The sequence below is a fragment of the Faecalibacter rhinopitheci genome (assembly GCF_015234135.1).
Classification (GTDB): domain Bacteria; phylum Bacteroidota; class Bacteroidia; order Flavobacteriales; family Weeksellaceae; genus Empedobacter; species Empedobacter rhinopitheci.
The window spans coordinates 346,028-576,713 of record NZ_JADGIK010000001.1 but is presented as its reverse complement, the minus strand read 5'-3'; the positions used below and the strand labels follow the sequence as shown (position 1 = coordinate 576,713).

Annotated in this window: 204 protein-coding genes and 4 tRNA genes (2 of these 208 cut by a window edge); 110 read left to right on the top strand and 98 right to left on the bottom strand. The window is 30.9% G+C overall.

Translation table 11 applies throughout. The annotated features are described in order from the left end of the window. The 5 genes from IM532_RS02665 to IM532_RS02645 form a co-directional block, all read left to right on the top strand. Positions 1-3,282: the 3' portion of a phosphoribosylformylglycinamidine synthase gene (locus tag IM532_RS02665; protein WP_194181896.1), read on the top strand. 429 nt of this gene lie to the left of the window's left edge; the window shows 3,282 of its 3,711 coding nt (coding positions 430-3,711); its start codon lies beyond the left edge, outside the window; it ends in the stop codon at positions 3,280-3,282. 502 nt (positions 3,283-3,784) lie between these two features. Continuing rightward, positions 3,785-4,507 carry a phosphoribosylaminoimidazolesuccinocarboxamide synthase gene (gene purC / locus IM532_RS02660; RefSeq protein ID WP_194181923.1) on the top strand — a complete coding sequence of 241 codons (723 nt, stop codon included), beginning with the start codon at positions 3,785-3,787 and terminating at the stop codon, positions 4,505-4,507. Positions 4,508-4,523: 16 nt separating this feature from the next. After that, on the top strand, positions 4,524-6,026 hold the full coding sequence (purF, locus tag IM532_RS02655) for an amidophosphoribosyltransferase (RefSeq protein WP_194181895.1): 1,503 nt from the start codon (positions 4,524-4,526) through the stop codon (positions 6,024-6,026). 86 nt (positions 6,027-6,112) lie between these two features. Beyond that, complete coding sequence (gene purM / locus IM532_RS02650) at positions 6,113-7,105, top strand: phosphoribosylformylglycinamidine cyclo-ligase (protein ID WP_194181894.1); 993 nt, start codon at positions 6,113-6,115, stop codon at positions 7,103-7,105. Between the two features lie 118 nt (positions 7,106-7,223). After that, entirely contained in the window at positions 7,224-7,748 is a 525-nt protein-coding gene (locus IM532_RS02645; RefSeq protein ID WP_194181893.1) for a hypothetical protein, read from the top strand. 4 nt (positions 7,749-7,752) lie between these two features. Here IM532_RS02645 and IM532_RS02640 read toward each other — a convergent pair whose 3' ends face one another. From IM532_RS02640 to IM532_RS02630, 3 genes are all read right to left on the bottom strand, one after another. After that, complete coding sequence (locus tag IM532_RS02640; RefSeq protein ID WP_194181892.1) at positions 7,753-9,186, bottom strand: hypothetical protein; 1,434 nt, start codon at positions 9,184-9,186, stop codon at positions 7,753-7,755. 89 nt (positions 9,187-9,275) lie between these two features. Beyond that, positions 9,276-9,494 (bottom strand): zinc-ribbon domain-containing protein, encoded by a 219-nt coding sequence (locus IM532_RS02635; protein ID WP_194181891.1) that lies wholly within the window; start codon positions 9,492-9,494, stop codon positions 9,276-9,278. A gap of 2 nt (positions 9,495-9,496) precedes the next feature. After that, positions 9,497-13,471, bottom strand: a complete 3,975-nt coding sequence (locus IM532_RS02630) for a DUF7948 domain-containing protein (RefSeq protein WP_194181890.1) — start codon at positions 13,469-13,471, stop codon at positions 9,497-9,499. 120 nt (positions 13,472-13,591) lie between these two features. On the opposite strand from IM532_RS02630, the gene IM532_RS02625 reads away from it, so the two are divergent. The 5 genes from IM532_RS02625 to purD all read left to right on the top strand — a co-directional run bounded on the left by IM532_RS02625 (position 13,592) and on the right by purD (position 19,557). Further along, positions 13,592-15,271 (top strand): helix-turn-helix domain-containing protein, encoded by a 1,680-nt coding sequence (locus IM532_RS02625; protein WP_194181889.1) that lies wholly within the window; start codon positions 13,592-13,594, stop codon positions 15,269-15,271. A 143-nt stretch (positions 15,272-15,414) separates the two neighbouring features. After that, complete coding sequence (locus tag IM532_RS02620) at positions 15,415-15,915, top strand: FKBP-type peptidyl-prolyl cis-trans isomerase (RefSeq protein WP_194181888.1); 501 nt, start codon at positions 15,415-15,417, stop codon at positions 15,913-15,915. Between the two features lie 152 nt (positions 15,916-16,067). Beyond that, a complete protein-coding gene (gene purN / locus IM532_RS02615) occupies positions 16,068-16,628 on the top strand; it encodes a phosphoribosylglycinamide formyltransferase (protein WP_194181887.1) in 561 nt (186 codons plus the stop codon). Between the two features lie 87 nt (positions 16,629-16,715). Further along, positions 16,716-18,227, top strand: a complete 1,512-nt coding sequence (gene purH / locus IM532_RS02610; protein ID WP_194181886.1) for a bifunctional phosphoribosylaminoimidazolecarboxamide formyltransferase/IMP cyclohydrolase — start codon at positions 16,716-16,718, stop codon at positions 18,225-18,227. A 79-nt stretch (positions 18,228-18,306) separates the two neighbouring features. After that, on the top strand, positions 18,307-19,557 hold the full coding sequence (purD, locus tag IM532_RS02605; RefSeq protein WP_194181885.1) for a phosphoribosylamine--glycine ligase: 1,251 nt from the start codon (positions 18,307-18,309) through the stop codon (positions 19,555-19,557). 70 nt (positions 19,558-19,627) lie between these two features. Here the strand turns inward: purD and IM532_RS02600 are convergent, their stop codons facing one another. From IM532_RS02600 to IM532_RS02590, 3 genes are read right to left on the bottom strand one after another with little or no spacing between them, the layout of a single operon-like run. Then, positions 19,628-20,137: a hypothetical protein gene (locus tag IM532_RS02600; RefSeq protein WP_194181884.1), complete on the bottom strand. Its 510-nt coding sequence runs from the start codon at positions 20,135-20,137 to the stop codon at positions 19,628-19,630. An 11-nt stretch (positions 20,138-20,148) separates the two neighbouring features. Further along, a complete protein-coding gene (locus tag IM532_RS02595) occupies positions 20,149-23,640 on the bottom strand; it encodes a hypothetical protein (protein WP_194181883.1) in 3,492 nt (1,163 codons plus the stop codon). A gap of 49 nt (positions 23,641-23,689) precedes the next feature. Continuing rightward, positions 23,690-24,325 (bottom strand): hypothetical protein, encoded by a 636-nt coding sequence (locus tag IM532_RS02590; protein WP_194181882.1) that lies wholly within the window; start codon positions 24,323-24,325, stop codon positions 23,690-23,692. Between the two features lie 210 nt (positions 24,326-24,535). On the opposite strand from IM532_RS02590, the gene mtgA reads away from it, so the two are divergent. The 10 genes from mtgA to IM532_RS02540 all read left to right on the top strand — a co-directional run bounded on the left by mtgA (position 24,536) and on the right by IM532_RS02540 (position 31,466). Beyond that, positions 24,536-25,210, top strand: a complete 675-nt coding sequence (mtgA, locus tag IM532_RS02585) for a monofunctional biosynthetic peptidoglycan transglycosylase (RefSeq protein ID WP_194181881.1) — start codon at positions 24,536-24,538, stop codon at positions 25,208-25,210. Between the two features lie 147 nt (positions 25,211-25,357). Further along, the gene (gene guaA, locus IM532_RS02580; protein WP_194181880.1) at positions 25,358-26,890 is read left to right on the top strand and encodes a glutamine-hydrolyzing GMP synthase; all 1,533 of its coding nucleotides are present in this window, start codon (positions 25,358-25,360) and stop codon (positions 26,888-26,890) included. Between the two features lie 71 nt (positions 26,891-26,961). Further along, entirely contained in the window at positions 26,962-27,531 is a 570-nt protein-coding gene (gene xpt / locus IM532_RS02575; RefSeq protein ID WP_194181879.1) for a xanthine phosphoribosyltransferase, read from the top strand. Between the two features lie 407 nt (positions 27,532-27,938). After that, positions 27,939-28,009, top strand: a tRNA-Gln gene (locus IM532_RS02570). A 32-nt stretch (positions 28,010-28,041) separates the two neighbouring features. Then, positions 28,042-28,112: transfer RNA gene (locus tag IM532_RS02565), tRNA-Gln, on the top strand. 38 nt (positions 28,113-28,150) lie between these two features. Next, a tRNA-Gln gene (locus IM532_RS02560) sits at positions 28,151-28,221 on the top strand. A 38-nt stretch (positions 28,222-28,259) separates the two neighbouring features. Beyond that, positions 28,260-28,330: transfer RNA gene (locus IM532_RS02555), tRNA-Gln, on the top strand. An 87-nt stretch (positions 28,331-28,417) separates the two neighbouring features. Beyond that, positions 28,418-28,960: an RNA polymerase sigma factor gene (locus tag IM532_RS02550; RefSeq protein WP_194181878.1), complete on the top strand. Its 543-nt coding sequence runs from the start codon at positions 28,418-28,420 to the stop codon at positions 28,958-28,960. A 55-nt stretch (positions 28,961-29,015) separates the two neighbouring features. Next, a complete protein-coding gene (locus IM532_RS02545; protein ID WP_194181877.1) occupies positions 29,016-29,612 on the top strand; it encodes a C40 family peptidase in 597 nt (198 codons plus the stop codon). Positions 29,613-29,723: 111 nt separating this feature from the next. After that, positions 29,724-31,466 carry a BamA/TamA family outer membrane protein gene (locus IM532_RS02540; RefSeq protein WP_194181876.1) on the top strand — a complete coding sequence of 581 codons (1,743 nt, stop codon included), beginning with the start codon at positions 29,724-29,726 and terminating at the stop codon, positions 31,464-31,466. 31 nt (positions 31,467-31,497) lie between these two features. Here the strand turns inward: IM532_RS02540 and IM532_RS02535 are convergent, their stop codons facing one another. Together IM532_RS02535 and rbfA are read right to left on the bottom strand one after the other, a co-directional pair. Further along, positions 31,498-32,682, bottom strand: a complete 1,185-nt coding sequence (locus IM532_RS02535) for an ABC transporter permease (RefSeq protein ID WP_194181875.1) — start codon at positions 32,680-32,682, stop codon at positions 31,498-31,500. A gap of 9 nt (positions 32,683-32,691) precedes the next feature. Next, positions 32,692-33,051: a 30S ribosome-binding factor RbfA gene (rbfA, locus tag IM532_RS02530; RefSeq protein ID WP_194181874.1), complete on the bottom strand. Its 360-nt coding sequence runs from the start codon at positions 33,049-33,051 to the stop codon at positions 32,692-32,694. A gap of 80 nt (positions 33,052-33,131) precedes the next feature. On the opposite strand from rbfA, the gene IM532_RS02525 reads away from it, so the two are divergent. Beyond that, positions 33,132-33,527: a group III truncated hemoglobin gene (locus tag IM532_RS02525; protein WP_194181873.1), complete on the top strand. Its 396-nt coding sequence runs from the start codon at positions 33,132-33,134 to the stop codon at positions 33,525-33,527. Between the two features lie 37 nt (positions 33,528-33,564). On the opposite strand, the gene IM532_RS02520 is transcribed toward IM532_RS02525, so the two are convergent. From IM532_RS02520 to IM532_RS02505, 4 genes are all read right to left on the bottom strand, one after another. Further along, positions 33,565-34,938, bottom strand: a complete 1,374-nt coding sequence (locus IM532_RS02520; RefSeq protein ID WP_194181872.1) for an NAD-dependent succinate-semialdehyde dehydrogenase — start codon at positions 34,936-34,938, stop codon at positions 33,565-33,567. Positions 34,939-35,124: 186 nt separating this feature from the next. Continuing rightward, a complete protein-coding gene (gene dnaB, locus IM532_RS02515; protein WP_194181871.1) occupies positions 35,125-36,735 on the bottom strand; it encodes a replicative DNA helicase in 1,611 nt (536 codons plus the stop codon). Positions 36,736-36,813: 78 nt separating this feature from the next. Continuing rightward, positions 36,814-37,767, bottom strand: coding sequence for an acetyl-CoA carboxylase carboxyltransferase subunit alpha (locus IM532_RS02510; RefSeq protein ID WP_194181870.1), 954 nt, complete (start codon positions 37,765-37,767; stop codon positions 36,814-36,816). 156 nt (positions 37,768-37,923) lie between these two features. Next, entirely contained in the window at positions 37,924-39,102 is a 1,179-nt protein-coding gene (locus IM532_RS02505; RefSeq protein ID WP_194181869.1) for a thiolase family protein, read from the bottom strand. A gap of 176 nt (positions 39,103-39,278) precedes the next feature. On the opposite strand from IM532_RS02505, the gene IM532_RS02500 reads away from it, so the two are divergent. The 3 genes from IM532_RS02500 (at position 39,279) to IM532_RS02490 (ending at position 42,153) form a co-directional block, all read left to right on the top strand. Then, positions 39,279-40,571: a M28 family metallopeptidase gene (locus IM532_RS02500; RefSeq protein WP_194181868.1), complete on the top strand. Its 1,293-nt coding sequence runs from the start codon at positions 39,279-39,281 to the stop codon at positions 40,569-40,571. Between the two features lie 447 nt (positions 40,572-41,018). Continuing rightward, positions 41,019-41,582, top strand: a complete 564-nt coding sequence (locus tag IM532_RS02495; RefSeq protein ID WP_194181867.1) for a hypothetical protein — start codon at positions 41,019-41,021, stop codon at positions 41,580-41,582. Between the two features lie 124 nt (positions 41,583-41,706). Beyond that, on the top strand, positions 41,707-42,153 hold the full coding sequence (locus tag IM532_RS02490) for a hypothetical protein (RefSeq protein ID WP_194181866.1): 447 nt from the start codon (positions 41,707-41,709) through the stop codon (positions 42,151-42,153). A gap of 70 nt (positions 42,154-42,223) precedes the next feature. Here IM532_RS02490 and IM532_RS02485 read toward each other — a convergent pair whose 3' ends face one another. Beyond that, on the bottom strand, positions 42,224-43,177 hold the full coding sequence (locus IM532_RS02485; RefSeq protein ID WP_194181865.1) for an isopenicillin N synthase family dioxygenase: 954 nt from the start codon (positions 43,175-43,177) through the stop codon (positions 42,224-42,226). A gap of 279 nt (positions 43,178-43,456) precedes the next feature. On the opposite strand from IM532_RS02485, the gene IM532_RS02480 reads away from it, so the two are divergent. Continuing rightward, complete coding sequence (locus tag IM532_RS02480) at positions 43,457-43,630, top strand: hypothetical protein (protein ID WP_194181864.1); 174 nt, start codon at positions 43,457-43,459, stop codon at positions 43,628-43,630. Positions 43,631-43,981: 351 nt separating this feature from the next. After that, the gene (gene hemF / locus IM532_RS02475) at positions 43,982-44,884 is read left to right on the top strand and encodes an oxygen-dependent coproporphyrinogen oxidase (RefSeq protein WP_194181863.1); all 903 of its coding nucleotides are present in this window, start codon (positions 43,982-43,984) and stop codon (positions 44,882-44,884) included. 54 nt (positions 44,885-44,938) lie between these two features. On the opposite strand, the gene IM532_RS02470 is transcribed toward hemF, so the two are convergent. Genes IM532_RS02470 through IM532_RS02455 form a run of 4 tightly spaced genes read right to left on the bottom strand, consistent with a single transcriptional unit; the run spans position 44,939 to position 49,268 of the window. Beyond that, entirely contained in the window at positions 44,939-46,378 is a 1,440-nt protein-coding gene (locus IM532_RS02470) for an RtcB family protein (protein ID WP_194181862.1), read from the bottom strand. Continuing rightward, complete coding sequence (locus IM532_RS02465; RefSeq protein WP_194181861.1) at positions 46,365-47,432, bottom strand: DNA polymerase beta superfamily protein; 1,068 nt, start codon at positions 47,430-47,432, stop codon at positions 46,365-46,367. Before IM532_RS02465 ends, IM532_RS02470 begins: the two co-directional genes overlap by 14 nt. After that, entirely contained in the window at positions 47,374-48,180 is an 807-nt protein-coding gene (locus IM532_RS02460) for a nucleotidyltransferase domain-containing protein (protein WP_194181860.1), read from the bottom strand. The genes IM532_RS02465 and IM532_RS02460 overlap by 59 nt, the downstream gene beginning before the upstream one ends. Next, entirely contained in the window at positions 48,177-49,268 is a 1,092-nt protein-coding gene (locus IM532_RS02455; protein WP_194181859.1) for a slipin family protein, read from the bottom strand. Before IM532_RS02455 ends, IM532_RS02460 begins: the two co-directional genes overlap by 4 nt. A gap of 656 nt (positions 49,269-49,924) precedes the next feature. On the opposite strand from IM532_RS02455, the gene IM532_RS02450 reads away from it, so the two are divergent. Beyond that, complete coding sequence (locus IM532_RS02450; RefSeq protein ID WP_194181858.1) at positions 49,925-50,950, top strand: helix-turn-helix transcriptional regulator; 1,026 nt, start codon at positions 49,925-49,927, stop codon at positions 50,948-50,950. 42 nt (positions 50,951-50,992) lie between these two features. On the opposite strand, the gene IM532_RS02445 is transcribed toward IM532_RS02450, so the two are convergent. From IM532_RS02445 to IM532_RS02435, 3 genes are all read right to left on the bottom strand, one after another. Next, on the bottom strand, positions 50,993-51,337 hold the full coding sequence (locus tag IM532_RS02445) for a phage holin family protein (RefSeq protein WP_194181857.1): 345 nt from the start codon (positions 51,335-51,337) through the stop codon (positions 50,993-50,995). 65 nt (positions 51,338-51,402) lie between these two features. After that, entirely contained in the window at positions 51,403-51,753 is a 351-nt protein-coding gene (locus IM532_RS02440; RefSeq protein WP_194181856.1) for a phage holin family protein, read from the bottom strand. A gap of 85 nt (positions 51,754-51,838) precedes the next feature. Then, the gene (locus IM532_RS02435; RefSeq protein ID WP_194181855.1) at positions 51,839-53,374 is read right to left on the bottom strand and encodes a glycine--tRNA ligase; all 1,536 of its coding nucleotides are present in this window, start codon (positions 53,372-53,374) and stop codon (positions 51,839-51,841) included. Positions 53,375-53,883: 509 nt separating this feature from the next. Here IM532_RS02435 and IM532_RS02430 point away from each other — a divergent pair. From IM532_RS02430 to IM532_RS02420, 3 genes are all read left to right on the top strand, one after another. Continuing rightward, a complete protein-coding gene (locus tag IM532_RS02430) occupies positions 53,884-54,333 on the top strand; it encodes an HYC_CC_PP family protein (protein WP_194181854.1) in 450 nt (149 codons plus the stop codon). A gap of 80 nt (positions 54,334-54,413) precedes the next feature. Beyond that, on the top strand, positions 54,414-56,654 hold the full coding sequence (locus IM532_RS02425) for a TonB-dependent receptor (protein ID WP_194181853.1): 2,241 nt from the start codon (positions 54,414-54,416) through the stop codon (positions 56,652-56,654). Between the two features lie 28 nt (positions 56,655-56,682). Next, complete coding sequence (locus IM532_RS02420) at positions 56,683-57,090, top strand: heavy-metal-associated domain-containing protein (RefSeq protein ID WP_194181852.1); 408 nt, start codon at positions 56,683-56,685, stop codon at positions 57,088-57,090. A 65-nt stretch (positions 57,091-57,155) separates the two neighbouring features. Here IM532_RS02420 and IM532_RS02415 read toward each other — a convergent pair whose 3' ends face one another. The 6 genes from IM532_RS02415 to IM532_RS02390 form a co-directional block, all read right to left on the bottom strand. Continuing rightward, positions 57,156-59,771: a T9SS-dependent M36 family metallopeptidase gene (locus tag IM532_RS02415; protein WP_194181851.1), complete on the bottom strand. Its 2,616-nt coding sequence runs from the start codon at positions 59,769-59,771 to the stop codon at positions 57,156-57,158. Between the two features lie 147 nt (positions 59,772-59,918). Beyond that, entirely contained in the window at positions 59,919-61,052 is a 1,134-nt protein-coding gene (gene dnaJ / locus IM532_RS02410) for a molecular chaperone DnaJ (RefSeq protein WP_194181850.1), read from the bottom strand. Between the two features lie 17 nt (positions 61,053-61,069). Continuing rightward, complete coding sequence (locus tag IM532_RS02405) at positions 61,070-61,636, bottom strand: nucleotide exchange factor GrpE (protein ID WP_194181849.1); 567 nt, start codon at positions 61,634-61,636, stop codon at positions 61,070-61,072. Positions 61,637-61,807: 171 nt separating this feature from the next. Beyond that, positions 61,808-62,299 (bottom strand): hypothetical protein, encoded by a 492-nt coding sequence (locus tag IM532_RS02400; RefSeq protein ID WP_194181848.1) that lies wholly within the window; start codon positions 62,297-62,299, stop codon positions 61,808-61,810. A 172-nt stretch (positions 62,300-62,471) separates the two neighbouring features. Further along, a complete protein-coding gene (locus IM532_RS02395) occupies positions 62,472-64,913 on the bottom strand; it encodes a TonB-dependent receptor (RefSeq protein WP_194181847.1) in 2,442 nt (813 codons plus the stop codon). Continuing rightward, positions 64,861-66,555 carry a M23 family metallopeptidase gene (locus IM532_RS02390; protein ID WP_194181846.1) on the bottom strand — a complete coding sequence of 565 codons (1,695 nt, stop codon included), beginning with the start codon at positions 66,553-66,555 and terminating at the stop codon, positions 64,861-64,863. Before IM532_RS02390 ends, IM532_RS02395 begins: the two co-directional genes overlap by 53 nt. 500 nt (positions 66,556-67,055) lie before the next feature. Here IM532_RS02390 and IM532_RS02385 point away from each other — a divergent pair, with 500 nt between their 5' ends. The 8 genes from IM532_RS02385 to IM532_RS02350 all read left to right on the top strand — a co-directional run bounded on the left by IM532_RS02385 (position 67,056) and on the right by IM532_RS02350 (position 74,905). Further along, positions 67,056-67,352: a hypothetical protein gene (locus IM532_RS02385; protein WP_194181845.1), complete on the top strand. Its 297-nt coding sequence runs from the start codon at positions 67,056-67,058 to the stop codon at positions 67,350-67,352. A gap of 4 nt (positions 67,353-67,356) precedes the next feature. Further along, positions 67,357-67,647, top strand: coding sequence for a cell division protein ZapA (locus IM532_RS02380; protein ID WP_194181844.1), 291 nt, complete (start codon positions 67,357-67,359; stop codon positions 67,645-67,647). A 261-nt stretch (positions 67,648-67,908) separates the two neighbouring features. Further along, a complete protein-coding gene (gene rny / locus IM532_RS02375) occupies positions 67,909-69,480 on the top strand; it encodes a ribonuclease Y (protein ID WP_194181843.1) in 1,572 nt (523 codons plus the stop codon). A gap of 390 nt (positions 69,481-69,870) precedes the next feature. Next, the gene (locus IM532_RS02370) at positions 69,871-70,830 is read left to right on the top strand and encodes a ribonucleotide-diphosphate reductase subunit beta (protein WP_194181842.1); all 960 of its coding nucleotides are present in this window, start codon (positions 69,871-69,873) and stop codon (positions 70,828-70,830) included. A 75-nt stretch (positions 70,831-70,905) separates the two neighbouring features. Further along, positions 70,906-72,600 (top strand): ribonucleoside-diphosphate reductase subunit alpha, encoded by a 1,695-nt coding sequence (locus tag IM532_RS02365; RefSeq protein WP_194181841.1) that lies wholly within the window; start codon positions 70,906-70,908, stop codon positions 72,598-72,600. Between the two features lie 365 nt (positions 72,601-72,965). Then, positions 72,966-73,871 carry a hypothetical protein gene (locus tag IM532_RS02360; protein WP_194181840.1) on the top strand — a complete coding sequence of 302 codons (906 nt, stop codon included), beginning with the start codon at positions 72,966-72,968 and terminating at the stop codon, positions 73,869-73,871. A 79-nt stretch (positions 73,872-73,950) separates the two neighbouring features. Further along, entirely contained in the window at positions 73,951-74,517 is a 567-nt protein-coding gene (locus tag IM532_RS02355; RefSeq protein ID WP_194181839.1) for a Crp/Fnr family transcriptional regulator, read from the top strand. A 58-nt stretch (positions 74,518-74,575) separates the two neighbouring features. Beyond that, positions 74,576-74,905, top strand: coding sequence for a DMT family transporter (locus tag IM532_RS02350; RefSeq protein WP_194181838.1), 330 nt, complete (start codon positions 74,576-74,578; stop codon positions 74,903-74,905). Positions 74,906-74,941: 36 nt separating this feature from the next. Here the strand turns inward: IM532_RS02350 and IM532_RS02345 are convergent, their stop codons facing one another. The 5 genes from IM532_RS02345 to IM532_RS02325 form a co-directional block, all read right to left on the bottom strand. Next, positions 74,942-75,625, bottom strand: a complete 684-nt coding sequence (locus tag IM532_RS02345; protein WP_194181837.1) for a DUF2490 domain-containing protein — start codon at positions 75,623-75,625, stop codon at positions 74,942-74,944. Positions 75,626-75,692: 67 nt separating this feature from the next. Beyond that, positions 75,693-76,724, bottom strand: a complete 1,032-nt coding sequence (locus IM532_RS02340) for an LLM class flavin-dependent oxidoreductase (RefSeq protein WP_194181836.1) — start codon at positions 76,722-76,724, stop codon at positions 75,693-75,695. Positions 76,725-77,031: 307 nt separating this feature from the next. Beyond that, positions 77,032-77,613 (bottom strand): tRNA-(ms[2]io[6]A)-hydroxylase, encoded by a 582-nt coding sequence (gene miaE / locus IM532_RS02335; protein WP_194181835.1) that lies wholly within the window; start codon positions 77,611-77,613, stop codon positions 77,032-77,034. A gap of 82 nt (positions 77,614-77,695) precedes the next feature. Further along, on the bottom strand, positions 77,696-78,547 hold the full coding sequence (locus IM532_RS02330) for a hypothetical protein (RefSeq protein ID WP_194181834.1): 852 nt from the start codon (positions 78,545-78,547) through the stop codon (positions 77,696-77,698). A gap of 89 nt (positions 78,548-78,636) precedes the next feature. Then, positions 78,637-79,038 carry a hypothetical protein gene (locus IM532_RS02325; protein ID WP_194181833.1) on the bottom strand — a complete coding sequence of 134 codons (402 nt, stop codon included), beginning with the start codon at positions 79,036-79,038 and terminating at the stop codon, positions 78,637-78,639. 106 nt (positions 79,039-79,144) lie between these two features. Here IM532_RS02325 and IM532_RS02320 point away from each other — a divergent pair, with 106 nt between their 5' ends. Continuing rightward, positions 79,145-80,389 carry a glycosyltransferase gene (locus IM532_RS02320; RefSeq protein ID WP_194181832.1) on the top strand — a complete coding sequence of 415 codons (1,245 nt, stop codon included), beginning with the start codon at positions 79,145-79,147 and terminating at the stop codon, positions 80,387-80,389. A gap of 18 nt (positions 80,390-80,407) precedes the next feature. On the opposite strand, the gene IM532_RS02315 is transcribed toward IM532_RS02320, so the two are convergent. The 4 genes from IM532_RS02315 to IM532_RS02300 all read right to left on the bottom strand — a co-directional run bounded on the left by IM532_RS02315 (position 80,408) and on the right by IM532_RS02300 (position 83,952). After that, on the bottom strand, positions 80,408-80,923 hold the full coding sequence (locus tag IM532_RS02315) for a hypothetical protein (protein WP_194181831.1): 516 nt from the start codon (positions 80,921-80,923) through the stop codon (positions 80,408-80,410). 82 nt (positions 80,924-81,005) lie between these two features. Continuing rightward, positions 81,006-82,442 carry an MBL fold metallo-hydrolase gene (locus IM532_RS02310; protein ID WP_194181830.1) on the bottom strand — a complete coding sequence of 479 codons (1,437 nt, stop codon included), beginning with the start codon at positions 82,440-82,442 and terminating at the stop codon, positions 81,006-81,008. 116 nt (positions 82,443-82,558) lie between these two features. Then, positions 82,559-83,143 carry a methyltransferase domain-containing protein gene (locus IM532_RS02305; RefSeq protein ID WP_194181829.1) on the bottom strand — a complete coding sequence of 195 codons (585 nt, stop codon included), beginning with the start codon at positions 83,141-83,143 and terminating at the stop codon, positions 82,559-82,561. A gap of 5 nt (positions 83,144-83,148) precedes the next feature. Further along, positions 83,149-83,952, bottom strand: a complete 804-nt coding sequence (locus IM532_RS02300) for a sulfite exporter TauE/SafE family protein (protein ID WP_194181828.1) — start codon at positions 83,950-83,952, stop codon at positions 83,149-83,151. Between the two features lie 215 nt (positions 83,953-84,167). Here IM532_RS02300 and IM532_RS02295 point away from each other — a divergent pair, with 215 nt between their 5' ends. The 4 genes from IM532_RS02295 (at position 84,168) to IM532_RS02280 (ending at position 89,297) form a co-directional block, all read left to right on the top strand. Beyond that, on the top strand, positions 84,168-85,490 hold the full coding sequence (locus tag IM532_RS02295) for a M16 family metallopeptidase (protein ID WP_194181827.1): 1,323 nt from the start codon (positions 84,168-84,170) through the stop codon (positions 85,488-85,490). A gap of 25 nt (positions 85,491-85,515) precedes the next feature. Then, the gene (locus IM532_RS02290) at positions 85,516-87,561 is read left to right on the top strand and encodes a M16 family metallopeptidase (RefSeq protein WP_194181826.1); all 2,046 of its coding nucleotides are present in this window, start codon (positions 85,516-85,518) and stop codon (positions 87,559-87,561) included. A gap of 119 nt (positions 87,562-87,680) precedes the next feature. Further along, positions 87,681-88,409: a GLPGLI family protein gene (locus IM532_RS02285; protein ID WP_194181825.1), complete on the top strand. Its 729-nt coding sequence runs from the start codon at positions 87,681-87,683 to the stop codon at positions 88,407-88,409. A gap of 54 nt (positions 88,410-88,463) precedes the next feature. Beyond that, on the top strand, positions 88,464-89,297 hold the full coding sequence (locus tag IM532_RS02280; protein ID WP_121935639.1) for a 1,4-dihydroxy-2-naphthoyl-CoA synthase: 834 nt from the start codon (positions 88,464-88,466) through the stop codon (positions 89,295-89,297). 361 nt (positions 89,298-89,658) lie between these two features. Here the strand turns inward: IM532_RS02280 and IM532_RS02275 are convergent, their stop codons facing one another. Further along, on the bottom strand, positions 89,659-90,162 hold the full coding sequence (locus IM532_RS02275) for a GNAT family N-acetyltransferase (protein ID WP_194181824.1): 504 nt from the start codon (positions 90,160-90,162) through the stop codon (positions 89,659-89,661). 142 nt (positions 90,163-90,304) lie between these two features. Here IM532_RS02275 and IM532_RS02270 point away from each other — a divergent pair, with 142 nt between their 5' ends. The 3 genes from IM532_RS02270 to IM532_RS02260 all read left to right on the top strand — a co-directional run bounded on the left by IM532_RS02270 (position 90,305) and on the right by IM532_RS02260 (position 93,268). Next, positions 90,305-91,555, top strand: coding sequence for an MFS transporter (locus IM532_RS02270; protein WP_194181823.1), 1,251 nt, complete (start codon positions 90,305-90,307; stop codon positions 91,553-91,555). Positions 91,556-91,596: 41 nt separating this feature from the next. Then, positions 91,597-92,262: a hypothetical protein gene (locus IM532_RS02265; protein WP_194181822.1), complete on the top strand. Its 666-nt coding sequence runs from the start codon at positions 91,597-91,599 to the stop codon at positions 92,260-92,262. 166 nt (positions 92,263-92,428) lie between these two features. After that, positions 92,429-93,268, top strand: coding sequence for a hypothetical protein (locus tag IM532_RS02260; protein ID WP_194181821.1), 840 nt, complete (start codon positions 92,429-92,431; stop codon positions 93,266-93,268). A 397-nt stretch (positions 93,269-93,665) separates the two neighbouring features. Here IM532_RS02260 and IM532_RS02255 read toward each other — a convergent pair whose 3' ends face one another. Next, entirely contained in the window at positions 93,666-94,499 is an 834-nt protein-coding gene (locus IM532_RS02255; RefSeq protein WP_194181820.1) for a GH25 family lysozyme, read from the bottom strand. Positions 94,500-94,580: 81 nt separating this feature from the next. Here IM532_RS02255 and menA point away from each other — a divergent pair, with 81 nt between their 5' ends. Beyond that, complete coding sequence (gene menA, locus IM532_RS02250; protein WP_194181819.1) at positions 94,581-95,507, top strand: 1,4-dihydroxy-2-naphthoate octaprenyltransferase; 927 nt, start codon at positions 94,581-94,583, stop codon at positions 95,505-95,507. 15 nt (positions 95,508-95,522) lie between these two features. Further along, a complete protein-coding gene (locus IM532_RS02245) occupies positions 95,523-96,203 on the top strand; it encodes a metal-dependent hydrolase (protein WP_194181818.1) in 681 nt (226 codons plus the stop codon). A gap of 56 nt (positions 96,204-96,259) precedes the next feature. On the opposite strand, the gene IM532_RS02240 is transcribed toward IM532_RS02245, so the two are convergent. Next, positions 96,260-97,630, bottom strand: coding sequence for a hypothetical protein (locus IM532_RS02240; RefSeq protein ID WP_194181817.1), 1,371 nt, complete (start codon positions 97,628-97,630; stop codon positions 96,260-96,262). 393 nt (positions 97,631-98,023) lie between these two features. Between IM532_RS02240 and IM532_RS02235 the strand changes: the two genes are divergently transcribed. Next, on the top strand, positions 98,024-98,275 hold the full coding sequence (locus IM532_RS02235) for a type B 50S ribosomal protein L31 (protein ID WP_194181816.1): 252 nt from the start codon (positions 98,024-98,026) through the stop codon (positions 98,273-98,275). 154 nt (positions 98,276-98,429) lie between these two features. Beyond that, the gene (locus tag IM532_RS02230) at positions 98,430-99,596 is read left to right on the top strand and encodes a proline dehydrogenase family protein (RefSeq protein ID WP_194181815.1); all 1,167 of its coding nucleotides are present in this window, start codon (positions 98,430-98,432) and stop codon (positions 99,594-99,596) included. 65 nt (positions 99,597-99,661) lie between these two features. Here the strand turns inward: IM532_RS02230 and IM532_RS02225 are convergent, their stop codons facing one another. Further along, a complete protein-coding gene (locus IM532_RS02225) occupies positions 99,662-99,958 on the bottom strand; it encodes a cupin domain-containing protein (protein ID WP_194181814.1) in 297 nt (98 codons plus the stop codon). A gap of 140 nt (positions 99,959-100,098) precedes the next feature. On the opposite strand from IM532_RS02225, the gene priA reads away from it, so the two are divergent. From priA to IM532_RS02190, 7 genes are all read left to right on the top strand, one after another. Next, complete coding sequence (priA, locus tag IM532_RS02220; protein WP_194181813.1) at positions 100,099-102,558, top strand: replication restart helicase PriA; 2,460 nt, start codon at positions 100,099-100,101, stop codon at positions 102,556-102,558. 105 nt (positions 102,559-102,663) lie between these two features. Continuing rightward, positions 102,664-103,353, top strand: coding sequence for an ABC transporter ATP-binding protein (locus tag IM532_RS02215; RefSeq protein WP_194181812.1), 690 nt, complete (start codon positions 102,664-102,666; stop codon positions 103,351-103,353). 4 nt (positions 103,354-103,357) lie between these two features. Further along, a complete protein-coding gene (locus tag IM532_RS02210) occupies positions 103,358-104,587 on the top strand; it encodes an ABC transporter permease (protein ID WP_194181811.1) in 1,230 nt (409 codons plus the stop codon). After that, positions 104,587-105,840, top strand: a complete 1,254-nt coding sequence (locus tag IM532_RS02205; RefSeq protein WP_194181810.1) for an ABC transporter permease — start codon at positions 104,587-104,589, stop codon at positions 105,838-105,840. The genes IM532_RS02210 and IM532_RS02205 overlap by 1 nt, the downstream gene beginning before the upstream one ends. 26 nt (positions 105,841-105,866) lie before the next feature. Next, on the top strand, positions 105,867-106,997 hold the full coding sequence (locus tag IM532_RS02200) for an efflux RND transporter periplasmic adaptor subunit (RefSeq protein WP_194181809.1): 1,131 nt from the start codon (positions 105,867-105,869) through the stop codon (positions 106,995-106,997). Between the two features lie 448 nt (positions 106,998-107,445). After that, the gene (locus IM532_RS02195) at positions 107,446-110,475 is read left to right on the top strand and encodes a SusC/RagA family TonB-linked outer membrane protein (protein ID WP_194181808.1); all 3,030 of its coding nucleotides are present in this window, start codon (positions 107,446-107,448) and stop codon (positions 110,473-110,475) included. Between the two features lie 13 nt (positions 110,476-110,488). Beyond that, a complete protein-coding gene (locus tag IM532_RS02190) occupies positions 110,489-111,922 on the top strand; it encodes a RagB/SusD family nutrient uptake outer membrane protein (protein ID WP_194181807.1) in 1,434 nt (477 codons plus the stop codon). A gap of 119 nt (positions 111,923-112,041) precedes the next feature. Here IM532_RS02190 and trxB read toward each other — a convergent pair whose 3' ends face one another. Both trxB and holA read right to left on the bottom strand, forming a co-directional pair. Beyond that, positions 112,042-112,986, bottom strand: coding sequence for a thioredoxin-disulfide reductase (gene trxB / locus IM532_RS02185; protein WP_194181806.1), 945 nt, complete (start codon positions 112,984-112,986; stop codon positions 112,042-112,044). Positions 112,987-113,079: 93 nt separating this feature from the next. Further along, positions 113,080-114,090 carry a DNA polymerase III subunit delta gene (holA, locus tag IM532_RS02180; protein WP_194181805.1) on the bottom strand — a complete coding sequence of 337 codons (1,011 nt, stop codon included), beginning with the start codon at positions 114,088-114,090 and terminating at the stop codon, positions 113,080-113,082. A 51-nt stretch (positions 114,091-114,141) separates the two neighbouring features. On the opposite strand from holA, the gene IM532_RS02175 reads away from it, so the two are divergent. Further along, positions 114,142-114,558, top strand: coding sequence for a type I restriction enzyme HsdR N-terminal domain-containing protein (locus tag IM532_RS02175; RefSeq protein WP_228063632.1), 417 nt, complete (start codon positions 114,142-114,144; stop codon positions 114,556-114,558). Between the two features lie 40 nt (positions 114,559-114,598). On the opposite strand, the gene can is transcribed toward IM532_RS02175, so the two are convergent. The 3 genes from can to IM532_RS02160 form a co-directional block, all read right to left on the bottom strand. Next, positions 114,599-115,237, bottom strand: a complete 639-nt coding sequence (gene can, locus IM532_RS02170) for a carbonate dehydratase (protein ID WP_194181803.1) — start codon at positions 115,235-115,237, stop codon at positions 114,599-114,601. A gap of 42 nt (positions 115,238-115,279) precedes the next feature. After that, positions 115,280-116,824, bottom strand: a complete 1,545-nt coding sequence (locus IM532_RS02165; protein WP_194181802.1) for a SulP family inorganic anion transporter — start codon at positions 116,822-116,824, stop codon at positions 115,280-115,282. Positions 116,825-116,907: 83 nt separating this feature from the next. After that, a complete protein-coding gene (locus IM532_RS02160) occupies positions 116,908-117,195 on the bottom strand; it encodes a hypothetical protein (RefSeq protein WP_194181801.1) in 288 nt (95 codons plus the stop codon). A gap of 295 nt (positions 117,196-117,490) precedes the next feature. Between IM532_RS02160 and IM532_RS02155 the strand changes: the two genes are divergently transcribed. The 3 genes from IM532_RS02155 to IM532_RS02145 all read left to right on the top strand — a co-directional run bounded on the left by IM532_RS02155 (position 117,491) and on the right by IM532_RS02145 (position 121,175). Continuing rightward, positions 117,491-118,297, top strand: coding sequence for a hypothetical protein (locus IM532_RS02155; RefSeq protein ID WP_194181922.1), 807 nt, complete (start codon positions 117,491-117,493; stop codon positions 118,295-118,297). Positions 118,298-118,423: 126 nt separating this feature from the next. Next, positions 118,424-120,310 (top strand): S9 family peptidase, encoded by a 1,887-nt coding sequence (locus IM532_RS02150; protein WP_194181800.1) that lies wholly within the window; start codon positions 118,424-118,426, stop codon positions 120,308-120,310. Between the two features lie 163 nt (positions 120,311-120,473). Continuing rightward, the gene (locus tag IM532_RS02145) at positions 120,474-121,175 is read left to right on the top strand and encodes a hypothetical protein (RefSeq protein WP_194181799.1); all 702 of its coding nucleotides are present in this window, start codon (positions 120,474-120,476) and stop codon (positions 121,173-121,175) included. A 38-nt stretch (positions 121,176-121,213) separates the two neighbouring features. On the opposite strand, the gene IM532_RS02140 is transcribed toward IM532_RS02145, so the two are convergent. From IM532_RS02140 to IM532_RS02130, 3 genes are all read right to left on the bottom strand, one after another. Next, the gene (locus IM532_RS02140; RefSeq protein ID WP_194181798.1) at positions 121,214-121,948 is read right to left on the bottom strand and encodes a DUF4197 domain-containing protein; all 735 of its coding nucleotides are present in this window, start codon (positions 121,946-121,948) and stop codon (positions 121,214-121,216) included. Positions 121,949-122,047: 99 nt separating this feature from the next. Further along, positions 122,048-122,848, bottom strand: a complete 801-nt coding sequence (locus tag IM532_RS02135) for a DUF4197 domain-containing protein (RefSeq protein ID WP_194181797.1) — start codon at positions 122,846-122,848, stop codon at positions 122,048-122,050. Between the two features lie 44 nt (positions 122,849-122,892). After that, positions 122,893-124,479, bottom strand: coding sequence for a peptide chain release factor 3 (locus IM532_RS02130; protein ID WP_194181796.1), 1,587 nt, complete (start codon positions 124,477-124,479; stop codon positions 122,893-122,895). Between the two features lie 115 nt (positions 124,480-124,594). On the opposite strand from IM532_RS02130, the gene IM532_RS02125 reads away from it, so the two are divergent. Both IM532_RS02125 and IM532_RS02120 read left to right on the top strand, forming a co-directional pair. Continuing rightward, complete coding sequence (locus IM532_RS02125) at positions 124,595-127,654, top strand: T9SS type B sorting domain-containing protein (protein ID WP_194181795.1); 3,060 nt, start codon at positions 124,595-124,597, stop codon at positions 127,652-127,654. Positions 127,655-127,701: 47 nt separating this feature from the next. Beyond that, the gene (locus IM532_RS02120) at positions 127,702-128,664 is read left to right on the top strand and encodes a PorP/SprF family type IX secretion system membrane protein (protein ID WP_194181794.1); all 963 of its coding nucleotides are present in this window, start codon (positions 127,702-127,704) and stop codon (positions 128,662-128,664) included. A 56-nt stretch (positions 128,665-128,720) separates the two neighbouring features. On the opposite strand, the gene IM532_RS02115 is transcribed toward IM532_RS02120, so the two are convergent. The 3 genes from IM532_RS02115 to IM532_RS02105 all read right to left on the bottom strand — a co-directional run bounded on the left by IM532_RS02115 (position 128,721) and on the right by IM532_RS02105 (position 130,938). Next, the gene (locus tag IM532_RS02115; RefSeq protein WP_194181793.1) at positions 128,721-129,683 is read right to left on the bottom strand and encodes a PstS family phosphate ABC transporter substrate-binding protein; all 963 of its coding nucleotides are present in this window, start codon (positions 129,681-129,683) and stop codon (positions 128,721-128,723) included. After that, positions 129,670-129,861 (bottom strand): C4-dicarboxylate ABC transporter, encoded by a 192-nt coding sequence (locus tag IM532_RS02110; protein WP_194181792.1) that lies wholly within the window; start codon positions 129,859-129,861, stop codon positions 129,670-129,672. The genes IM532_RS02115 and IM532_RS02110 overlap by 14 nt, the downstream gene beginning before the upstream one ends. A 129-nt stretch (positions 129,862-129,990) precedes the next feature. After that, positions 129,991-130,938 carry a hypothetical protein gene (locus IM532_RS02105; protein WP_194181791.1) on the bottom strand — a complete coding sequence of 316 codons (948 nt, stop codon included), beginning with the start codon at positions 130,936-130,938 and terminating at the stop codon, positions 129,991-129,993. Positions 130,939-131,093: 155 nt separating this feature from the next. Between IM532_RS02105 and IM532_RS02100 the strand changes: the two genes are divergently transcribed. From IM532_RS02100 to IM532_RS02065, 8 genes are all read left to right on the top strand, one after another. Continuing rightward, complete coding sequence (locus tag IM532_RS02100) at positions 131,094-131,585, top strand: hypothetical protein (protein ID WP_194181790.1); 492 nt, start codon at positions 131,094-131,096, stop codon at positions 131,583-131,585. A gap of 102 nt (positions 131,586-131,687) precedes the next feature. Next, complete coding sequence (gene trpS / locus IM532_RS02095) at positions 131,688-132,662, top strand: tryptophan--tRNA ligase (RefSeq protein ID WP_194181789.1); 975 nt, start codon at positions 131,688-131,690, stop codon at positions 132,660-132,662. A gap of 106 nt (positions 132,663-132,768) precedes the next feature. Then, complete coding sequence (locus IM532_RS02090; RefSeq protein ID WP_194181788.1) at positions 132,769-133,098, top strand: HesB/IscA family protein; 330 nt, start codon at positions 132,769-132,771, stop codon at positions 133,096-133,098. Between the two features lie 4 nt (positions 133,099-133,102). Continuing rightward, positions 133,103-133,963 carry a hypothetical protein gene (locus tag IM532_RS02085; protein WP_194181787.1) on the top strand — a complete coding sequence of 287 codons (861 nt, stop codon included), beginning with the start codon at positions 133,103-133,105 and terminating at the stop codon, positions 133,961-133,963. 3 nt (positions 133,964-133,966) lie between these two features. Further along, a complete protein-coding gene (gene sufB, locus IM532_RS02080) occupies positions 133,967-135,424 on the top strand; it encodes a Fe-S cluster assembly protein SufB (protein WP_194181786.1) in 1,458 nt (485 codons plus the stop codon). Positions 135,425-135,447: 23 nt separating this feature from the next. Then, the gene (gene sufC, locus IM532_RS02075; protein WP_194181785.1) at positions 135,448-136,203 is read left to right on the top strand and encodes a Fe-S cluster assembly ATPase SufC; all 756 of its coding nucleotides are present in this window, start codon (positions 135,448-135,450) and stop codon (positions 136,201-136,203) included. Between the two features lie 76 nt (positions 136,204-136,279). After that, positions 136,280-137,596, top strand: a complete 1,317-nt coding sequence (sufD, locus tag IM532_RS02070; RefSeq protein ID WP_194181784.1) for a Fe-S cluster assembly protein SufD — start codon at positions 136,280-136,282, stop codon at positions 137,594-137,596. Between the two features lie 125 nt (positions 137,597-137,721). Then, the gene (locus IM532_RS02065; RefSeq protein WP_194181783.1) at positions 137,722-138,945 is read left to right on the top strand and encodes an aminotransferase class V-fold PLP-dependent enzyme; all 1,224 of its coding nucleotides are present in this window, start codon (positions 137,722-137,724) and stop codon (positions 138,943-138,945) included. A gap of 55 nt (positions 138,946-139,000) precedes the next feature. Here IM532_RS02065 and IM532_RS02060 read toward each other — a convergent pair whose 3' ends face one another. The 3 genes from IM532_RS02060 to IM532_RS02050 form a co-directional block, all read right to left on the bottom strand. After that, positions 139,001-139,327, bottom strand: coding sequence for a single-stranded DNA-binding protein (locus IM532_RS02060; protein ID WP_194181782.1), 327 nt, complete (start codon positions 139,325-139,327; stop codon positions 139,001-139,003). 72 nt (positions 139,328-139,399) lie between these two features. Then, a complete protein-coding gene (locus tag IM532_RS02055) occupies positions 139,400-139,783 on the bottom strand; it encodes a DUF3037 domain-containing protein (protein WP_194181781.1) in 384 nt (127 codons plus the stop codon). Next, positions 139,761-140,552 carry a HipA family kinase gene (locus tag IM532_RS02050; protein WP_194181780.1) on the bottom strand — a complete coding sequence of 264 codons (792 nt, stop codon included), beginning with the start codon at positions 140,550-140,552 and terminating at the stop codon, positions 139,761-139,763. The genes IM532_RS02055 and IM532_RS02050 overlap by 23 nt, the downstream gene beginning before the upstream one ends. A 115-nt stretch (positions 140,553-140,667) precedes the next feature. Here IM532_RS02050 and IM532_RS02045 point away from each other — a divergent pair, with 115 nt between their 5' ends. After that, positions 140,668-141,312, top strand: a complete 645-nt coding sequence (locus tag IM532_RS02045; protein WP_194181779.1) for a SanA/YdcF family protein — start codon at positions 140,668-140,670, stop codon at positions 141,310-141,312. Here the strand turns inward: IM532_RS02045 and IM532_RS02040 are convergent. From IM532_RS02040 to dnaA, 3 genes are read right to left on the bottom strand one after another with little or no spacing between them, the layout of a single operon-like run. Beyond that, a complete protein-coding gene (locus IM532_RS02040) occupies positions 141,305-142,015 on the bottom strand; it encodes an SAM-dependent methyltransferase (RefSeq protein ID WP_194181778.1) in 711 nt (236 codons plus the stop codon). The two genes, IM532_RS02045 and IM532_RS02040, sit on opposite strands and share 8 nt — an antisense overlap. 2 nt (positions 142,016-142,017) lie before the next feature. After that, a complete protein-coding gene (locus IM532_RS02035; RefSeq protein ID WP_194181777.1) occupies positions 142,018-142,467 on the bottom strand; it encodes a low molecular weight protein-tyrosine-phosphatase in 450 nt (149 codons plus the stop codon). Positions 142,468-142,488: 21 nt separating this feature from the next. After that, complete coding sequence (dnaA, locus tag IM532_RS02030) at positions 142,489-143,916, bottom strand: chromosomal replication initiator protein DnaA (RefSeq protein ID WP_194181921.1); 1,428 nt, start codon at positions 143,914-143,916, stop codon at positions 142,489-142,491. A 255-nt stretch (positions 143,917-144,171) separates the two neighbouring features. Here dnaA and IM532_RS02025 point away from each other — a divergent pair, with 255 nt between their 5' ends. The 5 genes from IM532_RS02025 (at position 144,172) to IM532_RS02005 (ending at position 148,549) form a co-directional block, all read left to right on the top strand. After that, a complete protein-coding gene (locus IM532_RS02025) occupies positions 144,172-144,435 on the top strand; it encodes a hypothetical protein (RefSeq protein WP_194181776.1) in 264 nt (87 codons plus the stop codon). Positions 144,436-144,513: 78 nt separating this feature from the next. Further along, complete coding sequence (locus IM532_RS02020; RefSeq protein WP_194181775.1) at positions 144,514-144,924, top strand: acyl-CoA thioesterase; 411 nt, start codon at positions 144,514-144,516, stop codon at positions 144,922-144,924. Between the two features lie 51 nt (positions 144,925-144,975). Continuing rightward, on the top strand, positions 144,976-145,506 hold the full coding sequence (locus IM532_RS02015; protein ID WP_194181774.1) for an adenine phosphoribosyltransferase: 531 nt from the start codon (positions 144,976-144,978) through the stop codon (positions 145,504-145,506). A gap of 215 nt (positions 145,507-145,721) precedes the next feature. Then, positions 145,722-147,884, top strand: coding sequence for a S46 family peptidase (locus tag IM532_RS02010; RefSeq protein WP_194181773.1), 2,163 nt, complete (start codon positions 145,722-145,724; stop codon positions 147,882-147,884). A 104-nt stretch (positions 147,885-147,988) separates the two neighbouring features. Continuing rightward, positions 147,989-148,549, top strand: a complete 561-nt coding sequence (locus IM532_RS02005; RefSeq protein ID WP_194181772.1) for a biliverdin-producing heme oxygenase — start codon at positions 147,989-147,991, stop codon at positions 148,547-148,549. Between the two features lie 17 nt (positions 148,550-148,566). Here IM532_RS02005 and IM532_RS02000 read toward each other — a convergent pair whose 3' ends face one another. Continuing rightward, positions 148,567-148,911 (bottom strand): hypothetical protein, encoded by a 345-nt coding sequence (locus IM532_RS02000; RefSeq protein ID WP_194181771.1) that lies wholly within the window; start codon positions 148,909-148,911, stop codon positions 148,567-148,569. Between the two features lie 94 nt (positions 148,912-149,005). On the opposite strand from IM532_RS02000, the gene IM532_RS01995 reads away from it, so the two are divergent. After that, a complete protein-coding gene (locus IM532_RS01995; protein ID WP_194181770.1) occupies positions 149,006-149,467 on the top strand; it encodes a c-type cytochrome in 462 nt (153 codons plus the stop codon). Between the two features lie 270 nt (positions 149,468-149,737). After that, positions 149,738-150,265, top strand: a complete 528-nt coding sequence (locus IM532_RS01990) for a hypothetical protein (protein ID WP_194181769.1) — start codon at positions 149,738-149,740, stop codon at positions 150,263-150,265. Positions 150,266-150,350: 85 nt separating this feature from the next. Here IM532_RS01990 and aspS read toward each other — a convergent pair whose 3' ends face one another. Both aspS and IM532_RS01980 read right to left on the bottom strand, forming a co-directional pair. Continuing rightward, on the bottom strand, positions 150,351-152,111 hold the full coding sequence (gene aspS / locus IM532_RS01985; protein ID WP_194181768.1) for an aspartate--tRNA ligase: 1,761 nt from the start codon (positions 152,109-152,111) through the stop codon (positions 150,351-150,353). Between the two features lie 275 nt (positions 152,112-152,386). Then, positions 152,387-154,072, bottom strand: a complete 1,686-nt coding sequence (locus tag IM532_RS01980) for an amino acid permease (RefSeq protein ID WP_194181767.1) — start codon at positions 154,070-154,072, stop codon at positions 152,387-152,389. 136 nt (positions 154,073-154,208) lie between these two features. On the opposite strand from IM532_RS01980, the gene IM532_RS01975 reads away from it, so the two are divergent. Both IM532_RS01975 and IM532_RS01970 read left to right on the top strand, forming a co-directional pair. Beyond that, complete coding sequence (locus IM532_RS01975; protein WP_194181766.1) at positions 154,209-155,243, top strand: M28 family peptidase; 1,035 nt, start codon at positions 154,209-154,211, stop codon at positions 155,241-155,243. 198 nt (positions 155,244-155,441) lie between these two features. Then, complete coding sequence (locus tag IM532_RS01970; RefSeq protein ID WP_194181765.1) at positions 155,442-156,932, top strand: aminoacyl-histidine dipeptidase; 1,491 nt, start codon at positions 155,442-155,444, stop codon at positions 156,930-156,932. A 247-nt stretch (positions 156,933-157,179) separates the two neighbouring features. Here IM532_RS01970 and IM532_RS01965 read toward each other — a convergent pair whose 3' ends face one another. The 4 genes from IM532_RS01965 to IM532_RS01950 all read right to left on the bottom strand — a co-directional run bounded on the left by IM532_RS01965 (position 157,180) and on the right by IM532_RS01950 (position 160,717). After that, on the bottom strand, positions 157,180-157,773 hold the full coding sequence (locus IM532_RS01965; RefSeq protein ID WP_194181764.1) for an RNA polymerase sigma factor: 594 nt from the start codon (positions 157,771-157,773) through the stop codon (positions 157,180-157,182). Positions 157,774-157,968: 195 nt separating this feature from the next. Next, positions 157,969-158,973 (bottom strand): type I glyceraldehyde-3-phosphate dehydrogenase, encoded by a 1,005-nt coding sequence (gene gap / locus IM532_RS01960; RefSeq protein ID WP_194181763.1) that lies wholly within the window; start codon positions 158,971-158,973, stop codon positions 157,969-157,971. Positions 158,974-159,016: 43 nt separating this feature from the next. After that, entirely contained in the window at positions 159,017-160,003 is a 987-nt protein-coding gene (pfkA, locus tag IM532_RS01955; RefSeq protein WP_194181762.1) for a 6-phosphofructokinase, read from the bottom strand. 72 nt (positions 160,004-160,075) lie between these two features. After that, positions 160,076-160,717: a DUF4294 domain-containing protein gene (locus IM532_RS01950; RefSeq protein WP_194181761.1), complete on the bottom strand. Its 642-nt coding sequence runs from the start codon at positions 160,715-160,717 to the stop codon at positions 160,076-160,078. Positions 160,718-160,778: 61 nt separating this feature from the next. Between IM532_RS01950 and IM532_RS01945 the strand changes: the two genes are divergently transcribed. From IM532_RS01945 to IM532_RS01930, 4 genes are all read left to right on the top strand, one after another. Beyond that, positions 160,779-161,870 (top strand): M42 family metallopeptidase, encoded by a 1,092-nt coding sequence (locus IM532_RS01945; protein ID WP_194181760.1) that lies wholly within the window; start codon positions 160,779-160,781, stop codon positions 161,868-161,870. A 136-nt stretch (positions 161,871-162,006) separates the two neighbouring features. Then, positions 162,007-162,627 (top strand): L-threonylcarbamoyladenylate synthase, encoded by a 621-nt coding sequence (locus IM532_RS01940; RefSeq protein WP_194181759.1) that lies wholly within the window; start codon positions 162,007-162,009, stop codon positions 162,625-162,627. Between the two features lie 16 nt (positions 162,628-162,643). Further along, entirely contained in the window at positions 162,644-163,399 is a 756-nt protein-coding gene (gene yaaA, locus IM532_RS01935) for a peroxide stress protein YaaA (RefSeq protein ID WP_194181758.1), read from the top strand. A 66-nt stretch (positions 163,400-163,465) separates the two neighbouring features. Beyond that, the gene (locus tag IM532_RS01930) at positions 163,466-165,784 is read left to right on the top strand and encodes a hypothetical protein (protein WP_194181757.1); all 2,319 of its coding nucleotides are present in this window, start codon (positions 163,466-163,468) and stop codon (positions 165,782-165,784) included. A 44-nt stretch (positions 165,785-165,828) separates the two neighbouring features. On the opposite strand, the gene IM532_RS13800 is transcribed toward IM532_RS01930, so the two are convergent. Together IM532_RS13800 and IM532_RS01925 are read right to left on the bottom strand one after the other, a co-directional pair. Then, positions 165,829-166,173, bottom strand: a complete 345-nt coding sequence (locus tag IM532_RS13800) for a Pycsar system effector family protein (RefSeq protein ID WP_317172970.1) — start codon at positions 166,171-166,173, stop codon at positions 165,829-165,831. Then, entirely contained in the window at positions 166,149-167,015 is an 867-nt protein-coding gene (locus IM532_RS01925; protein WP_317172969.1) for an HD domain-containing protein, read from the bottom strand. Before IM532_RS01925 ends, IM532_RS13800 begins: the two co-directional genes overlap by 25 nt. Before the next feature lie 24 nt (positions 167,016-167,039). Here IM532_RS01925 and IM532_RS01920 point away from each other — a divergent pair, with 24 nt between their 5' ends. After that, entirely contained in the window at positions 167,040-170,756 is a 3,717-nt protein-coding gene (locus tag IM532_RS01920) for a metallophosphoesterase (protein ID WP_194181756.1), read from the top strand. 61 nt (positions 170,757-170,817) lie between these two features. On the opposite strand, the gene IM532_RS01915 is transcribed toward IM532_RS01920, so the two are convergent. The 8 genes from IM532_RS01915 to udk form a co-directional block, all read right to left on the bottom strand. Beyond that, positions 170,818-172,716, bottom strand: a complete 1,899-nt coding sequence (locus tag IM532_RS01915) for an ABC-F family ATP-binding cassette domain-containing protein (protein ID WP_194181755.1) — start codon at positions 172,714-172,716, stop codon at positions 170,818-170,820. A 252-nt stretch (positions 172,717-172,968) separates the two neighbouring features. Next, positions 172,969-173,628: a hypothetical protein gene (locus IM532_RS01910; protein WP_194181754.1), complete on the bottom strand. Its 660-nt coding sequence runs from the start codon at positions 173,626-173,628 to the stop codon at positions 172,969-172,971. A 56-nt stretch (positions 173,629-173,684) separates the two neighbouring features. Then, positions 173,685-175,484 carry an ABC transporter ATP-binding protein gene (locus IM532_RS01905; protein ID WP_194181753.1) on the bottom strand — a complete coding sequence of 600 codons (1,800 nt, stop codon included), beginning with the start codon at positions 175,482-175,484 and terminating at the stop codon, positions 173,685-173,687. 38 nt (positions 175,485-175,522) lie between these two features. Continuing rightward, positions 175,523-177,670, bottom strand: a complete 2,148-nt coding sequence (locus tag IM532_RS01900; RefSeq protein WP_194181752.1) for an FUSC family protein — start codon at positions 177,668-177,670, stop codon at positions 175,523-175,525. 60 nt (positions 177,671-177,730) lie between these two features. After that, positions 177,731-178,900, bottom strand: coding sequence for a class I SAM-dependent methyltransferase (locus IM532_RS01895; RefSeq protein ID WP_317172968.1), 1,170 nt, complete (start codon positions 178,898-178,900; stop codon positions 177,731-177,733). Between the two features lie 18 nt (positions 178,901-178,918). After that, positions 178,919-180,193, bottom strand: coding sequence for a methylmalonyl-CoA mutase family protein (locus tag IM532_RS01890; protein WP_194181751.1), 1,275 nt, complete (start codon positions 180,191-180,193; stop codon positions 178,919-178,921). Next, complete coding sequence (locus IM532_RS01885) at positions 180,186-180,563, bottom strand: FtsB family cell division protein (protein ID WP_194181750.1); 378 nt, start codon at positions 180,561-180,563, stop codon at positions 180,186-180,188. Before IM532_RS01885 ends, IM532_RS01890 begins: the two co-directional genes overlap by 8 nt. Continuing rightward, positions 180,563-181,183 (bottom strand): uridine kinase, encoded by a 621-nt coding sequence (gene udk / locus IM532_RS01880; protein ID WP_194181919.1) that lies wholly within the window; start codon positions 181,181-181,183, stop codon positions 180,563-180,565. Before udk ends, IM532_RS01885 begins: the two co-directional genes overlap by 1 nt. 345 nt (positions 181,184-181,528) lie before the next feature. On the opposite strand from udk, the gene IM532_RS01875 reads away from it, so the two are divergent. Further along, complete coding sequence (locus IM532_RS01875) at positions 181,529-182,143, top strand: DUF4126 domain-containing protein (RefSeq protein ID WP_194181749.1); 615 nt, start codon at positions 181,529-181,531, stop codon at positions 182,141-182,143. On the opposite strand, the gene IM532_RS01870 is transcribed toward IM532_RS01875, so the two are convergent. Both IM532_RS01870 and IM532_RS01865 read right to left on the bottom strand, forming a co-directional pair. Then, positions 182,130-182,993, bottom strand: a complete 864-nt coding sequence (locus tag IM532_RS01870; RefSeq protein ID WP_194181748.1) for an acyl-CoA thioesterase — start codon at positions 182,991-182,993, stop codon at positions 182,130-182,132. The genes IM532_RS01875 and IM532_RS01870 overlap by 14 nt on opposite strands. Before the next feature lie 4 nt (positions 182,994-182,997). Next, complete coding sequence (locus tag IM532_RS01865; RefSeq protein ID WP_194181747.1) at positions 182,998-183,960, bottom strand: NAD(P)H-dependent flavin oxidoreductase; 963 nt, start codon at positions 183,958-183,960, stop codon at positions 182,998-183,000. Positions 183,961-184,098: 138 nt separating this feature from the next. Between IM532_RS01865 and IM532_RS01860 the strand changes: the two genes are divergently transcribed. The 3 genes from IM532_RS01860 to IM532_RS01850 all read left to right on the top strand — a co-directional run bounded on the left by IM532_RS01860 (position 184,099) and on the right by IM532_RS01850 (position 187,664). Continuing rightward, the gene (locus IM532_RS01860; RefSeq protein ID WP_194181746.1) at positions 184,099-185,505 is read left to right on the top strand and encodes an MATE family efflux transporter; all 1,407 of its coding nucleotides are present in this window, start codon (positions 184,099-184,101) and stop codon (positions 185,503-185,505) included. A 15-nt stretch (positions 185,506-185,520) separates the two neighbouring features. Next, the gene (locus IM532_RS01855) at positions 185,521-185,763 is read left to right on the top strand and encodes a hypothetical protein (RefSeq protein ID WP_194181745.1); all 243 of its coding nucleotides are present in this window, start codon (positions 185,521-185,523) and stop codon (positions 185,761-185,763) included. A 122-nt stretch (positions 185,764-185,885) separates the two neighbouring features. Continuing rightward, a complete protein-coding gene (locus tag IM532_RS01850; RefSeq protein WP_194181744.1) occupies positions 185,886-187,664 on the top strand; it encodes an AMP-dependent synthetase/ligase in 1,779 nt (592 codons plus the stop codon). Between the two features lie 42 nt (positions 187,665-187,706). On the opposite strand, the gene IM532_RS01845 is transcribed toward IM532_RS01850, so the two are convergent. Both IM532_RS01845 and IM532_RS01840 read right to left on the bottom strand, forming a co-directional pair. Further along, positions 187,707-188,273, bottom strand: coding sequence for a hypothetical protein (locus IM532_RS01845; RefSeq protein ID WP_194181743.1), 567 nt, complete (start codon positions 188,271-188,273; stop codon positions 187,707-187,709). Between the two features lie 121 nt (positions 188,274-188,394). After that, complete coding sequence (locus IM532_RS01840) at positions 188,395-189,087, bottom strand: zinc metallopeptidase (protein WP_194181742.1); 693 nt, start codon at positions 189,085-189,087, stop codon at positions 188,395-188,397. A 193-nt stretch (positions 189,088-189,280) separates the two neighbouring features. Between IM532_RS01840 and IM532_RS01835 the strand changes: the two genes are divergently transcribed. The 8 genes from IM532_RS01835 (at position 189,281) to IM532_RS01800 (ending at position 196,367) form a co-directional block, all read left to right on the top strand. Beyond that, complete coding sequence (locus tag IM532_RS01835) at positions 189,281-190,402, top strand: GTP cyclohydrolase (protein WP_194181741.1); 1,122 nt, start codon at positions 189,281-189,283, stop codon at positions 190,400-190,402. A gap of 2 nt (positions 190,403-190,404) precedes the next feature. Continuing rightward, the gene (locus IM532_RS01830) at positions 190,405-191,562 is read left to right on the top strand and encodes a M14 family zinc carboxypeptidase (protein ID WP_194181740.1); all 1,158 of its coding nucleotides are present in this window, start codon (positions 190,405-190,407) and stop codon (positions 191,560-191,562) included. A gap of 19 nt (positions 191,563-191,581) precedes the next feature. Continuing rightward, positions 191,582-192,136 (top strand): YbbN family protein, encoded by a 555-nt coding sequence (locus IM532_RS01825; protein ID WP_194181739.1) that lies wholly within the window; start codon positions 191,582-191,584, stop codon positions 192,134-192,136. Then, a complete protein-coding gene (locus IM532_RS01820; RefSeq protein ID WP_194181738.1) occupies positions 192,133-192,744 on the top strand; it encodes a DUF4230 domain-containing protein in 612 nt (203 codons plus the stop codon). Before IM532_RS01825 ends, IM532_RS01820 begins: the two co-directional genes overlap by 4 nt. Before the next feature lie 104 nt (positions 192,745-192,848). After that, positions 192,849-193,877 (top strand): tetraacyldisaccharide 4'-kinase, encoded by a 1,029-nt coding sequence (lpxK, locus tag IM532_RS01815; RefSeq protein ID WP_194181737.1) that lies wholly within the window; start codon positions 192,849-192,851, stop codon positions 193,875-193,877. Then, a complete protein-coding gene (locus tag IM532_RS01810) occupies positions 193,861-194,673 on the top strand; it encodes a purine-nucleoside phosphorylase (protein WP_194181736.1) in 813 nt (270 codons plus the stop codon). Before lpxK ends, IM532_RS01810 begins: the two co-directional genes overlap by 17 nt. Positions 194,674-194,741: 68 nt before the next feature. Then, positions 194,742-195,194 (top strand): SRPBCC family protein, encoded by a 453-nt coding sequence (locus tag IM532_RS01805; protein WP_194181735.1) that lies wholly within the window; start codon positions 194,742-194,744, stop codon positions 195,192-195,194. 75 nt (positions 195,195-195,269) lie between these two features. After that, on the top strand, positions 195,270-196,367 hold the full coding sequence (locus IM532_RS01800) for an alkene reductase (RefSeq protein ID WP_194181734.1): 1,098 nt from the start codon (positions 195,270-195,272) through the stop codon (positions 196,365-196,367). 136 nt (positions 196,368-196,503) lie between these two features. Here IM532_RS01800 and IM532_RS01795 read toward each other — a convergent pair whose 3' ends face one another. Together IM532_RS01795 and IM532_RS01790 are read right to left on the bottom strand one after the other, a co-directional pair. Further along, positions 196,504-196,944 carry a hypothetical protein gene (locus tag IM532_RS01795; RefSeq protein ID WP_194181733.1) on the bottom strand — a complete coding sequence of 147 codons (441 nt, stop codon included), beginning with the start codon at positions 196,942-196,944 and terminating at the stop codon, positions 196,504-196,506. A gap of 146 nt (positions 196,945-197,090) precedes the next feature. After that, the gene (locus tag IM532_RS01790; protein WP_194181732.1) at positions 197,091-198,032 is read right to left on the bottom strand and encodes an MBL fold metallo-hydrolase; all 942 of its coding nucleotides are present in this window, start codon (positions 198,030-198,032) and stop codon (positions 197,091-197,093) included. A 110-nt stretch (positions 198,033-198,142) separates the two neighbouring features. On the opposite strand from IM532_RS01790, the gene IM532_RS01785 reads away from it, so the two are divergent. The 3 genes from IM532_RS01785 (at position 198,143) to IM532_RS01775 (ending at position 203,025) form a co-directional block, all read left to right on the top strand. Continuing rightward, positions 198,143-201,028, top strand: coding sequence for an alpha/beta hydrolase family protein (locus tag IM532_RS01785; RefSeq protein ID WP_194181731.1), 2,886 nt, complete (start codon positions 198,143-198,145; stop codon positions 201,026-201,028). 164 nt (positions 201,029-201,192) lie between these two features. After that, a complete protein-coding gene (locus IM532_RS01780) occupies positions 201,193-201,726 on the top strand; it encodes a YqiA/YcfP family alpha/beta fold hydrolase (RefSeq protein ID WP_194181730.1) in 534 nt (177 codons plus the stop codon). 81 nt (positions 201,727-201,807) lie between these two features. After that, positions 201,808-203,025 carry a porin gene (locus IM532_RS01775; protein ID WP_194181729.1) on the top strand — a complete coding sequence of 406 codons (1,218 nt, stop codon included), beginning with the start codon at positions 201,808-201,810 and terminating at the stop codon, positions 203,023-203,025. A 35-nt stretch (positions 203,026-203,060) separates the two neighbouring features. Here the strand turns inward: IM532_RS01775 and IM532_RS01770 are convergent, their stop codons facing one another. From IM532_RS01770 to IM532_RS01725, 10 genes are all read right to left on the bottom strand, one after another. Beyond that, on the bottom strand, positions 203,061-204,107 hold the full coding sequence (locus IM532_RS01770; RefSeq protein WP_194181728.1) for an acyltransferase family protein: 1,047 nt from the start codon (positions 204,105-204,107) through the stop codon (positions 203,061-203,063). Then, complete coding sequence (locus IM532_RS01765; RefSeq protein WP_194181727.1) at positions 204,107-204,712, bottom strand: IMPACT family protein; 606 nt, start codon at positions 204,710-204,712, stop codon at positions 204,107-204,109. The genes IM532_RS01770 and IM532_RS01765 overlap by 1 nt, the downstream gene beginning before the upstream one ends. A 1-nt stretch (position 204,713) precedes the next feature. Next, complete coding sequence (gene ribD / locus IM532_RS01760) at positions 204,714-205,748, bottom strand: bifunctional diaminohydroxyphosphoribosylaminopyrimidine deaminase/5-amino-6-(5-phosphoribosylamino)uracil reductase RibD (protein WP_194181726.1); 1,035 nt, start codon at positions 205,746-205,748, stop codon at positions 204,714-204,716. Positions 205,749-205,763: 15 nt separating this feature from the next. Continuing rightward, on the bottom strand, positions 205,764-207,617 hold the full coding sequence (locus IM532_RS01755; RefSeq protein WP_194181725.1) for a DUF349 domain-containing protein: 1,854 nt from the start codon (positions 207,615-207,617) through the stop codon (positions 205,764-205,766). Between the two features lie 61 nt (positions 207,618-207,678). Next, positions 207,679-208,410 (bottom strand): shikimate dehydrogenase family protein, encoded by a 732-nt coding sequence (locus tag IM532_RS01750; protein ID WP_194181724.1) that lies wholly within the window; start codon positions 208,408-208,410, stop codon positions 207,679-207,681. Positions 208,411-208,420: 10 nt separating this feature from the next. After that, a complete protein-coding gene (locus tag IM532_RS01745) occupies positions 208,421-209,086 on the bottom strand; it encodes a VTT domain-containing protein (RefSeq protein ID WP_194181723.1) in 666 nt (221 codons plus the stop codon). 11 nt (positions 209,087-209,097) lie between these two features. Then, on the bottom strand, positions 209,098-210,411 hold the full coding sequence (gene murA / locus IM532_RS01740; RefSeq protein WP_194181722.1) for a UDP-N-acetylglucosamine 1-carboxyvinyltransferase: 1,314 nt from the start codon (positions 210,409-210,411) through the stop codon (positions 209,098-209,100). Positions 210,412-210,430: 19 nt separating this feature from the next. Further along, positions 210,431-211,174 carry a DUF4290 domain-containing protein gene (locus tag IM532_RS01735; protein WP_194181721.1) on the bottom strand — a complete coding sequence of 248 codons (744 nt, stop codon included), beginning with the start codon at positions 211,172-211,174 and terminating at the stop codon, positions 210,431-210,433. A gap of 96 nt (positions 211,175-211,270) precedes the next feature. Continuing rightward, entirely contained in the window at positions 211,271-212,944 is a 1,674-nt protein-coding gene (locus IM532_RS01730; protein ID WP_194181720.1) for a PNGase F N-terminal domain-containing protein, read from the bottom strand. A gap of 78 nt (positions 212,945-213,022) precedes the next feature. Beyond that, the gene (locus tag IM532_RS01725) at positions 213,023-214,189 is read right to left on the bottom strand and encodes an acyl-CoA dehydrogenase family protein (RefSeq protein ID WP_194181719.1); all 1,167 of its coding nucleotides are present in this window, start codon (positions 214,187-214,189) and stop codon (positions 213,023-213,025) included. A gap of 139 nt (positions 214,190-214,328) precedes the next feature. Between IM532_RS01725 and amaB the strand changes: the two genes are divergently transcribed. From amaB to IM532_RS01695, 6 genes are all read left to right on the top strand, one after another. Continuing rightward, positions 214,329-215,858 (top strand): L-piperidine-6-carboxylate dehydrogenase, encoded by a 1,530-nt coding sequence (gene amaB / locus IM532_RS01720; protein ID WP_194181718.1) that lies wholly within the window; start codon positions 214,329-214,331, stop codon positions 215,856-215,858. A gap of 22 nt (positions 215,859-215,880) precedes the next feature. Continuing rightward, a complete protein-coding gene (gene lat, locus IM532_RS01715; protein ID WP_194181717.1) occupies positions 215,881-217,188 on the top strand; it encodes an L-lysine 6-transaminase in 1,308 nt (435 codons plus the stop codon). 76 nt (positions 217,189-217,264) lie between these two features. Further along, positions 217,265-218,047 (top strand): Cof-type HAD-IIB family hydrolase, encoded by a 783-nt coding sequence (locus tag IM532_RS01710; RefSeq protein ID WP_194181716.1) that lies wholly within the window; start codon positions 217,265-217,267, stop codon positions 218,045-218,047. Positions 218,048-218,104: 57 nt separating this feature from the next. After that, positions 218,105-218,854 (top strand): GLPGLI family protein, encoded by a 750-nt coding sequence (locus IM532_RS01705; RefSeq protein WP_194181715.1) that lies wholly within the window; start codon positions 218,105-218,107, stop codon positions 218,852-218,854. 123 nt (positions 218,855-218,977) lie between these two features. Beyond that, positions 218,978-219,703 (top strand): GLPGLI family protein, encoded by a 726-nt coding sequence (locus IM532_RS01700; protein WP_194181714.1) that lies wholly within the window; start codon positions 218,978-218,980, stop codon positions 219,701-219,703. Between the two features lie 39 nt (positions 219,704-219,742). Next, positions 219,743-220,474, top strand: coding sequence for a GLPGLI family protein (locus IM532_RS01695; RefSeq protein WP_194181713.1), 732 nt, complete (start codon positions 219,743-219,745; stop codon positions 220,472-220,474). Positions 220,475-220,510: 36 nt separating this feature from the next. On the opposite strand, the gene IM532_RS01690 is transcribed toward IM532_RS01695, so the two are convergent. The 9 genes from IM532_RS01690 to IM532_RS01650 all read right to left on the bottom strand — a co-directional run bounded on the left by IM532_RS01690 (position 220,511) and on the right by IM532_RS01650 (position 227,738). Then, positions 220,511-221,914, bottom strand: coding sequence for a hypothetical protein (locus IM532_RS01690; protein WP_194181712.1), 1,404 nt, complete (start codon positions 221,912-221,914; stop codon positions 220,511-220,513). A gap of 495 nt (positions 221,915-222,409) precedes the next feature. Beyond that, a complete protein-coding gene (locus IM532_RS01685; protein ID WP_194181711.1) occupies positions 222,410-222,661 on the bottom strand; it encodes a DUF6952 family protein in 252 nt (83 codons plus the stop codon). Next, positions 222,642-222,959 (bottom strand): thioredoxin family protein, encoded by a 318-nt coding sequence (locus IM532_RS01680; RefSeq protein ID WP_194181710.1) that lies wholly within the window; start codon positions 222,957-222,959, stop codon positions 222,642-222,644. Before IM532_RS01680 ends, IM532_RS01685 begins: the two co-directional genes overlap by 20 nt. A 164-nt stretch (positions 222,960-223,123) precedes the next feature. Continuing rightward, positions 223,124-223,750, bottom strand: coding sequence for a peroxiredoxin (locus tag IM532_RS01675; RefSeq protein ID WP_194181709.1), 627 nt, complete (start codon positions 223,748-223,750; stop codon positions 223,124-223,126). A gap of 379 nt (positions 223,751-224,129) precedes the next feature. Next, on the bottom strand, positions 224,130-224,672 hold the full coding sequence (locus IM532_RS01670; protein ID WP_194181708.1) for an NADPH-dependent FMN reductase: 543 nt from the start codon (positions 224,670-224,672) through the stop codon (positions 224,130-224,132). A gap of 100 nt (positions 224,673-224,772) precedes the next feature. After that, positions 224,773-225,294 carry an NADPH-dependent FMN reductase gene (locus IM532_RS01665; RefSeq protein ID WP_194181707.1) on the bottom strand — a complete coding sequence of 174 codons (522 nt, stop codon included), beginning with the start codon at positions 225,292-225,294 and terminating at the stop codon, positions 224,773-224,775. Between the two features lie 60 nt (positions 225,295-225,354). After that, positions 225,355-225,990 carry a hypothetical protein gene (locus IM532_RS01660; RefSeq protein ID WP_194181706.1) on the bottom strand — a complete coding sequence of 212 codons (636 nt, stop codon included), beginning with the start codon at positions 225,988-225,990 and terminating at the stop codon, positions 225,355-225,357. Continuing rightward, positions 225,974-226,903, bottom strand: a complete 930-nt coding sequence (locus tag IM532_RS01655) for a hypothetical protein (protein ID WP_194181705.1) — start codon at positions 226,901-226,903, stop codon at positions 225,974-225,976. The genes IM532_RS01660 and IM532_RS01655 overlap by 17 nt, the downstream gene beginning before the upstream one ends. Positions 226,904-226,934: 31 nt before the next feature. Continuing rightward, entirely contained in the window at positions 226,935-227,738 is an 804-nt protein-coding gene (locus IM532_RS01650; RefSeq protein ID WP_194181704.1) for an AraC family transcriptional regulator, read from the bottom strand. A 322-nt stretch (positions 227,739-228,060) separates the two neighbouring features. On the opposite strand from IM532_RS01650, the gene IM532_RS01645 reads away from it, so the two are divergent. The 3 genes in view from IM532_RS01645 to IM532_RS01635 are tightly spaced (at most 3 nt apart) and all read left to right on the top strand, a layout consistent with a single transcriptional unit that may run on beyond the window. Further along, positions 228,061-229,392, top strand: coding sequence for a TolC family protein (locus IM532_RS01645; protein ID WP_194181703.1), 1,332 nt, complete (start codon positions 228,061-228,063; stop codon positions 229,390-229,392). A 3-nt stretch (positions 229,393-229,395) separates the two neighbouring features. After that, complete coding sequence (locus IM532_RS01640) at positions 229,396-230,445, top strand: HlyD family secretion protein (protein ID WP_194181702.1); 1,050 nt, start codon at positions 229,396-229,398, stop codon at positions 230,443-230,445. Next, positions 230,446-230,686, top strand: partial view of an MFS transporter gene (locus IM532_RS01635; protein ID WP_194181701.1) — the 5' portion only. Its footprint extends 1,322 nt past the window's final position; the window shows 241 of its 1,563 coding nt (coding positions 1-241); its start codon is at positions 230,446-230,448; its stop codon lies off the right edge, out of view.

The following is a 230,686-nucleotide window of genomic DNA, read 5'->3' as shown; positions in this document are numbered from 1 at the left end:
TCTCGTGTAAAAGATTTAGATAAATTAGAAATTGGTACAAATCCAGAAGCAACTGAGGTGCCAATTATCGAAGGATTTACTACAGCTGGTGAAGAAGGTTTAAAAGAAATCTACAATCAATACGGTTTATCCATGGAGATGGATGATTTATTATTCATTCAAGAGCACTTCAAATCAATCAACCGTAATCCAACCGATACAGAATTAAAAGTATTAGATACTTACTGGTCTGATCACTGTCGTCACACGACTTTCGAAACTGAAATTACAGACGTACAGTTTAATTCTCAATTCAATGAAACTTTACAACGCACCTACGATTATTACCTAAAAATACGTGAAGAGTTAGGCATTACGAAACCTATTCGTATGATGGACTTAGCAACGATTATGGGGAAATATTTATCGCGTACAGGTGTGGTTAAAAATATTGACGTTTCTGAAGAAATCAATGCTTGTTCTATCTTTGTTCCAATTGCTGTGGATGGCGTTGAAGAAGATTGGTTATTACAATTCAAAAATGAAACACACAATCACCCAACAGAAGTAGAACCTTACGGTGGAGCTTCAACATGTGTGGGTGGAGCAATCCGTGATCCTTTAAGTGGTCGTTCTTACGTTTTCCAAGCGATGCGTATTACAGGAGCTGCCAATCCTTTAGAAAAAATTGAAGACACGTTACCAGGAAAATTACCACAACGTAAAATTTCGAAAGAAGCAGCAAATGGATACAGTTCTTACGGAAACCAAATCGGATTAGCGACGACTTTCGTCAAAGAAATTTACGACGAAGGGTACAAAGCAAAACGCATGGAAGTAGGTTTTGTGGCTGGAGCGGTAAAGAAAGAATATGTTCGTCGCGAAGAACCAGTTGCAGGAGACAAAATCATCTTATTAGGTGGTGCAACAGGTCGTGATGGTGTTGGAGGAGCTTCAGGTTCATCGAAAACGCACGACGGATTAAAATTAGACGATTTATCGGCTGAAGTACAAAAAGGAAATGCTATCGTTGAACGTAAAATTCAACGTTTATTCCGTAATCCAGAAGTGTTAGCATTAATCAAAAAATGTAACGATTTTGGAGCAGGAGGGGTTTCTGTAGCCATCGGAGAAATTGCACGTGGAATTAATGTTGATTTAGACAGAGTTCCATTAAAATATGCAGGTCTTAACGGAACTGAATTAGCAATCTCTGAATCACAAGAGCGTATGGCGGTTGCAGTGGAAGCAAAAGATGTGGAGAAATTCATTGCCTTAGCAAAAACTGAAAACTTAGAAGCAACTTGTGTAGCTGAAGTGACAGCTGACGATACAATGACTTTAGTTTGGAAAGGAACGAAAATTGTTGAATTAGACCGTAAATTTTTAGATACAAACGGTGTTCGTAAACAAGCGAAAGTGGAAGTTACGAACGGTGAAAATATAAATCCTTTCGAGAACAAGCCTTTTAATAAAGAAGCGTTTGTAGCGATGATGCAAGAATTGAATCACGCCTCTCAAAAAGGAATGGTAGAAATGTTCGACAATAATGTGGGACGTTCTACAATTTTAAATGCTTTTGGTGGTCAATTGATGGATACACCAGAAGATGTTTCAGTACAAAAATTCCCAACAGACGGATTCACAAATGCGGTTTCTGTCGCATCTTACGGATTTAATCCAATCGTTTCTCGTTGGTCAAACTACCACGGTGGTTACTTCGCGGTTGTAGATTCAATGACGAAGATCGTAGCGGCTGGAGCTAAATACGAAGATATTCGTTTAACGTTCCAAGAGTATTTTGAGAAGTTAAGAGACGAAGCGACACGTTGGGGAAAACCCTTTGCAGCGATTTTAGGAACAATCGAAGCGCAACGCCAATTCGGAATCCCTGCAATTGGAGGAAAAGATTCAATGTCGGGATCTTACCAAGATATCGATGTGCCACCAACATTAATTTCTTTTGCTGTAGCACCTTCTACAGACGATCAAATCGTTTCAGGAACATTTGCTCAACCAAATTCTAAAATTTCAGTTTTCGTACCAACACAAAACGAAGATTATTTATTAGATGCGGATAATGTTAAAGAAATTTTCTCATTCATTTCATCTTTAGATCGTACAAATGTACAAGCGATGATGACTGTGAAGTTTGGAGGAATTGCTGAAACATTAGCAAATATGGCTTTTGGTAATGAAATCGGATTTACAATCGAAACTGATTTAGATTTATCTAAATATTACCCAGGAGCAATTATCATCGAACATTCATCAGATTTAGAAATTCCTGTGTCAATCCAAGCAAACTATTCAGTTTTAGGAATAACTACCGCTGAAAAATCATTTGTGATCAACGGTGAAACCATCAATTTAGTAGAATTAAAACAACAATGGAAAGCAACATTCCATTCGTTATTCCCTTATAAAACAAAAGCAGAAGGTACAATCGAAGATCAAACGTTAGCTGTAAAAGAACCAATTGCAACAGCGAAAGTGAAGGTTGAAAATCCACGTGTTTTCATTCCGATCTTCCCAGGTACTAATTCTGAATACGATTCAGCAAAAGCATTCCGAAGAGAAGGAGCAATTGTTTCTTCAATTCCATTCAAAAACTTAACAAAACAAGATGTTGAGGATTCGGTTGAAGCTTTTGTAAATGAAATCAACCAAGCCAATATTTTATTCGTTCCAGGTGGTTTCTCTGCCGCAGACGAACCAGACGGATCAGGGAAATTTATAGCAACAGTTTTACGCAACGAGAAAATAAAAGAGGCAATTCATCAGTTATTAGATCGTGACGGATTAGTTTTAGGAGTTTGTAATGGTTTCCAAGGATTAATCAAATCTGGATTATTACCATACGGTAGAATTCAAACGTTAGAAGAGGATACACCAACATTAACGTTTAACGAAATCGGACGTCACATCACGCAATTAGCGAAAGTTCGTGTCAACAAATCACACTCGCCTTGGTTACAAGGAATGGAAGGACAAGAATACTGGATTCCATTCTCTCACGGAGAAGGTCGTTTCGTAGCTAACGAAGTCGAATTACAAAAGTTAATTGACAACGGACAAATCGCTACACAGTTTGTGACATTAGACGGTGAATTAGCAGCAGGAATGCCATACAATCCAAATGGATCAACTTTCGCAGTAGAAGGAATTGTTTCACCTTGTGGAAAGGTTTACGGAAGAATGGGACACCCAGAGCGTTACGAGGAAGGGTTGTACAAAAACATTCCAGGCGTAAGTTATATGAACATCTTCGAGAATGCGGTGAAGTATTTTAGAGGAGAATAATTAGTTTTTCGAAGCTAGAAATTAGAATTGAGACATTTGTCATTCTGCGATTGTCTAAGAATCTAAAAAGATTTTTTAATACTGAATGATCATTGAAATAATAAGGTTGAGTCATCCTGAACTCGTTTCAGGATTTCATCCTAAAAGTAAAAGAGATGATGCGAAGCTGAAATAAATTCAGCTAGATATTTTGGTCTAAATACTAAAATCTAACATCTCACTACTAAAAAAGAACAAACAACAAACAAATATACTGCTCAGATTTATCAGAGCGAACATAATGGGTTTCAATCCTGAACCAATTGAAATCAAAAACCATTAAAAACCTTGAACAAGTTTATAGTGGAAAACATAAAATGATTATATACCTTGAACAAGTATATCAATCGCACTAATAGAGCCTTGAACAAGTTCTATTGACAAACAAACAACAAACACTGAAGTGGACATTTTTTTTCATTTCAAACAAAACCAAAAACAACAAACAACAAGAACAACGACGATGAACTTAACAAAACAAGAATTCATTTACGAAGGAAAAGCTAAACAAGTTTATTCTACTGAAGAGGCTGATAAAGTAATCGTATACTACAAAGACGATGCAACAGCTTTCAATGCTCAGAAACGTGGGACAGTTGAAGACAAAGGAGAAATGAATAATAAAATTTCAACTTTAATCTTTAATTATTTAATTGAAAAAGGAATCCCAACACACTTCATCGAGCAATTAAACGACCGTGAGCAGTTAGTAAAAAAAGTAACAATTATTCCAATCGAAATGGTTGTTCGTAACTATGTTGCGGGAAGTATGGCTCAACGTTTAGGTTTAGAAGAAGGAGCAAAATCTCCAATTACAATTTTTGATCTTTGTTATAAAAAAGATGAATTAGGTGATCCGTTGATCAATGATCATCATGCCGTTTTATTAGGTGCTGCAACGTATGAAGAGTTAAAAGAATTATACGCAATTACTGATAAAATTAATGAAGCTTTAAAAGAGTTATTCTTAAAAGCCAATTTAACCTTAATTGATTTCAAGATTGAATTTGGAAAAGATATGGAAGGTAATATTATTTTAGCGGATGAAATTTCTCCAGATACATGTCGTTTATGGGATGTAGAAACTGGTAAGAAATTGGATAAAGATAGATTCCGTCGTGATTTAGGTGATGTTTCAGAAGCTTATCACGAAGTCTACAACCGTTTATTAGAAGTTTTAAAGTAACTTTTTAACCACCCAAATGATTAATAAAAAATCATACAAAAGTCAATTAAAAGCGCAGTATTTAACGGAGTTTTACGAACGTAATATTCTTAAAAAATATGCTGCTGATACAGTTGACGCTGTGAATGAAGAATGTGGCGTATTTGGAATTTATTCACCAACAAATATCAACACCTATTCTATTACACAATTCGGCTTATTTGCATTACAACATCGTGGGCAAGAGGCTTGTGGAGTAACTTTCTTAAAAGATGGAAACTTAAAAACTGTAAAAAAAGCAGGATTAGTTTTAGATGTTTTTAAGACAATGGAAGATGAAATTGAAGACTACCAAGGAAATGCAGCAATCGGACATACTCGATATACAACAGCAGGCGGTGGAAGTAGACGAAATATTCAGCCTCTATACACATACAATATGTATGGAAAACCACACTTTTCTATTGCTCATAACGGAAATTTAATCGAAGTTGAAAATTTAAGAAAAGAATTAGAAGCAGAAGGGTTACCATTTTTAGCAACTTCTGATACAGAAGTATTATTGCGCTCAATTCAAAAATTTTCACACTTAGATATTCAAGAAGCTATTCAAAAAGGTACAGAAAAAATTAAAGGAGCTTATTCTGTTTTAATTTTAGCAAATAATCAATTAGCGGCTTTTCGTGACCCTAATGGAATACGTCCTTTATGTATGGGGAAAATCGGTGATGCATACGTATTTAGTTCAGAAACTTGCGCATTAGATGCCGTTGGAGCTGAATTTATCCGAGATGTAGAGCCAGGAGAAATCGTGATTGTTAACCAAGATGGTTTACATTCATACTCATTAAATCAGCCTGCTCAGAAAAATATTTGTGCATTTGAGTACATTTATTTCGCTCGACCTGATTCAAATATCGAAGGAAAGGAAATTTATGATTTACGTGTAGAATCTGGACGTAAATTATATGAACAATCTCCTATAGAAGCAGATTTAGTGATTGGTGTGCCAGACTCTGGTATTCCATCTGCAATTGGTTATTCAGAAGCATCAGGTATTCCTTATGAACCAATTTTAGTAAAAAACAGATACATGTCGCGTTCGTTTATTGTTCCTTCTCAGGAAATGCGTGAACGTATTGTAAATCTAAAATTAAATCCAATTACCAATCGAATCAAAGGAAAACGATTAGTAGTATTAGATGATTCGATCGTACGTGGAACAACGTCCAAATTATTGGTAAAAATTTTGAAAGATGCTGGAGCAAAAGAGATTCATTTTCGTTCAGCTTCACCACCAATTATTGCACCATGTTACTTGGGAATAGACATGCCAACAAAATCAGATTTAATTTCTGGTCACAAATCAATTAAAGAAGTGGAAGATTATTTACAAGTAGATTCTTTAGATTTTTTATCTGTAGATAACTTAATTGATTTATTAGGAAGTACACAACATTGTTTTGGATGTTTTACAGAGAAATATCCTGTAAATTATAGCAATACAACCAACAAAGAAGAATCAACTTCTTGCTGTTAGATCGAATAATTGTAAAATGTAAAAAGTCTAATGTAAAATGTGTAAATCTTAATACATCATACATTTTACGCTAATACAACAAAAAAATGAGCAACACATATAAACAAGCTGGGGTAGACAAGGAGGAAGGTTACCAAACAGTATCGAAAATTAAAAAAGCAGTTTCCGAAACGCATAATTCAAACGTCTTAAACGGAATCGGAAGTTTTGGTGCATTCTACCAATTAGGTGGGTACAAAAATCCAGTTTTAGTTTCTGGAACTGATGGTGTAGGAACAAAATTAAGAGTAGCTTTAGATTCTAAAGTTTATGATACTGTTGGAATTGATTGTTTTGCAATGTGCGCAAACGATATTCTTTGTCATGGAGCAAAACCATTATTCTTCTTAGATTATTTAGCTTGTGGGAAATTAGATTCAGATATTGCAGCAGAAATTGTTGGAGGTATTGCTGCAGCTTGTAAAGAAACAGGAACAGCTTTAATTGGGGGTGAAACCGCTGAGATGCCAGGAATGTATAAAGTTGGAGATTATGATGTGGCAGGTTTTTGTGTTGGAGTTGTAGAACGCGATGAAATTATCGACGGTTCTAAAATAAAAGCAGGACAAGCAATTATCTCTTTACCATCAAGTGGATTTCATTCTAATGGATTTTCATTGGTGCGTAAAATCTTCCCAGATTTCAACGAAGAATTTGAAGGTAAACCATTATTTGAAACTTTATTAATTCCTACAAAATTATATCAAAATGATATTTTTAAAGTAAAAGATGCTGGGATTCAAATGACTGGAATTGCTCATATTACAGGTGGTGGATTAATCGAAAATGTTCCGCGTATCATTAACGATGGTTTATGCGCTGTAATTGAAAAAAATAAAATTAATGTTCCAACTGTAATGCAAGAATTAGCAAAACGTGGAAACATCGCAGAAGACGAGATGTTTGGAACATTCAACATGGGTGTTGGTATGGTTGTAATTGTCGACCAAGCTGATGCTGATAAAGTATTGAATATTATTGATGGAAGTGCTGTAATTGGAGAAATTCAAGAAGGTACAGACAAAATTATATTGAAATAGTAGATTAAATAGTTTAAGAAAGTCGGGTAGGAGAAATCTTATCCGGCTTTTTAAATTTCACTATTTTCCATGATGTTTTATTTTGTAAACAAATCTAATTTTAAACAAATCTATATTCATGAAACTATTGGCAGCACTTTTATCGTTTTTATTCATAAGTTGTGGAACTAAATCCCGTTATACCTCAACCCCAATTCTACGAAAATTGAATTATATTAACCAATTTGATTCTTTAGGTAACATAATTGGTAAAGAAAGAAAATGGATAACTGAAACGCAAAAATTACCTTATGGAATAGAACTGATTACTAAGAATAAAAGTAGTATTTATTATAAATTACAGGGTAATTATCATTCAAGTGGTTTGAATGCGACAACACTAAAAAATATTTCTACTGCATTATCAACTGAAAATGATACTTTAAAAATAAAGCATATTGTAACTACAAAAAATGGCTTTGGTAAAGAAGGGAATAATATTGTTGGGTATAATTTTACTAAAACAAATTCAGTTAAAATTCCGAAAAACATTAAAGCAATTCAGATAGAAATGGAGGAATATAACTCAGTAAATCGTATAGTAAACCGTAATCCATTCGATTCTGCAAATTCAAAATATGCTCATCTAACGATAGAATTATAGCTTATTATTCTCTATATTCTTTACCTGTAGATAAATCTATTTTATAATATATAGTTTTATTATTTTCCTTCTTAGAAACTGACCCATCGTTGTAAATTGTTTGATACGAATTGGACCCTATCTGTTTCTTAAATTCATTGCTATAAATAATTAATTCTCCATCGCGTTCTTTTTGGATAGAATATAATTGTTTATTTACGTTTAATAATTCCAATTGATGGAACTTAGGTTCAATTTCCCAAGTGGATTTTTCTTTATTCCAAACACCTGTTTTTTGAGTTCTAGATTCTTCACCTTGATCCAATATAATTTTGAAAAGATCTTTTGATTTATAAATTGTTTCAATTGTTTTTATTTGCCAATTCTCTGGAACATATTTTTCTGCAATAATTTGTGATGCATTAGGCCATAAAATATAACCTCTAACTTCTGTGATATAGGTATCTTTTACATCTATATGATTCAGAATATTTCCATTTTTATCTAAATACATCCAATAGTATTGCCAGTTAGAATAATCTATTTTTCCTAAAATAAAATAATCTGTATCTGGAACAGAATATACTAAAGTTACCAGATTTAGAAATTTTATTTGCTCTTGAGAAGCATTTTGTATATTATTTGGAAATTTTTTTTCAAAATTTGGAAATGCATAAAATGAGTTATTTTTTGAATCTTCCAACAACATTGTTTTATAAGTTGAACGGTAAGGATTATTGATAGAACCCATTATAAATGCTTTACCATTTACATTCGTTCTTATTATTTTCGAGTCTGTAACGTTAGTAAGATTTAGTTTTTTATTTTTAAGATCGATTAATGAAAAATTATTTTCATCCGTTGATTTTAAATAGCGTTTATCGTCTAACAAATGGACAATTTTCTCATCTATTTTTTTAAATTTCTTTTGATCAACTTTATAAAGATTGTTATTTATGAAGTAGTGATTTTTATCTATTTGACGAACATACAGTTCATTCTCATCTTCTTCAGTAGGAATTTTTTCCTGTGAGAGAATCTGTTGAGTTTCTAAGCAAAATAAATCTACACGCACATACTCTTCGGTCTTCTTAATTTTGCCACCCATTATATTCCAATCCCAATTCCATATCGGTAGATTTTTCTCATATTCTATTTTGATCATGGCTAGTGTTAGATCATCAATCGTTTTCAAAGTAATTTCTGCTTCCGAATACGGAATGATATATTGCCCTTTGGAATTGATGAGTGCAGAACGGAGATTGTTATCGTTTACAACCGCAAAACCTGTTGAGGTAAAACTACTTGCGTTATAAAAAGTTTCGTTTATTTTTGGGTGTAAATTTTTATCTACATATTGATAATAATTATCCTTTTTTAAAAAAGGAATCCAACTACTTGCATCTTTATCTTGTAGAATATAAGTAATTATAAAACTTAGAAAATATAATCTCTTCATTATATATATTTATCAAAGAATAAATTTACGTGTAGTTCTGCTAAAAATTATCCCTTTTAATGGCTATATTGAAACTTACTAACTAATAGTTATTTAGATAATACGCTTATAGGCATCGGTGTATTGCAATATTTACATGTTACATTTTCTCCTGTTCGGTTGATTGGAATTAAAGGAATAAAGAATAATGAAATATAATTACGGTATTCCCGATGAATGTATTGTCGTTGTTGTTTACAAATCGGACAATGAAACATTCCTTCCTCTATTGTTTTTGCTTTTTCTGTGACTCCGCCTATAAAAATCATTATTATTTGTTTTTCAGTAAAATATGTCCTTCAATTATATTGCCATTTTCAAATGTTATTGTATACCAATAGCTTCCTGAAGGTAAAGTTTTTCCATTCAATTTTCCGTTCCATTGAAGGGTTGAATCATCTTTTGTTTTATAAAAAACTAGCTTCCCGAAACGATCGTAAATATGTAGAGATTTTAAATCTTTTACATAAGAAAAATCCCATACATCGTTAATTCCATCGCCATTTGGAGAAATAAAAGTTGGTAAATCCTTATACAAATAGATTGTATGTTCTTCGATACAACCAGTGCTAGCTTTAAAATAGAATGTATATTGATTAGGCTCTAATTTAAATATGTGTTGAGACCAATTCGTTTGATCTAAACTTACTTTTGCATTTAAATCATTTAAGAATTTAAAGGTTACTGTAGAACCATCGTAGGTATAGTCAAATTGTAAATCTGAATAATCTTGTATTTCAAAGGACTTTGTGATACTACAATTACCATTTGTTACAATTACTTCATAATTTCCGGCTTTGGTAAACTCTGCGGATTGACCAATCATACCGTTACTCCACATTATCTCATCGTAACTTTCATTTAATTTAATCAGTATACTTTCGTTTTTACACTTAAAAAATTGATCTGATAAGTGGATAATAGGATTAATATTTTCAACGAGCGGAATTTTATAAAATGTCTTACAAGCATCAGAGCTTATAATAGTAGCATAAATCTCAGTTAATTGATTAGTGTTTGTATAATTTAAATCAATGTTATTTTGGTTTTGTAAAGCGTCGTTTAATGTTTCGTAAAATACAACTTGAGATGAATTAATTTGCTCTATTTGGGCTAACTCATTTGCTTTATTCACTAAATTATACTCGCCAATGGTATGGATATCTTTACATATTGAAATCGGTGTAGTTTCAATAAGAGTATAATTTGAAAGTGTGAAATTGATTAAACTATAAGATGTACAACCTTTTTGGTTTGTAGCTTTTGTATAAATAATTTGATTATTCGTGATGTTGATAGGATGAGTAATCTGTGTTTGATACTTAGCATCGAAGTAAAATTTAACCTCATTAGAAGAAATTTTATTTTGTAAATGTGTTAAGTCGTAGTTTACATATCCCATATTTTGTGCATCACACAGATTTATTTGTAATTCATTTATTTGTGGACGAGATTCTATATTTAGATCAATACGATTACTACTTTCACATCCATTTTCTAATGTACCTCTGATATAAAAATTAGGTTGTGATGCATTATAAATATACTGCTGAGGATTTTGAATCTCAATATTATTTTGAAGATCTAAAAGTGAAGCGTAGTATTTATAGGAAGCCTTCGGTAAATTATTTTCAATTAATTTTAAATTAAAAATAGGATCAGTGTCCTCGTCACAAAGTGATAAACTTAAATTATCAGGAATAAAATTATCAGCAGGAAGTAGTTCTACTTGTTGTTCCTGTGTAGTTGTATTTCCTATTTGGTCTGTATAAGTCCAAGTGATTCTGTAATTCCCCGGTGTATCAAAATATGTTTGAGGCGTTATCCCTATTATTTCTTCTCCACATCCTGATAAAGCTGTAGGAGGAGTTAATGTAACATGGCAATAGGCTTTTATGAGAGGTAAATCTTCGACTAAAGGTATCGGAGCTTGTGCTATATTTCCTTGAGTAACAATAATGCTGATGTAACCTATATTTTTTCCATCATCAAATTTACATATGTATTCTCCAATAGTAGAAGGAGTAAAAGTAGCATCATTAGCAACGATATTTCCTTCCAAATCATACCATGTATATTTATTTGCACCACTTGCTGTATATTCTAATGAATGAATATCACAATCATTACCTATTTTTGTAATCTTAAAATTGTTTTCTACATCAGAATAGAGAGTTAAAATACCGTTAATTCCCACCAAGTTATTTTGTTCATGGTCATAAATTGGTTTAGTCTGAAAAGCATTTGGAGTAGCAATCATATAGGGAGAAGAGGTTTCTCCAACCGCAATAATATCTTTTGTAGAAAAGTTGTAATCTACCCCATAATATCTGCTGCCATACGCTTTGTCACCATATAAAAATCCCCATATCGGATTTCCATTGGTATCAAATTTCATAAGTAATGCATTTCCATTACCTTCAATTTTAGTCACATTTTTAGCGTTAGATTGAAAATGATTCTCACCATCATAAATATGATTGCTTGTAGATGATCCAGAAATTATTATTTCGTTTTTATCTCCGATGACTAAATCATTTATAGATGATCTCCCTTCTTTTCCGATGAATGTTCCAAAAACTTCAGTTCCATCTGAGGTGTATTTTTTTAGGAATCCAGCATGACCATTTGAACCATCAAATTTAAAAGTTGGTGAATAAGAATTACCATAAGAAATACCTTTATCCACATTAGTTAATCCTGTAAGAAAAATATTATTATTTGAATCAATTCCAATTTTAAGAATATTGTTATAGTCATTTAAAATTTGTCGCGTCCAAATGTGTTTTAAATTATTGTCGTATTTAGAAAGGGATTTTCCTCCAGTTGTATGCAGGAATTGAGGTGAGTTTTGTTGCGAATCACCCTTTGTTTCTGAAATGATAAGCTGATGATTATGATCTATAGCAATACTGCTAATACTACCATAACTATAACTACTCCATTGGTATTCACCATCTAAATTAAACTTTGCAATTAGTCCAGCCGGTTTAAAAACATTATTTGTATTTGTAGTAAGTATTGCATTAGATGGATGTTTTAAATCAGTACTCATTGTAGATCCTGCAATATATATTACTTGCTCTTGTTTATCAATCACCAGTGAATTTAGATTATCAAAATCATTTCCTCCATAATATGTTGCCCATATACGTTTTCCATTCGAATCTAATTTTGCAAGATGCATATCTATATTACCACCCCTTTGTGGTTGATAAGCATTAGGAGTAGAGAAATTGTTTCCTGAGACTGTACTTCCTAAATAGATATTTCCTGCATTATCAATGTCTATCGCTTGTGCATATTCCTCACCACCTTTAGATCCAAAATATGTTAGCCATATTCGATTTCCATTTGAGTCAAATTTTGCTACAAATGGTTGTAAAAAATTCACAATTGTTGTCTGAAAAGCTCCTGTAGTAGCAAGATTTTTTTGATCTGTAGTTCCATAAATATAAATATCAGATTTAAAAAATTTTACTTTTTCGATAAGCAGTATATGATTTGTCGAATGTAGAGAGCTACGGGTATATTTGCTTAAATAGCTTCCCCATTTTCTTATTGGTAGAGGATCAATGATTACTTTTTGATTTGTTATATTTAAGTCAGATTGTAATCCTATGCTTCCATCATTATGATAACAATATTCAATTTTAACTTCCTTGGTATCTTTAGGATATTGAATCCAACTTTTAGGTAAAGACTCAATTAATTCACCAAATCTTAATTTAAATTTTAATTGATTTGCATTTAAAATTGTTTGAGCTCCTGTGGTTTCAAATTTTATGGTATTAATATCAGCACCTGGGTGCAAAATGAAATTATATTCAAAAGGTTTATCATTATTATCATTCACATAGAATTCTAAATCAATATTTGGATAAAAATTTTTATAGGTAATTTTCTGATAAAATAGAATCGTGTGCTCTTTATCATTTAATATTATATTCTCATAATAGTCAATTTTATTACCATATTCTATTTTATAATAAGGATTAAATCCTTTGAATTTAAAGTCTAAGCGATGAGTTTTAATTTCTTCATGGAACTTCTCATAAAAATCATACGAAAATCCATCTCTTTTCAAATTAATATTAAAATTTTCTAATTTTAGACTATAGATAACAGCCTGATTTACATTATTATTTTGGTCTTTGATTTGGCCAAAATTAGCTTCAAAACCTATTGTGTTACCAAATACGGTTGTAGTTATTATAAAAAATATAATGCAAAGAAATCTTATCATATAAAAGTGTTGTTGTGTAAAATAATGAATAAAAATTTATTAAATGGATAAATTCGCCTTCAAAATCAGAATTCCTTATCTTCGCATTTTAATTTCCATTCCAAAATTTCAACATCAATTATGCAACAATCAAAGGCTTTAGCTATCCTAAAATCGGGTCGAAACGTATTTTTAACTGGGTCAGCGGGTGCCGGAAAAACCTATGTACTGAATCAATACATTAAGTATCTGAAACAACATGGTGTTCCTGTAGCTATCACTGCATCGACCGGAATTGCTGCAACGCATATGAATGGACAAACGATCCATTCTTGGGCAGGAATTGGAATTAAAGATTATGTGTCAGATCGTTATTTAGCATCGTTACGAGATAAAAAATACTTCCGTGATAAAATGGATAAAGTCAAAGTTTTGATTATTGATGAAATTTCGATGTTGCATCGTGCACAATTGGATGCAGTAGATTATGTACTGAAGTTCTTTAAGCAAAACGACGAACCTTTCGGAGGTATTCAAGTTGTATTTTCAGGAGATTTTTTCCAGTTGCCTCCAATCGGAGAAGAGTGGGAAGAAGCACGCGATAAGTTTTGTTTCATGTCAGATGCATGGGTAGGTTCTAAAGCCCATATTTGCTATTTAACAGAGCAATATCGTCAAACCAATAATGCGCTAAATGATATTTTGAATGAAATTCGTTCAGGAATGATTTCAGATACAACAGTGAGTTTGTTAGAATCTAGAATTGAATATTTTCCTGATGAAATTGATGCTCAAACACGTTTGTACACGCATAATATGGATGTGGATCGCATCAACAAAGGTCAATTACATAATATTGATTCTTCAGCGAAAATTTTTGAAGCAAAAGTAGCGGGAAATCCAGCTTTAGTTGAGGTCTTAAAAAAATCTGTTTTAGCAGACGAAAGTTTAGAGTTGAAAATAGGAGCAAAAGTAATGTTTGTGCGTAATAATTTTGATGTTGGTTATGTCAACGGAACTTTAGGAAATGTTTCTGGTTACACTGAAAAAGATGAGCCAATTATCAAAACGTTGGACGGAGAATTTCATGTTGCAAAACCCGAAACGTGGGCTATTGAAGATGAAAGTGGTAAAGCCTTGGCCTCATTCACTCAAGTTCCTCTACGTTTGGCATGGGCGATTACAATTCATAAATCCCAAGGAATGACATTAGATTCAGCATTTATTGATTTATCAAAAGCTTTTGAAAAAGGGCAAGGTTATGTAGCATTATCACGTTTACGCGATTTAAATTCTTTGACTTTGCATGGGTTAAATCAGACAGCTTTAGAAATTGATTCGTTGGCCATGAAAGCAGATCGACGTTTTCAAGAATTATCTCATTTAATAGACGAAAAATTAGACGAAAAAGAATTACAAGATTCTTGGGCATCTTTTATACGTTATTCAGGAGGAACGTTGGATAAAAAACAAATCGCTAAAAACGTTGAAAAAAATAAAACGAAAGAAAAAGGGCAAAAGAAATCGACCTACGAAATAACATTAGAATATCTGCGTGAAGGACTTAATTTAGAAGAAATTGCTGAACGTAGAGGATTATCAACTTCTGCAATCGTGGATCATATTGGAAAAATTAAAGAAACCGAAACGGATATTGATTATGATAAATTTAAACCTTCAAACCTTATTTTAGATAAAGTGAGATTGGCTTACAGCGAAATTGAATTTGAAGAGAATAAGATTTTAAAACCAATTTTCGACTTTCTAGGGGGAGAAGTAAGCTATGAAGATATCAAGAAAGCTTTATTATTTATTGATTGACACTATTTTTGGCAGAATAAAACTAAAGTATGACAATTTTGGTCAATATATTCAAAAGGAATAATTGTTGTAATTGAGGTTTTCATTAAAAGTGAATTTTTTCACAGTACTAAAAGGATATTTTATCCATAATAAAAACAATTATGACAATAGAAAACAACCACGTAGTTACTGTAAACTACGTTTTAAATACCATTGAGGCAAATGGTGAAAAAGTATTTGTAGAACAATCAAATGCTGAAGAACCATTAGCTTTCTTATTTGGAGCTGGTATGATGATTCCAAAATTCGAAGCTGAATTACAAGGATTACAAGCTGGTGATAAAAAATCATTTGTAATTACACCTGAAGAAGGATATGGAGAACGTAATGATGAAGCGATTGCTCAATTACCACTAGAGATGTTTAAAGAATCTGGTTTACCACCAGTTGGAGCTGTTTTACCTTTAAATGATAACCAAGGAAATCAATTCCGTGCAACTGTTGTTGAAGTAACTGAAGAAGTTGTTATAGCAGATTTAAATCCTCCAATGGCAGGGAAAACTTTAAACTTTGATGTTGAAGTTATTAATGTACGTCCTGCAACTGAAGAAGAATTAGCACATGGGCATGCACATGGAGCTGATGGTACTGCAACGCACTAAGAAAATATTCTATATTTGTAAAGGCTATTTTATTTGAAATAGCCTTTTTTATTTTATATCTGTTGTTAATTTGATTAAATCTACATTAATTTATTAGTCAAACGTAAACTTAAATCTTATCTTTGCGTTACACAATTACACAACAACACAGAATGAAAATAGCCGTATTTGTTTCCGGTGGTGGAACAAATCTTCAAAATATTATCGATGCGGTTGAATCGGGATATTTGTCGAACGTAGAAATTTCTATGGTAATGACAGACCGTGACTGTTACGCTATCGAACGTTCATTAGATAAAGACATCAGAACCTATGTCTTAGATCGTAAAACTTTCTCTGAAGATGCTGAACATAATTTAATTGATGAAGATATCGATCTTATTGTTTTAGCAGGATTTCTAACAATTCTTTCACCAGAATTTACTGAAAAATGGGGTTCTAAAATGATTAATATTCATCCATCTTTATTACCGAAATATGGAGGTAAAGGGATGTATGGATCCAAAGTTCATCAAGCAATTTTAGAAGCACAGGAATCAATTTCAGGAGCAACTGTACATTTCGTTACAGCTGGAGTAGATGAAGGTGAAATTATTACCCAAGGTACTTTTGAAATTGAACCAGGTGATCAAATAGCTGACTTACAACGAAAGGTTGCGGAAGTAGAAAGTAAAATTTTAGTACAGGCAATCAAGCAATTAAGCGAAGCATAATTTAATGCCTCAGAGACACGCGTCTTTGAGGCATTTTTCATTTCCAGATTATAAAACAAACAAAATAAACTTTAAAAACTAAACAAAATGCAAAAACAAGCGCTAATTAGTGTTTCTGATAAATCAAACTTATTAGAATTTGCTCAATTTTTAGTAGAACAAGGATACAGCATCCTATCTACAGGAGGAACTTACAAACATTTACAAGACAATGGACTTGAAGTAACAGAAGTTAAAGATGTAACAGGTTTTCCTGAAATTTTAGATGGGCGTGTAAAATCTTTACATCCAGCAATTCATGGTGGTATTATGGCTCGTCGAGCAGACGAAAAGCACATGGCCACAATTGCTGTACATGGTATTAATCCAATTGATATTGTGATTGTAAATTTATATCCTTTCTTCGAGAAAATGAATACTGGTCTTTCTGAAGCAGAAATGATTGAATTTATTGATATAGGTGGTCCATCTATGTTACGTTCTTCAGCAAAAAATTTCTATGATGTAACAGTGGTAACTGATGTAAATGATTACCAAAAAGTAATGGATGAAATCCGTGAAAATGGAACTACATCTATCGAAACACGAAAATTATGTGCTGGTAAAGTATTCAATTTGACTTCAGCTTATGATGCGGCAATCTCAACATATATTTTAGGAGAGGATTTTCCTCAATTCTTAGAATCGTCTTATGAAAAAGTAATGGACTTACGTTACGGAGAAAATCCACACCAAAAAGCAGCTTATTATGTTGATAAAACAAAAAATGGAGCAATGAAAGATTTCGAATATTTACAAGGAAAAGAACTTTCTTTTAACAATATTCGTGACATGGATTTAGCCTATAAAGTAGTTGCTGAATTTGAAGAAACTACATGTTGTGCAGTGAAGCATTCTACACCTTGCGGAGTTGCAATTGGTGAAACTGTTGCAGAAGCTTATCAAAAAGCATATGAATGTGATCCAATGTCAATTTTCGGTGGTATCATTGCTTTCAATAAAGAAGTTGATGGAAAAACTGCAGTGGAATTAAATAAAATATTTTTAGAAATCGTGATTGCTCCTGCTTTTACAGAAGAAGCGTTAGAAATTTTTAAAGCGAAGAAAAACGTTCGTATAATTAAAGTAAACAATCCAGTATCTGATAAAGTAACTTATGTTAAAGTGGATGGAGGTTTAATTGTTCAATCAACGGATAACCAATTTTCAACAGATTTAAAAGTGGTGACTGAAGTTCAGCCAACTGAGAAACAAATGACAGATTTAGTTTTTGCTCAAAAAATTGTGAAATGGGTAAAATCTAATGCTATTGTTGTAGCAACTAATGGGCAAGCTTACGGAATTGGTGGTGGACAAACTAACCGTATTTGGGCTGCTCAACAAGCGATTGAAAGAGCAAAAGAAAAAGTACAAGATGATTTAGTTTTAGCATCTGATGCCTTTTTCCCATTCCGTGATGTGGTAGATTTTGCAGCAGCAAACGGAATAAAAGCAATCATCCAACCAGGAGGATCAATCAAAGATGAGGAGTCTGTCGCTGCATGTAACGAGCAAGGAATTCCAATGGTTGTTACGGGAATGAGACATTTTATGCACTAATTTGAAAATTTATTAATACGAGTGTTAAAAAACACAAATTGCGAATATAAATTTCAAATTAAACTTTAAACTAAAACAAATGACAAAAATATTAATCATAGGATCAGGAGGTCGCGAACATGCAATTGGATGGAAATTTGCCGAAGATTTTAAAAATAAGGAAGAAGAAGTTGAAATTTTCTTTGCGCCTGGAAATGCTGGAACAGCAAAAGTTGGAAAAAACGTTTCTTTAGGATCAATTGAAGAAATGAAAAATTTTGCGAAAGAAAACCAAATCGACTTAACATTTGTTGGGCCAGAAGCGGAATTAGCAGAAGGAATTGTTGATATTTTTCAAGCGGAAGGATTAGCAGTTTTTGGACCACATAAAGCTGCTGCTCAATTAGAAGCTTCAAAAGCCTTTGCAAAAGATTTTATGGCAAAATATGGTGTAAAAACTGCTGCATATAAAAACTTTAAAGGTTCACAATTAGCAAAGGAATATTTACAAACACAAGAATTTCCAATTGTTGTAAAAGCATCAGGCTTAGCAGCTGGAAAAGGGGTGATTATCTGCCAAAATTTAGAAGAAGCTGAAAAAGCAGTCGACGAAATTATGGAAGATAAAACATTTGGTGATGCTGGAAACGAAGTAGTAATCGAAGAATTTTTAGAAGGATTTGAAGCTTCAATCTTATCATTCTTCAACGGTAAGAAAATTGTTCCTTTTATCTCAGCAAAAGACCACAAAAAAATTGGTGAAGGAGAAACAGGATTAAATACAGGAGGAATGGGTGTTATTGCACCAAATCCATTATTTACAGATGAACACAATCGCCTATTCGTAGAAGAAATTATGGAACCTACGAAATGTGGTTTAATCAAAGAAGGATTAGAATTTGCAGGTGTAATTTTCTTTGGTTTAATGATTACAACAAAAGGAGTTTATTTATTAGAATATAACCTTCGTATGGGTGATCCTGAAACACAAACTACTTTAGCATTATTAGAGTCGGATTTATACGAAGCTGTTACGAAAGCAATCTCAGGTGATGATTTTGATTTAAAGTTTAAAAATCAATCAGCTTGTTGTGTTGTAATGGTTTCTGGAGGATATCCAGGTAATTATGATAAAGGATTTGAAATTCGTGGATTAGAAAAAGTAGATTGTCCAAACTTTATTGCAGGAGCAAAACTATCAAATAATCAAATTTTAACTAGTGGTGGACGTGTATTAAATGTAGTTGGATTAGGTGATTCTTTAAATGAAGCACGTGCAATTGCATATGAAGAAATCAAAAAAATTAATTTTGATTACGAATATTACCGTACTGACATCGGTGTAATTTAATAAAGAAAAAGTTTATATTATTTAAAAAGCCACCCGAAAGGGTGGCTTTTATAGTTAGTGTTATTGAAAACTATTTCCAATAATTCCAATTTGTACCATCAAATACTGCAAGGGATTTGCTTACTGTATCATAACACATCATACCTGGGTAAGGACCTTCAACAGTAAGATGTGGATTTGCTATTTTAGGTAAAACCATCGCTTTATCTGTCGCTTCTAATACTAAAACTCCTTGAGCTGAAGAAGTTTCAGCACCAATAATTACTCCTAAAGAAGCATTATTTTCGTTAGAAGGATCTATAATCACGTTTGTAGCATTACCAATACCCGATAAATCTCTCCAAGTGCCATTTTCATACATACGAACTTTTTGTGTATTTATATCGTAAATAAAAGTTCCGTTTTGAACCGGTACATCCGTAGCATTTGTTACACTTGGTAATATGATTCCGAGTGTATTAGTTGCATCATCATTAAAATCTAATAATGTATGTTCGTTTGCAACAAGCTCTTTTCCGATAGATACTTGGGCATTTACTAAACTACCCAAAAACATTATTATATAAATAAATTTATTCATAATTTTATTTTTTAATCATTACAAGATTGATTAATACAATTCCATGCATTACCATTATACATTTTCACACAATTTGCGGATGTATCATATACAAGCATCCCTTCTACAGGTTGTAAAATCCCTGTTGTATTCTCCACTCTAGAAATTACCATTCCTTTGTTTTTAGAATCCAATGCTATAAATCCATTCGGAATATCTTTAGGCCAAGTTGTACGAGGATTTTGAAGTGTAGAAATACCTGTTTGTGTTGGTAATCCAATTCCTTGTGTATTACCTGGTTTTACACAGATATCTAGGGGACATTCAAAATCTAAAGTTGGATCATTTGCACCTTGTGTACTAATCACCAATGAACTTAGATCTATTATATTAATTGCACTAGCTAAAGATCCTACAGAAATTTGTACCTCATCAAATTTGGAAGTGGTTCTAAATCCATAAACTTGATTTTGAGGGAAAATTTGGATAAACAAAGCGTTAATATTAATTAAGCTTAAACCTGTTGCAGATTCAACTTCTACACCATTTAAATAAGTCGTCACTCTAATTGTGTTTAATAAATCAGCATTTAAAATTGGATTTGCTTCTGATGTAGCAAAACCAACAGATGATCCCGCTGGATATATGTTTGCTAAATCTTTCACACTTACTGCATTTCTTACACCAACACCAAGAGGAACAGTTAATCGTGTAGAGTTTGTTAAATCACCATCAATTAGATTTTCAGGATTATTTATACTACATCCCACGCACGTTAATCCGGCTGTACCGGTATTAATTGCATTAATAATAACTGGGCGATCTACAGTTGTAATAGGATCAGAATCATTACAAACTAATTCGACAGGACAAGTTTCCATTACATTAAATCTGTAAATTCTTGTAGTACCTAGAGTAGCACTTAAAGGAATATTATAAACTAATTCAGCTTTATTGAATTCAGCTGTAGATTTAAAACCTATTTTTTGTGTCTCTTCGTTTCCAAATTGAAATAATCCTACTCCTAATAACAAAGAACTACTACTTATTGTTTCGACCACTACCCCTTCTTTGTTGATTAATCTTACGGAGAAATTATTTAATAATGAGGCATCTATTAGGTTGGCAGATTGCACTTCAAATTCTGCATATGTACCAGATTTAAAAGGTACTCCTGCTTTGTTTACTCCAATAGTAAGCTCTGTTAATGCTGAAACTGTTGGGTTTAAAGTAACATAGTTATTAGTATCATTATCTAATAGATTTCCAATATTTTGAATTATATCACCGATTAAACTTGCATTAGCTACTGAGCTAACTTTTGTATAAGCTGTAACTGGGAATTCTTGCTCTTTTAAAGTTCTAAGTTCATTACAAACTAAGGGAACGGTAGGTTCACAGAATTTTTTAAGGATAAGATTATAAATACGTGTCTCACCAAATAAATCTAGACTAGCAGTAATTGCCATGCTATACTCAACTTCGTTGAATGGTAAAGTAGTTTCAAATCCAATAATAGCTTTAGGTGTTGAGCCAATAGCTCCAACATCTAATAATAAGTTACCAGAATTAGAAGTTTCTTGTAACACACCGTTTAGATAAGTTTTGATTGTAATACTATTTAACAAACCAATATCTAATAAACTAGTTGATTGAACTTCGAATCCAGCAAATGTTCCTGCGTCAAATTCTTGATTTCCAGTTTGTATTGCAAAATTTGCAGTTCCAAGTGCACCAACAGTTATATTGATTCCAGCATAAGAATTTGGATTATCATTTAATGCATTATCCGCATTATTAATTTGACCTACAACTCCAGCTCCCCTAATTCCAGTACGTGGTGAAATTGAAACTGGATATGCTGGAGAAGAGACTCTTGTATCAACATTACACTCTAGTTCAGGTCCATCACAATTTTTGCGTACGATTGCATGATATATATTGGTTACTCCAAGAGATAAAGCTGCTGTAGAAAATGTTTCAAAAACTACTTCATCAAAATCTAGAGTAGTATTGAATCCAATAACACGTTTATTCGTTCCAGGGAAAAGTTGTAGGTTCAACCCTAAAGCATTACCTTCTGCTGTTTCTGCTAAAGTTCCATTACGATACGTTTTTATTCGGATATTACTTAATAAATCTAGATTAACCAAGCTCGAATTTTCGATTAAAAACCCTGCAAAATATCCACCAGGGAAAGTTTGTCCTAAAGATTTAACAGCAATACTACTTGTAGCAGCAGCTCCGGCAGCAGCAAAAATGGTTGCATAATTATCAGGATTATTATCTACAACATTATTAGGGTTTTCATAAATATTACCAGCTGTTAATATTGCTGAATTTCCAGATCTTTCAGCATTAATTATTGCCGCAAAATTATTTTGAATAACAGGAGTGTTTGTATTACAAATTAATTCATAATCATCGGCACAATTTTCTATAATAAAAGCCCTATAAATAGACACAGTAGCTGTCCCAACAACTGTTCCACTTATTCTGACTTGATTAAAGGGTAATGTAGTTGAAAATCCTAGTGATCGTTTTCCTGTTGCAGCTAAAGTAATACCTAAATTTGAAAACGATTTAGATTCAATGGTTTGTCCATTTATTAGTGTTTCAATGGTGTAAGTATAACCAAGATCTAATAAACTAGATTCTTGTAATTCAAACGCAACATATTGACCTCCACTAAAAACTTTGGAATTACTGATTGTTAAGTTTCCACTTATTAAAAATGTAGCTGCATCATTTAAATTATCATTTAATACATTATTAGCACCTGAAATAGTTCCAGATGTTGTAAGTTGATTATTAAAATTACTATTGATTAAATTAACTTCTTGGTTACATGTTGTTATTACTTGTTGTTCGCATAAAGGATTTACATATAAACCGTAAAATCTTATATCTAGTCTTGTCTGTCCGGTTATAGCGACAGAATTATAAGGCTTGGATGCAATAACTTGAATTTCTATTTTATCAATATCATTTGGTGCTGTAAAAGATAAACTTCCATTTCTATTATCTAATAAACTAGTTATAGTATTTGTGAATGAAATAGAAAAAGGTGTATCATTTTTAAAAGCCTTAATTGTGTATGATATATTAGTAGGAGAGGTTCCAGTTGTTCCACCAAAACGATTAAATTCACCAACATTTAAATGTACTTTTTCTCCATTTTTAATATCTAAATTAGAGATTGTAAAACTAGCATTTAATTCACCAGAAAAATAATCTGTTGAAGGTAAAGGAAATCCAGGTGTTGTTACCGAGTATGGTAGACTACTTTGTAAAGAATAATAAGTATTTAAATTATTGTCAATTAAATTACTAATTGTACCTGAAGTAGCCGCACTATTTCCAGTTCCAGTGGGAGTTAATGAGTTTAATGTAGTACTAACTCCAGGATATGTTCCTTGATGTACTATACGTTCTATATTTTCTTGTATACATATCTGCCCATATCCCCAACTAAATAGGAATACAGTTAAAAAGAGAAACATTTTTTGTAAAATATTTTTCATAAGTTTTTTATTTAATTAATAATTCTTTGGTTGGTAGTAGAAACATTAATTAAATACTAAATGAGGGCGAACGAATTTCTAAAGTTGAGATGCAAATAGAATAACTATTCCATATATAGGAATAATAAGATTTTTTATAAATAAGATTAGTTAATACTTTATCATCTATCTCATTAGATTTTAGTATAGATAACTTATAATGATAATTAGTGTTATTAGAAGTAACTATATTCTTCTGAAAAGAAGTGTATATTGATTTATTATGATAAGGTAATGAACTGAATTTTTTAACTTCAGTAGAGTCTTTTTTATTTATTATTATAATACGTTTCTCTACCTTTTCTTTATGGCTAACGAGATGTATTTTATTAGCCTTAGGAATTTCTTTCGATTCATGAATTATTGATTTTGGTTCTACAAAAACAATATTATTTTCCAAAGCTTTTTCATTAATCAGATTTTTAGTTACAGTTCCTTTTACAATAAAAATCTTTGTGCTATCTGAAAAACTTACAACAACTAGATTAATATTAATAGTATCAAAATTAGTTTCTAAAGAATCTACTTGAGAATTTTGAGCATAACAAATTTGGAGAAGAAATAGTATAATAAAGTTACTAAATCTAATTTTTGCAATAATAAAATCGACAATAACTCGAATAAAATATTGTAAAAATGTTCTCAAGAAAATAGGTTTTGGTTGGTTGATTAAATTTAGTGTGTAAATTCTTGATAATAAACTTGTTATTTTTTAATTTTTTTCTTATGTTAAACCTCCTCAATCAAAAATAAGCTCTTTAGAAGTCCAAAGTTGATTAGAAATCTAATTATTTAAGTTCAATATTTCATTTATTGAGTTTTTAATATAAATTTGATTTCAAATTAGAAATTACAAATGTTTAAATTTATCCGTAAGATTTTTATAATCTTTTTTGTAGGACATTTATTGTATATAGTTGCTTTAAAGTGGATTGATCCCATCGTTACGATTACCCAAGTTAATGAAATGATTACTCAGAAAAAATTCAAAAGAGATTACATTTCAGGAGATGAAATGGGCAGAAATATAAAATTAGCAGTTATAGGATCTGAAGATCAGAAATTTCCAACACATAATGGCTTTGATATAGATGGAATTCAAAAAGCATTTGAAAGTAATCAACAAGGAAATAAACTACGTGGTGGTTCTACAATTTCCCAACAAGTAGCAAAAAATGTATTTTTATGGCAAGGTAGATCTTGGGTAAGAAAAGGTTTTGAAGCATATTATACTTTTATGATTGAAAAAATTTGGGGTAAAAAAAGAATTTTAGAAATGTATCTTAACGTTTCTGAAATGGGAATAGGTGTATTTGGAATAGAAGCTGCGTCACAATATTATTTTAATAAACCAGCAAAAGATTTAACAAAAAATGAAGCAGCTCGTATTGCAGCGGCATTACCAAACCCAAGAAAATATAATGTAAATCCTCCGTCGTCTTATATAAGTTCTAGAGCTAGACATATTGAGCGTCAGATGAGAAATATCCAAGGTTCTACAGGTTTAGCTGAGGCAATAGGAGAAAAATAATATATTGAATAGAGTCTGCAATTTTGTAGACTCTATTCTTATTTATTCATTTCATTTTTAAGCTTTTTTAATTTCAATAAATTTTTAATTACAATTTGATTTTATTAAGAGCAGTAAAAGTCTTAATTTTGCGCAAAGACAAACACAATGACGCAAGGAATTATCATTTTAGATTTTGGCTCGCAGTATAATCAATTAATTGCTCGTCGAATTCGAGAATTTGGAGTTTATACGGAAATCATCCCTTACCACACTTCGGTAGAAGAAATTAAAAAACACAATCCAAAAGGAATTATTTTATCAGGTGGACCTTCTTCAGTATTTGGAGACGAGGCTGCTTTGGTAGAAAAGGAATTGTTTGAGTTAGGAATTCCTGTTTTAGGAATTTGTTACGGTATGCAACTTATCTCTCATATGTTAGGTGGAGAGGTTAAAAAAGGGGAAAAAGGAGAATATGGTAAATCAGAATTAACTGTATTATCACCGAACTCTTTATTTAACGAAGTTCCAGATTTATCTACAGTTTGGATGAGTCACTTTGACGAAGTTGTAAAAGCACCAGAAGGTTTTGTAGTAACAGGAAAATCAACTATTGATATTGCTGCATTAGCAAACGAAGAGCAAAAAATATTTGCTGTTCAATTTCATCCAGAAGTTACACATACAGAGTTTGGTTCTAAAATGTTAGAAAATTTTGTATTTAACATTTGTGAAGCAGAAAAGAATTGGGTTTTAACTGATTTTATTGAAACTGAGATAGCTCGTATTAAAAGAGTAGTAGGGGACAAGAAAGTTATTTTGGGTCTTTCTGGAGGGGTAGATTCATCAGTAGCTGCAGTTTTAATTCATCGTGCAATTGGAGATCAATTAACTTGTATTTTTGTTGATACTGGTTTATTAAGAAAAGATGAAGGGAAAAAAGTAATGGAAAATTACGGAAAACACTTCAAGATGAATATCAAAATGGTAGATGCATCAGAACGTTTCTTAACAAACTTAAAAGGTATCGATGAACCAGAAGCTAAACGTAAATCTATAGGAAAAGATTTCGTTGCTGTATTTGATGAAGAATCGAAGAAATTTGATGACGCAGCATTCTTAGCTCAAGGAACAATTTATCCTGATGTTATCGAATCTCAATCAGTAAAAGGACCTTCAGCAACAATTAAATCGCATCACAATGTAGGTGGTTTACCTGAACACATGAAACTTCAATTGTTAGAACCGTTACGCGAATTATTTAAAGATGAGGTGCGTAAAGTGGGTGTAGAATTAGGTATTCCAAGAGAATTAGTTTACCGTCATCCTTTTCCAGGTCCAGGGTTAGGAATTCGTATTCTAGGTGAAGTTGACGAAGAGAAAGTAAGAATTCTACAAGAGGCTGATCAAATTTTTATTGACGAATTATATGCTCATAACTTATATGATGAAGTTTCGCAAGCTTTTGTAGTATTATTGCCTGTAAAATCTGTTGGTGTTATGGGAGATGAGCGTACATATGAATATACAGCTGTTGTTCGTTCTGCAAATACGATAGATTTTATGACAGCAACATGGTCTAAACTTCCTTATGAATTTTTAGGATTAGTTTCTAACAGAATTATTAATGAGGTAAGAGGAATTAACCGTGTAGCATACGATATAAGTTCTAAACCACCAGCAACTATTGAGTGGGAATAAATATAGATATATAACTAAGTCAGCATTCGTGCTGACTTTTTTCATTGTAAACTTTAAAAACTAAATAATAAATGAAACTTTTAAAAGATCGAATCCTTAAAGATGGTAAAAGTTTCGATGGTGGAATTCTTAAGGTGGATAGTTTTATCAACCACCAAATGGATCCTGTATTAATGAAAGCCATCGCAGCAGAATTTGTAAAACGATTTTCTGATTTAAATATTAATAAAATAATTACAATAGAAGCAAGCGGTATTGCGCCTGCAATTATGGTAGGATTAGAATTAAATTTACCAGTTGTTTTCGTAAAAAAGGCTAAGCCTAAAACAATGGCAGATTTTTATGCCTCTCAAGTATATTCATATACTAAAGACAGAACGTATGACGTTTGTGTAAGTAGCCAATTCCTAAATGAGAATGATAATGTAATTTTCATAGATGATTTTTTAGCAAATGGAAATGCAGCTTTAGGTGTAAAAGATTTAATAAAACAATCGGGCGCAAACTTATTAGGAATGGGTTTCATTATCGAAAAATCTTTCCAAGAGGGTAGAGAACGTTTGTTAGATCAAAATATAAGAATAGAATCATTAGTCCGATTAAAATGGTTGGGTGATGATCTTATCGAATTTGTAGATTAGAAAAATAAATAGGAAAGAGTCAAAAAATTGGCTCTTTTTTTTATTAATACATAAAAAAGTAAAAAAGTTCTTTTCAATATCTCTAAACATTCTAACTATTATTTCGCAAAATTTTTAATGTTTAGCAGGGTTTGAGCGATAAATTGAATGTTTTTTTTAATTAAACACGTTTTATTTATCTTTCAAAATCGTGCAATTTTTGATTGAATATAATCATGATTATAAAAAAAATGAACTTTAATTATAATAATTATGTTCCATTTAAAAAAAATATCAATTTTTTTTAATTTTTTTAAAATTCATTATCAGTAGATTATCTATCAAAACGTCTGAGTTAGCTAAAAACTTATAAATTTAGTTTTGGTGAATTAAAAAACCTTTCTATATTTGCACAGCAATTAAGACATAGACCCATGGTGTAACGGTAGCACATCGGTTTTTGGTGCCGCTAGTTGGGGTTCGAATCCCTGTGGGTCTACAAGTTTTTTTTGCGAGTTTAAAATATATAATAGACCCATGGTGTAACGGTAGCACATCGGTTTTTGGTGCCGCTAGTTGGGGTTCGAATCCCTGTGGGTCTACAAAATTTTAAACAGTTGAAATATTAATATTATTATATAGACCCATGGTGTAACGGTAGCACATCGGTTTTTGGTGCCGCTAGTTGGGGTTCGAATCCCTGTGGGTCTACAAAATTTTATTAATTTTTCATAAATCTTTTTTTAGTTAGACCCATGGTGTAACGGTAGCACATCGGTTTTTGGTGCCGCTAGTTGGGGTTCGAATCCCTGTGGGTCTACAAAAATTATAAGTCTCAATATTTTATTGAGACTTTTTTTATGTCAATATTTTTCATTAGATTTAATAATATATCATGTTGTAATTTATGACTTTAGAGGAGATAATTGTAGATGCAAAAAAAGGAAAACGTAATGCTCAGAATTTACTGATTGAGTTATTATGGCAGCAGGTATACAATTATGTGAATTTTAAAATCAGAAACGAGGAGGAGGCGGAAGATATTACAATCGAAACTTTCACTAAAGTTCTTTCAAAGCTTAAATTATACAATGAAGACTTTGATTTTAAAACATGGGTAATTTCTATTGCACATAATACCATGTTAGATCATATTCGTAAATCTCAAAAATTGAATATATCCATAGACGATGGATTAAATTTTTTGTTGATAAATGATAGTGAAAAATCTCCTGAAGACTATCTGATTTTGCAACAAGATAATGATAAGGTGATGAAAGCTATTGATCTTTTACCTGCTAAGTTTAAAAGAATTATTGAGCTAAGATTTTTTGAAGATAAAACCTATAAAGAAATTGCCTACGAACTTTCGCTAAGTTTACCTAATGTAAAGGTACGCGTATTAAGAGCTCGTCAATTGTTAGCAGAAGTTTTAGAAAAAGAAGCATAGAAATTTAAAACTTTGATTAACTTATGTTAATTTTACAGTAATTGATAGATTTATTATGAAGGGAAATTACATTATATATATTGTTGCTTTATTTACAGTTAGTTTTATAAGTTCATGTGGTTCTTCAAATAAAATTACTTCTTATAACAAAAAGTCACACAATACTTATTCTAAGGTAAATACACATAGAAAGCCTACAAGTCATAATAAAACAAATACGAATTCAAATTCTAACGTAGTTCTACGGTCATCCAAAGGATCTTTTTCATCTAAAGATGCTTCGTCTGTGCTAAAAACTGCAAAGTCATTTCTTGGTGTTCCTTATAAATATGGAGGAATTAATGAATCAGGATTTGATTGTTCAGGATTAGTATTTGTTAGTTTTGATAAATTAGGGTTAAAATTGCCTCGTAATTCTTCTCAACAAGCTACACATGGACAAGAAATTAAAATATCTGAGGTGAGAAAAGGAGACTTAGTTTTCTTTAATACTTCAGGTTCATCAATTTCACATGTTGGGATAATTGAAAACATTGAAAATACAGGAGAAATACGATTTATACATTCTTCTACTTCAAAAGGTGTAATTATTTCTTCATTAGATGAAAATTATTGGAAAACTAGATTTGTAAAAGCCGTAAGACTTTTATAAATTGATGAAGTGAAATTACTCCAGCTTACAAACTATAGATTTTTATTTTTTATCATCATTTTCAATTTTTTTGAGACCTATACCTGTGCTCAGAAAATTGAAGAAGATAGTGTGATTAATAATAAATCTATTAGCAAAGATTCAACTCATGAATTTTCAAAAATCAGAAAGATTTATACTAAATATCTTTTTAAGAAAAGGAAAACTACTTCTGTCGTTAAGACAACTCCATTTGATAAAGTTATTCAGGGAAAACCTATCAGAAATATTTACATACAAACGAATGATCCTTTTGGATATTCCTTACAAGATACAACTGTACGACCGAAGAAGTGGATAGAGAAAGCTGGAAATTCAATTCATGGAAAAACAAAGAGATTTGTTATAAAAGAGTTAATTCTATTCAAGAAAAAAGAAAATCTAGACACAGTAAAATTAAAAGAATCTGAACGTTTACTTCGTAATCAAAGAATTTTACGTAGAGTTGAAATTATACCTAAATTATCAGATAACAATGATTCGGTTGATGTTTATATTAATACGATAGATTCTTGGAGTATGATAGCAACAGGATCTGTTTCTACCTCTAAAATAGGGATTAGGATTAGAGAGCGAAATTTTCTGGGGTTAGGTCATGTATTTGATAATCGTTTCCGTCATAATTATGAAACTGGAAAAAATCTTTATCGATTTAACTATACTGTTCCTAATATTGCTAAAACAAGAATTTTAGGTAATGTAAATTATTTTAAGAATGAAGATGAATATTTCAATAAAAGTGTATCATTAACGCGTCCTTTTTATTCTCCATTAGCTAAATGGGCAGGAGGGATTACATTAGGTCAGAATTATTTTCGCGATTCTTTGGATTATGAAATAAAAGATATGGATATCCATAGTTTTAAATATAATTTTACAGATTTATGGGTCGCTAAAGCTTTTAGAGTAAGTAAAGCGAGTAATATTAATATTACCAATCTTATTGTATCTGCACGTTACTATGAACGTAATTATAAAGAATCTCCAAACTTTTTAGCTGATCCGGTCAATTTTTTCTCTGATCAAAAAAACTATTTAGTAGGAGTAGGACTATCTTCAAGACATTATGTGAAAGAAAATTATATTTATAATAATGGTATAGATGAAGATGTTGCTATAGGACATACTGCTAGTTTAGTAGGTGGATTTCAAGATCGACCAAATTTGCAGCGTTTATATTTTGGTGGAAAAGTTTCTATGGGTGGATATATAAATACCGGATATTTTGGTGCAGAGATAGAATATGGTTCATATTTTAATAAAGGAAAATCTGACCAAGGTACTTTAGATATTAGTACTTTATATTTTTCTAAATTAATGAATTTGGGTAAATGGAAAATAAGACAATTTTCTAAATTAAATTATACAGTAGGGTTTGACCGTTGGAATATTATTGCAGATGAGTTATCACTTAATGAACATGATTTTGAAGGAATGGACGGAATTAGAGGTGCACGAAATTTAATAGGTAATCAGAAGTTGATGGTAGAACTTCAGACACAATCCTATTCTCCTTACGAATTTTTAGGATTTCGAATCTCGCCATTTTTTAATGCTGCATTAGGTGTAATAGGAAATACAAAAGGTTCTTTTTTTGAAAAAGACCAGGTAATAGCAAGATTAGGGTTAGGAATAATGTTTACCAATGATTACTTTATTTTTAACAACTTCCAATTCTCATTCTCCTTTTATCCAAAAATACCTGGAGAAGGTTCTAATATTATAAAATCTAACGTTATTGATAATAGGGATTTTATGTTAATGGATTTTGATTTTAGTAAACCAAACCATGTCAGATGGAATCGTTGGGATTAAATAAAAAAGGAAATCTATAAGATTTCCTTTTTTATTTAACTTGTTTTGATAAGAAATAGGAAACTAATCCTCCAATCCCCATTACTGTACAAATTACTATAATATAATTAAGTAAAGTAAATTCAAATGGAAATGGTATAGTTGCGGAAGCCATAACTAATCCAAAATTTATTTGTAATAAACCAAGTACAGAAGCAATTAATAAACCTGTAATCATTGCGATTAAAGTAATTATTATACCTGTATAGGCAAATATTCTGCGGATTTCGGTTCTACTTAGACCAAAGCTATACATCGTTTGTATTTCTTTTGTCTTATCTAGTATGATGATGATAATTGTCCCAGCTAAATTAAAGCAAGCAATTATGATAACTAATGTGAAAATTAAATAAATTATTAAATTTTCCATATTCATAACTTTTAGAAAAGCTGAATCTAAGTCTTGTCTTGTTTCAATTTTGTAATTACTTCCTAATTCATATTCTAGTTTAGATTTAATTGTATTAAAATCTTGGCCTTTTTTAGTTTTTACCTCTATAGAATAGGCAGAAATTGAATCTAATTGTAATAATTCTTGAGCCAATCCTAAAGTAGAAAAGATATGTTTATCATACTGCTCATTTAAGATAAAAACTCCAGTACTATATGCCTCAGCTTTAGTAAAAGCATCACTTTCGCTTTTTATAATTCCAGTACCAGCTTTAGGCATCATCAAAGTTGCCGGGTTGATAGGGTCTATATATAATTGTAATCGCTGAGCAATACCGTTGGACACAATAAAATTATCATTGAATTCAAAATCAATATAATCTCCACCATATACTACAGTATCTATTCTAGTTACTTTAGTGAAGTTTTTATCAACGCTTTTTAGGTATGCAATATCCTGCATGCCGTTGTAATCAATATAAATTTTCTCTTCAATAACCTTAGAATATGCCGCAATATCATTATTTGCTTTCAATTTATTCTCAAGCGAATTAATATCAGTTAAAACTTTCCCTTTAACAGGTGAAATTTTAATTTCAGGATTTACATTACTATAAAATTTTAAATTCATAGATTCTAAACCCGAAAAAACGGATAGAATAACAAATAAAGCTGCTGTAGCCACTAAAATAGCACCAACTGCAATAGAGGTAATAATGTTTACCGCATTCGTGTTAGAGCTAGAAAAAATGTATCTCTTAGCAATGTAAAAAGAAATATTACGCATTAACTTTTATTATAATATAGGATTTTCTCCTTGACCTCTTAATGCTTTGTCAATTTTGTCAATTTCATCTAAAGAATTATCAAGCTTAAAGATTAGTTCTGGAGTGATACGCATTGTTTTTCCAGCTCCTTTTGATAAAATTCCTCTAAATAAAGGAGTATTTTGTTTAATTACTTTAATGATTTCTTCTTTACGATTACTTGGGAAAATACTTACATAGATTTTTGCAACACTTAAATCAGGAGTAACTTTTACTTCAGTAACACTAATTAGGTTACCTGGAAACTCTTCTTTTGTCCATTTTCTAAATCCTTCCGCTAATTCTTCTTGAAATAATTTTCCTACTTTTTGTTGTCTATTGCTATCCAAAATTTATCGATTTTTATGATTAGCGAAATTACGCCATTTTTTTGTGATTAAAAATATTCAAATAGCTGTATTTTTACAACATGAAAAAAGATATATCAAATACAGAAGATATTACTTTATTAGTTCATAATTTTTATGATTTAGTAATTAAAGATGATTTAATAGGAACTTTTTTTACGGTTGTTGCAGACGTAAATTGGGTAGACCATTTACCTCATATGATTCAGTTTTGGGAAACGGTATTATTAGGTAAAGCTAGTTTTGAAGGGTGGCCTATGAGAACACATTTAATGCTTAATAAAAAAGCAAAAATGAAACCAGAACATTTTGATCGATGGATCTTATTATGGAATGGAATTATTGATGAAAATTTTGAAGGAGAAATTGCGACTGAAGCAAAAAGTAGAGCTAAAATAATGCGAGATTTAATTTTATTTAAAATTGAACAGCAAGCAAATAGAAATATAATTCAATAAAAAAAGCGACTTTCTTAAGTCGCTTTTTTTATTGAATTTATTTAGCAACTAGTATTAATTTTTTATTTAAAAATTCTAAAATACCAGCTTTTGATAATTCTCTACCATAGCCAGATCTTTTTGTTCCACCAAAAGGCAATTCTGGACTTGAGGAAACTTGTTTATTAATAGATACCATTCCACAATCAATATTTAAAGCTAATTTTTGTGCAAGCTCAATATTCTCTGTATAAATAGAAGCACCTAATCCATATTTAGTATCATTAGCGATTTGGATAGCTTCTTCGATGGTTTTAACTTTCATAATACATACAACAGGTCCAAAAACTTCTTCATCATAAGCCTTCATTCCAGGTTTTAAATCAGTTAAAATAGTAGGTGCCATAAAAGACCCTTCTGTTCCGATTTGATGACCACCCAAAATAAGTTTTGCACCATTTTCTACAGATTGATTAACTTGTTCCAATAAAGTATTTAAAGCTGATTCAGAACTTACAGGTCCCATATCTGTATCTTCTTCCATTGGGTTACCTACTTTCATGTTTTTAACATAATCAGTTAATGACGAAAGATATTGGTCATAAATATTTTCTTGTACTATGATACGTTTAGATGATGTACAAGCTTGTCCTGCATTTCTTAAACGACCATTAATAGTTCCAGCCATTACCTTATCTAAGTTAGCATCTTCTAGAACAATCATAGGATCAGTTCCGCCTAACTCTAATACAGATTTCTTTATATTTTCGCCTGCAATTTTCGCAATACTAGCACCTGCAGCTTCGGAACCAGTTAAAGAAACTCCATGTATTCTTGCGTCTTCAACTAATGCTGAAGTTTCTTTTCCACTAATCAATAAGTTTTTATATATACCAGCAATTGCATTACTTGTATTAAATAATTCTTCAAAAGCCTCTCCACACTGAGGTATATTAGATGCAGTTTTTAATAAAATAGTATTACCCGCCATTATATTTGGTGCTGCAAAGCGTGCAATTTGTGAAAAAGGAAAATTCCAAGGCATTACACCTAAAATAACACCCAAAGGTTCTGATATTACTACAGCTTCGCCTTTTTCAGTATTTAGAGTTTCTGGTTTTAAGAATTCTTCTGCGTTATCCGCATAATAGTCAAAAATATTAGCACTATAATCTACTTCAATACGGCTTTCGCGTAAAGGCTTACCCATTTCTGTAGTGATTAAGTTTGCTAAATGTTCTTTTTGCTGACGCATTTTTTGAGCAACGGATTTTAATAACTTTTTACGGTTTTCGAACGTTTCTTTTCTCCAAATTTTAAATGTATTCTCGGCTTGTTGAATATATTGATCTATTTGTTGAGATGTATGTGGTTGAAATTCTTTTTCAATTTTACCTGTAGCAGGATTAAGTGTTCTAATTGAACTTGCCATAATTCGATGAATTAATTTGTTCTACAAATGTGAGATTTATTCTACTTATCTAAAAGTGATGCGCATAAATATTAATGATGGAATCTATAAGAATATCGATTAATATAATATTGTATTAAACATTTTAGTTTAAAAAAGGGATGAAGCAAAAGCTTATCCCTTTAGAATATATTTTAATAATTTTTTTTAAAATGGAAGGGAGTCGTCATTATTCATTGCACTCGAAAAGTTACTCAAATCATTGAATGAATCCATCGGATCTCCAGTTGGTAAATTTAATGAACTATCAAAGACAAAATCACCAGCAGCTGAATTTGAAGAATTCATTCTTGAACTTAGTTGAGCTGCAGCTTCATTCGCGTTCATAGAGCTTTGAATCTCAAAATCGTTATTACCATACGATTGTTCAAGATTGGTGAATTTTGCTTGCTCGTTGATAAATCGTAAACGTACATTTTCTAATGCTCCATTACGGTGTTTTGCAATTATAAATTCAGCTTGTCCTGCACACGGTAAATTATCATCATCCCAAAATTCTAATTTATAATATTCAGGTCTATAAATAAAAGATACGATATCCGCATCTTGCTCGATTGCACCAGACTCACGTAAGTCAGATAACAATGGACGTTTACTTCCTCCTCGAGTTTCAACTGAACGAGATAACTGTGATAATGCAATAACAGGAATATTAAGTTCCTTTGCGATGGCCTTTAAAGATCGTGAAATCATAGAAATTTCTTGTTCACGATTTCCATTAGTTTTTCCACCAGCAGTCATTAATTGTAAATAATCAATTAAAATCATTTTAACTCCATGCTGTGAAACTAATCGACGAGCTTTTGCACGTAAATCAAAAATTGAAAGAGCAGGTGTATCATCAATATAAAGAGGAGCATCCTCTAGGCCTTTTACCTTAGAATATAATTGCTTCCATTCGTGATCAGCTAATTTAGCCTTACGCAATTTTTCACCCGAAATTCCAGTTTCACCCGAAATCATACGGGTAATTAACTGTACAGATGACATCTCTAATGAAAATACGGCTACAGGAATATTTTGGTCTACAGCCATATTTTTTGCCATAGATAATATAAATGCAGTTTTCCCCATACCAGGGCGGGCAGCTAAAATAATAAGATCTGATTCTTGCCAACCAGAAGTTATTTTATCAATTTCTGTAAAACCAGAAGATAATCCAGACATCCCTTCTTTTTTAGACATTTCTGTGATTTTCTGAATCGCATCTTGTACTAATGATTTGGCCTCAGAATAACTTCTTTTAATTCCACCTTCAGTAATCTCAAATAATTTACTTTCAGAATAATCTAAAAGATCAAAAACATCAGCAGTATCATCGTAAGATTTTTCAATTACTTGAGAAGAAATTTCAATTAATCGTCTTAAAATAAATTTTTCTTGAATAATACGTGCATAATATTCAATATGCGCAGCAGAAGAAACTCTTTGAGTTAACTGGATAAGATAATAATCTCCTCCAATCATATCTAGCTTTCCCTCCGACTTAAGTTCATTGGCAACGGTTAACAAATCAATCGGTTGAGATTCATTGAATAATCTTTGAATCACAGCATAAATTGCTTGATGCTCTGGACGATAGAAGAATTGGGGTGTAAGAATATCAATAACTTCATCTAACCCTTTCTTATCAATCATCATAGCACCAAGAATTGCCTGCTCTAAATCAATGGCTTGAGGAGGTAATTTACCACGCTCCAATCCAACCATTTTGTTAGGCGATGCATTTGTATTTTGATAACTATTTGCTTGTTCCATAAGAAGGCAAAATTACATAAAAAAAACGAGATATTTAAAGTATAAATATCTCGTTTTATTTGTTATTATAAATAATAATTATCCTGAAAATTCTCCAAAATTAATGAAACGTTCTTGACGTTGTTTCTTTAATTCTGTAGGAGTTAATTTTTTCAACTCTTCATAAGTAGATAATATTTTGCTTTTTAAGTTTGTGTAAGCTAACTCTGGCTTATAATGAGCACCACCAAGTGGTTCTTTGATCACATCCTCAATTAAACCTAATTCTAACATATCAGGAGCAGTAAGTTTCATTTGAGCGGCAGCTTGTTGCTTATATTCCCATGTTCTCCATAAAATTGTAGAACAGTTTTCAGGGGAAATTACCGAATACCAAGTATTCTCTAACATAAATACTTTGTTTCCTACACCAATTCCTAATGCACCTCCAGAAGCTCCTTCACCAATTACTACTGTAATGATTGGAACTTCAAGTTTTAACATTTCATAGATGTTTTTGGCAATCGCTTCACCTTGTCCACGTTCTTCTGCTTCTAAACCAGGATAAGCACCCGGAGTATCTACTAATGTGATTACAGGAATGTTGAATTTCTCTGCTAATTTCATTAAGCGTAAAGCTTTACGGTAACCTTCAGGATTAGACATTCCGAAACGACGATATTGACGCTCTTTTGTATTTTTTCCTTTTTGTTGACCAATGATCATAAAAGTTTGCCCATTGATTTTTCCCATTCCACCAACCATAGCTTTGTCATCACCAAACGTACGGTCACCGTGGATTTCCACGAATGTATTGTCTGTGATAGCATAAGCATAGTCTAATGTATATGGGCGTGAAGGATGGCGAGATAATTGCACACGTTGCCAAGGAGTTAAGTTTCCGTAAATTTCCTTCTTTTTATTTTCAATTGCAATTTCAATTTCAACACACGCTTGTTTGATATTTACAGCGCCTCCATCTTCTAGAATCTGACAGCTTTTTAATTGCTCTTCTAACTCTTGAATAGGTTGTTCAAAATCTAAATATTCCATAATGCGTTTTTGTTCTTACCAACAAATATATAAAAGGTTTTGAAACCATTTAGTGTATAAATGTTTGTTTTTATTATTTTATAATGATAAATTATGCCCATTAAAATTAAAAGACGCCTTTTTACAGGCGTCTTTTAATTTTAAAAAATATTGAGCTTAAAGTTTTTCAATAATCATTGCAGATGCACCACCTCCACCATTGCAGATCGCAGCACCACCGTATTTTGCCCCGTTTTGTTCTAGTACATTTAATAATGTTACTAAAATTCTAGATCCTGAATTTCCAAGCGGGTGACCTAATGAAACAGCTCCTCCGTTTACATTAACTTTCTCAGCATCCAATCCTAATAATTGTGTATTAACAATTCCTACAACAGAAAAAGCTTCATTAAATTCCCAGAAATCAACGTCTGATTTATTTAAATTAGCTTTAGTTAATACTTTTTCTACTGCTTTTGCAGGAGCTGTAGTAAACCATTCTGGTTCGTGAGCGGCATCTGCATAGGCTGTTACTTTTGCTAAAGGTTTCAAACCTAGTTCATTTGCTTTGTCTAATGACATAAGTACTAACGCAGATGCACCATCATTAATTGTTGAGGCGTTAGCTGCAGTTACAGTTCCATCTTTAGAGAATACTGCGCGTAATCCTGGAACTTTATCAAAATTAACATTTTTATATTCTTCATCTTCTTTAAAGATAACAGGTTCACCTTTACGTTGTGGAATTTCTACAGGAACAATTTCATTTTCAAATTTACCTGTTTCCCAAGCTGCTGCAGATTTATTATAAGAATTGATAGCAAATTCGTCTTGTTGCTCGCGCGTTACATTGTATTTTTTAGCAGTTGCGTCTCCACAAGTACCCATCATTTCTTTGCTATAAGCATCTTGTAAACCATCAGCAACAATTCCGTCTAATAAAACAGTATTTCCATACTTGTTTCCAGAACGAGCGCTTGGAGAATAAAAAGGTACCATAGACATATTTTCCATACCTCCGGCTACAACAACATCTGCATCTCCTAAGCGAATTGCTTGTGTTGCAAACATTACAGCTTTCATCCCTGAAGCACAAACTTTATTCACGGTTGTTGCAGGAACTGTGTTAGGAATTCCAGCTTTTATCATTGCTTGCTTTGCTGGTGCTTGACCTTCATTGGCTTGCAAAACATTTCCCATGTAAACCTCATCAACTAATTTAGGGTCAAGATTAATTTTATTTAAAGCACCTTTTATAGCTGTAGCACCTAAATCTGTAGCAGGAACATTTGATAAACTTCCTAAAAAAGATCCCATAGCTGTACGAACAGCCGAGACAATAACAACTTCTTTCATTTTATTTTTGTGTGATTTTGATTTTATTACTTATTGCAATATAGAAAAAATTAAAAAATTTATTCAGATTGAATCATTAAATTTAAATCTGATTTGATACATATTATTTAAATTAAAGTGGATATGTTTGAATAAATGATAATAATTATAAATGCAACGGTTGAGAAAAGAATAAGATGAGAATAAAATACATTTTTATAATTGGAATTTTCCTTTTAGGAAATATAAGTAAAGCGCAGCCTAAGTATTTTGATGAAGTACTTAAAGTATTAACTTCTAAAAAAATGTCGGGTAGAGGTTATACGCATGATGGAATGAAAAATGCTTCTTTCTATCTAAGTAACGAATTCAAAAAGATAGGATTAAAAAGTTTTGAGACAGATTATCTTCAACCTCATCAATTTCCTATAAATATTATTGAAGATGCATCATTAAAAATTAATGGTAAAAAATTAATTTACGGAAAAGATTATATTGTAAAGCCAAGTTCTAAATCAATTGATAACCAAAAGAAAAAATCATTTTATACTTTTTCTGTAGAAGAATACATTAAATCTTTTGATAATAGAGAGAGTACAAAAGATTTTGTACTTAATGATCATAAGCAACAATTAGATAAGAACATAATTTTACCACCTCTAGATACAGATGTAGATTCTATTCAGAAATATTATAAGCAATGGGCAAATATTTATGAAGTAGATAGTGATGAAAATCGAGCAATTTTTCGTTTCACTAAAGACTCATTATTAAGTAGTCTAAGTCAACGACAAGCCAATGTGACCGAATTTATTATTAAAGAAAAATATTACACTAATAATTTAAAAATTAATAACTTTTCGTTAAAATCAACTTTTAAAAAAGATTTTGAATTTAACAATGTAATAGGTTATATTGAAGGTGAAAACAATGATTCAGTTATAGTTATTTCAGCTCACTATGATCATTTAGGACAGGTGGGTAATTCAATATTTCCAGGAGCTAGTGATAATGCAAGTGGTACGGCAATGGTTCTTGAATTAGCAAAATATTATACTGAGAATAAACCTAAATATAAAACCGTATTTATGCTTTTTGGAGCTGAAGAAGCTGGTATTGTTGGATCTTTTAAATATGTTAATGAACCGATTTTTCCATTACAAAAAATTAAATTTCTTGTAAATTTAGACATTATGGGAGGTGGCGATGAAGGTATACAAGTAGTGAATGGAACTAAATTTAAGAAAGAATTTAGTAAACTTGAAAAACTAAATGCAGATAATAATTTACTTAAACATGTAAAGGTAAGGGGAGAGTCATGCAATTCAGATCATTGTCCATTTTATCAGAAAAATGTACCGTCTTTTTTCATCTATACACTAGGAGGGAAAGGTAATTATCATAACATATACGATACTTACCAAAACTTAGATTTATCACATGTAGCACCAATAAAAGAACTATTGATTAAATTTGTAAATCAGTTATAAAAAAATAATCCGTTCTAAAAGAACGGATTACTAACCAACCTAAACTACTATAAAAAACTCTAAAAAAGTAAAAGGGTTCGAGTTAATTCCTCTACATTAATCAGCTTCATTAAACTCTGAATGAACACCTTTAAATTACTATCTATGAATAAATTATTTGATAGGACAAATGTCTTATAAAAAGCGGCTCGAATCAATAAAATAGTATTAATTAATCTTATATAGACATAGATTTAATCTATAATATTTACGGTTTATTATTTTGAATTACTTATGTATAAAGATATTGTATTAATATACAATAAGGCTTGTGTTATTTTCTGAATAAATTTAAATATAAAAATTTAACTTTTATTTATCATTTAAAGCCTTTTAATTTTCATGATATTTCAAATTTAGAGGAGTTTAATCCTTATTTTTGTGTAATAAATAGAATAAAATTAATAAATGAAGTCAATATATATAATATCATTATTAATTTCCACAGTATTATTTGGACAAAATAAACATCCCAATGATATTAGAAAAATTATATATGATACAATTTTAAGTGATATACAATCAATAAATTCAACTTATATAAATAAACAAATTTATGTTGATGCTACAGTTCCTAAATTCGATGATGTAGAAATGTCACCATTTGGAGTAATTTTAAAAAGTCCGGAATATAAAGCAGATAACGAATTCTGTAAAATTTTGCAAAATACCTTTTGTGTAGATAAAATAGAAATAGATCACTTTAAACATGAAAAAGTTTTCCAAATTCATGATGATAAGGCTTATATTGATTTTTATGGAATTTATGCACCCCTGGATCATTGGTTTCAACTTATACAACATACATTTGAAACTATGTTGATGGAAAATAAACCAGAAAACACCAAAGTGCTAATACCTGTAAAACATGTTTATTTTGATAACAATTTTCAAATAGAAGAACATTTTTTGTATAAGATTAATTTGGATAAAGATTTTATAATCAATTCATTTCAACGAATAAAGTTTTAAAATATAAAAAACTTATGTAAATTTATATCAATTGTAATGCGATAATAAGAATGTTATGCTTGATATACGAAATTACATAGATGAGCTAAAACAGCTTTCTAAGAACAATCTTCGAACCTGCCGAATGAATTGGTGGTTGCTGAAATATGAAAATGAATTTAAAGAGGCAATTGATCAAACTACTTGTAAAAAATGGGCTAAATGGTTTTATAAAGGAGAGCATCCTTATCCTTGCGTGTGTCCACATCGTGATAATATTTGTGTTTTTATTGATCTTTATAGAGAATTAGATAGATTGACGCAAATACAACGTATGGAAAATTTTTTTGAGGAATGTTTTAATAAATTTCAAAGTATTAAAGATTCTAAAGAAATGATTATAAGTTGGATGAAAGAAATAAGACCTACAATTTCAAATATATATTTAACATTAGATAAAAATGAAAATTTAAAGGTTAGGTTTTTTAATTCGGATCCTATTGTAGAAGTCAATATTAATAAAAATGATTATAAGTATACGCTACTTTGTTTAGACATATTTAATTATAATATGTACGTCAGAGGTTTTTAAAAATTATAATTAAAATAAAAGGGAATCAAATTAATTTGATTCCCTTTTATATATTGATATATTAAATATCTTATTTAATAAGACCGATCTCTCTTAAACGTTGAGTTAAGAAATCACCCGCTGTAATATCCTCAAATTGTTTAGGATTTTCTTCAGTTATACAGTTTTCTAAAACAGATAAATCCATATCAGAGACTGGGTGCATAAAGAATGGAATTGAGTAACGAGAAGTTCCCCATAATTCTTTTTCTGGATTAACTACTTGGTGAATTGTAGATTTTAAACGATTATTTGTATGGCGAGATAACATATCACCTACATTAATTACTAATTCATCATCTTCAGCAATTGCATCAACCCAAGTTCCATCATGTTTTTGTACTTGTAAACCACGACCTTGCGCTCCCATTAATAAAGTGATTAAGTTAATATCACCATGAGCACCTGCACGTACAGCATCTTTAGGTTCTTCTGTAATTGGAGGATAATGAATAGCTCTTAAGATAGAGTTACCATTAATTACTTTATTATCAAAGTAGAATTCATCTAACTCTAAAAATAAAGCTAAAGCACGTAAAACATAAATACCTGTTTTTTCTAATTGTTTGTATGCTTCCTCACCATATTTGTTAAATCCTTCAACTTCTTTAACCTCTACGTTAGCTGGATAGTTATATTTTGCATTATCTTCTGCAGATATATATTGTCCGAAGTGCCAAAACTCTTTTAAATCACCAACTGTGCGACCTTTAGCATGCTCGTTTCCGAAAGCAGTATATCCACGTTGACCTCCAATACCTTCAATAATGTAATTGTTTTTTGTTTCTGTAGGTAAAGCGTAGAATTCGCGTACGTTAGAATATAAATTTTCTACTAATTCTTCTGATAAAAAATGTCCTTTTAAAGCAACAAATCCAATTTCTTCATATGCTTTTCCAATTTCGTTGACAAATTTTTGTTTTCTAGCTGGATCTTCTGATAAGAAGTCTGCAAGATTAACTGATGGTATTCCAGTTTGTGACATTATATTATGTTCTATTTGTATTATTTCTATTACAAAGGTAGGTAAAGATTTGAAATGTGAATAATATTGTTGATAACTTTTAATCCTATCTATTGATTACGTTATAAAAACGTATTATGAAATAAAATATAATAATTATATAGTTGAAATACAATATTTTAGTATTCTGTTATTCGGCCTTAAGTTAAAATCATATAAATAGATATAAACTATATTGTTGTTGTTTTTGATAGTATTTAGGTATTATATAGATGTGTTTGATTTTTATACATTAGTTGTATGAAAAAATCTTTACTACTTGCGTTATTGTTATTTTGTATTACAATTAATGCACAAGAATCTAAATTTTTAATATTCCCAGGTTGTAAGAAATTTGAAAGGAAAGGAAATAAAAAATTAATAGATTGTTATAGTTCTAATTTTAATAAATTATTATCGAATGAAGTGCAATAAGTTCTTAGAGATAATAATTTATCTTTTGATAATGTAAATGTCAACGCTAAAATAAAATATGAAATTAATAAAGAAGGTGAATATCAGAATTTAGAAATTGAAGGTACAGAGGCTGAAAAATCACTTTTGAATCTAGCATTTTATAATTATGTGATTAAATTAAAGCGTGAGAGAATGAAAATTATTCCTGCAACATCTAAGCTTGGTGAGCCTGCATTATTAAAATTTGATATTCCGTTTAAAATTATCAATCTATTTATATTGAATTAATATAGATGTAAGTAATTAAATCATCTATATTCAATTTAAACTGGTGTTGATTTCATCACTATATTTGCAAAAATATTCGAGATGAAAGATCAATTTTTTAACTATATACAGGACTTACAAAACAGAATAATTGCTAAACTTGAAGAAGTTGATGGTGAAGCAACATTTTTAAGAGATAACTGGACACGCGAAGAAGGTGGTGGAGGTTTATCTTGTGTTTTAACGGATGGTGCTGTATTTGAAAAAGCAGGTGTAAATATTTCTAAAGTTTACGGAGAATTACCGGTGGCGATGCAAAAAGCATTGAATGTGAATTCAGGTAACTTTTTTGCGTGTGGATTAAGTTTAGTGATTCACCCAAAAAGTCCACATATCCCTACGACGCACGCCAATTGGAGATACTTTGAAATGTACGATGCAGATGGAAATGTAGTAGATCAATGGTTTGGTGGAGGACAAGATTTAACACCTTATTATTTAGATGAAAACGATGGAATCCATTGGCATACGGTTTGTAAAAAATCGTGTGATGCACATAATCCAGCTTTTTATGAGAAGTACAAGAAAGAATGTGATAAATATTTTTGGAATACTCATCGTGAAGAAGCACGCGGAATTGGAGGATTATTCTTTGATTATTTAAAACCAACTGAAGTAATGTCTGTAGAGCAGTGGTTTGCTTTCGTAACAGAAGTTGGTAATTCGTTCTTAGAAGCTTATGTTCCGATTGTAGAAAAACACAAAGAAGAACGATTTACGCCAGCACAAAAAGAATGGCAAGAAATCCGTAGAGGACGTTATGTAGAGTTTAATTTGATTCACGATCGTGGTACATTATTCGGTTTAAGAACAAATGGTCGTATCGAATCAATTTTAATGAGTTTACCAAAACACGTACAGTGGCATTATAACCATCATCCAGTAGAAGGTTCAGAAGAATATAAAATTGTAGAAGTTTTAAGAAATCCAAAAGATTGGATTTAAGCGATAATATTAAAAGCCTGAAGATTTCTTCAGGCTTTTAATTTGATGATAATTTTAATCTTCTCGTGAACCATCATCGGCCATCCTCACCATCTTTGGGGTAAAGGTTGCGATAACATCTACCAAATCGTGTTGCGCATTCATCACTTCATAAATATCTTTATAGGCCATGGGTGCCTCATCTTTTCCTGCCCCAATTAAAGTAATGCCAAAATCATTCAGATACGAGTTAATATCCGATTGGTTCAACGACTTTATGGCTTGTGTTCGGCTCATTTGGCGGCCCGCACCATGCGAAGCAGATTGAATTGATTTTTCTTCTCCTTTTCCTCGAACCAAAAATCCGGGAGCAGTCATCGAACCTGGAATAATTCCTAAAACACCTTTTGCTGCTGGTGTTGCGCCTTTTCGGTGCACAATGACTTCCTCGTTTTGATACATTTCTTTCCATGCAAAATTATGGTGATTTTCCACTTGTGCTAATACTTCAGCTCCCAAAGCTTTTGTAATTTTTTGATGGATAATTTCGTGACAAGCCGAAGCGTATTCTCCCGCCAAATTCATTGCTAACCAATATTCGATGCCTTCTTCCGAATTCAAGTCCAAATAAGCCAGGTTTTGCGCTTTATAAGGCAAGGAACATACTTGCTTCGCCACTTTGGTATAATGCCCTGCAATGGTTGCGCCTAATCCTCGTGATCCTGAATGGGTCAATAAAGCCAAATAGGTTCCTTTTGGAATATTCAGTTCTTGATCATCTTGTTGAAAATCGATTAATCCAAATTCAACAAAATGATTTCCTCCACCCGATGTACCCAATTGTGACCAGGCTTTGTCTTTCAAGTTTTTGATCAAAGCATTTGTTTCAAATTTTGGATCTTCTAAAATAGCATGGTCAGCTTTGTATTGCCCATGGAAGCCTTGACCAGCCCCAAATTGGGTGTTTTTCACGATGATTTCTTTTAAAGTATCGTGATGTTGTTCATAATACGATGCCGGTAATTGATACACCGATAAAGCCATTCGACATCCAATATCGACACCTACTCCGTAAGGAATAATGGCATTTTTAGTCGCCAAAACGCCTCCAATTGGTAATCCATACCCTTGATGCGCATCCGGCATTAAGGCGCCGGCCACTGTAACAGGCAATTGCATCGCAAGATTCATTTGTTTCAATGCACCTTCTTCGATTTGTTCTTTTCCGTAGATCGGGTAAGCATTAGGATGTTCATTCAACGGAATTTCGTTGTGTTTTGGTAAATGCAACCCATCTCTAAATCCTTCCGCTAAGGTTTTAAAAACTTTATCATGGAGGAAGTTTTCGGGATGTGCCAATACTTCAGCATATTTTTTAAGCATTTCCGTTTTGGTATAGCCATTTCGTTTTCTATTGATTTTTAAAGCAATACCTAAAATTTCGTTTTCTGGATAACCTAAAGCGATTAAATCGTTTCCGTTAATTGGTGTATGTTGTGTTTCAGTTTTTTTCATAAAGTTTTGTTCTTAGTTCAATCAAAAATTGTTCAATTTGAGCATCATTTCTTTTGAATTGATAATGAATAGTCTCTTTTAAATGATGAATATCTTCGACCAAGTGCTCCGCTTGTTGTAAGACTTCTTCGTAAGAATACTTTCCATTTTTAATGGCTAATAATTCTTCACGATCATTTGAGCGGTATACATTGAATTGTCCTGTTTCCAATAATTCTTTGACGACTTTCAATAAGCGAATGGTATGCATCATATTTTTACTGTCATAATTTTTCCCGTGGTTCATATTCGTGGTGTACCGTTCTTCATTGCGAATTTTCATCCAATCCCAATAGGCTTTATATTTTTTGCAATACACAGAATATTCTTCTTTTTGAAAAAGCATATATGCTATGGGTTTTTCATGTTTTGGAATGGTACTTAATCGAATATCATTATTCGAATCATTTCTGATGATGCCTCGATAGCCATGCTTCGGATGGTAATAAAGCGCATATAATTCTTTGGAATGCGCCATTTTACTTAAACCACATAAAGCTTGGTCGTAATGATGATGAACCAACCAATCTAGCAATGAAATTGATTTTTCCGCTTCCACAATCCAACAAAAATCTAAAACTGTTTTTCGTTTGGAATCCATCGGTTGTAGGAATTTTTTATTCAACCCTTTGGCTTTTTTAATTTGACTCAAGGCATAACCGATAAATGTATCTTTCACTTCTTCGGTCATAAAATCTTGGTAAGAGAGTTTCTTTAAAAGATCGGAACGATACAGTACAAATTCTTCTGGAGTCGCCAACAATTCTAAACAAGCGGGATTATTTTTCAAGAGTAATTCAATAAATCGACCAATTTCATAGTAGACTACATCATTGGTTTCATTGCTAATCTGCGGTTGATCATTAAATCCATAAAAATGAGTTTTAGGGAGATAATAAACCCCACGAATATCCGTATCTGAATTCGCCGTATCTAAATTATAGGCTTTACTGCCGCTAATGCATTCCAGTAAGATGAGGTGCTTCTCCTTTAAATCTTTTATCGTTAATTTCATGGGTGATGGTTTGATAGAAAAAATCGTCCAAAGCATCCGTATCTACGGTTGAGATGTGAAGATTTTTATAGGTTAACTTTAATGTATCATAAGTCGTCTTTATCCAATGCATGATGACCTCATCATATTCAACGCAATATTTTTCACCGACCGTTGCTTTAAGCGTGATCAATTCCTCGATGCGTATATTTATTTCGTTTGGAATCAATACCGAAAGTGCTTGGAAAGCCATAGTTGGAACCGTTTGGTTGGTTTGAATCCAGAGCGCAGCTAAGACAGAACGCAAAGCATAGAATAAACTTTTTAAAGGCATCGTATCATTTCCTTCTAAAGCCATTAAACGCTTTTTGGTAATGCCCAGATAATGCGCCGTTAATTTTTGGGGTTGAAATTGTGCCCAAATCAAGGCTTTCAACTCATTTTCAAAATCAGGATGATGAATATAATGAATCGGAGATTGAAGATATTCATACAGACTCGCATTGGACTGACGTGTCAAGTATAATGCTTTCTCAATATCCCAACCTTTGATATCATAAATCGCATTGCATTCGACATCAATAAAATCGGAAACATGTGAAATGCGGAGATAATCTTTCAAGTTTCGTTTATAGATAAAACGCACATCATAATCGCTATCGGGAGAAGGAAAGCCCCAAGCGCGGCTCCCAGATTCTACCGCAAATAAGATTGAAATTTTATAGTTGAATTCAGCTTCTCTTAGCTTTTCAAGGATTTGCTTTTTCATTTGGTAAACATGGTTTTCAATTCATTTAAGACATTTGATCCTCCAGAAATACTAATTTCGCCCACTTTATCAGCTATTTTCTCGATGTATTCCATCTCTTTCAATTTCCAAAGTGTCGCATTTTCTTCCATCAATTTAGCGGTGTTCAGTAAACTTCTGGTTGAAGCAGTTTCTTCACGTCGCATAATCGAATTGGCTTGAGCGGTTTTTTCTGCGACTAAAACACGATTCATGATCTCACGAATTTCTCCTGGAAGAATAATATCTTTTATTCCAGCATCGACCAATTGTAAACCGATGGCTTCAAATTGGTTTTGATATTTGTGGAGGATATAATCTGTGACCGAATTTTTATCCGTCATCAATTCATCCAACGTTAAATTACCAATGAACTCACGTAATCCCAATTGAATCGATTGATAAATCATTTTTTCAAAATCTTTGTTCGATTGATAAGCTTTTAAGACATCAGTAATACGATAGTTCACCATAAAATTGATGCGGATTTGGGCTTTGTCTTTCGTTAAGATTTCTTGTCCTAAAATTTCAAGGGTCTGTGGACGTTGATCAAAACTGACCACAGCAATTTTAGTCGTATTATGAAAGTAGGGATATTCTCCAGCTGTTAATACGGTTTCGAATTGATTGTCCTTAAATAATAATGCTTCGTAAAACGGTTGTACCGAAATAACTTTAATGGCACCCACTTTTTTCAATTGTTCAATTTCTTGGAGCGATAATGCTTGGATTTGATTCGAATCACTCAAATCATAAAGTCGAGCTTTCAATTGTGTGGCCTCTTTCCAAAGCATGACATTGGTATTGTAAAAACATTTGTAATACTGATTGTTTTTATAGAGCATCAATACTTGTTGATGTCCTACTTCAATGCATTCCACCAATGGACGAATCTTTTCATCGGCGATAAATAAGGAATGATATTTAGGATCAATGATTTCATTCAACTGAAATTTTTCAATCGATGGTCCAAAGAAGTTCCAATATGCTCCTTTTGTATAAATGTTTTGTACTTCGTTTGCTTGAATGACTAGTCCAATTTCTTGGTTGTTAATCGTAATTTTTTTCATCGTTCTTTTTTTTTAAGGTTGTTATAATCAAAAGCTGAAAGGTGATCCTTCGACTCGACGGAACCTATTGTTGTAAAGGCTTCTCTTTAGAGGGATGTTTATCCATCGAAGAATAAATCATGTCCTCCAAATCATCCTTAACAAGAAATACATCCAGGTCGATTACCCGTTTTTGAATATCCTTTTTAAATCCTCATCGAAAAATCAAAAGACATAAAGAAAACTTGTTTCAGCTTTTTTCAAAATGGGCCCTTGCGGGCGAGAATGACAGATGGGAAATCTGCTTCCTTGATTGCTCTAACCCCACTGAGCTATTTCAGTTTCCTGAAAGTAGGATTCGAACCTACGACACATCAATAGGTGATTTTAATCGTCAGAATAGAAGAAATGAAACATGTTCTACTTCCGTGCTATACCGAAACACAAGACAAGGACGGCTTAAAATCAGTAGGTCGTTTAACCTGATACAAAGTTGGAGCAAGACGATGCGGTACATTTGCGCAATTGAAGAATTTTAGAAATTATTTTAAGATCCTTGTTAAATAGTGGGGTGTAGGGGAGGAATGTTTGAAAAATAAATGAAGTATTTTTTATGCTGCGCAGATAAGTTGCGCAGTTGGATTTAAATTTTGTAATATTAAACCAAGAAATCAACTATGGCAACCAATAAAATTGCATTAATCCGTTACCAAACCATTGATAAATGCCTCCAAAATCGGTATAGAAAATGGACATTAGAAGACTTAATCGAAAAAGTTTCGGAAGCCTTATACGAATACGAAGGAATTACGTCGGGGGTTTCGAAACGAACAATCCAAGGTGATATCCAAGTCATGCGCAGTGATAAATTGGGATATAATGCACCAATAGTTGTGGTGGATAAAAAATATTACACGTACGAAACCGAAGATTTTAGCATCAATCAATCGCCTATTTCAGCAGCTGATCTTGATAAAATGAAAGAAGTGATTTCGGTAATGAAGCAATTGAATGGTTTCAATTATTTTGAGGATATGAATGAAATGATCATTCGTTTAGAAAATAATTTATCCAAACAAAATCAACAACAGATTTCTTATATTCAATTTGAAGATAACCCATTATTAAAAGGATTAGAGCATCTGAATCGGTTGTACCAAGCCATCGTGAAAAAACAACCTTTATTGATTGCTTATCAATCGTTCAATAACTTAAGAAAAGCGCAAGCGCCCAAGCAAGCTGTATATTACCCGTATCTGTTGAAGGAATACCGCAACCGTTGGTTTTTGTTTTGCAAATCGCGAAAGAAGAAAGAATTTGTCACCATGGCGCTGGACCGAATAGTGGAATTTTATGAATTGGCCAATGAACCTTTTATAGAAGCCCACGAATTGGATTTAGAACATTATTACGATAATGTTTTAGGTGTAACAAAATCACCCAATCAACGCGAGCAACGTGTCGTTTTTAAAGTGGATAAGAAATTCGCAGATTATGTGATTACCAAGCCTATTCACGCTACACAAAAAGTAATCGCTGAAGATGAAACAGAAGTAATATTTGTGATGGAAGTGATTCATAATTTTGAATTAGAAAGAGAAATTCTGGGGTTTGGAGAACAAATTGAAATTATTGCGCCACGCTTATTGAAAAAAGTAATTAAAGCACGTCTGTGTAAAGCGCACGAAAAATATGAACAATAAAAAAGCCAGCATTAAGCTGGCTTTTTTAATTATTTTGTAGGATTAATCTCCTCCGAATAATCCACCAACGATCGAATTTACAATTCCGAGTACAACACCAAAAAGCATTGCATACCAAAATCCGTCAACATGGAAACTATCTCCCATAATCGCACTTGCTAATAGTATAATTATTGCAGTAATTACAAAAGAAAATAATCCTAACGTTAAAATATTAATTGGTAAAGTTAAAATTCCTAGAATTGGACGAACAAAAGCTGTTAAAAATCCAATAACTAGCGCAACGATAATAGCGCTTCCATAGCCAGATATAGCTACTCCAGGCATAACATTAGATAGTGCAAATACTACTAATGCTGAAATTAATAGGTTGATAATAAAATTCATAATAGTTTGGTTTTTATTTGAATAATCAAACAATCTGCCAAACGTGTATTGAATTATTAAAATTATTAATCTTTGTCGCTAATGAATAAATCAGCAAATGAGTTTAATACTGTTATAACAATGGCGAAACCAAGTGTGGGTAGAAAACCATCTGTTTCAAAATATGTACCCATTAATACATCCGCTAATTTTAAAATTAGAACCGTTATTACAAAGTTGAATAGTCCTAATGTAAGAATTGTAATTGGTAATGAAAATAGTTTGATAATAGGTTTTACAGTAGCATTTAAAAACCCAAGAAGTATTACTAAAATTAAGGCATAAAGAAATCCATCAATAGTAATACTTTCAAATAAATAATCTCCAATTAACAGGATTGAAGCGGAAACAATTAATTTAATAATTAAGCTTTTCATAAGTGTTTTTAATAAAGAATGTAAAAGTAAAAAATAAAAAAAGCCTTGAAAGTGATTTCAAGGCTTTAATATATATTTTAATCAATTAGTTTTGATTCAATAAATGTTTCATATTAACCACTCCATCAATAATAGACGCTAATTCATCAATAGAAACACGTTTTTGTTCCATCGTATCACGGTAACGTAGTGTAACTGAATTATCGTTTAATGAATCATGATCCACTGTAATACAGAATGGTGTTCCAATTGCATCCATACGACGGTAACGTTTACCGATAGAATCTTTTTCCTCGTAAGTTACATTGTAATCTAAACGTAATTGTTTTACAATTTTTTCTGCAAATTCTGGTAAACCATCTTTTTTAACTAATGGTAAAATAGCAGCTTTTATTGGTGCTAATGCAGGTGGTAATGCTAAAACAACACGCTCAGAACCATCTTCTAATTTTTCTTCTTTTAATGAGTTTGAGAAGATAGATAAAAACATACGGTCTAATCCTACAGAAGTTTCAACTACATAAGGAACATAAGATTCATTTGTTTCGTTATCAAAATATTGAATCTTTTTACCAGAAAATTGTTCGTGTGCTTTTAAATCGAAATCTGTACGAGAGTGAATTCCTTCTAATTCTTTAAATCCAAATGGGAATTTAAATTCAATATCTGCAGCAGCATTTGCATAATGTGCTAACTTTTCATGATCATGGAAACGGTAATTATCATCACCTAAACCTAAAGCTTTATGCCATTTAATACGAGTTTCTTTCCATTTTTCATACCATTCCAACTCAGTTCCTGGTTTTACGAAAAATTGCATTTCCATTTGTTCAAACTCACGTTGACGGAAAATGAATTGACGTGCAACAATCTCATTACGGAAAGCTTTACCAATTTGCGCAATCCCGAAAGGTAACTTCATACGTCCAGTTTTCTGTACGTTTAAGTAATTTAAGAAAATACCTTGTGCTGTTTCAGGACGTAAATATAAATCCATTGCTTGGTCTGCAGTGGCTCCTAATTTAGTACCAAACATTAAGTTGAATTGACGAACTTCTGTCCAGTTCTTAGACCCTGTTAATGGATCAGCAATTTCTAATTCTTCAATTAAAGCTTTTACATCTTCTAAATCATTATTTTCTAATGATTTCCCCATGCGAGCTAAAATTGTATTGATTTGATTTTGATATTCTACCACACGGCCGTTTGTAGAAACGAATTCGTTTTTATCAAAAGCATCACCAAAACGTTTTGCAGCTTTGGCAACTTCTTTATCAATCTTAGCCTCAATTTTCGCACAATAATCTTCAATTAAAACATCTGCACGGTAACGTTTTTTAGAGTCTTTGTTGTCAATCAACGGATCATTAAAAGCGTCCACGTGGCCTGAAGCTTTCCAAGTAGTAGGGTGCATAAAAATAGCAGAATCGATACCAACGATATTCTCGTTCATTTGTACCATTGCTTTCCACCAATATTGTTTGATGTTATTTTTTAACTCAGCTCCGTTTTGACCGTAATCGTAAACGGCTGATAATCCATCATAAATCTCACTCGACTGGAAAATGAATCCATATTCTTTCGCATGAGAAATTACCTTCTTGAAAATATCTTCTGACATAATTGTGTGTATACTTATTTAAAGTGCAATTTTAAGAATTTTTGATGACTAATGAAAAGGATTAACTCAATAATATTATGATTTAAAAGCGAGTATTTATGTATAAAAGCAAATACAATCCAATAATTGAATATTTGAAATGATAAGTAGGAGGACTAAATTAGATTTTATTCCAAAAAAAAACAAAACGATATGGAGTATATGATCCAAGAATCTGATTGAATAATATTTTTTAAATAAATAATAATACGTTGATAAACGATAATATTTCATGAGGTATATGATTCGCTTTTATTTTAAAAAACTAATTAAAATTTAATAAGTATTAAGCATAATAAGTAAAATAGAAGCTTCTCTGATAATGAATATTTATTATAAATAAGTTTAAAATTCCATTTAAAATCTGCTTGTTATTGGAAGCATATTTTATTGCTGAAATAAATATTGTTGAAATATGTTTAACAAAATAATAATATAAAATTGATATTAAATAGCTAATTTTGATTCCAATGAAAATGCAAAAATACATACGTATTCTACTTTCGCTTGTTTTGATTATTTCAAATTTAAGTGTAGCATTTTCTATGCATTTTTGTCAAGGTCAGGTCGAAAAGGTTCAATTAAATCATTTGGACAATAAGGTTTGTAAAATGCAACAACTTGCTTCTTGTTGCGAAACAAAGCAAACTGCTAATCATTGTAAGACTTCAAAAGAAAATAATTTAGATGAAGATTGCTGCAAAGATTTAGCTTATGCTGAAGATTTTCAGGATCAAATTGCAATAAAAGTATTTAAAATTTCACCGATTGATTTTTTTGTTGCTCCATCAATCGTAAAAGTTGTTTTTCCTTTAGACTTAAATAAAACAGGATGTATTACTCCGTTAGATTTCTATATAGAATCTAATGCGCCACCTATATATATACTACATAAACAGCTGGTTTTATACGAAGCGTAATAATTGTATTGAATATGTTTTTAGTGATTTAGATAACTAAAACAATTATGACTAACAATTAATTTTATGCTTTTTAAAAAATGAAAAAAATAATTACGCCAATATTACTTTTAGGCGCTGCGTTAACTTTTGCGCAAGAAATTACAAAAGGAAAAATAGTAGACCGATATAATGTACCGTTAATTGGAGCAGAAGTAATCTGGAAATCTACAACAATTTCTACTTTAACAGATGAAAATGGTGAATTTCAGCTTCCTAAAGAAGAAGGAAAAGATTTGGGAATTTATTACGAAAATCAATCCATCACCTTCAATCCATCGAATAACGAATTCCAGAATATCACATTTACTTTTCAACCAATAGAAGAAAATACTTTAGCTGAGGTTAAAATTACAGATACAAGAAATTCTCTTAGAAAAGCATCAGCAGCTACAAATACAACAATTATGTCACATAAAGAATTGTTGAAAGCAGCTTGTTGTAATTTAGCTGAATCTTTTGAAACTAATCCATCCATCGATGTTAATTTCACAGATGCCGTAACCGGAAATAAACAGATTAAAATGTTAGGGTTAAATTCACCTTATATTTTAATTGCAGAAGAAAATATTCCGTCGGTACGGGGAGCTTCTCAAGCCTTTGGATTAAGTTTTACGCCAGGAACTTGGGTAGAGAGTATTCAAGTAACAAAAGGTGCCGGAACTGTTGTTAATGGATACGAAAGCTTTTCAGGACAAATTAATACAGAATTAATTAAACCAGCGAATGATGTGCCTTTATTTGTTAATTTATTTGGATCAACAGATTCACGTTTTGAGGCCAATGTGCATTTAAATAAAAAAATTTCAGATAAATGGGCAACTTCATTATTCTTACATGGAAATGCACGTACCAAAGAAAATGATATGAACAAAGATGGTTTTTTGGATAATCCGATGGGAAACCAAGTAAATGTGATGAATCGTTGGCAATATCAAAATGCGGAAAAAGGAATTGTAGCTTTTATTTCAGGGCGTTATGCAACTGATTTAAAACAAGGTGGACAAGTTGGATATAATCAAAAAACAGATCGTTTCTCAAAATCGAAATGGGGTTCAAATATTGAAACTGACAAAGTAGATTTTTCCGCTAAACTAGGATATGTTTTTCCAGAAATGCCATTTCAAAGTATGGGATTACAAACTGCATTTAGTTATTATAACCAAGATTCTTATTTTGGAAATAATGTGTACGATGTTACTCATGAGAGTTTTTATTCTAATTATATTTTTAATTCGATTATTAATAATACAAAGAATAAATTTTCTACAGGAGCAAGTTTTACGTGGGACAAATTTCAAGAATTTACAGCATTACCAGAAATGCAAGAATTTAACCGTGTAGATAATTCAGTAGGTGCTTTTTTTGAATATACTTATGATAATTTAAAAAACTTTAACGCTATTGTTGGAGGGCGTGTAGACTATCATAATCGTATGGGTGTTTTCTTTACTCCTCGAATTCATACACGTTACACGCCTTGGGAGAATACAACGATAAAAGCATCAGTTGGACGTGGGAAACGTATCAATAATATTTTTGCAGAGAACCAGAATTTATTTGCTTCATCAAGACAATTTAATATTATTGGAAATGGTGGAAGTATTTATGGTTTAGATCCAGAAATTGCTTGGAATTATGGATTGAGTATTTCACAGAAATTTAAATTATTTGGTCGTAATGCAGATGTAACAGCCGATTTTTATCGAACAGATTTCAAGAATCAAATCGTTACAGATATTGATTATTCGGCACGAGAAGTGCGCTTTTATAATTTGGATGGAAAATCGTTTGCCAATTCATTCCAATTTGATTTTAATTATAATCCATTCACTCATTTTAATATTCGTGCAGCGTATAAGTATTATGATATACAAACTGCATATGAAAAAGGACAATTAGAAAAACCTTTACAAGCTAAACACCGATTTTTTACGAATATTGAATATCAAACGCATGAGAAAAATGGAAAATATTGGCGATTTGACGCAACATATAATTGGATGGGAAAACAACGTATACCAAATACATCAGACAATTTACCAGAAAATCAATTAGCTTCATATTCCAATCCTTTTGGAACAATAAATGCTCAAATTACAAGAGTTTTTTCAGATACTTTTGAAATTTATGTGGGAGGGGAGAATTTAAGCAATTATCAACAGCATCGTGTGATTGTAGGAGGAAATGATCCATTTGGTTCTAACTTTGACAGTACAATGGTTTATGCGCCAATATTTGGTCGTATGATATATGCAGGATTAAGATTTACATTAAAATAATTAGACACAATAAAACAAATATATACATATGAAAACTTTAGTTACAATAGCACTAGTAACCGTGATGGGAATAAGTGCAAATGCACAAAATAAGAATGCGAAACACGAATTGCATGTCAAAGGAAATTGTGGAATGTGTAAAGAACGTATAGAAAAAGCTGCTTATGGCGTTGCTGGTGTAAAAACAGCAGATTGGAATGCAGATTCTCATACCTTACGAGTTATTTTAAATGAAAAGAAAAATAATGTAGAAGCTGTGGAAAATGCAATTGTTGCAGTTGGGCACGATACAAATACCAAAAAAGCGGATGATAAAGTATATGAATCTTTGCATACATGTTGTTTATATGATCGTGATGAAGAAAATGGTGAACATATTACTGAAGAAAAACAACAAATGTTGAAACAAGAAGATCATTCAACTCATCAACATTAAAAAACTAGAAATACAAAAGGCGCTTTATACTTAAAGCGCCTTTTTATGTAGTTTATATTTTAAAATTAATTCTTGATTAATTTTTTAGTTACAGTTCCGTTATCTGTATGGAATTTTAATACGTAAACTCCTTTAGGTAAACTAGAAGTGTCTACAGAATTTCTGTTGTTTTGTAATTTAACAGTTTCTGAAGAAACAACACGTCCAACCATATCGATAATTTCAATTTTTACATCACCTTTTAAAGTTTCGTCATAGAAATGAACGATATCTTTTGCTGGGTTAGGGAATAATTTGAATGATTCGTTTGAAGTTAAATCTGACGTTGCAAGAGTACAATTTAAAACTTCTGTTGGAGGCATATCATAAGCTGCAGTTCCGTCAACTCTACTATTAGAACTTCCTTGATTTGCAGAATAACCTAATCCACGACGTGCAAAAGCTTCCCAAATATCACATTTGTTAACTCCTTCATTTAAAACTTCATCAGCTTTTAAAATCGCATCTCTACCGTCTACAAATCCTGGGCTACATGGTTGTAAACGAATCCCTTCCATTACTAGATCAATAGTTTTTGTATTACCCGCATTACCATTGATTAAATCTGGAGTAAATCCGTATTTATCAATCATTTTCCAGTTTAAATCCCATAACATAGTTGCCCAAACATATCCTGTTCTGTGTGGAGAATCAGAATTTCCATAATTCGCTAAGTTAGCATACGTAGCAGGGTTTTGAGTCATGTTTGTAGTATATACCGTTGGTCTAATTCCTGAGCCTGTAGGTAATTGATTCTGAGCATATGTTCCAATTCCTCTTCTTGTTGTAGAAGTATCAGATGGTAATTGAGTAATCATTAAACCGAAGAAATCTGACCATCCTTCACCCATTTGTTCAAGATTTCTTAGACAAGATGAATTATTAGTTGGTCCTGTTTGTCTAATAGATATACCGTGTCCATATTCGTGAGCAATAATTCCGTTATCTAAACTTCCATCTGTATAAGGTGTTTCAACATTTTTTAAAGTAGCATTTACGACAACGTTATTCTCTAAATTTGAGATAATAGGATTACCAACTGTAGAAGTTACAGAGAAAGAAGGAATAGTAATTGTATTAGATTCACCTCCCATAGAAGCTGTTCCTGAAACATTGTTCACAACCAAAACTCCAACAGCTCCAGCATTTTGTGCTTTTTGTACTTTATCTACGAAGCTACAATCACCACGTAAAACGACAGCAATTTTACCATTAATTTCTTGAGGATTAGATATTGTTCCACATCCATCATATGGTGTACCTGTAGTTTCAGTCTTTTTAACTAAAGCAAGATCTTTTGTAATAGGTGCATTATCTGGTACTTCAGGTCCAAAATTTCCAATTAAAGCTGCATATTCACCTGAAATACTTGATGGCGCATTGATGATTAATGGCTTTGCAGAAAAACTTGAAGGTGGATTCCATAAGTACATCGACATTAAAGGATGGCGACCATCAATCGGAGTAGAAAATGTGGCATTATTACTTTCTCCTGCAGATAAACCTGTCTGAGCAAGTGCAATAACAGGATCATTTCCTAATCCACCTTTTTCAAAATTATTTTGTTGGAAATTTCCATATTCTTCTGTGAATCCATAACGATAATAGATATCATGCATCATATTATTCATGTAGAATAAATTTGTTGCAGAAGCTTCTTTGTATTTATAAGGGTGTAATTCTCTATTTATAGGAAAATCAAAAATACGATTTTCACCACCATCTACATAACCTGTTGTAGTTGCATTAGCACCTGTGTAAGTTGTGTAACCTACAGACTCTGTATCATGTACAGTTCTTGTATTATTACCTCTAGTGATCGTAGATTCGGTTCCATCATAATTATGCCAACCATTAGGAGAAGCTTCAGGATTAAAAGCGCCTTGAGTATAGAAAGTTCTATCTCCAAATGTTGGAGCTTCTATTGGTAACTGAAATACATTATATGAACCGTTTGCAGCTGTACCTACAGCGCTATTTTCATATAACCAGTTCCATTCCTCTTTGTTGAAGGAAGCTAAATTTTCATTTGCGAAAGAATCATGATTAAATCCACAGCTAAGTGTTTGGCTATGTTTTTCTAATATCTTTCCAGTCTTAGAATCTATAACGATATCATAAATTTCATTATATGTACCATCATTAATCTTCGCAGTGAAAACATATGCTAAATATGTATCTTTTAATTCCTCTATATAATAATTTAATTGCGGTGCTTCATCCTTAAAGATATAAACTCCTTTTTTTGATGTATTTGTATCGTTAAGATTTACTTTGAAAAGATTTAAACCTTCTTTTTGTGCAAATTGTTCAGCTACTTGTTCAAAAGATAAAGTTGGAGTAGTCTCAATTTTACCAATATTAAAATCAAAAATTTCACTTTTAGCAGACCAAGTAACTTGGTTATCTTTTACCAAATAATTTGCATAGCTTGAGTAAACAGGAATACCTTGATAAACTCTTTGAACGTGTATTTGATTAGCATTTGATTTTCTGCTCACAACATTCTGAGTAATTTGAAAATCTGTAGTGTTTTGGTTAGTTTTTAATAAATGGGTACCTACGATAGAGTTTACATCTTGTGCATATGCAGAGCATGACAATATGAACGCAGATAGAATAAGCGTAAAATTTTTCTTCATATTAAATTTTTAGAATTGTTAATTCTTTTAATTAGTGTTAATTAAAGATAGAAGAAAAATTATAATTACGCATAAATATTTATAAATAAATAAAAAAAAGTTGCATTTCTAATGAAATGCAACTTTTAATACTATTATATATATAAATTATTGAAACATATCTTTCACACGTTCAAAAAATGATTTTTCATTTTTTGAAGGTTCTGGAGAAAAATGTGAATCATCTCTCATTTTCTCAAAGAAAGCTTCTTGCTCTTTCGATAAATTAGTAGGAGTCCATATATTAACATGGACAAATAAATCTCCTTTTCCATATCCATTTAAATCTACTAATCCTTGACCTTTTAAACGTAGAACTTTACCTGATTGTGTTCCTTTATCGATCTTAATTTTTACTTTACCATTTACAGTTGGAACCTCTTGCGAGCTTCCTAAAATTGCATCTGGCATAGAAATATATAAATCGTAATGTAAATTATTCCCATCACGCTTTAATGCATCGTGTTCTTCTTCTTCAATAACAACTAATAAATCACCAGGAATTCCATCAAATGGAGCATCATTTCCCTTTCCTCTTACTTGTAATTGAATTCCTTCTCTTGCACCAGCTGGAATTTGTAAATCAATAGTTTCTTCTTCTTTGATTAAACCTTGATTGTTAGCTCCTGATGGAATTTTATCCGCAACTTTACCAACACCTTGACATGTACCGCAAGTAGTAGCAGTTTGCATTTGTCCTAAGATGGTATTAGTTACGCGAACTTGTTGACCAGATCCGTTACAAGTAGGACAAGTCTTAGCAGTAACACCTGGAGCTTGTTTAAAACGTTTAACTTTTACTTTCTTTTCGCAACCGTTAACCATTTCTTCTAAGTTAAGCTTTACGCGAATACGTAAATCAGAACCTTTCATGCGGCGAGGTCCACGAGATTGACCACCAAATCCACCTCCGAAACCACCAAATCCGCCACCACCAAAGATGTCACCGAATTGTGAGAAGATGTCTTCCATGTTCATTCCGCCTCCGCCGAAACCTCCGCCTCCAGCAGCTCCTCCCATACCAGCATGACCATATTGGTCATAGCGAGCACGTTTGTTATCGTCGCTTAAAACTTCATAAGCTTCTGCAGCTTCTTTAAATTTTTCTTCTGCCTCTTTGTCACCTGGATTTTTGTCAGGATGGTATTTAACAGCTTGTTTACGGTAAGCTTTTTTTATTTCTGCAGCAGATGCAGACTTAGCTACACCTAATATTTCGTAATAATCTCTTTTATTTGACATGATTTAAGTTCAAGTGATTACATTCCAACAACAACCTTAGCGTAACGGATAACTACATCTTGTAGCATATAACCTGTTTCTACGCAATCAATAATCTTACCTTTTAGATCTTCTGTTGGAGCAGGAATTTGCGTAATAGCTTCGTGATTGTCAGTATTAAAGTCGTCACCAGCTTTTACATCCATGGCTACTAAACCTTTTCCTTTTAACGTCTCAACTAATTTATTTTGAATTAATTCTACACCCGTTACTAAAGCTTCGTCTTCTGATTTTTTGATTTGTGGCATTGCACGATCAAAATCATCAACAACTGGTAATAAAGCTGTAATTACTTCTTTGTTTGCAGTTTTAAAGATATCAATACGCTCACGAGATGTACGTTTTTTAAAATTGTCAAATTCAGCAAATAAACGTAGATATTGTTCTTTTTCTTTTGATAATTGTTCCTTAAGAACTTCAACTTCAGATCTTTCTTCAACTACTTCTTCAGTAGTGTTTTGTTCTGTAGAATTTATTTCTTCGTTTTGTACTTCAGGATTATTTTTTTGATCTTGAATTTCTTCGTTTATATTTTGTTCAGACATATTTCGCTTATTTTTGTTCATGAAAGAATCAAATAGTTTGCCAATGCGCATAGAGTGACTTTTTGACAGAATTAGTACTAAAATAGGCACTTCGTGTCGATGAAGTGCTCGTAAATGTATGATGATTTGTTGAGATTGGTATTAATATTAATTGAAATATTATACATATAATTATTCATATATAATTTCTACACCTATTGAATCATTAGAAAAAACGTATTCTGAGTCTAAATTAATCTTAAACTTATTTTTTAATAACAGATTTCTTAGTTTTCTTTTTTTAGCCCAAGGTTCAATTGTTTGGATTATTCCTTTTTTATCAAAATACACACCATAATATGTAGGGTCATAAATGAGATGTTCGCATGGAAAAATAGAAAGATTTAATTTTTTCTGATTTACTTTTTGTAAAAATGAATATTTATTGAAATCTATTTTTACAGAATCAATTACATTGATGGTATATCCTTTATATATGTATTGAAGAGAATTTTCATCAGCATGACATGAAGAAGAATAACTAATAAATCCTAAACCAATCCCAAAATCTGCGTTAAAATCTTTCTTCTGTTCTTCAGTAAGAGTAGCGAGAATTAAACTAAGGTAATATTCTTCTGGATTAATTTTTTTTTCAGATTCTCCTAATTCAATAAATGTATCCATTAACTTTTTTACTTTATTTTTTCCGAACATATTTTGTCTAGATTGGCACGAGACGAGAATTAGGATTGTAAAGAGAAGAATGAATATTTTTTTCATAGTAAGTGGTTTGATTGAATTTAAGAAATATTTTACAAAAAAAAAGACACCTTAAAAAGATGTCTTTTGAATATTATTAAAACTTAAAGTTGATTTTTGCGTTAAAGAATCGCCCCGTTAACCGATTCGGTACAGCGTAAACATTAGAAGTATTTACATCTGTAATCCACGTGTTACTAATCTCATTTCGGATATCGAAAATATTAAATACATCTAAGCCGACTGAAACTTCTTTAAATTTGCTAAATAAAGAACCTGCTGATGGTTTTAATTCTTTTTGATTTACAAATTCTTTCACAAAACCGATATCCACACGTTTGTAATCTTGAAGATAAGAAGTATAACTGTAAGGATCTGTATATTGTGGCGAACCATTTGGTAAACCTGATGCATAGATAAGATTCACATTTACTTTAAAAGATGGTAAAAAATCCATATAATCTTGGAAAAATGCTGAAACTTTAAATCTAGGATCAGTTGGTAAAGAAATATCACCTCGGTTATCAATATTTTGGTAAGCTCTTGCATAAGATGCAGAAAACCATGAATCTATTCCTGGCACAAACTGTCCAAATAATCGCATGTCTACACCGTAAGCATAACCTTTAGAGTTATTATCAGCTTGATAACGAATTCTTACATTATCTACGAAGTATGGATTTAAATCATTTAATATTTTATAATAAGCTTCAGTAGTTAATTTAAACGGACGATTCATCCATTGAAATTCATAATCATGACCTAATATAAAATGAATAGATTGCTGTGATATAATATTTTGATTGATTGTACCATCTAAGCGACGCATTTCACGATAAAAAGGAGGTTGATAATATACTCCCGCAGCAAATCGGAATAACATATCTTTTTCCCAGTCTGGCTTTATAGCTACTTGTCCTCTTGGAGAAAATGTAGTTTCTTCATTAAAATCCCAATAAGAAGAACGCACACCTACATTAAACATTACTTTTGCATCATTCCACATTACTTTTGAAGAATACTGTGCATATCCAGAAATACGATTAGATTTTACATTATTACGTGCATTTACATAATAATTAAGTTGCATTCCATCGCCTAATGAGGGATTGTTAACTGAGTACCCTAAAGAGTCAATTACTTGCCATTCGTTTAACAAATCACGAATATCTTCTTGTTGATACTTTAAACCCCATTCCAAATCATTGTTAGAATTTATTTTGTATTTCCCTTTGTGTTGAATACCTGCGACTAATGCATCAAAATTATTTCTTGCATGATCAATTTGAGCTCCAACATCATAACTTTGCATCGAATTTCCATCTTGGTCAACTTCCGAAATTAAATAGGCACCTTGTATATCAAAATATTCTCTTTCTTTAGAATGATAGGCAAAAACATCTAAGCCTAAATCAACTTTAGAACTTGGTTTAAAATTAAAAGATAAACTTCCAGTTTCAGTTCCGAAACGATCGTCTTCTTTTCCATTGTAATACACTGTTAACAATAGAGGATTAGTTAATGTTCCGAAATAAGTATTTCGATTATTTGGCACCATTTCAAATTTAGAGCGAGAAATAGTTCCTAAAAAGTTAATATTCCATTTTTCATTTAATTGGTAATTTAAATTTGCTTGAACATCGTAATATTCAGGATTAAAGTTTGTATCACCTTCTAACGTGTTTAAAATGAAATTTCTGTTTTGGTAACGCGCGCCAACAATTGCGCTAAATTTTTCATTTTTAGAACCAGTTCCTAATGTAAGGCTTCCGCCCATTAGACTTGCTTCAAACTGACCTTCGAATTTCTTTGGACGCTTGTAATAAATATCTAAAACAGAAGACATCTTATCACCATATTTTGCTTCCCAACCTCCGGCAGAAAAATTAACTAATTGCGTCATGTGCGGATTGACGAAGCCTAAACCTTCTTGTTCACCATTTCTGATTAATTGAGGTTTGTAAATTTCAATACCATTTACATAAATTAAGTTTTCATCGTAGTTTCCACCACGTACCATATATTGAGAACTTAATTCAGTATTTGAATTAACAAAAGGTAAGGTCTTTAATAAATCTGTAACACCACCCGTAAGACTAGGTCCAGCTTGCATTTGAGCAGCACTTAATGTGGTGCTCTGAAAAGGTTTATTTTTATTGGACTGAAATGTTATTTCAGCAGTTTTTAAATCAATAGAATTTCTTGAATCATCAGCTAATAAGACATATAATTCACGCTTATGATTATCTTTTAAATTAAAAGTTTCTACGTATTCTAATTTTCCATCATAATGAAAAGAAATTGTTACTGTTTCATTAGCCGGGATTTGTATTTTGAAATTACCATTATTATCTGTTAAAACAGATTGATTTTTCCAGATAATTTCTGTATTAGCGATAGGTTGTTTGTACTCATCGACAACTTTTCCCGTAATCTGCGCGGTTTGTGCAAATAAAACTCCTCCTAATAAAGTAAATGCTAAAGTACTAAGATACTTTTTTGAATGTGGTTGTGAAGGTAGAAGTATTGTTTTTTTCATCTTTTACGTTTAGTTCTAGTTGGTGTTCACCGATTTCGATGCTCTCAGCATTTAGATCTATCGATAATCGTTTAATTTTATGGTCATATTCTGCTAAAATCCATTTTCCATCAATATATGCATTATACTCTTTAATGCCTGATTGTGAATCACTAATGGTGAAGTTTATTTTGCCATTTGTTTTAGTAAATTGACTATTTTCCTTTATGTTTAACGGAGTTATTGTTGGTTTAGTATAGTCTATTTCAATAGAAAATATTCCAAATTCCCTCACTTTAGCAATGAGCTTTCCATTCTTTAACACAGTATTTTCAAAAGATTTTTTCCAAGCCCCCTTTTTCTGAAACTGACGTACTATAATTGCTTTTTCTAAATGGGCAGCTGGAATATCACTCGAAGGATCTAATGCTATCGTGAAATTCTGATGCACTGGGAAGTTCCAATCACCAACATGATGTTTAGTTCCTACTTTCTTATACGACAAATCAAAATCTTCATAGAAAATACCTTTCGGAAAAAATATTTCTACCCCTTCTGATTTAAAAGAATTTTCTTTGTTCCAATAAATTGGATTGCTAAATGGTGTTTCTATATGCTCGCTTGTACTAGTTATACCATTAATCTTAAAATTAACTGTTGATGAATTTTTAGCATAATCGGAAGAAACAATTTTTACGGAATAAGTTTGTCCAGCCTCTACATTTAGGATTCCATTATTCTGTAAATTTGAAAATACACGTAGAGGATTACCATCTTTTACAAAAGCTTGGTAAACCCAGCTATTATTTCGCATCAAGTCTGAGTAATCGCATACACTATTTATAGCTCTGGTCTCATCAAACGAAAAACGACTTGCAGTATAAGTATAGATTGGCTCATCATTTACAAAAACCTCAATCTGATGAACTCCATTGTTATTCTCGGCTCCGTTATGTTTATCATAGGTTTTTATTCCAAAACCAATTTGTCCAGCAGCATTTATAGTAGCGCCATTTGCCACCGTTATTCTACTTGTAGCACCATTTGCTTTTCCTTTTATAGGATAAATATAGGTACCTAAAATACTTGGTTTACTTGTGTCAGGAATATCGAATCCAAAATAAAATGGATTGATAGGTTCCTCTGTTTTAGTATCTCTAATTTCAAAATGTAGATGTGGTCCACCAGATCCACCAGAGTTACCAGAAAGAGCAATTAATTGTCCCTTAGTAACTTTTAATTCGTCTTTTTCAGGGTATAGCTCAATTTTAAAAGTTTTTTGTTCATACTGTTTCTTACGAACATATTCCTTTATTACATCATCAAACTTTTGTAAATGACCATATACAGTTGTGTAACCATTTGGGTGGTCAATGTAAATTGCATTGCCATAGCCAGTAGGAGAAATGTTGATACGAGAAATATAACCATCACCTGCGGCAAGCACTCTTAATCCTTCTTTTTGTTGTGTTTTGATATCTAATCCACTATGAAAATGATTTGATCTAAGTTCACCAAAATTCCCTGCTAAAAAATTCTTAATTTCTAAAGGATTAATAAAATCTGTTTTTGGATATTTATCGGCATTAGGTTGTTCAGCTCGTTGACCGAAAGCTAATGTTGTTAAAAATAAACTTACGTATAATGGTTTTATCACTTTCATTTTCTCTCTATTGATATTGTATTGACTTAAAAATAGTATAAATCTTTTACAAACATCTTTAAAGTTTTTAAAACCTGAAAATTAAATCAAATAAAAGTCAATAAAAACAAGATATATCTTTGTTATTTAGATAATTATAAAATAGAATGGAGCTGTAAAATGATATATGCTAATTAAGAATTTAAATTTTTTAAAAATATGGGCTAGTGTTAAACTTTTTAGCTAATTAAAAAAAGTGTAATTTATCTAATCTTTTTTTATAAAAAGTAGTAACTTTAAATCAACTTATTATGATGATAATTTATGGTGGTTAAAGTTTTTAAATCTCTAAGATCCTTGAAAATTTGATAATTAAAATTAGAAAAAAGATAAAATAAATAAGTAATCATCTATTTGTCAAAAAGATAAAAAAAAACTGACAAAATTTAGGTTTTAATATTGATTAGATTTAAAAAAATGTTATTTTTGCAATAGAAGCTAGAATAAAAAGTAGTTCTCTGATGATGGAAGAAAAAAGGAATTTTAACGAGCTTGAAAACAAAGTTTTAGATCTATTAGAGAATTATCAAAACATAAAAAACGAGTTTTCGGTTCTTGAAGAAGAGAATGCGAGACTTAAAAATAAATTGAGAGATTCACAGGTGCATAATCTTTCACTTTTGGAAGAAGTAAAAAGATTAAAAGTAGTGAATGCAATGAGTGGTAATCAAGAATATAAGAAAATGATGAAACTCAAAATGAATAAATTGATAAAGGAGGTCGACTCGTGTATCGCTCAAATTAAAACAAACAGTTAGGAGAATGTCAACTCACAGAATTGAGATTAAAATTGCTTCGCGCGTCTATCCAATTAACATCAATCCCGAAGAGGAAGAGATGATAATGGAATGTGCTAATGAAATTACAGGAATCTTACGCCAATTTGAAGAGAAATACTCTGTATCAGATAAGCAAGATGCCCTAGCAATGGTTGCTATTCAGTTAGCAATTCGTGAAGCTAAAATAAAAAAACAAATGAAAGATAATGAGGAAATTACGGCTGAACGTATTTCTAAATTATTAGAATTGATTGATCAGTCAATCGCTAAATAAAATCGAGAAGTTCTTACATTTAGTTATACACTAAGTGTACTTAATAATATTCCTACATTAGTTCTAGCTATTTTGGTTAACTCAACACTTATTTTGTTACCGAGTGAACATTATTTTGAAAGCAGGCCACAACCTTCGGGTACATATATATATGACAGTGGAAACTTGACAAATAAGATAACTCAAATCCTGTTTACAGGAGTTAACACAAATTATACTGACTAGTGTAGGTTTTTTATATATATAACATTACAAAACGCTATGGATCCAATTACTATTATTCTTGCACTTGTTACATTAATTATAGGCGCGGTAGTGGGGTATTTTCTGTCTAAAAAATCAGTTGATAAACAAAATCAAGAGCTGATAGACGAAGCAACTCGCAAAGCTAATAACTTAATTAATGAAGCTGAAAAGGAAGGTGAAGCCATTAAAAAAGAAAAAATCTTACAAGCAAAAGAGAAATTTCTTGAATTAAAAACAAAGCACGAAGAGTTAATTAATCAACGTGAAAGAAAGGTTTCAGATACTGAACTTAAAGTGAAAGATAGAGAAGATCGAATAAAACACGATCTTGCCGAAATTCAAAAACAAAAAGACAATATTAAGTCTGAAAGAGGAAATTTACAATCACGTATCGACAAATTAAATATCAAACAAAAAGATGTAGATACGATGCATAAAAAACAAGTTGAGGTCTTGGAAAAAATCTCTAATTTTTCTGCTGAAGAAGCTCGTGCTGAGTTGATTGAAGTTTTAAAAGATGAAGCTAAAACAAAAGCACAAGCGCATATCCAAGAAATTATGGAAGATGCAGAATTAAATGCAAAGAATGAAGCGCGTAAAATTGTAGTTTCTGCAATTCAGCGTATCGGAACTGAGCAAGCTATTGAAAATTCAGTTTCAGTTTTCAACATTGAATCTGATGAGATTAAAGGTCGTATAATTGGTCGAGAAGGTCGTAACATACGTGCAATTGAAGCTGCTACTGGAGTTGAAATTATTGTTGATGATACACCAGAAGCTATTATCTTATCTTGTTTTGATCCTGTACGACGCGAAATTGCTCGTTTATCATTACACCGTTTAGTAACTGATGGACGTATTCATCCAGCTCGTATAGAGGAAGTAGTTGCTAAAACAACAAAACAAATTGAAGATGAAATTATTGAGATTGGTAAAAAAACAATCTTAGATTTAGGAATTCACGGACTGCACAAAGATTTAGTAAAAATTGTAGGACGAATGAAATACCGTTCTTCTTACGGACAAAACTTATTACAACACTCTCGTGAGGTTGCTCATTTAGCAGGTACATTAGCTGCAGAATTAGGATTAAATCCTAAATTAGCAAAACGTGCAGGTTTATTACATGATATAGGAAAAGTTCCAGAAGAAGAATCTGAATTACCGCACGCAATCCTAGGAATGCAATGGGCAGAAAAATATGGAGAACATCCTGATGTAATTAACGCCATCGGAGCTCACCATGATGAAATTGAAATGACATCTTTATTATCGCCTATTATCCAAGTAGCCGATGCTATTTCGGGAGCTAGACCAGGAGCTAGACGTCAAGTTGTAGAATCTTATATTCAACGATTAAAAGATTTAGAAACAACGGCATTAAATTTTGATGGTGTAGAAAAAGCATATGCAATTCAAGCCGGAAGAGAATTACGTGTAATTGTAGAAAGTGATAAAGTTGATGATGCAAAAGCTGCTGAATTATCATTTTTGATTTCTGATAAAATTCAAAATGAAATGACTTATCCAGGTCAAGTTCGTGTAACTGTTATTCGTGAGACTAGAGCAGTGAATATAGCAAGATAGAAAACTATTTATTAGGATATATTTATAGAAAAGGATTAACGTTTGTTAATCCTTTTTTTATGAATAAAATATATAAATTCTAAAACTTTAACATAAAAAATTATGTAGATTTAAATAAAAGTTATTGAGATTTTATTTATATAAATAACTGTTTTATAGTTAATTAACAACTTGTTGATAACCTTTTGTTTTTTTAATACGTTGGGATTTTTATTTGAAAAATGTTATCCTAAATTTGAGAAAATAGAGATTCAAAAAGTCAAAATCGTTAAACCCTTTATAGTAAAGGATTGTATAAAATTCAATATTATAAATTGACTGAATTCTATTAAAAACTCAAATTTGAGTTTAAAAAAATCTAATACTAATAACCAAAAATACTTTTATATTATGTCTATTTTTGATAAGAGAATCAATTATAAACCGTTTGAATATCCTGAAGTTTTAACTTATACGGAAGCTATCCAAAAAGCTTATTGGGTGCATACTGAAGTTGACTTTACTTCAGATATACAAGATTACAGAGCTAATTTAGATGATGTAAAACGCGAAATTCATAAAAGATCAATTCTGTCAATTGCACAAATAGAAGTAAGTGTAAAAGGTTTTTGGGGAGATTTATATAACTATTTCCCAAAGCCGGAATTAAATGGTTTGGGAGCTACTTTTGCAGAAAGCGAATTTAGACATAGTGAAGCTTATTCTCGAATCTTAGAAGTGAACGGATATCTTGATGAGTTTAGCATTGCTTTAGAAAATCCAGTATTCAAAAGCTATAATAACTTTGTAAGTGGAATTTTAAAAGATACAGAAATTTCAATCGTTGAAAAATTATTATTTTTTGCGTTGGTTATTGAAGATAGTTCATTATTCTCAAAATTTGCAAATATCTTATCATTTACTCGTTTCGAAGGATTGATGAAGAATACTGCAAATATTATTGCTTGGACTTCTGTAGATGAGCAAATACATGCTAATGCAGGTATATATTTAATTAATAAGATTAAAGAAGAAGGTTTATTACCACCATCATTAGACCAAAGTTGGGTAGAAAATGCAGTAACAGGTTATATAGAACAAGAGAAATTAATGTTAGATTGGATTTTTGAAAAAGGTGAATTAGAACATTATTCAAAAATTGATTTATTAAACTACATGAAATACCGCTTAGACGAAGCAATTGAAAAGATTGGTTACAAAAAAGTTTTTCATATTACGCAAGAACAATATAGACCAATGGCTTGGTTTGAGGAAGAAGTATTTGCAAGTACATTAGACGATTTCTTTGCCAAAAGACCTGTGGACTACACAAAACACGACAAAAGTATTTCAGCAGATGACTTATTTTAAGCTTTATAAAAAATGCTTAAGAAAAATTAAACGAATCCAAAATTATAATATATAACTTATTTTAATCCTACAATCATGGAAAATACACCACACAACGAAGATTTTACTTTTTTTGAAGGAGAAGCGCCAAAACTTTGGTGGAAAAATTCTGAATCCGAACAAATTCTTAATCGTGGATACCTTTTAAAAGGTGAAACAGTTGAAGGAGCAATTGATCGTATTACAGCAGCAGCTTCTAAAAGATTAGGAAAACCAGAACTACAGAATTCTTTTAAAGAAATGATTGAAAGAGGTTGGATGAGTTTATCTTCACCGATTTGGGCAAACATGGGAACAGAAAGAGGTTTACCTATTTCTTGTTTTAATGTACACATTCCGGATAGCATCGAGGGTATTACTCAGAAACTAGGTGAAGTAATCATGCAAACAAAAATTGGAGGAGGTACTTCTGGGTACTTCGGAGAATTACGCGAGCGTGGTGCAGCAATTACAGATAACGGAAAGAGTAGTGGTGCTGTTTCTTTTATGGAATTATTTAATTCTGCTATGAATGTAGTAAGCCAAGGTTCTACAAGACGAGGTGCTTTTGCGGCTTATTTAGATATTGATCATCCAGATATTGAGGAATTCTTAAAGATTAAATCGATTGGTAGTTCAATCCAAAATTTATTCTATGGAGTTTGTGTACCAGATTATTGGATGCAAGAAATGGTAGATGGAGATCGTGATAAACGTGAAATTTGGGCGAAAGTTTTAGAATCTCGACAAGAAAAAGGTTTACCATATATTTTCTTCTCAGATAACGTAAATAAAAACAAACCACAAGTATACAAAGATTTAGGCATGCGTATCAATGCATCTAATCTTTGTTCAGAGATTATGTTGCCTTCATCAGAAGACGAATCATTTATTTGTTGTCTTTCTTCCATGAATTTAGAACTATATGACGAATGGAAAGATACAGAAGCTGTTAAGTTAGCTATTTTCTTTTTAGACGCTGTATTACAAGAATTTATTGAAAAAACAGAAGGAAACTACTATTTATCAAACGCTAATCGTTTCGCTAAACGTCACCGAGCATTAGGATTAGGTGTATTAGGATGGCATTCATATTTACAACGTTATATGATCCCTTTTGAAGGAATGGAAGCGAAATTACGCACAACAGAAATTTTTAAATACATTCAAGATAAAGCTGATCGTGCAACAGAAGAATTAGCACGTATTTATGGTGAGCCAGAAGTACTAAAAGGTTACGGTCGTCGTAATACAACAACATTAGCTATTGCGCCTACAACATCTTCTTCTGCTATCTTAGGGCAAACATCACCAGGAATTGAGCCGTTTGCTTCTAACTATTACAAAGCTGGTTTATCGAAAGGTAACTTTATGCGTAAGAATAAGTACCTAACGAGGTTATTGCAAGAGAAAGGTTTAGATAATGAAGATGTTTGGCGTGGAATTATGTTGAATGGTGGGTCAGTACAACATATGACTGAATTGTCAAAAGAAGAAAAAGATGTATTCAAAACATTCAAAGAACTTTCGCAATTAGAAATCGTTCAGCAAGCAGCAATTCGTCAGAAATTTATTGATCAATCTCAATCGTTAAACTTAAATATTCCTTCGGATTTACCCGTAAAAGAAGTAAACCGTTTAATGATCGAAGCATGGCAATTAGGCTTAAAAACTTTATACTACCAACGTTCACAATCAGTATCTAAAGAACTAATCACAAATTTAGTTTCTTGTTCTTCTTGTGAATCTTAATTAAGAAAAATCTCAAAAAATTATAAGTGATCTTTTAGCCAGTTGATAACTGGCTTGGGATTGCTATGTCTAAAAATAAAAAATGCTACTATGGTATTAGCAGCATTTTAATAATGTTTAATGATTTATCTTTTTGTTTTCTCCCTCAGGCTTACAACCTTATTGATTGAAATATAGATAAATACTTTTTAAAATATTTCCCCAAATATTTATTTCTAAAGTATATATAAATCATTAATAAATTATAATAATAAATAAAAAATATAAGCAGTATAAAATACAAATTTCACATCAGATATATTAGAGCTCTGTATTGTTGTTTAAATACATTTTAGAGCTATTTTTTAAATTTTAAATTTATTATAATGTTATTATTTTCAGAATACTTTGGAATTAATAAAGATCAAAATGATTTGAACTTTGTAAATATTAACTTAGAATCGGACAATAAATTATTTGTAGATCCACGATTAATAGACATTAATCCTTTGTTTAAAAATTATTCAAATTCGATTTCCTTGTTTTGGTGTTCCCTATTGGAAACAAGAAAATCAAAATCTTTCAAAAAATCCGAATATCTGCTTAAGGGATTAAAAGAACCTAAAGAAACGATGTTAGGTTATGGAAATGGGAGAAATGGTAAGTCTATCGCAGAAATACTTAGAAATAAATTAATATATTCTATAAACTCAAATGAAAACTTCATCAATGGATTAACAAAATCTCTAAGTGATCTTGAATTTTTCATTAAAGATATTAGTAGTGATAGGCTTTCAGATATGACGACTAAAATCGTTTATGAAGATTTAATATTATTTACACAAGAACAATGTGTGAGATATAATATTACAATGTTTTATTCTTTACAAGAGTATTTCGATTTTAATAATTTTAAGTGGATTAATAAAAGGGTTTTATTACCTCATTATCAAGGTAAACCTATAGTATTAATTCCAAAGCAAATTGTAAATTCGGAGAGTAAATCCAATCGAAATCTAAGTATTTTTTATAGATATGCTATCAAAATGTTTGTTCTTTTTGATGAAGATATTAATAAAGAAATAGAAGGTACTGGTAAAGATGGAAAAATATTGGCTAAAGATATCAAAGAAAGATTTCCCTTAACTAAAGATTTAATTATGAAATGGAATATTAAATATCCAACTTTATTAATTGATTTTCAATCTAATTATTTTTCATCATATATAAATTGTTTATCAGATTCTGAAATAGTAGAAATTGTTTGTAGAAAAAAGCATGACGCTGCATAAAACGAAAACCCCACTCAAACGAGTGGGTTTTTCTTTTTCCATAAAATCGTAAATTGCTGCATCAAATCTAAAGTCTTTTATGTATTCGTTTCGCGAAATTATCCAAGAGTATTACCCTTTATCTGAAACCGCATTTCAAAAAATAAATGCATTGGCAACCCAAGTCGAAATGCCGAAGAAAACCATTGTGTTTGATACGAAACAATATGAGCCGAAATTCTATTTTATTGCGAAGGGAAGTGCGCGCGTTTATATCATCGACGACGAGGGGAATGAAGTTTCTTATATCTTGTTTTTAGAAAAAGATTATCTTTTATCATTTGATAGCTATTTATACAAGAAGCCTTCGTATGAATATATAGAACTTTTGGAAGATTCAGTTTTATTTGAATTAAATACAGAAGAGTTAAAAGCATTATATGCAAACGATTTAGAATTAGCAAATCTAGGAAGAACCATGTCTGATCAATTCGCTCATTATACGGAACAACGTTTTATTGATAGATTATCTCTTTCAGCTACAGCACGATATTTAAAATTGATTGAAAATTATCCTGAAATCATTCAGCGAATTCCTTTAAAGTACATCGCTTCTTATTTAGGTATTACGCAGGTTTCGTTGAGTAGAATTCGAGCAAAAATTTAACATAGGTAAAATTTTTACCCAAATCAGTACATTAACTTTGACCCAAAATAAACAAACAATGAACTGGATTTTATTGATAATAGCAGGATTGTGCGAAGTTGGATTTGCTTCTTGCTTAGGAAAAGCAAAAGAAACTACAGGAACAGAAATGTACGGATGGTACGGAGGTTTTTTATTATTTCTTGCCATAAGTATGGCATTATTAATGAAAGCAACGCAAACATTACCTATTGGTACAGCTTATGCAGTGTGGACCGGTATTGGAGCTGTAGGAACAGTAATTATGGGAATATTTATCTTTAAAGAACCTGTAACGTTTTGGCGCATCTTCTTTTTATTCACGTTAATTGGATCTATTGCAGGGTTAAAAGCCGTTTCAGCTCACTAAAAAATCAAAGAATTAACCATAAAAAAAGCCAAGTGATTAACTTGGCTTTTTTGCAATTGGATTACTAACCGTAATGCCCAATTGGAAATGATGCGTCTGTGCATGTTGTATATGTTGTTTCATGTAACCAGTTTCTATTGTCAATTTTGGCGAAATTACATAGCCAACCATCAAATGCAATCGGTTACGATCAAAATTATTTTGTTTGATGGCGTTTAAAAACAATTCGTTAGAAGCTTTTAAATACCAAGCATCTTGTTGCAATGTAAGTTTGTTTAGCGGTATAGTAGCCGTTAATTGATAACGAAAACGAAAGAAAATATCGTCGTTCATTAAGCGTTCTTCAAAACGAAAACGATGATTTAATCCTACGCGTTGAATAGCATGTTTAGTATTAAATTGCTGGTATAAACGATTTTCTCCAAAAGATCGATAATCGTCTTCACCTGCGGGCACACGAGTTAACACATAAGCATATCCCAATAAAATAGTATTGTTATTTTCGGTTAAGTGATAACCAATCCCACCACGCAACAACAACTGATTCAGTTGATCAATATCTTCAAATGTACGGTATTGGTAATCAGAAGATAAGCTAAAACGATCCGATATTTTTTGATTTAAATTTAAAACGCCCCAATTTCTTAAATCAGAATTTTGAGCTTTTAAGAGCGGTGTTAGACAAAGGATGGCAGTAAGTGTACAAATAAATTTTTTCATAAAATTAAATTGACTGCCAAAATAGAAAAGTTTTCCATCTCAGTGAAATGGAAAACTTTGAATACCTTTAGCTTAATGATTTCTTAACATTTGGCGCGATTTTAGTTCCAAAAATTTCAATCGACTTCATCATATCTTTATGGCTTGGCGCACCAACATCCATGTGTGCTGAGAATCGTGTTAACCCAAATAATTCATGAAATTTTAAAATACGATCTACGGCTAATTCGGCATCTCCAACAATCAAATGTCCATTTGTTCCTCGGCCATGATCAAACTGTGGACGTGTAAATGGAGGCCAATTTCTTGATTTACCGATACGATCCATTTGCGCACCATAGATTGGGAAATATTCGTCTGCGACTTGCTGATTGTCTTCTCCAAAAAATGAATGCATGTGTACACCAACTTGTATTTTAGCCAAATCGTGCCCGTTGTCTTCGTACGCTTGTTTGTACACTTCGAACAGAGGAACAAAATTCGCAGGATCTCCACCAATAATCGCAAACATAATTGGTAAACCTAATTTTCCGGCACGAATTACAGAAGATGTTGTTCCACCAACAGCTACCCAAATTGGGATTTCTGGTTGTACTGGTCGAGGATAAATTGTTTGTTTTTGGATAGGCATTCTAAAATTTCCTCTCCAATTCACAACTTCATTTTTATTTAAAGTCAATAATAATTTTAATTTCTCATCAAATAAAGCTTCATAATCGGCTAGATCATAACCGTATAATGGAAACGATTCGATAAAAGAACCACGTCCGGCCATAATCTCCGCACGTCCATTTGATAAATTATCTACACTCGAAAAATCTTGAAATAATTTCACAGGATCAGCAGAACTGATGACAGAAACTGCGCTTCCTAATTTGATGTTTTTAGTTACACTTGCTGCTGCAGCTAATATAATTTCTGGAGAAGAAACGGCATAGTCCGGACGGTGATGTTCTCCAATTCCGAAGAAATCTAAACCAACCTCATCCATTAATTTTACTTCTTCAATAATTTCAGAAAGACGTTGTTGAGCAGTTTGTATATATCCTGTTTTTTCGTTGATGCGAACATCTCCAAACATTCCGATTCCTAATTCCATAGTTGCTATATTTTTTTGTTACACAAAGTTACAATCCTTATGCCTTAAATTAATTGATGTAAGATATTGATTGTTTAATTGTAGTTTCTTCGAAAAATTTAGAATGACAATTTCTGTCAAGCTGAACTCGTTTCAGTTTCTCATTTCGTATGTAGAAACAAGTTCAAGGTGAATATTATACCGAAGCTTCTAAAGCTTCTCCTCTTAATTTCAACAAGCTTAGAATGACTGATTTTGTAATGCTATATTATAAAAAAAATGAGCTCAACCTAAATTGAACTCATTTTGTGTATTGAATAAGATATTTCTATCCGTGAATTGCTTCTTTATTTCCGTACGATTGGATTAAATTTCCTTCAAAATCTAACCATTCTTTCCAACGTTTATCCACATCTACATCTGTCGATAACTTACGTGCAAAGTTTAAAAAAGTTGTGTAGTGATTTGCTTCAGAAACCATTAAATCATGATAGAATTTTGATAATTCTTCATCATTAATATTTAAAGATAACACACGAAAACGTTCGCAGCTTCTTGCTTCAATCATTGCCGCGAATAATAAACGATCTATAAAAGCCATATTTCGAGATCCGTCTTTACGACAGAATTTCATCAATTGTCCTACATAATCATCTTTACGTTCGCGTCCTAAAGTATACCCACGTTTCTGAATGATTTCAACGACCATCTTAAAATGTTGCATTTCCTCAATGGCAATGTCGGACATTTCTTGAATAAATTCGTCGTGTTCAGAATTATAAGCAATCATCGTAATGGCATTAGTCGCAGCTTTCTGCTCACACCATGCATGATCTGTTAATATTTCTTCTAAATTTCTTTCAGCGATATCGGCCCAACGAGGATCCGTCAATAATTTTAATCCTAACATGCTCTATACTCTTAATGAAATGCAAAAATAAAACTTTATACAGACTTTATATAAAGCTAACCGAATGTTTAATCAGTTTAAATTACTTTTTTTGTAAAGTAGATATAAATTGAATCACTTTTCCGTTTTGTTTTACTTCCACAATACGTACAATTTCGTCAATTAATCCATCAGACAAAAATGTTTGATTTCCCCAAGCTTTCATACTATAATCTGTACCATTTTGCTGGCTTCTGTAAGAGTCTACAGTTTTATGATTCATCATCTTAGCAGAATTATCTTCCATTTCAGTAGAATATTTTTGTACAAAACTAAAACCAGCTTTTTTGTCTATTTCAGTGTAAATAATTTCATCTTCAGCAGCTGTAAAAGTATTACGCATCGGATTAAAGAATAAATTCATCATTTGTTCTTTATTTTTTGAATTAAATTCTTGTCCAAAGAACATGTGAAACATTTGTACAAAATATAATGCTGATTTTGATGCTAGATCTTCATAATTAGTTACAGAATCATTATATAATTGTTGATAAGCTGTAGAATAATCCTGTATCACTTCATCATAATTACTTACCTCGCCCAAAATATAATTTTCATCTGTACGGTATTTTATACTGATTGGTTGATTGGGGAATGTATAATTACTTCCATCTTCGTTATTTCTAAAAAATAACATAGGAGCACTTTTCCATTCAAATAAATTAAATCCTTCCCCTTCCCCGTATAATGTAAGTTCAACAGGAAATGTATTTTCAACAACAATATTAGTTTGTTCACCATCTTGTACAATTTTTTTTAATACCATCTCGTAATGATATGTTTGATCAGTTGTAAATTTGGGCGAAACCATAATATTATCTCCTGATTTGCTTATCTGTGCAATAGTATGAGTGGTAAATAATGTAATGGCTAATAGCGTATATAATTTTTTCATATTTAAAGATAATCCAATTCTTAAAACTTTAAAATAGTAAGCTTCACGAAATATTATATCGCATATTTGATGAAGAAGTTATAATTGATTTAAACAATTTTTTTCTCAACCATCTCTAACATTACATCAGAAGCATGTTTAAAAGTTGGTAATTGCTCAGTTAAACTAGCCACATTCTTTTTATTGACTTTAAATATTAAATCTTTTTCAGTTGTGAATAATAAAGCAGTTTGAAAAGGATTTTTGATGTATGAACTCAATATCAAAAAAGTTTGTTCGATGCTATGAAAGCGTTCTACTTCTTCAGTTTTGTAACGAAAATTGAAAGCAAAATCGTACGTATTGTCTTCTAAAAGTCTTAAGCGAACAAAAATATTTTTTAAATCAGTATCTCCAATAGTTTTAGCCATTGTAAGTTTGGCAAAAGTTCCTTTTTGTATACTTGATTTTACTTCTTCGTAGAATTCTTCAAATTCTGTTTGATATGACATTTACTTGATATAAAAATTAAAGCACAAAGTTAAATTAAAATCCACGATAAGTTATCTTCGATCAGGATTATTAAAAATAAAGCAACATAAATCGTAATTTTGCGGCATGAAGAAAATGCTAATTATAGGTTTAGTCTGGCCAGAACCATCATCGTCTGCGGCGGGTACACGAATGATACAATTAATTAATTTGTTCAAAGAGCAAGATTATGCCATTACATTTGCGTGTGCAGCGACTAAATCAGAATTTAGTTTTCCTTTATTGGATATAGGAATTAATGAGGTTCATATACAATTAAATGATGAAAGCTTTAATACCTTCATCCAAGAATTAAACCCTGAAGTGGTGATGTTTGACCGTTATATGATCGAGGAACAATACGGATGGCGGGTATCAATGGAATGTCCTTATGCATTAAAAATTTTAGATACCGAAGATTTACACTTTTTACGTTACGCTAGACAAGAAGCCATTAAAAAAGGCGTAGAATTTAACCAACAAATGTTGTTCTCTGATTATGCAAAGCGTGAAATTGCATCTATTTTACGATCAGATATTACCTTATTAATTTCAAAAGAAGAAAAAGATCTTTTAATTCAACAATTTAATATCAATCCGAGTTTATTGTATTACTTACCTTTTTTAGAAAAAGAAATTGATCTACAACAAATAGAAACTTGGAAACCGTTTGAAGAAAGAGCTCATTTTATGTTCATTGGAAATTTTATTCATGAACCAAATTGGAATTGTGTACAAGTTTTGAAAACAAGAATTTGGCCTCTAATTAGAAAAGAACTCCCAAAAGCAGAATTGCATATTTATGGCGCTTATCCAACACAAAAAGTAATGCAATTAAATAATCCGAAAGAACGATTTTACATTAAAGGTCGCGCAGAAGATGCACAAGAAACAATGGCAAATTATCGTGTATTGTTGGCTCCAATACAGTTCGGAGCAGGAGTAAAAGGTAAGTTTGTAGACGCAATGCTTACAGGCACACCGAATGTAACCACAAAAGTAGGAGCAGAAGCGATGCAAAATGGATTAGATTGGAATGGATTAATTTCAGATTCTGACGAAGATTTTGTTGCCAAAGCGATTACTTTATATAAAAATCAATCTGTTTGGGAATTTTGCCAACACAATGGAGTCGAACTATTGAATAAAAATTACGGAAAAGTCAATTTTACACGTGATTTTATTGAATTTTTAGAGGCAATTAAAAAATATTTGGATTTACACAGACAACAAAATTTTTACGGACAAATATTGCAGCACCATACCAACCAAAGTACAAAATACATGTCACTTTGGATTGAGCAGAAAAACAAAAACCTTACGATTTCGTAAGGTTTTTGTTTTTTCAGATTATGGTAATTGAATATTATTTACAATGTAATCAAGATCTTTGTCTGATTTTTTTAAGATTTCTTTTTCTCCAAAACTAATCATTTTATAAATAAAATTTTTAGTCATAAAAATATTTATTTGTAATTGGATTGTTGCATCTAGTTCATCGTTGTAATATGATATCTGTTTCTGAACAGTCTCTTTTCCAGACTTGGTTTTAAACTTTTTTGTCTCAATTAATTTATATTTATTTAAATCACTAAAGTCATTTACAGATAAATCAGCATATTTATTAATGTCACGGTCAAACTCGACTAAATCAAGTTCATCTAAATTTTCAAAAATAATATAACCATATGTTTCTTTTTCAGAATTTTCCCATTGTACAGAGGCTAAGTCATTGGTCCCAACAGTTCTAGTATAACCATTTGGAAGATTAATGGAAAAAGTTTCTGCCCCCAAAATAGTACTTTGAGCAAAAGAAAAAGTTGTAAATGAAATTGCGATAGATAGTGTAAGAAGTAATTTTTTCATTTTAAATTATTTCAAGCTAAAGTATAAAAAAATAAGCATCTCAAAGAGATGCCTATTAATGTATTCTGATATTTTATTTAAATTAAATTGAGCATGAATTTTCTTTAGAAGAACAAGGAGTTGTTCCATCTACGAGTTTTACACCATCTACTTCTTTTATTTTTCCAAAACCTCCGGCAACGTCAATTAAATTTTCATATCCACGAGCTCGTAAAATTGAAGTAAAAATCATAGAACGGTATCCACCAGCACAATGTACTAAGTATGTTTCTTCTGGATCAATTAATTTCATTGATTCGTTGATAAAATCTAATGGAGCAGTAATTGCACCTTCTACGTGAGAGCCTGCAAATTCTCCTGGTTTACGAACATCTAAGATGTTTAATTCTGTTTCTTCAGCTAATTCAACAAACTCTTCTGGTGAAACAGAAACAATTTCATCTACATCTTTTCTTGCTTCAATCCAAGCTTCAATTCCACCTTTCAAAAAACCAATAGTATTATCATAACCAACTCTTGCTAAACGAGTAATGGCTTCTTGTTCTATACCTTCTTCTGCAACGATTAAAATCGGTTGTTTAATATCTGTAATTAAAGTTCCTACCCAAGGAGCAAATTGACCTTTAATACCAATATTAATTGCTCCTGGTATAAATCCGGCAGCAAATATCTGTGGATCACGAACATCTAAAATTAATGCGTTGGTTTCTTCTGCTACTTGTATAAACTCATCAGGTGTTAAAGCACGAGAACCTCTTTCTTTAACTATTTCTAATGATTCATATCCACCTTTGTTTAACATGACATTTTCTGGAAAGTAGAAAGGAGGAGGCATTAATCCTGAAATTAATTCATTCACAAATTCTTCTTTTGTTAATGAAGGATTTAACGCATAATTTACTTCTTTTTGATGACCTAAGGTATCAAAAGTTTCCTTACTCATATTTTTACCACAAGCAGAGCCTGCACCATGTGCTGGATAGACAATAACGTCATTAGCTAAAGGCATAATCTTTTCGCGTAAAGAATCGTATAAATAACCTGCTAATTTCTCTTGTGTAAGATCTGTATCTAATTTTTGTGCTAAGTCTGGACGACCTACATCGCCAATAAACAATGTATCTCCTGTAAAGATCATTTTATCTACACCATTTTCATCTTTTAACAAGTAAGTGGTAGATTCCATCGTATGACCAGGCGTGTGTAAAGCTGTAATCGTAATATTTCCTAATTGGAAAACTTCTTGATCTGTTGCGATATGTGCATCAAATGATGGATTAGCCGTAGGACCATAGATAATAGTAGCTCCTGTTTTTTGAGCTAAATCAATGTGCCCTGAAACGAAATCAGCATGAAAATGTGTTTCGAAAATATATTTAATTTTCGCACCATCTTTCTCGGCTTGATCTACATAAGATTGTGTTTCTCTCAAGGGATCAATGATTGCAACCTCTCCGTTACTTTCAATATAATATGCTCCTTGAGCTAAACATCCTGTATATATTTGTTCGACTTTCATTATCGTAAATTTATGAGTGTAAAATTACAAATTTATAGTGTGCTAATTGTAGTATAATTTGAAAAACAATAAGATGTAGTAATAAATTTTATCTATTCTTATTGAAAATAAATAACTTATTTCTTGGGGATGAATTGTATAAATAATTCGTTCCCGGCTCTTGGTGGAATTGAATTATAACAAATATCAAGAGTTTTAAATTCAAATTTGGATTGAAATAATTCCATATAATCTTCTTTAGATCCACCAAATGGAGGTCCAGGAGACATAAAATTATGGTTGAATAATAATCCAACTAATTTGCCTTGAGGAACCAATAATTGATGCATTTTTTCGACATAATCAGGCCTTAAATCAGGGTGTAATGCGCAGAAAAATGTTTGTTCTAAAATCAGATCAAATTTTCCATTTAAAATAAAAAAATCTTGATTAATGATTTGAATTGCAGAATTGTTTCTGAATTTTTTTTGCAATTTATTGACTAAAACGTCAGAAATATCAATTAATGTAATATTTGTAAATCCATTTTCGATTAAATATTCTGCTTCATAGGCATTTCCACAACCTGGAATTAAGATATGAATATTTTTATTTGTTAATTGATCAATATATTTTTTCAAAGGAATAGAGGGAGATTTTAAATCCCAACCCGTTTGGTTATTCTCATATTTTTCATTCCAAAAAGACACATTAAAACACATAATAATTATCCGATTATAAATTCTTCAATAAAAATAAAGATAGCCATTGCAATTATAAAATACGCAAATGTTTTTTTAAGTAATTTAACAGGTAAATAACTGTTAATAATTGTTCCAATAATAATTCCGACCATTGCAATACTTACAAATACACCTAAAAAATTCCAATTAATATCTATTTTAGAAGCATCACCTAAGAAAAATCCAGTTAAAGAATTTAATGCAATTATCACTAAGGAAGTTGCAGAAGCTTTCTTCATTTCTAGTTGAGCAATAACCATAAGAGCAGGTACAATTAGGAAACCACCACCTGCACCTACTAAGCCTGTTAATGCACCAATAAAGAAACCTTCTGATAATATTAAGGGATGAAATGTAGTGGTATGTTTTTTCTGCTTTCTAATTTTATCTTTTGAAAGCATAGAAACTGCAGCCAAAATCATTAATGCAGCAAATAAGCCAAACATTCCCATTCGGCGAGTAAATTCGAAAGAATAAATTTCAAAAAGGGTATCGGGTAAAGCAGGAACAATAAATGCACGAGTTAAAGTTATACCAACTACTGCAGGTACCCCAAATATAAAAGCAGCCTTCCAATCTACCATTTTATTAATTGCTTGTCTTACACCACCAATTAGACCCGTAGATCCAACTATAAAAAGGGAATAAGCTGTAGCAACTTTTTCATCAAAATGAAAAATATAAGCTAAAATAGGCACTGCTAAAATAGAACCGCCTCCACCAAGTACACCCATTATTAGTCCAATAAAAAATGCTCCGATATATCCAAAAATCTCAATCAATTGCATGAAAATCAATTTATACAAATCTATAGGCAATAATGAAAAATTAATATTTAATTATTAATAAAATTTGCGCTATTTTATTGCAAATAATATCCATTAAAGTAATAGAGTTTATAATTTAATGCATAGTTATTGAAAAAAAGTCAAAACTTTTGTAACATTTATTACTTAGCTACAACTAATAATTTAAATACACTATAATTAGAAATTAGTTACCAATGAAAAAATTACTACTGTCTTTAATGTTCGCCGGTGGACTGGTATTTGGACAAAAAATAGAATTTGAAGAATATAAGCTTCCAAATGGTTTACATGTTATTTTACATCAAGATAATTCAGCTCCGGTAGTGACAACTGGTGTGATGTACCACGTAGGGTCGAAAGATGAACAAATAGGGAAAACAGGATTTGCTCACTTTTTTGAACACTTATTATTTGAAGGAACAACGAACATTCAAAGAGGAGAGTGGTTTAAAATCGTTTCTTCTCATGGAGGATCAAATAATGCCAATACAACTACAGATAGAACATACTACTACGAAACATTTCCATCAAACAACTTAGAATTAGGTTTATGGATGGAATCTGATCGTTTACACCAACCTATTATCAACCAAATTGGAGTAGACACACAGAAAGAAGTTGTAAAAGAAGAAAAGCGTTCACGTTTAGATAATCAACCTTATGGTAAATTTTCTTACGGAGAAGCTGTTAATCCACATGTCTTCAAAAATCACCCTTACAAGTGGTCAGTCATTGGATCCTTTGAAGACTTAAGTAGTGCAACATTAGAAGATTTCCAACACTTTAGCAAACAATACTATGTGCCGAATAATGCAGTATTAGTGATTGCAGGAGATTATAAAAAGGAAAATGCGAAGCAATTGGTTGAAAAGTATTTCGGTAAAATTAAACGAGGAAATGATATCGTAAAATCTTTCCCAAAAGAAGCGGAACAAACACAAGAAGTTCGCGCAACGGAATACGATGCCAATATTCAAATCCCATTATTAGCGATTAACTATCGTACTCCAGGAAACAAAGTAAAGGATGCAGCTGCATTACAGATGTTATCGGATTATTTATCTGGAGGTAAAAGCTCGGTATTATACAAGAAATATGTAGATGAGCGCAAAGAAGCATTCCAAATTTTTGCATTCAATCGTCAAATGGAAGATTATGGAATTTACACGATCGGAATTTTACCACAAGGTGAAGTTTCTTTCGAATATTTAGAACAAGAATTGGCAAAAGATATTAAAGCTGTTCAAACAGATTTAATTTCAGAGAAAGATTACCAAAAAATCTTAAATGGTATAGAAAATAATTTTGTTTCATCTAAATCAGGAATTCAGAATATTGCCCATGCATTAGCAGATGCATACATGTTACGTGGTAACACAAACATTATTAATGAAGAATTAGATATTTATCGTTCTGTAACGCGTGAAGATATTCGTAAAGCTGCACAAAAATATCTGAATGCAAACCAACGTACTATTATCAATTATTTACCAGAATCTGCAAAGGACGCGAAATAAGGATTAAACAACTGAATTTAGAATTATGAAAACGAAAATATTAACACTTGCTTTTGCATTTTTTGCAATTTCATTACAAGCTCAAGAAATCATTCCAATGCCAAAACCAGGTCCAGCACCGACGATTAACATTGGAAAACCAAATGAATTTAAATTAAAAAATGGTTTAACAGTTATTGTTGTTGAAAATCACAAATTACCGCGTGTTTCTGCAACATTAACGATTGATAATCCACCATTCGCTTTAGGTGTTAAAAAAGGTACTGAATCGTTATTAAGCGAAATGTTAGGAACGGGAACAAAGAACATTTCGAAAGAAGAATTCAATGAAAGAATTGAATTTTTAGGTGCAAATGTTAGCCTTTGGGAAAGTGGTGGTTCTGCAAGTTCATTAAAGAAATATTTTAATGAAGTTTTTGGTTTTATGGCAGATGGAGCGCTAAATCCAAACTTTACACAAGCAGAATTTGAAGCGGTAAAAGCACGTTATATCGAAGGTTTAAAATCGGACGAAAAATCGGTTGAAACAGCTGCTGCTCGTGTACGAGATATTTTAATTTATGGGAAAAATCATCCATTTGCAGAATATGATACACAAGAAAAAATTGAAGCAATTACTTTGGCAGATGTTCAAGAATATTACAATAAATACTACAAGCCGAATAATGCTTACTTAATTGTTGTTGGTGATATCACGACCAAAGAAGTAAAAAAATTATCTAACAAATTATTCAAAAACTGGAAAAAAGGAGATTTAAATATTCCTGTTTTACCACAAGTGGCTGAAGTAAAGAAAACAGAGGTGGATATCATTGATATGCCAAATGCAGTACAATCTGTTGTTGGTTTAGGATATCCTGTTCAATTAACGAAAAACGATCCAGATTATTACGCGGTTCAAGTGGCATCTTCTATTTTAGGAGGAGATTTCAATTCGAAATTGAACATGAACTTACGTGAAGCCAACGGTTGGACGTATGGTGCACGTGGTGGAGTTTCTGATTCTCGTTACATAGGTACATTTACCACAAATGCTACTGTTCGTAATGATGTAACGGATGGTGCGGTGAAAGAAACGTTGAAAGAGGTAAAATCGATGACGTTAGAGAAAATCGATGCCAAACAATTGGAAGAAGTAAAAGCTAAATTCTTAGGAAATTTTATTTTGACTTTAGAACGTCCTCAGACCGTTGCCAACCAAGCATTAACCATTAAAACTAACCAATTAGATCCTTCATTTTACACGAACTACATCAAAAATATTAATGCAGTAACTGTAGATGATGTCTTAAGAGTTTCTAAAAAATATTTCCGTCCAGACCAAGCGCGCATTATCGTAACAGGTAAAACGGAACAAATTGCAGAAGGTTTAGAAGCATTAGGTTACCCAGTTAATTATTACGATAAATATGGAAATCAAATTGCTAAACCAGCACCATCAGCAAAACAGACAGATGTAACTGTCGCTCAAATTTCTGAAAACTTTTTTAAAGCGATTGGTGGAGCAGATAAAGCGAAATCGGTAAAAACAATTGTTCAGAAAGGAAAAATTGAAGCAATGGGAATGGCAGGTGATTTTGAATTAAAAACGGCTACACCTAATAAAACTGCTCAAACGATTAGTTTTGGAGGAATGAGTATCAAACAAACATTTGATGGAACAAAAGGTGTTTTAAATCAAGCGGGTCAAAAAATGGATTTACCTGAAGAATTAACGGCTCCTTTAAAAGAAATCAATGCTTTATTTGCACCATTATCTTCTGCATATCAATCAGCGAAAGTAGAAGGAATTGTGAAAGAAGAAGGCAAAGAATTATATAAAGTTGTAATTTCTTCGATTAATCGCGTGGATTATTATGATGTAGCGACAGGTTTATTATATAAAACGGAACAAACCATGAAAACTCCTCAAGGAGAAATGGCGTCTACAATAACTTACCAAGCTTATAAAGTTTTTGACGGTGTTCAAGTTCCAGTTGAGTTTACTTCTGAAGCAATGGGACAAGCGATGAAAATAACAATTTCTGATGCTCAGATCAATAAAAACGTTTCTGACGCAGATTTCAAATAAGAATACATTCTTTTTTAACTATAGAAAAGGTACTTCGACTTCGGTTGAGGTGCCTTTTTTTATACGATTTATTTAATTTTTTCGTTATAAATGTTGTATAAATCAAACAAATGAAACAAATGAAACAAATTACTTTCACTTTTATAATTCTAATTTCAAACCTTCTTTTGGCACAAAATACGTTTACGTATCAATTCACTCCAATGACTAATGCAGAAATGAAAATTCAATCTGGACCTGTCGCAGATTTATTTAAGTCCACTTCTAATCCTATTGATTATATGTATCAAATAAATAACAATAAAGCTTTTTTTTATCCCATATTTAAAATTAATAATGCTCAGACGGCTCAAATTGATCTATTAGAATTATCTGCAAAAACATTGGGGGAATACTTTTATGATTATGATCAAAAATTAATTGAAAATAAAATCGAAATTTTGAATAAAGAATACATCGTCACTTCAAATTTTGATGATTTACACTGGATTGATACGAATGAATCAGAAAATATTAACGGTTATCAAACCAAAAAATATATTACCAAACGCAAAGAGAAAGGTTTAACAAAAGATAAAATTTATACGACGACTATTTGGATAGACGACTCTTATCCGCAAGATGTTGCGCCATTTGGATTGATGGGATTAAAAGGATTAATTGTAAAGGTCAATTTTAACGGAGGAAATGATTTGATTCTTCAAACCATTGAAACGAAAAAAGTGTCAGCTATTCAACCTTTTAAAGGAAAAAATCGAATCACGAAAGAAGCGTATATAAAAATGACGGATGATCAATTGGATCAAATCAAAGAAAGTAGAGGTGTAAAAATGGATTTAAAAAGCTAAAAAATTCTTTTTAAAATTGAATTAATCTTATTTTTGAGAAAATTTAAAATAATAATGGCTACAATAAACTGGCAAACTGTAAAAGAATACGAAGACATTACATTTAAGAAATGTGATGGCGTAATGCGTATTGCTTTCAACCGTCCGGAAGTGAGAAATGCTTTCCGTCCAAAAACTGTTTTCGAATTATTAGATGCTTTTCAATTAGCAGAAGAGGATCGCGAAGTTGGTGTAATCTTATTAACTGGAGAAGGACCATCACCAAAAGACGGTGGTTGGGCATTTTGTTCTGGTGGAGATCAACGCGTTCGTGGTGCTAAAGGATACGAAGGACAAGACGGTGTAGGTCGTTTAAATATATTAGAAGTTCAGCGTTTAATTCGTTTCTCAACTAAGGTTGTTGTTGCGGTTGTAAATGGTTGGGCTGTTGGAGGTGGTCATTCATTACACGTAGTTTGTGATATGACGTTAGCTTCTAAAGAACACGGAATCTTTAAACAAACGGATGCTGATGTTGCTTCGTTTGATGGAGGTTATGGTTCTGCTTATTTAGCAAAACAAGTCGGTCAAAAACGTGCACGTGAGATTTTCTTCTTAGGCTTAAATTATTCGGCACAAGAAGCCTACGATATGGGAATGGTGAACTTAGTGGTTCCACACGACGAATTAGAGCAAGTGGCTTTTGATTGGGCACAAGAAATCTTAACAAAATCTCCAACGGCAATTAAAATGTTGAAATATGCTTTCAACTTAGTAGATGATGGTTTAGTAGGTCAACAAATTTTCGCAGGAGAAACAACTCGTTTCGCTTACGGAACGGAAGAAGCGGTAGAAGGTCGTAATGCATTTTTAGAAAAACGTCCAAGAGATTTTTCTAAATTCCGTTAATCAGATAAATAATATAATGAAAAGCGAAACCGATGAGGTTTCGCTTTTTCATTTAATATGACTAAATTTCGGTGTTTTAATTAATATTTAGTTATATTAAAAAATTAATTGAAGTTTTTATACAAATGGAGCTTAAAGAATTATATCGAATATTACTAACGGTTTTTGTAATCGCAGCTGCCATCTATAAATTTCCGGATTCGAATAAAAGAGAAAAAATAGCTATGATAATATTAGTTTCTGTATTGATCATTGTGACATTACTATATTATGTTTAATATAATAAAGTGATTAGTAAACGGTATAGAAAAGATTACAGATAAAAGATATTATGCTTAATTTATCGAAAATTTTAAGCCCTTTACTGAATACGTTTTCCTAAAATTTTCAAACTAAATTCTTTTTCGTCCATCTCAGCGATATTTGGAAACAAAGCCCATTCTTCAAATCCTAAACGTTGGAATAATTTGATGCTCGGCACGTTATGAGCGAAAATAAATCCTAATAGCGTTTTCACGCCTAAAGCTTTTGATTTCTCGATACAATCAGTTAAAATTTGTTTTCCTAAACCTTTTCCACGTTGGTTTTCGTCCATATAAATACTAATTTCTACCGTTCCATCATAGGCCGGACGACCATAAAAGGATTGTAAACTTACCCAACCGATAATTTCGTTTTCTTCATTCTCAATCACCCAAAGTGGTCTTTTATCCGAATTGTGGGAGTGAAACCAAGGTAAACGATCTTCTACACTTACGGGTTCGGTATCAGCAGTGACAAGACGCGAAGCGATCGTCGAATTATAAATGTCTACAATTCGTTCCAAATCTTTTATTTCAGCATCACGATACATCAATTCATTCATTTCCGAAGTTGTTTTAAATTAGAGAACAAATGTAGAATAATTTCGAGTTTAGAAATGTTTTAAAGCGATTCAAATCAATATTACATCTTAAATAATTTTTTCAATTCAGCCGATAAAATTACATTTATATAAAAATACATTTATGGATTCCAATCAAGTTCCATCCGTTTGGAAGAACAAAGAATTTATACCGTTTATCTTTTTACGTTTCTCGTTGATTTTTGCTTTGTTTATCCAAAGTACTTCCGTTGCCTATGAGATTTTCAAAGTCACACAAAAAGAGATTTATTTAGGGTTAATCGGATTATTCGAGTTTGCACCAATTCTATTAACCGCTTTTTATGCAGGTCAATTGGTCGATAAATTAGACAAACGAAAAATATTATTGATTTGCATTGGATGTTACATGATCACGTCTTTTGTGTTGATGTTTGTTAACTTAGAATCCATTCGTAATCAAATCGGAATTCCGGTTTATTTAGGTGTGTGTTATTTAGCCTTTTTTATTTTAGGATTAACGCGAGCCTTCAGTGGACCATCGCTTTTCGCATTGTTAGCCTTAGTTGTTCGAAAAGAAAATTACACGAAAGCAATTCCATTATCGTCTTCTGCTTTTATGATTGGATCGGTATTAGGACCTTTAGCAGGAGGATTATTGTTGGCACAATTTGGAATCGAATCGGCATTAGTTACAGCTTTTATCATTATGTGTATTTCGATGGTGATGATTTTATTAATTTCGCCAAAACCACCTGATAAATCGGAATCAGAATCCACAGAATCAGCCATGCAACGCATCAAAGAAGGGTTGAAATTCATTTGGGCAACGCCGATTATTTTAGCCGTCTTAAGTTTAGATATGTTTGCAGTATTCTTTGGGGGAGCAGAATCATTATTACCTGCATTCGTAGAGAAAGTATTAAAAGAAGGGCCAGAAACGTTCGGGTTTTTACGTTCGGCTCACGGAATAGGTTCATTAATTATGATGTTCTTTTTATCCTCTATTCCAATGTTATTAAAAGGAAATGTAGGACCAAAATTATTAGGTGCAGTAGCCTTATTTGGCATTTGTATTATTGCCTTCGGTTTGACGCGAAATGTATATCTATGTTTTGCTATCTTAATGTTAGCCGGTGCATTCGATGCGGTTTCGATGGTGATTCGTCAAAGTATTTTACAAATCAAAACACCTGAGAATTTAAAAGGTCGGGTTTCCTCGGTAAATTCAATTTTCGTCAGTTCATCCAACGAATTAGGCGCATTAGAAAGTGGAATTGCAGCTACATTTTTAGGATTAGTTCCTGCAATTATTTTTGGAGGATCAATGACGATTATTACAGTAATTGTAATTGCAATTTTAATTAAGCAAATTAGAATTGTTGAATTAAAGTAGTTTTTTAATAGTTTTGTTTGATTTTCAACCAAAAATTAAAAATGACTAAAAAAATACTATCTATTGCCGCATTATCTTTAGGCGTTCTTTCATTTGCTCAAACTATAGAATTTGGGCCAACTATTGGTTATCGTTCAAATAATATTGTGGATCGTAAATCGGATCAAAAACGTGCTGTTATCGGAGATGCAACTTGGAATGTAGAATATGGTGTACAAGCAGTATACAATTTTAAAAAACCGAGTGATAATATGAATGTTCGTTTAACAGCATTTTATAATAATCAACAGCGTGGTTCGGTAAGTGAACGATATTCTTCTAGTGAATACAAAATTGATGCGAATGGCGTTGGATTAATCATTGGTGCTGCGAGAGAAATTTCACCTAAATGGATTATTACAATGGGTGTCGGAATTGGTTATAATAAACTAGATTCTAAAAACTTTTATACTGGAGAATTAGATCCAATGATCGCTTTTCCTGATTTAAAAGAGCCAATTGTTGTACGTGAGAACGAAGTTAATTTTCTTTATCATCTAGGCGTAGAACGTGTGTTAATTCAAAATAAATTGCTTGCTGTTGTAGATTTTCACGGTGATGCAAGTATTTCTAAAATGAATACCAGTTATGGATCATTTGGGAATCAAGGAATGGGTTTTGGAATCGGATTAAGATATATGTTTGATTTAATTAAACAAGAACAATAAATAAGTTGAAAGCGAATCTTAGGATTCGTTTTTTTTATATAAAATGTAAACAATTCGTAACGCTAATAATAAATTACACAGAAATGTTTGTTTTAAATAAACTGATTAGATGTATTGAATTATGACGTTTTTAAATAAAAATCTTTATTTTCGCCAAAATAAATCTATGAAAAAACTCTTTTGCTTTTTATTGCCATTTTTACTTTTATCGTGTACAGATAATAATGATGACGATTTTAATTCTGATGAAAATTTATTAATTCTGCCGGATTCATTTAATTATAGATTTTTATCGGAAGCTAATATATGGCCAATGGATTATGGACTTATTAAAATTAAATATTCTGAAAATAATTTACCAATTCAAGTTTTAGGTGATTTTGTATCTCTACCTAGTGGACATAGGATTTCTTCAGTATTTGACTCAACTCGATACGAGGAATATCAGTACAATGGTAATAAAGTTTTGAGACTTAAAAAGAATACAATAGATTCTTATGTTAGTAATTTTAGAGCTGAATTTGTAGTAGAAAACAATAAAATAATTTCTTCCAAAGAATATCATATTAGTAAAATAGAAGGCTTAGATACTCGTACAAAGTATTTTTATCAAAACGATAGATTAAGCAAAAAAATAATTTATTGGACAGATTCTTCTAATAATAATTATTCAGATTATGGAATTGAATCCATTTATTATTTTAATGCCAAAAATAATTTGGATAGTATTATTTCTCAAAATGTCGTCCTAGATGCCAATTTAAATACAAATTATGATTTTGATCGATTTAAAACTAAACAAGTGAAGATTTTAAAGAATTATGATAATTCGAAGAATCCATTTAAACAATTGTATTTGTTGGATCGATTTTTTGATCGTTCACTTTCAGTAAATAACTATAGACATGTGATTGAAAAAAGTTATTATGATGGTGTCTTATCAAGACATAACGAATTTGATATTCTGTATTTTTATGAAAATAACGAAATTGATTTAACAAGATAAAAATTAAAAGCGAATCTTATGATTCGCTTTTTTTGACTAGATTAATAATAAACTATACAGTATGAATAATTCAATATAAATTTGGTTTAAAAGAATAACCTTTGCTTTAATTATACTTTTTGTAGGAGCAATTATGGTGAATTTTCTGGTAGAGGGTTTTCGTTTTTCAAATTTAAGATGGATATATACAACGGGAAAAATGTTCTATTTATCAGGATTAGTTTTGAGTATTATAATCGGCTTACTCAATTCAATCTTTATCGCATTTGTTTCAAAAGCAAAGCTAAAAGTAAAAATTACGTATAGCTTTTTAGCGCTTTTACCATTTTTGATTGTTTTTATTTTAATGGTTAATGCATTTAGAGGATAAATTATAAATGATTTTGAGTAAGTTAAATTACAACGTCAAGTTTTTTAATCCATCTACAGTTCCGTCGTAGATGTTAACGTCTACGTTATATTTAGTTCCTTTAATTTGTCCTTTTTCCGTAAACTGCCAAAATTGCCAATGTGGTTTCATATTCTCTACAAAAAAATTGTAATTTGCTATCCAAATTATATATCCTTCAAAATGTGCTTTTAAGAAATTTTCATAATATTTATCAGAAGTATAGATGATAGGTTTAATTCCATAATGTTCTTCAATAAGGGTACACCAATTTTTTAAACCTTCAATTAGGCGTTCCATTGATTGGGTACGTGGCATTGTTTCAATATCCAAAACAGGAGGTAAGTCGCCTGTTTCTAATTTCACCTGCTGAATAAAGTTTTGTGCCTGTGCAGTCGAATTCTCATCTGGGCGATAAAAATGATAGGCTCCACGAATGAAATTGTTTTGTTTTGCACCCATCCAATTTTCATTAAATTTTTTGTCTCTATTAAATCCTCCCATAGTAGAACGTATAAAGACGAAATTGATGGGATAAATATCATACACCATATTCATTTTTGTCCAATCTATATCTCCTTGGTATTGAGAAACGTCTAAGCCAAATGTTTTAAGATAGTAGCGATCCATTAACTCAATGTTTCGTAAATCATATTTTGTTAACGTGCTACTTGTATTTATATCTTCACCTTTTAATTTTCGTGAAGCCGTTTTAATCCAATAATTAATTCCATGACGATAGTGTATGGTAAATGCAACTAAAAATACAGTAATTACACCAAAAATGATAAGTTGGTAGGGAATTTTACGTTCTGTTTTTGAAGTTGTCTTTTTCTTGGCCATATATAAAAGATGTATTTATAATTACAATAATACTACGAAAAGATTTACGCTAAAAACGAATTCTTAATTATCTTTGTTTTTATGAAAAAATGGATTCTTGCCGCACGATTGCGAACACTACCACTATCTTTAAGTGGTTTATTACTTGCAGGTTTTATTGCTAAATATGAAGGTTTTTACCAAACTGACATATTTGTTTTATCCTTGTTAACAACGTTAGCTTTTCAAATCTTATCAAACTTTGCGAATGATTATGGTGATGCTGTTAAAGGAACAGACGATAATAGAGTAGGAGAGCAACGCGCTGTTGCATCAGGTTTAATCACAAGAAAAGAAATGAAAACGGCTATTAGTATAATGGTCTTAATATCTTTGGTTTGTATTGCTGCATTATTATATGTTTCATTTGTTCCATATCACATTAATTATTTATTAATTTTTATAGGGTTAGGTATAGCTTCTATACTTGCAGCAATGTTCTACACAATGGGCAAAAAACCATATGGATATATGGGATTAGGAGATGTTTTTGTTTTTATTTTCTTTGGATTGGTTGCAGTCTTAGGTGGCGAATTTTTATATTCTAAATCTTTTAATTGGTTAAATGTTTTACCTGCTGCTGCTATGGGATTTTGGAGTATGGCTGTTCTTAATCTTAACAACATGCGCGATGTAGAAAATGATGTAAAAAATAATAAGATTACGATTGCTTCTAAACTTGGTTTTGAAAAAAGTAAAATTTATCAATTAATTTTAATGACTTTACCTTTTATATGCGGAGCTATATTTGTTTTAAATCTTCCAGGTAAAGAAGGTAAAATATCTGTTCTTATATTTTTAATATTAATATTTCTTGCCAATTCTATTCGAAGAGAAATTACTAAAGTTAAAGAGCCTAAAGAATATGATAAATTTTTAAAACCGGTAGCAATGATGGCCTTATTTTTTGCAATTTTATTAGGATATGGCTTAATTGGTTTTGGGTTTATTGATACTTTAGTTAAATAATTAAAATACAAAAATATGAAAATACAATACTTAGGACACGCTTCATTATTGATAGAAGCAAACGGAAAATCTATTGTTGTAGATCCATTTATTACACCCAATGAGTTAGCCAAGTCTATAGATTTTGAAAATTTAAAGGCTGATTATATTGTAATTACTCATGCACATCAAGATCATGTATATGATGTAGAAGAATTAGCTAAAAAAACGGGAGCAAAGATTATTTCAAATGCAGAAATCGCAGGATATTATGCCAACAAAGGGTATGATTCTCATGGGATGAATACTGGTGGTAAATTTGATTTTGACTTTGGTTCAATTCGTTCTACGATAGCTTTTCATTCATCTTCTTTTGCAGACGGTACATACGGTGGCGATCCTAACGGTTATATTATAGAATCTAATGGAAAACGCATTTATATTGCTGGAGATACTGCATTAACTTATGAAATGAAATTAATCCCAGAGATTGCAGGTGAAATTGATTTAGCTGTATTACCAATTGGAGATAATTTTACTATGGGAGCTAAAGATGCAGTTATTGCAGCTGAATTTGTAGGAACTACTAAAGTGTTAGGTTACCATTTTGATACATTTCCACCTATAAAGATTGATAAAGGTGAAGCAAAATCAGTCTTCTTTAATAAGAATATAGAACTTGTATTATTGGAAATAGGAGAAGATTTAACAATCTAATTATAATCTATTTTATATAAAAAAATCCAGTTAGTATACTAACTGGATTTTTTATTTTATTGAATTGCTCCAAGCGTAGGATTACTTCCACGTGGTTTCCCATAATAATCTATAGGATATTGTTGTGCTGTACTAATTTTCCCAGCATTTAATGCAGGAGAATTTTCCTCTACGCTTAATTTATTACTTGTATAATTAGGATCTCTAAATAAGGGATCACCAACGATAGAGTTTGTGAATCCATTTGTTGTTAAAACATTAAGAGTAGTTAAGTCTATATTTTTAAACAAATTAGTATCAAAATCATAATTAAAAATTGAACCTTCTTTTTTATCTAAAACTACAGCATTTGGAGTTCTTTGATTATAGAAAATACAATTAGAAAATGTTGCTTTAACAAGCGGATTCGTTGTCTCTTTAGAATAATTGCTTAAATATAAACTATAAGCAGGTCCTGCTGTCCCTACCATATTAAAGAAATTAGCAAACGTAGAATGGTAAAAAGAGTATTCTCCACCATTTTCTACTGCAAATGCAGCAAGATTAGCATTGTTTATTAAAACATTATAACCTGTAATTTTTGCATTTTTCGCTAATATTCCGTACGATTGATTATTTACTATATATGAATTTGAAATATCTAATTCAGCATTATTTATTTCTATTCCAGTATCAGCACCAATAATTTTTGCATAATTGATGTGCGACTTACTATTAGATTTTAACTCAATCTTATTCCATTGATTAGGTAAAGAATCATATTTAGTATCATGACGAGCAGATCTAAACTTAACCTCATTTCCTAAAGTTCCATTAATGTTTAATGTTGCATTAGGCTCAATTGTTAAACTACTACCGCGTTTAAAGTACACTTTAGCTCCTTGGTCTATCGTTAGATTTGATGTAATTGTTAGATTTCCATCAATTACTTGTGCTTCATCTGAAGTCCAATTTGCAGTTGTAAGTGATGTATTTGTAGTATGAATTTTAGCCTTTTCAACCCAAGAAAGGAGTTTGACATGTTGTTTGTTCTGAGTAGTTTGTATAATAATTTCATCATCATAAAATGGATTTATTGGAGCATCTTTAGCATCCATCTCTACAAAAACAAAAAGACTATCTTTTTTACGAATCGGAACATTTCTAAAGTCTGACCCTCCTTGTCCGTCTACATTAATGTTAAAATAAGAATTTTCCCCTTTAGCCAAAGAAATATGTGGGATAACTAAATCTTTGTCATCTGGGTTATATATTTTTAAAACGTATGTTTCAGATTTTGAATAATTATATACCGTATCTACCGAAATAGTATCTGTATTAAATCGTAAGTCAGATGAAATAGGATCATAATCGAAATCTTCTCGACATGATTGAAAACCAATCAATGTTCCTAAACCTAAACATACAACTAGTGTCTTTATATTCATATTTTAGTTGTTTCTTCTCTATTTTAAACTACTAAAATATTAATTTATTGTTAGCTTTAGATTCTTTCTAATTTATTGAATGTAATTTTTTTAAAAATGAAGTTCTTAATTCTCATGTTTATAGTGGTTTACAATAATATTTAACCATATTTTTTTGAAACATTTGTAAAATGAAAGCAGATTATATATATTTGCACAAGTAAAATAATTAACAAAAAGCTTAGTCAATAATTCATGATTCTAAGAAGTCCATTACACTCGGAATATTGTCTTATTAAAGCAAAAAGTTAAGGTTTCAATTTTTACAATAAATAATTTTCAAAATAATTATTGTTTGAATCAATTTTAATTTTATCTTTGCGCCCGATTAAGTTTAGAAAGAAGATTTTTAAAATGAAAAAAGATATCCACCCAACAAATTATCGTTTAGTAGCATTTAAAGATATGTCTAACGAGGAAGTATTCATCACTAAATCATGTGCTGATACAAAAGACAATATTGAAATTGACGGAGTTGAATACCCATTAATCAAAATGGAGATCTCTTCTTCTTCTCACCCTTTCTACACAGGAAAACAAAAATTAATTGATACTGCAGGACGTATCGATAAATTCAAAAGCAAATACGCAAAAAGAGCTAACTAATAATAGATTAAGAATTAGGCAATTTTGCTTAATTAATTATTATTGTTATATTAAAATAGAAAAAACCTACAAGTTTCTTGTAGGTTTTTTTATTGCTTAATAATTTCATTCTAGTTACATTTGTTTAATATAAATTATTATAAACAAACTATCAATGTCTTTATTTGACAATACAGAACATGCATTTAGCTCTAAATCAGATGCTGAATTAAAAAAGGCAAATTACTTATTTAAGTTAATCGGAAATCCTGCATTAACTAATTTAGGTACATTATTCTTCAAATTACCTTTTGCTACACATTTACCTTTGGTTAAACCTGCAATTCGAGAAACAATCTATAAACAGTTTGTTGGTGGAGAAACTGCAGAAGAAGCTGTAAAAGTCGCCAAAGATCTTTATAAATATGGTGTAAGTTCAATATTAGATTATTCTGTGGAAGGGCAAACAGAAGAATCTGAGTTCGACCATGTAAAGGATGTGATGTTACATTTAGTTGATCTTGCAAAAGATAATCCTGAAGTTCCTTTTGTTGTTTTTAAACCTACAGCTTTTGGGCGAATTGAATTGTTTGAAAAGGTTGGTAAGAACCTAGAACTTACTGCTGATGAACAAAATCGATGGGCAAATGTTCGTCATCGTTTTGATGTAGTATGTAAGGCGGGGTTTGATGCAGATGTTAATATTATGGTAGATGCAGAAGAATCTTGGATGCAAGATGCAGCGGATGAGTTAACAGATGAAATGATGGTGAAATATAATGTGCATCGTCCATTAATTTGGAATACATTGCAAATGTATCGACATGATCGCTTAGCTTATCTTAAAAAAATGTATGCTAAAGCTTCTAATGAAGGATATTATTTAGGGTATAAAATTGTTCGTGGTGCTTACATGGAAAAAGAGCGTGCTCGTGCACAAGCCGATGGATATCCATCTCCTATACAGCCAAATAAAGAAGCTTCTGATAGAGATTATAATGCTGCAATTCGTTTTGTAGTAGATAATTACAGTATTTTTGGATTATTTGCTGGTTCTCATAACGAATTTTCTTGCGAGTTACTGATTAAATTAATGCAAGAAAAAGGAATTCAACCTTCAAATCGTAATTTTTGGTTTGGACAGTTATTTGGTATGAGTGATAATATTTCTTTTAATTTGGCTCATTTAGGATTTAATATTGCAAAATATTTACCTTATGGACCAATCAAAGAAGTTATGCCTTACTTAATTCGTAGAGCGCAAGAGAATACTTCAGTTGCAGGACAAACTGGTAGAGAATTAGGTTTGATTGAAAAAGAATTAAAGCGAAGAAATAAATAATTTACTTTATATATATTATAAAAAAAGCCCTTCAATTGAAGGGCTTTTTTATGAATTATAATTTTTTAAAAATCTAAAACAATTAAAGCCAGAGCATTTTCAATAGTCCGAACTTGATGAATTACTTTTTTGGGTATTTCATATTCATTAAATTTTTCTAAAACAACAATTTCAATTTTAGAATCAATTTCAATTTTTCCCTCTAATAGAATAATTTTTGCGGCAACTGGTAATTGATGATCAATTAATTTTTGTCCTTTCCTTAATCCTAATGCTGCAATGCGGGTATTGTTATTTCTGAAAATAACGTGTAGTATTGGCTTGTTACAAGTGTCAAGTTGTTTAATTATATTATTTAGCATTAATTGGTGGTTTTGGTTCTTTTAAATTTACAACCAATATTCATGCCTATTAAATTTATGATTTAAAAATTATTTTTCAATGAATCATTTAATTTACATTCTTCTAAAATCTTCCTAAATTGGCCTATTAAATTTAAGGAATGAATACAAGTTATTTTGCAGAAATTATATTACCACTAAACTTAGAAGGTACTTTTACGTATCATTTAACGGATTCTGATTTACAGCAAATTAAAATTGGCCAACGTGTTGCCGTCCCATTTGGAACGCAAAAATTGTACACAGGCGTTATTCATTCTATTCATCAGAATAAACCAGAATTATATAAAACAAAAGGCATTTATGCTTTTCTAGATGATGAAGCTATTGTAACTCCAACTCAAATAAAATTTTGGGAATGGATTGCTAATTATTATGTATGTTCCTTGGGAGATGTTTTTAGAAATGCATTTCCTTCTGCATTAAAATTAGAATCGCAGACCTTTGTAAGGTTGATTATAGATAATTATGAGAAAATTGAAGAGTTAAATGATAATGAGTTTTTGGTATACGAAGCTTTAAAATTACGTCAACTCATTTCAGTAGAAGAAGCTGCATTGATTATAGATGATAAATCTGCTATTCCGACCTTAAAACTTCTAATTGATAAAGGAATAATTCAATTGGATGAGAAAATTCAAGAAAAATATACGCCTAAGATTGAAAACTATGTGCGAATTCATCCCAATATAAAGGGGAATGATGCTGCATTTATTCAAATACTAGATTCTTTAAACCGTGCACAAAAACAACGAGAAGCATTATTACAATTAATTACAATTGAAACCCAAAAGCCAAATGAACCTTTAAAAGTTTCTGAATTTGTCAAAATGGGAACTACAAATTCGATTGTTAAAACTTTGGCAGAAAAGGGCGCAGTTGAAATATATCAACATCAAACTTCTAGAGTTGATGAAACAGAAACGGAAAAAGAGGAAATACACCAACTTACCTTAAAACAAACAGAAGTTCTGGAAAAAATAAAAGCAGAATTTTCTGCTAAACAAACTGTTTTATTACACGGGGTAACATCGAGTGGGAAGACGGAAATATATATTAAATTGATGGAGCAAGTAATAAAAAAGGGGAATAAAGTGTTGTATTTGTTGCCCGAGATTTCTGTTACTACGCAAATTGTTCATCGTATTAAGAAACATTTTGGCGAAAGAGTAGGTGTCTATCATTCAAAATTTAATCAAAACGAACGTGTTGAGTTATGGAAAAAGACATTAAATGTCGAATTTGATATTGTAATAGGCCCTCGTACTACTTTGTTTCTGCCATTTACATCATTAGGATTAGTCATCGTTGATGAAGAGCACGAATCTTCATATAAACAAATTGATACTAAGCCATTTTTTCAAGGTAGGGATATGGCAATGGTACTTTCTTCAATGATGAATGCCAAGACATTATTAGGTTCTGCCACTCCATCTATAGAAAGTTACTACAATGCACGACAAGGGAAATATGGCTATATAGAACTGAATGAACGTTTTGGGAATATTAAACTACCAGATATAAAATTAGTAGATTTAAAGAAAGCTCAAAAAGAGAAAGAATTGACTCATGATATCTCCCATATTTTGCGCGACGAAATTATAGAACAATTGAAAGAGAAGAAACAAGTGATTTTGTTTCAAAATCGCCGTGGTTATGCACCAATTTTAGAATGTAACTCGTGTGGGAATACTCCCGAGTGTCCTAATTGTGATGTAAGTTTAACCTATCATAAATTCTCCAATCAATTAAAATGTCATTATTGTGGCTATGCCCAAGCAAAACCTAATCGATGTGTAAGTTGTGGTTCAGTAGAATTAAATACAAAAGGATTAGGTACAGAGCAAATTGAGCATCAATTGCAAGATATATTTCCAGAGGCACGCATTCGACGAATGGATGTTGACGCTATGCGAGGTAAATTCGCATATGAGAAACTAATTGAGGATTTTGAAAATCATGAAGTAGATATTTTAATCGGAACTCAGATGTTGACAAAAGGGTTTGATTTTGGGAATGTTAATTTCGTAGGTGTTATTAGAGCAGATTCGTTATTAAATTTTCCGGATTTTAGAGCACATGAAAAAGCTTTTCAGTTACTGACACAAGTTTCAGGTAGAGCAGGGAGAAGGGAGGATCAAGGAAAAGTATTGATTCAATCTTATCAGCCTGAACATCTAGTTTTACAAAATGTAACTACTTACAATTATCAAAAAACAATGAGTGATATTTTATACGAGCGCAAGGAATTTTATTATCCTCCATTCGCACGTATCATAAAATTAAGATTTAAACATAAAAATAAGGAAAGGTTAGATAAAACTGCTGAGCAATTAGTGAAATTATTAAAACCAAATTTTGATTCACGTTGTTTATTAGGTCCAGAAGCGCCTTCTGTTGGTCGGATAAATAATCTTTATATTACAGATGTAATGATTAAGGTTTTGCCTAATCAATCACCCATGAAAGTGAAACAATTAATTAGAAAAGAAATAGATAGGTTGTGTACAATTGCTGCATATCGTTCAGTACGGATAGATGTTGACGTCGATCCAATGTAGAAAAAAAACAGGAAATTGTATATATTAGGAATGTTTATAGATTCTTGTAACAAAATGTTATTTTTTACGACTGATAAACTATCTTTAGCTTAAAGACATTATTCAATGATTTCAATTAAAAATTTAAATAAGTCATATAAAATGGGTAAAAATACCCTTCACGTTCTAAAAGGAATAGATTTAGAGATTGCGGAAGGCGAATTTGTTGCCATTATGGGATCTTCTGGATCAGGAAAATCTACATTGTTAAATATTATTGGAATGTTGGATGAACACGATTCAGGTATTTATGATTTAGATGGTTTTAGAATTGAAAAATTAAATGAAACGAAAGCTGCAAATTATAGAAATAAATTTTTAGGATTTATTTTCCAATCCTATAACTTGATAAATTTTAAAAATGTAGTAGAAAACGTTGCATTACCATTATATTATCAAAAAGTGAAAAGATCAGAACGTCATAAATTTGCGATGGGATATCTGCAACGTGTAGGTTTAGAGCCTTGGGCAAATCATATGCCGAATGAACTGTCTGGTGGACAAAAACAACGTGTTGCAATTGCACGAGCACTAGCTGCAAGACCTAAACTTTTGTTAGCAGATGAGCCTACAGGAGCATTAGATACCAAAACATCTCAAGAAGTAATGCATCTTATCCAAGAAATTAATGATGAGGGAAAAACAATTCTTATGGTAACACATGAGGATGATATTGCACAAATGTGTAAACGTATTGTGCGACTAAAGGATGGTGTGATTATTAGTGATGAAAAAGTAAACCAAGTACGCGTATAAACTTATGTTTGATATTGATCGTTGGAGTGAAATTTGGGCCTCAATCTCAAGTAATAAATTGCGAACATCGTTATCTGGTTTAACGATTGCTTTGGCCTTATTTGTTTTTATAACTTTATTTGGTTTGGGTAACGGATTGCAAAATGGATTTCAAAAACAATTTTATAATGCAAATTCTTTAAATATTACAATTTCCGGAGGAACAACTTCAGAATCTTATAATGGTTTTAAGAAAGGGCGAGAAATAAAATTGAAAGAAAAAGACTTAAATTTTATTCTAAATTCATTTCCTGAACAAATAAAATATGGAGTTGCGACTATATCTAAATCAGATACAATTCGTAATGGAGCCAACTCAGGATCATATTCAGTAACAGGAGTATATCCAGACTACGAAAACATCATCAATGAAAATGTAACCATAGGCCGATTTATTAATAAAAAGGATATGGATAATCATACCAAATCGATTGTTATTGGTCGGTTAGTTGCGCAAGATTTTTTCCCAGGACAAATACCAATTGGACAGAATTTACAGATTGGAAAAGGAGTGTATCAGATTGTAGGGATTTTTGAAAGTCCAGATGGTGGAGATAATGCTGAGCGCTCTATATATGCTTCTTATACCACTTTTAAAACGATTTATGCAACAGATGAAGTTTCATCAATTATCATTGCTCCAAAGGACAATTTGAAGTTAGATGATATTAAGAAGCTTTCTAGTACAATAGATTATAATTTAAAAAATAGATACAGTATATCACCTGATGATTTTAGTGGAGTTAGAGTAAGGAACGCTGCAGAATCTATGGAAGAAACCGATCAGTTTTTCTTTATTCTTACAGTAGTTGTATTTATTATAGGTGGAGGAAGCCTAATTGCAGGTATTGTAAGTATTGGTAATATTATGGTTTTTAGTGTAAAAGAGAGAACAAAAGAAATCGGAATTCGAAAAGCTCTAGGCGCTACTCCGGTGAGTGTACTTTCACTTATAATGCAGGAAGCAATTATAATTACATTAATTTTTGGTGCAATAGGCATTCTTTTAGCTACTTTAGTTGTAGAAAACATTGGCGATAGTTTAGAAGATTACTTTATATATAATCCTGGAGTTGAATCTAAATCATTGATTTTAGCAACTGTAATTCTTTTTGTAGCAGGAACAGTTTCCGGAATGATTCCAGCTTTAAGAGCTGCACGTATAAAACCAATTGATGCCTTAAGAGACGAATAATGAATATTAAACTTTTATTTGATATAGATGCTTGGAGCGAAGTTTATTCAGCTATTCGCAAAAACAAACTACGCACCATACTTACGATGATTGGTGTAGCGTGGGGTATGTTTCTTTTTGTCCTATTATTAGGATTAACAAGAGGAATGCAAAATGGTTTTGATCGTAACTTAGCAGATGCAGCGACTAATTCATTATTTATTTGGGGAGGTAAAACCTCAATGCCATTTCAAGGATATCAAAAAGGTCGAACAATTGAATTAAAAATGAGTGATGTGCGTCAAATTCAAGGGCAATTTCCTCAAATTTCACTAATTGCTCCACGTAATATGATGCCAAACTCTGTTGTTGCATTTGGATCTAAATATAATTTTTATACAGTAAATGGAGATTATCCTGACCAAAATAGAATGTTTGGAAAAGATATTATAAAAGGAAGATTTATTAACGAAGACGATATAAAAACTGAATCAAAAGTTTGTGTACTTGGTATAGAAGTAGTAGAAAATTATTTCAACAAAAAAGCTAATCCTATCGGTGAAAAGATTAGAATTGCAGATAGTTATTATACTATTGTCGGAGTTTATGATTCTCCCTCATCTCCGGTAGAATCAAAAGATCAAATATATATTCCATTTACAACCTTCCAGAAAGTATATAATCAGGGTGAAAAAATTCAATATTTATCCCTGAGTTTACCCAATGATTATGATATCGTGTCATTTGAAAAACAGTTAAAATCTTATTTAAAAAGAATTAAAAATATAGCTCCTGATGATGATCAAGGTTTGGGAGGTTTTAATTTAGGTGAGATGTTAGGCAAAATAATGAAATTTGTAAAAGGAATGCAATTTTTAGCAATAGTTGTGGGAGCAATGACCTTATTTTCTGGTGTAATTGCAATTTCAAGTATTTTATTAATTACTGTTTCTGAACGAACAAAAGAATTTGGGATAAGAAGAGCTTTAGGCGCAATACCTGCTCAAATTAGAGGTCAAATTTTATTAGAATCTGTCGTTTTAACGTTAATTGCTGGACTTGCCGGAATAGTAGGTGCGGGATTAATATTAATGTTTTTGAATGAAGTTATAATCCCAGGAAACGATAGTATTCCAATTTATAATGCTTCAATAGATTTATTTACGTTATTTGTAGCATTAATGATTATGGTAGTAATGGCGACTTTAGCGGGACTTATACCTGCTCAGAGAGCTATTTCCATAAAGCCAATTGATGCTTTAAGAGAAGAATAGTTTTAAGAAAATATAATTAACATAGAATGAAAAAAGTTCTAAAAATTGTAGCAATCGTAGTATTTATTGCACTTGTAGTAGGTGTAATAGGATATTTTGGTAAAAAAAATAGTCAAGATAATCAAGTCTACGAAATTACTCAGCCATTTATGGGTAATTTAGAAGTGAAAGCAGTAGCGACTGGAGAGGTAAAACCTGTAGAAACTATTGAAATTAAACCCAATATTTCTGGAGTTATTAAATCAATTAATGTTTCAGAAGGTCAATATGTGGAAAAAGGTCAATTAATTGCAGAAATTAAAGTTGTACCAAATGTCGCTTCATTAAATCAAGCTGCGCAAAATATTCGTTCGGCAGAAATTCAAGTTAATCTTCAACAAAAAGATTACAATCGTGCCAATACACTTTATAAGCAAGGTGTAATTCCAAAATCAGATTATGATAACGCTTTAGCAATGTATCAAAGTGCTCAGCAAACTCTGAGAGCAGCACAGACTGATTATAAAGTTGCGCAAACTGGTGTAGCTCCAGGCTTAGAAGCCTACGCAACAACACGTATTACAGCAACTACATCTGGTGTCGTGTTAGATATTCCTGTAGAAGTAGGAAATATGGTACAAGAAATCAATAATTTCTCTACCGGAACAACTATTGCAACTATGGCCGATATTACTAAGATGATTTTCCAAGGGAAAGTTGATGAATCTGAAGTTGGAAAATTAAAAGAAGGAATGAAAATTAATGTATCAATTGGTGCGATTCCAAATAAGACGTTTACTGCTATTTTAGATTTTATTTCTCCTCAAGGTGTAGCTAATAATGGCGTGGTACAATTTGATATCAAAGCGCCAATACAACTAGATTCTCAAAACTTTATTCGTGCAGGTTATTCTGCAAATGCAGAAGTTATCACTTCGGGTGTACAAAATGTATTACTTGTAAAATCTGCTCATATAAGATACGATGAAAATCAAAAACCTTATGTTGATGTTTTAAAATCTGGAAGCGGGCAGGATGCAGTTTATGAGAAAAAGTATTTAACATTAGGAATCACTGATGGAGTCAATGTTGAAGTGAAAAAAGGTATTACCAAAGATGATAAAATTAAGATTTGGAATACGGATTTAGAAAAACCGAATGGGCCTGGTCCACATTAAAATAATTATAAACTAATAAACGACAATAAATTGAAATTATTGTCGTTTATTAGTTTATAATTATACATTTCCTTATGTATATCATTACATCTATTTCAATGTAAAATCGTTATATTTTATCTTAGAATAATTCTGAATAGTATATTTATACATAAAAATAAACAAATATACATTTACTACTATTATTGTTTATATTATTTAATTTAATGAAATTAAGAATTTTATAAATAAAAATTTAACATTTTATAATTTTAAATTTTTATCAATAAAATATTATATTAATTAATAATTTAATCATCTTTTTTTGGTTTATTACATAAACTATCTGTAATATATTTATATAATTACCTATTTCTTATTTAAAATTTTTGCGCTTAAAAAAAAATAAATAAAATTTTAAGATTTTATTCATTATTGTCAATTTTACAGCCACAAAATTTTGAACAAAATGAAGAGAAGATTAACATCTTTGAGTGTATTAGCTTTTTTAGGATTAGGTTCCTTAGCTTTTGCTCAAATCACAGGGGTGGTAAATGATGCTGATGGGTTCCCGGAATCTGATGTTGAAATTACGGTAAAAGGTACAGATAAAGTTACCTATTCAGATATCGATGGTAATTTTGATATTGATGCTCAGATAGGTGATATTTTAGTGATCAATAATAAAGAAATAGTTGTTACATCTAACAATTTAGGTTCTTTAAAGTATGCAGAAAATAAACAAAATGAAACTGTAGAATTAGCTACAGTAAATATTTTAGGTTCTATTAAATTAGATCCTACTCAAAAAATCGGTTCTTTTGAAACTATTCAAAGAGGTGATTTAGAACAAACTCCAGTAGCTTCAGTAGACGAAGTTTTAAATGGTCGTGTAGCTGGTCTTAACTTTTCAACTGGAGGTGGACAACCAGGGTCTGCAAATATTATTGCAATTCGTGGTGCAGGTTCTTTCGTAGGAACAACAAATCCATTATATGTTATTGATGGAGTAGTTGTAGGAAAAGGAGATGATAATGCAGGGGTTATGACTTCATTTAACCCATTGTCTTCTATCGACCCAAATCAAATTGAATCCGTTACGGTATTAAAAGATGCATCTTCTACAGCTTTATATGGAGCTCGTGGTGCAAATGGTGTAATCGTTGTTAAAACGAAACGTGGTAAATTCAACCAAAAAACAAAATTCAATGTATCATCAGAGATGTCTTTACAAGATATAGCTTATGATAAAGCGAAATTTATGAATGCCGATGAATACTCACAATGGGGAGGATTAATCTATTATAATACAGGAGGATATGCTTCTCGTTTGTCTGCTCAAAATCAATTTAATGAAGATATTGGATGGGATGGAAAAACAGAAGGTAACTGGACAGATGCTATTCAACGTAAAGTTTCTACTGTAAGAACATATAGTTTTTCTGCAACAGGAGGTTCAGATAATACATCATTCCGTGCTGGTTTTTCATATTATGATAATGATCCATTGATTAAAACGTCTAAATTCGACCGTTTATCGGGATCATTAGCAGTAGATCATAAAGCATCAGACCGTTTCAAGTTAGGAACTAATATTAATTATTCTCGTGTAAAAAATCAAACATATTCGGATGCAGGTGCGTATTCTAATCCTTGGCAAACACGTTGGTCAGTAGCTCCTACTTTATCAGTTTATAATCCAGATGGATCTTATAATCTAAATTTATTAGGGAATGGAGATTATAATCCTGTAGGTTTATTAAATGAAAATAAAATTGGTGGTACAGTAAATACATTCTTAGCTTCTGTCTACGGTGATTATCAAATTACAAAAGATTTATCATTTAACTCTCAATATGGTATCCAATATCAGAATTTAGATGAAGCGGAATATTTAAACCCTAATTTTGGAGATGGATCAGATTATAATGGATATTTAAGAGAATCTCAAAACCAATATACTGACTGGAACTGGGTAAATACATTTACATATAATAAAAAATTAGGTGATCGTCATGATTTAGTTTTTAATGCAGGTTGGGAATATCAAGAACACGTAGGTATCCAAAGAGCGCAAGAAAAACAAAATTTTATTTTAAGTGGTCCATATATGGATAATGCATCTCAAGTATTAAGTATTGCAGGAAATAAAATAAAATGGACGCAAATATCATATTTTGGTCGTGCTAATTACGTTTTTGACAATACATATACATTAAATGCACAGATTCGTCGTGATTCTAACTCTACTTTAGGTATAAATGATCAATCAGGATTATTTTGGTCTGTTGGTGGATCTTGGAATGCACATAAATTATTGAATGTGGATGCAATCAATAATTTAACATTACGTGCTAACTATGGTGAGATAGGAAATGTACCATATGCAGATTCTTGGTCAAATACCTATAATAGTTATTCTTTATTAGCTAATACAAGAAACTACGGAGACGATGGAACTTTAGTTTTAGATAGAGCTGAAAATCCAGATTTAAAATGGGAAACATCTCAACAATTAAATATTGGATTAGACTACGGTATTCTAAATGGATTAGTTTCTGGTTCGGTTGATGTATATAATAAGAAAACAAAAGACGCAATTTTCCCAGTACAAATCCCTGGAGAAAACCCATCATCACCTGCTCATATTATGAAAAATGTAGGTGAAATTGTAAATAAAGGGATTGAAACTACAATTACCATTCGTCCTTTCCGTGGTGAATTTAATTGGTCTATCGCTGGAAACTTTGCATATAATAAATCTGAAGTAGGAGATTTAATTGATAACTCTGCCGTTTACTTAGAAGGTGGACAAAAGGCTATTCAATCTGGTCGTTTATTCGGTGAATACTATATGGTAGGATGGGCTGGAGTAGATCCAACAAATGGTAATCCATTATTCTACACAGATGAATCTAAAACTGAAACAACTTCTAATTATAACGAAGCGTCTAAATTTTTCCAAGGCAAATCACCATTCCCTAAATATATGGCTGGTTTAAGAAATGATTTTAGTTTCAGAAATTTAACATTATCAGTATTTATTTCGGGTCAATTCGAATATTCTGTATTTGATAATTTCTCTAAATTCGTTTACAATGATGGAGCTTATTATGATATAAATACTTACCGTGAGAATTTATATGACAGCTGGACTCCACAAAATACAGATGCTTCTATACCTATTCAAGTAGATGGAAATGGTTCTGGTTCTAATAATATGTCAACTCGTTTTTTACGTAAGGGAGATCACATCCGTTTAAAGGAAGTTAAATTAGCCTATAGTTTTGGAGATATGTTGAAAAAATCAGGAATTGATAACTTATCAGTGTATGTTCGCGGTACAAACTTAGCAACATGGGCGTTTGATAAAAAATTAACATTCGATCCTGAAACAAATTCTAATAGCTATTCTTTCGGATGGCAAGGTAAAGGTGCGTATGACTATACTTCTCCAATCATGAAAAGTATTTCTGCCGGTATTTCTATTGATTTCTAAAATTTGTTAAAAAATGAAAAAACTTACAATATTAGCTATTACTGCATTTATGGTTAGCTTCTCTTCTTGTAGTGAAGATTTATTAGACCAAACTGCCGTTAATTCAATTACATATGATGGCAATCAAACCATCGAATCTGAAAGCCAAATGCAATATGTACTAAATGGTATGTATAGCGAACTTGGATCTGCAGATGCATTAGGAGCAGACATAATTATGTTTGGAGAATTAATTTCTGATAATGCATTTATTTCTAATAAGAATGATGGTCGCTTTAAGATTACCAATGCAATAACTTGGACAGCATCTGATACAAATACAGATTTTAATCAATTCAATAAATTGTATGATGCAGTAGGTATGGCTAACATTATCATTAATACAGAAATTGAGCAAACTAAAGCAGTAAAATCTATGGTGGCGCAAGCATATGCTGCAAGAGGTTTAGCGTTTTATTATTTAGCCTCTTTTTATGCTGCAAATCCAACTTCTGGTATTAATCAAGAATACGGTATTCCAATTCATACAGGGGACTATGATCCTAATGCTTATTATCCAAGAGCAACAGTTTCTGAAACGTATGCTCAAATTATTTCTGATTTAGAAAAAGGAATTTCTGAATTTAATGAAGTAACTGATAATAAAGGATACATAAATGCAAATGCAGCTAGAATAGCTTTAGCTAAAGCTTACTTAACTCGTGGTGGAAGTGGTGATTATGAAAAAGCTATACAATATGCAGATGAAGCATTAGTTGCATCAAGCAATCTTTTAACAAAAGATCAAATTCAATCTTATTTTGCTGGTACAACTTCTGCAGAAGTAAAAGATCAACCAGAAACCGCATTTGAGATAAATATGTCTATCACTTCAAATCCAGGGGTTAACCGTTCTTTAGGATCATTTTATGATCCAAATGGAAGAAAAGGTTACTTTATGTTTCGTGAAGGTTTAGCTAATTTAGTAAATGAAAATGATGCGAGAAAAGTATTATTTACTCAAGAAAATGCAGCTACAAATGATGATCCAATGGGTTATTATTTGATGAAATACATGCAAGTTATAGACGATAATAGCCACACAGGAAACGTAAGAGTAATCCGTTTAACTGAAGCTAAATTTATTAAATGGGAAGCAATGGCCAAATTAGGTCAAGATGCTACCGTTTTAGCTGAATTGAATGAATTTGCTGCAGAGAGAGGAGGTTCTGAATATACAGGCGATGCTCTTACAGCAGTTTTAGCAGAAAAACGTATTGAATTTGCAGGTGAAGGATTAAGATTCTTTGACTTGAAACGTAATAATTTAGGTTTTGATAAAGTAACTAATATTAGAGGAAATGCAAATCCAGTAACAGCTGATAGCAAGTTATTTGTTTTACCAATTCCGAGTTCATCACTTAATTTAAATAAATTAATTACTCAATACCCTGGTTGGTATAATTAATAAAAATGTTTACATAATAAAAGGAGTACTTACATATAAGTGCTCCTTTTTTTTGAAAAAATATATTCAAAAAAAAGCTCAACCAATTGGTTGAGCTTTTACAATTATTATAAGTTTAATTACGCTTCAAAAAATTCAGCAACATATCGTTCTGCATCTAATGCTGCTGCACAACCAGAACCTGCTGCAGAAATAGCTTGGCGATAAATTGAATCTTGTACATCTCCAGCTGCAAAAACTCCAGGAAGATTAGTTGCATAAGTTTTACCTTTAGTAATTAAATATCCAGTTTCGTCCATATCTAATTTACCTTTAAATAAATCTGTATTTGGCTTATGTCCAATTGCTATAAAAACTCCATCAACAATTAATTCTGATTGTTGTTGCGTAATATTATTGATAATATTAGCTTTTTCAACGACATTATTTCCTTCTAAGCCTATTAATTCATGATTATATAAGACTTCTAAATTAGCTGTATGCGCAACACGATCTTGCATAGCTTTAGAAGCTTTCATTTCGTCTTTTCTAACAAGTAAATATACTTTATTACATAATTTAGCTAAGTAAGTAGCTTCTTCTGCAGCAGTATCTCCACCTCCCACAACAGCAACATCTTTTCCACGGTAAAAGAATCCATCGCACGTAGCACAAGCAGAAACTCCGCTACCTGCATATTTCTTCTCATCTTCTAATCCTAAATATTTAGCAGATGCACCTGTAGAGATAATTACAGATTTTGTTTGATATTCGGCAGTATTTGTTTTTACGATATGTACGTCACCATTATTTTCTCCAAAAATAACTTCAGTTACATATTCATATTTTATAACAGTTCCGAAACGTTCAGCTTGTTTTTGTAAATCTGCCATCAGTTCTGGACCAGTTATTCCTTCTGGATATCCAGGGAAATTTTCTACATCTGTAGTAGTTGTTAATTGTCCTCCAGGTTCCATACCTGTTAATACTAAAGGATTCATATTAGCTCTAGCTGCATAGATTGCTGCTGTATAACCAGCAGGACCTGAACCAATGATAATTGTATCTAAAATATTTTCGTTCATTTTTTTTATTCTTAATTTACAAATGTAAAATTTATATTATTGTTTTGTTTAATCTTAAATATGTTATTTATATAAGTTTATATATAAGATTTATTATAGATGAATTATTTTATAAATTAATTCAATCAACAATTCACTTGAAGTTACATTTCCGGAAGAGTTAACACCCTTTCCTTTTAAATCATATTCTCTAATAAGAGAGATAATTCGTGTTGCTTTTTTTAAAGGGTAATTATTCGCTGCAACGGCTAAATCTTGTACAAAGAAAGGATTAATACCAATTTCTTTGGCAACATTGGCTTTTGATTTATCTGTTATAATATGATAATTGATAATATTGGTAAACAAAGAGAATATAATAGTCATCGTAACAACCATCGGATTATCTTTAGAGTTCTTTTCAAAATATTTTATAATTTTAAAAGCCTTTTCAATATTTTTATTCTCAATTGCATTTCGCAATTCAAAGTTATTATATTCTTTGCTGATCCCAACATGTCTTTCGATTTCATCTATAGTTATCGTTTGTTGAGGTCCAACAATTGTTTTAAGCTTTTCTAATTCATTATACAATCGAGATAAATCGTTCCCGACATATTCTGCCAAAAGAAACTTTGCTTTTTGGTCAATATTTTGTTTATTAAATTTAACTTTTTCTTCAATCCAAGCCGGAATTTCATTTGTATACAGTGTTTTAAACTCGTGGTAATAACCTTTACTATTTAACGTTTTATAAATCTTCGTTCTTTTATCTAATTTTTTACCTTTATAATTAAATACTAAAACGGTAGAATCTTGGACTTGATTGGCATAGTTGTCTAAATCTTCTATCGTTCTTGTAAGATGTTGTGCCTCTTTTACCAAGACAAAAGATTTATCGGAACCCATAGGGTATTGTTTTGCAATAGCAATGACTTGGTTCATATCTACATCTTGTCCATAAAGAATAGTTTGATTAAAGCCTTTTTCTTCTTCCGTTAATACGTTTGCTTCTAACACTTCGGTGATTTGGTCGATGAAGAAGGGCTCCTCACCAGCTAAAAAGTAGATAGGTGAAAATTTTTTGTTTTTTATATCTTTGATTAAAGATTCTACAGCACTCATACTATGACAGAATTAACTCAGTTAAATTTTCCCGAAAATTACCAAATTCGAATGAAACAATCCCAAGATATGGTATATATCTTTTGTTTTATAAGAAAAAGTTGGATGGTTTATACGCCAGAAGAATGTGTACGTCAACATACAATTGCTTTTTTGCACCAGACCTTAAAATATTCATTAAGTAGTATTGCTTTGGAAGTTCCTATACGCCAAAATGGTATGAGAAAAAGAGCTGATATTGTAGTTTATAAAAAAGAAAAACCATATATAATGGTTGAGTGTAAAAGACCTTCAGTGAAAATTACTCAGCAAACCTTTGATCAAATAGCACGTTATAATGGAATTATAGGTAGTGACTTTTTAATGGTTTCGAATGGGCTTAGTCATTATTATTGTAAAATGGATTATGAAAATAAGCGTTATCAGTTTTTAAAAGAATTACCATCAAATACAAAAGCCACTTCCTAGGAAGTGGCTTTTAACATTTATAAAATCTAATAAAGAGTTGTTAAATATCTAATCGGAAAACTTTATCTAATTGGTCATTAGAGTTTACAGTTACATTTAAATCATTTACTAAACCTGATCCAACTCCATAAACCCAACCATGTACATACAGTTCTTGTCCATTAGACCAAGCATTTTGTACAATTGAAGTTTTTGATAAGTTTAATACTTGTTCCATCGCATTTACTTCAACAAAACGATTAAATCTTTCGTGTTCATCTTCAATTGCATCTAATTCAGCTTTATTAAAACGGTATGAGTCTTTAATGTGACGTAACCAATTGTCAATTAATCCAACTGATGCATTTCCCATTGCAGTTTTCACACCACCGCATCCGTAATGTCCACAAACAATTATATCTTTTACCTTTAATACATTTACGGCATAGTCTAATACAGATAACATGTTCATGTCAGAGTGTAATACCATATTTGCAATATTACGGTGGACAAAAACTTCTCCAGGTTGAGCTCCGATAATTTCATTTGCTGGAACACGGCTATCAGCACAACCAATCCATAAAAGTGGTGGTTGCTGACCTTCAGCTAATTTATTGAAAAAATCAGGATCTAAATTTAATTTAGATTCTACCCAAGCCTTATTATTATCTAGTATTTTTTTGTAATATTCGTTTGTCATTTTAATTTATTTTAAAGTGTTGTTTGTTCTATTTTTATATCATTAATGTGCTCCAGCAACTAATACGTAACCAAAAAATTCTCTAAAAGAAGTTGGATTATCTACAGTTCCTCGTTCAGAAATTAGTCGAATGTTGATATTATTATTTTTAGCTTTTACTTTAAATTCGTCTAAATATTCTATAATATCATAATCAAGAATTTTTGTTTTACGAACGTCTAATTCTAAGAATGCACCAGGCTCTAATCCATCAAGTTCTTTTACAATTGCTCCACGGTTAACGAAAGTAACTTCCTCTGCAAAATTCATATGGAAAATATTCCCTTCTTTCACTAGCATTACATGCGAATTATTGTAAGATTTAATCAAAGAAACAACTACACCAACTATTAATCCGATAATAATCCCTTTTAATAAATCGGTTGCTAGAATCGCAATTACAGTAACTGCAAATGGTATTAATTGATCTTTGCCGAGTTTTTTCATATCTAAAAATTGTTTAGGATTACCTAATTTGTAACCAATAACTAGCAAAATAGAAGCTAAAACTGCATTAGGAATTAAGTTTAGAAATACTGGTATAGAAATTACGGATGCAAATAATAAAACTCCATGAAAAATTGTAGATAATTTTGATGTACCACCACTCATTGCATTAGCAGAAGACCTTACAATTACTTGGGTAATTGGTAATCCACCAATAAGTCCTGATAAAGAATTCCCCATACCTTGAGCGATAAGTTCTCTATTTGTAGGAGTTTGACGCTTCATAGGATCTAATTTATCTGTTGCTTCGACAGATAGTAAAGTTTCTAGAGAACCAACAATTGCAATTGTGATAGCAACCTGCCAAACCATAGGATTCGTTAAACCGTTCATAAAATCAGGTAGAACGAATTGTCCTACAAAATCTGTTACAGACTCTGGTACAGGAACTTTAACTAATAAATTATGGTCAATAGAAAAAACGTCGTGGTTAGAATCCCCAATTGTTACTTGATATAAAATACCAATTAGCACAGCAACTAGAGATCCTGGTAATAATTTAAAGAAATTAGATTTTTTACCTAAGTAATTATCCCAAATTATTAAAATTGATAAAGTTATTATAGTAATAATAATAGCACCAGGTGTAATTTTATTAAAATCAAATTCTGTGATTGAAAATGTATCTGTATAACCGAATGCTAAAGGTATTTGTTTAAGGAAAATAGATATACCGATAGCACATAGCATACCTTTAATAACTGATGATGGAAAATAATATCCAATAACACCAGCCTTTAAAATTCCTAAAATTATTTGGAATATTCCTGCTAAAAATACTGCTACTAAGAACAATTCGTATGCACCAAGATCTGTAATTGCATTTAAAACAATTACTACTAAACCAGCTGCGGGACCAGAAACACCAATAGGGGATTTTGACAGAAATCCAATTACTATCCCTCCAATTATTCCGGCAATTATTCCAGAAAATACAGGCGCACCACTAGCAAGTGCTACACCAAGACATAGGGGTAGAGCAACGAAAAAAACAACTATACTCGCAGGTATGTCTTTTTTCCAGTTTTTAAAAAGATTCATATATTATTTTGTTTAATATTAAAATATAGATTACCGTTCCTGATCAAATTATTGATAGGAATATGTAAATAGATTATAAAATATTAAACAAGTTCGGGTGGAGGAGTTTTAATGCTAATCTTCAACAAAGAGAAAAGATCTAAATGATAATACTCTTCTTGTTGAGTAGAAGATGAAGAAGAAAGTAAAGAAAAATCAAAAACTTTTTGAAAGTCTATTTTTTCAATCACTTCAAAAGAGTTAGAAGTAGGATTTTCTTCTTCTGATGAACTCGAACTAAAATAATTGTTCGTTTCTTCATCAATTGTATTTTGCTTAGTTTCAATTTTAGTTAAATAATCTACATAACCAGCATAGCCTCTAAAATTCATCGAAAAGATTAATATTAGAGAGAAAAAAATGCTAGAGATATATTTACCTATATTGATTTTCATAACGGAGCAAAAATAGTGGAAATGGTGTAATTACAAAGAAATTTTAATGAAATTTAAGAAAAATTTATTATTTAAGGTCATCGCGTTTTATATAAGTAAATGAAATTAAAATACTTAAAAAATCATTTAAATATGATTAAAATTATCTTAAATCAATGGCAATATCATAAAACAAGCAGTACTTTTGCACAAAATTTACATTTTGAAAAGATATATTGCGTTAGTAGTTGCAATGTTCGGTGTGCTAACATTTGGACAGGGGAAAGAAAACAAAGGGAAGTTTTTTGTTTATTGGGGATGGAATCATGCACAATATACAAAATCTGATATTCAATTTAAAGGAGATAATTACGACTTTACGTTGGATAATGTAGTGGCTCATGATCGTCAATCTGATTTTGGAATTAAGTATTTTAATCCTACCGAAATGACAATTCCTCAATATAATTTTAGATTAGGATATTTCTTCCATGATAATTGGAATGTATCTTTTGGTATTGATCATATGAAATATGTAATGGATCAAAATCAAATTGCTAATATGAATGGTTATATCAACAATGGTTCTGAATTTGATGGAAATTATAGTGACCATAAAATGAATTTAACGGAAGAATTTCTACAATTTGAGCACACGGATGGTTTAAACTATGCAAATATTGAGGTAAGACGTTTTGATAATTTATTACGATTACCTATTTCTAAAAACGGAAAAGGAATTGATGTAAATTTAACTGAAGGTATAGGTGGAGGTATATTATATCCTAAAACCAATACAACTTTAATGGGACAAGACCGTCATGATGAGTTTCATCTATCAGGATATGGTGTTGGTGCTATGGTTGGAATAAACTTTACTTTTTGGGATTACTTCTTTATACAAGCTGAATTAAAAGGTGGCTATATTGATATGAATGATATTATGACTACGCCTTCTAAATCGGATAAAGCGAAACAAGATTTCTTTTATTCTCAACAAAATTTAGTTTTTGGAGCAATTATTCCAATTTTCACACCTAAAAAGAAATTAAATTTCTAACATAAGATTTTTTAAAAATATTTTTCAAGACCTTACTTTATTGATCTAAAGTAGGGTCTTTTTTTGTTTCTACTTGGGAATTCTAAAACTTAAAACTACTTTTACGTATAGATTTAGGTGAAAATTATGAATAGATTCTCTTTTTTAGTGGCAAGTATCATATTGTCCTCTACAGCAATGGCACAAAAAGTAATGACGCCAGAATTATTATGGCAAGTAAAAAAAGTATCTCCAATTGGAGTTACAAAAGATAAAAAAAATGTGGTATATAAAGTTACTTCTACAAATGTAAAAACTCAAGAAGATCAGACAAAAACCTATATTTTATCTTTAGCCGGTGGAAAAGCTTCTGAAGTAAATGATTATAAAAATCTTTTAGCAGATAAGTCAATCTCACCAAATAATAATTATAAAGCTCAAAACGAAAATGTTAAATTACAAGACGTTTTTGGAAAAGATTATTACCCAGAGATGGATAAATCCAATGTGCAAATATATAATTCCTTAAATTACAGACATTGGGACACTTGGACAGATGGAAATTTTGATCATTTGTTTGTTACAAATATTAAAAATCCAACTGATAAAGTTGATGTAATTAAGGATGAACCTTATAGTGTTTCAGAATTTGTATGGAATCCCGATGGTTCTAAACTCTTGTATGTTTCAAAGAAAAAAGCTGAGACAGAGTTTGCATTAAGTACAAATACAGATATTTATCAATACGATATTCAAACAAAAGAAACTAAGAATCTTACTGAAGGTAAAATGGGTTACGATACTTCACCAAGTTTTTCTGTACAAGGTAATTTAGCTTTTTTATCTATGGAAAATGATGGTTATGAAGCAGATAAAAATGATATTATCGTACGTAGTGGAGAGGTAGAGATTAATCTTACAAAACACTGGGACGGAACTGTCAACGAGTTTAAATGGAGCGAAGACGGAAAGAAAATTTATTTTAACGCTCCTGTTGGTGGAACTGTTCAGTTATTTGAGATTGAAGTAAATTTTAAAACCAAAAAATTACGACTTGTCAAACAAATTACAAAAGGTCAATTTGATATTGCTGGTATAAATAGTGTTGTAGGTGATAAAGCTGTTGTGACGAGAACGGATATGAACCATGCAGCAGAAATTTATACAGTAGATCTTAAAAATGGAAAATTAACGCAGTTAACAAATGAAAATAAAGAGTTGTATAGCTCAATTTTAGAAAGTAAAGTTGAATCTCGTACCATAAAAACGACAGATGGAAAAGATATGTTTGCATGGGTTATCTATCCACCAGATTTTGATCCTTCAAAAAAATATCCTACGTTATTATACTGTCAAGGTGGTCCTCAATCAGCTTTGACACAAACTTATTCTATGCGTTGGAATTTCCAATTAATGGCTGCACAAGGTTATATAGTGATAGCGCCAAATCGTCGTGGAATGCCAGGTCATGGAGTTGAATGGAATGCAGCAATATCTAAAGATTGGGGAGGACAGGTAATGAAAGATTATCTTGCAGCGATAGATGATATTGCAAAGGAACCCTATGTAGATAATGCACGTTTAGGCGCAGTTGGTGCATCTTACGGTGGATACTCAGTATACTATTTAGCAGGAATACATGAAGGGCGTTTCAAATCATTTATTTCTCATAATGGTGTATTTGATTTAAAATCCATGTATGGTACTACAGAGGAAATTTTCTTTACAAATTGGGATGCTGGTGGAGCATATTGGGAAACAAATAACAAAGCTGCCCAAAAAACGTATGCTCAATTTGACCCAAGTAATCCAGATTTATTAAATAAATGGAATACACCAATGTTAATATACGTCGGTGGTAAAGATTATCGTGTACCTATGGGGCAAGGTCAAGAAGCTTTTCAGGTATTACAATTAAAAGGTATAAAATCTAGAATGATCTATTTTCCTGAGGAAAATCATTGGGTAGTTAAACCTCAAAATTCTGTGATTTGGCATACCGAGTTTTTTAAATGGTTAAAGGAAACCTTATAGATTTTAAGAAAAATCATAATTTTAAAAAAGCGAGGAATTTTTTCTCGCTTTTTTAATGAATTGAATTTGAATGATTAATGGTTATGAGTCAAATAATCATAAGTTGTTTTTTTGTTATATACGATAAAGTTTGTAAATTCAGACTTGGAATTAAATCCGTTTTATGAGTAAAGAAAATAACAAAATATATTTTACGAATAGCCCTTTTGCTAATGGTCACAAAATAGTAGATTTTGTTTGGAACGCACGATTAGATGAAAATTGGAAGATCATTATGGATCTACATTTAGAATCGGATCAATATGATGAAGAAGATGAGTACGAGGATATTATAGAAGAAATAGATAATATAACGCTACAAAATACCGAGAAATCGCTTTGGATAAATTATGATCACTGTATTATTTCAAGTATATTTTGGGATAATAAAGGAATTGAAATTGATTTATCTGAAGGTAAATTTGATTTAAAAAATTTAAATAACAATACAATTAATTTAGATCAATTGCCGGTTGATTTAGATAAACCTGAAGAAGAATTCGCATTTGGAATTTCAATGTTAGGGAAAGATACAGCAGCAAATCACGAAATTACTTTTTTAGACACAGAAGAATTTGGTTTTTTTGATGTCAAATGGAAAGGTAAAGTCGCAAATACTTATCTTGGAGAAAAAGAGTTTGACTATGATTTCTATGCTTATATGAATCGTATAAAATTTGGTGGAATTAAAATTCATCCAGATTTAGATATGCAACAAGTTGATAATTTCTTAAAAGAAAATTTAGGTGACTATAATGAATTTGAAATGGTGGAGACGGATGAGTTGAAACTAGAAAAATATATATTCAGATTAAAATCTAAGTAAAATTAAAATAGGCACTTTATATAAAGTGCCTATTTTAATTATTTATTGTCTTGTAATGCAAAAACTTGTTTCAATACAGAAGTTGTTCTCAAAGCTGAATTATTTCTAATACTTGCTTCTTTTTCTGCCACCATATTAAATACTCCTTTTATTGCTTGCTCAGTAACATATCCGTTAATATCCGGATTTATATTTTTACCGCTTATCGTATTATACTGTGTTATAATCTTATTCCAAACTTTGTCAGCTCCAACTTTTCCTAGAGAGTTAGCTATTTTAGGTTGAAAAGCTAAGGTTAGTTGATTGGTTGTCTTTTGTTGTAAATAATTTGTGGCAGCATTATCTCCACCTAATAAAATACCTGTTGCATCTTGAAATGACATCGATGTTATGGCATTCGCAAAAATGGGAGCTGCTTCTTTAACAGCATCTTCTGCAGCAGAATTTAATAATTTTAAACCTTGATCTGCTAGACTTCCTAAACCAATATTACGAAGAGTCTTTTCAACACCTTGTAATTCTGATGGTAATAAAATTTTAGCCAATGAATTGTTGTAGAAACCATTATCCTGACCAAGTTTTGATATCCCATCATTTAAACCAAGATTTAAAGCTTGTTTTAGACCGTTAGAAATGGTTGTATTAGATACTCCATTTATTCCGGTATTTTGTTGTAGAATTCCTGGTAATTGTTGAGATACACTTTGCATCTCAACGCATCCGGATAAAGTAAATATCCCAGATGCAATAATTAGTGCATATATTTTTTTCATCTTATTTTATTTTAGAAATGTAGAGCAATATTTATGCGAAAGAAAAATCGGAAAAGTATTTAGCTGATCCGATTTTAAAATTATGTTGTAATAAGTATATTATTTTTTACCTCCAAAAACTTGTTGTAACAAAGTAGTGGTTTGTAAAGCCGAATTATTTCTAATACCAGATTCTTTTTCTGCAACCATGTTAAACACGCCATTTATAGCTTGTTCAGTTACATAATTATCTAAATCTGTATTTACATTATGACCAGTTAACTTGTTATATTTTGTAATCATATTATTCCAAGCTTTATTTGCTCCAACTTTGCTTAATGAAGCACTAACTTTCGGTTGAAAAGCAGTAGTTAAATCAGCAGTTGATTTAGATTTTAAATAATTTGTAGCTGCATGGTCACCACCTAATAAAATATTTTTTGCATCTGTAATACTCATCGAAGTGATAGCATTCACAAAAATTGGTGCAGCTTCTGTAACGGCATCTTCAGCAGCAGAATTTAGTAATTTTATACCTTTATCAGCTATACTACCTAATCCTACAGAACGTAAGGTTCTTTCTACATTCTGTAATTCTTCTGGCATTAAAATTTTTGCAACTGAGCTATTATAAAATCCGTTTTTCTTACCAAGATTTTGTATTCCTTCGTTTAAACCAATAGATAAAGCCTCTTTTAATCCAGATGCAATTGTACTATTAGAAAGATTATTCGTATTTAAAATAGTTTGTCCCTTTGTAGGAAATAATACTGTATTTGAATCTGTTGCAGAACTACTTTGAGTAGTTGTCTGGTTTGTATTACCTTTTAAAATACTACCTAAAACTGACTTTAAGTCTTGCGCATGAGAATTTGATACAAAAGCGGTAAATATCGCAACAGTCAATATTGTTTTTTTCATTGTTATTTTTTCTGTAAAATATAATCCAATTATCTAACCAAAATTTAAAATTCACTTACAAAGTGTAACTTTATAGACGGAAATTTATCTTGAGTCATTTGGATTGTGAATGCAGAATCAGCTAAGAAAACTAATTGATTGTATTTATCACGTGCTAAATAACGTTGTTTTACACGTTTAAACTCTTTAAATTCTTCTGAATTATCATCTTCAACTTCTACCCAGCAAGCTTTATGAACTGAAAATGGTTCATAGTTTACTTTTGCACTATATTCATGTTCTAAACGGTATTGTATAACTTCGTATTGTAGAGCACCCACAGTACCAATAATTTTACGATTATTCATTTCCATCGTAAATAATTGGGCAACACCTTCATCCATTAACTGATCAATACCTTTTTCCAATTGTTTTGCTTTCATTGGATCAGCATTATTAATATAACGGAAATGTTCTGGTGAGAACGCAGGTATACCTTTGAATGTGAATTTTTCACCAGCTGTTAAAGTATCACCAATACGGAAGTTACCTGTATCATGTAATCCAATAATGTCACCAGCAAAAGATTCATCAATAACCTCTTTTTTATCCGCAAAAAATGCATTTGGAGAGGCAAATTTCATTGATTTACCTTGGCGAACGTGGAAATAATTGGTATTACGTTCAAATTTTCCTGATACAATTTTAACGAATGCTAAGCGGTCACGGTGTTTAGGATCCATATTCGCATGAATTTTAAAAACAAATCCTGAAAATTTATTTTCATATGGTTCTACAACGCGTAAATCTGTTTCTTTAGCTTGTGGAGTTGGTGCAATATCTACGAATGCATTTAATAATTCGCGAACTCCAAAGTTGTTCAATGCTGATCCAAAAAATACAGGTTGTAAATTACCACTCATATATTCATCTTGATCAAAATCAGGGTAAACTCCATTAACTAAATCTAATTCAGTTCTTAAATTGTCTGCATAATCACTTCCAATTAAAGTATCTAAATCTGGACTTTGTAAATCTTCGATTTGTGTAGTTTCAGAAACTTTTTGTTTATTATCTCCAGAAAATATATTGATGTTTTTCTCCCAAATATTATAAATACCTTTAAAAGTTGCTCCAATACCAATTGGCCAAGACAAAGGAGTTACAGATAAACCTAATTTTTGTTCTACCTCATCCATTAAATCAAATGCATCTTTACCTTCTCGGTCCATTTTATTAATGAAAACCAACATAGGTATTTTTCGCATACGACAAACTTCTACCAATTTTATAGTTTGTTCCTCAACCCCTTTCGCAACGTCAATTACGACAATTGCAGAATCTACAGCAGTTAATGTACGGAAAGTATCTTCTGCGAAATCCTTGTGTCCAGGAGTGTCAAGAATGTTGATTTTTTTTCCTTTATATTCGAAAGCTAAAACCGAAGTTGCAACCGATATACCTCGTTGACGCTCAATTTCCATGAAATCGGAAGTAGCACCTTTTTTAATTTTATTACTTTTTACGGCACCAGCTTCTTGAATGGCACCTCCAAATAATAATAATTTTTCTGTTAAAGTTGTTTTACCAGCATCAGGATGGGCAATGATACCAAAAGTTTTACGTTTATTTATTTCTTGTACTAAAGACATTCTTATATAATTTCAGATTGCAAAGATAGTTTTTATACAGAAAACACGAAACTTTCTCATTAGGAGAATAATTAAAACTAAATAACGTTATTTTATAATAGACGAAGACCGAATTATGAAAAAGATATTTTACTTGTTTTTATTGATGATGAATTTGACTGTTTTTGGACAAAACACTCCTACAATTCATCCCCTTAATGGTGGTTTTACTTTTCTAGGTGAGAAATTAGAAAATCATACTCAAGTATTTAATGCAACTACTCCAAAGGATTGTGGTTTTCAATTTTCTAATAGCTATAAATATTATTCTTTTCAGGCTGGGTTTGATATGGCTTTTGCATTTGACTTAATTGCAACCAAGCCAGATTTTAACTTTATTATTTGGAAACTAGATAAAGATAAAAATCCTACTTCAATTTTTGATAAGGGCGGGACAATTGCAGCTGATCGATCTGTATATGATAAGAATCTACTCATTAAGGGAATGAAAGATGGTAAAATTGAAAAGTGTGAATATCAGAATGGGAATGGATATGTAAAATCTTTGAATGGAATTGAAGCATTAAAGAAAGGTGAAACTGTTGTAATTGCAATTTATGGTTTAAATAATACAGATTTATTTGATATTAAAGTTAATGTAGCAGAAGAAAGAATGATTAATAAATTTAATTATCTATGCGCAGGATCTCCGTATGCATACAATTTAATTTATGATGAAATAGTAACTGATTCTGGCTTGTCTGATATAAAACTATTTTCGGATAATTCGTTTGTGAATGAAATTCCTTCAGATGCTATTTTTAATAGTGATCAAATTGTATATGCGCAAGTAAAAGATGCAACAGGTGCGTTAAAATATATTTACACTATTCCAATTTCATTTATACCAGATCATATTTTTCCGTATAAATCTACGATAGATCCAATCTATGAATGTACACTTAGTTATAAACTTGAAAGCGAAAAATTATTAAATATAATCTTCGAAACTGTCCATGTAGATTATAAAATTAAAACTTTACAAGTTGACGGAATTTCTTATGCAATTGGTGATGTGCTAAATCTTGCAGTTGGTGAAATAAAAAATATAGATGTGGTGGTTACCTACGATAATAGTTGCCCCTTAGATTCTAAAGAAATTACTATTCAACTTCAACAAGGATCTCCAATTCTTAGTGATGATATAAATGAAAATACATGTGAGAATGAGTATATAGTTAACTTCAATAATATATATACAAAACTAAGTGTAGATAAATCTCAATTTGATTTAATTATATTGTATAATGGAAAGCCAGTATCTGACGGAGATAAAATTGTAATTTTAAATACATTAAATTTTACTGTAAAAATTAAGTCTAAAACAACAGGAGGATGCGAAAGTAACTCAGTTAATTTTATTGTTACTAAAACATCTGCTGCGAATATTGTTGATACATTAATAAATAATCTTTGTGTAATTGATTTTACTTCATCAATTTTAGATACTAAAATTGATGAAATTTTAAACGGGACTACTTCTGTATTAAGATTTTATAAATCGGATGGAATTACGAATTTATTGGATCGTAACGAGGTATATAATTATATATTAGAGAATAAAAAAGGCGAAGTTATCGTTAAAGCATTACAAATCGATAATGCTAATATATGTGATACGTCTAAAAAATTAACCTTTAATTTAAGCGAATCATCATTCATTTTAAATACAACGATAAAAGATTTGTTATCAACGTGTAGTTCTGTAGGAAGCGGATATATTTTTACTCAAAACGAAATTGAAGCTTATTTAAAAACTGAATTAAATCGTTCTGATATTATTTTTGATGGTATTAAAGAAGAGATTTTAGGAGACAATGAATCAAAAACAATCAACTTTAAAGTGAAAATTAATGGTGAATTATGTTGGTCAGAAGAAATGACTTTTAATTTACGTGTTATTACAAAACCTGATGTTGATGATGCGACAAACTCCTTACAAGCAGATTGTAATGATTATGTTTTCATTGATCAAAGTATATTACAATCTTTATTTGGAAATACTTCAACAACTTTATACGATTATGAAATTTTGGAGGACATAACAAAACCATTAATTTTTGTTGCAGGTGAGAGTAAAGTAACAATACGTTTCAAAAATAAATACAATAATTCTTGTTTTATAGATAAAGTTATAACAGTAATTCAATCTAAAAATTTAAGTATTGATATTACATCTATTGAACAAGATGCAGCTCAAAATCCATATAATTTTTGTAATCCAATTATTCCTTCAGAATTAGAAGATTATATTTTAGGATATATTTCTCAAGTTCAAGCTTTATATAAAAATGTTGTGGCAGAGAAATCAGCGTTTCAGTATGCACAAGAAATGATTGATAATAACGGTATGATTGCAATAAAATTTCTAGATCCTAATCTATGTGGAGTGAAAGAATTAATCTTAAAGTACGAGGCTTATCCTGTTGAGGTGATTGATATAGCACCACAAGTTATTATCTGTACTGGTTATTATTATAGCTTAGATTTATCTACTTATAACATTGTTCGTGTATATGATGCGTCAGGAACGTTACTAGTAGGAAATAATAATATTTATGAGTTAAATTTAGGAAGTTACAACATAGAAGTAGAAAATGAATATGGTTGTGTGACTAAAAAACAGTTTGAAGTAGTTACGGGCGAAGAGCCAATCATTAAAGAAATAATTTTAAATGCAGACTCTATCGAAGTAATTGTGGAAGGAAATAAGACTTCCTTAGAGTATTCGTTAGATGGGAAAAATTGGCAAAAAATTAATAAATTTATAGGAATACAAAAGGGAATTTCTTATACTGTTTTTGTAAGAAAAGATGGATGTACTGTGATAAGTATTCCTAACATTGTATATTTAAATATTCCAAATTATATTACACCTAATGGGGACGGAATCAATGATATTTGGAGACCAATTGGAGCTCAAAACACATTAGATTTAAGTGTGAAGATTTTAAATCGTTCGGGTAAATTAATTTATGAAGCTCAAGGTCCAGATGCTTTAAACTGGGATGGAAAATATAATAATAAGCCGTTAGCTTCAGATTCTTATTGGTATTTTATTGAATATGTAGATAAAAAAGCAATTATCAAGTTAAAATATCAGGGATATATTACAATTAAATCTAATTTTAAATAAATAATTCTTAAATTAATTGAGTATTATTGATTCATTTACAGCGCTATATGAAAAAATTTGTATTATTTTGTTTACTATTACTTTGTATAAAGAATGTAAATGCACAACAAGGTTTACCATTTTATAATCATTATTTAGTAGGAGATAAAATGCTAATCAATCCTGCTTATGCAGGTCAAAATCCAGAGATAATTTCTATTAATGCAACCCATAGAAATCAATGGGACGATTTACCAGATAGTCCAAGTACCCAAACTGTAAGTGCTCATGGTACTATTATAGATCGATTAGCGGTAGGAGCATATTTTTTTAATGATAGAAACGGAGCAACAAAACTAACCGGATTTAATTTAACGGCTGCTTATCATATACCTTTAGACGATAGAAGCTATTCTGAAGATGCAGAAAAAAGTGTTTTTTCTTTTGGTGTAGGTGCATCAAGCGTATCACAACGATTTGACTTTTCAAAAATTGTAGTGGAAAATCCAAATGATCCAGCGCTAGATACTGATTCATACAACGCATTATTCTTAAATTTAGGATTATCCGTAAAATATATGAACTTTAATGTTGGAGTTTCTGTACTTGATATTCCATTAGGGGAAAATGTGTATTTTCTTAATAATATTGAGCCTTTACCAACATGGTATTACCTAAATTTAGGATATAATTGGTACATTTCGGAAGGAATAAGGTTAGAACCTTCGCTAGTTTATAACTTAAATTCAAATTCAGATCGCCATTTAGATATTAATTTACTTAGTCATTTTGGTTTTGGAGATAATGACCAAGGCGTTGGAGTTGGAGTAGGGTATAAGCAAGGTCTTGATAAAAATGGAAATCAACCTTTATTTATTTCTCCCATTTTAAAACTAAAAGTAGGGTCATTGAGAGCAGGATTATCATATGATATTGGTTTATCAGACTTTCAAGTGGATGGACGTAAGCAAGGATTTTTATTTAGTTTAGGTTTAGATTTGCAAAACCCTTGGGGAGATAGATATTACTAAATTAAGGTATAAAGAATAATAAAAAAGAGTCACATTTCTTGTGACTCTTTTTTATTTTATTTTTTATCAGTTATAGTTTCTAAAGCTTTTGCGTTTAATTGAACTTCTCTTTTAAATAAATAATAAGGCTGTAAATTTTCTTTCAAAATAATCAATTGTCCTTGTTGAGAACCAGTAAAACGAGTAAGACCGGCTGCAATTCCGAAACCTTTTTCATTTTTTAAAAAATAAATTAATCTGTAAAATGGATATTTACCCGTTCTAAGATTAGGATTATTAGGTTCATAGATTTCACCTTTTTCATCCGAAATTTTCAAAATTTTAACCTTTGTAAGATATTCTTTAATCTTAGGATTATCAGTATCAGATAAAGTATTTAGGCCAATTATTCCGATTGCATTTTTATCTTTTTGTACAAAGTCAATCACACTTTCCGAAGATTCTAGGGCTTTGATGGGTTTCCCTTTAGGTGCAGATATTCCTAATTTATCATTAATTGTATTAAAATTAGCTGAGTTTGGATAATCAAAAACAAAATTTAGGGTAGCATCATCTTTGTATAAATTATTTTTTATATCGGTTACACTAATATTTTCTAAAGGATTATCTACAGAAGTAATAAAAATGGATGCGTCCATACCAATTGGGGAAGATTTGTACAAGATTTTCGTCTTATTAAAAAGATAAGTTTCTTGGTCTTTAGTAAGGGGTTTACTTACTATCGCAAAGTCTGTTTTACCTTCATATAAATCTTTAATAGCCAGTTCTTCTATTTTAAAATCAAAGTCAAAAGTAACTTCAGGATATTGAACTTGATAGATAGAAGTAATAGCTTTTATAACATTTTGATAACTCGGGTCAGCAGTAATTTTTAGTGTACCGTATGTATGCAAAGGCTTATTAATTCCTTTCGTTTTACTCTGTTCAGATTTTACTTCTATTTTATCTTTTTTACAAGCTTGTGTAAATAGTGCGATGGCTAATATTCCACCAAGAACAAGAATTTTATTTTTCACCATTTTTGTATGCTTTGATTGCGCGGTAGATTCTAAAAGATCCATAAATTATAAATAGAATTCCAAATAATAGGGCTTGTGTATCATCCAATTCTTTGATGAAATACTTAAATCTCCATGTAAAAATCCCGATTAATAAATAACCGAAACCAATGATTCCGTATGCAATATTTTTATTCATAATAAGCTACGAAAATACGAAAAATAAAACCTAAAAATCACCCTATTTTAAAAACGATATGTACTCTTATGTTAATTTTTTTAAAATATATAGTAGGAAATCCTATAAAATCTCCTACTATATATCGTTTTACAATTGTTGAAATCGAACCGGAATAGAGAAAATTAAATCTGCATTCGTTCCATCCTCAAACTTCGCAGGTTTTATTAATTTCCCTTTTTTCTTTAGATCTTTATTAATTTTATCTAAAGCTTTTTTGGCTTCTTTTCCTAATGTTGCATCGCTTCCAGAAGCTGATTTTACTTCTGTAATTTCGCCATTTTTACTTACAATAAATTGCATTTTTGCAACTGCATTTTTTATATTTTCTTTTTCTGCAATTGTATTATAATCTTCCAAATTGTAAGCTAATTCATTCGATAATTTTTCACTCATACATTTTGTCAATGCTTCATTACCATTTTTTGCTTCTTTTTCACAACCAGGAAATATCGCCATTACTTTTGCCTTACTTGCAGTTATTGCTCTTCTGTTTTCAACGGTAGCTTTAACATCAGCACCTTTCGTAATTGCATCTGTATTTTGTTTTCCAGATACGTTTTTGTCTCCTTCGCTAACATCTCCACCTCCAATTTGGTTATTGGAAATAAGTGTGCCTTCACGATTTTCAGCGCCTAAATCTGCTTCTTTAGTTTTTTCACGATCAAGAATTGTTTCTTGCACTTTTGGTTGAATAGTAGGAGTAGGTATTACTTCTTTTATTTGTTTTGTATCTAATTGTAATCTTTTTTCTTGTTTTTGTTCTTTAATTGGAGGTTCTACTATTTTTTCTTTTTCTACTGGAGGAAGAATTTTAGTCATATCAATTGTTACACCTTTATCAATTGCTGGTTTAGAATAATTGATAGAGTCCATTTTGTTTGAGTAAACAATGCCACCCATTCCTAAGGTAACGATTCCAAATCCAACAAAAAGGGCTTTCATTAAAGTTCTATTTTCGGTTGTTCTTAGCTCATAAGCTCCGTAAGCCTTGTTTCTATTTTCGAATAGAATATCCAAGAATTTTTTATTTTCCATTTTAATAACATTTTTAAGGGATTTGAATCGATTCATTGAATAGATGTAATTATTCTTAAAATGGTTGGCTGAAATATAAAATATTGGTAATAAAAGTTTAACTTTAAGAAAACTTTAAGATTTCATTGGTCATCTTCTAAATTTCTTTATAAAAAATGACAAGATTTAATATTAACTCTTTAGAAAATAATTGTAAAAATTTTAATCAAATTTTTTTAAAAAGAAGAATTTGGTTATTTATAGCTTTTTTATTTATTGGGATTTATGGAGCAGCACAAAACGATAGCATTATTTTAAAAGGAAAATTGATTGATGCAAATGACTTTCCTGTTTTAGATGAGAAAATAGGTTTAAAACTGACTTCGTTAGCTACATATACGGATAACAATGGATATTTTGAATTGAAAGTACCGTTTGATAAAAACCAATTAGTTTTGGTTTATAACGATTCAACTGAAAATAAAATTGAATACAATATAGATTATGATAAAATAAAAGATTTTATAAATCTAAAATTAAACCATCCTAATGAGTTATATTCTTTAACAGGAGAAGTTATTTATGTAAAACCAACGTTTAAAGAACGTGTAATTCGTACAATTACATGGCCATATCGTAAGATTCGGTCTACTTTTTTTGATAATTAATAGTTTTTAATCATTAAAAATAAAATAAGTATAAACTTTCGTTTTCATTTCGTTGATTGAGTCTAATCAGCTATCTTTGCTCACTTACAAAAATCAACAGAAATGTCAAGAATACTTACGGGAATTCAAGCAACAGGTACACCGCATTTAGGTAATATTTTAGGTGCTATACAACCTGCTATTGAGATGACGCAGCAAGAAGGAAATGATTCTTTTATCTTTATTGCTGATTTACATTCATTAACGCAAATTAAAGATGCAGAAGTTCTTAAGCAAAATACTTATGAAGTTGCAGCAACTTGGTTAGCATTAGGATTAGATAGCTCTAAGGTAGCTTTTTATCGTCAATCCGATGTTTGTGAAACGACAGAATTAATGTGGTATTTATTAAACTTCTTTCCATTTCAACGTCTAACTTTAGCACATTCTTTTAAGGATAAGCAAGATTATTTATCTGACGTTAATGCGGGGTTATTTTCTTATCCTATCCTAATGGCTGCTGATATTCTTTTATATGACGCAAATTTAGTTCCAGTAGGAAAAGATCAATTGCAACATTTAGAAATTACACGTGATGTTGCTGCTAGATTTAATAATCAGATGGGTGAGACATTCGTTCTTCCTGAAGCAAAAATTGATGATCAAGTAATGATTATTCCAGGTACTGATGGACATAAAATGAGTAAATCTCGAAATAACTTCATTAATATTTTCTTACCAGAGAAACAATTACGTAAGCAAGTAATGTCAATCGAGACAGATTCTACACCTTTAGAGGATCCTAAGAATCCAGATACAGATAATGTTTTTGCTCTTTACAAATTATTGGCTTCTCCTGAGCAAATAGAAGAAATGCGCAAAAATTATTTAAATGGTGGATATGGATATGGGCATGCTAAGCAAGCATTATTTGAACTTATATTAGAAAAATATGCTGATGCTCGTATTAAATTTAATGAATTGATGGAAGATAAAGATACTTTAGATGCATACTTAGAAAATGGCGCGTTAAAGTCTAGAATAGTAGCCCAAAGTGTTTTAAAAAGAGTACGAGAAAAATTAGGTTTAAAGATATAGATTTCTTAAGTTAAGCTATTGTTATAATTTATATTATAAGTTTATTTATTCTATTTCTAAATCGTAATTTTGTAATATATAAAAATCTATTAAAAGTTTATTCAAAATGATAAAAGTCTCAGATCAAGCTAAAAATAAAGTTGCATCTTTAATGCAAGAAGAAGGATCTTCAATCGAAGAATCTTTTGTTCGTGTAGGAGTAACAAGTGGTGGTTGTTCAGGTTTATCATACAACTTAGAGTTCGACAAAGAACAAAAGCCAGATGATAAATTATTTGTAGATAATGGAGTTAGGATTTTAGTTGATAAAAAATCTTTTTTGTATTTAGTTGGAATGACGTTAGAATATTCAGGAGGACTAAATGGCAAAGGGTTTATTTTTAATAACCCAAACGCTAACCGTACGTGCGGTTGTGGGGAAAGTTTTGCACTATAATTCTATGAGAAAACTTGCATTTTTATTATTATTTCTACAGTGTTTTATAATTTTTGCACAAAAAACTATAAATACTGAGTCTTTGATGGTTTTTACTCCTACAGAGGATTCAAAAAAAATAAATCAAGCCTATGCTGAAAATATGTTTTTTGGAATTTTTGGTGTAAAGCATTTCATTAATGCGTTAGATAATAATTTAAAAGGTGTAAAAACGGTTACTGTTACAAGTAATGCAAATCCTAAAATTAATTATCCTGTTTATAAAGCAATTTATAATCAAGATGGTACACTAAAAACTTTTGAAATTAGTGAACAGATAGGAAATGCTCTACAAGTAAATTATGAGTACAAAGAGGGGGTTATAACTAAAGAAACCATCCATTATCAAAATAAAGAAGAAATGGTAAATACATTTTATTATAGCGATAATAAAATGTATATCCATAAACCTAACCAAAAAACAGAAATTGTGTGGTTAGAAGGTGATGTTCTATTAAAAAAAGTATATTCAGAAAATATTCTTGGAACTGAAGATAGATTGATGCATAATTGTAGAATTACAAAATCAATCGGACAAGATGTAAACAAAGTATGTTTTAGTGATTCAAATTTCAAAATTCCACTCGTAATTACAGATTATGTACCGGAAGTTGATCCAAAGACACTTAAAATAAACTTAAATCAAGGAGAAAAATCTGAAATTAAATTAATTGGCGAACGTAAATACGGAATTACCTTACAAGGTAATGAACGTTTCCAAATTATTTTAGACAAGGAACAACGCATTATTAGTTTTAATTATTTAGGTAATAAAGCACTTAAGGAGGAACCAATCCAATTTAAGTTTACCTATACAATGTATTAGAAAATGAGTAACACAAAATATACAGAAGACGATCTACGTGAAGATCTTGCTAGCCAAAAACAATATGAGTTTGGTTGGTCGACTGATATGGAATATGAAGATTTCCCAGTCGGATTAAATGAAGACATCGTGCGTGCTATTTCAGCAAAAAAAGAAGAGCCAGAATGGATGACGGAATGGCGTTTAGAAGCTTTCCGTGCTTGGGAAAAAATGGATGAACCCGAATGGGCAAACGTATCATACGACAAACCTGATTTTCAAGCTTTACGTTACCACGCTGCTCCAAAAGTTAAAAAAGAATTAGCAAGTTTAGACGAGGTTGATCCTGAATTATTAAAAACTTTTGAGAAGTTAGGAATTTCTTTAGATGAACAAAAACGTTTATCTGGAGTTGCCATCGATGTAGTTTTTGATTCAGTGTCAGTTAAAACAACATTCCGCGAAACTTTAGCAGAAAAAGGTATTATTTTCTGTTCTATTTCTGAAGCGATTAAAGATCACCCAGAATTAGTAAAAAAATACATTGGTAAAGTTGTTCCACCAACAGATAATTTTTATGCAGCTTTAAATTCTGCTGTTTTCTCTGATGGGTCATTCTGTTATATTCCAAAAGGTGTACGTTGTCCAATGGAATTATCAACGTATTTCCGTATAAATTCTGCTGGTACTGGACAATTTGAACGTACTTTATTAATAGCAGATGAAGGATCTTACGTTTCATATTTAGAAGGATGTACAGCACCAATGCGTGATGAAAACCAATTACACGCTGCTGTAGTTGAATTAATCATCATGGATGATGCTGAAATTAAATATTCTACAGTTCAAAACTGGTACCCTGGTGATGAAAAAGGAACAGGAGGGGTTTTTAACTTTGTAACTAAACGTGCAGTTTGTGAAAAGAATGCGAAAGTTTCATGGACACAAGTAGAAACAGGTTCTGCTGTTACATGGAAGTATCCATCTTGTATCTTAAAAGGAGATAATTCTGTTGGAGAATTTTATTCTATTGCTGTAACTAATAATTACCAACAAGCTGATACAGGAACTAAGATGATTCATATCGGGAAAAACTCGAAATCAACAATTATTTCTAAAGGTATTTCTGCTGGTAATTCTCAAAACTCTTATCGTGGGCTTGTAAAAGTGATGAAAGGAGCAGAAGGGGCTCGTAATTTTACGCAATGTGATTCATTATTAATGGGTAACGAATGTGGAGCTCATACTTTCCCATACATTGAAGTAGAGAATAAATCAGCTCAATTAGAACACGAAGCAACAACTTCTAAAATTGGTGAAGATCAACTTTTCTATTGTAATCAACGAGGAATTGATACTGAAAAAGCGATTGCTTTAATTGTAAATGGATTTAGCCGAGAGGTTTTAGATAAATTACCAATGGAGTTCGCTGTTGAAGCTAAAAAATTATTAGAAATCTCTTTAGAGGGTTCTGTAGGATAATCAACTATCAAAATTAGATCAAAATGTTATTAAATATACAAAACTTACACGCTCGTATAGAAGAGCGCGAAATTTTAAAAGGCTTAAATTTACAAATCAATCCAGGTGAAGTTCATGCTATTATGGGACCTAATGGGGCTGGTAAATCAACTTTATCTAATGTTATTACAGGGAAAGAAGATTATGAAGTAACTGATGGTGACATTCAATTAGACGATGAATCTATTTTAGAGTTAGCTCCAGAAGAAAGAGCGCAAAAAGGTATTTTCATGTCTTTCCAATATCCAATAGAAATTCCTGGTGTATCTGTAACAAACTTCATTAAAACTTCTATTAACGAGACGCGTAAAGCACAAGGATTAGAAGAAATGGGTGCTTCTGCAATGTTGAAAGAAATTCGTGCGAAAGCTGATTTATTAGGAATCAAAAAAGACTTTTTATCTCGTTCATTAAACGAAGGTTTTTCTGGAGGTGAGAAAAAACGTAACGAAATTTTTCAAATGTTAATGTTAAATCCAAAATTAGCTATTTTAGATGAAACTGATTCAGGATTAGATATTGATGCATTACGTATTGTAGCTGAAGGTGTAAATGCTTTTAAAAATGAAAATAATGGAGTGTTATTAATTACACACTACCAACGTTTATTAGATTACATTGTTCCTGATTTTGTTCACGTTTTAGCTGATGGTAAAATCATCAAATCTGGTGGTAAAGAATTAGCATTAGAACTTGAAGAAAAAGGATACGATTGGGTTAAAGAAGAGGCAGGAATCTAATTTTGTCATTAAGTAATATGTAGTATGTATTAGGTTAATAATACTTTTTACACAGTACAACAATACACTATCAAAAATGATTGATTTAAAAGAAAATTTAGTTTCTCGTCATACAGAATTTAAAGAAAACAATAAGGTTAACGCTAATATTGATAGCTTGCGTAATGAAGCAATCGAATTGTTTAGCCAGAAAGGTTTTCCTTCTCGTAAAGACGAAGAATGGAAATATACAAATCTAGCTCCTTTATTAAAAGCAGATTATGCATTATCTGCTGAAGAAGTTGAACTAAGTGTGGAAGAACTTCAACCTTACTTAGTAGATGATATAGATACTTACAAAGCAATTTTTGTTAATGGGAAGTTTTCTCCATCATTATCAACGATTTCTTCTGATGAAGTAGAAATTTCTACTTTGGCAGAAGCGTTAGTAAATCCAGCTAATCAAGAGGTATTTAACACTTATTACAATAAGATTTTAAAAAAATCTGAAGGATTAGTAGATTTAAATACAGCGTTTGCACAAGAAGGAATGTTTATTAATGTTCCAAAAAATACCATAGTTTCTAAACCAGTTGAAATCGTAAACATTTTAAAAGGTGCAGGGCAAGTAACTATCTTTCAACCTAGAAATTTAGTAATTCTTGGAGATAATTCTAAATTAGAATTAATCGATAAATACCAATCTCTAGGAAATAATGCAGATTTAACAAATGCTGTTACTGAAATCAGTGTTGGTAAAAATGCAGACGTTTTCCTTTACAAATTCCAAAATGATACTGATGAAGTTTCTTTAATAGATAATACTTTTATAGGACAACAAAGAGATTCAAGAGCGCATGTGTTTACTTTTTCTTTTGGAGGTAAAATTGTTCGTAATAATTTAAATTTTTACCAATATGGTGAAAATTGTAACTCTGTATTAGATGGAATTACAGTAATTGAAGGAAAACAACATGTAGATCATCATACTTTTGTAGAACATAATGCTCCTAATTGTGAGTCTCACGAATTATATAAAGGAATTTATGGAGGTAAAGCAAAAGGAGTTTTTAATGGAAAAATCTATGTGCACAAAGAAGCGCAAAAACTAAACGCTTTCCAACAAAATAATAATGTTTTATTATCAGACGGAGCATCAATAAACTCAAAACCTCAATTAGAGATTTTTGCAGATGATGTAAAATGTTCACATGGTTGTACAGTTGGACAATTAGAAGAAGATTCTTTATTTTACATGCAACAAAGAGGTATTCCAAAAAAAGAAGCACAAGCGATGTTATTATACGCTTTTGCAGCTGATGCATTAAGACACGTTAAAATTCCACAAATTTCAACTCAAGTAAATAAAGTAATTGCTGCTAAACTAGGAGTTAGTTTAGATTTTGAAATTTAAAATTCTTTAGTTTACTGTATTAATTGAAATACGTAAAAAATATAAATTGTAAGTATTCAGTTCTTGGGTACTTACTTTTTTATTTAGACTAAATCGCATAACTTTGATATCAAAATAAGAAAACAATGTCAGTAGATATTCAACATATAAGAAGTCAGTTTCCTATTTTAAATCGTGAAGTCAATGGAAAACCATTGGTTTACTTTGATAATGGAGCAACTTCTCAGAAACCACAAGTTGTATTAGATGTTCTAGATAACTATTACGAAAAATATAATGCTAATGTGCATCGTGGTATTCATACCTTAAGTCAAGAAGCTACTGATTTAATGGAAGAATCGCGTCGTAAGATTCAAGCATTTATTAATGCTAAGCACGACCACGAAGTTATTTTTACACGTGGGACGACAGAATCAATTAACTTGGTAGCTAATACAATTAGTCAATTATTAACAGCTGATGACGAGATTATTATTACAGAAATTGAGCATCACTCTAATATTGTGCCTTGGCAATTAGTAAGTCAACGTACTGGAGCAAAACTAAAATATATTCCGTTGACAGCAGATGGAATTTTAGATATTACAAAGTTAGATGATTTATTATCAGACAAAACAAAGTTAATTTGTGTCAATCAAGTATCTAATGCATTAGGAGTTATCAATCCAATAGAAACAATTATAGAAAAAGCGCATGCTAAAGGAGCTTGGGTCTTGATAGATGGTGCACAATCTGTTCCTCATACAAAAATAGATGTACAAGCTTTAGACTGTGATTTCCTAGCATTTTCTGGACACAAAATGTACGGACCGACTGGAATTGGAATTTTATATGGAAAAGAAGATATCTTAAATCAGCTGCCACCTTTTCACGGAGGAGGAGAGATGATTAAAGATGTAACGATGGAAGTTTCTACATACGCATGTTTACCATTTAAATTTGAGGCTGGAACACCAGATGTTGCTGGAATTATTGGCTTAGGTGCTGCGGTTGATTTCATCAATGAAATTGGAATTGATGCGATTCACACTTACGAAGATGAATTGGTTGAATATACTATTCAACGTTTATCTGAATTTGATGAAGTAGAAATTTATGCAAAAGACGCTAAGCATTCTGGGGCAGTATCTTTTAACTTGAAATTAGATGGAGTACATTCATCGGATGTAGGAATGATTTTAGATAAAAAAGGAATTGCAGTTCGTACTGGTCATCATTGTGCGCAGCCAATTATGCACCATTTCGGGATTCCTGGAACAGTTCGTGCATCTTTTGGAATCTACAACACAAAAGAAGAAATTGATATATTTATAGATGGTTTAAAAACCGCAATTCGTATGTTAGGATAATAAATAAAACATAAAAAAAGAAATGGGAACCAAAGGTTCCCATTTCCTGTTTAGATTACAACAATATTAATTCGTCTACGACTACTTCTGCTACATGTTTTTCAATGCCTTCTTTGGTTGTAAAATCGTTATACGATAATTTTCCCTCGACAGCTATTTGCTTTCCTTTTGTAACGTGCTGCTCCACGATGGTAGATAAATTCCCCCATACGATTATATTGTGCCAAGTAGTTTGCTCTACCTTTTCACCCTTCGCATTGGTGTAACTTTCGTTCGTCGCTAAGCTCAATCGAGCTAATTTTTTGTTGTTTTCTAAAACTTTGATTTCTGGATCTTGTCCTACTCGTCCAATTAATTGAACTCTGTTTCTTAATGTACTCATGGCGATAAATCTAAATATTTTATTGTACCATGAATTTAATAAAAAATACTTAAAAAACTGTAATTTAATTAGTTAAATAATATATTCTCTGTATAAATTTTCTAATTTTCTATCTAAATCATATGTTTTGCCAGGATGTGGACGTGATGTTTGTATGCAAGAACTTCGCACAGCAGTTAGCCAACGAAATCTTTCGGCAATGTCAAATTTAGAAACTTCTGAGATAGTGTTTGAACCTTGAGCAATCTCGCTTAAAGCTTTAAGATTAGAATCAATAAAACATAGATCAAAATCATGAGCGAAGGCATTAATACGATTATCGTTCAAAAAATATTTAACCTTCAGAAAGTTATGTTTCTTAGAAAACATTATTACACCGATATTTATAAATTCTTCACGTTCAACTTTAGGCACAAATCGAATGATCGAATACTCATACAAGATTTTTTCTCGCATCGTTGGCTTCATTTATAAAATTAATAGTATGCTCTTTTCGTATTTTAATAAATGATTTATAAACTTCTCTCATTTCATTTTCATTCATTTTATACGCTTCAGTTTCTAACCATTCATCTGGTATTTTATCCACTAAATTATCGATAAATTCATCTGTAAGTAAAGCCTTAAATTCTAGATCAACTTTCTCTAATTGAATAGCATTTTTTAGTAAAACATGGTCTTTAATTTGAGGAAATTTAGTTTTAGCAGAAGTTTCCCAATTATCCCATGAATGATGAAAATAATATGCGGCACCGTGGTCTATTAGCCATAGTTCTTTATTCCACATAAGCATATTTGTATTTCTGTATGTACGATCTACGTTGGTTATAAAAGCATCTAACCAAATAATTTGAGAAGACAATAATTCGTTAATTGGCATAACAGCAGGATCATAATTGATAGAACCTGATAAAAAGTGTAGAGCTAAATTGGTTCCTTCACTAAACTTTAGTAAATCTTGAATTTCTTCATCGGCTTCAGTTCTACCGAAATCAACATCTAATAAAGCAAATACAAGTTCCGGAACTTTAAATCCTAATTTACGCGCAATTTCTCCACCTAATAGTTCAGAAATAAGCATTCTAGATCCATGGCCAGCACCTTTAAATTTTAAAACATACTTATATCCGTCATCTGCATCCGCAAGGGCAGGAAGAGAGCCTCCTTCACGTAAAGGTTGTAAATATCTTTCGACAGTTACAGTTCTTAAATCAATATTCTCCATTATCTCTGTAGATTAATTGCTAAATTTAATATAAAATTAGCATTTAATACTTTTTAAATTTACTGATTAAACACATCTTTGTACCACCAAAAAAAGTGAACAATACTATTATTGTATGCGTGTAGGAAAATATATTTTTAAAAGAGTAACCGTATTATTTATATTGGGAGTATTAAGTATATTTCTTTTTGCCGGTGGCGTTCAATTTTTTACTTCTAAATATATTTACCAAGATAAATTTAAGCTGCCTGCACGCTATAGAGTAGGTGTTGTATTTGGTGCAAAGTTAAATCCTAATGGGTCACCTGGTGAATATTTGAAAGATAGATTAGATACTGCATTAGACCTTTATTATAATGGTAAAATAGACATTATCGTCTTATCAGGAGAAAGATTAAATGAAAATTTTAATGAAATAGATGTTATGGAAAAGTACATCTTAGATGAAGGTGTACCGATTGAACATACTTATTTAGACACAGGAGGATTAGATACGTACAGTTCAGTTTATCGTTTAAAAAATATATTTCAGTTTGATAAAGTGGTATACATTACTCAGAATTTTCACCTTACTAGAGCAACATTTTTAGGAAAGATAATGGGTGTAGATTGTGTAGGATATAATGCAGATCGTGAAAAATATAAAGACCTTTCCAAAAATAAATTCAGAGAGGTCTTTGCAAATATAAAAGCGATTTTAGATTTCTCGAAAGAGCGTACACCAAAAGTCTTAGTAGATAGTAAAGATTCTATTAATTAGCCTGCATTACAAAGATTGCAGGACGCTTATGGAAATCATATTTTTCATTTTTCCATTCTTTAATAGACCTAGTTCGGATATCTTCAGATTCTAAGGTAATATCACAAGCTACACATATTCTTGTTTCACCATGTAATAATTTCACCAAATCATCAATCATTTGATTATTACGGTAAGGTGTCTCCATAAAAATTTGAGCTATACCTGTTTTTGAGCTTTCTGCCTCTAATTGACTTAAACGTTTTTTACGATCCGTTTTATCAATCGGCAAGTAGCCATGGAAAGCGAAATTTTGCCCATTCATACCTGATGCCATTAATGCCATTAGGATAGAAGATGGACCAACTAATGGAACTACTTGAATTCTTTTTTCTTGTGCAACTTTTACCAATTGAGCGCCAGGATCGGCAACAGCAGGTAATCCTGCTTCAGAAATAATTCCGATTGTTTTACCTTGATCTAATAACTTTATGATATCAAATAAATCTTTCGCATTGGTATCTTTATCTAAAATGTAAATTTCTAAATCTGCTTGTACCTTTTCTGGACAAACTTGTTTAATAAATTTACGTGCAGATTTTTCATTTTCTACCACAAAAGTATTGATAGACTCAATAACTTTGATATTATAATCAGGTAAAACTCTTTGGTGTGGGCTAGTTCCCAGTAAGCTTGGGATAAGATAAACTTTAGCAGTTGTCATCTTTATATTAAATTGTATTTTTTGATGATTCCATCAGTGGCTTCATCCAATAAGTGATAGACTTTATCGAAGGCTTCATCGTTTTCATAATAAGGATCAGGAACATTATGGGCACGATCTAGTCCTTCTTTTAAAATTAGTTTAATTTTCTGGCGTTCTTCCTCAGTACGAGCAAGATTTTGCAAATCAATAGAATTTTGTTTATCCATTGCAAAAATCAAATCAAATTCATCGAAAAATAAAGCATTAAAATGCATTGCTCTTTGATCAGAAATATCAACACCGTATTTTTTAGCGGTGGCTATTGCACGTCGATCAGGCTGTTCTCCTACATGCCAATCTCCAGTACCTGCAGATTCTATTACATGTTTTTCTCCAACTTTTGATTGTAAAATTCCTTCAGCTAAAGGAGAACGGCAAATATTGCCTAAACAAACCATTAAAATTTTCATGGATAATATATTGGAAATCTATTAATCAGAAATTTTTCGTGAAATATCTTCAATATATCCACGGAATGCCTTATCTGTCTCTTGTAGATTTTTAACTGTTTTACACGCATGTAAAACAGTTGCGTGGTCTCGTTTACCAATTTGTGATCCAATACTAGCTAGTGATGCTTTTGTATATTGTTTTGCAAAATACATAGCTAATTGACGTGCTTGTACAACATCACGTTTTCTAGTTTTAGATTGGATATCTTCCATCGAAACTTTAAAGTATTCACAAACAGTTTTCTGAATATAATCAATAGAGATTTCCTTACGAGCAGTTTGTACCAATTTAGATAAAGTACGCGCTGTAAGTTCCAAAGTTATTTCTCTTTTATTTAAAGTTGCTTGAGCAATGATAGAATTTAATGATCCTTCAAGTTCACGAACATTTGTGTCAATGTTTTGAGCTATATAATCCATGACCTCATCCGGAAAAATAATTCCATCTTTTTCTAATTTCTGTTTCAGGATTTCTAAGCGAGTATTATAATCAGGGTTTTGTAAATCTGCTGATAATCCCCATTTAAATCTTGAAATTAAACGTTGCTCCATATCCTGAATGTCTGCAGGAGATTTATCAGAAGTTAAAATAATCTGATTTCCTCTTTGGTGCAAATGGTTAAAAATATGGAAGAAAACTTCTTGAGTTTTCGCTTTACCAGATAAAAATTGAATATCATCCATAATCAAAACATCTATCATTTGATAAAAATGGATAAAATCGTTTTGGTTATTATTTTTAACGGCTTCTATAAATTGTTGTGTAAATTTTTCTGTTGACACATATAATACAGTTTTATCAGGATGTAGCTCTTTTACTTCTAATCCAATCGCATGTACTAAGTGTGTTTTTCCTAATCCTACACCTCCATAGATAAATAAAGGGTTGAAAGATGTACCTCCTGGACGTTTAGAGATTGCGCGACCAGCAGCACGAGCTAGTCGATTAGATTCACCTTCAATAAAATTATCAAATGTGTAATTAGGATTTAACTGAGAATCAATTTTTAATTTTTGTAAACCTGGAATCACAAAAGGATTCATTAATCTACTTTTATCCAATTGTATTGGCGTGTCAACTTCTTGGGGTTGAGGTTTTTCTTTATTAGAGCTTGGGATACGCACAGTATATGGATCTCTACCTTGCGACTTCTGATCCATTAATATACTATATACCAACTTAGCCTCACTACCCAACTCGCGCTGAAGTGCTGATTTTAATATCTTGATATAGTGTTCCTCTAACCATTCGTAGAAGAATTTACTAGGTACCTGAATTGTAAGGATATTACCATTAATTTTCGCAGGGCGAATTGGTAAAAACCATGTGCTAAAAGCATCTTCTGGAATATTGTCTTTGATGTAATTTAAACAATTTTCCCATACAGAATTTGCTGTAAGTGTAATACTAAAGTCCAAGAAATGATAAAATTAAAAATTAAAACACTGTAAATCAATCGTCTAAAAAACCAACCGATAGTTTACAAAAATGTGAACAAATTTTGAATAAAAAAAACACTTTATGTATTGATAAATCAGAAAATAGTTTGTATAATTTTTTGACAATTTATACCCAAATTTTTATATTGAAATGTCCAAAATTTTTCATCAAAAATCTACATTAAATTTGTTCTAATATTGAATATGATTTAAATTTGTTTTATGAAACTTACACAAGAACAATTAAACAAAGCAACAACACTTATTGAATTACATTTAAATGATATTGGGATACAAAATCAATATACATTATTAAGTGTTCAACATCAACCCGAGCATGAACTTATTTATGTTTTTAGCTATGAAATAGCTAATCCAACTTTTAAAACAATTGTACAAATTGAATATAATTTTGCAAAAGAAAATCTTCAATCGGAATCGTCTCCATCATTTAGTTGGATGGATTATAAAAAAATTACAGAATAAACTATTTCAATACATATTATTGAAGTAGTTTTTTTTTGTGTTTTCCAAAAACAGTACTTTTGAATAAATTTGAATATAATGAAACCATTTCGTGTAAAACACCGAGTGACATATGCTAAGACAGATCAGATGGGAGTGGTGTACCATGGTAATTACGCAGAGTTCTATGAAATTGGACGGGCTGAAATGATGCGCACAGTAGGCTATCCATATGTGGAACTAGAAAAGCGCGGAATTCAAATGCCAATTTTAGACCTGCATTGTAAATTTATTGGTAGTGCTTTATATGATGAAGTATTAACTATTGAGTCAATTGTTACTGAAAGAACAAATGGTGTTCGAATACGAGTTGATTATAAAATTTATAATGAACAAGAAAAGTTGATTAATGAAGGATACACAACATTATGCTGTATAGATTCGAGCACTAAACGACCAGTTCGAGTTCCTAATGAAATGTGGGAAAGTTTAGGATTTTATAAGGAATAAATCAAAACTATTTTCTTTAACTTTGAGCCTTAACAAAACATAGAATATAATATGTCAACTCTTCAAGAGAGAATAGATCAAACTATCGCTAATGTAGCAGATTTTCCAAAACCTGGAATTCAATACAAAGATATTACGCCATTATTTTTAGATGCAAAACTATCCAACGAAATCGTTGATGCGTTTGCAGGAATTTCAAAAGGGAAGGTAGATGCAGTATGTGGAATAGAAAGTAGAGGATTTTTATACGGTATTCAGATTGCACAAAAATTAGGCGTTCCTTTTATTCTGGTCCGTAAAGCAGGAAAGCTTCCTCCACCAACAGTTTCAGAATCATATGATTTAGAATATGGACAAGCAACTATAGAAGTGAACGAAACTTATATAAAAGAAGGTATGCGTATATTAGTGCATGATGATGTCTTAGCAACCGGAGGTACAGCAGAAGCTTGTGCTAAATTGATCGAAAAATGTGGAGGTAAGGTCACGCAATTTTCTTTTATTGTTAATCTTGAGTTCTTAAATGGTGCTGAAAAATTATCTCGCTTCACAACAGACATTGTTTCTTTAACAGCTTATTAATTTATTATAACATAGTAAAATATTTAAAGCTTTATTCATTCTGTGAATAAAGCTTTGTTTTATTTATACGAAGATGCATGGTGAAGAATATAGAAGATTTATAAAAAATAATAATCTATTTATCTTAATCAGCAGAAAATAGTCATTTTTAACCTATTTTTTAGGTGAAATCTTTTATCTAATGTATTTTAGTGCCGAATTAGAATTAAATTAAAATGAAAAAGCTATTACTTACAGCACTTGTTGCCGTATTATTCTTTCCGATGAAGCTAAAAGCTGACGAAGGAATGTGGTTTTTAATGTTCATAGAACGTTTAAATCACCGCGACATGCAAAAGCAAGGGTTACAGTTAACTGCAGAGGAAATCTACAGCATTAACAATAATTCTTTAAAAGATGCCATTGTACAATTTGGAGGTGGATGTACTGCCGAAATTATTTCTGACCAAGGTTTAGTTTTAACAAACCACCACTGTGGTTACGGAAATATTGCACAATTATCTACACCAGAAAATGATTATTTAACGCACGGTTTTTGGGCAAAAGACAAATCTCAAGAATTAAAACCAGATAACTTAAAAGTTCGTTTCTTCGTTCGTATGGACGACGTTTCTCAACGAATTTTAGGTAAGGTAAACAATAAAATGTCTGAGGTTGATCGTGAGAAAATCATCAACCAAGAAATTGCTAAAATTGAGAAAGAAAATAGTGAGAATGGAAAATATGTAGTTTCTGTTCGTCCGTTTTTTCAAGGAAATGAATATTACTACTTCGTTTACCAAGATTACGAAGATGTACGTTTAGTAGGTACGCCTCCAGATATGATTGGTCGTTTCGGGGGAGATACAGATAACTGGGAATGGCCTCGCCATACAGGAGATTTCTCTATGTTCCGTGTATACGCAGACAAAGATGGAAATCCAGCGAAATATTCGAATGAAAACGTTCCATTAAAACCAAAGCACCATTTACCTATTTCTTTAAAAGGATATAAACTAAATGATTTTGCAATGATTTTAGGTTACCCAGGACGTACAAACCGTTGGATGCCAGCACAAGGTGTTGCTCAAAACATTGATTATGCTTATCCAGCTTGGGTAGAAGCTTCTAAAGTTGGGATGGATCAAATTAAAAAACACCAAGATCAAATCCAAAAAGTAAATATTGATTATGCTTCTAAATACGCAGGTTTAGCTAATTATTGGAAAAATCGTGATGGAATGATTGTGGCTTTAAAAGAACATGAAACTGTTACAAAAAAATCGAAATTAGAAGCTAAATTCAACAAATGGGCAAATAAAAAAGCCAATAAAGCTGAATATGGTGATGTGATCAAAAATTTAAATGATTACTACGCAAAAACTAACTTAGATGCGCGTCACAATAATTATTTAGCTATTTTAATGCGTTCTGCAGCTCTATCTACTGCGCCTTACCGTTTAGGAAAAGCAATTGAAAACTATGCAGCGGCTAATGAGGCAAAACGTGCTGAAATGATGCCAAAAATTGAAGAGTTAATAGAATCTATCTACGGTAAAATGTACTTACCTTTAGAAAAAGATGTGTTAGCTGCTCAATTAAATTTATATGCTTCTAAAGGAGCTGAAGCTGGTTTAGCACCTTATGTAGCAGAATTAGCAAAACAAAATGGAAACAACTTTAATGCATATGTTGAAGATGCTGTTTCTCGTTCTTTCTTCGCTGATGCAGCGCAAGTAAAAAATTTCTTAATTTCTCCAGATGTTGAGGTTTTAAAGAAGGATCCTTTATTTGTTTTATCTTCTGCTTTAATTGAAAGACAAGCGCAAAAAACAGAAGAACAAGCACAACTAGAAGAAGTATTCGCAAAGAATTTCCGTTTATTAGTAAAAGGTTTACGTGATTCTAAAATTGGAGATATTTTATATCCAGATGCAAACTCTACATTACGTTTAACTTATGGATCTATCCAAGCTTTACCAAAAAGTTTAAATCCAGAACGTCAGCCAGATGCACCAGCAAACTTTTATACAACAATGGAAGGTGTAGTTGCTAAGCACAAAGCTGGAGATGCAGAATTTGAAAATCCAAAACGTTTATTAGAGTTAGCAGCTGCTAAAGATTACGGACGTTATGCAGATAAAAATGGATATATGCCAATCAACTTCTTATCTAATAATGATATTACAGGTGGTAACTCTGGTTCTCCAGTATTAAATGGGAAAGGAGAGTTAATTGGTGTTGCTTTTGATGGTAATATTGAAGCTATGGCTGGTGATGTTATCTTTGATCCAAAATTACAACGTACGATTTCTGTAGATATTCGTTATGTATTATGGGTTGTAGATAAATATGCTGGAGCAACAAATATTATTGATGAATTAACAATTGTAGAATAATTACAATTAAAATATAATTTGCAAAAGACCTTTAGGAAACTAAAGGTCTTTTTTTAGTATCGAGAGATTTATTTCAATTAAATTTAACCTTCAATTAAAAAGCAATGCAAACTACAGAAATTTTAAAAACAAATACAGCACAATTTCACGATGCTATTGAAGCGAAATTAGAATCTAAACGGCTATTTGATGGTTCTTTTACACAAGATAATTATTATAAAATGTTATTGGTAAACCATCAATTCATTAAAGCATATGAAAGTGAAATTGAAACTTTCTTAAATGATAATGATAAAGATTTATTAAACCGAATTAATTTTGATAAACTAAGTTTATTAGAAAAAGATTTAGAAGAATTGAAATTAACTCCTTATGAAATGTTACCTATAAACCATCTAAATAATAGGGCAGAAGCTTTAGGAGCTTTATATGTAATTGAAGGTTCGATGCTTGGAGGAATGGTTATCGCTAAACAACTAAAGAAATATCCAGAATTAGAAAATTCAAATTTCAATTATTTTGGACATTATGGACAAGATATTGGTCCAATTTGGAAAGCTTTTGTCGCTTATTTGAATGAACAAATAGTAACCGACGAAGATAAAGCTGATATACTAAAAGGTGCTATAAAAGCGTATGAGTATTTAATTATGGTTGCTTCTTAAATATTATTATAAAAGTATTAAAGAAGCCTAAATGTTTCTAAAACTGTTAAGTTATCTTGATTAAGATAGTTGATAGTGATATAAGAATTTTCAGAATGAAAGATTGCAATAATTTGATTTTGAGTTGTTGAATGAAACGTTTTTTTTATGCTAGGAAAATAAGTATCATTACTCTCTATAATTAGAGGTAAACAAAAATCTTCATTTACACAAAGTTGATCCTGCGTACATTCAATTATTTCATCCATAGGTAAATTAAACTGAGTAATGTTATTTTTTATAGTTTTTAAATAGAAATTTGTCCATTTAGGATGATTTCTGAATTTGTGAATCAAGATTACGATTTCAGGTTTATATGTCATTTTAGATAGTCTACTATTTAAATCAATTTCAAATTTAAGGGATTTGAATTTTGTATAAAAATTATTGATAAATTAAGGTCTTAAAATTAGACATATGAAAATTAATAAGATTTTACTTTTCGCATTGGGAACTACCGCCATTATAAGTTGTGCGTCAGTCGCAAAACCTTCTACTATTGATACAGGAAAAGAAATTGCTAAAGTAGAATCACAGTGGGAAAATTTAAAAGTTCTTCCGCAAGATATATCAGAAGAAGAATTAAAAGGCTTAATGCGCGAATTTAATACTTCATTAGGAGTAAAATGTAACCATTGCCACGCACCAAATGCGGAAGGTAAAATGGATTTTGCTTCGGATGCAAAAAAAGAAAAAGGATTTGCTCGTCATATGATGACAATGACTCAGGAATTGAATAAGAATCATTTTGACTATGATGAGGCAGATAAAAAGAAAGTATCTTGTTTTACTTGTCATCAGGGAAGTGTAAAACCTAAAAAGATTACTGATTTGAATGTGACTGAAGTTCCTAAACTGAATTCTGCTCCTGCAAAATAATATTAGACAATCTTTAATAAAAAAACAACCATACTTTATAAAAGTATGGTTGTTTTATTTTAAATTAACTGAAGTTTATCTTCCTTTAGTACTTATTATAAAAGTTTATACAATACCGTTATATTAATATATTTTTCATGTAATTTAAGCTATTAATAACTTAAATACTATATATCAAAAAAGTAAAAAATGTTATATTCGTCTGAATTTTTATTTAAATTAATCTTGACTATTTATAGCCAATAGTTTTATAGAATGAATTAACACAATATGAAAAAAACATTATTATTAATAGTTATTGCATTTTCTCAAAATTCTAATGCTCAACAATTAGAAAATAAATACAAAATTGAATTAGGGTTGCAAGGTGTTTCAGTGGGAACCGAGGTGCCTATTAGTCAAAAATTTTTGGCGGATATAAATGTAGGTTGGGGCGGAATTACAGATTTTTCAGATTCGGGAGTATCCTATGAATGGTCGGGAAATTCTAACAGTATTTTTGCGAGAGGACAAATTAGGTATTATTTAAACAGAGAAAGAAGAGAAGCTAAAGGTCATTCGTTAAAAAATAATGCGGGTAGTTTTGTAGCTTTTCAAACTAAATATTATTTTAGTGGTGTAGAAGAGTATGAAGTGGGAAAATATTGGTTGAATGAATTGCAATTTGGTCAACAACTTCCTTTGGGAAATCATATTATTTTTAGATATCATGTAGGAATTGGTAATGCGAACGATTTAGATTATAACTACAATAAATTTTATCCTTCTGTAGGTTTTACAGTGGGATATTCATTTTAAAATTTTAATCAGAATTAATTAATTTATCTGAATAAAAAAAGCCACTCTAAAGAGTGGCTTTTAGATTTATATTTTGTTTGAATAATTATTCTTTTCCTGTAAAAGTTGAAGCAATAAATAATTCTTGTTTTTGAGTTTCATCAATTGGAGATGGCGCATCAATCATCACATCACGCCCTGAATTGTTTTTAGGAAATGCAATGTAATCACGAATCGTTTCAGAACCATCTAAGATTGATACAAAACGGTCGAATCCGAATGCTAAACCTCCGTGAGGTGGCGCACCGTATTTGAAAGCGTTCATTAAGAATCCGAACTGAGCTTCTGCTTGTTCTGGAGTAAATCCTAATAATTCGAACATTCTTGCTTGGATATCTTTATCGTAAATACGAATAGAACCTCCACCAATTTCGTTTCCGTTTAATACTAAATCGTAAGCATTTGCACGAACTTCACCTGGATTTGTAGCAATTAATTCCATATCTTCTGGTTTAGGAGAAGTAAATGGGTGGTGCATTGCGTGGTATCTTTCAGATTCTTCATCCCACTCTAATAAAGGGAAATCTACAACCCATAATGGAGCAAAAACTTCAGGATTACGTAATCCTAAACGCTCAGCTAATTCCATACGTAAAGCAGATAATTGTGCACGTACTTTGTTTGTGTTACCTGACATTACTAACATTAAATCACCTGGTTTTGCGTTCATACGCTCTGCCCACGCTGCTAAATCTTCTTGAGAGTAGAATTTATCTACAGAAGATTTAAATGTTCCGTCTTCGTTATAACGTGCCCAAACTAAACCTGTCGCACCAATTTGTGGACGTTGAACCCATTCGATTAATTTATCGATGTCTTTACGTGTGTAAGAGTTACAACCTTCAGCAGCGATACCAACGATTAATTCTTGCTCATCGAAGATTTTGAAATCTTTACCTTTAGCTAAATCAGTAATCTCTCCGAATTCCATTCCGAAACGGATATCTGGTTTGTCATTTCCATAACGGCGCATTGCATCAGCAAATGTCATACGTGGGAAATCTCCAAATTCTAATCCTTTAAACGTGTGTAATAAGTGTTTAGCTAAACCTTCAAAAACGTTCATGATGTCTTCTTGTTCAACAAACGACATTTCACAGTCAATTTGTGTAAACTCTGGTTGACGGTCTGCACGTAAATCCTCGTCACGGAAACATTTTACAATTTGGAAGTAACGGTCTAACCCACCAACCATTAATAATTGTTTGAATGTTTGTGGCGATTGAGGTAACGCATAGAATTCACCTGGATTCATACGAGATGGAACCACGAAATCACGTGCCCCTTCTGGCGTAGATTTAATTAAAACAGGTGTTTCAACTTCTACGAATTCTTGTGCATCTAAATATTTACGAACTTCCTGCGCAACTTTTGAACGGAAGATTAATTTATTTTTAACTGGATTACGACGAATATCTAAATAACGATATTTCATACGAATATCTTCCCCACCATCTGTATTATCATCGATAGTAAATGGAGGTAAAGCAGACTCATTTAAAATAGTAATTGTTTCTGCTAATATCTCAATGTTTCCTGTTGGGATATTTGGATTTTTAGAAGCTCTCTCGATAACAGTACCAGTAACTTGAATTACAAACTCACGTCCTAAAGAACGAGCAGTTTCAAATAATTCTTTTGAAGAGCGTTCTTCATCTAAGATGATTTGTGTGATACCATAACGGTCACGTAAATCAATCCACATCATAAAACCTTTATCACGTAACGTTGAAACCCATCCGCTTAACGTAACTTTTTCATTAATGTTGGCTTGTGTTAATTCTCCACAAGTATGTGATCTAAACATCTGTCGTAAAATTTATAGTGCAAATGTAAAGTTTTGAGGTGAATTAAAGAAGCTTAAAAGCGATTTTGATAGAATAAAAGTGAATCTAAAATTTTAATTAAATTATATTATAAAAGTGAAATAATTCGTGGAATTTTAATGTATAGATGAACTTGAAACTTTTTGATAATAATTAAATATTTTTTAAAAGTAGAAGTTTTAATTTTATTAATACAACATTTATAAATTCTATAAAAAATAAAAAAGCGATTCAATATTGAATCGCTTTTCTAAAGTTAAATATTTTCTTTCCTCATTTTACTATTTTTATGACCGTAGGTAAAGTAAATTACTAGGCCAATTAGGAGCCAAATAATAAAGATAATCCAGTTACTTGCACCCAATTCACTCATTAAATATAAATTAATTAATATTCCAATTACGGGTAGTAATGAAAAATTATGCTTAAAGCTTAAAATACTCATGATAAAGAATACTATCCAGAAAATAATTACTAAAGATTTATGAGCAATTATATTCATAGATCCTAGAGTTTTCCATTGTTCTAACGAATCTTGTCCATAGATATAAGTAAGTACTATTCCTGCTATAAAAGCCAATGGAACAATAAATTTTCCATTGATATAAGGCACTTTAAACCTAGATTTTTTTGATAATCCAGTTTTGTCCATGTAAAGCACTCCACCACAAACTACAATAAAAGCGAAAAATGTTCCTACAGAAGTTAGATCCACAAAGAAGTCCATTTTTAGAAATAATGCAGGAATTGCTACCACAAATCCAGTGACGATTGTTGCGTAAGAAGGAGTTTTATATTTTGGATGAATTGTAGAAAACTTTTTAGGAATTAACCCATCACGAGACATTGTCATCCAGATACGAGGTTGTGCCAATTGGAATACTAATAATGCACTTGTTATCGCTACAACAGAAGTTACAGAAATAATTCCAGCCATATGATTAAATCCTACATAATGAAATACATAAGATAATGGATCTTTTACGTTTAAATTAGTATAATTCACCATTCCCGTTAATACTAACGTAATAGAAACATATAAAATAGCACAAATTACTAGACAAGTAATCATTGCTCGAGGTAAATCGCGCTGAGGATTTTTACATTCTTCGGCAGTTGTTGAGATAGAATCGAATCCAATGAAAGCGAAAAATACCGCAGCAACTCCCCCCATAACACCTCCTAATCCGTTAGGCGCAAATGGCGTCCAGTTCTCAGGTTTCACAAAAAATGCACCACCAATAATAACGGCTAAAATAATTCCTATTTTAATCATTACCATTAAATTACTTGCCTTTTTAGATTCCTTAATACCAATATAAACTAATAAAGTTACTAATACCGTAATAATACCAGCAGGCAAATCAAAAATAACGGGAAGACCTCCAACCATAGGAGCAGTGTTATATGCTTCTAAAGCTATTTTCTCTACGCCTGTTAATTTATCAATACCTAATTCTGTAGATTTTTGGTACGCTTCTGTGGCATATTGTGGAGCCATAGTTAGCCATTTCGGGATATGAATTCCAAATCCTTCGCACATGGAAACAAAATACTGTGACCAAGATATAGCAACAACCATATTAGATACAGCATATTCAAGAATTAAAGCCCAACCGATAATCCAGGCGAATAATTCACCGAATGCTACATATGCGTAAGTATAAGCTGATCCTGAAACTGGAACTGTACTCGCAAACTGAGCATAAGATAAAGCAGTAAAAATACATGCAAAAGCTACAAATACGAATAATAATGATATAGCAGGTCCACCATTAAAGGCGGCTAATCCGATAGTACTGAAAATTCCTGCACCTACGATGGCTGCAATTCCAAGACTGACTAAATCAGTAACACCAAGTGTTTTTTCTAATGAGTTAGGGTTTTTCTCTGCATCGGCAAGTATTTGATCTACCGATTTTTTCTTGAATAATTGAGACATGTTTTGGATAAAAATTATTGGAACAAATATATATACAAGATACATAAATTCGATAATTTTTTGTTTATTTATAACATAAAACCAAGTCGAAAGAATAATATTCATTATTTGAGACAATCTATAATAAATAATTCACATGAAACAATTTTTGATTGCATTAGCTACGTTAGCTTTGTTTACAGGAACTAGCTGTTCTACTCAAAAAACATTATCAACAGAAAAATATGAAAAATATTTACCTAAATATGTTGATAAAATTTCTGAAGCTGAACTAAAAAAACAGCTTTATATTATTGCAGCACCTGAAATGGAAGGTAGAAATGCAGGAACTGAAGGAGAGGTAAGAGCAGGTAATTATATTTCTAATTATTATAAAGAATTAGGTATAAATGGACCAAATGGACAATATTTTCAAATTATTCCTGGAGAAACTTTTAGTAGAGTAAAAGGGGAAATGAGAAATGTAATGGGATTTATTGAAGGTTCTGAAAAGCCAGAAGAAATTGTTGTCATTTCTGCACACTACGATCATGATGGTATCAAGAATGGACAATTATATCCTGGAGCGGACGACGATGGTTCAGGAACAGTTGCTGTAATGGAAATCGGTCGAATTCTTCGTGAAGCTGAAAAGAAAGGTATTAAGCCTAAGCGTTCTGTCTTATTATTACATGTATCTGGAGAAGAAAAAGGTTTATTAGGATCAAAATATTATTCTGATAACCCTATATTTCCATTAGCTAACACCATTGCAAATGTAAATATTGATATGATAGGTCGTGTGGATAATGATCATAATGAAGCAACAAGAGATTTTGTATATGTCATAGGTTCTGAAATGTTATCTTCAGACTTGCATAAAGCAGTTTTAGCGGCAAATGAAGGTTTAGGAATAGATTTAGATATGCGTTATAATACACCAGATGATCCAAATCGTTTCTATTACCGTTCAGATCATTACAATTTTGCGAAACATAATATACCTTCTGTATTCTTTTTCAACGGGGTGCATGCCGATTATCACAAACCAAGTGACACTCCAGATAAAATTGAATACGATTTATTAACAAGAAGAACAAAATTAGCCTTTAATACAGTTTGGAAATTGGCTAACGCTGAAAATCGTCCTGTTGTAGATAAAGAATCTCCAATGCCGAGTACAGGAAGATAACATTTTCCTTTAATATAAAGAAAGCATCTGCAAAAATTTGTAGATGCTTTTTTGTTTTACAGGTTTATCATTCTCTAGTTTGTAAAAATTGATATTAGATAAAAGTGAAGAAATAGATAGGCCCAAAAAAACGGTTTATTTTTAAAAAATAGTTTTACGATATTGTGTAACTTTGTTAGCAATAAATAAAAACAAACAATGAATTCGGAGATTCTTAATTTGGAACCAAAAGCGTTGTGGAAAAATTTCGCAGCATTAAATTCAGTTCCAAGACCTTCTAAAAAAGAAGAAAAAGTTAGAGCATTTATCATCAAATTTGGTGAAGATTTAGGATTGAAAGTGGAAACGGATGAAGTAGGAAATGTTTTAATCAAAAAATCTGCTTACCCAGGCATGGAAGACCGTAAAACAATTGTGATGCAATCTCATTTGGATATGGTGTGTCAAAAAAACAATGATGTTGAATTTGACTTTGAAACGCAAGGGATTGAAATGTATATTGAAGAGAGAAAATTTGTAACTGCAAATGGAACAACTTTAGGAGCAGATAACGGAATTGGTGTTGCTACTATTATGGCAATTTTAGAGTCTAAGAATATCCCACACCCAGCAATTGAAGCATTCTTTACAATTGACGAAGAAACTGGGATGACTGGTGCATTAGGTCTAAAGGGTGGTTTTCTTTCAGGGAAAATTTTACTAAACTTAGATACTGAAGAGGATGATGAATTAGATATCGGATGTGCAGGTGGAATTGACATAACAGCTAAGAAAACTTATACTTCCCAAGTTGTGGAAGGACAAGCATTGATTTTAACTTTAAAAGGTTTAAATGGTGGTCACTCAGGAATGCAAATTCATGAAGGTTTAGGAAACTCAAATAAATTAATTGCTCGTTTATTAAACTTAGGTTTAGAATACGGTTTACAAGTTGCACACGTAGAAGGTGGAAGTTTGCGAAATGCAATTCCACGTGAATCATGGGCGAAAATTATAGTACCTAAAGCAAATCTTGCTGAATTTAAAGCAGCTTATGAAATCTTGCGTGCTGAGATTATTGAAGAATATCAAACTCTAGAACCTAGAATGGTAATTACTTTAGAGGAAACTGAGACAATTAATAGTGCAATGTCAGTACATGATTCTAAAGTATTTGTACAATCTATTATGGCCGCTTTTAATGGGGTTTATAGAATGTCTCCTGACGTAGCTGGATTAGTAGAAACTTCAAATAATGTTGCTAGAGTAGAGGTGATAGATGGAAGTGTGAAAGTTTCTTGTTTAACACGATCTTCTGTAGAATCAAACAAATTAGCATTAGCTGAAACTCTAAAGGCTGGGTTTGAATTGGCAGAATATACCGTAACTTTCTCAGGGTCTTATCCAGGTTGGAAGGCAAATCCAAAGTCTGAAATATTAGATATTATGAAAGGTATTTATGTTTCTAAATATGGAACTGAACCTAAGGTTGTAGCTTGTCATGCAGGTTTAGAATGTGGTATTATCGGAACTAATTATCCAGGATTAGATATGATTTCATTTGGTCCAAATATTTCTGGAGCTCACTCACCTGATGAACGTGTAGAAATTACTTCTGTTCAAAAATTCTGGGATTATTTATTAGACATCTTAAAAGAGATCCCGATGGATAATGTAGATTATAGCTGCGCAAATGCAGGAAATATATAAATAGTAAATTGTATTAAAAAATCCGAAACTTCTTTTTAGTTTCGGATTTTTTAATTGAAATAAAACAATAATTAATTCGTATGAACTAATATTTTATCTTTTAGAACATCTGAATTTAGAATCCTTATACTCTTTGAGTATAAAAGTATTTTATTTACAGTAGACTGTTTCGGTTCTAAAATTCGTCTTATATCTTTCATTTGATTTCAATCATTTTACTTAAAACGCTTAATAAATTGATTTATTATCAGTCAACTGTTAAAATAATGTTATTATTATCAATTACCTTTCTTAGATTAATTAGTGCATAACGCATTCTACCCAAGGCAGTATTTATACTTACATCCGTTTCTTCAGCAATTTCTTTAAAGCTTAAATCTTTGAAAATTCTTAATTCTAAAACTTCTCGTTGGTCATCTGGAAGCTGTTGAACTAAATTCTTCAGGTCAATATCAATTTGGTTACGAATTAATTTAGTTTCTGAACATTCATCCATAACACCGATATAATCAAAAATATTATATTCATCGTGATAATTTGAAGATTCATTCACAATATTAAAACGTTTATTTAAGCGGAAGTAATCTATTGTTAGGTTATGGGCTATACGCATTACCCAAGGTAAAAATTTACCTTCGTCATTGTATTTACCACCTTTTAGTGTTAAGATAACTTTTACAAATGTATCTTGAAAAATATCTTCGGTAACATCTCTGTTCAAGACTTTTGAATAAATGAAACTATATATTCTACCTTTATACTTCTCTATCAACTTTTGTAAGGCTTCTTCATTACCGTTGCGGTACGAAGAAATTAGTAGAGAATCATCCCCGTAATTCATAATGATGTAAATTAAGTAGTTGTGTTAATTTTTTAAATAAAGTAGAATTTCTAACCTATAGGCGATTGTTTATGCGTTTCAGATTCAAATATAAAATATAATATTAATGAAACTATAATTTTAACATAAAAAAATACTAAAAAAGCTCGTCTATTGACGAGCTTTTAATAAAATCTATAATTATTTATCTAATACCTAAATTTTTGCAGCATGTTCTAATAAATCAACAACCTTATTAGAGTATCCCATTTCGTTATCATACCAAGCAACTAATTTAACAAATGTTGGAGAAAGCATGATTCCTGCTCCAGCGTCAAAAATAGATGTACGTATATCTCCGCGGAAATCCATAGATACAACTTGATCTTCTGTGTATCCTACAATTCCTTTTAAAGCTCCTTCAGATGCATCTTTCATAACTTTTTTGATTTCATCATAATTCGTTTCTTTTTCTAAACGAACTGTTAAATCAACTACAGAAACATCTACAGTAGGAACACGGAATGACATCCCTGTTAATTTACCATTTAATTCTGGAATTACTTTTCCAACAGCTTTTGCAGCTCCTGTAGAAGATGGTATAATGTTGTTCATTGCACTACGTCCACCTCTCCAATCTTTGCTTGATGGTCCATCCACTGTTTTTTGTGTTGCAGTAGTCGCATGTACGGTAGTCATTAAACCTTCTAAAATCCCAAAATTTTCATGAATAACTTTTGCTAATGGAGCTAAACAGTTTGTTGTGCAAGAAGCATTAGAAATAATCGTGTCTTCAGCTGTTAATTTATTTTCGTTTACACCCATCACAAACATTGGCGTATCATCTTTTGATGGTCCTGTTAAAATAACTTTTTTAGCTCCTGCTTCAATGTGTTTACCTGCAGTATCTTTTGTCATAAAAATACCTGTAGCTTCTACGATATAATCTGCACCAACTTCATCCCATTTTAAATTTGAAGGGTCTTTTTCTGCGGTAATACGAATGCGTTGTCCATTCACAATTAATGTATTTCCTTCAACAGCAACCTCTCCATTAAAAGCACCATGTACAGAATCATATTTTAACATATATGCTAAGTAATCAGCATCTACTAAATCATTGATTCCTACAACTTCTACATTTTCTCTTTCAGATAATACACGGAAAACTAACCTTCCGATACGTCCGAATCCGTTGATTCCAACTTTAATTTTTGACATAATTTTATATATTTTTCCCTTTTTTAAAATTACAAATTATCAGTTAAATTGCAAGTATATTTGCAACTTTGATAAGTTCAGCATCAATTTCATTGTGTTTTTTAATTGCCTCTTCAATTGGTGTAAAAACAATTTTGTTAGATCTGATACCAGCCATTAAATTTGTTTTATTTTCTAATAAACCTTCTACAGCAGCTATCCCTAAGCGTGACGCAAGTACGCGATCGTGACATGATGGTGAACCTCCTCTTTGGATATGACCTAAAACTGTTACACGGATATCATATTCAGGATGTCTTTTCTTTACTTCTTTAGCAATTTCATAAACACCTCCTAATTGTTCACCTTCAGCAATTACTACAATACTCGATTTTTTTCCTGTTTCTTCCGAACGTTCTAAAGATTCGCATAATTCTTCCACACTATCTTTTTGTTCAGGAATCAAGATATCTTGTGCACCAGAAGCAATACCACTATTTAACGCAATAAAACCAGCATCACGACCCATAACTTCTACAAAAAATACACGATCATGTGATGTTGCAGTATCTCGAAGTTTGTCAATAGCTTCTGTTACAGTATTTAATGCGGTATCATATCCGATTGTAAAATCTGTTCCAAAAATATCATTATCAATCGTTCCTGGAACGCCAATAAATGGTACATTAAATTCTTGATGAAAAATATTTGCACCAGTAAAAGAACCATCGCCTCCGATAATTACTAAAGCATCAATTTCGTTTTGAAGTAAATTATCGTATGCTTTTTGTCGACCTTCTTTCGTTCTAAATTCTTCAGAACGTGCTGTTTTAAGGATTGTACCTCCTTGATTAATAATATTTTTAACAGAACGTGGACCTAGATCAATCATATCATTTTGAATCAATCCTTCGTATCCTTGACGTATCCCGATTGAACTTATATTATAATATTTACACGCTCTAACTACAGCTCTTAATGCAGCATTCATACCAGGTGCATCTCCTCCAGAAGTTAATACACCAATTTTTTTAATTGAATTATTTGTCACTTTTTTCCCTTTGTTATTTCAAATATAGTAATAAAGTTTATATTCAATCAGGCTTTATTGAATGAGAAGATATTATTCTGTATCATCATAAATAGGCTGTAAAACTCCAGCAGCAATATCGCGTTGAAGGATTACTAATATATATAAATCTTCTCTGGTACGATTGGGGTCGAATGTTTGTTTTAAACGTATATCGTATATACCTCCCGCAGTATTGTATAAAAATGCTGAAATTCCTCCACGTAGCTCTTTAATAATTTCGAAAGTAGTTTTATTGGTTTCTTTATGAATCAATTTGGTCATAATTTGTCCTCTAGAAACTGTCATGTTTTTTAAATCCTTTTCAAATTTATCACCAAGATCACGTTGTCTTTGTTTGATAAATTTACGTTGGTCTCTTTTTTTGGCCATTGTACTAACGGTGTCTCTAACAGAATTATACTCTCTTACCGCAGTTCTTACGTAAGGCCATACGTCGCGAACACGCCTGCGCAACCAGAAATAATATTTTTTATCTAAATCTGTTTTGAGTTGAATGGTATAATGATTATAATCTTGTAAATAAATGGTATCTATAGGGGTTAAATCCTGTTGGATAATTGAATCGCTTTCAGTTTCATTCTTTTTTGATACACCTAAATCCAATCCAAAAATTTGTGCATGAGTTATATTAAAAAATAGGAGTAAAAAGAGTATATTAATGTAAAACTTCATAATCAATCGGCTTCAAAAATTGTTCCTAATGTAGTATATTTGTTTTGAAATAAAAACAATCATGGCAACAAATAATTTATTTGATCAACAATCATTAGATTTTTTAACAACATATTTAAATACTGCATCACCAACGGGTTTTGAGTCTGCTGGGCAAAAGGTTTGGATCGATTATATTAAACCTTATGTAGATGAAATAAGAACGGATAATTATGGAACAGCTTATGGAGTTATAAACCCCAATGCAGAATATAAAGTTGTGATAGAAGCACACGCAGATGAAATTTCTTGGTTTGTGAATTATATCTCTGAAGATGGTTTAATATATGTTATTCGTAACGGTGGTTCAGATCATATGATTGCCCCTTCTAAGGTTGTAAATATTCATACCAAAAAAGGAATTGTAAAAGGGGTTTTTGGATGGCCAGCTATACATTTACGTCAAGCAGGGAAAGAAGATGCTCCGACTCAAGATAAAATATGGATTGATTGTGGGTGCACATCTAAAGATGAAGTTTTAGAATTAGGGATACATGTAGGATGTGTAATTACTTATCCAGACGAATTTTTTACGTTGAATGATCGCTACTTTGTATGTCGTGCAATTGATAATAGAATGGGTGGTTTTATGATTGCTGAGGTAGCTCGTAAATTATTTGAAAATAAAGATCAAATTAACTTTGGATTATACATTGTTAATGCTGTACAAGAAGAAGTAGGTTTACGTGGAGCAGAAATGATTACTCAAACAATTAAGCCAAATGTAGCAATTATTACAGATGTAACTCATGATACCACAACACCTATGATTACAAAATCGAAAGAAGGAGAGCAAAAATGTGGAGATGGTCCAGTAATTTATTATGCGCCAGCAGTTCAAAATAATTTACGAGAATTAATTATAGAGGCAGCCGAGACCAATAATATACCATTTCAGCGTGCAGTAAGTTCTCGTGTTACTGGTACAGATACTGATGCATTTGCTTATAGTAATGGAGGTGTTCCTTCTGCTTTGATCTCATTACCATTACGCTATATGCATACAACTGTAGAAATGGTGCACCAATCGGACGTAAAAAATGTGATTGAATTAATTTACCAATCTGTAAAAGAAATAAAAAACGGACAGAGTTTTAAATATCACAATTATTAAATATTGTGTATAGATATAAAAGCCATCTATTATGATGGCTTTTTTTATAACGAAAATTTATAATATTATCAAGAACAAGAATTAAGCGATAAATAGATCTTTACAAGAATTCGTATCTTTGGATAAATACTCAACCATGGCAGAATATATAAGAATACACCCAGAAAATCCACAAGAGAAAGCAATCGATCAAGTGGTGAAAATCTTAAAAGATGGAGGCTTAGTGATTTATCCTTCCGATACTGTGTATGGGTTAGGATGTGATATTACTAATCAAAAAGCAATGGAAAAATTAGCACGAATCAAAGGTGTTAAACTAGATAAAGCTCAGTTTTCTATCGTTTGTAATGATTTGAGTCATTTATCAAACTTTACATTACCTATTGATAATGGTACATTTAGAATTTTAAAAAGAGCTCTACCAGGTCCATTTACTTTTGTAATGAATGCTTCTAAAAATTTACCATCATCATATAAAGGAAAAAAGACTGTTGGTATTCGTGTCCCAGACCATTTAATACCTCAGTTAATTGTAGAAAAATTAGGAAATCCTATTGCTTCAACATCAATCTATGATGAAGATGAAGTGATTGAATATACAACGGATCCTGAATTAATTTATGAAAAATGGGATAATTTGGTGGATGCTGTCGTGGATTCTGGTTATGGAGATAATGTAGCATCTACAGTAGTTGATATGACTGATGGAGTAGAAGTATTACGTGAGGGAAAAGGAAACATAGAAGATTATTTATAAAAGATTAAAAAAATATATGAAAATTTTACTTTCTCCTGCTAAAATGATGAGTTTAGAGACCAATGCGAATTGGAAAGCTACAACTCCACAGTTTTTGGAACATTCGAAAGAAATTATGGATGTAATGAAAGAAATGACTGCGGGCGATTTAGAACAATTGATGAAAATTTCTTCAACAATTTCTGAAATGAATGTTGAGCGTAATCAAACTTGGAATACGAAACCTTCTGCTGGCGAATCAATTTCAGCAGCATTAGCTTTTAAAGGCGAAGTTTATCGTGCTTTTGATGCAGAAACGTTATCAGAAGATGCTCAAAATTACATTAATAATAATGTTTTTTTACTTTCAGGATTATATGGAATGTTGCGTCCAACGGATAAAATTATGTTGTATCGTTTAGAGATGGGATCAAAGCTTGATGTAAACGGTTCTAAAAATTTATACGGATTTTGGAAAAATATTTTAACACCATTCTTTAATTCTAAGTTGGGGAAAGACGAATTTATCTTGAATTTAGCGAGTAATGAATATGCTAAAGTTTTAGATAAAAAAGCATTAAAAGTACCAATGGTTGAGGTTGAATTTCAGGATTATAAAGACGGAAAATTAAAGAAAATCATGATGTATTTTAAACATGCACGTGGAGCAATGGCCCGTTATTGTGCAGAAAATAATGTACAGACATTGGATGAAGTAAAAGCCTATAATATTGATGGTTATCGTTATGATGAAAATCTTTCTAAAGATGGCTTATTGGTTTTTACACGTTAGATATTAAACTAAAATATATATATTAAAAGACTACTTTTTTAAGTAGTCTTTTGTTATTTTTGAGCTATGGTTGATCCCAAAAAAATACCACAATTACCATTTAAGATTATCTATTCTTTCAAGAAATTGATTGAAGAATTAGAGCAATCTGAATATTATATAGGAGAATTCAAAGTTTTTTTAGAGTATTTAAGAAGCGAAATGCCAGAATTTATAGATGGCGTTGATAGTATTCAAGCTTTTGAAAAATTGGCTGATAATATTGCTCCACTTATAGATAAGATTATTCCCAAGCCTTTGATGAAAAATAATCTAAAAGCTATTGGGTTTCCATTATCCGAAAAATATTTTTATCCCACAGATGCTTTAAAAGAAATAATAGATAACGAAAATACTGTAGTACATGCAAAATTTATTTCAGTAGATTTTGATGATATTTACAAGATATGTTGCTGTTTAATTTTAAATAGGTATTACAATATAAACCTAGAATTCAATCAAAATAATTTATTGGAAATTGATAATGGGAAGGGATATAATACTTTTCTATCAGTAAGTTATAATTTTGAATATTTTGACCTTTATCCAAGTAATCCATCTTTTGAATTATCTCAAGATCAAATTGAAGAATTGCTAAATAACTATGAAAATACTGAACTATGGATGACTTATTTTCCAATAGATTCTTGGGTTGGAAATGGATTTATGGTGGCTTCATTTTTTGATAATACCACATTTATTGCGCTATCTAACTTAAAAACTAAGCTTCTATCTTACAATGATGGAATGGAGCAAATTAATGAAGATACTATTTCATCTTTAAAATCGATTTTTAGACTAAATGATTTAAAAGTTGGTTTCTCGAGTTACAATTCTGATCAAGAAAAAATAGAAGATTTCCCGCTGAGAATACCTAGTGAAAGTTTAATATTAAATAACAATTCTGCTTTAAAAATTAATGAAATTTTTTGTACAAATCTGTTGGATAAAATTAATAATTCAGATTATTATGTGATATCAAATGTAGAGAAATTTCAAGAAAAGTATCCTGAAGATCAATTAGTCAAAATTCTATTAAAAGAAGGAATTAAAAGTTTTATACTATATCCCTTGAAAAGGGGGAAAGAGTGTCTGGGTATTTTAGAAATTGGATCTAGCCAAGCAGGAGTTTTTAATCGTATCAATGCCTATCAATTACGAGAATTATTACCTCTTATAGAGGATTCTATTTACCGATATACGGTTGATTTAGAGCATCAGATTAACTCATTTATACAGACCGAATATACATCATTACACCCAAGTGTAGATTGGAAATTTAAAAATAAAGCGAGAGAAATTATTTTGAATCCTAATTCTACAAAAAAGAAAACACAAATTTCATTTAAAGATGTGTATCCATTTTATGGGGAAGTAGATGTAAGGAATTCATCAGCATTGCGCAATCAATGTTTAAAAGAGGATTATCAAAATCAATTAAATTTTCTTATAAAAGTTTGCCAAGAGCTTTATAACCGTACGGGAAAAGATAAGTTTTTGGATTATATAGAGCAGTTAGCGTCTTTTCTCAATCGAATTGATAACGTGCAAAAAGTATATTTTGAGCAAGAAATCTTTGAATACATTGCGATGTATATTCATCCAGAAATTCCAAAATACATACAAGAAGATGACCACTCAATAGTAGCTGAATATTTAAAAAAACTAGATAATTTCACAGGTTTATTTTATGTTGAACGGAAAAAATTTGATGAATCAATATTAATGCTAAATAAGCTTTTATCATCAAAATTAGACTTATTTCAGCGTGATGCACAGAATATTTTTCCGCATTATTATGAAAGATTTAAAACAGATGGAATTGATTATAACCTGTATGTAGGTCGTAGTATTTCCCCGAATAAAGATTTTTCCTATGCAAAGATTAGAGCTATTCGTTTTTGGCAACTTCAAGCTATGATTGCATTAGATCAAAATGCAAGAGCGCTAAAAAATGAAATGCCAGTGCATCTAGACGTAGCATCTTTAATATTAGCAACTAACAATCCTTTGGATATACAATTTAAATTGGATGAAAAACGTTTTGATATTGATGGATATAACAATGCAAAATATGAAATTATCAAAAAAAGAATTAATAAAGCGTTCGTAAAAGATTCAAATGAACGTATTAATATACCTGGTAAGCTATGTGTAATTTATTCTGAAGAAATTTTAAAAGAAGAATATTCCAATTACTTTGCGCTTTTAATTGATAAGCAATATTTAAAAAATGATATAGAATTTTTAGAAGTTGAAGAACTACAAGGATTAGGAGGTTTATTGGCCCTTAGAGTTTCTATAAATTATGATGAGAGAGTAACTTATTGTTCTACGTTAGAATAAAATAAAGGGCTTTTAAATAAATTTAAAAGCCCTTTATTTATCATTTAATTATAATATAAAGCTATCGCAAATGCCATCACAGATAGTACAATTCCTATCATAAAAATAGTATAAGTAATGCTTAACATTCTATATTTTTTTTCCAAGACTTTTCCAAGATAATATAAATCTCTTGTTAATGAATTGTAGACATAGTCCCTTTCATTTATCAATTCATTCATTGCATCTTGGTATCTATCGAGAGACATTTGATAAAAATTACCAAAAAACAAAAGATTTACTTTGCGTGCTTGTAAATCGTCTTCAGTAAACTGTTCGTATGTCACTTTTGGTTTCGTAGAAAGGATTGCAAAAATTATGGAAATTACACTTGCAAAAGAAGTACACAAGATGGAATAATTAAATATTCGTTTTTAGGAGAACCTAATTTTGGCACTAAGGTAGATAGCGCAATTGAGATAATAATTGCATTAACTGAAAGTAAAATATTTGCTTTACTGTCTGCTATATCACTCAATCTTGTATGATTACTCAACGTTACACGATATAGTGTGTCAACACCGCGTTCTGGTTGTTGGAGTTTATCATTTTTTTTCTTTTTAAGCTCAAACTTATTTAAACCTTCACCAACAACTTCAATTTCATTAATTTTATTTTGAATTGCAATTAAGTTGATATCCTTTTGTTCTTGCCATAATTTCTTAGCAGCATCTGTAAAGTATCGATGACCATTTAAAAAAAAACAACGATTTTCTTTTAACCAGTCAAAATCAGAAAATTCTTTATGATGAACTTTCTTAAGCTCTGTACGTAATAAATCTCCAAATTTATTATAATCAGAATGGCCTAAGTGGAAAGAGTCCGCATCACGCATTATAGACTCAGTAATGGTATCAGGAGTACGTGTAATATCTGTGGATAAGATTAGATTAGTAATTTCATTGATATTTTGGATAGAAAATTGATGTTGTTCCAAATATTCTTTCGCAATTTTTACGCTATGTTGCTCGTGATTTTCTGTTGAAATACTATAACCTGTATCATGAAACCAAGCAGCAAATAATAAATTTTGTTGATCATTTTCTGCTAAATCATAGTAATTCATTAGTGTTTTTACCGATTCAACAACCATAACGGTATGCATAAAATTGTGGTAAGTAAAGTCGAAAGAAAGATTATCTTTGAATAAGTTAAAAACGTAGTTTTCGACACCAGAAAGTTGATCATTCATGAGGCTATATTTAATAATAAATGTATGAAAATTATACCAACCCTTTACAACTTTAAGAAAAATTATCCTTTGTACCTTTTAGTTGGTTCATCTTTTTTTATAACATCTTGTGCTACTCATCGTGCGCAATTCGGTAAAAACTTAAAAGACAATCCTATTCAACATGTACAGGGAAAAAAAATTCAGTCATTTTATCTTATCGGAGATGCAGGTAATTTGGATCTACCAAGTAATAAAACTGAATTTGAGATTTTGAAATCTGATTTGCAAAAAGCAGATTCGGCTTCGTATTTAATTTTTTTAGGAGATAATATTTATCCTAAAGGACTAAATCCAGAGAAAGATAGTCCTGAAAATGAAGAAGGAAAAAGGAAGTTGGACGTACAAATAGATTTATCTAAAAATTTTAAAGGGAAAACACTTTTTGTGCCTGGAAATCATGATTGGTATAGTGGACTTCAAGGTTTAAAAGCTCAAGAAAAATACATTAAAAAACATATTGATCAAAAAAAGGTTTTTTTGCCTAAAGATGGATGTGGGATTGACAAAATAAAAGTGAACGATAGTATTGGTATTATCGCTGTAGATTCGCAATGGTTCTTAGAGGATTGGGATAGACATCCTGGTTTGAATGAAAAATGTGATATAAAAACACGTGATGCTTTTTTCGATGAATTTGAGTCTCAACTAAATAAATTTCAGAACCGCACAACCTTATTAGTGGTGCACCATCCTTTAGCAACTAATGGTTCTCATGGAGGGAAATATAGTTTAAAACAACAATTATTTCCTTTAGATAATCATTTTCCTTTACCTGTTATTGGTACACTTTTAAATTTAGTACGAGCTACATCGGGGTTAAGTCCTCAAGATTTACAGAATACAACTTACCGAAATTTTTCTTCGCGAATTTCAACGTTATTACAAGATCGTAATAACGTAGTAGTTGTTTCGGGACACGATCATAATTTACAATACGTACAACAAAATAATTTAAAACAAATTATAAGTGGATCTGCTTCTAAAACTCAAGCGGCTAAAAAATCAGGTAAGAATGATTTTTCGTATGGCCGTAAAGGTTATGCAGTTTTAGACGTGTTTAGTAATGGAGCTTCAGAAATTAGGTTTTATGGATATAATGGTAATTCTTCGGAATTATTGATGGCAAAAGAAGTTACTCCAGAAAAGAAAGAATATAAAGACCCAGGTTATTTAAATCCTAATGAAGGTATTGTAAAAACCACAGTTTATGATCCGGAAGCTACAAAAAAATCAGATGTATATAAATTTTTCTTTGGAAGACATTATCGTAAAATGTATGGTAGAGATATATCAGTATCCTCTGCAGACTTAAATAATTTATATGGAGGGTTAACTCCTATAAGAATGGGAGGAGGACACCAAACAAATTCTTTACGTTTGGTAGATAATCAGGAGCGCGAATATAATATGCGTGCTGTAAAGAAAAGTGCGACAAGATTTATACAATCTGTAGCTTTTAAAAATGATTATGTAGTAGAAGAATTTGAAAATACTCTGACAGAAAAATTTTTATTGGATTTTTATACAACTAATCATCCCTTTTATCCTTTAGTAATTCCTTCTATGCAGAAGGCATTAGGCATTTTCCACAGTCAACCAAAATTGGTATATATTCCTAAACAAACTGCTCTAAAAGAATATAACGAAAACTTTGGTGATGAGTTATATATTATTGAAGAACGTCCCACAGCTGCACATCAAGATGTAGAAAGATTTGGATCTCCAAATGATATTGTTAGTACGGAAGAGATGTTAGCAAACATCCAAAAGGATAAAAATACATTTGTAGATAAAGATATTTATATGCGTGTTCGTTTATTCGATATGTTAGTTGGAGATTGGGATAGACATAGTGATCAATGGCGATGGGCAGAATTTAAAGAGGGTGATAAAACAATTTATAAACCAATTCCACGAGATCGAGATCAAGTATTTCCTCATTATGATGGAGCATTTTTCAAAGTGATTATGGGAATTCCACCGCTAAGACATATGCAAGATTATCGTCCAAAATTGAAAAATGCAAAATGGTTTAACCGAGAGCCTTATCCATTAGATTTAGCAATTTTAGAAGCTTCTGAATTGGAAGGTTGGGAAAAACAAGCTAAATATATTCAAGATAATTTATCAGAAGAAATTATTCGTGAGTCTTTTAAAATTTTACCTGAAGAATCTAAAGATAATTACGATGAAACAATTATACAAACCATTTTAGCCCGAAAAACTCAGCTAAAAGATTTTGCAGAAGAATATCATAAAGTACTTTCAAAAGTAGTTATCTTAAAAGGTACAGATCAAAAAGATGAATTTTTCATAACACGTTTGCCAAAAGGTAAAACGCAAGTTAAAATATATTCAGGTGACGATCGTGAGCTTATTTTTGATAAAGAGTTTAACCGTAAAGAGACGAAAGAAATTAGGTTATTTGGGTTAAATGATATGGATAAATTTGTGGTAGAAGGAAAAGCGAGTCAACCTATTTTAATTCGAATGATTGGAGGAATAGATGATGATATCTATGAAGTAAGACGTTCTAAAAAGATAAAAGTTTATGATTATAAAAATGGTAATTCTACAGAAAATTCAGCCTTTTTAACACAAACTAAATTAGTAAACGATTACGAAATAAATACATATGATTATACACAGCCAAAATACAATGTATTTACAATGTTACCTAATGCGGGATATAATCCTGATGATGGAATAATGGTAGGATTGTCACCAACTTATACCTTTAATGGTTTTGATCGTAAGCCATTTTCATCACGTCATACAGTAAATTTAAATTATTATTTTGCGACAAAAGGTTTTGAAGCAAAATACAAAGGGTCTTTTCTTAAGGCGATTGGTAAATGGAATTTAGATATTAATGGACGATATACATCACCTACTTTTAGTACAAATTTTTTTGGTTTAGGTAACGAAACTGAGAATCGTCAAAAAGAATTAGGAATGGATTATAATCGTGTTCGTCAAGAAAGTTATTCTGTAGGACCTTCCGTTTACAAGATATTTAGAAATAATGGTCGATTAGATTTCTTTGCAAATTATAATTATATCCGTGTAGAGGAGAATATAGATCGTATTGTAACTCAATCATCAGACGTAAATTCCGAAGTTTTCAGAGGGCAAAATTTTACAGAAGCAGGAGCAAAATACCTTTATCGCAATTATGATAATGAATCTTTGCCAACATTAGGGATGACTTTTTCAGGAATTGCAAAATGGGTAACGAATAATGAGCGAATTGAGAATAACTTTGTATACACTGAATTAAACTTAGGCTTTACACATAAAATTTCAGCAAATGGAAAATTAACAGCAGCTTCCATGGTTAAAGGGAAAGGTATTTTTGGGAATGGATATGAATTTTATCAAGGTGCAATTCTAGGAGGAGATCAAGATTTAAGAGGTCTTCGTCCTGGTAGATTTGTTGGAGATAAAGTCTTTTTACAAACTACTGATTTAAGATTAGATTTATTAAGAATAAAAGCTGGAATTCCTATGCGTTTAGGCGTATTTACAGGTTTTGATTATGGTAGAACATGGTTGAAAGGTGAAGAATCAGACAAATGGCATTCATCATATGGAGGAGGAATTTGGCTAAATGGAGCACAATTAATTACAGCAACAGTTTCATACTTTAAGAGTTCAGATCCTGGACGTATAGTTGTGGGATTGAATTTTGGATTTTAAGTAATATTAATAAAAAAGAAAACCTCATCTTATATCGATGAGGTTTTTTTATATAAATAATTTATTCTTCTGAAAGTTCTAACCAACGAAATTCATACTCTTCTATTAAATCGACCACTTTTTGTAAATCATCTCCTATAATAGCAATCTTATCATAAGGCAAATTAGGGTCGGATAATAGGCTCGTTAATTCAGCCTTTTTAACCTCTAAAACGGGTAACTCTTTATTGATTTGTTCTAGCTCTCTCTGCTCTTTATAAGATAACTTTCGAGATTTAGTTTCTACATGTTTTACGATAGGTTTTACTTCCTCTTTTACGATATCAACCTTTTCAATTTTAATGTTTTCCTGCTCTACTTTTGGCTTCTCTTTTTCTTCGATATGATATTCTGTATATGTTCCCATATAACGAGAAACTTTACCTTCACCTTCAAAGATCATTAACTCATCAACAACTTTATCCATAAAATAACGGTCATGTGATACGACCAAAAGACATCCTTGGTAATCCTCTAAAAAGCTTTCTAACACTGTTAAAGTTGGTAAGTCTAAATCGTTTGTAGGCTCATCTAAAATCAAGAAATTAGGATTACGATATAAGATAGATAATAATTGTAAACGTTTTTTCTCACCTCCACTTAATCTTGAAATTTGAGTATGCTGTTGTTCTGGAGAAAATAAGAACATTTCTAAGAATTGCTCGGCTCTCATTTCTTTTCCATTAGAAAGAGGGAAAAAGTCTGCAATATCTTTCACAAACTCAATTACACGTTCATCTTCCTTAAAGTTAATTCCATCTTGTTTAAAATGTCCTATGTTTAAAGTTTCACCTCTATCAATTATACCAGAATCAGATGATTCAGCTCCTTCCAGCATTTTTAAGAAAGTAGTTTTTCCAACTCCATTCTTTCCAACTAAACCAATTTTAGCACCACGCGCAAAAACATATGAAAAATCGTCTAAGATTTTTTTCTGGCCAAAAGCTTTAGAAACATGTTCCATTTCAATGATTTTTTGACCTAAACGAGTCATAACCATTTCTAATTTTACCTTTTGATCAACAATTTTGTGTTTTGCAGCCTTTTCAGTATCATAAAAAGAATCGATTCTTGATTTAGATTTTGTTGTACGCGCTTTTGGTTGTCTGCGCATCCATTCTATTTCTTTACGGTACAAGTTTTTCGCTTTGTCTATACTTGCATTTTGATTGTCAATTCGTAAAGCTTTGTTTGTTATATAAGTTTCGTAATTTCCAGAGTGTACGTATAATGTTTTGTCTTCCATTTCCAAAATCTTAGTACAAATAGCATCTAAGAAATAACGGTCGTGGGTAACAAGTATCAATGTTTTATTTTCTTTGTTTAAGAAGTATTCTAACCATTCTACCATTTCAATATCCAAATGGTTGGTAGGTTCATCTAGAATAAGAAGCACATAACCTTGTTCAAAACTTAAGTCAATTAAAAATTTTGCTAAAGAAATACGTTTTCTTTGGCCGCCTGATAATTTTCCAATTTTTTGATCTAAAAAATCAATCTTTAACTTTGATAAAATTTCTTTAATTACTGGTTCAACTCTCCATGCGTCTAGCATATCCATTTTTCCCATAATATCCATTAACTCAGGATTAGAAGGGTCATTTTCGATCATATGATCATATTGGCGAACCACATCTAAAACTTCGTTTGAATGATTAAAGATATATTCTTCAGCTTTTAAGTTTTCTTCGAACTCATCACTTTGATCTAGCATCAAAATTTTAACTCCTTTTCCTGGACGAACGTCTCCAGAATCTGGCGTTTCTAAGCCTGATAAAATTTTTAGTAATGTAGATTTTCCACTTCCATTTTTGGCTACAAAAGCAATTTGGTCACCTTCGTTTACGTGGAAATTTACATCATGAAATAATGTTCGAATTCCGTATGATTTTGTTAGATTTTCAACTGTAAGAAAATTCATTGGTATATACTTATTTATAATTTTTAGAATATAAAACGTTATCCAAAATAAATCAAGATTTTATTTGGTGTTTTATTCCTATAAATGTTAGAATGGTCAAAGATAAGCTAAAGGAAATACTTAAGTTAGCATTTACGTTATATAAATTTATCTTATAGTTTTTTATCTTTTTTTCTAAAAAAATCCTGAAACTTATTAAAGTTTCAGGACTTCCAGAAATTCAACCCGAGGGTTAACGCATAGTTCAATGATTTACTTATTTTTTTGAATAATTTCAAGTGTATTTTGAATAGATTCCAATAATAGATTTTTTATATAATCTTCTTGTGATTTGAAATCTAATAGTTCTAAATTTTTAGAACCAGTTATGATTTCATTGTACTTAATCTTTTTAGTTTTTTTATCAAATAAGGTTAAATAAATATTAGTTTTCCCTTCTAAATTTTTAAAGTCATCATATTTAATACCAGAACGTAAGGCTACAAAAAGTATATCATCATATTTATCATTAAAACTAAGTTCAGAAAAATCGATCTGATCAGTTTTACCATTTAATAGTTTTTGAAATATATCTTTGTTATTAAAATTTACTATTTCAAATTTTTTATTATGCTGAGTTAAATAATGAGCTGTTTTGTTTTTGATAAGACTATCCAATTTTATACTAGCATCTAATTTATTTAAAATTGGGCGTAAAGAAGTTTCTTCTTTAATTTTAAAATCTTCTGTTGAATTATTAAATTCGCCTAAACTATCAGTGATTATAATTACTCCTAAATTACCAACAGGCACATCTAATGCATGTTTGTATAATATTTCTTCTGTTGGAATATCTTCTAAGCTAATTTCTTTAGATTTATTACAACTTGAAAAAAGAGAAATAGATAATATTAGAAATATACAGATTTTCATAAAATATTGATATACAATAAATATAAGGCAAATAAATAAATTACATAATATATTTTTTAAAAATTTTCTTCATCATCTTCATCTAATGTTTTTGCAATTTTATCAATGTTAAGACTTTTAGCCATTGCATCAAAAATTTCTTTATAAGTACCATTTTGATGATATACATCCTCATGCACGCCATGTTCTACTACTTCTCCTTCTTTCATAACATAAGTATAATCAGCATCTATAATTTGCGAAATACTATGAGATATAATAATCACGGTTCTATCTTTTTTAATAGAATCTAAACTATTTTTAATTTGTTCAGTAGCAATTGCATCTAGGCTTGCTGTAGGTTCATCTAGGAATATAATTGGAGGATTTTTAATAAAAACTCTAGCAATCGCAATACGCTGTTGCTGGCCTCCGGATAGTAGCAATGCATTAGAATCATAATTATCTGGTAAAAGCATAATCTGATCATGAATATAAGCTCTCTTTGCCGCATCAATTATTTCCTCTTTGGTTGCATTTATACTCCCATAACGTATATTATCTTCAATACTTCCGTTAAATATGTGATTTTTCTGTAGAACCAATCCTACATTATCGCGTAGGTATTGTGTATCATATTCTTCTAAATTTACTCCATCTAATGTGATTTTACCGGAATTAGGCTTATAAAATTTATCAAGTAAATTAATTACGGTACTTTTTCCCGCCCCAGATAAACCTACAAGAGCAGTAATCTTATTAGGTTGAATTTTCATATTTATATTTTTCAAGGCTAAAAATCCATTAGGATAAGAGAAATCCAAATCTTTAATAATAAATTCTCCCTTTAATTCTGTAGGTATATAATTGCCTGAAGATTCTGTTTCGTCTTCTGCATTTACTATTGCGAAAAAACTTTCTGAATATATCATGGCATCGTTCATTTCATCATAAATACGGTGCAACTGACGAATTGGAGCAGAAACATTATTAAATAGTAAAATGTGAAACATAATGGCACCAATTGTCATAATACCATCTAATACAAAATATGCTGTTAAAATGATTATTAAAACGACACCAATTTGCTCTATAAAAGTTTTAATTCCATCGTAATAAAAACTAGTTTTACGAGTTTGAAGTTGATTTTCTGTTAATTGATGCTGTAAATCAAGTTGTTTTTTAGCTTCAATACTTTCTCTGTTATAAGATTTTATTACTGTTATCGAATCTATAATTCCTAAAATTCCTTGAGATTTAAGTTCTCTAAAATTCCTTAAATTACGGCGCCATCCTCCCAGTTTTTTTGCTTGTCGTTGAGTAATCCAAAAATAAATTGGGATAATACATACACCTACTAAACCAACGTAAAAGTTGGCATTAAACATAAAAAATAAGGCAATAATAGAATTAGCAAATAATGGTAAAATATCAATAAAGAAATTTTGTACAAGTCGTGTTAAACTTTCTACACCACGATCTATACGAGTTTGCAATTTACCGGACTGATTATCATTATTAGTATAAAAGGCCATCCGATAGGTTAAAATCCTTTCAATAATAGCTTGAGATAAATCTCGAGAAATGTATATTCTTAATTTTTCTCCAAAATATTTTTGACCAAAAGTGATAAATAAGTTCAAAACTTCTTTCGTTAGCAGTATTATACTAATAACTGTTAAGATTTGCAATCCTGCTTCTAGTCCTTCACCTGCTTCTACTAGTCTGTTTATCGAATCGACTGTATATTGTAATACTAGCGCATTTACTTGGGCTGCAAAAGAACCAATAAGTGTTAAAGTTAAAGTTCCTACAACAAGCAGACGGTATGGCTTAACGTAGGGTTTTAAGTTTTTAAAGAGTTGAACTAAAGTCATAGTGTTAAATTGATAATCTTAAATTTAGTTCAAAATTTCTACCAATTCATTTTTTTTGATACTTTTCCTAAATCAAAAACAATTTCTTCTACTAATTCTAACAATTCCATGATTAGATCTGGTTGGTTATCTTCTTTTTCCTGATAAAGAATTGGCATTTGATATTCTTTCATTAAATCTTTAGGTGAAAAAGTTTTTTCATATTCCCCAAAAATTAATATAACTGTATGTAGTTGTTGTAGAATTTTAACCATTAAATCGATATGTTCTACCCGTACAATTATATTTTTTTTACGTTGCATAAGTTCTATAATTCCAATAGAATAAGACACAAATGAGTGATTGAAAATCGTAAATCTATTTAATTCTTTAGCATTTATTTGAGTTTTCTTTGGTTCAGAAATTACACGCTGAAATATAGAAGTTACATTTGCCATGTTAACATATACATTTTTACGGGCCAATTTATACTTTGTCATATTTACATCGCGATAAATCACATAATAGAAAATATAAAAAAGGAAATTATAATTAGCAATTAATGCTTTTTGTATAGTGGTATTGATATTTTTGCTTTCCCATGATGGTAAAATAATATAACTAGAAATAAAAGCTAAAGATCCACCTATAAAAGTATCTGCTAATCGTTCCCCAATAATTTCGAAAGAATTATATTCAGTTAAAAAACTAAAAGATATTAGGATATAAGCCGTTAAAAATAGGGTGCCAATAACATATTTATGCCTTAGATAGGTATAAGCAAATATCATTAGAACTAACATTATCCCAAATTTAATTTCTTTATTTTCTATAAAATAAACGACAGATAAACCAATTATTCCGCCAAAAACAGTTCCTAATAAACGCTGATAATTTCTCTTTTTAGTCACACTAAAACCGGGTTTCATAATTACCAGAATAGTCATTAAAATCCAATAACTATGAGATGTATTAGGAAGCATAAATGTTAAAGAAAATCCCATTAACATTACAATACTTAGACGAAGAGCGTGTCTAAAAATAGAAGATTTAAGATTTAAATGTTCAGTTATATTTTTAAGCTTATAATCACGATTAGTTGTAAATTTTTCTAAATGATCGTATGGATTCTTTTTCTTTTCTTTGATATTCTTCTCATAAAAGAAACGATGAATAAAATTAATTTTTTGTACAATATGCTTTAAGTTTAAATATACGTTTTGCATAAAGACTCTATCTTCATCATTATATAAATTGATTTGTTCCTTTAGTTTATTCAACTCCTTATCAAAATCGAACTTTGATTTTGGTTTTCTTGAAGTATTGATATGAAATGCTATGGATTTTAGTTCTAGAGAAATTTTATTTCCAATCCGATAAATTTGTCTGTACGCTTCGTCATTTCCGTATTTATCATGCATTTTTACATAATCAAAATGAGTTGCATTAAAACTTTCGAAAATATCATTTAAATCAGAAAATATGAACACTAACGATCTTCCGATAACAGTTGTATCTTTTATTAACTTTTTATTTTTATAAACTAATTCTCTAACTAAATCTTGTTTCTCATTAATCAGTATTTGTTCTTCTAAGAGTTCCTGAGTAATTTTCTCTGTATCAATCTCAGAATCATAAAATTTACTTTTTATACGCACATATTCCCCGATATGGTTCATACAATCAGCCAAAGCTTGTTGAGCCATTTTATACGGTCTGAATTGAGAAACCATTAGGCTGAAAATCATATACCAAATTCCACCAGCCATTACAAACAAAGAATGTGTAAGTGGAGGAAAGTCAACCTCAGTAGTACGAATTGCTAAACTCATTACATACGATAACATTACAGCCATACCAAGATTAGTTGTTCGCTGTCCGTAAACAGTGAGCATAGCCATGGAAAATGTAATGATTGGTAGAGTTATAAATACAAGTGTTGAATTGTATGAATATGTGCGAGTAAGAAATGATACAACGGTTGTTAGAAAAATTGCTAACAGCATAAAATTTCTACGATCTTTAACGATTCCTGGGATATCACAAATATGGGTTAATACCACACCAAATGAGAGTGTAATACCAATATCAATTCGATCAAATAATCCGAAGATGATAGGAGGTAAGATAAGTGAAAATGATGTTTTTAATCCATCAGAAAACATTTCACTATTAAGGAAATTTTCTATTTTAGTTTTATATTGCAAGTAGGATATATTGTTTTATTACTTACAAAAATAGAAAAGTTTTTAGGTTATAAAGCGTTTTTATATTCTTTTGGTTTTAAAAATATGAACTCCATCAATACTTTGAGTAAAAATTAATGTTATGTCGCCACCATCATTAATTTTAAATTTTTTCTTTATTGTATCGATATTATCCGGATTATTTTTCACCAATAAATTTGCCTTTGTTTTATTAATTTCTTTTTTCGGATTTTTTACAACTTCTAAAATTTCAAATATACGACCAGGGAAGTCTGAGATTAATGCATCAGATGTGTATAGATGTGTATTTTGATGAAGTTTAAATACATCATATTTAGAACATATGATTTTAAATCCTCCTGCTTTTAAAATAGCACTATTAGGTTCGTATAAATATTTTTTTGGACCTCCAAGGACAGGGAAAGATTCACTCTCCTCATTAAACTTATAAGTAAAGGAAGATTGCTCTGTTTCTAAATTTACACAAACTATTGTGGGATTTGAAGTTGTAATTGATTTATCTAGAATAATTAAAAAATCTTTAACTTCATTTTTTAATGCGACAATATGAATTTCTTTGATGCACGAAATCTGATTAATAGTGAGTGAAAGATCTAAAAGAGGAGATAACTTCACCATTATTTGTTCTGTCTTCTCAAAAAAAGTTGGAAGATACTCTAGTATATTAGGTTCTAAATCTTCTAATATAAATTTTCTTCCAGAAGCATTACGACGCGCTGGATCTAAATAAATTGTATCAAAAGTTTCAGAAGGATTTTTTTCAAAATATTCATCAAAAGTTCCTTGGAAACAATGAATGTTTTTCTCTAATATTTTTACATTATGAGCAACAATTTCACTTAAAATTTGATTTTGTTCGATATGAATTACTTCCTCAAATTGATTGCTAAATGCAAGACTGTCTATTCCTAAACCTGCTGTTAAATCAATTAATTTATTCCCTTGTATTAATGATGCTTTATAATTTGCAGTAGCTTCAGAGCTAGCTTGTTCTAAATTAATAGAAGGAGGGAAATATATACCTTGTGTTTTATAAAATGTAGGAAATTTATTTTTTGAAACTTGTAACCCTTTCAGTTGCTGTGCAATTTCAGCTGAGTTTATTTCAGGAAAAGGCGATTTTTTTAATCCAATTGCTCTAATATCTTCTTTTTCAATAGATGATAAATACGCCTGAAATTCAGGAGTTAATATTGTTTCATTAATCACAAAAATCGCCTTTTTTTATTATTTTTTTTCTAGTTTTTCTGCCAAACGAGAAGGTACTATCGGAATGAATAAAGCAGCTTTTACTACTTTTTCTTTTTTCTGATTTTCAATCGTTTCTTCAGTATTTCTATATTTGTTCACGCCGATTAAACTAAGTTCTTTATGATCAAATTCTTTTTGTTCTTTGCGCGCACTAGTATATACGTAATCCTGAATAGTTTCGTTTTCTAAAGCTTTGGTAAATCCACCAACATTCTGTATATTTTTAAACAATTCTAAGGCATTTTCAGCCATTTGATTTGTTAGATTTTCTACATAATAAGAACCTGCAACAGGATCAGTAAATTGATCTAAATTTGATTCTTTTTGTAAAAGTAATTGTTGTTTTGCAGCTATTTCTAATCCAAAATCTGTCGTTTCATATAACTCATCATATGATTTAACGTTGATGATATCACTTCCTCCTAAGATTGCAGCATTGGCTTCTACAGAAGTACGGATAACGTTATTGTATCGATCCAATTTTGATTTATTTCTTAACGAATTTGTAGTATAAATTACGGCTTCACTTTCTACATTATACTGTTCTAAAATCATTTTCCATAAAAAACGGAAAGCACGTAATTTTGCAATTTCGAAGAAATAATTACTACCTACTGCAAATCTAAAATAAATTTTCTCAGCTACCTCAGTCCCAAATTCTTCAAGATATTCTACGGCATGTGCCAAAACAATTGCTAATTGCTGTACATGATTAGCGCCAGCATTTTGGTAAACCTCACCTTGTATAGCAAGTGATTTTTCAAAAGATGTAGTAGCAAGTGCTTTTCTCACCAAATCGTAAGATGCTTCTTTTGTATCCGTTTGCCATAAACCGTTTTGTGCATAATACCCGAAAATATCTAAATTAAGGTATTTCAGATTTTTTAAATGATCTAACTCATCAAACGAATTTGATTCATCTATATTGATAAATAAATCAAGGTACGAGGGTATTGATTTAGTCTCTTTTAATGGTGCATAATTAATATCAAACCCATATAAAAAAGAATAATCCTGATCAGCATTTCCTGTATAATTTGAAATTATTTTCCAATCCGAATTTTTTCGTGGGAGTGGTTGTATAGTGCTGTAATCAATATCATTTATAGTATACAATGGTTTTACGTTGATTTGGTCATTTGTACCCCAAACCAGTGTTTCATTATATTCTAAACCTTTTAACTCAACTTGAACTTTGTTCTTCCATTGTTTTTCAGAAATAGAATCAAATTCATCAAATAAATTACTCATCGGTGGTTTTTTGCGGTTTTTTTTGTGGTTCTTCCTGTATGATAAAAATGTCCTCGTTATCTTTCTTTAAAAAGAACTTTTCACGAGCAATACGTTCAATTTCAGCAGGATTATCGATTAACATTTTTAGTTTTTCATTCTCATTTTCTAGATTTTTACGAAAATATGCTTCGTCCATTTCTAGATTTCTGATTTGCTTATCTAATTCTTGGTGTGTGATAAATGAATTTTGATCGAAAAAAATCATCCAAATAATAAAACATACACTTACAACTGTATAGCGGTTAACAAAATAACCAAACCATTTAACGTAAGGTACAAATTTTGAATATTTTTTGGAAGATGCAAGTTTTTCGATGAATGTGCTCATTATACTTTAGAATTCAATTTTTCTTTGATTACCGAAGATAGTATTTTTACAGCAACTGAATGTCCTTTTTTCATGTTTGGAATAATAATATCTGCATAATTTTTTGAAGGTTCAATAAATTGTTGATGCATAGGTTTTAATGTGTCTTGGTAACGAGATAATACTTCATCTAAATCTCGACCTCTTTCTTGGATATCACGACGAACACGACGAATTAATCTTTCATCAGAATCAGCATGAACAAATATTGTTACATCAAATAATTCGCGCAATTCAGCATCTGTTAAAACTAAAATTCCTTCTACAATAATAACTGATTGTGGATGAGTTAAGATTGTCTCACCTGTGCGTGTATGCGTAATGAAGGAATAAACAGGTTGCTCTATTGTTTCTCCATTTTTTAAGGCGCGTACATGCGTTTTTAATAAATCAAAATCTATGGATCTTGGATGGTCAAAATTTACTTTTGAACGTTCTTCTAAGGGTAAATCATGATTGTCTTTGTAATAATTGTCTTGTGAAATTACAATTACGCTTTCCGTATTTAGGTCTCGTAATATATTATTTACAACAGTTGTTTTACCAGAGCCAGTACCTCCTGCAATTCCTATAACTAACATTTTTGAACGTGTATTTTTGTTATTATTTATCATTTACCAATGTAGAATCAAGAGTTATTATTTAAATTTATTTTATAATAAAGATAATAATTTAATCAATTTCCTAACAGTTTAAATGGAGGGAGTAAATATGTATTTTTAAAAATTTTACAGCTAATTTTCAAAAAAAAACTCACAAGCTGTGAGAGGATTTTTAAAATTTGTTAGTATAGGTTGTTTTGCTGAATAATATCTACTCAATCTCAAAAATTAAACTGTCTGCAAAGGAAAAAAAAAAATAACTTATAAAAAATAGATATTTATCATATATTTATGTAACAAACCACAATTATAAATTAAGAAACTATGGATTTTTTTACAGGAAGTACAGTGCTTTCACTTTTTCTTGGAGTAGGATTAGCTGCTGCTTCTGGCTTTAGAGTTTTTCTACCTTTATTTTTTTTGAGTTTAACAGCTAATATTGCTGGGAACTACATTGAAATAAATGAAAATTTGTTATGGGTTGGAAGTTGGCCAGCTCTGATTACTCTCGGAGTAGCGATGGTGGTAGAGATTGGTGCTTATTATATTCCTTTCGTAGACAATATGCTCGATACAATATCGGTTCCTTTAGCAGCAATTGCTGGTACATTTGCCGTCAGTGCAACGTTAGTAGATATGAACGAAGTGGCAACTTGGGCATTAGCAATTATTACTGGTGGTGGTACTGCAGCAGCAATTAGCTCTACAACTGCAACTGCTAGGGCTGTCTCAACAACGACAACTGGTGGCCTTGGGAATTTCCTAGTCAATACTGGTGAAACTGTAGGAGCTTTATTTTTAAGTATTACAGCAATTGTAATTGCTCCACTAGCTTTTATTTTTGCTGTAATACTTTTATTTGTAGTGATTAAAGTTTGGAAACGTGTAAAAAAACGTACTTCTGAAATCATTAATCATTCTACTTCTAACGCTGAATAGGTCTCATTAAGCCTTCTTGTGTTAGGCTACAGATTAATTCACCGCTTAAATTAAATATCGAACCTTTATTAAATCCTCTCGTATTAGAAGCGCTTGGAGATTCTACATGAAGAAGTAACCAATCATTAATATTTGGCTTGCGGTGAAACCAGATAGAATGATCTAAACTTGCTAATTGTGTATTACCAAAATGCGCCTTAGAGGCATGAGGCATCAAAGCAGTTGATAAAACATTATAGTCTGAGCTATAAGCAATTAATTGATGAAGAATAGGCAATGAGTAATCATCTTCTAAGTCGTTAAATTTCATCCAAACATTACTAATCGGATCGTAATCTTTTTTCTCAAACGGATTTGGTATCTCAACAGGTTTAAATTCTAAAGGTCTTTCGGCTGATACAAATTTCTGAATCTGTTTTGGAAGCATTGTTCCAAATTGATTAGCAATTTCACTCCAACTAATTAATTGATCGGGAGATGTTACATTAGGCATTGGTATTTGATGCTCTAATCCTTCTTGTTCTAATTGGAAAGAACACGCCATCATAAATATTGCCTCACCATTTTGGCGTGCAGTTACAGATCGTGTAGTAAAACTTCCTCCATCTCTTAATATTGTTACCTCGTAATGTATAGGTAATTCTAAATTTCCAGGAAGAATAAAATACGAATGTAACGAATGGCAAAAACGATCATTTGGCACAGTTTGGTAAGCTGCGTGTAATGCTTGGCTTACTACTTGACCACCGAAAACATTGGGACTTCCCATATATGAACTCTCTCCTTCATATAAATTATCGCCTATTTTTTTAAGCGTAATTAGCTTGATTAGTTCAGATGTTGTATTCATTTATTTAATATTTCAATAATTCTAATTCTTCTTTATTTCTGAGAAGAACAGCTTTGTAATCCGCTTTGATATTATCGATTAATTCTTTAGTGCTTGGAATATCTTGTATTCCAGAAACTCCATGCCCTGCAGACCATATATCTTTCCAAGCTTTTTGTCCATCACCATTAAGTTTAGAAAAATCTTCTTCTTTTTCTTCCTCAATATTGACATTGGCATGTTCCAAACTTTTTGTTAAAAAATTAGCATGTACGCCAGAAACTCCAGCTGTATAGATAACATCTTCTAAGGTAGAATTAACGATCATTTCTTTATAAGCATCATCCGCATATCCTTCTTTTGTTGCTATAAAACGGGTTCCCATGTAAGCAAAATCGGCTCCCATAGCTAGCACAGCTGCAATATCTTTACCATTGTTTAGTGATCCAGCCATAATAATAGGTCCATTAAATACCGATTTTATATCAGCTAACAGAGCAAAGGGATTTGCAGTACCTGCGTGTCCACCAGCTCCTGCAGTTACTGCTATTATACCATCAACGCCAGATTCTGCTGCTTTTTCTGCGTGTCTTTTTTTAATCACATCATGAAAAACTAAACCACCATACGCATGGACAGCATCTACAATTTCTTTGACAGCTCCTAAAGAAGTTATCACCAAAGGAACCTTATACTTTGCGCATAATTCTAGATCGGGTTGTATCCTTGGATTGGTATGATTTACAATTATATTTACTCCAAAAGGAGCAGCCTTTATCCCTGTTTGATCTTCAAATTTTTTTAATTCAGATGTAATTTCAATTAACATATTTTCAAAATCATCAGAAGTTCTTCCATTTAGTGAAGGAAAAGTTCCGCAAACGCCATTTTTACACGCTTCAATAACTAATTCAGTTCTTGAAACTAAAAACATGGGTGACGATATTAGAGGAATATCTAATCGCTGTTTAAATTCTTGTATTGTCATTAGATAGTTTTTTTGTGGTTTTTAAAACATGCAAGATATAAAAATGTGTAGTATTATAGGATAACATTTTTTAATTTATGTACTGATATAATGTTTAACAAAGGATTAAGTTATCTTTGCAAAATAATCAATATAAACGTGACTTTTAAAGAACATATAAAACGTAATTTGACACTTGCTTTACCAGTTATGATCACTCAAGCAGGGCAGATTTCTGTAAATATTATCGACACCATAATGGTAGGTGGTTTGGGAGGTAAATTTGATAATGTAAAAGATGAAGGAATAAGTAAAATGGCTTTAGCAGCTACATCCTTAGGAAATTCAATGTTTTTTGCAGTATTGGTATTTGCTTTTGGGTTTAGCTTTGCTCTTTCACCCTTAGTAGCTGCAGAAGATGCGACAGGAAATAAGAAAAATGTAGCGAACTATTTTTCTCATAGTTTAATTTTAAATATTACTCTAGCAACCTTATTGTTTTTATTAATAACCTTTGCTAAGCCACTTTTGTATGTTATGAAGCAACCAGAAGATGTTATTAATATGACAATTCCTTATTTGACAATTATGACGTTTTCTATGATTCCTTTAATGATTTTCCAATCTTTTAGACAATTATCAGAAGGCTTATCTTTAACAATTCCTGTAACTATCGCAACAATTTTAGGGAATGTGATTAATATAGCTCTAAACTATGGTTGGATATACGGTAACTGGGGATTTCCAAGATTAGAAGTAGCAGGTGCAGCTTGGGGAACTTTAGCATCCCGCTTATTCATGACTTTATTTTTAATTATAGTTTTATGGAATTTTAAGAAAACAAGAGAGGTGCTTAAATTAGTATCTTTTAGAAATATTCAAAAATCAATTTTCCTAAAAATATCAAATATTGGAATTCCTACTGCATTAACTTCATTTTTTGAAATGAGTGCTTTTTCTATGGCGGCATTTGTTTGTGGATATACATTTACAGACTCTTTGATGGATCAAGAATTAGCAAAAGTTAATTTAGCAGCTCATCAAATTGCAATCAATCTTGCATCTACGACGTTTATGATGTGTACAGGACTTGGAGTTGCCGCAACAGTAAGAATTGGAAATCAATTAGGTTTAAGGGATTATAAAACCTTAAAAGAGGCAGGGTGGTCTTGTATTTATATGGTTATCACATTTATGTTTATTTGTGGATTACTATTTGTCGTATTCAGACACGATTTGCCAACCATATATGTGGAAAACCCTGAGGTTATTAAACTAGCAGCTCAACTTCTTATTATAGCTTCATTATTTCAATTATCGGATGGTGTACAATTAGTCGTTTTAGGAACTTTAAGAGGGATGATGGATGTAAAAATTCCTTCCTTGTTAACTTTCATCGCTTATTGGTTAATCGCAATTCCTATAGGAACTATTTTAGCGATTTATTTTGAAATGAGAGCAATTGGGATGTGGATAGGATTAGGAATTGGACTTACAATTTCGGCGCTTATGTTATTGTACAGATACCATCAACAAACCAAAAAATTAATAAAAGACAATCAATAATTAAATTTATATATTATGGAATTACCTAAGTTTTTAATTGCTGACAATTCAGAATTACCAGATAAAATTTTTATTTTACATACGGAGTATCCACGTTTTTTAATGGACGTAGAAACTGATGAGGTAGAATGGTTTGAAGATTTATCTGATGAAGAAGAAGGAAGTGATTTTGATTCAGAAGTTGCAAATTTAATTGAGTTAGCTTTAGAGTTTTATGACAACGAAATGGCTCAATTGGATGATGAGGAAGTAGAATAATTTTCATATTCTTTAAATAGTTGATCAATTAGTGTATAAAGTACATTATTTCTTGTTTGTTGTTATTGTTTTTATCAAAATAATATTTATTTTGGCTGTAACAAAAAAACGAGAAAACTGAGATGGAAATTAAACGACTTTTTGATTTTCCTTATTATCAATTAGAAAAAAATCCTCGAGAGGATGCATTAGTTAGTAAAGTAAAGGGAGAATGGGTAAAAACATCTACCTCTTCTTATGTTTCACAAGCTAATGCATTCAGCCGAGGACTTCTAAAATTAGGGATCAAACCTCAAGATAAAATTGCAATTGTAACTACTACAAATCGTACTGAATGGAATATTGCTGATATTGGAATACAGCAAATTGGAGCCATTTCAGTACCATTATATCCTACACTTTCCCCAGACGATTTTATATACGTTTTAACTAATTCGGAAGCTAAATTTTGTATAGTTTCAGATCAAGAATTATTTCAAAAAATAAATTCTATAAAAAATAAAGTAGAAGGACTTGTTGGAATTTACTGTTTTGAAGAAATTCAAGGTGCTCCTAGTTGGAGGGAAATACTTGATTTAGGTCAAGATGATTCTACCCAACATGAAGTTGATAGTATTAAAAATATTATCAAACCTTCAGATATAGTAACTTTAATATATACTTCAGGAACGACAGGACGACCAAAAGGAGTAATTCTTTCTCACGAGAATATTGTTTTTAATGTACTAAGAAGTTGGGAAAGAATTCCTGAATTTCCGGCAAATGCACGTGCTTTATCTTTTCTACCGATCAATCATGTATTTGAAAGAATGCTCATTTATTTATACCAATATATTGGCATGGGAATTCATTATGCAGAAAGTATTGATACTTTAGGCGAGAATATGAAAGAGGTAAAACCACATGTAATGACAGTAGTTCCGCGATTAATAGAAAAAGTATATGATAAAATATACAATACTGGAGCTTCTGCAGGAGGGCTGAAAACTAAGATATTTATGTGGGCACTGAATTTAATACAAGATTATGATCCATATAAAGAAAAAGAGTTTCTTTTTGATTTTAAATATGCCATTGCAAAACAGCTAGTTTTTAGTAAATGGAAAGAAGGAGTAGGAGGTGAGTTAGTCGTTATGGTCTCAGGTTCTGCGCCACTTTCATCTCGACTAAATCATATTTTTTGGGGGGCAGGAATTCCGATTTTAGAAGGCTACGGTTTAACGGAAACTTCCCCAGTAATTTCCGTTAATAAAATGGAAAAAGGTATGTTTGGTATAGGAACAGTAGGGGCACCACTTAGAGGATTGGATGTAAAAATTGCAGAAGATGGTGAAATCTTAGTGAAAGGTCCATCAGTTACTTCAGGTTATTATAAAGATGAGGAAAAAACTGCTGAAACTTTTACACAAGATGGGTATTTTAAAACCGGAGATATAGGGATTATAGAAAATGGGTTATTAAAAATTACTGATCGTAAAAAAGAGATTTTTAAAACTTCTGGGGGTAAATATATTGCTCCACAAGTCATTGAAAATAAATTTAAGGAATCTAATTTCATTGAACAAATTATGATTGTAGGTGAAGGTCAGAAAATGCCTTGTGCGATCATTAAGCCAAATTTCCAAGCCTTAAAGGATTATCTTCAATCGAAAAGTTTACAGATTCCATTAACCAATGAAGAGCTTATCAAAGATTCGATTATTTTAGATGTCATGAGAAAAGATATCGAAAGAATGAATGTAGGTTTAGGAAGCTGGGAACAAATTAAAAAGTTTGAATTGACTCCGGATGAATGGACGATTGAAGAAGGTTTATTAACACCAACATTAAAACTAAAACGTAAAGCTGTAATGGAAAAATACAAAGATTTATATCTTAAATTATATCCAGAAAAATACTAAATAAAAAAGCCTGAAATTAATTTCAGGCTTTTTTATTTAGATCTATTTTATCCAACCCCAAGGATTTTGCGGTTTTGGAACTTCATTAGTTAAATCAAATTCAACAGTGAATTTTTTATCGGATCCTGCACGTTGCAAGTTATATGTGAAGGTCGTTTCATTTAATGTTATCCACCAAACGTTTGTTGACGCATATCCAATGCGTTGTGAAGTTTCTAGATCTGCAGGAAACATTTGGAAATTTTCAAAGCCAGGATTAGGATTAGTTCCTCCGTATTGCGTTACTTTATCTTCAGACCCATCGAGGTGCCTATGGTCATGTTTTAATTTTATTAAATCATTTTCAAAAGTTAAAATCCATGTTCGAGAATGATCATCACCCACATGAAATGGGATTTTAATCTCATTTGGCTCACAAGAAATAACATGCATTATTAATTCTTTTCCTGAGAAATCATCATTCTTTACATAATCAGCTAGCTTGCCTTTATAGGCTTTATTGCAATGTTTCTGAAGATTATCCCAGAATATTTTAGAAGGTAGTTTTTCCTGTGCATGACCACTAATGGCCAATAGACTGAAAGTTAAACTAAATATTAATTTTTTCATAATTTAAATTTAGCATTAAATAAAATGTAAATAATATATTAACAAAAAAAATAAAGATAATTTAATATTACAGAAAAAAAAGAGCTCAAATTTTTTGAGCTCTTTTTTTTGTAATATATGACTAATTGTTATTTCTATTTCCAGTGGCCAACATAATAAAATATATAAGTTGGGCTAAAGAACCAATAGCAGCAACTACATAAGTACGAGCGGCCCATTTTAAGGAGTCTTTAGCTCCATCATATTCATTTGGTAATACGATATTTTTATTTTTCAACCAAGCTAATGCTCTGTTTGATGCATCATATTCTACAGGAAGCGTTATAAATGCAAATAAGGTAGTTATCGCAAATAATGCAATTCCTATCCAAAGTAAATAAGGGTTTCCTGAAGTCGTTGCTACTACTAATCCTAACATTAGAATCCATTGATTTAATCTAGAAGCTATATTTACAGCAGGAACCATTCTTGATCTCATTTCTAACCATGAATATCCTATGGCATGTTGTACAGCATGGCCACATTCGTGGGCAGAGACTGCTGCTGCTGCTGCATTACGTTCATGATAAACAACTTCAGATAAGTTTACAGTTTTATCTGCCGGATTGTAATGATCTGTTAATTGTCCAGGAGTAGAAATTACACGCACATCAGTAATTCCGTGATCTCTTAACATTTTTTCTGCAATTTCCTTCCCGCTCATTCCATTAGCAAGAAATGTTTTAGAATATTTTGCGAATTTTCTTTTTAATTGTGATGATACGCCCATGCTTATAAGCATGAATAATCCTATTAGAATGTAATAACCACTCATATCTATAAAATGTTTGTTTTAATAAAATTTGTTATTCAATTATTATTCCAACTAGGAATAATAGCACAAAAATAGACAATAAATACTTTTTTAGGGTTTAAGTTGTATTTAACGTGTATATTATATGTTATTTTGACATTAATTTTAGAAATTAAACTTTCAAAAATGTCTGATTTATGTACATTTGTCAACTATGAAAATTCAGGTCAAAGAAGTTGAAAATAATAAAGATTTGGAGGCTTTTATTAAGTATCCAATGAACTTATATAAAAATAATCCATATTATGTTCCTCCGATTATCAATGACGAGAAACAATCTATGAGTAAAGAACATAATCCTATTTTTAGAGAAGCAGAAGCAAGCTATTTTTTAGCTTACAAAGGGGATCAAATTGTAGGAAGAATTGCTGCTATCATAAACTGGAAAGAAGTGAAGGAGCAAGGAAAATCAAAAATGAGATTTGGTTGGTTTGATACTATTGATGATATTGAGGTTACTAAAGCTTTATTAGCTAAAGTGGCTGAGATTGGTAAATCACATCAATTAGATTATATGGAAGGACCTGTAGGATTTTCTAATCTGGATAAAGCAGGTTTATTGACAAAAGGATTTGATAAATTAGCTACCATGGTGGGTTTATATAATGAGTCCTATTATATGGAGCATTTCGAAAAATTAGGCTTTGAAACATCTAGTGAATGGACTGAATTCTCTCTACCAGCTCCTAAAGTTTTACCAGAAAAAGTAGTGAAGTTTAACAAAATAATTCAGGAACGCTATAAGTTGAGAGAACTCAAATTTAAGAAAACCAAAGAATTATTGCCATTCGTAGATGAAATGTTTGATTTGCTTGATAAAACATATAGCTCATTAGAAACGTATGTGCCAATCGCAGACTATCAAATAGAACATTATAAAAATAAATATATTCCATTCATTAATCCAGATTATGTTAATGTGATTGTGGATGAGAATAATAAAATGGTTGCATTTGCCATTACGATGCCTTCATATTCTAAAGCGCTACAAAAAGCCAATGGAAAGTTATTTCCTTTTGGTTGGTACCATTTGTTAAAAGCTAATCGTAAAAATGATTCTGCAGCATTTTATTTAATTGGTGTTGATCCAAAATTACAAGGTAAAGGTGTAACAGCATTAATATTTAGTGCAATGTACGAAACCTTTAAACGTAATAATATTAAGTATCTTGAAACTAATCCTGAATTAGTAGGTAACGATAATGTACAAGTATTATGGAAACCTTATAATCCTGTAAATCATAAGCGACGTAAAACTTTTAGAAAAGATATCTAAGTATGCTAAAAATTAAAGAACTAGAGGATCTTTATCCTTCATATAAACAAGATGGTTTTGATAATAAATGGTTAAATTTTGAAGGTTTATTAGATTATTTCTCTAAAATATCGATTGAAAAAAAAGAAATAGGAAAATCATTTCTTGGAAATTCTATTTATAAAATTTCAGTAGGAAAAGGATCGAAACGTATATTAATTTGGTCTCAAATGCATGGTAACGAATCGACCGGAACTAGATCAATGTTTGATGTTTTAAATTTTTTGAATTCAAAACATATTATTGCTGAGCAAATTTTGCACGAAATTACTATCGATTTTATCCCAATGCTAAATCCCGATGGGGCTAATGTTAATACACGTCGTAATGCGATTGGTATAGATCCTAACCGAGATTTTTTAGCTCAGCAATCTCTTGAAATTAAAATTCTACTTCAACAAGTAGAAAGTGAAAATTATATCACATTATTTAATTTGCATGATCAGCGCACAATATTTAATGTTGGTGAAACTGCGGAACCTGCAACATTGTCATTCTTAGCACCTTCTTATAATATAGAAGAAGAAATGAATGATGTGCGTCAACACACAATGGGGATTATTCAGGCCATGAATACAGAGTTACAAAAGGTGATTCCAGGGAAAATAGGAAGATATACATCAGAATTCTATCCAATGGCTACTGGTGATAACTTTACCAAAATGGGTTATCCATGTATATTATTTGAAGCTGGACATTACCCTAACGACTACCAACGTAATGTTACCCGAAAGTATAATGCTCTTGCTATTATAACAGGTTTATATACGATATCAATGTCAAGAAAATTAGATTTCTCCGAATATGAATTGATACCAAAAAATGGCAGTAAGTTTCTTGATGTTATTATTCGTAATATAAAAATTAAAAATGGTTTAAAAGAATCCTTAGTGGATATAGGAATATATTATGAAGATATCTACTATAAAGATACCAATAAAGTAGCGGAAAAGGGTAGTATAACAGAGATTGGAGATTTAAGAAAGTTTTTTGGACATCTTGATTTAGATGCAAAAGGAGAAATTTTTAATAATGAAAGTGGAAGTCTTCCTATGTTAAACCAAATTGCTACATTTACTGTAGGCGAATATAATTTTATCAACGGCAGAATTCATTATTAATAGTATATATAAACTAAACATGAAAAACTTATTTAGATTTTTATTCTCAACTTTATTAGTCATTACGCTTATTGGTTGTACCCAACAAAAAGTACTGAATCGCCACATTAAATTGGAAACTGGTGAAAGAATTCTTACTGGAGAATTTGATCAAAGTGTATTAAAAGAAAAATATTATGCATCTTGGTATGATCCTGAATATACATCATATGAAGTAGAAACTGAAAAATTAAAAGATGTAAAAAGTGAATTTAGAAAATATGAGATTGAGGCCTTCGTAGGTACATGGTGTTCTGATTCTCAGCGCGAATTACCTCGCTTATTAAAGATTTTAGAATCCGTTAAATATCCTATTGCTAATAAAATGAAATTATATGGAGTAAATAGTCAGAAAAAAAGCTTTTATGGCGAGGAAATTGGTAAGGATATCTCTCATGTTCCTACAATCATATTTTATTTAAAAGGGAAAGAAGTTAGTAGAATTGTAGAATCTCCAATGACAGGATATTTAGAAGAAGATATGGCTATGATTATTAAAGGAACACCTCTAACGCCAAATTACGCAGAAGATTGAAAAAGAATTTATTAATAACTTTTATAGCCTTTGTACTCGGAATTTTATCAGCAATTTGGGGAATTAAATCCTGTAATAAAGATAAACAAAGCGAAGATTCGCGAGTAATCGCTTATCAAATCAATAAAATGAATAAAATGGTTGTGGCGGAGCAATCTTTATCAGAAATTTATACCCATACTTCTAAAAAAGGAATTCCAGGTTTAGAAAGTCTTTATTCCGCAGATAAAAAGGTAACGCTTTTGGTTAATGCGAAAGTACAAGCGAGCTACGATTTATCAAAAATGGAGGTAGAATTAGATTCTATTGGTAAGAAAATAGTCATAAAATCAATTCCACCAGTAGATTTAAAAGTGTTTCCAGATGTTGATTTCTTCGATATGGATCAGAGCGTTTTCAATAAATTTGAAAAAAACGATCTGAATGAAATTAAGAAAAAAAGTATAGCTCAAGTTGAAAAAAAGATTGACCGTGAGAAGCTTAAATCTGAAGCACATCAACAATTAATTCAAAATTTGAGTGATATTTATAAAATAGCCTCAATATATGGATGGCAAATTGAAGATAAAACCATTTACGCTACAGAATTAAAAGACTTATTATATTAACTATTTAATCCACCTTTTGGTGGATTTTTTATTGAAATTTATTTTCAGAAATCATTTTCTTGATAGCTGATAAAGTTTTATTTTCGCTAAATATATAAAGCAATATGAATTGGCGTAGACTTTTACTACCTTTTTCGGGAATATACTGGGGAATAACATCTATACGTAATTTTTTTTACGATGTAGGAGTTAGGCGTACTGCATCTTTTGATCTACCTATTATTAATGTAGGAAATTTATCGGTAGGCGGTACGGGGAAATCTCCTCATGTAATGTATTTGATCGAACTACTAAAAGATCAAAAAATGACTTGTACACTAAGTAGAGGTTATGGTAGAAAAACATCTGGATTTCGAATTGCAAATTATGACTCGAAAGTATATGATATTGGAGATGAACCTATGCAATTTTTCAGACGTTTTAAAAACAAAATTTTAATTTCTGTCTGCGAAAGGCGTGTTTTTGGGGTACAAAGTTTATTAAAACATTTTTATCCGGAAGTAATTATTTTAGATGATGCATTTCAACACCGTAAAATTAAAGCAGGTTTTAATATTCTATTAACAGATTATAATCACCCTTATTTCGAAGATTATTTACTTCCAGGAGGAGATTTACGAGAAAGTAGACGAGGAGCCAAAAGAGCTGATGTTATAATTGTTACTAAATGTCCTGAAACTATTCCAGATGATCGATATAAAGTATTTCAAGAAAAGATTAAATTAACTGGAAATCAGCAATTGTTTTTTTCTAAAATAGTGTATGATAATGTGCTGATAGGTGAAATGGATAATATACCACATAATGACTGGAAAAATAAAAATGTAATTTTAGTTACTGGTATCGCAAATCCTACAAGTTTAGTGAATTTTGCAGAAGCCAACTTTAAGAATGTATTGCATTTGAAGTATCCCGATCATCATAATTTTAAAGATGTAGAAATTGATTATATTCGCAAAAGATTTGCGGAAACAGAAGGAGAAAAAATCATTGTAACGACTGAGAAGGATTATATGAGATTATTCGAAGAAAAATCACTGATAAATGATATGTATTATCTCCCTATTCGCATTGAGTTAAACGATAAAGAAAAATTTAATCAAACTATTTTAGATTATGTTAGAACGCATTAATGAGGCTGTAAAGTACATCAATAATATTATTCCAACTACTCCAGAATTCGTAATTGTATTAGGATCAGGTTTAGGTAAGTTAGAAGATGAGGTAGAAAATCCAATTGTTATTAATTATCAAGATATTCCAGGTTTTCCACAAGTTACTGTAGAAGGGCACAAAGGGCACTTAGTATTTGGAAAGATTTTAGGAAAAAATGTTCTTATGATGGCGGGACGTTTCCACTATTACGAAGGATACTCAATGCAGGAAGTAACTTTCCCAATGCGAGTTTTCAAAGGATTAGGAATCGAGAAAGTAATTTTATCTAATGCATCTGGAGGTGTTAATCCAAACTTTAAAGTTGGAGATGTAATGATTTTAAAAGATCACATCAATATGATGCCAGAACACCCATTACGTGGTAAAAATATGGACGAGTTAGGACCTCGTTTTGTAGATATGTCACAGGCTTACGATAAACCTATGTTAAATGCAGCATTAGATTTTGCAAAAACAAATGATATTTTAGTTCATACAGGTGTATATGTAGGTTTACAAGGACCAACTTTTGAAACTCCGTCTGAGTATGGATTAGTTCGTTTTATTGGAGGTGATGCTGTTGGGATGTCAACAGTTCCTGAAGTTATCGTTGCTAAACATATGAGTATGCGTGTTTTCTGTGTTTCTGTTATTACAGATTTAGGAGGACCAGAAATCGCATTTCCAGTTTCTCATGAAGAGGTATTAAATGCTGCAAATACAGCGATGCCAAATGTGATTAAAATTGTAAAAAGCGTAATTGAAACGTGTTAATCATAACAATATTTAATATAAATCGTCTTAGTATACTAAGGCGATTTTTTTTTGTCTATTTTTAGCCTATGAAACATCATTTAAAATACGAACAATATATTGATGCTTCGATGGATGAAGTTTGGACTTTTTTCTCGGATGCTAATAACTTATTGGTTTTAACACCCGATAATATGAAAATGAAAGTAAAATCGAATCTTACAAATACACAATTATATGAAGGAATGCGTATTGCTTACACCGTTTCACCTTTGTTTAGTATTCCTTTGTTTTGGGAGACAGAAATTCTTGAAGTTTCTAATCAGTCGCATTTTATTGATATTCAACGTAAAGGTCCCTTTAAATATTGGAAACATAAACATACATTTATATCTCAAGAGAAAGGTGTTTTGATGATTGATGAAATTATATATGAGTTACCGTTTGGTTTTATTGGTAATATATTTCATAAGCCATTGGTTTTAAATAATCTGAAGGAATTATTTATCTATCGAAAACAAATCATTCAGGAAATGTTTTAATTAAATAAATTGATTTAGATCAACGGTTTGATCATATTTGTAATATATATTTGTCTTATCTAATCAATAAAATTTATGGAAAATAAAATCTTATTTAGTCAATATAATTTAAAAGATATCACATTAAACAACCGTATGGTTATGGCTCCAATGACCAGATCTCGCTCGGATAATGAAGGTAAAGTAGCTACAGAATTAACTGCTGAATATTATGCACAACGCGCATCAGCTGGATTAATCATTACAGAAGGAACTTTTGTAAGCCCTCAAGGAATTGGTTATATAAATGTTCCATCTATTTATACTCCTGAACAAGTGGAAGGATGGAAATTAGTTACAAAAGCTGTACACGACAAAGGAGGAAAAATATTTGCTCAGATTTGGCATGTTGGAGCAATTTCTCATCCTAGTTTATTAAATGGAGAATTGCCTATGGCACCTTCGGCTATTAATCCGAATACGCAAGCGTATACAGAAAATGGTTTTGAAGATACTGTAACGCCAAAAGCAATGACAAAGGAAGATATACTACAAACGATTCAAGATTTTAAAAAAGCTGCAGAAAATGCGTTGATTGCTGGATTTGATGGTGTTGAATTGCACTCAGCTAATGGTTATTTATTTCACCAATTTTTTAGTAAAACAACAAATCTACGTACGGATGAATATGGTGGATCTATAGAAAATAGAGCACGTTTCTTATTTGAAACCTTAGAAGCATTAAAAGAAGTAATTCCATTTATTAAAGTCGGAATTCGTTTAAATCCTACATTACATAAAGTTTTAGGTGCTACAATGGATGAGGAATCAATCCCAACATTCGAGTATATTGTTAAGAAATTAAATGAATATGATTTAGCTTATTTACATATAACAGAACCGTTTGCACCAATTGATGACTTGCCTTTTGCTATTAAAGAAGTTGCAAAACATTTTAGACCTTTATATAATGGTACATTGATAATTAATAAATCATTTGATAAAGAAAAAGCGATAAAAGTATTAGAAGATGGGGATGCAGATTTGGTTTCTTTCGGAGTGCCATTCATTGCAAATCCTGATTTGGTAGAGCGATTTAAATTGGATGCTGAATTAAATACACCTGATTCTTCTACTTTTTACACGCCAGGAGAAAAAGGTTATACAGATTATCCAACTCTTGATAATTTATAAAAATTATATATTAAAGCCATTATTCAAAAGAATAATGGCTTATTTTAACAAAACAACGATAATTTTATAAATATTTAGATATCTAAATAATCTAGCTATATATCGTCACTCCATTAGTGATAAAGAATTTTTCAATTTATATGGTATTATTATCATGTAACTCAAGAGATACATTTGAATCTCTGCATTCAAAATTAATTAATTTCCCATTCTCAAAAGTAAGATGTAGATATTCTTCGTAAATAGAAGAATTCAAAGTTTCATGCCAAAGAACCACTTTTCCTTGTGGAACTTTTATAATACCTGAATACCAAGTTGCTTCCACTTTTTCTTGTAAAGGAAATAAAAAATTGATGTCAACCTCATCAAATCCTTCAACGTATCCTCTAAAATTTATTAAATAAAGTTTGTCATTTTCTAATTTCCATTTCCCATAATATCCTCTCCAGCAAGTAGGCGATGGAGGAGTGAAATATGGCGGGTAATTTAAGTTTAAAAAATACTGATGTAATGGATGTTCATCTATAAAATATTGTTCATCTTCCATCAAGAAGACTTCTCCAATTTGTGGCGTCATATATGTGGTTTAACCAAATATATAAAAGCAACTAACTATTATAGAAATATAAAGACCTGATATTTGTTAACTTTATAAAAATTGACGGTTTTTAATAATTATAATATAAATTATTCCGTCTTAATTTAATAAATTACTAAAAATAGTTATTTTATAACAATTCGTTTTCCTTGCTGAGGATAAATAAATTTGAGATTAAGCGTATTCAATTCGGCTAATTCTTTTTTAATCACTTCCGGATAATCACCTTTAGGTTTAATATGGGTAATAATTATGTTTAAATTATTTAAATATTTTATACCAGTATATTTCGCCAAAACATTCATTTCTTCCATAAATAATTTAGGCGTTAAATGTCCGAATAAGCTTGTTTCAGGTTGCGAGTTAGGGAATGAAACTTCCAACATGATTGTTTTTAATTTCCCTGATTTAATCTCCGGAGCAATTGCTTTCCAAATATTTTCTAATTTATTAGTTTTCTCTATACGGTCAGCACCAGTGTCTCCAAAATATATTAAAGATTGATCTTTTGTCGAAATTAATAAAGCTGCACTTTTCCATGGATTTACATGACTTAGTTCAAAAATTTTTGCTGATAATTTAGTTCCGTCTATTTTAAATTCTTTCTGGTTAGAAAAGGATTTGTATTGATATTTATTAATAATGGGACTTTCACCTTCACTTCCGAAGTTAGCCCAAGCTGCATTTGTAAAATAATTGTTTTTTAAAACTTCAATCATTTCTGGTGTACCATAGATAGGTTTTTTGCTATCTTCTGGCGAATTAATCACCAATCCGCTTAAGTGATCTAAATGACCATGAGATATAAAATAACTTTTGATATAATCATTTAATACATTATGGATAGATGTATCAAATGTTTTAAGTTTAATAGCCTCTTTAAGTCCGGAATATATTGTGCCAGCATCCATAGAAATATATTCATTCTTTGTATGTTCGCCTACCAAATAGGCCGATAAGTTACTCTCATCAGAGCCACCATATACGCCAAGTGGAACTATTTCTATAGCTTGACCAAAACTTAAAATATTACTGCTCAATAAAATAGCAGTTAGTAATTTTTTCATTTTAATATAATTTTTCTCAAAATTAAGGGTTTTAATAATTTTAATGTTTATTTCAACTCCAATTCTAACTTTAAATACTTAATTTGGTTCCACTAAATAAAAAAACACTCATGATTCAAGATTTATTCTCTAAAACCAACTCCAACTTATTTGTGGATTATGCACAAGATTTTATAAGAAAAAAAGCAGTTGTATTAGCAGCTGTATCTTTATTATCTGTACAAATAAATGCGCAGAAAAAACCTTTAGACCATACTGTTTATGACGAATGGCAATCGATAGGTTATCAATTACTTTCAAATGATGGAAATTGGGCTGCTTACCAAATAAAAACGCAAGAAAGTGATAATACATTAGCTGTATTTGGGATTTCGACAAATAAAAATTTTGATATTCACAGAGGTGATGAACTTAAATTTACGTCTGATTCTAAATTTGCAATTTTTAAAATCAAACCTTTTTACAAAGATTTAAAAGAAGTTAAAATAAAGAAGAAAAAAGAAAACGAGATTGCAAAAGATTCAATTGGTATAATAAATTTATCTACTCAAAAAATAGAAAAATTACCACTTTTAAAATCGTTTAAATATCCAATAAAAGGAGGTTCTTTTGTAGCTTATACAAAATATAAAGATGACATTGTTGATTCAACAAAAACAAAGTCGAAAAAACCTGACGTAAAAAAAGATAATAAAAAAGTTGAACCGTCTGAATTAGTATTAAGAAATCTATTGACAGGAAAAAAGGAAAGTTATAAAAACGTAATTGAATATGACTTTAGTGAAAATGGGAAACATTTAATTTTTTCTACAAAACCTGAAAAGAAAGATTCTACAGATAAGTCAGTTTATGGAGTTTATTTGGTAAATACATCAAATTTTACAAAACAACTTTTGGTCGAAGGTAAAGGAGATTATAAGCATTTCACATTTAATGAAAATGGGAATCAAGTTTCTTTTGTAGGATCTAAAGAGGATGATAAAGTAAAATCTAAAGTTTATCAATTTTATTATTCTAAATTGCCTGTTACAGGTAAAATAGATTCTATAAAATTGGACAATTTAAAATCTGATTGGGTTATTTCAGAACATAGATCACCTAATTTTAGTAAAGATGGTAAAAAACTTTTTGTAGGAATAGCTCCTAAACCAATTGTTGCAGATACGACACTAATAGCAGAGGATCATGCAAAAGTTGATATTTGGCATTGGAATGAAAATGACATTCAGCCTATGCAGTTAAAAAATGTAGAAAGAGATAAGAAAAGATCTTATTTAGCGGTCGTTGATCCACTTCAACCTTCTAAATTTCTACAATTAGCAGATGCTGAAATGAACCAAATAGAATTAGTAAACGACGGTAATGCAAATTACGCTATCGGTTCATCAGATAATTTATATCGATTGTCAACACAATGGGAAGCATCTAGTAAAAAAGATTATTATATCGTTGATTTAAATTCTGGAAAAAGAGAACTCTTTGTAAAAGGATTAGAAGGAAGAGTTACAGCATCTCCATCGGGAAAATACATTGTATATTATAATAGAATGGACCATTTATGGTATTCTTACAATCCAGTAACTAAAGAGACAAATGTTTTGAATAAAAAGCTAAAAGTTTCTTTTGAAGATGAAGAAAACGATATGCCAACAACTGCAAGGGAATATGGTTTAGTTTATTTTACCTCAAATGACGATACTGTTTTGATAAGAGATCGTTATGATATATGGGAGTTCGATTTAACAGGTAATAAAAAACCAAATAATGTTACAAATGGCTATGGTCGTAAAAATGATATTACTTTTAAGGTAGAACGTTTGCATGATGATATTAAGGTATTAGAAAGAAATCAACCGATTTATTTAACTGCTTTTAATAACACTACAAAAGCATCAGGAGTTTATAAAACAATTATAGATAAATCTAAAAATCCTGAGCTGGTTAAGATGTCAAATATGTATGCAGCTCAGAATATGAAAAAAGCAAAAGATTCTGAAGTATATATTTATACAAAAGAAACTGTTATTAATCCTGCGGACGTTTATGTTTCAAAGGATTTTGTAAATGAGACCAAACTTTCATCAATTAACCCACAGCAAAAAGATTATATATGGGAAACTTCTGAAATTGTTGAGTGGAAAACATATTCTGGGAAAAAAGCAAAAGGAATATTATACAAACCAGAGAATTTTGATGAGAATATACAATATCCAATGATCGTTTATTTTTATGAAAAAATGACAGATAATCTAAATAGATATCAAGAACCTGCGCCAACAAGATCTCGATTAAATCATTCATACTTTGTAAGTAATGGGTATTTAGTATTTACTCCAGATATTTCATATGAAGACGGGAAACCAGGAAAATCAGCCGAAGATTATATTAATTCTGGTGTAGAAGCACTTAAAAAAAATAAATGGGTAAAAGGTGACAAAATAGGTATACAAGGTCAAAGTTGGGGAGGGTACCAAGTCGCGCATTTAATTACGAGAACTAATATGTACGCTGCTGCTTGGTCTGGTGCACCGGTGGTTAATATGACATCTGCTTATGGTGGAATTCGCTGGACAACCGGAATGTCTAGACAATTTCAATATGAAAAAACTCAAAGTAGAATTGGAAAAAATCTTTGGGAAGCACATGATTTATACATCGAAAATTCTCCTTTATTTTATATGCCAAATGTACAAACACCAGTAGCAATTATGCACAATGACCAAGATGGTGCTGTGCCGTGGTATCAAGGTGTGGAAATGTTTATGGCGCTTCGTCGTTTAGGAAAACCTGCTTGGTTATTAAATTATAATGGAGACGATCACAATTTAATGAATCGTGCCAATAGAAACGATATTCAAAAGAGACAACAACAATTTTTTGATCATTATTTAAAGGATCTTCCAGCTCCGAAATGGATGACTACAGGTGTTCCAGCAACTATGAAAGGAATTGATTGGGGATTTGAAGTAGAAGATCAGACAAATACCATTAATTAATTACTATAAAAAATGTATAAATGATTCAAATTGATTTTTGAATCATTTTTTTTGTATCATATTGTTTAATAAATACATGCATTGTTTTGGGAATATAAAGTTAAACTAATAGTGAATAAAAATAACATAATTTTAATACTTTTGCATTCGTTTTTTAAAAGACAATGATGATAGCAGAAGGAAATAGCGTTTTTTATATACATGGATTATATGGATCAAGAAGTTCAAGAAAATTTACTTTAATTCAACAAAAATACCAGACGGCAGTTTGTTTAGAATGGAAGTATAATGATCCTATTGATGTGTTTATTGAAAATACATTTCATATGCTAGAAACAGTGCAGCATCCAATTACATTAATAGGAAGTTCAGTTGGGGGGAATTTTGCTTGGCAAATTCAACAAATGCTTCTAGAGATTGGAAAAAAATGTGAATTAATCTTAATAAATCCATTAGTAGAATTAATGTATAAATACGAAGATAATTTTCCAAAACATTTGGTTTCGTATTTAAAACCGATGGATAAATTTACATGTACAAAAGTAATTATTGGCTTACATGATGAGGTACTAAACGCAGATCAAACCAAAGCTCACTTCGAAATTTATGATTACAATAACCCAAATGAATTAGAAATATTCTTAGTCGAACAAGATCACAGAATATCTAATTTTGGGGAGTTAATAGGTGATTTTTAAATAGTTTATATTTAATGATTTAACGTTAAGTTAATCTTAAATAATTGTAAAATTTCCTATTTTCGCGTATATTATTTAATGATGAGAAATCTATTTTCAGTAATTTTAATCGTGATATCTGGATCAGTATATGCGCAAGTTGATTCGATCAAGCCCAAAGAGGAAGTATACAAAAATACGATGATGCCTTACTATAGTTATGGTGATGGCTTAGGTATTACATCCGCTGACAGCCTTTATCAAGTGAATATTAGATTTAGAATGCAAAACAGATTAACTTATATTGATAATCAAGATGAAGAAGACGTAATAGATGCACAAATTAGACGTTTGCGCTTACGTTTTGATGGATATATTGGAAGTCCTAAATTTGAATATTCAATTCAATTGTCTTTTGCATCAGGAGATGTAGGTGCAGCTGAAGAAGGAAAAAATACAAATATCATACGAGATGCAATGATATTTTATAAACCTAATAATAATTGGAGTTTTGGATTTGGGCAAACTAAATTGCCCGGAAATAGACAACGTATAAATTCTTCTGGAGCTTTACAATTAACAGATCGTTCCATAAATAATGCAGATTTTAATATAGATCGTGATTTTGGATTACAAGTGCAGCATAATAGAAAATTTAAAAATAAATTCTCTTATACAGTACGTGGAGCAATTTCTAGTGGTGAAGGAAGGAATTGGACTTCTTATAAAGACACAGGATTAGCCTACACAGGGAAGGTAGAGTTAATGCCATTTGGAGCATTTAGAAATGATGGTACTAATTTCGAAGGTGATATTCTGAAGGAACAAAAACCTAAATTAATGGTTTCGGCAGCTTACTCTTATAACAATAAAGCGCATCGTACACAAGGCCAATTAGGGGATGAACTCTTTAATGCCACAGATATTAATTCGTTATTCTTAGATGCAATGTTTAAATACAGAGGATGGGCATTAATGTATGGGTATATGAACAGAAATGCACAAAATATATTTTCGTATAATCCAGAAGATATGGATGATTATAAATATGTTTATGCAGGATATGGTCAGGATTTTCAAGCTTCTTACACCTTTCCTAAAAATTATGAATTAATTGGTAGATTTTCTACTCAGAGAGTAAATAAAGATATTTTTGAATTTACTCCTAATACAAACCAATGGAGTTTAGGACTTACAAAATATATTTGGGAACATGCTTTTAAATTACAAGCGGAAGTAACGTATGAAAATTTAAAATACTATAATAATACTGAAAAAAATAATTGGTATGCCCGTTTACAAGTTGAAATTGGTATATAGATAAAAAAGGGATGTAATAATTACATCCCTTTTTTTTACTTCAATAATTTTGTTTTAATCTTTTTAGCAAGCGGTTTTTCAAAATATTCAAAACATAAAATACTTAATAATATTGCTGTAATAAAGTAGATTAATATCTTGATAAAATCATTTCCTTCAGGAAATATGTAGTTTCCGTACTTTATTACAATCATGTGAATCATATAAAAACCAAAACTAATTTCTCCTAAATAGACTAAAGTTTTATTTTGCAAGATTTGAGAAATAGCACCTTTTTGTAATGCAAATACCAATACAATTAAGGTAATTGGAATCCAATAATATATTCCATATCTAAAAGCGCGTTGAATAAATTCATGCTCAACAAAGAAGGCTATAAAAATGCCAATAGCTAAAAATTCATAAATTGTTCCACTTACAAAGGAGATTTCTTTATTTTTTATAGACTTATAAAATTGACAAAGTATAATTCCTATGATAAAATCTAGACTTCTAACAATTGGATTGATATAATATACACCTTTTTCTAGGTTGCCGTTATTAGCAATTAACGGTTCGAAGTATATTAATAAAGGAACCGCAATCAAAAATAATATATATTTTAACCATTTAAATTTATGTAAAACAATCACATAAATAGGGAACATTAGATAAAAAAAGAATTCGGTAGAAATACTCCAAGAAACATTGTTTATGGTGAAATAATATGCTTTATCTGGTACAAAAGATTGTAATAAGAAAAGGTTGAGGATGGCTTTGTCCCAACCAAAAAGTTGTTGTATAATAACGTACGGAATCATTATGGCGAACGTTATCAGGTGCAATGGATAGATACGCGCCATGCGTGCGATATAAAAATTTTTGAAAGAAAATTTAGGATTTGTTGTGATTTTCTCAAAGTAATTAAGTGATAAAACAAATCCACTTAAAATAAAAAAGAACCCTACACCTACATAGCCTTCAAAGAATACTGTATTTTTTAATTCATTATACCATTTTAAATCCGTCTTAACAAAAGTTAGATGTGATAAAAATACAGCAAATGCAAAGAAAAAACGTAACGATGTTAAACTGTTTAGCATTAATCTAATATTTTGATTTCCATTTGATAATATTCATCAAATTGTTTAATAAACTCATTCATTTTACTAGCTCTCACAGCAATTGTAAACATACATTTATCTGTAAAATTCTTCTCTTTTATTTCACCATCCATGCGGTCTACATTTCGTTCTACAATTCCTTGCTGATCATAATTAAAAATCATCTTTACACGCTGAGTAATAAATTTCTCTACGATCTCGGCATCTTCTAAGACAACTTGCGCAGCATATTTATAAGCTTTTACAAGACCTGGAATACCTAATTTCGTTCCTCCATAATATCTCACAGAAACAATAAGTACATTGGTAATTTCATGTGACAATATTTGATTATATATTGGCAGACCAGCCGAACCACCAGGTTCTCCATCATCATTGGCTCTGAAGTTTTTGCCATCAATGCCAATAGAGTAGGCATAGCAATGGTGTGTTGCATCAGGCCATTTTTCATATAATTGATTTAAATAGAAATTTACCTCATCTTCAGAATCTACAGGAAATGCATAATTAATAAACTTACTGCCAGATTCTTTAAAAATTACATCTTCTACTGGAGCTTTAATAGTTTTAAAGTTATCAATCATTTTATAAATTTCGTATCACAGTTACATGATCATTTAATACGCTGTATTGTGAGATTCTTTCTCCATTTACTTTAGGAGCACGGATCCCTTCATTCCAAAAAACATCTGAACTTAAAATTCTTGCTTCATCCCAAATACCCATTTTTATAAAACTATTTATGGTGTCATTTCCTCCTTCAATTATCAAAGATTGAATGTTCTTTTGATATAAATATTCTAAAATAGGAGGTATAATATTTTCTTCGAAATTTATCTTTACTAGGTTCAAATTTTCTTGAGAACTATCTTTAATTGCATTAAATATCACCGTTGGAGTGGATTGATCATATAAATTATAATTCCTTGGAATAACTAAAAATTTATCGATTGAAATTCTTAGTGGATTATTTCCTTCCCAAAAGCGAGTGTTAAGTTGCGGATCATCAATTAAGGCAGTTTTTTTGCCTACCAAAATTGCTTGTTCTTCAGTTCTCCATTTATGAACCAATTGTCTAGAAAATCCATTTGTAATCCATTTTTGTACATCATCATGGCCCATGTATCCATCTTGTGTTTGTGCCCATTTTAGGATAATGTATGGTCTTTTCTTTTGATGAAATGTAAAAAAACGGGTATTAAGTTGCTTACATTCTTCTTCAAGAATTCCTAGCGTTACATCAATACCATTTTCTAATAATCTAAGGTATCCTTGTCCATTAACTTTAGCAAAAGGATCTAATGTACCAATTACTACACGCTTGAAATTTTTTGTAATAATTAAATCACAACATGGTGGTGTTTTACCAAAATGGGAACATGGTTCTAATGTTACATAAATAGTGCATTCGTGTAATAGTGTTTTATCTTTTACACTATTTATAGCATTAACTTCGGCGTGAGGCCCACCATATTTGGAAGTAAATCCTTCGCCTATAACTTTATCGTTATGGACAATTATAGAACCAACAAACGGATTAGGATATGTAGATCCTAACCCGTTTTTAGCTATTTGTATACAACGAGCCATATAATGCTCATCGATAATATGTTGTGTCATTAATAAGATTAATGTTTAAAATTGAACTCCAAAAAGTGTTTTTAACTTAATTTCAGATTCTGCTAATTTAATTTTCTTTTCCTCTAATTGTCGATATACATCTTTTAACAAAGGATTATTTTGGTCAGCATTAGCAAAAAAATGAATATTATTATCTAATTGATTGATTTCTTTTTCTAATTCTTCAATTATCTTCTTAGTTTTTCTTATTTCATCGTCTAAACTTCTATTGTCTTTATTGGCTACAATAGTATCAATGAAACCTTGAAGTTTAAAATCTTTTATTTCGTTTTGAGATAGTTTTAAAGACTTTAATTTTTCACTATAAGCTTTAGAAAATTCTTGGTGAATATCAGTTTTGTTAGAAGGAACTTTACCTATTTCACTCCATTTATTATTGTAATCTGCTAATAAAGCTAAACCTTCATTTTTATCAGTTGGCAATTCTAGGCCACGAAATTCATTCAATAATTCTACCTTTAAATTGAAATTATTTTCAAATTGTTCGTTGAATTCATTACCACGATTTTTATAACGATCAAAAAACATATTACAAGTGTCCTTAAATTCCTTCCAAATTTTATCTGAATTTTTTCGAGGTACATGTCCTATTAGTTTCCAGTCATTCTGAACTTTTTTAATCACTTTAACAGAGTTATTCCAATCTGTGCTAGTGCTATGTTCCTTTGCGATTTGAAGTAATTCTTGTTTCTTTTTTAAGTTTACTTGTTGCTCAGTTTTTAGAACTTTATAAAATTCATTTTTTACTTGGTTAAACTGTTTTGTAGCTTCTTTAAAAGCATCCCAAGTTTTATTATTTTTATCTTTTGGCACTCTACCTACTGATAAGAATTTGTTTCTTAACGAATCAATTTCTTTAATTGCTTTTTGCCATTCGCTATGAGATTTGCCTACTGTAGATGTAGTCAATTCATTTATACGATCAATTATTGCAATTTTATTAGAATAGTTATCCGCTTGCTCTTTTTTTAGTTGTTCGTTCAACAGAGCTTTACGATCATGTATTTTATTGGTAAGTTCTTTAAATTTATGCCAAGTTTCTTCCCTTTTTTCTTCTACAACTGGTACAGCTTCTTCTTTCCAAAGACGGTGAAGATATTGTAATTCGTTCAACGCTTTTTGTACGTTTTCTTCGTTTACAAGCTCTTCTGCACGTTTTATAATAGAATATCTTACTTCCAAATTATGCGTATAATCTAATATTTGTAGTTCCTTATTTAGGTCTAGATATTTATAAAAATTATCTAGATGAAAGAAATAATTTTTAAATACATTTTCAGAATTTGCAGCTGGTATACGGCCTGCATTATGCCATCTTGATTTTAAATCTCTAAAAGATTTAAACATATCCGTATTAGATTCGCTATGATTTTGATAAAGAGATTTTAATTCTTCAATAATCGCTAAACGTTCCTCAAGGTTTGCTTTTTCAGTTTTCTCGTTTTCTTTATGATATATATTTAATTGATTTTTATAATCATTAAATACTTCTAAGAATTTTGTTTTATAGGGATTTTCGTATTTAAAGTGTAAAGGATCACCATCTTCAGACAAAAACTTATCTCTCTTTTCGTTTTCTTCGTTCTCTAATTTTTGATAAAAAATATCTTTAATTTGTTCAATATTAGATTTTATTTGATATACGGGGAATTTATTGATTAAGTTTTTAGCTTCATCAATTAATACATCAAGACCAAAAGATTCATAATTCTTACGTTCTATAACGTTTTCAGATTTATGTTGTTGATTTTCACTTAATTTATACGACTCGTTATTTTGATCGTTATTAGTGCTAGATGATAAATTTTTTCCGTCTGCTGATTGCAGGTTATCCATTTCAATACTCATAAATAGAAAGTTTAGTTCCTAACAAATCTAATAAAACAAAACTATAAAATCAATACTAATCTTATAGATTATTCCAAATTTCCCATGATTTTTCAGCTTGTAACACTAACATTTCATACCCATTCTTTATTTTTGCGTCTTTTTCTAATCCATTCTTTAGAAACTGAGTAACCTCAGGATTGTAAATTAAATCATAAAGTAAATGATTGGATGTAAGAAACTGATACGGAATTAGTGGAGCCGTATCTACATTTGGGAAGGTACCAATTGGTGTACAATTAATTATTAAATGGTAAGAATCTATTATCTCTTGATTAAGATCTTGATATGTAAAGTGGCTTTCTCTTTTTTCTCTTGATACAATTTTGTATTCGAATCCAAGTCTCTTTAAACTGTAAATTATAGCTTTCGCAGCGCCGCCATAGCCTAATACCAAGGCTTTTTTATGATGAGGTTGTAACAGAGGAGTCAGAGAATTCTCAAAACCAACACAATCAGTATTATGTCCTATTCGTTTTCCATCTTTAATTAGAACAGTGTTTACTGCACCAATTTCTTTAGCTTCCGCAGATAGTTCATCCAGAAATGGTATAATTTCTTGTTTGTATGGAATTGTAACGTTAAATCCTCTTAGATGAGGTTGTGTAAATACTTTTTCAACTTCTTGTATATGCTGTAAATCAAAAACATCATAGACAGCGTCTACGATGTTTTGATTTATAAATTTTTCAGCAAAATAACTTTTAGAAAAAGAGTAGGATATATTTCTGCCTATTAATCCAAATTGTTGCATGCTTTATATTTTATTTCTGCCCAAATCTTGCTTTAATTAATCGAATAATTAATGGCATATTAGCGGCAATGATTATTCCGAAAATAAATTTTTCTAAATGTTGTTGAACTATCTCAAACCCACCAAGTGTATAACCTAAAACTGAAATTGCTCCCACCCAAAGTAATGCTCCAAGAATACTATAAGTTAGAAATACGCTATACTTCAGGTTTGTGGTTCCACAAATAAATGGAATAATAGTACGAACTACTGGCATAAATCGAGCTATAATAATGGCTTTTTTACCATTTTCATTAAAAAAATGTGTAGCCTTTTCTAAATGTTTTTTCTTTAAAAAGAAGGAATCCTCCTTTTGTAATATCCAATGACCAAATCGTCTTCCTACGTAATAATTTACATTATCTCCCAAAACTGCTGCTACCATTAATAATGGAATTATAAATTCGATATGTAAGTGGTTTTGGCTATCATTAGCTGCAATCATACCTATCGAAAATATTAATGCATCACCAGGTAAAAATGGCATAAGAAATGTCATAATGATTAAGCCTGTCTCTGCAAAAATTATTATAAATAAAATAGCATATATCCAATAACCGTAGGCATCAATCATTTGCATGATGACTTTATCTGGTCGTTGAACAAAATTGCTTAAAAATTCTATAATAGATTGCATGGTAAGATAATTTATGCTGTACGAACAATATCTGCACCAATTGCACGTAAACGTGAATCAATATCCTCGTATCCACGATCTATTTGATCTATATTATGTATCACAGTAGTTCCTTTAGCTGATAATGCTGCAATTAATAAAGACATACCCGCACGGATATCTGGTGATGTAAGTTGAGAACCTTTTAAAGGAATTTCGTGGTTTAATCCAATAATAGTAGCACGATGTGGATCACACAAAATAATTTGTGCACCCATATCAATTAATTTATCTACGAAAAATAATCTTGATTCGAACATTTTTTGATGAATCAATAAACTACCTTTTGCTTGTGTAGCAATGACTAATATAATTGAAAGTAAATCAGGTGTAAAACCAGGCCAAGGTGCATCAGATATCGTTAAGATTGAGCCGTCTATAAAACGTTCAATTTCATAATTTTCTTGTGCAGGAATATAAATATCATCATTACGACGTTCTAGTTTAATTCCTAATTTTCTGAAAACATCTGGAATTATTCCTAAATTTTCCCAAGACACATTTTTTATAGTTAGCTCAGATTTTGTCATTGCTGCTAAACCAATCCATGATCCAATTTCAATCATATCAGGTAAACATGCATGGTCTGTCCCACCTAAAACTTTAACCCCTTCAATAGTTAATAAATTAGAACCGATACCAGAAATTTGAGCGCCCATGCGAATCAACATTTTACATAATTGTTGAATATATGGTTCACAAGCTGCATTATAAATTGTAGTAGTTCCACTTGCCAAAACAGCAGCCATAATAACATTTGCTGTTCCAGTTACAGAGGCTTCATCTAATAGCATATAAGCACCTTGTAATCCATTTTCATCCACTTCTACACCGTAGAAATCTTCTTCTGGATTAAAACGGTATTTAGCCCCTAATGCAAAGAAACCTTCAAAATGTGTATCTAAACGACGACGACCAATTTTATCTCCACCTGGTTTTGGCATGAATGCTTTCCCAAATCGTGCTAATAAAGGTCCCATTAACATGATAGATCCTCTTAATGAAGCGCCATCTTTTTTGAATTCATTAGATTTTAAGTATTCTAAATGTAATTCATCAGCTTGAAAACAATAATCTCCTTTTCCATTTTTTATTGTTTTAACGCCTAAATCTCCTAAGATTTCTATTAAGCGGTTAACGTCGCGAATATCAGGTATGTTAGTTACACGTACTTTTTCACTTGTTAATAAAACAGCACATAAAATTTGTAAAACTTCATTTTTTGCACCTTGAGGTGTGATTTCACCTTTTAATCTTTTACCTCCTTTAATCTGAAATGTTGCCATTGAAAATGATTAATTGTAATTAACCTTTATTGTTATTTCTAACGTTTTGGTTACGATTATTGTTGTTATTACTATTATTTCTATTGGTAGGACTATTCGTGCTATTTGAACGATTTTGATTGTTATTTTGGCGATTTTGATTTTGATTCAGGGTTGATCTATTTTGATAACTTGTATTAGATTTACTCTGATAAGAATTTGATGAATTAATTACACGTTCTGGTTGAACTAAATGATCTTCTACATTTCTTAAATCAATTTTACCCTCTGATAACTCATACAAATGGTTAAAAATGACACTATCATCTACCGTATCTTTATTCCATTTTAAATAACATTTTTTCATGTGATTTGCGATGGCAAAGTATAATCCTTCACTTTTTTCACCTTCTTCCCATGTTACTGCTACATTGATCATTTTTCGGATATTACTTCCGTAATAACGATATTTGTAAATTGAATTTGGATACTCTACTTTATTTGGTTTACTATTTATTGTGTCTGTTTTTGTAGGAATTGGATAAGGTGATTTTACGTCAATTTTAAAATCAGACATAATAAATAACTGATCCCATAACTTGTGCTGAAAATCAGGAATATCACGAAGATGAGGATTTAATTCACCCATCACTTCAATGATAATCTCAGCAAATTCGTTCCTTTCCTTTTCGTCTTGAATTGTTAAACAATGATCTACCATTTGTTGAATATGACGACCATACTCAGGTATGATTAATTGCGTACGTAGTGTATTATATTCCATAGAATTTTTCTACAATTTTAGTCTACAAACTTACTGAATTATTATTTAAAACTTGCTACTATAAGCAACGTTACAAAGCTATTTAACCCAAATTTATCATTCTCCAAGTAAAATGCCAGAAACTGCCCAGAAACTAAAGCTTTCTCCTTCGCGCTCACCTTGTGGTATTTTTACTTGTATTGTATGTTTTCCAACTTTCAAATCACCAAGGTGTATAATATATGGATTTGTAATAGTTGCAGGACACCAGTTAGATCTACTATAATCTGAAGATGATAATCCATTATCAAAATTTCCGGATGCAGGATTGTATAATCTATATGATCCACAATCTTGGCGCCAAGGTGCTAAACTAAATACATTTTTATCATCCACAAATATGGTATTTACTTTTGGTACAAATTCATCTCCATTTCCCCATCCACCATGACCAGTTGTTGTAAAACGCAATTTGGCATTTTTCCAATCTTCCTTTAATTCAAATTCTACAGATAAGCCACGATCTTGGTTAAATAATGTAGAATATTCTTGGGCAGCCATTTCCATTACATTTGTAGTATTAAATAATGCTAGAATTTTATTGTTTTTAAGTAATTGGCGCTCTGAATCATGAATTGTTAAGTTAGCATCAATTACATGTCCACCTTTATCGTAATTTCCGATATAGAATCCGATATAAACTTCTTGATCCGATAATAAACTATGAAATTCTGAGATATCTTGACGATATGGTGTGAATTGATGCCAAGTTTTATCTTTTAATTGAATATGATCAAAATGTTGGATACCAAAAGGAGTAAAAAATCGCATCAATTCAATAGTTGGCTCATAATCTTTTGTCAGTGTATAACCTTGATATTTTTTTCCATTACCATTTTCATAAATTGGTAATGTATTAATGCCTTTAGATAAACCATCAAAAAATGAAATTTTATGATTCATGGGGATCAAAAAAACAGATCCAGTACGGTCGTAAGCATCTCCATTTGAGATTTGTTTTATATCTAAAAAAATCTGAGCTCCTTTTTTTATAAAAGGAAGTTTTATTTTTCGAACTGCGATTGTTCCATGTGCAAAGCGATAAATACTATCTGATGAGAAGACTTCATTTTCGTAGTTAATTTGTTGATTCTCTAGTAAAGGAATTGTTATAAATTTGCTTTTCCAAACTAAATCTTTATAGGTAAGGGGATCTATAGTGTTCTGTTCTATCTCTTTAGTATAATTGGATATTGGATCAGTATTTTTAATGCGTTCTATTTTTGATGCTCTGATGGTAAAATTATTATTTTGAGAATATTCTAAAATAAATCCTAAATCTAATCCAACAGGCGTAGGTGCTGCCTTTATTTTTAGATTATCTACATACCATAAATCTATTGTATTGGAGTTGATAGTAAGTTGAGCTTTTTTACATCTTAATCCTAAAATTCGTTTTGTTTCATTTAGTTTCTTAATTTCAATTTTTTTAAAAGACGTGGAATCTAGCGTTTTCAAAGATTTTTCTTCATCTAATTGAATAATAGAATACAGTGTATTTATATCCTCTTTGTTGTAATAAGTAATTTCATTAGGATATTTTTTATTAAGTTGAAAAGAATTGACAGTTCCAATTACTGTTTTTTCTTCATCAGCAAGTACGCGAATTGGGTTTGCCTCGGCAACTTTTTTATTGTTGCTATACTTTTCATACGTAATTTGATAAGTTTCTTGAGCATACGCACAAATCGAAAAGTAATTTAAAATAATGAAAGTTAATAATCTAATCATTGAAAATAAAAAAAGGTTTACACAAAATGAATTTATGTAAACCTAGATATTTTTAAGGAGTTTTTCAAATTAATTCGTTTATACAAATGCATTAATACCTGTTACATCTGCTCCTGTAATTAATAAATGAATGTCATGTGTTCCTTCGTATGTAATGACAGATTCTAGATTAGCTGCATGTCGCATGTTAGGAAAATCGCCAATAATCCCCATAGCTCCGATAATTTGTCTTGATTCTCTAGCAATATCCAAAGCCATCTTTACATTATTACGTTTCGCCATAGATATTTGTTCAGGAGTCGCTTTATCTTCATTTTTTAAAGTTCCTAAACGCCAAACTAATAATTGTGCTTTTGTAATTTCTGTAATAAATTCAGCTAATTTCTTTTGTTGTAACTGATAAGAAGCTATTGGTTTACCAAATTGTGTACGCTCTAAACTATATTTTAATGCCGTTTCGTAGCAGTCAATTGCAGCGCCAATTACTCCCCAAGAAATTCCGTATCGCGCAGAATTTAAGCAAGATAATGGACCACGTAAACTTTGGATACCTGGTAAAATATTTTCTTGTTTGATCAATATATTATCAAATACCAATTCTCCAGTCTTAGAGGCGCGTAAAGACCATTTATTGTGTGTTTCTGGCGTAGAAAAACCTTCCATTTCACGCTCAACTATTATACCTCTAATTTTACCTTCATCATCTTTTGCCCATACAACTGCAATATTACAAACAGGTGCATTGGTAATCCACATCTTGGCACCATTTAGACGATAATTATCTCCATCTTTCGATAAGCGAGTCTCCATTCCTCCAGGGTTTGAACCATGGTTAGGTTCAGTTAAACCAAATGATCCAATAAATTCTCCAGAAGCTAATTTGGGTAAGAATTTTTGCTTTTGTTCTTCAGATCCATAACTGTAAATTGGATACATTACAAGTGAAGATTGAACAGATGCAGCAGAACGTACAGCGGAATCTCCACGCTCTAGTTCTTGCATAATAATTCCGTACGAAATTTGGTCCAATCCAGCTCCACCATATTCAGTTGGAATATATGGTCCTAGTGCTCCAATTGCGCCCAATTTCTGCATTAAGTTTGGAATATCTCTGTGTTCATGTGCACATTCATCGATAACGGGCATTATTTCTTTATCAACAAAATCTTTTACAGATTGGCGAATGATCAAGTGTTCTTCCGTTAATAGATCATCTATTTTAAAGTAATCAGTTGTATTGTTCATATTATGCGGTTTATTTTATATAAAACTAAATAATATTCATAATAATAAAAATAATTATGAATATTATTTACTAAAAATTTTAAATTATCGAACTTTTGTATAAATTGTAAAAAATTAAAACCACAAAATAATTAAAATAATGTTAGAAAACGAAAAAAGAATACTTGGTATTCAGAATGAAAATTTCGGTACATCTACAGGACAAATATGGTTTGGAAAAGGTGAATTGTTTGCTTCTTTTTCGCCTGTTGATGGAATGGAAATAGCAAAAGTAAGAGCCACAACAAAAGAAGAATATGAAGAAGTACTTACAAAAGCTGAAATAGCTTTTAAGGAATGGAGACTAATTCCTGCGCCAAAAAGAGGAGAAATTGTTCGTCAATTAGGAGATAAACTAAGAGCAAAGAAGAAAGATTTAGGAAAATTAGTTTCTTATGAAATGGGAAAATCTTTGCAGGAAGGCTATGGCGAAGTACAAGAAATGATTGATATATGTGATTTCGCAGTTGGATTGTCACGCCAATTATATGGTTTAACAATTCATTCAGAGCGCCCATCACATCGTATGTATGAGCAATACCATCCTTTAGGAATTGTAGGAGTGATAACGGCATTTAACTTTCCCGTAGCTGTATGGTCTTGGAATACATGTTTAGCCTTAGTATGCGGAGATGCTATAGTTTGGAAACCTAGTGAAAAAACTCCCGTTTGTGCAATAGCTTGCCAAAATATATTAGCTGAAGTATTAAAAGAGAATAACTTACCTGAGGGAATTTCTGCTGTTGTTAGTGGTGGAAAAGAGGTAGGAGAGTGGATGGCACAAGACGAAAGAATTCCTTTGGTTTCTGCTACAGGTTCAACTCGAATGGGAAAAGAAGTAAATGAAGTTGTGGCACGAAGACTAGGTAAAACTTTATTAGAATTAGGAGGAAACAATGCTATAATTGTAACGCCAGACGCTGATTTAAAGATTACCTTAACTGCAGCTGTGTTTGGAGCTGTTGGTACAGCTGGACAACGTTGTACAACTACAAGACGATTAATTGTACATGATTCAATATATGAACAAGTAAAAGTTATTCTTAAAAATGCATATGGACAGTTAAAAATAGGAAATCCATTGGATGCATCAAATCATATCGGACCATTAATCGACCACGATGCAGTACGAGGATATTTAATGGCTTTGGAAATGATTAAAGACCAAGGAGGAGAATTTTTAGTTGATGGTGGAGTTTTACAAACGAATGATTATGCAAGTGGTTGTTATGTAAAACCTGTTATCGCTGAAGTTTCAAATGAAATGGAAATAGTCCAAACAGAAACTTTTGCGCCAATTTTATATTTAATTAAATATTCAGGAGATGTCTTAGATGCAATTGAAATTCAAAATGGTGTAAAACAAGGTCTTTCTTCTGCAATAATGACAAACAATTTACGTGAAGCGGAATTATTCCTTTCTCATCAAGGTTCAGATTGTGGTATTGCAAATGTAAATATTGGTACATCTGGTGCTGAAATTGGTGGGGCATTTGGTGGAGAAAAAGAAACTGGAGGAGGTCGTGAATCAGGTTCTGACGCTTGGAAAATTTATATGCGTAGACAAACAAATACGATTAACTATTCGACAGAATTACCTCTAGCTCAAGGAATACAATTTAATTTCTAACTCAACCCAATTAAACACTACTATGAATACAACAATTTTAAATAAAACAGTACACGACAGACTAGGTCAACATATATTAGCTGATGGTTATCCAATTGTAATGGATTTAGAGAAATCTCAAGGATCTTATATAATAGATGATAAAGGTGACCGTTACTTAGATATGTTTTCAATGTTTGCTTCTACAGCAATTGGATATAATCATCCACATTTAGTAGCGCATACAGATTTTTTAGGTAAGAATGCCATCAATAAACCAGCAATGTCTGATGTATATACCAAAGACTATGCAGATTTATTAGATACATTTGCGCGTGTTGCAATGCCAAAAGAATTACAATATTGTTTCTTTATTTCTGGAGGAGCTTTAGCTGTAGAAAATGCATTAAAAGCCGCGTTTGATTGGAAAACACGTCTAAATTTATCTAAAGGAATAGATTTAGAAGCAAGTAATGTCATTCACTTTAAACAAGCTTTTCACGGACGATCAGGATATACATTATCACTAACGAATACAAAAGATCCACGCAAATATCAGTATTTTCCAAAATTTGATTGGCCTCGCATTGACAATCCAAAAATCATCTTCCCAGAAACAGACATAAACATCGCGCAAACAAAACAAAACGAACAAACAGCAATTCAGCAAATAGAACAAGCTTTACAAACACGTAAAAATGAAGTAGCTTGTATAATCATTGAAACTATTCAAGGAGAAGGCGGAGATAATTATTTCAGACCAGAATTTTTACGAAAATTAAGAGAGATTTGTGATAGAGAGGAAATCCTTCTAATTTTTGATGAGGTACAAACGGGTATGGGAATGACTGGAAAAATGTGGGCTTTTCAACATTATGATGTAATTCCTGATATCATTTCCTTTGGTAAGAAAACACAAGTTTGTGGAATTTTAGCCAATAAAGAAAAAATGGATATGATTCCAAATAATGTTTTCAAGGAATCTAGCCGTATCAATTCAACATTTGGAGGAAATTATATAGATATGTTGCGTTTTAAGTTAATTTTAGAAGTTATCGAAAAAGAAAACTTAGTTGAAAATGCTGCTGAAAAAGGCACTTATATAATGGATAGACTAAAGGATATTGAAAAACACACCAACAAAATTACAAATGTGCGTGGAAAAGGTTTATTCATAGCATTTGATTTTGATAATGACCAAAGTAGAGTTGATTTTATAACAAAATGTTTTAATGATAAATTGATTTTATTGCCATGTGGAGAAAACTCTGTTCGTTTTCGTCCTCATCTTAACGTTTCTTTCAAAGAAGTAAACGAAGCATTAGAAATCGTAAAGAAAGCATTAATATAAGATAACTCAATTCTTAACAATAAAAGTTTTTAACACATTAAATCGTGGAGTATATTTATACCTCACGATTTTTTTTATGCCAATAGAAAGTATATTTTTTGATTTTGACGGAACATTACAAGGGTTCGAAAATCACACCATCAGTGACTCTACAAGAGAAGCATTACATTTATTAAAGCTAAATAACTATAAAATTTATATTGCAACGGGACGCAATTTAGTAGATATGCCCAATGAATTGAAAGCATTTGGCTTTGATGGCTATATCAACAATAATGGAGGGCGATGTTCGGATGCGGACATGCAACCGTTTTTTACAAAATATATAGCTGAAGAGGATATTAAAGCTTTATTAACTTATGTTCACCAAAATCCAATCGCATTTTCTTTAATGACTGAAAAAGGATTTGCCATAAATCGCGTCAATGATTATGTTCAAAAAGCGTATCAATATTTTGGAATGAATGTGCCAGAATTAATTGATTTGAATATAGTCGCTTTGGATCAAGTCATGCAAATGAATTTATTCGTTGATGAAGAAACCGAACAGTACATTGTAAAACAAGTTTTAAGGAATAGTGAATCCTCACGTTGGATGCCTTACTTCGCCGACGTTAATCCAAAAGGGATTCATAAGATGAAAGGCATCGAACGAATGGCAAAACAATACCATTTATATCTTTCCAAAACTATGTGCTTTGGCGATGGAGGAAATGATACAACTATGCTTAAAGGTTGTGCTATAGGTGTCGCAATGGGGAATGCAAATGATGAGGTAAAAGCAATCGCAGATTACGTCACAACTTCTGCAGATGCCGATGGAATTTGGAATGCGTTAAAATATTATGAAATAATTTGATTCTATATTTGTAGAATTAAAAATAAATAATATCTTCATAAAAAATTAAAACTCAATATGAAGAAATTATTATTCACAGCTCTATTTTCAGCTACAGCCTTACTTTATGCACAAGATAAAATTATTGTAGAATATCGTCAAGTCAATGAATATGATGAGGAAAAGCTAAAACAATCCAACGCTGAATTAGCCCAAAAAGGTGGTATTCAATTTGGGTCGATGAAATCTCCTGATATACTTTATCAATTAGAAGTTAACGATGGTTTTTTAAATTATGATAAAATTGAATCGGTAAACAATAACCAAGGTGCAGGAAATGTAAGTTTTTCTATTAGTGTAGGAGGAGAATTTAAAAATACGACGTCTACTATTTCTGAACAAAAGTTTAGACAAGAAGTTGTTTTAGATGGAAAGAGATTTACGGTTGTTTCGCCATATAATAACTATAATTGGAAAATAACGGATATCGAAGATAAGATTTTGGGTTATAAAGTCATTAAAGCGGTTAGTGAAATTGATGGAAGAAAAGTTGCGGCTTGGTTTGCGCCAGATATTCCAGTGAATGCAGGACCTAGTCGTATCAATGGTCTTCCAGGTTTAGTCTTAAAATCGGCATCCGAAACTGGAGGGAAAATGGGTTTAATTATTAATTTTACAGCTGAAAAAATGAATCTAAATCCTAAAAAATTCACAAAAATAAAACCTTTTACTGCGCCTGAAATTTCTCAAGATGAGTTTAAAAAATTACAAGACGAATCTCGTAAAAAAATGATGGAATCTTTTAGTACAGGAGTTGATGTAAAATAAATCAAAAAAGACCATCTATGCAGATTGGTCTTTTTTGTTAAATTTATTCTAAATCAATAACAATTAATATTTTATTAAATACGAAATATTATATATTAGTTAGAATTCTTTTTAAAAAAATTTATGATAAAAAAACTATTATTTTTAACACTATTTTTTGAATTTTCAATACTCTTTGCACAAGAAAAACTAGAAATTAAATATGAGTTTGAATATGCATTTGATTTAAGTAAAGCAGATAAGGCTTCGATGTTGGATTTTTATAAAGCGACTAATGAAAATAAAGGCGATTACAATTTAATTACCTCTAAAACAGAAGCAACTTTTGCACCAATAGAAAAATTAAATAATCAACAAAATAAAACAGGAGGGGGAGGTTCAATGTTACCACCAAGAAATTCGTATTATTTAAATTATTCTACAAATGAAATTGTTGAATTAAAAGATATGATAAGCAAGAGTTTTATTGTAACAGATTCTTTGCCAACTTACAACTGGGTGATACAAAAAGAAAAGACTAAACTTTTAGGTTATGATGTAAAGTTAGCCTCTGCGACTCGTGGTAAATTAACTTATGAAGCTTGGTTTGCGCCAAAATTGAACTTTAAAAGTGGACCGTTCAGCTTTAATGGATTACCAGGTGTTATTCTTCAATTGACAGAAACAGATGCGCAAGGACATCAAAAAATAACGAAGGCTGTAGAAGTCAAAATAAACGATAAAGCGAGGATTAATAAGCCGACTAAAGGAGAAGTGATTTCGAAAGAAGGTTATGAAGCATTTATGGAAGAAATGTTGCAAAAACAACAAGAGCGATTGAATAATCGGGTGATTAGAAAGATTGATTAATTCTTGGACTTATTTATTTTTAGTTTCTGAATTACAATTATGAAAAAACTCCTATCTGTTGTATTACTTGCAACATCATTATTTTCTACTGCCCAAGAAAAAGTGGTGGTTGAATATGAATTTTACAATGTTTTTGATTTATCAAAAGAAACCAATCCAAAAATGCTCGAAATTTATAAAAATAGTAATGAGAAACGTTCTTACTTTGAATTGGTAACAACTGCTGATGAATCGATCTACAAAAAAATAGAACGCATCGATAATTCGCAAGGCAAGAGTGGAGCTGCAATTTCGTTTGGAGGGGCAGGAGATGATTTTTATAAGAATTTAAAAGAAAATGAATCCCTAACCTTTATGAATTATAATGGTTTAAAATTAATCATAAAGGATTTTCTAAAAGTACAACCTTGGGTCATTCAAAAGGAGAAAGATAAATTTTTAGGTTATGATGTTAAAAAAGCTTTTTATAAAGATAATAACACAATTTTTACAGCTTGGTATGCACCAAAATTAGCCATTAAAAATGGACCAATCGAATATGGTGGATTACCAGGATTAATCTTAAAACTTGAAATTGTAAATTCGAGTGATAAAGGAGAAAATAAGCGTATTTATCACGCAAAAGAAATCAAAATTGATTCGAAAGCAAAAATTGAACGACCAACAAAAGGTAAAATAGTTTCTGAAAAAGAATTCAGTCAAATCATAGAAGAAGAAAACCGAAAATATGAAGAGATGGAAAATAACAAAGTCGAAACAAAAATAGATTAAATACAAAAAGCCAACCGAAACGTTGGCTTTTTATATTTAAAAACTTAAATTAAAATCTAATCGGAATCGATCTTCAGATTTTTTATATTCAGGATTGGTCATATAATAACCTTTTATCTCATTAGAAATAAAGAACCTTGCACGCATTTGTAAATATTTATTAAAACGATAACCAGCGCTAAATTCAGGACCCTGAATATTAGTGGATGCCCAACGTGTATAATCATATTGTGCAAAATAATCCATCGCCGCATATTTTTCCATGTATAAGTAGGAAACAGATGCCCAAATATTTTTAGGAATATTTAAATTTCCAGTAGATATACTTGCAACAAACCCATCATTTTGTTTTCTGAAATCTGGTGAGTTTGATGATAAAAAAGCGTCATTATTTGTGAAATTATTCATTCCATTTGTATCATGAATCAAATGAGAAATTGGATTTTTTGTATAATTTTTGAAATTATGGTAATAATCTACTATAAATGTCAGGTTTCTGACATTTGGTAAACTAAGCATTATTTGATTTGTCCAAATAGAATAATCCGGCGCTAAATCTCCATCGTGGTATTTAATACCTGCACTGCTTTGTGCAATGTCGTTAATATATCGCGTAGGTAATTTTTCAGCTTTAATTAATCCTGTTTCAGCTTTCCAAGAAAGGTTTTCTACACTTTGACTCGCACGGACAGAAGCACCATATACTTTTCCTTGTTCTTTATATGCTGCGTTATTTTTATAGTTTTCTATGAAATAAGCAATTCGTGGAGATACATTTACTTTTCCCAATTTATAATCTGCAGTAATGGTTAAACCATCGTGCATAGGAATATCAAATTGTACCCCTTTTTGGTTACTCCAAATTCTTCCTGCATCTTGTCGACCAGCTCGAAATTCGTAATTTCCTAATTTATAATTAAGCCAAAACTGGTCCATGATTATATTGAAACGCTCATCTACATTTTCTCCAAACGTTACAAACGAATATTGTTTTTGTCCTGTTCTTAAGCGTGCATGAAAATCTAAATTATCAGTCAATTTAGTATCAATATTAAGATAAAAGTTCATTCTTGTCCAAAAACGCTTATGCAGACTTGTTACTTCACCAGTAGAAGGATTAATTTCATTTTGTTTAAAATCCCATTCTCCTACACGCAATAAACCTGTTCCGCTGAATTTAATACGATCTCCAATTAATTTTCGATCATCTTTAGGTTCTTCTTTTTCGATTGGTTTTGGTGAAACTGTTAATTCAGAAGTAGAATTTAGTTGTTGTAATTGAATAAGTTTAATTTCTTTTTGTACTTCTTCCTGAATCATTTGTCTTAACATTTCACGCGAAATTGTAATTGAATCATTTTCTTGCGAGAAACCTATCTGACTAAAAAATAGTGAGATTATAAAGGATTTTCCTAAAATCTGTTGGACAGGAATATTCATTTAGAATAAATTTTGAAATAGTTATAGAACAAAATTATTGAAAAAAATCTGGATAATTTCTAAAGTTTTAGGTATAAAATATTGATAATCAAATATACGGATGTTGTATATTTCTATTTGGAATAATAGATTAATTAAATTTTATCCAACTTAAAAAATGGCCGTAATTAATAAAATGAATAATTATTTTGTTTAAGTGTTTGAAAATAAATTAAATTAGAATCATGCGGAATAATCTATTTATATACTGAAAGGAGTAAATAAATGATTGAGTTATAATTATTATAGTTTATTGTTAATAATTAAAGTATTTTTAAAAAAAATAAATGTTTTTATACTATAATTATTATAATGTGAAGTGGTATAATTTACAGACTATGTAATATTTCCAAAATGATTCTGAAATTATTCGTAACTAAATAGTCTTGTAATTTTTAATATATAATGCAAAAAGCCAACAATTAAGTTGGCTTTTCAAATATCTAATTGAAACGATTATTTGTCAATAGATCCCATTACACGTTGCATAAATGTATTTGCAGCAGTACGTTCGTCCATTCCTTCTTCTTCCATCATTTGCTTCATTTCAATAGCTCCACAAATATTAGAAATCATTTCTCCGATTACTTCTTGTTCTGGTTCTTTTACCGCTGGAGAATCAGCGTAAGCTTCTAAAACCTCTAACGCAGTTTCCATAGCTTCTACAGAAACTGTTTTTGCTAAATTTTTAAATACCGGCAGCTTCATTGATCAATTCTTTTACAGCATCAATTTTAGATGCAGTTACTTGTCCTACATTAACTCCTCCTTTAAAAACTGCGAAAGTTGGTAAATTTGGAACTTCAGCTAATTGTCTTGAAGCTGGTAATTTTTCAGCATCAACATATAAAAATTCTGCTTGTCCTTCGTACTCAGCAGCTAATTTTTTGAATTTTGGTTTTACTAAACGACAGTTACCACACCATCCTGCACCATATTGTACAATTACTATATTGTTATCAGCTACTACTTGAGCTAAGTTATCTTGTTCTAATTCTGCAAACATTTTTTTTAATTTTTAAACGTTAAAAATTGGGTATAAAAAAGGCTGTCTAAGGTATAAACTTAGTGATTTTTGCTTGAAAATGAATTCGATAAAAATCTCCTGTCAATCAGTTTAGACAGCCCCTTCGTGAATTTTGGATCTCGTTAGATAACCCAAATTATTGATTAGTGAGAAGCTAAATAAGAAGCAACACCATCTTTTGTAGCGTTCATTGCATCTTTTCCTTCTTCCCAGTTTGCTGGACAAACTTCTCCGTATTTTTCAACGTGTAAGATTGCGTCTAATAAACGTACATACTCATCGATATTACGTCCTAATGGTAAATCATTGATTGTTTCGTGACGAACAACACCGTTTTTGTCGATGATGAAAGTACCACGGTATGCTACTGGAGCTCCCTCGAATTTTAATGAATCGTTTTCTTCATTGTAAACGTACTCACCAGCTAATACACCGTAGTCCATAGCAATAGTTTTAGCGAAATCTGCAACGATTGGGTAAGTAACACCTTCTATACCTCCATTATCTTTAGCAGTGTTTAACCATGCTAAGTGAGTTTCTTCTGAATCAACAGATGCAGCAATAACTACAGCGTCTCTTTTCTCAAATTCAGCTAATTTAGCTTGGAAAGCGTGTAATTCTGTTGGACAAACAAAAGTAAAATCTTTTGGGTAAAAGAATAATACGATATTTTTCTCACCAATTGGTAATGAAAAGTTTTCAACGATTTCGTCTCCATCGATTACTGCAGGCGCTGTAAATAAAGGCGCTTTTTTTCCTACTAATGACATAATTTAATGTTTTTTATATTTATGATATATTTTTTACTAAAAGTAAAATTGTGTTTTGTTACTTTTCTGATACAAACTTATGCTCTTATAGCGGTGTTACAAACCTTTTTCAATTTCTATTTTAGATAAAACAATAGATAATTTTTATAACCATACATATGTTATAATTATATTTATTGATAATCAAGATGCTAAGCTCACATAAATTTTATCAGAGGTTGAAAACAAATAAATTTTGTTTCATAATCTTACATAAAGATAACATTTGCACTGAATTTTAAAAATGATATAAATTAGTTTGGGAGAACTGTTAAACCATTTATAACATAAAAAGCCATCAATTTCTTAATTGATGGCTTTTAGATTAGTATGTCATTAATTATGCTTCTACCGCGACTAATGAATTTTCAAAAGTTTTAATTTTTTCATCTATAGAAACTTTTAAATCTTCATTTACGATATTTCCTTCTTTAAAATTATCGTAAAAAGATGGGAAAGTAGATGAAGCAACCACCTCACCGCTTGCAAAATGTACAAAAGTTTTTAATCCAACTTCCAATACATTTCCTCCACCGTATCCACCTGGAGAAGTTGCTAATAATAAGATTTTTTTATCTTTTAAATATGGCATTTCAATTCGAGAAACCCAGTCTAAAATATTTTTTAAAGCAACAGAAAAATTACCGTTATGTTCCGCTAACGAAATAATTAATCCATCTGCATCTTTAATCTCTTTGTGGAAATCAATAGCTTGTTGTGGAAACCCAGAAGCTTGACGTTCTATTGAATAAATAGGCATCTCATAATCATTAAGATCAACGACATTTATATCATGTGATGCTAACTGCGCTGTAGCATAATTTAATAATTCTTTATTGATTGATGTTGTACTATTTGAACCAGCGAAAGCTAAGATTTTCATATATTTTATATTTAATTCTGTTTAACGGCACAAATATAAAATACAAATCACTTAATATGTATTGATTTATGATAGGATTTTTATTGAATTGAATAAATAATTAAACTTTATTCTTAAAAGATTGTATTTTTGATTTTAATTCATGGTCTAATTCGATATTAGTTATTTTACCATCAATAAAATTTTCATTAAACTTAGGTAATGCAAATTCTTCTAACACTTCACCACCAAATTTTGTTATTAATTTTATACCAGCTTCTAGTGAATTTCTTCCGCCATATCCGCCTGGAGAAGTGCTCATTGCAAAAATCTTTTTGTCTTTAAAAAACTGATATTCGATACGAGAACACCAATCCATATAACTTTTAAAAACTGCAGTAAAACATGCATTGTGTTCTGAAAATGAAATAAGCACAATTTGCGCATCTTTTATAGTTTGATAAAAACGTATTACCTCATCGGAAAAGCCATCTTCTTTTTCTATATCTATGTCATAGGTTGGAATACTATAATCATTAAAATCTAAAATATATGCTTCACCATATAGATGTACGGCATAAGTAACTAATTGTTTATTAATAGAAGTTTTGCTATTACTTCCTGCAAAGGCTATTGTATTCATAGGTTTTTATTTTCAATTTACGGAAAATAAATATATTCTAAACAGATGATTTTTAAATCATTATAACTGTGGATAGTCATCTATAAACTGTTGAATATCCTCGTATTTTGTGATATGTAAAGCTTCGGTTACGTTGAGTAATGAGATTTTATCTTTTTGGTAATAGTAAATCAATTCATTTTTAGCTTTCAATAATTCATTTTCTGTTAATTGTTTAAATTGAATATTAATTTTCTTTCCTGATTTTAAATTTAATTCTAAAAAGTTACTTATACCTAATGAATAGCTTGTTCTATTTTTTTGCATTACGATTGGTCGTTGATTTCTTTTAAAATCGAAAGCATTAATTGTAATTTTTTGAATGTCGTTTAAGTCAATAACTTGATAATCCATAACTATTCTTTCTTTTTCAAAGACAAGTTTTTTTAATAATTCATCTGGGGTTAAATCTCCATCTATTCTCAATAAACTATAATAATATATACCAACTAGAGCTATAGTGATCCATAAACCATTCAATAGAATATATCTGTAATTTTCTTCTTCAGGCAAATCGATAAATTCATTCAATATAAAAAAACAGAAAACTAAACCTAAAAAAGCCAGAGGCTTTAAGTTAATATCGGTTAATAGTGATTTTTCTTTTGGTGTATAGATAGAAAATTGATGTGTACTCATATTACTTTTCAGCTTCATTTTTGATGTGATTTAGTACCCGATAATGAATTTGATGAATGATTTCATTACTCCATAAACGCCAATAAAATTCTGGATATATTCTGTGAGTATACCAAGTAGTACCAGTTAATTCAGTAGTATTTTCGTCGATTTTTTTTAATCTAAACTCACCATTCTTTGAAACAAAATAATCATGTAAATGAGCAGCATCAAAATTCCAATACGAAATTTCTTTCATTGGAGCAGGTTGTTGTAAAACATCAAAAGCCAAATGCATAGGAGCGTTCCAAGTGGTGATTGGTTCAACAAAACTTCCTGTTGTAAAGTTGCAATATCTAATTGCACCGATACCTTCACCTTCTATTGTTGCATTGATTGGATATGCAATTCCAGCTTTAAAAAGTAATTCTGTTGGTTCTTCCAATTGAGGAAAAGTAACTACATTTTCCCATACTTTTTCAATTGGAGCATGAATAATAAGAGAAGTTTTGACTTCAGAAAGTGAGGGTTTCTGTTGCTTTTCAGCAAACGATAAACCTATAAATAATGTGGATCCAATAAGTATAATGGGTAAAGGATGATGATTTATTCTACGCACATAAGCCAGAGAAATTACACATCCAATAAATACAAATAGGAATAAAATAGGAGAGGCCATAATAATACAAATGAGACCTTCAACCCCTACAAGTAAGATGGTTAATGAAACAGCAATTGTGTTTATAAAACCACAAAGTGTTGCAGTAGAAAGTTTAAGTTCATTTGGCTTATTTTTACTGATAAGAAGTGTAGTTAAAAAACCTATTAATAAGGGCGTAAGTAAAAACAAAGCAATCCCGTAGGACTCAATAAATCGTGTACCAATACTAATTAGTACTACCCCAAAAAGTATCGGAATATAAAAATGTTGGTGTTTTTTATAGAAATTCATGAATCGTATTAATTCATAAATTTAAAAAAAATTATTGCTTATGATGTAACATTTTAGCATAATCTGTAGGACGAATACCACAAACTTTTAAAAATATTGTACTAAAAGATGATAAAGAGTTATATCCTACTAACATAGCTATTTCATACATATTGTATTTATTTTCAATGATTAACTCTAAAGATTTTGTAATACGTAATGATCTTAAAAAACGGATGTAATTCATTCCCATATTTTCTTTAAATTTTCTTGAAAGCGTACGAGAACTTATTCCAAAATGTTTAGAAACCTCTTCTATTGTATAGCTTTTCTCAATATTCTGCATAAGAAATTTAGCTATTTCAATTAATTTAGGGTCTTTAGGAAAGGGATGTTGTATAGATATAGGCAGGTTATTAGATTCCATTTCGGGAAGAATAGATTTTATAGCTTTTATAAAATCATATTTTGCAGGATTTCCTTTGTCTATTTCTCCATCCCATTTTTTGGTATGCAAAAACATCTCTCTAATTAAATCATCTGCATAGTATATATTAGTTTTAGAGTAGAATTCATTTTCTGACTCATCAGCATGGAAATATAAATTATATAATTCTCCTGTTTTACTGTATGTGAGAATAGAGTGAGTAGTATTGGCCGGAATCCACATAAAACATCTAGCTGGTAAATACCAGTGTTTTTCATTTACAAAAACATGAACAATTCCACCTTCGGCATAGAGTAGTTGTGCTTTTGAGTGGCTATGCATACCAGTTTCTATATCATGTAGCTCTACATGATGAATAAAAAAATCAATATTTTCTTGATCTAAATCTTCAAAATATTTAATATCCATTACCTGAATTTATACTTTGCAAGTTATACCTTTTTGGCTGAAATGCGCTAAATTTTATGATCTAATTTTATTGTGTTTAACTATTTGATTATCTATTATTTTTCGTTTTTGAAACGTGTTAGCTTGTTTTATCATTCTTTGGTTATATGCATAGAAGATAAGAAAAACCTTAAAAAGGTCCTGTATCTCTAACAAATTAATGATATGATGAATTTGGCGATAATGGACAAATTATTTTCATTTTAGATCAAAAATGTTACTTCATTTTGAGTGTACCTTTGCACCATTATTCATCATCATACTTTTTAGATAAATTACCTATATGATATTTAAATATATTAAATATCAGTTGCTTACGCTTTTTATTTTAGGTGGTAGTCATGTGTTTTCTCAGGCCAATTTAGACTATAACCAATTGAAATTGAGCGAAGCAATTGAAATCGGATTACAAAATAATAAAAAATTAAAAATACGTTCATTACAAACTGAGATTGCAGAATTACATGAGAGAGATTTATTAAATGATAAATTACCTGATGTCAATTTTCATACAAGTTTTTATAAACTGTCTACATTGAGACAATTTGAACACGGTATACTAAATCGTTCTACACAATACGATGTTCCTGGAGAACAATATGATTTTACGTTATCTGCGGAAATTCCAATTTATTTAGGAGGGAAATTAAAAAATGATGAAAAAAAGGCCGCTATCGAGGTTGATATAAAAAAGTTACAAGTACGTAAAGATGAGCGTGAGCTTAGAATGGAAATAATTACGGCTTATCTTAAAGTATTACATTTAAAAGAACAGCAATTGTTGATTGAAGATAAAATGCATGAAGATACGTTAGTAATCAAGCAAACAAAAGCTCTCAAGAAAAATGGTGCGGTTACTTATAACGAAGTGTTGAGAACAGAATTACAATTATCTAATCATAAAATTTCTCACTCAGAATTAAGTAAAGAAATTGACATATTAGAACATCATGTAAAAACTATATTAGCTATACATCCTGAGCATGAAGTGCACATTGATACAAGTGACCTTATTACATCAACAGATCATATAGGTTTGGTAGATGATATGATTTTAGAAGCACTAGGAAATAGCGAGAAACTAAAGATTTCTGAAAAAGATGTTCGCCTCAAAGAAATTGATAAAAAAATTACACGAGCTAATATTTTGCCTAAGATAACTGCAGGTGGAAAATATGGTTATACTTATCCCAATTTTATGTTTTTTCCACCAGAAGAGTTTATGTATAGATTTGGGATGGTTGGTGTGAATGTATCTATACCAATTAGCAATTTTTTTAAGAATAAGCAAAAAATGCAAATTGCAAATCAAAATATTTCAATTGCAAAATTAGAAGTAGAAGAACGTGAGGAAGAAATAATTCATGATGTATTTGTAGCGAATAAGCGTTTGGAAGATGCGATTGAAAAAATTGAGATTGCAAAAGAGGCAATTAATCAATCTAAAGAGAATTATAGAATAGTAAAAACAAAATACATTAATAAGTTAAGTTTGATTACAGAGTTAATAGATGCTGATAATTCTCTTTTAGAAGCACAGTCAAATATGATCTCTTTGCAAATCAACAAACAATTAAAATATTATCAATTACAATACGTATTAGGAAATTTATAAAATATGGGAAAGAATTTATCAAAGGCAGAAATTCGTATGAATAAGGTTCTGACTTTTATTGCGTGGATATTTATTATCGCGGGGGTGGGAACTATTGTGTGGTTTTATGCTTTTTCTAGTACTCATGTTAATACAAATGATGCACAAGTAAGACAATATATAACTCCTGTAGCTAGCCGTGTGTCGGGATATATTACTAAAGTGAATTTTGAAGAAAATCAATTTGTTCATAAAGGAGATACACTTGTAGTTATTGATAATAGAGAATATAAAAATGCAATAGATATTGCGAGTGCAAATTTGTCTAGTACAACTCAATCAGTAGAAACTTATGAGACAGCTGTAGATACAAAAGAAAGTCAGGCACCAATAATAGATGCCAATATTGAAGCTGCAAAGATAGAAGTTTGGCGAACTGAAAGAGATTTTATTCGTTATAAAAATCTTGTAGAAGAGGATGCTGCAACTTTACAACAGTTAGAAGAAGTAGAAGCAAAATATAAACAAGCCAAAGCAGGTCTTCAATCTTTGGTTGAGCAAAAAAAATCTGTATTTGTAAGTTCAACAGGAGAAATGACCAAAGTAGCTCCTGCCAGAACTCAAATTATGCAGAAGAAAGCAGAGCTTAATAATGCCAAATTAAATTACTCTTATAGTTATGTAATTGCACCATATGACGGTTGGGTTGGAGTTAAAAACATACAAGAAGGTCAACTTATAAAACAAGGACAAGCTTTAGTACAAGTGGTTTCTAAAGAAAAATGGATCATAGCAAATTATAAAGAAACACAAATTGGTGAGATTGATATTACCAAACCGATTATAATACAAGCTGATGCGTATTCTGAGATAAAATTTATCGGTAAAATAGAGTCTTTATCTCCAGCATCAGGATCTGAATTTGCGTTAATAAAACCAGATAATGCCACAGGTAACTTTGTGAAAATAGAACAGCGTTTTCCGATAAAAATAATTTTAGAAAATTCTAAAGACAACGATAAATTACGTTCAGGAATGAATGTATTAATAACTTCAGAAAAATTAAAAAACTAAATGCAGAAGCAACATTCAATATTTAAAACTTGGATTCCAGAAAAATTTATTATGCCATTGCTGGTAATTGCATTATTTCCGCAAGTAATGATACTTACTGTTTTCAGTATGAACAGTACGTTTACGGCTTCTTTTTTGGATATAGATGTAGATGATATTCAGTTTCTTTTTTCTATTGCATATGCTACAATTGTATGTGGAATGTTCATCCATATTCGTTTCTTTCAATACTTTAATATAA

Coding starts and splice junctions, on each gene's coding strand:
- IM532_RS02205 (WP_194181810.1), top strand. CDS start 104,587: ATGAATATTAAACTTTTATTTGATATAGATGCTTGGAGCGAAGTTTAT.
- IM532_RS01755 (WP_194181725.1), bottom strand. CDS start 207,617: ATGAGTATTGAAATGGATAACCTGCAATCAGCAGACGGAAAAAATTTA.
- IM532_RS01785 (WP_194181731.1), top strand. CDS start 198,143: ATGATTCAAGATTTATTCTCTAAAACCAACTCCAACTTATTTGTGGAT.
- IM532_RS01725 (WP_194181719.1), bottom strand. CDS start 214,189: ATGAACAATACAACTGATTACTTTAAAATAGATGATCTATTAACGGAA.
- IM532_RS01910 (WP_194181754.1), bottom strand. CDS start 173,628: ATGAAAATCTGTATATTTCTAATATTATCTATTTCTCTTTTTTCAAGT.
- purN (WP_194181887.1), top strand. CDS start 16,068: ATGAAAATAGCCGTATTTGTTTCCGGTGGTGGAACAAATCTTCAAAAT.
- IM532_RS01885 (WP_194181750.1), bottom strand. CDS start 180,563: ATGAGCACATTCATCGAAAAACTTGCATCTTCCAAAAAATATTCAAAA.
- IM532_RS02595 (WP_194181883.1), bottom strand. CDS start 23,640: ATGAAAAATATTTTACAAAAAATGTTTCTCTTTTTAACTGTATTCCTA.
- IM532_RS02090 (WP_194181788.1), top strand. CDS start 132,769: ATGATAAAAGTCTCAGATCAAGCTAAAAATAAAGTTGCATCTTTAATG.
- purH (WP_194181886.1), top strand. CDS start 16,716: ATGCAAAAACAAGCGCTAATTAGTGTTTCTGATAAATCAAACTTATTA.
- IM532_RS02460 (WP_194181860.1), bottom strand. CDS start 48,180: ATGAAAAAGCAAATCCTTGAAAAGCTAAGAGAAGCTGAATTCAACTAT.
- IM532_RS02100 (WP_194181790.1), top strand. CDS start 131,094: ATGACAAGATTTAATATTAACTCTTTAGAAAATAATTGTAAAAATTTT.
- purF (WP_194181895.1), top strand. CDS start 4,524: ATGATTAATAAAAAATCATACAAAAGTCAATTAAAAGCGCAGTATTTA.
- IM532_RS02430 (WP_194181854.1), top strand. CDS start 53,884: ATGAAAATGCAAAAATACATACGTATTCTACTTTCGCTTGTTTTGATT.
- IM532_RS02345 (WP_194181837.1), bottom strand. CDS start 75,625: ATGAAAAAATTTATTTGTACACTTACTGCCATCCTTTGTCTAACACCG.
- IM532_RS02500 (WP_194181868.1), top strand. CDS start 39,279: ATGAGAATAAAATACATTTTTATAATTGGAATTTTCCTTTTAGGAAAT.
- IM532_RS01870 (WP_194181748.1), bottom strand. CDS start 182,993: ATGAATACAACATCTGAACTAATCAAGCTAATTACGCTTAAAAAAATA.
- IM532_RS02000 (WP_194181771.1), bottom strand. CDS start 148,911: ATGACATATAAACCTGAAATCGTAATCTTGATTCACAAATTCAGAAAT.
- IM532_RS01865 (WP_194181747.1), bottom strand. CDS start 183,960: ATGACAATACAAGAATTTAAACAGCGATTAGATATTCCTCTAATATCG.
- IM532_RS01770 (WP_194181728.1), bottom strand. CDS start 204,107: ATGCTAAACAGTTTAACATCGTTACGTTTTTTCTTTGCATTTGCTGTA.
- IM532_RS02325 (WP_194181833.1), bottom strand. CDS start 79,038: ATGTCATATCAAACAGAATTTGAAGAATTCTACGAAGAAGTAAAATCA.
- IM532_RS02415 (WP_194181851.1), bottom strand. CDS start 59,771: ATGAAGAAAAATTTTACGCTTATTCTATCTGCGTTCATATTGTCATGC.
- IM532_RS02245 (WP_194181818.1), top strand. CDS start 95,523: ATGAAAATACAATACTTAGGACACGCTTCATTATTGATAGAAGCAAAC.
- IM532_RS01840 (WP_194181742.1), bottom strand. CDS start 189,087: ATGAGTGGTTATTACATTCTAATAGGATTATTCATGCTTATAAGCATG.
- IM532_RS02290 (WP_194181826.1), top strand. CDS start 85,516: ATGAAAACGAAAATATTAACACTTGCTTTTGCATTTTTTGCAATTTCA.
- IM532_RS02110 (WP_194181792.1), bottom strand. CDS start 129,861: ATGAATAAAAATATTGCATACGGAATCATTGGTTTCGGTTATTTATTA.
- IM532_RS02195 (WP_194181808.1), top strand. CDS start 107,446: ATGAAGAGAAGATTAACATCTTTGAGTGTATTAGCTTTTTTAGGATTA.
- lat (WP_194181717.1), top strand. CDS start 215,881: ATGAATACAACAATTTTAAATAAAACAGTACACGACAGACTAGGTCAA.
- sufD (WP_194181784.1), top strand. CDS start 136,280: ATGATTGATTTAAAAGAAAATTTAGTTTCTCGTCATACAGAATTTAAA.
- trpS (WP_194181789.1), top strand. CDS start 131,688: ATGTCAAGAATACTTACGGGAATTCAAGCAACAGGTACACCGCATTTA.
- IM532_RS01890 (WP_194181751.1), bottom strand. CDS start 180,193: ATGAGTAATTTATTTGATGAATTTGATTCTATTTCTGAAAAACAATGG.
- IM532_RS01655 (WP_194181705.1), bottom strand. CDS start 226,903: ATGAATTTCTATAAAAAACACCAACATTTTTATATTCCGATACTTTTT.
- IM532_RS01710 (WP_194181716.1), top strand. CDS start 217,265: ATGCCAATAGAAAGTATATTTTTTGATTTTGACGGAACATTACAAGGG.
- IM532_RS02235 (WP_194181816.1), top strand. CDS start 98,024: ATGAAAAAAGATATCCACCCAACAAATTATCGTTTAGTAGCATTTAAA.
- guaA (WP_194181880.1), top strand. CDS start 25,358: ATGACGCAAGGAATTATCATTTTAGATTTTGGCTCGCAGTATAATCAA.
- hemF (WP_194181863.1), top strand. CDS start 43,982: ATGAAAGATCAATTTTTTAACTATATACAGGACTTACAAAACAGAATA.
- IM532_RS01780 (WP_194181730.1), top strand. CDS start 201,193: ATGATGATAGCAGAAGGAAATAGCGTTTTTTATATACATGGATTATAT.
- menA (WP_194181819.1), top strand. CDS start 94,581: ATGAAAAAATGGATTCTTGCCGCACGATTGCGAACACTACCACTATCT.
- IM532_RS02635 (WP_194181891.1), bottom strand. CDS start 9,494: ATGATTTTTATAGGCGGAGTCACAGAAAAAGCAAAAACAATAGAGGAA.
- IM532_RS02510 (WP_194181870.1), bottom strand. CDS start 37,767: ATGGAATATTTAGATTTTGAACAACCTATTCAAGAGTTAGAAGAGCAA.
- miaE (WP_194181835.1), bottom strand. CDS start 77,613: ATGTTAGGATTAAAATTATTGACGGATCCTCGTTGGGCCGATATCGCT.
- IM532_RS02190 (WP_194181807.1), top strand. CDS start 110,489: ATGAAAAAACTTACAATATTAGCTATTACTGCATTTATGGTTAGCTTC.
- priA (WP_194181813.1), top strand. CDS start 100,099: ATGAATACAAGTTATTTTGCAGAAATTATATTACCACTAAACTTAGAA.
- sufB (WP_194181786.1), top strand. CDS start 133,967: ATGAGTAACACAAAATATACAGAAGACGATCTACGTGAAGATCTTGCT.
- IM532_RS01905 (WP_194181753.1), bottom strand. CDS start 175,484: ATGACTTTAGTTCAACTCTTTAAAAACTTAAAACCCTACGTTAAGCCA.
- IM532_RS01695 (WP_194181713.1), top strand. CDS start 219,743: ATGAAAAAACTCCTATCTGTTGTATTACTTGCAACATCATTATTTTCT.
- yaaA (WP_194181758.1), top strand. CDS start 162,644: ATGAAAATTTTACTTTCTCCTGCTAAAATGATGAGTTTAGAGACCAAT.
- IM532_RS01790 (WP_194181732.1), bottom strand. CDS start 198,032: ATGAAAAAATTACTAACTGCTATTTTATTGAGCAGTAATATTTTAAGT.
- IM532_RS02130 (WP_194181796.1), bottom strand. CDS start 124,479: ATGTCTTTAGTACAAGAAATAAATAAACGTAAAACTTTTGGTATCATT.
- IM532_RS01705 (WP_194181715.1), top strand. CDS start 218,105: ATGAAGAAATTATTATTCACAGCTCTATTTTCAGCTACAGCCTTACTT.
- IM532_RS02320 (WP_194181832.1), top strand. CDS start 79,145: ATGAAGAAAATGCTAATTATAGGTTTAGTCTGGCCAGAACCATCATCG.
- IM532_RS02050 (WP_194181780.1), bottom strand. CDS start 140,552: ATGGAGAATATTGATTTAAGAACTGTAACTGTCGAAAGATATTTACAA.
- IM532_RS01645 (WP_194181703.1), top strand. CDS start 228,061: ATGATATTTAAATATATTAAATATCAGTTGCTTACGCTTTTTATTTTA.
- IM532_RS02145 (WP_194181799.1), top strand. CDS start 120,474: ATGAGTAAAGAAAATAACAAAATATATTTTACGAATAGCCCTTTTGCT.
- IM532_RS02175 (WP_228063632.1), top strand. CDS start 114,142: ATGAAACAATCCCAAGATATGGTATATATCTTTTGTTTTATAAGAAAA.
- IM532_RS02350 (WP_194181838.1), top strand. CDS start 74,576: ATGAACTGGATTTTATTGATAATAGCAGGATTGTGCGAAGTTGGATTT.
- IM532_RS01685 (WP_194181711.1), bottom strand. CDS start 222,661: ATGAAGCTGCCGGTATTTAAAAATTTAGCAAAAACAGTTTCTGTAGAA.
- IM532_RS01875 (WP_194181749.1), top strand. CDS start 181,529: ATGGATTTTTTTACAGGAAGTACAGTGCTTTCACTTTTTCTTGGAGTA.
- ribD (WP_194181726.1), bottom strand. CDS start 205,748: ATGACACAACATATTATCGATGAGCATTATATGGCTCGTTGTATACAA.
- IM532_RS02225 (WP_194181814.1), bottom strand. CDS start 99,958: ATGCTAAATAATATAATTAAACAACTTGACACTTGTAACAAGCCAATA.
- IM532_RS02025 (WP_194181776.1), top strand. CDS start 144,172: ATGAAACTTACACAAGAACAATTAAACAAAGCAACAACACTTATTGAA.
- IM532_RS02020 (WP_194181775.1), top strand. CDS start 144,514: ATGAAACCATTTCGTGTAAAACACCGAGTGACATATGCTAAGACAGAT.
- IM532_RS02545 (WP_194181877.1), top strand. CDS start 29,016: ATGAAGGGAAATTACATTATATATATTGTTGCTTTATTTACAGTTAGT.
- IM532_RS02360 (WP_194181840.1), top strand. CDS start 72,966: ATGTTATTATTTTCAGAATACTTTGGAATTAATAAAGATCAAAATGAT.
- IM532_RS02330 (WP_194181834.1), bottom strand. CDS start 78,547: ATGAAAAAATTATATACGCTATTAGCCATTACATTATTTACCACTCAT.
- IM532_RS02160 (WP_194181801.1), bottom strand. CDS start 117,195: ATGAATTTTAGAGGCTATGCTGGTTATGTAGATTATTTAACTAAAATT.
- IM532_RS02480 (WP_194181864.1), top strand. CDS start 43,457: ATGAAAAAATCTTTACTACTTGCGTTATTGTTATTTTGTATTACAATT.
- IM532_RS02140 (WP_194181798.1), bottom strand. CDS start 121,948: ATGAAAAAAATATATGCACTAATTATTGCATCTGGGATATTTACTTTA.
- IM532_RS02485 (WP_194181865.1), bottom strand. CDS start 43,177: ATGTCACAAACTGGAATACCATCAGTTAATCTTGCAGACTTCTTATCA.
- IM532_RS02465 (WP_194181861.1), bottom strand. CDS start 47,432: ATGAAATTAACGATAAAAGATTTAAAGGAGAAGCACCTCATCTTACTG.
- IM532_RS02105 (WP_194181791.1), bottom strand. CDS start 130,938: ATGGAAAATAAAAAATTCTTGGATATTCTATTCGAAAATAGAAACAAG.
- gap (WP_194181763.1), bottom strand. CDS start 158,973: ATGTCAAAAATTAAAGTTGGAATCAACGGATTCGGACGTATCGGAAGG.
- IM532_RS02085 (WP_194181787.1), top strand. CDS start 133,103: ATGAGAAAACTTGCATTTTTATTATTATTTCTACAGTGTTTTATAATT.
- IM532_RS02620 (WP_194181888.1), top strand. CDS start 15,415: ATGACAATAGAAAACAACCACGTAGTTACTGTAAACTACGTTTTAAAT.
- IM532_RS01690 (WP_194181712.1), bottom strand. CDS start 221,914: ATGAATATTCCTGTCCAACAGATTTTAGGAAAATCCTTTATAATCTCA.
- IM532_RS02535 (WP_194181875.1), bottom strand. CDS start 32,682: ATGCGTAATATTTCTTTTTACATTGCTAAGAGATACATTTTTTCTAGC.
- IM532_RS02390 (WP_194181846.1), bottom strand. CDS start 66,555: ATGAAAGTGATAAAACCATTATACGTAAGTTTATTTTTAACAACATTA.
- IM532_RS02055 (WP_194181781.1), bottom strand. CDS start 139,783: ATGCGAGAAAAAATCTTGTATGAGTATTCGATCATTCGATTTGTGCCT.
- IM532_RS01850 (WP_194181744.1), top strand. CDS start 185,886: ATGGAAATTAAACGACTTTTTGATTTTCCTTATTATCAATTAGAAAAA.
- IM532_RS02240 (WP_194181817.1), bottom strand. CDS start 97,630: ATGAATATAAAGACACTAGTTGTATGTTTAGGTTTAGGAACATTGATT.
- IM532_RS01805 (WP_194181735.1), top strand. CDS start 194,742: ATGAAACATCATTTAAAATACGAACAATATATTGATGCTTCGATGGAT.
- IM532_RS02395 (WP_194181847.1), bottom strand. CDS start 64,913: ATGAAAAAAACAATACTTCTACCTTCACAACCACATTCAAAAAAGTAT.
- IM532_RS02370 (WP_194181842.1), top strand. CDS start 69,871: ATGTCTATTTTTGATAAGAGAATCAATTATAAACCGTTTGAATATCCT.
- IM532_RS01750 (WP_194181724.1), bottom strand. CDS start 208,410: ATGCAACAATTTGGATTAATAGGCAGAAATATATCCTACTCTTTTTCT.
- IM532_RS01915 (WP_194181755.1), bottom strand. CDS start 172,716: ATGAATTTTCTTACAGTTGAAAATCTAACAAAATCATACGGAATTCGA.
- IM532_RS02275 (WP_194181824.1), bottom strand. CDS start 90,162: ATGAATGAATTGATGTATCGTGATGCTGAAATAAAAGATTTGGAACGA.
- IM532_RS01745 (WP_194181723.1), bottom strand. CDS start 209,086: ATGCAATCTATTATAGAATTTTTAAGCAATTTTGTTCAACGACCAGAT.
- IM532_RS02270 (WP_194181823.1), top strand. CDS start 90,305: ATGGATTCCAATCAAGTTCCATCCGTTTGGAAGAACAAAGAATTTATA.
- IM532_RS02165 (WP_194181802.1), bottom strand. CDS start 116,824: ATGAATCTTTTTAAAAACTGGAAAAAAGACATACCTGCGAGTATAGTT.
- IM532_RS02060 (WP_194181782.1), bottom strand. CDS start 139,327: ATGAGTACATTAAGAAACAGAGTTCAATTAATTGGACGAGTAGGACAA.
- purC (WP_194181923.1), top strand. CDS start 3,785: ATGAACTTAACAAAACAAGAATTCATTTACGAAGGAAAAGCTAAACAA.
- rny (WP_194181843.1), top strand. CDS start 67,909: ATGGATCCAATTACTATTATTCTTGCACTTGTTACATTAATTATAGGC.
- IM532_RS02365 (WP_194181841.1), top strand. CDS start 70,906: ATGGAAAATACACCACACAACGAAGATTTTACTTTTTTTGAAGGAGAA.
- IM532_RS02630 (WP_194181890.1), bottom strand. CDS start 13,471: ATGATAAGATTTCTTTGCATTATATTTTTTATAATAACTACAACCGTA.
- IM532_RS02450 (WP_194181858.1), top strand. CDS start 49,925: ATGGCAACCAATAAAATTGCATTAATCCGTTACCAAACCATTGATAAA.
- IM532_RS01650 (WP_194181704.1), bottom strand. CDS start 227,738: ATGGATATTAAATATTTTGAAGATTTAGATCAAGAAAATATTGATTTT.
- IM532_RS01930 (WP_194181757.1), top strand. CDS start 163,466: ATGGTTGATCCCAAAAAAATACCACAATTACCATTTAAGATTATCTAT.
- sufC (WP_194181785.1), top strand. CDS start 135,448: ATGTTATTAAATATACAAAACTTACACGCTCGTATAGAAGAGCGCGAA.
- IM532_RS02035 (WP_194181777.1), bottom strand. CDS start 142,467: ATGAAAATTTTAATGGTTTGTTTAGGCAATATTTGCCGTTCTCCTTTA.
- IM532_RS02255 (WP_194181820.1), bottom strand. CDS start 94,499: ATGGCCAAGAAAAAGACAACTTCAAAAACAGAACGTAAAATTCCCTAC.
- IM532_RS01925 (WP_317172969.1), bottom strand. CDS start 167,015: ATGAATGATCAACTTTCTGGTGTCGAAAACTACGTTTTTAACTTATTC.
- IM532_RS02550 (WP_194181878.1), top strand. CDS start 28,418: ATGACTTTAGAGGAGATAATTGTAGATGCAAAAAAAGGAAAACGTAAT.
- IM532_RS02425 (WP_194181853.1), top strand. CDS start 54,414: ATGAAAAAAATAATTACGCCAATATTACTTTTAGGCGCTGCGTTAACT.
- IM532_RS01675 (WP_194181709.1), bottom strand. CDS start 223,750: ATGTCATTAGTAGGAAAAAAAGCGCCTTTATTTACAGCGCCTGCAGTA.
- IM532_RS01735 (WP_194181721.1), bottom strand. CDS start 211,174: ATGGAATATAATACACTACGTACGCAATTAATCATACCTGAGTATGGT.
- IM532_RS01950 (WP_194181761.1), bottom strand. CDS start 160,717: ATGAAGTTTTACATTAATATACTCTTTTTACTCCTATTTTTTAATATA.
- IM532_RS02295 (WP_194181827.1), top strand. CDS start 84,168: ATGAAAAAATTACTACTGTCTTTAATGTTCGCCGGTGGACTGGTATTT.
- IM532_RS02520 (WP_194181872.1), bottom strand. CDS start 34,938: ATGGCAAGTTCAATTAGAACACTTAATCCTGCTACAGGTAAAATTGAA.
- IM532_RS01800 (WP_194181734.1), top strand. CDS start 195,270: ATGGAAAATAAAATCTTATTTAGTCAATATAATTTAAAAGATATCACA.
- IM532_RS02310 (WP_194181830.1), bottom strand. CDS start 82,442: ATGAAAGTCGAACAAATATATACAGGATGTTTAGCTCAAGGAGCATAT.
- IM532_RS01945 (WP_194181760.1), top strand. CDS start 160,779: ATGGCAACAAATAATTTATTTGATCAACAATCATTAGATTTTTTAACA.
- IM532_RS02420 (WP_194181852.1), top strand. CDS start 56,683: ATGAAAACTTTAGTTACAATAGCACTAGTAACCGTGATGGGAATAAGT.
- IM532_RS02120 (WP_194181794.1), top strand. CDS start 127,702: ATGAAAAAATTTGTATTATTTTGTTTACTATTACTTTGTATAAAGAAT.
- aspS (WP_194181768.1), bottom strand. CDS start 152,111: ATGTTTAGATCACATACTTGTGGAGAATTAACACAAGCCAACATTAAT.
- IM532_RS01970 (WP_194181765.1), top strand. CDS start 155,442: ATGAATTCGGAGATTCTTAATTTGGAACCAAAAGCGTTGTGGAAAAAT.
- dnaJ (WP_194181850.1), bottom strand. CDS start 61,052: ATGTCAAATAAAAGAGATTATTACGAAATATTAGGTGTAGCTAAGTCT.
- IM532_RS02010 (WP_194181773.1), top strand. CDS start 145,722: ATGAAAAAGCTATTACTTACAGCACTTGTTGCCGTATTATTCTTTCCG.
- IM532_RS01660 (WP_194181706.1), bottom strand. CDS start 225,990: ATGAAGCTGAAAAGTAATATGAGTACACATCAATTTTCTATCTATACA.
- IM532_RS02600 (WP_194181884.1), bottom strand. CDS start 20,137: ATGAATAAATTTATTTATATAATAATGTTTTTGGGTAGTTTAGTAAAT.
- mtgA (WP_194181881.1), top strand. CDS start 24,536: ATGTTTAAATTTATCCGTAAGATTTTTATAATCTTTTTTGTAGGACAT.
- IM532_RS02385 (WP_194181845.1), top strand. CDS start 67,056: ATGATGGAAGAAAAAAGGAATTTTAACGAGCTTGAAAACAAAGTTTTA.
- IM532_RS02435 (WP_194181855.1), bottom strand. CDS start 53,374: ATGTCAGAAGATATTTTCAAGAAGGTAATTTCTCATGCGAAAGAATAT.
- IM532_RS02305 (WP_194181829.1), bottom strand. CDS start 83,143: ATGTGTTTTAATGTGTCTTTTTGGAATGAAAAATATGAGAATAACCAA.
- IM532_RS02230 (WP_194181815.1), top strand. CDS start 98,430: ATGTCTTTATTTGACAATACAGAACATGCATTTAGCTCTAAATCAGAT.
- IM532_RS02355 (WP_194181839.1), top strand. CDS start 73,951: ATGTATTCGTTTCGCGAAATTATCCAAGAGTATTACCCTTTATCTGAA.
- IM532_RS01975 (WP_194181766.1), top strand. CDS start 154,209: ATGAAACAATTTTTGATTGCATTAGCTACGTTAGCTTTGTTTACAGGA.
- IM532_RS02015 (WP_194181774.1), top strand. CDS start 144,976: ATGTCAACTCTTCAAGAGAGAATAGATCAAACTATCGCTAATGTAGCA.
- IM532_RS02115 (WP_194181793.1), bottom strand. CDS start 129,683: ATGGTGAAAAATAAAATTCTTGTTCTTGGTGGAATATTAGCCATCGCA.
- IM532_RS01680 (WP_194181710.1), bottom strand. CDS start 222,959: ATGTTTGCAGAATTAGAACAAGATAACTTAGCTCAAGTAGTAGCTGAT.
- trxB (WP_194181806.1), bottom strand. CDS start 112,986: ATGAACGAAAATATTTTAGATACAATTATCATTGGTTCAGGTCCTGCT.
- IM532_RS01980 (WP_194181767.1), bottom strand. CDS start 154,072: ATGTCTCAATTATTCAAGAAAAAATCGGTAGATCAAATACTTGCCGAT.
- IM532_RS02505 (WP_194181869.1), bottom strand. CDS start 39,102: ATGAAAGAAGTTGTTATTGTCTCGGCTGTTCGTACAGCTATGGGATCT.
- IM532_RS01835 (WP_194181741.1), top strand. CDS start 189,281: ATGAAAATTCAGGTCAAAGAAGTTGAAAATAATAAAGATTTGGAGGCT.
- IM532_RS01940 (WP_194181759.1), top strand. CDS start 162,007: ATGGCAGAATATATAAGAATACACCCAGAAAATCCACAAGAGAAAGCA.
- IM532_RS01990 (WP_194181769.1), top strand. CDS start 149,738: ATGAAAAAAACATTATTATTAATAGTTATTGCATTTTCTCAAAATTCT.
- IM532_RS02045 (WP_194181779.1), top strand. CDS start 140,668: ATGCGTGTAGGAAAATATATTTTTAAAAGAGTAACCGTATTATTTATA.
- IM532_RS02340 (WP_194181836.1), bottom strand. CDS start 76,724: ATGGAATTAGGAATCGGAATGTTTGGAGATGTTCGCATCAACGAAAAA.
- xpt (WP_194181879.1), top strand. CDS start 26,962: ATGAAACTTTTAAAAGATCGAATCCTTAAAGATGGTAAAAGTTTCGAT.
- IM532_RS02210 (WP_194181811.1), top strand. CDS start 103,358: ATGTTTGATATTGATCGTTGGAGTGAAATTTGGGCCTCAATCTCAAGT.
- IM532_RS02265 (WP_194181822.1), top strand. CDS start 91,597: ATGACTAAAAAAATACTATCTATTGCCGCATTATCTTTAGGCGTTCTT.
- IM532_RS01765 (WP_194181727.1), bottom strand. CDS start 204,712: ATGATTGATAACTTTAAAACTATTAAAGCTCCAGTAGAAGATGTAATT.
- IM532_RS02525 (WP_194181873.1), top strand. CDS start 33,132: ATGAAAAAAGATATATCAAATACAGAAGATATTACTTTATTAGTTCAT.
- IM532_RS01830 (WP_194181740.1), top strand. CDS start 190,405: ATGCTAAAAATTAAAGAACTAGAGGATCTTTATCCTTCATATAAACAA.
- IM532_RS02150 (WP_194181800.1), top strand. CDS start 118,424: ATGAATAGATTCTCTTTTTTAGTGGCAAGTATCATATTGTCCTCTACA.
- IM532_RS02125 (WP_194181795.1), top strand. CDS start 124,595: ATGAAAAAGATATTTTACTTGTTTTTATTGATGATGAATTTGACTGTT.
- purM (WP_194181894.1), top strand. CDS start 6,113: ATGAGCAACACATATAAACAAGCTGGGGTAGACAAGGAGGAAGGTTAC.
- IM532_RS01810 (WP_194181736.1), top strand. CDS start 193,861: ATGTTAGAACGCATTAATGAGGCTGTAAAGTACATCAATAATATTATT.
- IM532_RS02400 (WP_194181848.1), bottom strand. CDS start 62,299: ATGGATACATTTATTGAATTAGGAGAATCTGAAAAAAAAATTAATCCA.
- IM532_RS01845 (WP_194181743.1), bottom strand. CDS start 188,273: ATGAAAAAATTAATATTTAGTTTAACTTTCAGTCTATTGGCCATTAGT.
- IM532_RS02285 (WP_194181825.1), top strand. CDS start 87,681: ATGAAACAAATTACTTTCACTTTTATAATTCTAATTTCAAACCTTCTT.
- amaB (WP_194181718.1), top strand. CDS start 214,329: ATGTTAGAAAACGAAAAAAGAATACTTGGTATTCAGAATGAAAATTTC.
- dnaB (WP_194181871.1), bottom strand. CDS start 36,735: ATGGAACAAGCAAATAGTTATCAAAATACAAATGCATCGCCTAACAAA.
- IM532_RS02155 (WP_194181922.1), top strand. CDS start 117,491: ATGTTCGGTGTGCTAACATTTGGACAGGGGAAAGAAAACAAAGGGAAG.
- IM532_RS02315 (WP_194181831.1), bottom strand. CDS start 80,923: ATGAAAAAATTACTTCTTACACTATCTATCGCAATTTCATTTACAACT.
- IM532_RS01640 (WP_194181702.1), top strand. CDS start 229,396: ATGGGAAAGAATTTATCAAAGGCAGAAATTCGTATGAATAAGGTTCTG.
- IM532_RS01730 (WP_194181720.1), bottom strand. CDS start 212,944: ATGATTAGATTATTAACTTTCATTATTTTAAATTACTTTTCGATTTGT.
- IM532_RS02065 (WP_194181783.1), top strand. CDS start 137,722: ATGTCAGTAGATATTCAACATATAAGAAGTCAGTTTCCTATTTTAAAT.
- IM532_RS02495 (WP_194181867.1), top strand. CDS start 41,019: ATGAAGTCAATATATATAATATCATTATTAATTTCCACAGTATTATTT.
- lpxK (WP_194181737.1), top strand. CDS start 192,849: ATGAATTGGCGTAGACTTTTACTACCTTTTTCGGGAATATACTGGGGA.
- IM532_RS01995 (WP_194181770.1), top strand. CDS start 149,006: ATGAAAATTAATAAGATTTTACTTTTCGCATTGGGAACTACCGCCATT.
- IM532_RS02300 (WP_194181828.1), bottom strand. CDS start 83,952: ATGCAATTGATTGAGATTTTTGGATATATCGGAGCATTTTTTATTGGA.
- purD (WP_194181885.1), top strand. CDS start 18,307: ATGACAAAAATATTAATCATAGGATCAGGAGGTCGCGAACATGCAATT.
- IM532_RS02380 (WP_194181844.1), top strand. CDS start 67,357: ATGTCAACTCACAGAATTGAGATTAAAATTGCTTCGCGCGTCTATCCA.
- IM532_RS02280 (WP_121935639.1), top strand. CDS start 88,464: ATGGCTACAATAAACTGGCAAACTGTAAAAGAATACGAAGACATTACA.
- IM532_RS02040 (WP_194181778.1), bottom strand. CDS start 142,015: ATGACAACTGCTAAAGTTTATCTTATCCCAAGCTTACTGGGAACTAGC.
- IM532_RS02200 (WP_194181809.1), top strand. CDS start 105,867: ATGAAAAAAGTTCTAAAAATTGTAGCAATCGTAGTATTTATTGCACTT.
- IM532_RS01670 (WP_194181708.1), bottom strand. CDS start 224,672: ATGAAAATCTTAGCTTTCGCTGGTTCAAATAGTACAACATCAATCAAT.
- IM532_RS01920 (WP_194181756.1), top strand. CDS start 167,040: ATGAAAATTATACCAACCCTTTACAACTTTAAGAAAAATTATCCTTTG.
- IM532_RS02440 (WP_194181856.1), bottom strand. CDS start 51,753: ATGAAAAGCTTAATTATTAAATTAATTGTTTCCGCTTCAATCCTGTTA.
- holA (WP_194181805.1), bottom strand. CDS start 114,090: ATGAGTGCTGTAGAATCTTTAATCAAAGATATAAAAAACAAAAAATTT.
- IM532_RS01965 (WP_194181764.1), bottom strand. CDS start 157,773: ATGAATTACGGGGATGATTCTCTACTAATTTCTTCGTACCGCAACGGT.
- IM532_RS02640 (WP_194181892.1), bottom strand. CDS start 9,186: ATGAAGAGATTATATTTTCTAAGTTTTATAATTACTTATATTCTACAA.
- IM532_RS01825 (WP_194181739.1), top strand. CDS start 191,582: ATGAAAAACTTATTTAGATTTTTATTCTCAACTTTATTAGTCATTACG.
- IM532_RS01855 (WP_194181745.1), top strand. CDS start 185,521: ATGGAATTACCTAAGTTTTTAATTGCTGACAATTCAGAATTACCAGAT.
- IM532_RS02135 (WP_194181797.1), bottom strand. CDS start 122,848: ATGAAAAAAACAATATTGACTGTTGCGATATTTACCGCTTTTGTATCA.
- IM532_RS02470 (WP_194181862.1), bottom strand. CDS start 46,378: ATGAAAAAAACTGAAACACAACATACACCAATTAACGGAAACGATTTA.
- IM532_RS02445 (WP_194181857.1), bottom strand. CDS start 51,337: ATGAATTTTATTATCAACCTATTAATTTCAGCATTAGTAGTATTTGCA.
- IM532_RS01795 (WP_194181733.1), bottom strand. CDS start 196,944: ATGACGCCACAAATTGGAGAAGTCTTCTTGATGGAAGATGAACAATAT.
- murA (WP_194181722.1), bottom strand. CDS start 210,411: ATGGCAACATTTCAGATTAAAGGAGGTAAAAGATTAAAAGGTGAAATC.
- IM532_RS02490 (WP_194181866.1), top strand. CDS start 41,707: ATGAATTGGTGGTTGCTGAAATATGAAAATGAATTTAAAGAGGCAATT.
- IM532_RS02215 (WP_194181812.1), top strand. CDS start 102,664: ATGATTTCAATTAAAAATTTAAATAAGTCATATAAAATGGGTAAAAAT.
- IM532_RS02625 (WP_194181889.1), top strand. CDS start 13,592: ATGCAACAATCAAAGGCTTTAGCTATCCTAAAATCGGGTCGAAACGTA.
- IM532_RS02005 (WP_194181772.1), top strand. CDS start 147,989: ATGCAAACTACAGAAATTTTAAAAACAAATACAGCACAATTTCACGAT.
- IM532_RS02405 (WP_194181849.1), bottom strand. CDS start 61,636: ATGTCTGAACAAAATATAAACGAAGAAATTCAAGATCAAAAAAATAAT.
- can (WP_194181803.1), bottom strand. CDS start 115,237: ATGACAAACGAATATTACAAAAAAATACTAGATAATAATAAGGCTTGG.
- IM532_RS02645 (WP_194181893.1), top strand. CDS start 7,224: ATGAAACTATTGGCAGCACTTTTATCGTTTTTATTCATAAGTTGTGGA.
- IM532_RS01775 (WP_194181729.1), top strand. CDS start 201,808: ATGAGAAATCTATTTTCAGTAATTTTAATCGTGATATCTGGATCAGTA.
- IM532_RS01700 (WP_194181714.1), top strand. CDS start 218,978: ATGATAAAAAAACTATTATTTTTAACACTATTTTTTGAATTTTCAATA.
- IM532_RS02455 (WP_194181859.1), bottom strand. CDS start 49,268: ATGAAAAAAATTACGATTAACAACCAAGAAATTGGACTAGTCATTCAA.
- IM532_RS02260 (WP_194181821.1), top strand. CDS start 92,429: ATGAAAAAACTCTTTTGCTTTTTATTGCCATTTTTACTTTTATCGTGT.
- udk (WP_194181919.1), bottom strand. CDS start 181,183: ATGTTAGTTATAGGAATTGCAGGAGGTACTGGCTCTGGTAAAACAACT.
- IM532_RS01665 (WP_194181707.1), bottom strand. CDS start 225,294: ATGAATACAATAGCCTTTGCAGGAAGTAATAGCAAAACTTCTATTAAT.